The following is a 230,686-nucleotide window of genomic DNA, read 5'->3' on the forward strand; positions in this document are numbered from 1 at the left end:
TAGATAAAGCAGACGCAATAAATGCAGCTTTGGATGCATTGAAAGCAGAATTAGCTAAGGTAGCCCAATTAGACAAAGATGCGTACACATCAAATAGTGTGAAACCATTAGCTGAAGCAGAAACAGCAGGCAAAGCAATTGTAGCTGCACCAGATGCTAAGACAGTAGAAGAAATCGAAGCAGCAACACAAGCATTAAAAGATGCGGAAGCAGGATTAGTTGCGAAAGCAAATAAAGATGCATTAAATACAGCAATCACAGCAGCCGAAGGCTTAACATTAAATCCTTCAGATGCGGAAGATAAAGCGGTCCAAGATGCATTAGCAAAAGCAAAAGCTGTACATGCAGATCCAAATGCGACACAAGCAGAAGTAGATGCGGCAAAAGATGCATTGAACAAAGCAATTGAAGCGAAAGCAGCGCAAGATAAAGCAGACGCAATAAATGCGGCGCTTGATGCACTAAAAGCAGAACTTGAAAAAGTTGATCGCTTAGATAGAGATGCGTACACACCAGATAGTGTTTTACCATTAGATGACGCAGAAGAAGCAGGATATGCTGTTGTTGAAGCATCAGAAAGTAAAACAGTAGAAGAAATTGAAGCAGCAACACAGGCATTGAAAGATGCAGAAGCTGGTTTAGTAGAACAAGCAAATAAACATGTACTAGAAACGTTGATCGACTATGCGGAATGCCTAGAATTAGATCCGACAGATGCTGAAGATAAAGCAGTTCTAGCTGCATTAGCAACTGCAGAAACAGTAGATGCAGATCCGAATGCGGTTCAAGCTGCAGTGGATGGCTCAACTTATGCGTTAGATAAAGCAATTGAGGCAAAAGATGCACAAGATAAAGCTGATGCATTAGCTGAATTAGAAAAAGCAATTGAAGAAGCACAAACAATTGAATCTTCTAATTGCCCAGAAGAAACAGCAGAAGTGTTAGATAATCAAGTGAAAGTCGGTCAATCAATTATTGAACAGCCAAATCATCAACCAATTCAAACAATTGAAGAGGCTGCGAAAGATATTTGCGATACTTTAGAAGTATTAGGCTCAAAAGCACCTGATAATACTAAAGTTACTGTTCCAACGAAAGATAACACAACTGTGGGCAAAGAAACTAAAGACAACACTGGAGAAGTTAACCCAACAATTGTTGAAAATACTACTTCACAAGTTAAATCAAATGATGACCAAACTCATCTTAAAGTTCCACAACAACCAAAAGTATCACAAACAACTGTTGAAACAGAATCAAATACTAAATCAAAAGTAAATACTGAAACAAAAGTAAACACTGAGACAAACGTAAACGCTGAAACAAAAGCGAATGATACTGTAAAAGCAGATGTAAAAGCAAAAGCACCATCAAAAGCAACAACAAAAGCTGGTTCAAAATCAGCACCAAAAGCTGGAAAAGCCAAAGTATTGCCAAATACTGGTGAAAATACTTCAAACAGCGGTGCATTATTCGGTGGATTATTTGCAGCACTTGGATCAGTACTATTGTTCAGAAAACGTAAAAATGAAGATAAAGATCATACAGAAAAATAAAATTGCGTTAATGAATCATAAAGAATATTAAGCACAATAAGCACTCCTGAGTTGAATTGAACATTCGACTTGGGAGTGTTTGCTTTTTGATGTGAATACGAATGAGAAGGACATCATATCGCGTGCAATTTGTGCTATTAATCTGAAAAATTGTAAATAATATACCGTAACGGTTAGTGACGCTCTTTAATTTATGCTATGATGTTATTGTTAGAAATAATACGAATTAAGGGGTTATTAAGTTGAATAATCACTATAAATCAGGACAGCATGTGAAAGTAAAAGTGACTGGTATTCAACCTTATGGCGCATTTGTAGAAACCCCTGACAACACTGAAGGACTCATTCACATATCAGAGATTATGAATGACTATGTCCATAATTTAAGTCGTTTCTTATCTGAAGGACAAGTTGTGAAGGCTAAAATATTATCCATTGATGAAGAAGGCAAACTCAATTTGTCGCTGAAGGATAATGACTATTTTAAGAATTATGAACGTAAGAAAGAGAAAAAATCTGTTTTGGATGAGATCAAAGAAATTGAAAAATACGGGTTTCAAACATTGGAAGAACGTTTACCGGTTTGGATTGCGCAGTCTAAGAAAATGATTAGAGAGAATAAGCTTTAATCTTATACGAGGTCAGTATACGACATTTAATGGTGATGTGGTATGCTGGCCTATTGTTTTGTTCTAGGGTCTGTAGTGGTACAAAGTTAATGACACAATGAGCAATTTTTTTCTGGAATAATTCCGAGTACTGTACAATGTTTTAATAGAAAGAGAAAGAGGAGGAAACACGACTATGGATAAGAAATATGAACCATTGTTTTCACCATATACATTGCCAAACGGAGTAGAAATCCGCAATCGTTTCGTACTTGCACCCCTTACACATATTTCATCAAATGATGATGGTACGATTGCAGATGTTGAATTACCATATATGGAAAAACGTTCGAAAGATGTCGGTATTAGTATCAGTGCAGCTAGTAATGTGACAGATATTGGGAAAGCATTCCCTGGACAACCTTCAGTTGCACATGATTCTGATATACCTGGTTTAAAACGTTTAGCACAAGCGATGAAGAAAAATGGTGCGAAAGCACTTGTACAAATTCATCATGGCGGGGCACAAGCGTTAGATAACTTAACACCTAATGGAGATGTTGTAGCGCCGAGCCCAATTACCCTTAAAAGTTTTGGCCAGCAACAAGAACATGATGCACGTGAAATTACACCAGAAGAAATTGAAAAGACAATCAAAGCATTCGGCGAAGCGACACGTCGCGTAATCGAAGCGGGCTTTGATGGTGTCGAAATCCATGGTGCCAACCATTATTTAATCCACCAATTCGTTTCACGTCATTATAATCGACGCAATGATGAATGGGCAGATCCGTATAAATACCCGCTTGCAGTTGTAGATGAAGTAGTGAACACTGTAAAACAATATGGTAATAAAGACTTTATCATCGGCTATCGTTTCTCACCAGAGGATGCTGAAGCGGATGGTATCAAAATGGAGCAAACAAAAGAATTGCTTGGTTACTTATCTGATAAACCGTTGGATTATCTGCATGCTTCATTATTTACGATTCATTCAGAAACAAGAGAAGGCAAGTATCAAGGCCAAGAACGTATACGTTTGATTCATGAATGGATCGGCGGTAAAGTACCGTTAATCGGTATCGGTTCAATCTTTAATGCAGATGAAGCATTATCCGCATTTGAAACAGGGGTTGAATTTATCGCATTAGGCCGTGAGCTTTTATTAGAACCGCGTTTTGTTGAAAAAATCAAAGAAGGACGTACAGATGAAATCATTTCTTACTTTGACTCAAAACGTGAAGATAAGCATGAATTGCCGCCGAATTTATGGGAACAATTCAACAAAGGATTTTACCCGCTGCCTAAAAAAGGCGAGCACTAAAAATAAAATTTTTCAGTGAGCATTATATAAAAATAAACCATTTGATGGACACAATATATATTAAAAATGAGACTGCACGTATATTTTCGTGTGGTCTTTTTTAATTTTAGTGTAGATTCTACATATCGCACAACGACAGTAGATGAGCAATCACACTATTAAAAATTTTCACAATTTTGAAGATTTTCCTTTTACATAGCCTGAATTTTATGTAATTATAAGAAATGTAAGGGCTTTCTTAAACCATTTTTAATATTAAACAAAGGGGGATTAAAAATGATTCCGTACAAACATGAACCATTTACAGATTTTTCAAAAGCAGAAAATAGAGAGGCTTATGAAAAAGCACTCAAAAAAGTCGAAGAAGACTTAGGCAAAGAGTATCCACTCATTATTAATGGTGAACGTATCTATACTGACGACAAGGTGAGATCATTCAACCCGTCAAATAGAGAAGAGACAATCGGATATGTTTCTAAAGCAAACAAAGAACATGCAGAAAAAGCTTTAGAAGCAGCAAAAGAAGCATTTAAAACTTGGCGTACAGTTCCGCCTGAAGTAAGAGCAGACATCTTATTCAGAGCAGCAGCAATTACACGCCGCCGCAAACACGAGTTCTCAGCAACACTTACAAAAGAAGGCGGTAAGCCATGGAAAGAAGCAGACGCAGATACTGCAGAAGCAATTGACTTCATGGAATACTACGGCCGCCAAATGTTAGAACTTAAAGACGGCAAACCTGTCAACTCTCGTCCAGGCGAATATAACCAATTTGATTATTTACCAATCGGTGTATCAGTTGTAATTTCACCTTGGAACTTCGCTTATGCGATTATGGCAGGTACTACAGTAGCACCTGTAGTTACAGGGAACACAGTATTATTAAAACCTTCATCAAATACACCAGTGATTTCATATAAATTTATGGAAGTATTAGAAGAAGCAGGACTTCCAAAAGGGGTAGTTAACTGGATTCCTGGTGATTCTAGCGATATCGGCGACTTCTTAGTAGAAAATAAAGATGTTGGCTTGATTTCATTCACTGGTTCTAAAAATGTCGGTACAAGCATTATGCAGAAAGCTTCAAAAATCCAAGAAGGTCAAAATCACTTAAAACGTGTCATTGCTGAAATGGGCGGTAAAGATACGATTGTAGTAGATAGCGAAGCAGACTTGGATGTAGCGACAGATGCGATTGTTAATTCAGCATTCGGCTTCTCAGGCCAAAAATGCTCAGCATGCTCTCGTGTTATCGCAGTTGAAGATGTTTATGATGAATTATTAGAACGTGTTCAAAAAGCGACAGAACAATTAACTGTCGGCGATGCTTCTAGTTACGATAACTACATGGGACCTGTTATCGATGACAAAGCATTGAAGAAAATCAAAAAATACTTGAAGATTGGTGAAGATGAAGGCCGCTTAGTTACAGGCGGTAAAGTGGATGATGAAGTAGGGAACTTCGTTTATCCGACAGTCTTTGCAGATTTAGCTTATGACAGCCGTGTGATGCAAGAAGAAATCTTCGGACCAGTAGTCGGCTTCAGCAAAGCAAAAGACTTTGACCAAGCCATCGACTATGCGAATGCGACTGAGTATGGTTTAACTGGCGGTGTTATCTCTAATAACCGTATGAAATTAGAACAAGCACGCCGCGACTTTATGGTCGGCAACCTTTACTTCAACCGCGGTTGCACAGGTGCAGTCGTAGGTTATCAACCATTCGGCGGCTTCAAAATGTCAGGTACAGACTCTAAAGCAGGCGGCCCAGATTATCTAGTACTTCACTTGCAAGGCCGTACAGTATCTGAACACCTATAAGATAACAAGCGCCAATCGAATAAAGCAGGATTTTAAATGAATAAGGAAATCACATTATAGCTTTCATCATTAAGATGAGAGGTATCTATAATGTGATTTTTTTCAAAGTTATTTTATATTGGAACACAATAGAATTGAATCACATTCATCACATATAAATATAAAGAAAAAAGCGTTTATAAGGAGGAATAATTTATGACAAGATCAGAAGATATCATTAAAAAAACAGAACACTATGGGGCACGCAACTACACACCACTTCCAATTGTCATTTCAGAGGCTGACGGTATTTGGGTTAAAGATCCAGAAGGTAATAAATACATGGACATGTTAGCAGCTTATTCAGCAGTCAACCAAGGACATCGTCATCCTAAAATTATTCAAGCGTTAAAAGATCAAGCAGATAAAGTGACTTTAGTTTCTCGTGCTTTCAACAGTGACAATTTAGGGGACTGGTATGAGAAAGTCAGCGAATTAACTGGTAAAGAAAAAATCTTACCGATGAATACAGGCGCTGAAGCTGTTGAGACTGCAGTTAAAGCAGCACGTCGCTGGTCTTATGATGTTAAGGGGATTGACCCGGATAAAGCAGAAATTATCGCATTTAACGGCAACTTCCACGGACGTACGATGGCACCTGTGTCATTATCATCTGAAGCGGAATATCAACGCGGTTATGGTCCATTATTAGAAGGATTCAAAAAAGTTGATTTCGGTGATGAAGCCGCATTAAAAGATGCGATTAATGAAAACACAGCAGCTATTTTAGTAGAGCCGATTCAAGGTGAAGCGGGTATTAACGTTCCGCCGGAAGGCTATTTGAAAACAATCCGCGAATTAGCTGATGAGCATAATATCTTATTCATCGCAGATGAAATTCAATCAGGCTTAGGCCGTTCAGGTAAAATGTTTGCGACAGATTGGGATGGCGTGAAACCAGATGTTTATATCTTAGGTAAAGCTTTAGGCGGCGGTGTTTTACCAATTTCAGCAGTAGCAGCTGACCATGAAGTGTTAGATGTCTTCACACCAGGCTCTCATGGTTCTACATTCGGCGGTAATCCTTTAGCAGCTGCAGTGTCAATTGCGGCATTGGATGTATTAGTTGATGAAGATTTAGCGGGACGTTCACAAGAGTTAGGCGAATATTTCCAAGAAGAATTGAGAAAAATCGATCATCCAGCGATTGAAGAAGTACGCGGACGCGGGTTATTCATCGGTTTACAATTAAATGAAAGTGCACGCCCATATGCTGAAGCGTTGAAAGAAGAAGGCTTACTATGTAAAGAAACGCATGATACAGTGATTCGTTTTGCGCCTCCGCTTGTTATTTCTAAAGAAGAAATCGATGACGCATTAGAAAGAATCAAGAAGGTATTCAGCTAAGTTCAAAAAGTTGTAACAAAAGGATTGAAAACACTTTAAAAAGGTTGCGCTTATGTTACAATACAAATGAAAGCGAAATCATTGTTAGGAAAAAGAGGCGAGAAGGATTATGACTGAGAACAATAATTTAGTGACATCGACACAACAAATTATTAAAGAAGCATTGCATAAATTAGGTTTTGATGACGGCATGTACGATCTTGTGAAAGAACCATTACGATTTTTAGAAGTTCGTATTCCAGTAAGAATGGATGACGGTACGGTTAAAACATTTACTGGTTACCGTGCGCAACATAATGATGCAGTTGGACCTACTAAAGGCGGAGTACGTTTCCACCCGAATGTCAATGTAGATGAAGTTAAAGCATTATCAATGTGGATGACAATGAAATGCGGTATCGTTGACTTACCATACGGTGGCGGTAAAGGCGGTATCATCTGTGACCCGCGTCAAATGAGTATTCATGAAGTTGAACGTTTATCACGTGGTTATGTTCGTGCAATTTCACAAATTGTTGGGCCTTCTAAAGATATTCCAGCACCAGACGTTATGACGAACTCACAAATCATGGCGTGGATGATGGATGAGTACAGTGCATTAGATAAATTCAACTCTCCTGGATTTATCACTGGTAAACCAATTGTACTTGGCGGTTCAGAAGGACGCGACCGTTCAACAGCACTTGGTGTTGTAATTGCGATTGAACAAGCTGCGAAACTTAAAGATCTTGACCTTAACGGTGCAAGAATTGTAATTCAAGGTTTCGGTAACGCAGGTAGTTTCTTAGCGAAATTCTTATTTGATAAAGGTGCTAAAATCGTTGGTATCTCTGACGCATACGGTGCATTATCTGACCCAGAAGGTTTAGATATCGATTACCTATTAGATCGCAGAGACAGCTTCGGTACAGTTACAAACTTATTCGAAGAAACAATCTCTAACAAAGAATTATTCGAATTAGATTGTGATATCTTAATCCCAGCTGCAATTGAAAACCAAATCACTAAAGATAACGCACCAAACATTAAAGCGGATATCTTAGTAGAAGCGGCAAACGGACCAACTACACTTGAAGCAACACGCATTTTACACGAGCGCGGCGTATTATTAGTACCAGACGTACTTGCAAGTGCCGGCGGTGTAACAGTATCTTACTTCGAGTGGGTACAAAACAACCAAGGTTACTACTGGTCAGAAGAAGAAGTAAACAAAAAAATGCGCGACAAATTAGTCACAGCATTTAACGATATTTATGAATTAGCACAAAACCGTAAAATCGATATGCGTTTAGCCGCATACATCGTAGGTATCAAACGTACTGCAGAAGCTGCACGTTACCGCGGTTGGGCATAAGTCAATAATGAGTTATATTATTTAGAGAAAAGAGTCGACAATGTCGGCTCTTTTTGTCTCTTTGTAACTAATAAAGGTTTGAGAAAAATTGATGATTGCATTTATATTTTGGCTAAGTAACCGCAACAAATAATAAGGCGATCTAGCTACACCAAAAAATCCCCTTACTACGGCGATTAGTGAGGGGATTGGTGTTTCTATGGAATACTCTTTGTTAATTGAAATATAACACTAGAGTGTAGTGATTTGCAAAGAAATAATAGCACTGAATCATTAACCATCATTGAAACCACACTTATTCAAACCTTGTCACAAATTACTTTAGATAAGGTTAAAGCAGACATTGTGGCACAATATCGTTTAGAGGATTTAAGACAATGGATTAAGCACTCTATATAACGTAAAACAGCCGAACCTCACATTCGTGTGAAATTCGGCTGTGTTTTTGTATTAGAGTAAAGTTTTTGCGACTTCGATTTGATGACGTACTGCATCTTGTCCTGTCGAACCATAGCTTTTTCTGCGTTTTAAGCAGTTTTCTGGTTTGAGGTAACTATAAATCGTGTCATCGATTTTTGATGAGAATGATTGATATTGTTCAAGCGGTACATCAAGTAAGTAGCAATCGTGCTGGATACACCAGTATACGATTTGTCCTACGATTGCATGTGCCTCTCTGAAAGGTACGTCTTTTTCAACGAGATAGTCCGCAAGTTCTGTCGCATTTGAGAAGTCGTTATGAACTGTTTCGTTTAAACGATCTGTATTAACGGTCATACTCGCTAACATGCCTTCAAAGATGCGCAGTGAACCTGTAACAGTATGGACTGCATCGAATAAGCCTTCTTTATCTTCTTGCATGTCTTTGTTATAAGCTAGAGGCAAACCTTTTAATGTCATTAACATACTGACAAGATGACCTGTTGTACGGCCTGTTTTGCCTCTGATAAGTTCTGCCATATCCGGGTTCTTTTTCTGCGGCATAATCGATGAACCTGTTGAAAATGAATCGGATAAGGTAATGAATTTAGCTTCATCAGTTGACCAGAAAATAATTTCTTCAGAGAAACGTGATAAATGAATCATTACGAGTGAAATGGCATTTAAAGTTTCTACGATATAATCACGATCACTGACTGCATCTAAACTGTTTTCATACAGCGATGCAAAGTCTAATAATTCTTGTGTTTTCTTACGATCAATCGGATGTGTTGTCCCGCTGAGTGCTGCAGCACCTAATGGATTGATATCAATACGTTTTAATGCATCTTCAAAACGATTTTTATCACGTTCTAACATCCAGAAGTAAGTCATGACGTGATGTGCGAATGAAATCGGCTGTGCACGCTGTAAATGCGTATAGCCGGGCATGATTGTATCTACATGTTTATCTGCCAAATGTACAATTGTTTCTTGAAGCGAATGAATTAATGCGATGATTTCTTTTACGGCTTTCTTCGTATAAAGGTGCATATCAGTCGCAACTTGGTCATTACGGCTGCGGCCTGTATGCAGTTTACCGCCGACAGGGCCGATACGTTCGATTAATTCATGTTCAATATTTAAATGAATATCTTCTAATGCTTCTGTAAATTCAACTTTACCATCATGGTAGTCTTGTTGGATGTCCTGGAGTCCCTTAATAATGGTGTCGCTTTCTTTGGAAGTGAGGATACCTTGTTTAGCAAGCATTGTCGCATGTGCAATACTTCCTTGAATATCTTCATCTATTAATAGATGGTCGAAATGAATAGATGCGTTAAACGCATCTACCCATTCTTCTGGTTCCGATTGGAAACGACCGCCCCAGGCTTTATTGCTCATTAGAATAACCCCCATGCAACATAGAATTGACTTCAGTAGGCAAGCCGTAGATTTCAATGAATCCTACCGCTGCTTCTTGATTGAATGCATCTTCTTTTGTATAAGTCGCAAGTTTTTCATTATATAAAGAGTAAGGTGATTTTCTTCCGTTAACGACTGCATTGCCTTTGAACAATTTCACACGTACTTCCCCAGTGACATGTGCTTGTGTAGAATCGATAAATACTTTTAATGAGTCAGTTAAAGGTGAGAACCATAAACCATTGTATGTTTGTTCTGCAAATTGTTTTTCGATAACTGGTTTAAAGTGTGCAACATCTTTAGTTAAAGTGATTGTTTCTAAAGCTTTATGTGCTTTAAGGATCACTTCAGCGCCAGGTGTTTCATATACTTCACGAGATTTAATTCCGACTAATCTGTTTTCAACATGGTCGATACGTCCGATACCATGTTTGCCGGCTAAATCATTTAAATACAAAATCAAATCATCTAATGGATACGCTTTGCCATCGATTTCTACTGGAATACCTTTTTCAAACTTCAAAACGATTTCATCAGGTGTATCGGGTGTATCTTCAATTTCGCGTGTTAAATCAAATGCATCTTTCGGCGGCGCTGCATACGGATCTTCTAAAATACCGCATTCGTTTGCGCGACCCCATAAGTTTTGGTCGATAGAATAAGGTGAGTCATGGTTGATTGGTACTGGAATATTATTTTTAATTGCATAATCGATTTCTTCTTCACGACTCCAACCCCATGAACGTACCGGTGCAAATACTTTCAATTCTGGGTTCAACGCTTTGATGGCTACTTCAAAACGTACTTGGTCGTTACCTTTACCAGTACAGCCATGTGCAATACCAACTGCATTTGTTTTTTCTGCGATTTCGACTAATTTTTTAGAGATTAATGGACGAGATAATGCTGAAACGACTGGATAAGTATTTTCATACATTAAATTACCTTTAATAGCATAAGCTACATACTCGTCACTGAATTCTTTAGTAGCATCAATGATATAGCATTCAACTGCGCCCATATCTAATGCTTTTTGATAAACAACATCTAAATCTTTTCCTTCTCCTACGTCTAAACAGCAAGCAACAACATCGTAACCTTTATCGATCAGCCACTTAACTGCCACACTTGTATCTAATCCGCCTGAATAGGCTAATACGATTTTATCCTTCATAATTTATACACCTCGTTAGAATAGTTTGAATTTTTTAACATGTTATTATCATAGCAGATTGAAGATGAGAAATAAACCATTATTTTACATAAATATACAGAAATATGAAATCTCAAACATTCATGTTCCTGCAATGGCGGGCTTATGCAATATTATATGCACATACCATAAAATATCAGAAAAGGCTTTAAATCAGGAAAAGTACGAGATTTTTGTAAAAAATGGCGATTTTTTCACAAATCCAGTCGAGGTTGAAAAATCATAGACAGTTTTATTGAATGTGTTGTCAGAAATTTAGTAAAATATGAGTGAAATCAAAAAGCAGGAGGCAGTTCAAATGACACATATTGAGCTAGACTATAGCAAAGCTTTAAAATTCGTTGACGAACATGAGTTAACGCAACAACAAGAAATCGTTAAAACAATCCACCGTGTAATTCATGAAGGTACTGGTGCAGGTAATGACTTTTTAGGATGGTTAGACCTTCCGGTAGATTATGATAAAGAAGAATTCTCACGTATCTTAGAAGCAGCTAAACGTATTAAAGAACATTCAGATGTTTTAGTTGTAGTAGGTATCGGCGGTTCTTATTTAGGTGCACGTGCCGCAATTGAAATGTTGACATCATCATTCAGAACAAGTGATGAATATCCTGAAATTGTCTTTGCGGGCAACCACTTATCATCATCTTATTTACATGACTTAATCGAATACTTAGACGGTAAAGATTATTCAGTCAATGTTATTTCTAAATCTGGTACAACTACTGAACCAGCTGTTGCTTTCCGTCTCTTCAAACAATTATTAGAAGATAAATACGGTAAAGAAGAAGCAAAACAACGTATCTTTGCGACAACTGATAAAGCAAAAGGTGCTTTGAAACAACTTGCGACAAATGAAGGCTATGAAACATTTATAGTACCTGATGATGTCGGCGGTCGTTATTCAGTATTAACAGCTGTAGGTTTATTACCGATTGCGGCTGCAGGTATTGATATTAAAGCTATGATGGACGGTGCCGCTAAAGCACGCGAAGAACTTTCTTCTGATCAATTAGAAGACAATATTGCATACCAATATGCGACATTGCGTAATATCTTATATGCAAAAGGTTACACAACTGAAATGTTGATCAACTATGAACCATCATTGCAATACTTCAATGAATGGTGGAAACAATTATACGGCGAATCTGAAGGTAAAGACTTCAAAGGAATTTATCCTTCAAGTGCTAACTACACAACTGACTTGCACTCATTAGGACAATATGTTCAAGAAGGCCGTCGTTTCTTATTTGAAACAGTTGTGAAAGTCGACAATCCTAAACACGATATTACTATCGAAAAAGACGCAGATGATTTAGATGGATTGAACTATCTTGCTGGCAAAACAATTGATGAAGTAAATACAAAAGCATTCCAAGGTACTTTACTTGCACATACTGACGGCGAAGTGCCGAACTTAGTAGTTAAAATCCCTCGTATCGATGCGGAAACATTCGGCTATGTCGTTTACTTCTTCGAATTAGCTTGTGCAATGAGCGGTTACCAATTAGGTGTGAACCCATTCAACCAACCAGGTGTAGAAGCATATAAACAAAATATGTTCGCATTACTTGGCAAACCTGGTTATGAAGATAAAAAACAAGAATTAGAAGAACGTCTATAATACTTCATACTATCAACTCCCATTTTACTTTTAAGTAGAGTGGGAGCTTTTTTAGATTTTGAAAATAATTAAATTCCCTCTATAATAGTAGTAATCCAATGAATAGGTTAGGAGATAATAGTGAGGAAAATTGTAAAATATTTGCTTTCCGTGATAATTGCGATTATTATTGTAATGTTGATTCAAGCGTTTATCATAATTGGTGCAGTTGTACAGACTGATAATATGGCACCCGAACTTAACAAAGATGACCGTATATTAGTAAGTAAAGTACAAGCGGCTTTCAACCAAATACATAGTAGCGATGTCATCATGTATCACCATAACGGGCATACATATTTTGGCCGTGTTATAGGTACACCAGGAGAGTCGGTTGAATATAAAGCTGGTCAGCTCTATCGTGATGATCAACTTGTAAAAGAACGTTATGATATTAAAAATCCGATTCAAAATTTAGCATTACGCGATTTAAAACATTCTGAAGGAGATATCTTAGCACCTAAACATTATCTTGTGCTGAACGATAATCGTGCGCAGCAAGAAGATTCCAGACAGTTTGGGACGATACACCAAAAAGATATCATAGGCAAAGTCGCCTTGAGATATTATCCTTTCCAGCAATTCAAAATTTCATTTAACGAATAATAGAGGTGTTGATACAGTGAAAAAGGAAGTCATTGAGTGGATTACCGCCATAGCGATAGCTTTGGTATTAATCTTTATCATTAATAGTTTTGTCGCAAAATCTTATACAGTCCGCGGAGATTCTATGCATCCTACACTAAAAGACGGAGAAAAAGTCATTGTTAATGTCATCGGCTTTAAAATGGGCGGACTTGAAAAAGGCAATGTGATTGTATTCCACGCAGATAAAAATGCAGACTATGTTAAACGTGTCATCGGAACACCAGGCGACAGTGTAGAATATAAACATGACGTACTTTATGTAAACGGCAAAAAAGTAAAAGAACCTTACTTAGATTATAATCAAAAACATAAAAGCTATAATGAAATCACAGGTAGTTTCCAAGTGAAAAACCTGCCGAATGCGAATGGTTCGAATAAAATACCAAAAGGCAAACTGTTAGTACTTGGAGATAACCGTGAAGTAAGTAAAGACAGCCGTTCATTCGGTTTAATCGATAACGAACAAGTTGTCGGTAAAGTCAGCTTGCGTTACTGGCCATTCACCGCATTCAAAGTGAATTTCAACCCAGAACAAAACTAAATTAAGAGATAGATTTTTTGAGAGTTGCTGCGAAATGTAGCAGCTCTTTTTTTAAATTTCATTGACGATAGGCTATGGATATATAATGGGATATGAGCTACAATATTTTTCGAAGAGGTGAGAAAAGTGACTGTATTAAACGCATATATAGGTAGGGCTGGTACAGGAAAGTCGCATGCGATGTTAAGTGAAATCAAACAAAAGATGAAACAAGATCCATTAGGCGATCCGATTATCATTATTGCCCCTACACAAAGTACATTCCAAATCGAACAAGATTTTGTAAAAGACCCAGAATTAAACGGCAGCCTTAGAACAGAAGTCCTTCACTTTGAACGTTTAAGTCATAGAATTTTCCAAGAAATCGGCGGTTTAACAGAAGATTATGTTTCAAAAGGTGCCATGGAAATGATGGTATTTGATATTTTGCAAAACCATCGCAAAGAATTGAATCTCTATCAATCTCAAGTGAAATATTATGGATTCAGTTCAAAGCTGACTGAACAAATTCAAGATTTTAAGAAATATGCTGTAAGTCCTGAACAGTTAGAGGATTTTATTTCTGAAAATCAGTTACAGCCGCGCACGCAAGATAAGCTGCATGATATTGCATTAGTATACCGTTATTTAGAAGCACGATTAGCAGATGATTTTGTATCATCTGAAGATACGCTTTATAAATTTGTAGAACAAATGGGCAAATCTAAATGGTTGAAACGTGCAGAGATTTATATAGACGGTTTCCATAACTTTTCAACGTTAGAATATCTCATGATAGAAGCATTAGCCAAACATGCAAAATCTGTCAGTGTATTATTAACGACGAACGGAGATAAAGATCCATTTAGTTTATTCAGAAAATCATCATCTGTCTTAACACATTTAGAAGAGATTGCACAGAAATTAGACACGACAGTTAATTTACGACAATTCACTACAAAATACCGTTTCGATAATGCAGACTTAAGCCACTTAGAAAGCAATTTTAATGAACTCTTTATCGATAAAGTACCAAATAAGGGTCATGTAAATATTCTTGAAGCTTCGAATGTACGTGAAGAAGTTAATGCGGTCGCACGTGATATTATCCGCAAAGCACGAGAAGAAAATATTCGTTATCAAGATGTCGCAATTTTATATCGTGATGAAGCTTATGCACATTTGATGGAGAGTGTGCTGCCTGAATATGATATTCCGTTTAATATCGATACGAAGCAATCGATGACACATCATCCTGTGATGGAAATGATTCGTTCTTTAATCGAAGTCATTGAAACAAAATGGAGTTTTGAACCGCTGATGCGCTTGTTCAAGACACAAGTATTAACACAAAAATTTAAAGACAGCCGTTACTTAACAGATATCCTGGAAAATTATGTGCTTGAAAGAGGAATATACGGTCAGCGCTGGATAGATGACGGTTACTTTAAAATTGAGCAATTTAATCAAATGGGCTTAAAACGTCAACCTATGACAGAAGAGACAGAAGCGGTGTATCAGCGTGTGATTGAATTGAAAGACTTTGTCATGAAACATATCCTCAAATTTGAACAAGCATTAAGCGAAGCTGAAACAGCAGTCGAATTTGCGGCAGCATTTTATGAAGTCTTCGAATCCTTTGAGTTGCCGAGTCAATTGATGACTGAACGCGATGAATTGGATTTAGCCGGCAAGCATCAGCAAGCTGAAGAACTTGATCAAGTATGGAACGGTTTCATTCAAACACTTGATGATTTGGCTACAGTGTTCGGCAACGCTGAGATGACACAAAAACGTTTCTTAGAACTCTTTGATGTTGGATTAGAACAATTAGAGTTTGTGATGATTCCGCAAACATTGGACCAAGTCGCAATCGGTACAATGGATTTAGCTAAAGTCGACAACAAAGAACATGTCTATATGCTTGGCATGAATGACGGTGTGATGCCGCAAGCCATTTCAAGTTCAGGACTCATCAGCGATGAAGAAAAGAAATATTTCCAAGAAGAAACACAAGTAGAATTAAGCCCGACTGCAGATGTGCTGCAAATGGATGAAGCATTTGTTTGTTATATCGCGATGACACGTGCTAAACAATATGTCACTTTCTCATACAGCTTAATGGGCATGAACAACGATGATAAAGAAGTCAGTCCATTTATCCAGTCAATTCAAGAACTCTATACAAATTTAGAAGTTGAAAATATCCATTACAGTGCACAGCAAAATCCATTAACTTTAATGGAACATCCACACCAAACAAAAATCAATTTATTCGAAGAACTGCAAAGCTGGTTGCATCATGAGCTGACTGCAGATGCATGGTTAGATACATACCAAGCCATGGCAAACAATGACCGTTTATCAAAAGGACTTTACTATCTGACATCAGCACTGACTTATGATAATAAAACGGTACAACTGAGTCAGGATCAATCCAAAGCATTATATGGTGATACAATCAATGCCAGTGTGTCACGCTTTGAAGGTTATCAGAATTGTCCATTCAAACATTATACTTCACATGGACTCAGACTGAATGAGCGTACGAAATATAAATTAGAGAACTTCGACTTAGGAGATATCTTCCACTCTGTCTTAAAATACATTGCGGAAAAAATTGACGGCGACTTTAAAAATTTGACTGATAAAGCAATCAAAGCACTGACACAAGAAGCCTTAGAAAGTATCTTGCCGACAGTACAATATAACTTATTGAATTCTTCTGCGTATTATCGTTTTATGTCATATCGTATCGGTGCCATTGTTCAATCGACACTTACAGCGTTGAAATATCAAGGAAGTTTTTCTAAATTCAAGCCGCAAGCGTTTGAAAAATCATTCAGAAGAAAACCTAAAACACCAGATCAGCTTGAGGCACAAGCACTTTATACGACACAAGGCATTCCGATTAATGTGCGCGGACAAATCGATAGAATTGATACGTACACACACCAAGACCGAAGCTTTGTGAATATTATCGACTATAAGTCTTCGGCTTACAGCGGAACATTGGATTTGAAAAAAGTGTATTACGGATTGCAGATGCAGATGATGACTTATATGGATGTCGTCTTGCAAAATAAACAACGCTTAGCGTTATCAGACCAAACTGAACCTGGCGGTTTACTTTATTTCCATGTGCATGAACCGCGTGTTAAATTTGCGAACTGGGCAAGCATTGATGAAGACGAAAGAGAAAAAGAATTATTGAAATCTTATCAATTAAGCGGGCTGATTAATAGCGACCCGGATGTATTGAATGCGGAAGATACACGATTAGAACCTTCTTTCAAGTCTGATATTGTGCCGATTAATATGCTTAAAAGCGGCGGCTTAGGCAAAAATAATCCGGTTGCAGATACGAAAACAATCTATAAGTTTATCGAACATAATAAAAAGAACTTCACACAAATTGCATCAGATATCATGGATGGGCATACTGAAGTCGCACCGATGAAATATGATAAAAAGCTGCCTTGTGATTTCTGCAACTACAAATCAGTGTGTCATGTCGACGGCATGATTGACAGCAAGCGTTATCGTACAGTAGATGAAAAGATTAATCCAATTGAATTGTTACGACTAGAATCAGATGAAGAGGAGGATGAAGCATGATACCGAAAAAACCAGAGGGTGTAATGTGGACAGATGGACAATGGAAAAGTATTTATGCTTCAGGACAAGATACACTGGTAGCTGCAGCGGCAGGTTCTGGTAAGACTGCAGTACTCGTTGAGCGCATCATTCAACGTATTTTGAAAGATAAAATAGATGTGGACCGCTTGCTTGTTGTGACGTTTACAAATGCTAGTGCGCGCGAAATGAAACATAGGGTAGAAAAGCGTATTACAGAAGCTTCATTAGAAGATCCAAGCAATGCGCATCTGAAAAATCAACGTGTTAAAATTCATCAAGCGCAAATTTCAACGTTACACAGCTTTTTTTTGAAATTAATTCAGCAGAATTATGATGTTTTAGATATCGATCCGAATTTCAGAACTAGCAGTGAAGCAGAGAATATCTTATTGCTGGAACAAACAATTGATGAAGTGCTTGAAGATTATTATGCATCACTTGATCCTGCTTTCATTGATTTGACTGAACATCTTTCATCAGATAGAAGCGATGATGCATTCAGAAGTATTATCAAAAGTATGTATTACTTCTCAGTCGCTAACCCGAATCCGATGCAGTGGCTGGCTGCATTAGCACAACCTTATGAAGATGAAGCGGTACAAGAGGAATATCTGCAGTTGTTGACAGAGCTTGCAGGTGTATTTATGCAGACAGCATTAGAAAATATTAATAAAAGTTACGACCTTTATAGTGAACTTGCGCTTGTAGATAAGCAACTTGCAGTGGTAGAAGGAGAACGTACCTTTATGCAGCGTGCAATGGAAGACGGGCTGCTTAATACCGAAGTCATCAGAAATCATCAATTTGAAAAAAGATTCCCAAGTGCCGTTAAAAAAATTAAAGAGGCCAACGAAGGATATGAGGCAGACCTTGAAAGTGCCAAAGGATATTATGATGACTATAAAGCTGCAGTGCAAAAAGTGCAGCAAGAATATTTCTCTCGCTCAGCTGAAGACTTAAAAGCAGATATGCAGCGCTTAGCACCTAGAGTAAAAGTGCTGGCAAATATTACACAAGATGTAATCAATAAGTTTGGTGAGAAAAAGCGCAGCCGCAATATCTTGGATTTCTCAGACTATGAACATTTTGCATTGAAGATTTTAATGGATGAAACAGGTCATCCGACTGAACTTGCACAACATTACAGAGACCGTTTTGATGAGATTTTAGTCGATGAATATCAAGATACCAACCGTGTTCAAGAACAAATCTTAAGTTGTATCAAACGCGGCGATGAAACGAACGGCAATCTCTTTATGGTAGGGGACGTAAAACAATCAATTTACAAATTCAGACAAGCAGATCCAAGCTTGTTTATTGAAAAATATAATCGTTTCTTAGCAGACGGAAGTACAGGTATGCGTATTGATTTATCACAAAACTTCCGTTCAAGACCTGAAGTACTTTCAACTACGAACTATATATTCAAACACATGATGGATGAATCAGTAGGTGAAATTGTATATGACGAAGCGGCACAGCTTTATTTCGGTGCACCGTTTGATGAACAACCGCATCCGCTGCATTTAAATGTCTTGGTAGAAGATGAAGGCTCTGAATTAACCGGCACTCAACAAGAAGCAGAATATATTGCGAATCAAGTTGAAACGATATTAAATCATCATGAAGTATATGATACGAAGACGAAGACTTACCGCAAGCCGACATATAAAGATATTGTGATTTTAGAACGTGCTTATAGTCATGCCAGAGAATTACAACAGGCATTTAAAGATAGAGATATTCCTTTTCATGTAAATAGCAAGGAAGGTTATTTTGAACAAACTGAAGTCAGATTGGTACTTTCATTCTTAAGAACAGTAGACAATCCGCTGCAAGATATTTATTTGGTCGGATTGATGCGTTCAGTGATTTATCAGTTTACTGAAGATGAATTAGCGCATATTCGTATATTGAGTCCTAATGACGACTATTTCTATCAATCCATTCAGCACTATATTCAACACGAATCAGCAGATGCAAAACTGGTTGAAAAACTGCAAGACTTTTTGAAGGATTTAGCATTCTATCAAGATTTCAGTTTAAAACATCCTGTATATCAATTAATCGATCGCTTCTATAATGATCGTTTTGTGATTCAATATTTCAGTGGATTAATCGGTGGAAAAGGGCGTCGTGCTAATTTATACGGCTTGTTTAACAAAGCAGTTGAGTTTGAAAAATCCAGCTTTAGAGGGTTATTCCAATTCATACGTTTTATCGATGAATTAATCGAAAGAAAACAAGACTTCGGTGAAGAAAATATTGTTGGACCAAATGATGATGTGGTCAGAATGATGACCATTCATGCTAGTAAAGGTTTAGAGTTTCCATTTGTCATCTATTCTGGATTAACAACTAAGTTTAATAAGCAAGATTTAAGCAAGTCTGTCATACTTAATCAAAAATACGGTGCTGGCTTGAATTATTTTGACACAGAAAAAGACATTGTCTATCCATCTTTAGCATCGACAGCATTAAAAGCAATTAATGAAAATGAATTAATTTCCGAGGAAATGCGTTTAATGTATGTTGCTTTAACACGTGCAAAAGAACAGCTCTTCTTAATAGGACGTGTGAAAGATGAAAAAGCATTGGAGAAATTAGAAAAAGCACCGATTTCAAACAATATGCTGCAAATGAGTTATCGTTTGAGTGCACCTAATCCATTCAATTTGATTTATCCTATTTTGTCTAAATACCAATCTTCAAGTATTACGAACGATTTGAAGTTTGAAAATAATATTGAAACGGTAGAGGCATCGATTCGACCTTCCGTCGAAACGCACATTGATTATTATGATGATATCAAAGCAGATATAGCGGACAATACAGAAGAAGATTACCGCACAGTAGCGGATATTCAAAACCATCAAACTGAACAGCCGAAACTTCAGCAGCAGATTGAAACACAGCTTGCATTCGAGTATCCGTATCAAAAAGATATGGTGAAACCGACAAAACAATCTGTGTCAGAGTTAAAACGACAGCTTGAAACTGAAGAAAGCGGGACAAGTTATGAACGTGTGCGCCAATACAGATTAGGGGCATCCACTTATGAACGTCCGCAATTCTTGCGTCAGCATCAAAAACGAAAAGCTAATGAAATCGGTACGTTGATGCATACTGTAATGCAGCATCTGCCGTTTAAAACAGAGCGGTTAACAGAAGCGGAGCTGGATGCATATATAGACGGACTAGTTCAGCAGAATATTATAGAAGATGATGCTAAAGCAGATATTAGAGTAAGTGAAGTCATGGGCTTTATCAATAGTAATTTGTATCTGAAAATTGCACAAAGTGATCAAGTGATGCGTGAAGTGCCGTTTGTGGTCAATCAAAGCGAAGTCGACCAAAATATGGATCCAAATGAAGGGGTATCCATTATTCAAGGGATGATTGACTTGATTTATCGCGAAGGTGATCAATACTACTTTGTAGATTACAAAACAGATGCTTTCCACCAAAGATTAGGTGTGTCTGATGAAGAAATGGGTCAGCAATTAAAAGACCGTTATAAAGTACAAATGCACTATTATCGCGCAGCTTTAGAAACAATTTTGAATACAAAAGTGAAAGGTTATTTATACTTCTTCAAATTTGGTACGTTATCACTCGATGACTCAAACCATTAAGGAATTATAGATAGGGTAGAGATAATTAAAGGGAAATTGGTATACGCTATTAGCCAAAGTACCATAAAGTTTGATTATCTCTACTTTTTATTTGAGAGAATTAATGAAATATTTGTTATTTTTCTGAAAATAAAGTTATAATGTAAGTTAAGATTGAGATGAGGAGCTGATATTGAATGAAATTCTTGTCATTCAAACATAATGATGAAACATCTTATGGTGTAAAAGTAAAACGTGAAGAAGCAGCTTGGGATTTAAGAAAAGTATTCGCTGATTTTGGCGAAGGCGACTTCCATCCTAAGACATTATTAGAAGGTTTAGAACAAAACCATACATTAGATTTCCAAGAACAAGTGCGTAAAGCAGTTGTTGCAGCAACAGATAGTCCGAACTCTGAAGACTATAAAGTACAATTTGCGGATGTAGAATTTTTACCGCCGGTTACTCCGCCGAATAATGTCATTGCTTTTGGCCGTAACTATAAAGAACATGCAGATGAGTTGAATCATAGTGTTGAAAGACTTTATGTCTTCACTAAAGCAGCATCATCTTTAACTGGTGATGAATCAACAATTCCAAACCATAAAGATATTACAGATACACTTGATTACGAAGGTGAATTAGGCGTTGTAATCGGTAAATCTGGAGAGAAAATTCCTAAAGGTCTAGCATTAGACTATGTATACGGCTATACAATCATTAACGATATTACAGACCGTACAGCACAACGCCAGCAAGACCAAGCATTCTTATCTAAAAGTTTAACTGGCGGCTGCCCAATGGGTCCTTATATCGTCACAAAAGATGAATTGCCGACACCTGAAGACGTAAACATTGTGACTAAAGTCAACAATGATATCCGTCAAGACGGCAATACAAGTCAAATGATCTTGAAAATTGATGAATTAATTGCTGAGATTTCAAAATTCGTCGCATTGCACCCTGGTGATATTATCGCAACAGGTACACCATCTGGTGTAGGTGCAGGCATGAATCCTCCGCAATATTTACAACCAGGTGATGAAGTGAAAGTGACAATCGATAATATCGGTACATTAACAAACTTTATCGCAAAAGAAGAAGAATAAAATATAAATTACCTTTTCATCAAGCTGTTTGAAGCAGCAGATGATTAAAAGCAGCAAGTTGAATGCAGCAGAAAACTGTATTCGGCTTGCTGCTTTATTTTTTGTGTCGACATAAAAAAACTCACCACATAATTGTGATGAGTTCCCAATGCTTATTGGCCAATACCAAACATACTTGAGATTGGACCTTCAGGCAAGATAATACCTAATGCCATAGTAATAATAATTAAGACAATAACACCCCAGAAAAGTCCGTTATGTGATTGACCGCGTTGTTTGCGGATTAATGTTGTTTCCATTAATGCCACAACTGCAACACCGCATACCATTTTCAATGTTAATAACATGTGTGCGCTTCCTGTCGCTGTCGCAAATTCTACAACAATTTGCCAAACACCGCTGAATAAAATCAGTAATAGGAATAAGCGTAATGTCATGTGTAATGGTTTGTAAGCTTTTTTAGGGGCACCTGAAGATGTAAAACTTAAATATGCTGCGATAAATAAAATAATACCGATGACCCAACTGAAAATGTGTAAATGTAACATGTATTTTCCCCATTTCTTCGATATTCCGTATTCATCATAACATACATACAGTGCTTGATTATAATTATTATAATGTTCTTAATGTTGGATTTTGTATAGAATGTTAAAAATGACCGGTTTCACGTTATTTTTTAATACAAATTTTTAAAAATTATTTTGATTGTGCTTTATAACCTATGATATTAATAATGTCTTTTGGCGAACTGTACGGCGGTGCATAGGCAGGTTCGAATTCAGTCAGCTCATCAATTGTAAGTTGATTTTGCATTGCCATGGATAATACATCAATACGTTTATCTGCACCAGCTTTGCCGACAGCAGCTGCTCTTAAAATACGGCGTGATCCTTTTTCAAAGTAAACACGCAAGTGGATACGTTCAGCACCTGGGAAATAACCGGCATGGCTGAGCTGTTCGTTTTCTACCATTTCATAATCAAATTGTTCTAAGTCATCAGGTGTGACACCGACACTTGTCAGTGTGTAATCAAAGAATTTTACAGCGTTTGAACCTAGGAAGCCTTTGAAAGGCGGTGCTGTTTGGTGTGCAATATGCTGAGAAACAATACTTGCGCCGCGATGGGCACCCCAAGCTAATGCGACACGTGTCGGCAAATCGACATGACGATAGTAATAAGATGCAATATCTCCTATAGCATAAATATCTTCATAATTCGTTTGGAAATATTCATTAACTGGAATATAGCCATCCGCGTTACGTGTTATATCAGTGTCTTCAAAGAACTCAGTGTTCGGCAGAATACCTAAGCCTTCAATAATCATATCGAAATCTTCTGCATTGCCAGATTTGAAGTGTACAGTTTTTCCCTCTACTTTATCGATTTCTTCGTTAAGACGATAATCGATATTACGTTCATCCATCGCATCAAAGATGACATGATTCATATCTTGATCCATCAATTTGTTTACTTTTTCTGAGCGATGAATCAATACTGTTTCTAAACCATTGATATGCAAGTTTTCAAGTACTTCTAATGAAATATAGCCGGCACCTACGATTAAGACTTTCTTCACCTCATGATGCTTGATAAATTGATCAATTGCATCTGTGTCTTCTAAGTTACGCAATGTGAAAGCCATATCAGTATCAAGCGGTAAGCGGTTTGCACGGCATCCGGGACTTAAAATTAATTTGTCATAACTATCTTCAAATGTTTCGCCTGACGTTCTGTTTTTTACTGTAACGGTTTTATTTTGCGGGTTGACACCGATGACTTCGTGATAGACGTGAGCGTCAATATCTTTTTTGGCTTTAACGTCTTCTGGTGTATAATTTAAAAGTTCGTCGCGCGAGTGAACAATACCTCCTAAATAATAGGGGAGACCGCAGTTTGCGAAAGTGACGTCTCTATCCTTTTCATACACGGTAATTTTAAAGTCGGAATTTAATCTGCGTAATTGGCTGGCCGCTGTAGCACCGCCAGCTACACCGCCTACAATGATAATGTGTGTCATTATATAACCTCCATGAAAGATATGATTGTATAAAAAAACAAGGTTTGATGCGAAGTGTGTGATGAAAATACGAATGTTACACTTGCAAACCTTGAATAAGTTAAAATCTATAAATTAGTAAGAATGCACATTGGCATTGGATTGATAAGGAATATTGAGACTGAAAAAGTCATTTAAATAACGTCCGATACCGTCATTGTTATTAGAGTATGTCACTTCATTTGCGATATATTTCAGCTCGTTCAAGCCGTTTTCCATCGCAATACCGTGTTTGGCATACTTAATCATTTCAGTATCGTTATCTTCATCACCGAAAGCGATAATGTGGTTACGGTCGACACCGAGTACTTCTGTCACACTATCAATACCTCTTGCTTTGCTTATACCCCGTTTTACGATTTCGATAACAGGGAAAGGTGCGCCCCAGCGGCGGTGTTCGATACTTTCAGCATAGAAGCGTGATAACATTTGTTTTACTCTCGGAATCATATGTTCATCAGCTTCAATCAAGATTGAAGTCGGTGCTTCATTCAACTGGCTGACAATATCGCCTGTTTCGATTTTCGGATTCCCCATCGAGAAACCTTCAAATAGGTGTTCATCATATGTATCGATAAACACATGGTCTTTAACTTCAGCGATAATATTTTTAACTTGCATCGTACGTAACGATTCAATAATGCTTGAAGCTAAATCAGGATCCAAAGTTTCATGAGTGATTGGGAAATCTGAATCTGTCGGATTATGCACAAATGCGCCGTTGAAATTGACAATCGGTGTTGTCAATCCTAATTGGTCATAATAAGGACGGCTGGCTCTGAAAGGTCTGCCTGTCGCAATCATAATATGATGACCTTGTGCTTTGAGTGTTTGTAAAACTTTAAATGTATAAGGTGAGATGTTTTTCTCGTCATTCAATAATGTTCCGTCTAAATCCAAACAAATTAAATAAGGTTCCATAATATATTCTCCTTAATGCTAAGTTGAAATTATAATCAAGCAACGTTGCAAAACGTCATAAACATAGAGCGATGCGAAGGCTGAATTGCCTTATACTTCCAAGCTCAGTTAAACAAAACATTGTTGCTGCTGATGGTAAGACTCATTAATTGAGTGTATTCCTATAATAGCATTTTATTGGAGTTTTGTCGGATATTTGATATATTGTTATTAATGATTATTGCTTAGAGAGGTGAATATAATGGAGGAAGCATTAAAAGATAATATTTTAGGTGCATTAGAAAACGTAATCGACCCTGAACTAGGCATTGATATCGTTAACTTAGGGTTAATCTATAAAGTTAATCTTGAAGATGACGGTTTATGTAAAGTTGAAATGACATTAACGTCAATGGGATGTCCTTTAGGACCGCAAATCATTGAACAAATTAAAATGGTGCTTGCGGAAATTCCTGAGATTCAAGATACAGAAGTTAATATCGTATGGAATCCGCCATGGAATAAAGACATGATGTCACGTTACGCTAAAATTGCATTAGGCGTGAGCTAAGGATTGCTATTGCGTAAGTGAGATAAATATACAGAAACGACTTATTTGTTTAAAGCGAAAAAAACAGCTGAAAACGATAGGTCGTTTCTTTTTATTTATAGTGGTATCAAGAAAAAAGTTCACAAAATTGTTACATTTGGTTGTGTGGCTCTTTCTAAATAAAAGAATTAATTACAAGAGCATAAAATATCTTGATATTGCAAGATTATTACATTATTATTACAATTGGTAAATAAGAAGTAAAAAAGCGGTACGAGTAGTGAACTGTACTGAGTAATGGAAATCTAATAATAGAAAGAAAGGTAAGTGCATGAGTAATTTGAAACGAAGTTCATCTAAGAACAGCACGACACCTGCGAAACCGAAAAAAATGAACTATATGCCTGGCCTTGATGGATTACGAGCTATAGCAGTCATCGGGATAATCATTTACCATTTGAACAAGCAATGGTTATCAGGCGGATTTCTTGGTGTAGATACGTTCTTTGTTATTTCAGGATATTTGATCACAAGTCTCTTATTAATTGAGTATAAGCAAACAGGTACAATCAGTTTAAAGCGTTTCTGGTATAGACGTGTAAAACGTCTGATTCCAGCTATGTTGTTTGTGGTGAGTGTCACAACAATATTAACGCTGCTGTTCCAACGAGAAGAAATTGTGAAAGTGAAACACGATGCGATTGCGGCCATTTTCTATGTATCTAACTGGTGGTATATCGCAAAAGATGTGAATTACTTTGATCAGTTTTCATTTGAACCTTTAAAACATTTATGGTCATTAGCGATTGAAGAGCAATTCTATTTGTTCTTCCCGTTAGTACTTATATTATTGTTGGCAAAAATCAAAAAACATAAACAAGTGGTATTAATCTTTTGGATTGTATCATTAGCATCATTATTAGCAATGGTTGTGATTGCACAACCCGGCATGAACTTCTCACGGGTTTATTTCGGTACGGATACACGTTTGCAGACATTGCTTTTGGGTGTTATTTTAGCATTCTTCTGGCCGCCGAACAGATTGAAAAAAGATCCGCCGCTTGCGGTACGTTCGGCAGTAGATATTATGGGAACGTTAGCTTTAATTATTCTGCTCGGTCTATTTGTAGTAGTTGAAGACCAAAGTTATTGGATTTACAACGGCGGATTCTATTTAATCTCAGGAATTACATTGTTCCTTATCGCAAGTGTTGTACATCCAAGCGGTTTATTAGCACGATTTATGGGCAACCCGGTATTTGTTTATATCGGACAGCGTTCATACAGTTTATATCTTTGGCATTTCCCAGTCACTGTCTTGATACATCGCCATTTTGTGGCAGGTCAAATTCCGACATGGGTATACATTGCAGACGTTCTGCTTACATTAGGTATGGCAGAGTTCTCTTATCGTTATGTTGAAACACCATTTAGAAAACAAGGCTTCAAAATGCTGTCATTGAAAGCAAAATCAAAACGTGTCTTGGTTCGCTGGATTTGCTTGCTGGTGATTACTATTCCATTTGCTGTTATATTGGCTGGAGTATTTGATCACTACGGCAAAGATAAAACAGAGGATAAAGCGACACAATTCAATACGAATGAAATCGATAAGTTTGTCGTGCGCCCAGTGCCTTATGGCAAAATGGACTTCCTCGGCAATGGCGGCGGCAAGCAGCAAGAAGAACAGCTTGATGTCTATACAGATGTCAAACCATTATTAATCGGTGATTCTGTAATGGTTGATATCGGCGAAAGATTTAAAGAACAAGTTCCGAATTCCGTGATTGACGGTAAAGTCGGACGTAATATGTTCCAAGCAAAACCGCTTATCAATGAAAAGTACAGTCACTATAATCAAAAAGGCGATAATGTCATTATTGAATTAGGTACAAACGGTGACTTTAATAAAGAACAATTAGATGATGTCATTGCTTCATTCGGCAAAGCTAATGTTTATTTAGTCAATACACGTGTACCGCGTTCATATGAAGGACATGTCAACCAATTGATGAAAGAAGCCGCAAAAGAACATAAAAATGTTAAGTTAGTCGATTGGTACAAACGCTCTGCAGGCCATTCTGAATACTTTGCACCAGATGGTATCCACTTAGAATATCCGGGTGTCAAAGCGTTATCAGATGAAATTATCAAAACAATGGGTCTGGATAAAAAAGAAAAATAATATTAAAACTACTGAAGTCGGGATCAGCACCTGACTTCAGTTTCTTTATATTTATTGGGTTAAGTATGTGAAAGTCAAAGATGTTATGACTAAGAGAAAAAGGGTAAAAAAAGTAGTGGTTTTAAAGCGTTATAAGTTGAAATCAAAAGCAAGAATGCTCTATACTAGGTATAAGGTCAAAGTAAGTCAAAGTCAAAAGAAAAACTTACTTAGCATACTGAGTAACAGAGGTGAAGTCAATGGATGCAAATAAGATGACCTATGCTGTGCAAGAAGCATTGCAACAGGCAATTCAGATTGCACAAGCACATGAACAGCAAAATGTGGAAATTGAAGCGGTACTGACTGCCGCATTAAAAGAACCAGAAAGTTTATTCAATAGCGTATTAGAACGTGCAAATATTGATACAGATGCTTTATCAAAAGCGTATGAAGATAAACTAAAACGTCACGCAACAGTGAAAGGCGATAATATTCAATATGGCCAATATATCGGCAGCAAAACAAACGAACTGTTTAATAAAGCAGAAGCGATTATGCAAGAATATGATGATGACTTCGTATCAATGGAGCATGTCTTATTAGCTGCTATCGCAGTCGATGATACAACTAAACAACATGTCGGCAACAAAGATGAAGTAATCAAAGAAATCATTAAGAAAATCAGAGGGGGAAATCACGTGACATCTCAAAACCCAGAAGCAAACTATGAAGCGCTTGAAAAATACGGTCGTGATTTAGTAGAAGAAGTCCGAAAAGGAAACATGGATCCTGTCATCGGACGTGACGAAGAAATTCGTAATACGATTCGTATTTTAAGCCGTAAAACTAAAAACAACCCAGTACTAATCGGTGAACCTGGTGTAGGTAAAACTGCTATTGTCGAAGGGTTGGCACAACGTATCGTAAAAAAAGACGTGCCGGAATCATTGCTAGATAAAACAATCTTTGAATTAGACTTAAGTGCACTTGTGGCAGGTGCGAAATATCGCGGTGAATTCGAAGAACGTTTAAAAGCGGTACTTAAAGAAATCAAAGATGCGGATGGCCGTATTATTCTCTTTATTGATGAAATTCATATGTTAGTCGGTGCCGGTAAAACAGACGGCGCGATGGACGCAGGCAACATGTTGAAACCTATGCTTGCACGTGGTGAATTGCATTGTATCGGTGCGACAACTTTAAATGAATATCGTGAATATATTGAAAAAGATTCCGCGTTAGAACGACGTTTCCAAAAAGTAGGTGTGTCTGAACCGGATGTTGAAGATACCATTTCAATTCTTCGCGGATTAAAAGAACGCTATGAAGTGTATCATGGTGTACGTATTCAAGACCGTGCGTTAGTCGCTGCAGCAGAACTTTCAGACCGCTATATTACAGATCGTTTCTTACCGGACAAAGCGATTGACTTGGTAGACCAAGCATGTGCAACAATTCGTACAGAAATGGGGTCTAATCCGACAGAACTTGACCAAGTGAACCGTCGAGTTATGCAGTTGGAAATCGAAGAAAATGCGTTGCAACATGAATCAGACAGTGTCAGCCAGCAACGCTTAAAAGAGCTGCAAGAAGAATTATCTAACGAAAAAGAAAAACAAGCAGCAATCCAATCACGTGTAGAACAAGAGAAAGAAAAAATCTCTAAACTCCAAGAAAAACGTGCAGAATTAGATGAAAGCCGTAAAGCATTAGAAGATGCTGAAAACAATTACAACTTAGAAAAAGCAGCTGAATTGCAACACGGTAAAATTCCTAAATTACAAAAAGAATTACGCGAATTAGAAGATGCTTTCCAAGATGAACAATCAGAAGACAGTGACCGTATTATCCGTGAAATTGTTACAGATGAAGAAATCGGAGATATTGTCAGTCAATGGACAGGTATCCCAGTGACTAAACTTGTAGAAAGCGAACGTGAAAAATTATTACACTTAGGCGATATCTTGCATGAAAGAGTTGTAGGACAAGATAAAGCAGTGGATTTAGTATCTGATGCAGTTATTCGTGCACGTGCAGGTATTAAAGACCCTAATCGTCCAATCGGAAGTTTCTTATTCTTAGGACCAACTGGTGTGGGTAAAACAGAATTAGCTAAAGCATTAGCTTCTTCATTATTTGATTCAGAGAAACACATGATTCGTATCGACATGAGTGAATATATGGAAAAACATTCAGTCTCTCGTTTAATCGGAGCGCCTCCAGGCTATGTAGGTCATGATGAAGGCGGACAATTGACAGAAGCGGTACGCCGCAATCCTTATTCAGTAATTCTTTTGGATGAAGTTGAAAAAGCACATTCAGATGTCTTTAACGTATTACTTCAATTGCTGGATGAAGGTCATTTAACAGACTCTAAAGGCCGCAATGTAGACTTCAAAAACACAATTATTATCATGACAAGCAACATCGGTTCTCAAATCTTGTTAGAACAAGTGAAAGAAACAGGTGTCATCACTGAATCAACAGAAAAAGCAGTGATGAACAGTTTAAATCAATACTTCAAACCAGAAATTCTGAACCGTATGGATGATATTGTATTATTCCGTCCATTATCTATTAATGATATGAGCATGATTGTAGATAAAATCTTAACAGAATTGAATATTCGATTATTAGATCAACGTATTTCAATCGAAGTATCAGATGCAGCGAAAAAATGGTTAGGCGAAGAAGCTTATGAACCACAATTCGGTGCACGACCATTAAAACGTTTCGTACAACGTCAAATCGAAACACCGCTTGCACGCATGATGATTAAAGAATCATTACCTGAAGGTACTACAATTACTATAGATTTAGATGATGACGGTTTGCAATTCAATGTTAAAGAAGCACAAATTTAATAAGCTATATCAAAGAACAGCCTTATCAGACGATAGGGCTGTTTATTTTTGGCAAAAGAAAAATCCAGCAATATATGCTGGATTGATCGCTCATAAAATTAATGATGGTTATCTTCCGATGCTGCAGATTGTTTAATCGGTTTCATAAGTGCATCTAAGATAACGACAACAATTGTAAAAATTACCGCTAATACTAATGGAAGAATCATATTTAACGGACCGCCGCCGGCTAAACTGTTTAATACGAAGTTAACCATTTCTAGCAGCAAAATAGACCAGAATAGTACCATAATGTATCTCATCTGTTGTGCCTCCATAAAATATCTTTACTTTAATTATAAATTAGAGCGGTCGCTTTGTATAGTGAAATCAGGAAATCGGTTACGATAGATACAGTGTTTGCTCCTAAAAATATCACATTTATTGTGATACGGACAATCAAATATTATAATAGGATAAGTAATTCCATAATGAATGATGATAAAGCACTTGTATTCAAAAAGTAGAATATGATAAATTAATACCTGGTATTAAAAATATTTTTAAGAAGGTGTAAAACCATGAATGTGGGTATTAAAGGTTTTGGGACTTATGTTCCAGAAAAAGTAGTAGACAATGCCTATTTTGAGTCTTTTTTAGAAACATCAGATGAATGGATTTCTAAAATGACTGGTATAAAAGAACGTAGATGGGCAAGCGAAGATCAAGAAACATCTGACCTTGCATATGAAGCTAGTGTAAAAGCAATTAAAGATGCAGGTATTGAACCTGAAGATATAGATATGGTTATTGTCGCAACTTCAACAGGAGACTATCCATTTCCTACTGTCGGCAATATGCTGCAAGAAAGATTGGGATTAGGTAAAGTTTCAACAATGGACCAATTAGCAGCATGTTCAGGATTTATGTATTCATTAATCACTGCAAAACAGTACATACAGTCAGGAGACTATCACAATATATTAGTAGTCGGCGTAGATAAACTTTCTAAGATTACGGATTTAACAGACCGTTCGACTGCCATTTTATTCGGTGATGGCGCTGGTGCTGCAGTAGTAGGCGAAGTATCTGAAGGACACGGTATTATCAGTTATGAAATGGGTTCTGACGGCAGAGGCGGAAATATTTATATTTAAATCCAGAGAACGGCAAGATCTTTATGAACGGCCGAGAAGTCTTTAAGTTTGCGGTTCGTATTATGCCGGAAGCATCTTTGAATGTCGTGAAAAAAGCAGGTATTACTCCGGATGACGTTGATATGTTCATTCCGCATCAAGCTAACATCAGAATTATGGAATCAGCTCGTGAACGCTTAGGCATTCCAAAAGAGAAAATGAGTGTTTCAGTAGATAGATTCGGTAATACTTCAGCGGCTTCTATTCCGTTAAGTATTGGACAAGAACTCGAAAACGGCAGAATTAAAGACGGCGACGTCTTAGTATTAGTCGGTTTCGGCGGCGGCCTGACTTGGGGCGCAATCACATTAAGATGGGGAAAATAGGAGGATAAGGTATGAGCAAAGAGCAACGCGTTGTAATTACAGGAGTTGGCGCATTATCTCCACTAGGTAATGATGCAAATACGTCATGGGAAAACGCTTTAAAAGGTGTTAATGGAATTGATGAGATCACTCGTATTGACACATCTGATTACAATGTACATTTAGGCGGAGAATTAAAAGACTTCAATATTGAAGATTATATTGATAGAAAAGAAGCACGTCGTATGGACCGTTTCACACAATATGCAGTCGTTGCTGCACGTGAAGCTGTTCAAGACGCAAAATTAGATATTGACGACACAAATGCGGATAGAATCGGTGTTTGGATCGGTTCAGGTATTGGCGGTATGGAAACATTCGAAGTTGCCCACAGTCAATTGCTTAACCGCGGACCACGTCGTGTCAGTCCTTTCTTCGTACCAATGTTGATTCCTGACATGGCAACTGGACAAGTATCTATTGATTTAGGTGCTAAAGGACCTAACGGTTCTACAGTTACAGCTTGTGCAACAGGTACTAACTCAATCGGAGAAGCTTTCAAAATCATCCAACGCGGTGATGCAGATGCGATGGTTACAGGCGGCAGTGAAGCACCGATTACACACATGGCAATTGCTGGATTCAGCGCAAGCCGTGCTTTATCTACAAATGATGATAAAGAAACAGCATGCCGACCATTCCAAGAAGGCCGTGACGGCTTTGTAATGGGTGAAGGTGCAGGTATTTTAGTGATTGAATCACTAGAATCCGCAAAAGCACGCGGTGCCAATATCTATGCGGAAATCGTAGGTTACGGTTCTACAGGCGACGCTTATCATATCACAGCACCAGCGCCAGAAGGCGAAGGCGGCTCTCGTGCAATGAAAGCAGCTATGGATGATGCAGGCATTGAACCAAAAGACGTTCAATACTTGAACGCGCATGGTACAAGTACACCTGTCGGCGACTTAAACGAAGTTTTAGCTATCAAAAATACATTTGGCGATGCAGCGAAAACTTTAAAAGTCAGCTCAACAAAATCAATGACAGGTCATTTATTAGGTGCAACAGGCGGTTTAGAAGCTATCTTCTCAGCACTTTCTATCCGCGATAGCAAAGTCGCACCGACAATTCATGCCGTAACACCAGACCCTGAATGTGATTTAGACTTCGTACCAAACGAAGCGCAAGATCTAGAAATCACATATGCTATGAGCAACAGCTTAGGTTTCGGCGGTCATAATGCGGTATTAGTATTGAAAAAATTCGAAGACTAATATATATATTTAATCATTTTTCAAAGCGTTTGAAGCTCTAAAATAGTGTTTCAAACGCTTTTTTCAGCTTTATTTTGTCCTTCTCAGATGTACAATAGCCCTCAGGGAAAATAAAAATGTGGTATACTTTGAGAAATTCAGCAGGAAATTACATGGGTTTTTTAGAAAATAAGAGGTAAATATTTCGAGTTTCTTCTATATAATAGTAGGGGGAATTTTACGAGGTCATAATTTGTTATTTTAGTTAAGAAATAATCGTGTATAATGTAAATTATTCTGTCAGATAAAAGGAGAAGCCTATGCATCAATTTAAACAACTCTCTTCAACATTGAAGGCAAGAATATTCTGCGACTTTATTTTCACAGTGACCTCTTCTGCAATATTACCGTTCATGGCGTTGTATTTAACAACCATGGTCAATGCGGTGTTTGCGGGAACCTTTTTAATTACGACGATTATTGCCGGGTTCTTTCTAGCATTTTTAGGCGGTTATATTTCAGATCATTTTGAACGTAAAAAGACAATCAGCTGGATTCATTTGGTTTTAGTCATTGCACTTTTGGTCATGTTGGTGACGATAAATCAGCATCAGTTAGGACTAGTGCTTTTTTGTATCGCATTCTTTGTATATGAATTATTGATGTCATTAGAATCACCTGTATTTGAAGCAGCAATCATGGATGCTATCCCTATTGATTTGAGAGACTATATCTTCAGACTCTTTTACTGGATCAGCAATGTGGCCATGGCGTTAGGTATGCTTTTAGGTGCGTTATTATATGAAGAACATCGTCATCTGCTGCTAGGGTTGTTGCTGGTTTCAACATTATTGAGCTGGGGTGCGTTTATCTTTTTCTATGACGTACAGCAAAAATATGCAGCGCATCATGCTTCATTAGACTCAGTCGTAAAGAAATTTGCGAAAGGTTATTTGAATGTATTTAAAGACAAATCGTATATGATGCTGATGATAGGTTTTGCTTTTGTTTTCATGGCAGAAGCTTCATTAGACTCTTATGTAATTGTCCGTCTGAAAGAGACATTTGTTCCTGTAGAAATACTCGGTATTGAAATCAGCAGTGTTCGTATTTTTACTTTAATCATGATTGTGAATACGATTACGGTTGTGTTGTTGACTTTCAAAGTGAATGCATGGGTGGAACGTTATTCTAAACGCGGTATTTTTATTGCGGGTATTATTTTGTATACCGCAGGTTATGCTTGGCTGACTTCATCGAATGATTTACTTTGGATTTTGGTGTTTGCCTTTATTGCGACTTTAGGGGAGCTGGTGTATTCGCCGATTTACAATGCAGAGCGCTTTAAAATGACACCTGAAGACCAAAGAGGTGTCTATGCTTCAGTAAGCGGACTCTCTATAAGGAGTTCAAACATACTGGCGAGATTCGGTTTGATTCTAGGTGCTTTCTTAACTCCTTGGATGATGTCTGTATTTACCGGGGTTGTTATACTGGTCGGATTTATATTTATGTATATCGTATTGTTTCAAAAGCAAGCAGCAAAACAATAAAATATAAGCAACAAAATAAAGCGCTGGAGTATTGAACTCCAGCGCTTTAAAAATAAGTTAAAACGTAAAGATGGCTAATAAAGATAAAATAACAAAGATGACATTGACGAGTGTCATATAAACTGTCCACTTTTCTACGATGTATACGTCTCGTTTAACTTTTTTAGGGTTGATGAATTCATCATCGACATGTGCTTTACGATGTTTAGCACTCGACATTTGATAACGGATGCGTCTGAATCCATAGCTTGTCGCATCAAAGATACCGTCTTGAACCAGTACGAAGACAAAGCCTGTAATAAACAGCAGCATGCTGACTACAAAAAAGACATCCACAAAGCCGCTCCAAGTATGTTCTCTGAAAAACCAAATGACCAAGCTTAAAAGGGGAGAAAAGAGTACCCAAAAAAGCCACTGAAAATGTTTACGCATTACACTATACTCCTTTAATACATTAAAATTATAAAGTAATTTACTGCTATAATTTAAACATAACTATAAAGTTTTTTTCATAGAAATACAGGATTATGAAATCTTTTCAAAACCTTGATACTTCAACTTTTATTATACATGTATAGCGGAACATTTTGTTATAACATTATAATTATTCAAAAAATTGTGTTGATTTTAAATGTAAACTACCGATATACTAATATTAAAATATTTCTGATAATTAGAAGGGAATGTTTAATTTGTATTTATAAGGGGGATTGTCAATGCTTAGATATATACTCAAGCGTTTTGGGTACATGCTTGTTTCTCTATTCATTATCATGACCATCACTTTCTTCTTAATGAAATTGATGCCGGGTTCACCGTTTAATGATGCGAAACTGAGCGCAGACCAAAAGGAGATTTTGAACGAAACTTATGGTTTGAATGATCCGGTCATAGTGCAATATCTGCATTACCTTAAAAACGTTGTCACAGGAGACTTTGGGGTGTCATTCCAATATCATAACCAGCCTGTGTGGGATTTAATTCAGCCGAGATTGATTCCATCGATGGAGATGGGCTTTGCGGCAATGGTTATCGGTATTATTCTAGGTTTGATTTTAGGGGTTGCGGCAGCAACTAAACAAAATACATGGGTGGACTATTCAGCAACTGTAATTTCAGTTATCGCAGTTTCAGTACCATCATTCGTATTAGCAGTATTATTACAATATGTTTTCTCTGTAAGATTAAGATGGTTCCCGGTAGCTGGTTGGGAAGGTATTTCCACAGCAGTCTTACCGTCACTCGCACTTTCAGCAGGAGTACTTGCGACAGTCGCACGATACATACGAGCGGAAATGATCGAAGTGCTGAGTTCGGATTACATCTTGCTTGCAAGAGCTAAAGGGAATTCGATGATGCGTGTATTATTCGGACATGCATTACGAAACGCGTTAATTCCAGTTATCACTATCATCGTACCGATGTTAGCGGGGATTTTAACTGGTACATTAACAATTGAAAATATTTTCGGGGTTCCAGGACTAGGGGATCAATTCGTAAGATCGATTCAAACGAATGACTTCTCTGTCATTATGGCAACCACACTTTTATTCAGTACGTTATTCATCGTATCGATTTTCATTGTAGATATTCTCTACGGTATTATCGATCCGCGTATTAGAGTACAAGGAGGTAAGAAATAATGGCAGATAAACGAGACCAGCTGCATGGAGAAGATTATTCTAATGCGGCACTTACACATACAACAGATGGGGAAAATGCGCCGAACTTTATCTTAGCTGAACAAGATATCGAAAGAGAACCTGAGATTCAGCGTGAAAGTAAGAACTTCTGGCAAGATGCTTGGAGTCAGTTGCGACGCAATAAATTAGCAGTTATCGGAATGATCGGTTTGATTTTGATTATCATCATGGCATTGTTAGGGCCAATGATGAGTGGTCATGATTATGCTGAACAAGATGTCGACAGACGTAACCTGCCTGCTAAGATTCCTGTGCTCGATAAAATTCCGTTTTTGCCATTTGATGGACAAGGTGCAGATGGCACGGATGCTTATAAAGATGCAGGGGTTAAAGAGAATTTCTGGTTTGGGACAGACCAACTAGGACGTGACTTATGGTCGCGTACTTGGCAAGGTGCACAAGTTTCATTATTCATCGGGGTTGTTGCAGCAGCACTCGATATCTTTATCGGTGTAGTTTATGGTGCGATATCCGGATTCTTCGGCGGACGTGTCGACAACGTCATGCAGCGGATTATTGAAATTATTGCCTCGATTCCGAACTTGATTGTCGTAATTTTATTCGTATTGATTTTTGAACCATCGATTTGGACGATTATTTTAGCGATGGCGATTACTGGATGGATCGGGATGAGCCGTGTGGTACGCGGAGAGTTCTTAAAATTAAAAGGGCAAGAGTTCGTACTTGCTTCTCGTACATTAGGCGCTTCTAAATGGAAATTAATTTTCCGTCATATCTTACCGAACACGCTTGGCGCGATTGTTGTAACTTCAATGTTCACAGTACCAAGTGCTATCTTCTTCGAAGCATTCTTAAGCTTCATCGGTATTGGTGTACCGGCACCTAAAACTTCTTTAGGTTCGCTTGTAAATGACGGACGTGCCATGTTATTGATTCATCCGCACGAACTATTCATACCAGCAGTTGTATTAAGTTTATTAATCTTATTCTTCTACTTATTCAGTGATGGATTACGTGATGCATTCGATCCGAAAATGCGTAAATAAAGGGAGGCAAAAGGTATGTCAGATAAAATATTAGAAGTAAACAACTTGCATGTCTCCTTTGATATTGATGCAGGAGAAGTGCAGGCAGTGCGCGGTGTTGATTTTTATTTAAGAAAAGGAGAAACACTTGCCATTGTAGGAGAGTCAGGTTCTGGTAAGTCAGTGACTACAAAAGCGCTGACAAAGCTCTTCCAAGGAGATGCAGGACGTATCAAAAAAGGAGAAATCTTGTTCCTTGGCGAAGACTTAGCACAGAAATCTGAAAAAGAATTAATCAAATTAAGAGGGAAAGATATTTCTATGATTTTCCAAGATCCGATGACATCTTTGAATCCAACGATGCAAATCGGCAAACAAGTCATGGAACCTCTGATTAAACATAGAAATTACAGTAAATCACAAGCGAAAAAACGCGCTTTAGAGATTTTAGAAATGGTAGGCTTGCCGAATGCGAAAGAACGTTTTAAAGCGTATCCGCACCAATTCTCAGGCGGGCAAAGACAGCGTATTGTCATTGCGACAGCACTTGCATGCGAACCGAAAGTATTGATTGCGGATGAACCGACAACAGCACTTGACGTAACGATGCAAGCACAAATCTTAGACTTGATGAAAAGATTGCAGAAAAAGATTGATACATCGATTATTTTCATTACGCACGACTTAGGGGTAGTCGCTAATATAGCGGACCGTGTAGCAGTGATGTACGGCGGTCAAATGATTGAAAGAGGAGAAATCGATGAAATCTTCTATGATCCGCAGCATCCATATACTTGGGGCTTGCTGTCATCAATGCCTGATTTAGAAACTGGCAATGATATTGAATTAACAGCGATTCCAGGAACACCGCCGGATTTATTGCATCCGCCGAAAGGAGACGCTTTCGCACCAAGAAGCCAATACGCTTTAGATATTGATTTCAAAGAAGAGCCGCCTTGGTTCAAAGTTTCACCTACACACTTTGTAAAATCATGGTTGTTAGATGAACGTGCACCGAAAGTTGAACCGCCATTGCTGGTTCAGCAGCGTCAAAGAAAACTGGCTAATAAGTTCGATAAGCCGCAACGACAAAAGGGGGTGGCGTTCAATGAAGGATAATCACAAGCAGCAATTTACAGAATCAGAAACAGCGCTTAACCAGCAAGAAGAAGCAAAACATGAACAAGCAGCGCTTCAAGCACAACGCAATGAATCGCCGTCACAAGATGTATTGTTAGAAGTTAAAAATCTAAAACAGTATTTCAATGTCGGCAAACGTAATGAAGTACGTGCAGTCGAAGATATTTCATTTAAAATTTTCAAAGGGGAAACATTCGGTTTAGTAGGCGAATCAGGTTGCGGAAAATCGACAACCGGCAAAGCTTTAATCAAACTGAATGATGCAACAGCAGGAGAAGTATATTACGAAGGGGTTAATATACAAGATATTAAAAAACGAAAAGATATGCTGAAATTCAATAAGAAAATCCAAATGATTTTCCAAGATCCGTACGCTTCATTGAACCCAAGATTGAAAGTCATGGATATTATTGCTGAAGGTATTGATATTCATAAACTAGCAAAAAATACGAGAGAACGTAAAAAGCGTGTTTACGACTTGTTAGAAACAGTAGGGCTGAACAAAGAACATGCCAATCGTTATCCGCATGAATTCTCTGGCGGACAAAGACAACGTATCGGTATTGCTCGTGCATTGGCTGTAGAACCAGAATTCATCATTGCTGATGAACCTATCTCAGCATTAGACGTTTCGATTCAAGCACAAGTCGTCAACTTATTGTTGAAACTGCAGCGCGAAAAGGGGATTACGTTCTTATTCATCGCCCATGACTTATCTATGGTGAAATACATTTCAGACAGAATTGCAGTAATGCATTTCGGTAAAATCGTAGAATTAGGTACGGCGGATGAAATCTATAACCATCCTTTACATCCGTACACACAATCTTTGTTATCTGCAGTACCGCAGCCAGATCCTGAAAGCGAACGTACAAGAACACGTCTGACTTATAAAGAAGATAAAGAGAAAGACAAGGGACGTACGCTGCAAGAAGTCAGTGCTGGACATTATGTCTTTGTGACAGATGAAGAAGCAGAAGAATTAAGACAAAGATTACAACAAACGGTGTAAGGGGGATAAAGCGATGAAGAAAAAATTAATTTCATTTGCTATGACTTTGATTATCGCAGCCCTTGTACTTAGTGGTTGCAGTCAAGGCGGCGGTATTTATGATGGCAAGGGACAAGTTTACCGTTCTGTATTAGCACAAGATATGAGTACGTTGGATAGTGTACTTGCAACAGATACAGTATCATTTAATATTTATAACCAAGTTTATGAAGGTTTATATTCATTAGATGATGACGACCAAGCGATTCCGGCGATTGCCAAAGGCATGCCTAAGAAAAGCGATGGCGGTAAAACATTAACAATCAAAATGCGTAAAAATGCGAAGTGGTCAAACGGCGACCCTGTCACAGCGCATGACTTCGTATTTGCTTGGCAAAAAGCATTGAAGCCGGAAACAGCTTCTGAATATGCATACATTATGTACGATATGAAAAACGCGCAAAAAATCAACGAAGGTAAGCTGCCAGCAAGTAAATTAGGTGTGAAAGCACTGGATGACTACACACTTCAAATTAAGCTGAACAAGCCATTACCTTACTTTGATCAAATGCTCGCATTCGGAACATATATGCCGCAAAATGAAAAAGTAGCAAAAAAATATGGTAAAAAGTATGGGACAACTGCAGATAAAGCAGTTTACAACGGACCATTCGAATTAACAGATTGGAAAGTTGAAGACAAAATTCTTATGAAAAAGAACCCGAAATATTGGGACAAAAAAGCTGTTAAATTAGATAAAGTCAGCTACAAAGTGTTAAAAGACCAACAAGCAGGTGCATCTTTATATGATACAGGTTCTGTCGATAATGCAGGGATTACATCAGAACAAGTAGAGAAATATAAAGACAGTCCAGCATTGTTCAAACGCTTGAAAGCATCTACTTTCTTCTTGAAATTAAATCAAAAAGAACAAAAAGAATTCCAAAACAAAGATATGCGTTACGCTATAGCCCAATCTATAGATAAAAAAGCATATGTCGATAATGTGTTAGGCGATGGTTCAAAACCATTTGATGGCTTTACATCGAAGAAAACAGCAATCTTGCCTGATGGCAAAGATTACGCTGATATGGTTGAATCACCATTGAAATATAATCCGAAAGAAGCGAAAGCACATTTGGATAAAGCCAAAAAAGCACTTGGCAAAAATGAATTTACATTCACATTAAATACAGAAGATACCCCAAGTTCAAAAATTTCAGCCCAATTCATCAAATCACAAATTGAAAAGAACTTGCCAGGTGTGAATGTAAATATTAAACAATTACCGTTCAAACAAAGGGTAACAGCAGAATTAACAATGAACTACTCTATGTCTTTATCTGGTTGGGGACCTGACTATCCAGACCCAATGACGTATTTAGATACGATGACAACAGATAATGCTCAAAACAACACAGACTGGAGCAGCAAAAAGTTCGATAGTATGTTAAAAGAAGCGAACGGTTCATTATTAAAACAACCAAAAAAACGTATCGATCATTTGAAAGATGCGGAAGAACTGATGTTAAGCGAAGCACCAGTCGCACCGATTTATCAGCAAGGTGCAGCAAGTTTGCGCAACCCTCAGCTGAAAGGTATTGTTTACCATGAAATCGGTGGAGAAACAACCTTGAAACATGCTTATATCGACAAGAGTATCGATAGAGAAACAGGCAAGAAAAAGAAAGATAAAGAGTAATCAACAAAGGGATAAATTTTTCACAAAATAAGGGGATTTAAATATCAAAAACACGGTCGGTTTCGGCCGTGTTTTCTTTTTGCTGTAATTACGGTGAAATCATAGTTTTTGACTTTCTCATCTTTGAGCCATAGCATGAATTTAAGAGCAGAGAATAGGAGAGGGTTAAATGCTGCCGGTGAGTATACTAGATCAAACACCTATTACAAAAAAGCAAACTTCAAAGGAAGCACTGCGTCAGACGGTAGAATTGGCACAACTTGCAGACGAATTAGGATATACCCGCTATTTAGTCGCAGAACATCATAATTTAAATGATGTCATCGGAACATCGCCAGAAATTTTGACGATGCATTTATTGAATCAGACAAAGCGCATGCGCATTGGATCAGGCGGTGTCATGCTGATGCATTATCATCCGTTGAAGGTGATAGAACAATTCCATTTGATTGATGAATTATCAAATCATCGTGCAGATTTAGCGGTGGGTAAAGCACCTGGCGGGTTCCCGAAAGTGACAGGTATATTAAAAGAAGACTTAAAAGAGAATGGACTTTCGTTTAATGAAAAGTTTGAGATTTTAAGAGGACTGAATACACAAAATTTCGATGCTGAATCAAAATATAATGGACTTAAAACAGCTAAAAGAGACAGTACCCATCCAAGTGTTCCGATTTATTTGCTTGGGACGAGTTTAAATGCTGCGATTCAAGCAGCAGAAGCCAAAGTTGGTATTATATATGCATTTTTTATTAATTCGAGCCAAGAAGATTTAGAAGAAGCATTAAAAGCTTATAAATCTCGCTATCCTGAAGGAAGATTTATTGTCAGCGTACCTGTTATGATTACTACGAGAGACGGCAATCAATTACCGTTTCGCTTTTCTCAAAGACATTATGAACTGATTTCAGAAGATGGCAGACGTACGGTTTTGAATACAAAAGCACAAGTCGATGCGTATATTTCTGAAAGCAATGAAAAATTTGACGTTGTTGAGAAACGTATGCATATTATGAGCGGAAATAAGGAAGAAGTAGTTAGTAAATTAGATGAAATTAATCGAAGCGGACTTATAGATGAATGGATGCTGCACATGCCGATTCCAAATCATAAGTTGAGAATGAACACAGTTAGACAATTAGCACCCGAGCACGTTTGATAGAAACAAAGGAGATTTTTAACGTGAACAACGCAATACAAATTACATCTGCAAGACCGGAATTTAAAGATGCGGGCGCATTGAACTACATCGCTATAGGCAATTTATGCCATGTGATGGTAGGGAGCGATAATCAAGGTGTGATCGAACACTATATGCAAAAGCTTTACCAAATGAGAAAGAATCGCTTTAGTTACGAGCATACACTTGCTGCGATGATTGATGGACAGGTAGCAGGACTCATCACATGTATGCCGTATCGGGAATTAGAAAAAGCATTAGTGCCGACGGTAGTGGAGATTATAGCATTGAAGCGGATATTTGTCGTACCGCAGTTGATGATATATTACAAATCTATTTTCTCTTTAATCAACTTGAAAGAAGCAGAAGAAGATGAGTATCATATTTCTATGTTGTCTGTATCTTCAGATTTTCAACGTCGCGGCGTAGGTCAAACGCTGTTGCAAGCAGCTGAAAACATAGCGAGAGAAAAAGGGTTTGATAAAATTTCGCTGACGGTCAATCAATACAATGACAAAGCGAATGCTTTATATGAAAAGTTAGGCTATGAAAAGGTCGGGGAGACGACAGTAGTCAGAGTAACTTTGAATAAAATGAGAAAATATTTAAACTGAAATTCTACAATAAAAGGTGTTTAATACAATCTATCTCATTGACTTGTATATTAGATTGTTGAGTGTTAGTATAAAAATGTAAATTAAATATTTCATTGCTAGGGGTGCCCTATAGGCTGAAAGATATACAAATCAACCCTTTGAACCTGATCTAGTTAGTACTAGCGTAGGGAAGCGTACATAGACGATTAAGTAATCAAACGAATAAATACAAACATGCATGGTGTATGTTTGTATCAAGTTCAGTATGTATAAATCTTTGCGCATTCATAAATTTATGAATGCGTTTTCTTATTTGTCGTGTCTTGAGGTATACCTCCTAGCATTGAAGCAGGGAGGATTAATTTTTATGAAACAAGAAGCCATTGAATTAAAAAAAGGTTTTCCAGCAAGTAAACGTGTATTTAAGCAAGGGGCAGATGAAGATATTCGTGTGCCTTTCAGAGAAATCGAATTAAGCGATACAGTAACAGAGTACAGCACACAAAAGAATGCGCCATTAACGGTTTATGACACAGCAGGTGTTTATCATGAAGAAGGTTATGAAGTAGATGTGCAAAAAGGAATTCCTAAATTACGTACCGACTGGATTGATGCACGTGACGATATAGAAGCTTATGAAGGACGTAAAGTACAGTCGATTGATAACGGCTTTAAAAAAGAAGGTCATCATAAATTTGTGGAAACACCTTTCAATTATCAGCCTAAACGTGCAAAAGAAGGCAAACGCATTACACAAATGCACTATGCGAAACAGGGTATCATCACAAAAGAAATGAAATTCGTAGCAGTTCGTGAAGGGGTAGAACCAGAATTTGTCAGAGATGAAGTTGCAAGAGGACGCGCGATTATTCCAAATAACGTCAACCACCCTGAATCAGAACCGATGATTATCGGTAAAAATTTCCAAGTGAAAATCAATGCGAACATCGGAAACTCAGCAGTGTCGTCATCCATTGAAGCAGAAATCGAAAAATTAGTGTGGGCGACACACTGGGGTGCAGATACAATTATGGATTTATCAACAGGTAAAAATATTCATGCGACACGCGAATATTTATTAAGAAACTCACCAGTTCCTGTCGGTACTGTACCGATTTATCAAGCGTTAGAAAAAGTGAATGGTGTTGCTGAAGATTTAACTTGGGAAATTTATCGCGACACTTTAATCGAACAAGCTGAACAAGGTGTCGATTACTTTACGATTCACGCAGGTGTCTTGCTTCGCTATGTACCGTTAACAGTTAATCGTTTAACAGGTATTGTCTCGCGCGGCGGATCAATCATGGCGCAATGGTGTTTAGCACATCATGAAGAAAGCTTCTTATACGAACACTTTGATGATATTTGTGCCATTTTAAATCAATACGATATCGCAGTATCATTAGGAGACGGTTTACGCTCTGGTTCTATTTATGATGCGAATGATGAAAGCCAATTTTCTGAATTGAAAACATTAGGCGAATTGACTGATATTGCATGGAAACACGATGTTCAAGTTATGATTGAAGGACCAGGACATATCCCAATGCATAAAATTAAAGAGAACCAAGATTTAGCAGATTTCTATTGTAAAGAAGCACCATTCTATACATTAGGACCGCTTACAACTGATATCGCGCCTGCATACGACCACATTACTTCAGCTATCGGTGCAGCACAAATAGCAAGCTACGGAACAGCTATGTTATGTTACGTGACACCTAAAGAACACTTAGGTTTGCCGAATAAAGACGATGTACGAGAAGGTGTTATCACTTATAAAATCGCAGCACACGCAGCAGACCTTTCTAAAGGCCTACCAGGTGCTTCTGATCGTGATGATGCAATTAGTAAAGCACGTTTTGAATTCCGCTGGATCGACCAATTCAATCTATCACTAGACCCTGAACGTGCGCGTGAATATCATGATGAAACTTTACCGAAAGAAGCAGCAAAAGTTGCACACTTCTGCAGTATGTGCGGCCCTAAATTCTGTTCAATGCGTATTTCTCATGATTTGCGTCAAAATCATTTTGATGAACAAGAAAGACAAGAAGCGATGAAAGAAAAAGCAAAAGACTTTGTAGAACAAGGCAGTCATATTTATCAACAAACTGACAATATAAGTCTAAAATCAATGAAAGCCGGTATTTGCTCAATTAGGGCAGATACCGGCTTGTTTTTAGTTACTTTATAGTATGAAATACAGCGATAAACAATGTACCAAGATAAAAAGTTAAACTCGCATAAATCCAAAAGTAGTTTGTTCCTTTGGATTTGGCACGTTCTTGTGCGTTATGAAACAAGGGAAAATTACCGTTAAAGAAAATAGATCTGCCGACAAAGAAGGCAAAGATAATGAAAGAGCCGACAAATAAAATGATATTGATTGCTGGGTTGTAATGTACAAACAGACTGTAAATGACATAAAGCGTTGCTGCAATACAAGCAATCGTACGAATGATAGCAGATAGCATAGGAAGCACCTCACATTTATTATATACATTCATTATATAGTATTTAATGTGTTAAAGGTATAGAAATTAAAATGGTGTAATGTTTTAAAAAAGATAAAGAAAACCGTATATCCTCAGAAGAGAATATACGGTAGATGTGTGTTGATTATCTTTTACGTTTACGTCCTAAGCCCATCGCATTTTCCATTTTTTGTAATGTGCGTGAAGAAGCTTTGATTGCTTTGTCGCGTCCAAGGTCTAAGATTTCATCAAGTTTATCTGATTGATAATAGTCATTATAGCGTTCTTGGAATTCTGTTAAGAAGTTTTTAACAACTTCGGCCAAGTCGCCTTTGAAATCACCATAGCCTTTACCTTCATAGCGTTGTTCAAGTTCTGCGAATGATTCGTCAGTCAAGCTTGAATAGATAGAGAGAAGGTTGCTGATACCTGGTTTGTTATCTTTATCATATTTAATGATACCGTCTGAGTCAGTGACAGCACTTTTAATTTTTTTAGCTGCTGTATTAGGGTTATCTAATAAAGAAATGAAGTTTTTAGCGTTATCATCGCTTTTACTCATTTTTTTAGTAGGATCTTGAAGACTCATGACACGGCCGCCGATTTTCGGCATGCGTACTTCTGGTTTTACAAGTACGTCATTGTAGCGGCTGTTGAAGCGGTCTACAAGATTACGAGTTAATTCAAGATGCTGCTTTTGGTCTTCTCCGACAGGCACGATGTTGGTATTGTATAGTACAATATCAGCTGCCATTAATGGCGGATAAGTTAAAAGTCCTGCAGGAATACCTTCTGTTTGTTTAGAAGATTTATCTTTGAATTGTGTCATACGTTCTAGTTCGCCTACAGAAGAAATTGTTGTCAGCATCCATCCGGCTTGGACGTGTGCAGGAACCTCTGATTGAATAAATAAAGTTGATTTTTCTGGGTCGATTCCTGATGCTAAGTAAATTGCAGCTAATTGACGGATACGTTCGCGCAATTTTAATCTGTCCTGCGGTACTGTAATTGCGTGTTGATCTACGATGCAAAAGAAACAATTATAGTCGTCTTGTACTTCACTGAATTGTTTTAGCGCACCGATATAGTTGCCTAAAGTTGGAATTCCGCTCGGTTGAATTCCTGAGAATAGAGTTTCCATTTATGATGCCCACTTTCTTACGATAATGTAGTAATAGTTTTATTATAGCAGTATTTTAATTGTTTGTAATGTGTGTTAAAATATATACGTAGCTAATTTTTTAACATATCGTAAGCGTAGCAATTTTTCTTAAAAGTTTGAACAAAAGACGTTGTTTTGGGGGCTCAAATTTGAGAATTCGGTATGTTTGAAATTTTCTATTAATATCCCTGTTTTTCTCATTTAATTTTAATGTTGAAGGGGTATACTATAATCATAGAGTTAAGAGAGAAGAATTTGAGCGTTGATCATAGATAAAACATTTTATTGTTTAGACATAGATGAGTATAGCGTTTTGATTTTAAGTAAATTTTCTTAACTGAAACTACAAAATCAATGAATAAAATTCATGATAAATAGGAGAGTGAGATGTATGGTAACACTATTCACATCACCAAGCTGCACATCTTGCCGTAAAGCGAAAGCATGGTTACAAGAACATGACATTCCGTATACGGAGCGTAACATTTTTTCAGAACATTTAACAATTGATGAAATTAAACAAATCTTAAAAATGACAGAAGACGGAACAGACGAAATTATTTCAACACGTTCTAAAACATATCAAAAATTAAACGTGGATATTGATTCATTACCACTACAAGAATTATATACAATCATCCAAGATAACCCAGGCTTATTACGCCGTCCGATTATCTTAGATGAAAAACGTTTGCAAGTTGGTTACAACGAAGATGAAATTCGTCGTTTCTTACCAAGAAAAGTGCGTACGTTCCAATTACAAGAAGCACAACGTATGGTAGATTTATAAGATATTATTCAAAACTCAATGAATACGAAAGAGCTGCAGTACAATGTGCTGTGGCTTTTTATATGCTTTGAGTAATTAATTCAATGTTCGAGCGGTTTCCGTGGAATATTAAAGGGTAATATGTTATTATAATAAGTCAACGGTAAGTCATGTTTTATGCTATAAACAAATAGATTGTAATTTGCACACCGTTTTAATACAATATGGGTACTATTCTAGGTTGTCGACAAAGTAGACGCTGCCTAGACTCTAGAAAAGTTTGTCTAAAGTCTAGATATTGCTATTCATCGACTGTAAGGAGTGAGATGATATGAGAATAGAGCGCGTAGATGATACAACTGTTAAACTTTTCATAACGTATGGTGACATTGAAGCAAGAGGTTTCAAAAGAGAAGACTTATGGACAAACCGTCAACGAGGTGAAGAATTCTTCTGGTCAATGATGGAAGAAATCAATGAGGAAGAAGATTTCGTTGTTGAAGGTCCATTATGGATTCAAGTACATGCTTTTGAAAAAGGTGTGGAAGTCACTATTTCTAAATCTAAGAACGAAGAAATGATGAACATGAATGACGAAAGTATGAATAATGAATTTGATCGTCAATTAAATGAATTACTTGAACAAACGTTTGAAGAAGAACACGAAGAAGCAGAACAAAGACAACATTCAAAACGTTCTCAATCAAGAGATCAATTCAGTAAAAAAGCACGTCATACCAACGGTCGTCTTGTCATCGTCAAATTCGATGATTTAGAGTCTGTTATTGATTATGCACATCATAACAATCAGCCTACTGAAGGCTTTGAAGATTTATTATATATGTTGAATAATGAGTACTATTACGCAATTCATTTTGATGAAAGTGTAGTAGAAGAAACAATTAATGACTTCTACAGTCAATTATTAGAATTCGCTGCACCAAGCGATCGTTCAGAAGTTTACTTGAACGATTACGGTAAAATCATTATGAGTCATAACGTAACAGCACAAGTACGCCGCTTCTTTACTGATACAACAGAAGCTTAAGTAATAAGATATAGATAGAGCCTATCCTTAGTTGGATGGGCTTTTTTATATGCATTTTTTGAATAATCAGGGATAAAACCTTAAAATTGTGCGTTTTCTTGACCGTCTCTTGTCCATGAGACGCAATAACGTGCAAAATCAACGAAATAATGAGAAAATTAAATTATTGATATTAGCATAAGAGGAGGCTTTTTAATATGAGTCAACAATTAACAAGAGAACAACAAGAACAAAAACATCCTGAGTATACTTGGGATTTAACAACAATTTTTGAAAGCGATGAGGCCTTTGAAGCTGCTTTCAAAGAAGTAGAAGGCTATTTAGGTGCAGAAGAAAAATTTAAAGGCCACTTAGCTGATAGTGCACAAACACTTTATGAAGCATTAGCTTTAGAAGATGAAGTTGAAACGAAACTTGAAAAAGTTTATGTTTATGCACACTTAAAACAAGACCAAGATACAGGTAATGATAAATATACGGGCTATGAAGCACGTGCACATCAATTAGCGATTAAATTAAGCTCAAGCTGGAGTTTCTTAGTACCCGAAATCTTACAAATTGATGAAGCTACAATCCAAAAATTCATTGATGAAAACAAAGACTTAGAACGCTATGCATTTGATTTGAAATTAATTAATGAGCAGCGTCCGCATGTATTAAGTGCAGATAAAGAAAAATTATTAACAGAAGCACAAGATGCATTATCTACACCATCAAATGTTTACGGTATGTTCAGCAATGCTGACTTAGAATTTGAAGATGCGGTAGACAAAAATGGAGAAAAACATCCATTAACACAAGGGACATTCATCAAATATCTTGAATCTGATGATCGTGAATTACGCCGTTCAGCGTTCAGAAACCTTTATAAAGCTTACGGTGCATTTAACAATACTATTGCGGCAACGTTAACAGGGGAAATTAAAAAACATGTCTTCAATGCACGTACGCATAATTATAAAACAGCACGTGAAAAAGCATTAAGCAATAACCATATCCCTGAAGCAGTTTATGATAACTTAGTTAAAACTGTTCATGAATATTTACCGCTCTTACATCGTTATACACAATTACGTAAAGATGTATTAGGTTTAGACGATATGAAAATGTATGACTTATATACACCATTAGTTAAAGATATTAAATTCGAAATGCCTTATGATGAAGCAGTAGAATGGATGTTAAAAGCTTTAGAACCAATGGGCGATGAGTATTTAGATGTGGTTAAAGAAGGCTTGAATAATCGTTGGGTAGACGTTTATGAAAACAAAGGCAAACGATCAGGCGGTTATTCATCTGGTGCACACTTAACGAACCCATTCATCTTATTGAACTGGTCAGATACAGTGTCTGATTTATTTACATTAATTCATGAATTCGGTCATTCTGCACACAGTTACTTCAGCCGTAAAAATCAACCATCTAATCATAGTGACTACTCTATTTTCGTGGCAGAAGTTGCTTCAACAACAAATGAAGCATTGCTTAGCGATTATATGGAAAAACACTTAGATGATGAACGTCGTTTATTATTATTGAACCAAGAATTAGAACGTTTCCGTGCGACTTTATTCCGTCAAACAATGTTCGCAGAATTCGAACACAAAATCCATCAAATTGAAGAAGCAGGGGAACCGTTGACTGCGAACCGTATGAATGAAGAATATGCGGCACTTAACCGTAAATACTTCGGGGATATTGTAGAAACAGATGAAGACATCAGTAAAGAATGGTCACGTATTCCGCACTTCTACATGAACTATTATGTTTACCAATATGCGACTGGTTACAGTGCAGCACAAAGCTTAAGCTATCAAATCCTTAATGAAGGCAAACCTGCAGTAGAACGTTATATCAACGAATTCTTGAAAAAAGGCAGCTCAAATTATCCGATTGAAATCCTTAAAAATGCAGGTGTAGATATGACAACACCAGAACCAATTGAACAAGCATGCAAAATGTTCGAGAAAAAATTAGACGAGTTTGAAAAACTAATTAAAGAATAAACCTTGTGAAATCGTTTACAATATGACAAGTTTGTGACAAAAACGTTTTCATAGGTTCACTGTCTTGAAAAGGGCGGGAACGCGTGGTATATTATGACCATGAAATTAATCACATAACAAACATACCCCTTTGTTTGAAGTGAAAAATTTCTCCCATCCCCTTTGTTTAGCGCCGTGTATTCAGACACGGCGTTTTTTTATGCGCTTTTTTAACACAAAAATACCGGCACAGTAAGACTGTACCGGCTGATTTCGTGTGTTTATCTTTTTTCTAATGTTAATGAACGAGATGTACCGAGTCTTTCAATATTTGTGACTTGATATTGAATATGGAAAGGATCACTTAAAGCAATCAATAATGCGATTTGTTCATCTTCTGTTGACACGAGTGTGATTTCATCTTTTGAAGCATCCAATGATTTAATATTGAATAAATCTTCAGCGACTTCAGTCGTATCAAAAATCACACGCAAATCGACAATTAAATCATCCTCGCGGCTCATCCATTCTCCTTTTAATTGCGTCAGAAACTCTGATGCTTCTTCTGACAGGTTACTATCATATTGAATATTGATGACTGTCTTTTCCATTATAAATTCATTCCTTTGTATGCAAATAGTAATTTACAGCTGCTCATGCATCGCATGAAACAACATTCACTTATCCTATACCCTAATATAGATTGCACATAGCTTATCGGATGAAACGAAAGGTTATTCTTTATATTTAGAAGCCTGTTACTGAACCGAACCATTGATAGTGGTCACCGTTTGAAACAGGGATGATATTACTATCTGCAGGCTGCAGTGTATAGTCTTGATCCCAAGGATTCCAGATTACAATTACTTTTTCGCTGTTAGACAGTTCTGCATTACCTACAACAGCCATTGCATGTCCTGCATGCAAGCCTTGTGATGATTCGACTTGTTCGCCTAAGACGACCATACCTTTATTTTGTTTCGTTTGCTGATCAACGACATCATAGCTTGGCATACCGTCATAATAAGATGTATTGCGGCCTTGCGATTTGCCATAGTCTATCATTTCTTGAATCGTTAAACCTGTAAATTGGAATTGTTGGCCTGTAAGGTTAGGGTGCACTTGATGCATAATAGACTCGCCATTATACGTTGATGTGTTCTTTGTCGCATTTAATAATGCGGCCATAGAATATCCTGCACACCAGCCGTTATAACCTTGTTGCTCGCGGATTTTAAAATGCGGCAGCAAGTTCATATATTTTGTGCCGTAATTTTGAGTTTCTGTTTGTGTTTGTGTCGTATCAACTGTTTGTGCTAATTGTTTTTTAGGTGCTGCGGGCTGATCTGGCTGTGTCGGTTGATTTGGAAGTGTTGTACGTTTAATCAATTTGAGCTGCTGGTGCTGCTCGATGTAATAACCGTTCTTGTTTGTGTAAATCGTGATAGGCTGGTTGCCGTTTCTGTATTGGTTTAAGGCATCTGAGATGAATTTTGAAACACGTACACTGTAATTTGCTTGATTTTTATCTGTATGTACATCGGATGTGTTTTTTGGACTGACAGTTAAGATATAGTGGATAGTATTGCCTTGCATAATAGGGTAGTAATAGTTGCCGTCTTCTTGTCCGTCAAATTTGTAGATTTTAAATGGTTTGCCTAATCTGAATCGGCCATGATTGCCGGAACTGTCGATTTGAGAGAGTGCTTGTGCATAACTTGCAAAGTGTGCTTTAGCTTCTTGTTCTGCTTTATACGGTATTTCAGTATGATTGACTTTAATCTTTACTGAAGCAGAAGCTGCCGCATGTGTATTGTTTGAGTCGGGGTTTGAAAATGCGCCGCTGATGACCAAGATTATAGATAAGAGTAAGATGGAAGCGGCTTTGATAAAGGTTGTTCTGCTATTCAATCATTATTCCTCCATTCAATTACATTTAAATTTGAGAAGTATCTCATTTTTAAATATAACATAGGTTCATTTATAAAATAGTTAATCGTATAAATATTCAAATATTCAATAACGTTAACAACAATGATAAGGAAAATTAATAATTTGACATAAGTTAACCAGTTAAACTCGATTGAATTGTATGAAAGCATAAAAAAACACTTGTCTTAAAGACAAGTGCAAGGAAAATGTATTTCACTTCGCTTTCCAGAACTCTCCATCCGGATTGCTGAGCTTTTCTATTTTTTGTTGTAAAACGAGCTTTTTCAACTCTTTTAATAGTAGTTTTTCCGGCCATTCATAGATTGTAAGCAGTTCTTCTAAAGTGACGAATTGCTGCTCTTGAATATAAGTTTCTAATTTCGGCGGTAATTCTTTTTCAATAGGTGTTCCCATCAGCTCGTTGATAATATATGTGTAAATATGATAAGGATACAAGCCTTCGACTTTTAATCCTTCTTCTGTGACATCTTCGTTAAAAAAGACGAGTGAAGGTGCTTGTTCAACTTCCATTTCACGTGCAATATGCAAATCGACTTTGAGACTTTCAGTGAGCTTGCCGCTTTTTAAATCCTCTTTAAAGACGTCATAATCCATCCCTGCATTTTTAGCAGAAGTTTCTATCATTGTTTCAGTAATAATATCTCGTTTAGAGATAATTTCATTCTGCATCAAGTGGATAAAACGTTCTGCACGTGCTCTGCCTTGCAATTCAGCTGCTTTATACGCTAAGGCGATATTGTCGCTTTCAGAACTGCTTTGAGCTTGGCACTTTGTCAAAATACGCAACGACGGGTTTAAAATATGACGAATACGGATATATTGTTTATATTCCACGCGCAACTTCGATAGGATGGCAGATAGTTTAAAACAATCTTCATCAAACGGATCGAAGAAAGAGTAGATTTCTATTTTGCTCACAGGTGAAAGGTTGGTTTCATCTTGTCTATGATTACATATTAACTTTAATTCTTCAGACATCTCATTCACCTACAATTAATTTTCAGAATTAACCATATGATTTGCGGTCAATCGCAGTCTTTCATATAGGTATTCATCAACACCTGCAGGCAGTTCTGCATGTTGAATCGCTTTATTCATATTTTCTAACCAAGCATCTCTTTCATAAGGGGTGATGCGAAAATCCATGTGCCGCATTCTCAACATAGGATGCCCGTGTTCTTCAGTATAAAGAGAAGGGCCGCCTAAAAACTGTGTGAGAAACTGTTTTTGTTTGCGGCTGGTTTCGGCGAAATCACCAGGGAAGAGATGGTTGATTCTATCGTCTTGTTCTACCAGTGAATAAAAGTAATCGATCATGCTGTATAAACGTTCTTGGCCTATTACTTCATAAGGTGTCAAAGCCATATACTCACCCTGTTTCTTTAATATATATCTAATATAACATGAATTTTTACAATTAAAAGTAATACGACTTTTGACCGAGTGCTATCGAATTGTGTGTACTGATTATTTGTTTTTCGCTTCAAAAAAGCGAGCGACTTTATTTTTAGGAATATAGGATTTGATGTTAAACGTTTGAAGGATTTGCTGGAATTTTTTTAAACCTGCTTCAGGTTGTTCTACTTCAAACTCAAGCTCAAAGTCTTCAGTACCAAGGTATTCGCTGTGATCCAGCACAAGTAAGCCTTCTTCTATTTCTGTTTCCATACGATGTGTCGTCAAGGCACCTAAGACATACAGCTGTGTGACATCAATTTCAGCATTTTGCAAGACTGATAAGATATCATCCGGCAGGTGCTCTGGTGAGAGATGCATGTCTTGTTTCGGTATGACTGTCGTGATGTGGTTGTATTCTGTTAAACCTACTTCGGCAGGTACTTTCAATGTCATTTCATAATCATCTTTGATTTCTCGAATTCTCAGTGCCATTAAATGTTCTGCCAACGCAAAATCAGGTGTATCAATATAGTGATTTTTTTGCGTAAAAGGTTTTAATGTATTAAAATATTCGTTTCGCAATGCATCATATTCATCACGCGTCAAAAGTTGTTTGTATTCAATTTCTTGGTTAATAGCCATAGGTTCACCTCTTTGCTTATATATTATGGATGATTTGTTATCTATTTGAAAGTATTTCAAATTGCAGGTGAACGACCGAGTGATTTAGGTTGTGTTATGAGTGATGTACATATGTTAAAATAAGTAGGAATAACACAAGGAGGATTTAGGTTATGCGAATTTATGTGAATGAAATTAAAGTGAAAGATGATGGCATTTATTGCTATACAGATAAACCAACCGAAGGATTGACTGAAGCAGGGCAAATGCTGGTCGATAGCGATAATTATGGGTTTGCCCATATCCTTGACGATGGACAATCATATTCCTATCTTATCTTTGTGCAAGAAACATGGTCGATGCTTCATGAAAATAAGGGGAAAGCTATCTATGTTAATGATGATTTAAAGTTAGAACAATTTGATCAAGAGTTAGATTATATACTAAGCAATATCAAAGGTAACTCAAACTACGGCAAGGATTTTGTGGCAGAAGTCGAAAAAACGTTTGAGCTAGAGTGAAGCGGAGTGAAACGCAATGAATCAATAGGATCGATTTTTAGCACCATACAGACAAGCAGTTGAGGAACTGAAAGTTAAATTAAAGGGTTTGCGTAAAATCTATGATTTAGAAGCAGATGCGTCGCCGATTGAATTCGTCACAGGTCGCGTAAAACCTTTAACAAGTATTATTGAAAAAGCCACTGAACGAGAAATATCATTCGATCGTTTGCACGAAGAGATGTATGATATTGCCGGATTGCGTATCATGTGCCAATTTGTGGATGATATCGCAATTGTCGTGAATTTATTGAGACAGCGTAAAGACTTCAAAGTGGTAGAAGAAAGGGATTATATCAATAATACGAAAGAAAGCGGCTATCGTTCTTATCATGTCATTATAGAATATCCGATTGAAACGCTGGATGGGCAGCGTGCAATATTAGCGGAAATTCAAATCAGAACATTGGCGATGAATTTCTGGGCAACCATCGAACATACATTACGCTATAAATATGATGGGGATTATCCTCCTGAAATTCAAAAACGTTTAGAAAATGCGGCTGAAGCAGCGTTTTCATTAGATGAAGAAATGTCTGAGATTAAAGATGAAATCCAAGAAGCGCAACGTTATTATTCAAAAAAACGTGCTAAAAAACATAATCAAGAGTGAGGTGCTTTATGCGTTATAATATCGTATCAAAGGGAGACTACAAATCGAACAGCATCCAAGAAAACATGGAAGCACAAATGACGAAAAAGGGCATGGTCAAAGATGTCGCAACACCGGAAATCGTGATTTCAGTGGGCGGAGACGGCACTTTATTAGAAGCATTCCACAAATATTGCCATCGTGTTTCTGAAACTGCCTTTGTAGGTGTACATACAGGACATCTAGGGTTTTATGCGGATTGGCTGCCGCACGAATCAGATAAACTGATTGAAGAAATCGTTGATGGTGATTATGAAGTGATTGAATATCCGCTGATAGATATCATCGTGAATTATAACGACGATAAAGCACCGTCGCATCATATCGCATTAAACGAAGCGACTATGAAGACTGAAGATAATACGACGTTAGTTGCGGATGTCAGCTTGCGCGGTCAGCATTTTGAACGATTCAGAGGAGATGGTTTGTGTATTTCGACACCATCTGGTTCTACCGCTTATAACAAAGCATTAGGCGGCGCGTTGATCCATCCTTCATTACGTGCGATTCAGTTAACTGAAATTGCCTCTATCAATAATAGAGTGTTCCGTACAGTAGGGTCGCCTATTGTTATGCCGGATCATCACTATTGTGTGATTACACCGGTCGATCAAAAGGTCATTATGACTTCTATCGATCACGTGACGACAAAGCATCATAATGTAGAGAGTATTGAGTATCGTGTAGCGAAACAAAATGTACGCTTTGCGCGATTCAGACCATTTCCGTTTTGGAAACGTGTGCATGATTCGTTCATATCAGACGGCAGAGATTCATGAAGTTTCAATATATAATTGAAACACCGATACTGTTAAGAACGTTTTTACAAGAAAATCAATATTCTAAGAAAATGATAAGTGCCATTAAACAAAATGGCGCTTTACTTGTTAATAACACACCTGTAACGGTCAGAAAACAAATGGTGCAAGGCGATTATTTAGAAGTCGTCTTGCCGAAAGAGGTGCCGAGTGTCAATTTAGAGTGTTTCGTAAAGCCGATTACACCGCTTTATGAAGATGATTACTACATCGCAGTTTCTAAACCGCCGCACCAAAATTGTGCACCTTCGAGAGAGCATCCGCATGAAAGTTTGCTTGAACAAGTGCTGGCTTATTTAAACCCAAACCAGCAAGCACCGTGGGTGGTACCGCATATCATTACACGCCTTGATCGTAATACGAGCGGTATTGTGCTGTTTGCGAAACATGGCCATTTTCATCATAGAATCTCAGGTGTCGAAATGGAGAAAGTTTATCATTGTATCTGTTTCGGTCAGGTAAAACCACAAGGCGAAATTATTGCACCGATTGCTAGAGCGTCAGACAGTATTATTAATCGCGAAGTGAGCGAAGCAGGCAAATATGCGAAAACAAGTTATCAATTAGTCACACAAAACCAAGATTATGCTTTGTGCCGCGTACAATTGCATACAGGACGCACACATCAAATCCGTGTGCATTTTCAATATATCGGACATCCGCTTGTTGGTGACAGCCTTTACGGCGGTTATCATGGAAAAACGGATGCCCAATCGCTTGTTTGTACAGATTTAAGTTTCAAGCATCCAGTTGAAAACAAGCATGTTGTATTAAAAGATGAAGCAAGGCATGCTTTAATTGAGCGCCTTTTTAGACAACTTAGTAACGACAAAGAATAAGTTAGGAGGGGGCCATATTGGCAAGAGATGAAGAAAAATATATAGATGATCAAGATGTGTATAACAAAGAGCTGCTTGATCACTTATTGCTGGAAAATGATATAGATGCCTTCAGAGAAGAATTCTTATCTATGCATACGTACGAACAAAGTGAGTATTTCGAAGATAGCGACGATGATATCCGACATAAAATGTATCAGTTATTATCACCAAAAGAGGTTGCGGATTTCTTCGATCAATTAGAATTAGATGATGATGACTATGATGATGTCTTTGACCAAATGAAAGCCAGTTATGCGGCACACATTTTAGAAGACATGTCTTATGACAATGCTGTAGATATCATGAGTCATTTAAATAAGAGTAAAATTGCGACATTGCTTGCGTTGATGAATAAAGAAGATGCTAAAGAAATCAAAGCTTTGTTACATTATGAAGAAGATACTGCCGGCGGTATCATGACAACGGAGTATATTTCGCTGAAGATTACAACACCTGTCAAAGAAGCGTTGATGTTAGTCAAAGAACAAGCGCCGGATGCAGAGACGATTTATGTCATCTTTGCGGTCAACGATGATAAACAACTGGTTGGCGTGTTATCACTGCGTGATTTAATCGTCGCAGAAAACGACGCATATATTGAAGACATTATGAGCGAACGTGTTGTAAGTGTAAACGTCGCAGATGACCAAGAAGATGTCGCACAAATTATGCGTGACTATGACTTTATCGCATTGCCGGTTGTGGATTATCAAGATCACTTGCTCGGTATTATTACAATCGATGACATCTTAGATGTTATGGATGAAGAGGCATTGGAAGACTACTCTGGTTTAGCCGGTGTATCTGACATTGACTCTACCAACGATTCAATCTTTAAGACTGCATCCAAGCGTTTGCCTTGGCTGCTCATCTTAACATTTTTAGGTATGATTACTGCGACAATTTTAGGGTCCTTTGAGGAAACGTTAGAAAAAGTCGCATTACTTGCAGCATTTATTCCGATTATCAGCGGGATGTCCGGGAACTCAGGTACACAATCATTAGCGGTATCTGTACGTAATATTTCTACGGGCGAAATTGAAAATCAAAGCAAATTCAAAATTACAACAAGAGAAGCAGGAGCAGGGTTCCTTTCTGGTTTAGTATGTGCGTTGGTACTCTTTACTATCATCGTCATTCTTTATCAAACACCGCTGCTTGGTCTGATTGTTGCTGGAAGCTTGACGATTGCGATGACAGTCGGTACTTTGATGGGTTCAATTATTCCTCTGGTTATGAATAAATTAAAAATCGACCCTGCAGTTGCCAGCGGTCCATTTATCACTACAATTAATGATATTATTAGTATGTTAATATACTTTGGTTTAGCCACAACATTTATGTCATATCTCACATAAGGAGGGACACATGGAGTTTGTATCACTCGTCATCGTTGTCATGGCAGCGTTCTTAACGCCGATTATTGTCAACAGACTTAATATTAATTTTTTGCCTGTTGTTGTCGCTGAAATATTAATGGGATTAATCATCGGACAATCCGGATTCCATTTAGTCGAGCGTGACAATGTACTTGGTATTTTATCGACACTCGGTTTTATTTTCTTAATGTTCTTAAGCGGTTTGGAAATTGATTTCAATGCGTTCAAAAGCGATGAGAATACATCAGTAAAGTCTAAAAACAAAAAGAAAGCACCCGGCCATTTACAGTTATCATTAGTCGTCTTCTCATTAATTATGATTGTTTCAATTATTTTAGCTTATGCATTTAAATGGTTCGGTTTAATTGATGATGTCTTATTAATGGTAATCATTATTTCGACGATTTCTCTCGGTGTAGTTGTGCCGACATTGAAAGAAATGAATATCATGCGTACAACCATTGGTCAGTTTATCTTGCTGACGGCGGTACTTGCTGATTTGGTCACTATGATTTTGTTAACTGTTTACGGAGCTATCAACGCAAAAGGCGGCGGCACATTATGGTTGATTTCAATCTTGATTGTTTTCACCATCGTCTTTTATTTCCTAGGCGGTATTTTCAAGAAAGCACAATTTCTTCAAAAGCTGATGGATGGTACGACACAGATTGGTATTCGTGCCGTCTTTGCACTGATTATTTTATTGGTTGCGCTTGCTGAAGGAGTAGGTGCAGAAAATATTTTAGGTGCCTTCTTAGCAGGTGTGATTGTATCGCTGCTTCGTCCAGATGAAGATATGGTAGAGAAGCTGGACTCATTCGGTTACGGTTTCTTTATTCCAATCTTCTTCGTCATGGTAGGTGTGGATTTGAATATTCCTTCACTTATCAAAGAACCGTCGATTCTGATTATTATTCCAGTATTGATTTTAGCATTCTTAGTGTCTAAAATTATTCCGGTTTATGTGATCAGACGCTGGTTCGACCAAAAGACAACGATTTCTTCTGCGTTCTTATTAACGTCAACATTATCGTTAGTTATTGCTGCAGCGAAAATCGCAGAACAACTGAATACGATCTCTGCTGAGATATCAGGTATTTTAATTTTAAGTGCAGTGATTACATGTGTCTTTGTGCCGATTGTATTTAAGAAAATGTTCCCAATGCCGGATGAAGCGACACGCCGTATTAATGTCAGCTTAATCGGCAAGAACCAATTGACAATTCCGATTGCTCAGAACTTAATGTCTGACCTTTATGCGATTACGTTATATTATCGTAAAGACTTAAGTGATAAACGTAATTTATCAAATGATATTACGACAGTTGAGATTGCGGATTACGATGAAGCATTATTAGAAAAGCTCGGTCTCTTTGACAGCGATATTGTCGTGTGTTCAACCAATGAAGATGAGTTGAACTATAAAGTGGCACAGTTTGCAAAAGCACATGGTGTCAATCGTGTGATTTGCCGCTTTGAAGCAGGCGGAGAAAGAGAAGCAGAATTGCGTAAACAAGGTGTTGAAATCTTCAGCAGCTTCTTAAGTAATAAGATCTTGCTGACAGGCTTGATCGAAACACCGAACATGTTGAACTTATTAAGCAACGTTGAAACTTCTCTATATGAAATTCAAATGCTTAACTACAAATTCGACAATATTCAATTACGCAACTTCCCATTCGATGGGGACATCATTTTCGTACGTATTGTACGTGATAATGAGTCTATCGTACCGCACGGTGATACAATGCTGCGCTATGGTGATCGTCTCATTGTAACGGGCTCTAAAGAATATGTGGATGAATTAAAACGTGAATTAGAGTATTATTCACTCGGTCCAATTTAATTTAATAAGAACGAAAGTTGAAGTGAATGCTGAGACTTTCGTTCTTTTTTCTTTTAGAAATGGCTGAAACAAGTCGAATGCACACAAAAATGTTATAATAACTAATAATCTATCAATGAATCATTATAAGAGTTAAAGGAGCGTTTTCATGTTTAGTTTAGAAGGTAAAACATATGTCATTATGGGAGTTGCGAACAAACGCAGTATTGGTTTTGGTGTAGCGCAAGTATTAGATGAATTAGGCGCGAAACTTGTGTTTACATACCGCAAAGAACGCAGCAAAAAAGAATTAGATAAATTAGTAGATCAATTAAATCAAGAGGAACACTTAACTTATCAAATCGATGTACAAAGCGATGAAGAAGTTGAGAATGGTTTTAAAGCAATTGGAGAAGCTGTAGGCAACATCGACGGTGTATTCCACTCAATCGCATTTGCGAATGTAGAAGAATTGCGCGGCCGTTTCTCTGATACATCAAGAGAAGGCTTCTTATTAGCACAAGACATCAGTTCTTATTCTTTAACACTCGTTTCAAGAGAAGCGAAAAAATTAATGCCTGAAGGCGGCAGCATCGTGACTACAACATACTTAGGCGGCGAATATGCTGTACCTAACTACAATGTGATGGGCGTAGCTAAAGCAAGCTTAGAAGCGAATGTCCGCTACTTAGCATTAGATTTAGGCCAAGATAACATTCGTGTGAATGCTATTTCTGCAGGTCCTATTCGTACATTAAGTGCAAAAGGTGTCGGCGGCTTCAACACAATCTTAAAAGAAGTTGAAGAACGCGCACCATTAAAACGCAACGTAGATAAACAAGAAGTAGGTAAAGCAGCTGCTTTCTTACTTAGTGATTTAGCAAGCGGTGTGACAGGTGAAAATCTGCACGTTGATGCTGGTTTCCACGCAATTAAATAAGATACGATGACTTATATTCCCTTGTTTAGCAAAATTGTTAAGCAAGGGATTTTTTTGAAGCAAAGTCAAAAATAAATGAACAGTGCATCTATTCATTTGTCTAAATCAAGTGTATGATAGAGGACAGGAAATTTGAAAAAATGAAAATACACAAAGTGGGTGGACATTGTGTCAGAGAAAATTCATCAACAAGATCAATCCTATTCAAACAAGATTTTAGCATCATCTATGCTAGGTTTCGGTCTGGAAAATATGGATATTATGTTTTTAGCCTTTGCATTGTCTAGTATTATTAATGAATTCCATATTTCTTCAGCTGAAGCGGGGTTGATCGCATCAATTACCAACTTCGGAATGTTATTCGGGGGCATTATTTTCGGTGTACTGGCGGATAAACACGGCAGAATCCGCATCTTTACGTACACCATCTTTATCTTTGCGGTAGCCACAGCGCTGCTATCTGTCGCACATAATATATACATGGTATATATTTTACGCTTTATTGCCGGTATGGGCGGGGGCGGTGAATTCGGTATCGGGATGGCTTTAGTAGCGGAAGTATTTAAGAAACAAAAACTTGGCCGTGTGTCATCTGTAGTTGCAATCGGAGGACAAATCGGGGCTTTGATTGCGGCACTCTTAGCGGCCGCTATTTTACCGCACTTAGGCTGGAGAGTCTTATTCTTAATAGGTGTCATTCCTGTGATACTTGCATTCTATATCCGTCGTAATTTAGACGAAACAGAATCATGGAAACAATCTAAAGCAAACCATACATTAGAAAAGAAAGACCATTCGCCGATTGGACTGTTATTTAATACAAAACATATTGCACATACAACCATTGCGCTTACAATCATGTCGAGTGTGCAAGTAGCCGGCTATTTCGGCTTAATGAACTGGCTGCCTTCGATTTTGCAGAAACAACACAATTTAAGTGTCTCTAACTCATCGTTATGGACTATCAGTACTATTATCGGTATGAGTATCGGTATGTTTGCGTTCGGGCAAATATTAGACCGCTTCGGTGCCAAACTTTCCTATACTATTTTCTTAATCGCTTCAGCAGCATCAGTCTTTATCTATGTATTTGCACAAAGTGCTATTGCTTTATTAATCGGCGGTGCACTTGTCGGCTTCTTCGTCAACGGTATGTTTGCAGGTTATGGCGCTGTTATCAGCAGTTATTATCCGACACATATCAGAAGTACCGCAAATAACGTTATCTTTAACATCGGACGTGCATTAGGAGGCTTATCGCCGATTGCGATCGGTTTCTTAATGGACACGTACGGCATGACAGCAACCATGATCTTCTTAGCATGCTTATACATGATTTCACTTGTGATGATGTTATCACTTAGAAATATGCCGCTGAGAGGGAGACATGCGACACATTAATAAGTTTGAAAATCATTTAGGACATAAAAGGGAATAAAACATAAAAAACGTTCTGCCTGCAAATGAAAATTTGCGGACAGAACGTTTTTATAATTGAGCACACTAATCTTTTACTTCGCTTTTCGCTTTTAACATAATCTCTTGGCGATATTTAAAGACATTGCGCACTACTGTTTTAATCACTGCGTATAATGGTACTGCGACTAAGATTAAGACGAAACCGCCTAAGTTGCCTGCAGCTAAAATGACAATGATGATAGTTAATGGGTGAATGCTTAATGATTTACCCATGACGTTAGGCGTGATGACATTACCTTCTAATTGTTGTGCAATCAACGTGACCACACAGACCCAAATGAAAGCTGTGGGACTTTGAATGATACCGATAATTGCAGCCGGTAAGAAGGACATCCATGGTCCTAAGAATGGAATCATATTTGCGACACCTGCAAAGAGGACGAGTAATAATGTATATTCTAAACCGATAATGGTATAACCGATATAAAGAATGATACCTAAAATAACACTGACTGTTACTTGGCCTTGAATGTAAGATTGCAGCGTATTGTTAACGTCTTTTAAAAGGTTAGTCACAAAGATTTTACGATCGCCGTTGAATAACTTTGCAATAGAAGGGATGAATTTTTCATGATCCTTCAGCATATAAATTAAGAAGAACGGCACCATGATTAATAAGAATAATGTTGAGATAATTTGCGATACAATCGAAATAGAGTTAGACAAGATGTTTGTCACATTATCCCCAAATGATTTCACGACTTTATTGATACGGTCTGACACATCATTCGGCAATTTGTCCATTTGATCAAGCGCATAAGTTACAATTCCTTGTGCTTCTTTTTGAAGCTGCGGTGCTTGTTGGATTAAACCATTGATTTGGTTGGCGATTAAAGGCACAACCACTGTAACTGCGGTCGCAGTCAAACCGATTAAAATGACGAAGATAATCGAAATACTGCCCCAACGCGGTATTTTATGTTTTTCTAAGAACTTTTGAAGTGGTAAGAAGACATAAAATAAGAAGCCGCTTAGGATAAATGGTAATAACACAGATTGAATAATAATAATGAACGGTTCAAATATTACATGTACTTCCATTATCAATTTGATTAATAGAAATAATATGATTAACATGATTCCCGTTCGGAACCATACTTTATTCAGCATTGTTAGCGTCCTCCTAAAGAAATAGACTTATACATCATTATAGCTTACTTCATAATGATGAAAAAGGAATAATTTTAACGTAATGTCGATTACGGATTAAGATTATGTATTATATTTGTGAAAATATAAGAAAAGAGAAAGTACCTTATTTAGTACCTTCTCTGATAGATTTTAAACTTCTTCTAATTTTCCTTTTACAGGAGGAGGCGAATCATCAGACATATCTTCACCATCTTCGCTGAAATGTGCTTCTTTCAAACGTTTCGGATAGTCTTCAAGCCAGAAAGTCGCATTTGGTAATTTTTTAGGGTCTGGATGATAAATCGCAAAGTTCCCAGAACCTTTTTTCTTCATTTGATATTCATAGTCTTTTAAGGCATCTACTGCTGGTCGATGCAGAATCCAGATTGCGATAATATTGAGCCATGCCATCATACCTACACCTAAGTCGCCCATACTCCAAGCTACATCTGCAGTTTTAATCGAACCGTAGAATGCCGCAAAGATTAATGCAATTCGTGCAACATTAATCCAAATTTTTGAAGTGAAGACAGAACTGTTTCGTGTCATGTAGGCAATATTTGTTTCTGCGATGTAGTAATAGGCAAGTATTGTTGTAAAGGCAAAGAAGAATAACGCAATCGCAATGAAGTAAGAACCAAAGCCTGAGAATGCAGGATCAAAGTGATAGCTTCCGCCTTGAAGGGCTTTATCGATACCTGCTTGTGCATACATGGCAGTACCTGAATAGTCTTTTGTACCGTCCGCACTTTGTACGAAAATACCATTATCTTTAATTAATTTCGGAATACCGCCAGGCCCTACTTCACCATTAGTTGTGTTGTAAGTACCTGAGATTAAAATGATTAAAGCTGTCGCAGTACATACGAATAATGTATCGACATAGACTGAGAAGGATTGAACTAAACCTTGTTTTGCCGGATGCGATACTTCTGCAGCAGAAGCTGCGTGCGGTCCAGTCCCTTGACCAGCTTCGTTAGAATATAAACCACGTTTTACACCGATTTCAATCATTGCCCCAAAGATACCTCCGAATGCGGCTTGCATTCCAAAAGCCGATTTGAAGATTAATACGAATAGGGCAGGGACAGCTTGAATATTAATCACAATAATAAAGACTGCCATCAAGATATAAAGAATAGCCATAAATGGTACGACAGCTGTCGCAACATTTGCGATCCATTTAACACCGCCGAAGATAATCAAAGCTAAGATAACTGCGATGGTAATCGCAATGACCCAATTCGGAATTTGGAAAGCGTTGTTCATAGAGCTTGCAATCGCATTAGACTGCACACCCGGTAATAATAAACCAACGGAAATAACTGTTACAACCGCAAAGATCAAGCCGTAGATTTTACCCAGTTTGCCTTTAATACCATATTCGATATAGTAAGCAGGCCCACCGCGGTATTCGCCTTTTTCTTCACGTTTGAAGATTTGACCTAAAGTGGATTCGATAAATGCACTGCTTGCCCCTAAGAATGCAGTGACCCACATCCAAAATACGGCACCAGGTCCCCCGATAAAGATAGCTGTTGATACACCGACAATGTTACCAGTCCCGACACGCCCGGCTAACGAGAGTGCAATGGCTTGGAAACTTGAGATACCAGTAGGTGATTTCTCCCCATGAAACATCAGTCGGATCATTTCTTTAAAATGCCTGACTTGGAAGAATTTCATCATCAATGAAAATAAAATTCCAGTAATCAATAAACCATAAACGAGCGGTTTACTCCACACAACCTCATTAAACCAAGCTACAAAACTTTCTAGCATAATGATTTCCCCCTTATAAAGCGAACAAAAGAAAACGCTTACATTTTACCCCTAAAAAATAAGCTGTCCTTGTCAACTTCTGTATGTGTTTCGACATGCGTTAGTTACAGTGATTTTTTATAATTATACTGTGGCTAAAGATTCCGTGCAACAGTTTTAATAAAATTAATGATTGAATTTAATAATTAAAACCTAATTGGATTAATCGGAATAACGCATTGAACGTAGATAGAGTCTGGGTTAATACAAAATCCGTGTAAAAATTGTTAAAATGAAAATATGACAAAAATGAGGAGAGAGTATTGTGACAGAATTAAAAGCAGGTACCATTAATAAAACTATTTTTCACAGTGATATCTTAGAACGTGATATTACGTTATCGATATATTTACCTGAAAATTACACGCCTTTGTTTAAATATAAAGTTGTTTTTTGTTTTGACGGCTTGGATTTCTTTCGTTTCGGACAAATCCATCGTGCCTATGAACGTTTAAGAAAAAATGAAAAAGTCGAACGTGCTATTATTATCGGATTCCATTATGAAACGGTAGATAAACGCAGAGAAGAATTTTCACCTGACGGCAGCCGTTCTCCATTAACAGTGAAGGCAATGGGACAAGAAATTCTGCCGTATATCGATAAAACCTTCCCGACTTTCAAAGTCGCAAGCGGACGTATTTTATTAGGGGACAGCTTAGCAGGTTCGATTGCATTGATGACTGCATTATCTTATCCGCGCTTGTTTAATCAAGTCGGCATGTTCAGTCCGATGTTCAATGAAGTAGTGGATTTGCTCGCAAACCGCTGTCAATTTATTGATCAGTTGAATGTATGGCAAGCAGTCGGTAAAGAAGAAATTGATTTTGCGCTGCCGACAACAGGGGAACGTGCTGATTTCTTAACGCCGAATAGAGAACTTAAAGCATTATTTGAACAGCTTCAAGTCACACATCATTATGAAGAGTTTGATGGGGGACATCGTTGGAAATACTGGAAAAAATTAATGGAACCTTTATTATTATATTTCTTGGCAGAATAGATTATTCAGTTAATTCTGTAAAGTTTTGGTTTTTGGTAACGATTTCATTCAATATTTGCTATAATGGCCATATAGTTCAATTAAGGAGGAATTCAAATGATTTTAGGGTTAGCATTAATTCCATCAAAAACGTTCCGTGAAAAAATTGATGCATATCGTAAACGTTACGACGAACGCTATGCACAAATTCCGCCTCATATCACAATCAAAGATTCATTTGAGGTAGAAGAAGGAGATTTAGATAAAGTAAAAGAAGAAATCAAATCACGTATCGAAGGTATTGAACCACTATACATTCATGCGACAAAAGCTTCTAACTTTGCGCCTGTGAATAATGTGATTTATTTCAAAGTTGAAAAAACACCAGAATTAGAAGAATTGAATGATCGTTTCAACAACGGTGATTTCCATGGCCAACCAGAACACTCATTTGTTCCGCATTTTACAATTGCTCAAGGTTTAACAAGCCAAGAATTCGAAGATATCTTCGGCCAAGTTAAACTGGCTGGTATTGACTATGAAGAAACAATCAGTGCATTAACATTGATGAAATACGACGATGAAGAAGAAAAATGGGTGGAAATCGACACATTCAATTTTAAATAATACGCATCAGCATTAGACGTGATGTAGTTCATACAAGAAAAGTACGAGGCTGAGACATTGTGCATGTGAGGGCAGCGATAAACTAAGTATTCACTACCATTATCTTCAATGTCTTAACCTCTTGCTTTTAAATACATATATGATAAAAGGCAACCACTTCCATACATAAACGGAAATGGTTGCCTTATTTATTATACTTTCTATACAAGTTTAAGCTTGTGTTTGTTTTGATATTCGCAAGAAGTAAATTCCGTAGAATACAGCTAAGAAAACAAAGACGCCGCCTGAGAAATAGAAAGTCATATTCAAATTGTTGGTGAATTGGTATAACATACCGCCGATTAATGGTCCGATCATTGCACCGACACCTTGGATACTGTTGAAAACACCCCATGTTTCTTCTTGTTCATCTTTCTTAATGAACTTGCTCATAAAGGTGTTCCAAGCAGGCAGCAAGAACCCATACATTAAACCGATGAACAGTGCTACACCCCATACGACATAAATTTGTGTAATGATAGATAAGCTGAATATCGCAAGTGTGTACAAGATAAAACCGGTAAAGATGGCACTGTACATGAATTTTCTGCCATGATGGTCGATGATTTTAGATAAAAACAGCATTGAAATGGCACAACCGACACCGCCGATAATTAAAGCAGCGGTATATTCTACCATGCTGACTTTAACGACTTTTGTTGCATAAGTCGGCAAAATAGGGACCAATGCACTGATAGATGCACCTTGCAAGATAATACCTGGGAAGAGTACACCGTTGGAATGAGCTACACGTTTAATTTGTGCAAGCTGTTCTTTTAGACGGCGTGTTTTGTAGTTGGTTAAACGGATTTTTACGAAGTAGTAAAGTATCCATGCAAATAACACTACAAGTGCCATTAAGAATGTGAAATGCGTCGGATGGACTTTCACAATCAGCAGCATGCCGATCATCCCTGCAAGTAAACCAAAGAGCCATGAGAAATAGACATGGCCCATTTGTTTACCGCGTGATTCGTCTCTGACACTAGAGAGCATAATGACCCAAATCGGACTCGAAGCAACCCCTAATAAGATTGCACTTAAAATCAAGACGATGGGATTATATGGGAACCAAATGACTAAGAATAAACTGCCGAAAGCAAGCAAGAAGCCGAGTGTTAAGACCGGCTTCGCTCCAAAGCGTTTCAATAAGAAACCGACAACAAAGTTCGTTGCCGCATCAGAAATATAATGAATAGAAACTGCCGCAGACGTCACACCGACTGCTACGGAGGATACCGTAGGCAAGAAAGGCAAGTAGCCGAGTACAAACATACCGCGCGCAAATTCCATAAAGAATAAGATAAACAACATAATTATGAAATTACGTTTATAGTTATTGTTGGATTTACTTGAGGAAGAGCTTTGCATATAATGGTACCTTTCCATAAATTTCTTCAGCTTGTGAAGATTCATCTAATAGATGTAAAAGGTCTCGGCATAATTTATAGGTAGGGTACTTGACTTTCAATTCTTGCATACGTGCTGACATCGCTTTTAACGCTGTTTCATCTTGTGTCAGTGAAGTAATCAAAGCAATGGCTTCTTCTGTCGTATCAGCCACTTTACCCATACCTTTAGCTTCAAAGTAATAGGCATTTTCAAGTTCTTGGCCAGGTGCAGGGTCTAAGAAAATCATAGGAACTCTGCGTGCTAAAGCTTCTGAAATTGTAATGCCGCCTGGTTTGGTTACCATTAAGTCAGCAGAAGCCATCCATTCGTTCATATGATGTGTATAACCTAAGATTAAGACATTTTTGTTTGTCTTGAATTGATATTTCAAGCTGCGTCTTAATTCTTTGTTTTTGCCGCAAACCATGACAACTTGCGTTTCAGGCGAGCGCTCTAAAATATCTGAAATCATTGCTTCAAATCCTTTAGATACACCAAAAGCACCTGCAGACATTAAAATAGTCGGACGGTTAGGATCTAAATGATTTTTACGCATCCAAGCTGCTTTATCAATATCTTCATCAAATTGTTCTGAAATAGGAATACCTGTAACTTTTATAATATCTTGTGGTACGCCGATAGCTTTAAATTCTTGCTTCAAATCTTCTGTAGCGACATAGTAACGTGAAGAGTGGGGTGTGACCCAGTTTTTATGTAAGCGATAATCTGTCATTACCGTCGCAATCGGAATGTTCATATTAAATTGTTCGGTTAATACTGACATGACTGGTGTCGGGAATGTCAGCAATATCAAATCCGGTTTTTCTTTTATCAACAAATTAATCAGTTTGTTCAGACCGTAATATTTGTAAAAGCATTTATCAATGTCTTGTGGGCGGCTATAATAAAAACGCTTGTATGAATTTCTGAAATACTTAAAACTATTGATATAATATTTCTTGCAAATGGAAGTCAAAATAGGATGTGCTTCTAAAAACAAATCATGCTCAATCACAGAAAGATGTTTGAGATTCATTTCATTTAATTGATTCACAACGCTATTGGTCACCTGCAAATGGCCGTTCCCGAAAGAACCTGTAATTATCAATATCTTCTTATTTTGAGTAACCATGAAAGCAGCCACCCTCCAGTTAGTAGATTTAATGTTACCTATTTGAACGCAATTGTTTTAGTACAACTGCTTTGCCTACAGTTTAACGTATGTTGCATTTATATTAAATAGTATTGACGCTAACATCACTGAATTATAACACTTATTAACACACTATAAAAATATTTTCATACTATCTTAACATTTATCACAAAAATTAAAGTTAGGCATTATCTATTTCTATAGCCTAAACCTGATATGCTAAACTTGAAAAAACAAATTGCAATGGTGCTGTTGATATAATTATCAATGAGAAAACGATACAATAGAAAATGAGTTTTCGTATTTAGATTTCTGAAGGAAAAATGTATAATATTATAGTATTGGACTAAGAAGGGGCGATCGATGTGAAAGCGAACGAATTGTTCGAAAAGATAAAATCGAAACAAGTGCTTGGCAGTTTAGACAGAGAAATTAATGATGTAACAACAGATTCTCGTACTGCAAAAGAAGGCAGTATCTTTGTAGCATCTAAAGGTTATACAGTAGACAGTCATAAATTCTGCCAAGATGTCGTAAATCAAGGATGCAAAGTGATTGTAGTAGAACGCAAACAAGACTTGCAAGGAGATGTGACACAAGTGGTGGTGCCGCATACAAGACGTGTGGCAAGTTTAATTGTACATAAGCTGTATCACTATCCGAGCGAGCAATTAGTCACATATGGTGTGACAGGAACCAACGGCAAAACATCTATTGCGACGATGATTCATTTAATCCACCGCAAACTCGGCAAAGGCAGTGCTTATTTAGGTACAAACGGCTACCAAATTAATGAAACTGTCACAAAAGGCGAGAATACGACGCCTGAAACAGTGACATTGACTAAAAAGGTGCATGAAGCGGTTGAAGCGGGTGCAGAAGCAATGACGTTAGAAGTCTCAAGCCACGGTTTAGCTTTAGGACGCTTAAGCGGTGTTGAATTCGACGTCGCAATCTTTTCAAATTTAACGCAAGACCACTTAGATTTCCACGGTACAATGGAAGCTTATGGTCATGCCAAATCTTTATTATTCAGTCAGCTTGGCGAAGATTTAAGCAAAGAAAAATATGCGATTGTCAACGAAGATGACGATTTCTCAGAATATCTTAAAAGTGTAACGCCTTATGAAGTCTTTACGTATGGTATTCACAGACCTGCGCAATTCAAAGTAGAACATATCAAAGAGTCGTTAACAGGCGCAACATTTGATTTTGTGACACCTGACGGTACTTTCCATGTGGAATCGCCTTATGTAGGGCAATTTAATATTTCCAATATTATGGCAGCCATGACAGCGGTTTGGAGTAAAGGTACGCCTATGCAGGATATTGTTAATGTGGTCAGTCAATTAGACCCTGTAGAAGGACGTTTAGAAGTATTAGATCCATCATTGCCGATTGACTTGATTATCGATTATGCACACACAACTGACGGCATTGAAAAGCTGATTGATGCAGTGAAACCTTTTGTGAAACAAAAATTAATCTTTTTAATCGGTATGGCAGGTGAACGTGATTTGACGAAAACACCTGAAATGGGCAAACAAGCATGCCGTGCAGATTATGTTATTTTCACGCCTGACAATCCAGCCAATGATGACCCTAAAATGCTGACGGCTGAACTTGCAAAAGGTGCAACACATGATAATTATGTAGAATTTACAGATCGTGCTGAAGGTATCCGCCATGCGATTGAAGTCGCAGAACCAGGCGATACAGTGGTATTAGCTTCTAAAGGCCGCGAACCTTATCAAATCATGCCGGGACATGTTAAAGTACCGCACCGTGATGATTTAATCGGTTTAGAAGCAGCATACAAGAAATTCGGAGGTGGCCCTTCTGAAGATTAGAACACTTCAAGCGATAGAAGGCGCGCAAGCTTTTTGTTATACAGATGATACGATGCAGACAGTACTGATTGCTATTTCGGATCTGAACTGGTCTGCAGAGTTAGATAAGAAGGGGTCAGCAGAAGATGTAGAAGAAGAATTGATTATGAATTTATTTAACTTGATGGATGAGGCTGAGGCAGAACACTTAGCACATGAACTGACTTTAATTATTTTTGATAAAGGAGACAACATATGAGTATAAAGGATGAAATCGAATCCAGAAAAACCTTTGCGATTATTTCTCACCCGGATGCTGGGAAAACAACACTAACTGAGAAATTACTGTTATTCGGCGGAGCGATTCGTGAAGCAGGTACAGTAAAAGGTAAAAAATCAGGCAAATTCGCAACGAGTGACTGGATGAAAGTAGAACAAGAACGTGGTATTTCTGTCACAAGTTCTGTGATGCAGTTTAACTACGATCATTATAATATTAATATTTTAGATACACCTGGACACGAAGACTTCTCAGAAGATACGTATCGTACTTTAATGGCAGTGGACAGTGCAGTGATGGTTATCGACTGTGCAAAAGGGATCGAACCGCAAACACTTAAACTCTTCAAAGTATGTAAAATGCGCGGTATTCCTATCTTCACTTTCATCAATAAATTGGACCGTGTGGGTAAAGAACCTTTCGAATTGTTAGATGAAATTGAAGAAACATTGAATATTAAAACTTATCCGATGAACTGGCCTGTAGGTATGGGTCAAAACTTCTTTGGTATTATCGATAGAGAACATCGTACAATCGAGCCTTTCAGAGATGAAGAACATTTACTGCATATTAATGAAGATTATGAGTTGGAAGAAGAACATGCGATTACAAATGATAGTACTTTCGAACAAGCAATCGAAGAGTTTATGTTAGTGGAAGAAGCGGGCGAAGACTTTGATAATGACATGCTGTTAGCTGGTGAATTAACACCTGTATTCTTTGGTTCAGCATTAGCCAACTTCGGTGTACAGAATTTCTTGAACGCTTATGTCGACCATGCGCCGATGCCGAATGGCCGTTTAACGAAAGACGAAGAAGAAGTAAGTCCGTTTGCGCCTGACTTCTCTGGCTTTATCTTTAAAATCCAAGCCAACATGGATCCTAAACACCGTGACAGAATCGCATTTATGCGTATTGTCAGCGGGGCATTCGAACGTGGTATGGATGTTAAATTGCAACGTACGAATAAAAAGTCTAAAGTTACACGTTCGACATCATTTATGGCTGATGATAAAGAAACAATCAACCACGCCGTTGCAGGAGATATTATCGGCTTGTACGATACAGGCAACTATCAAATCGGAGATACATTAGTCGGCGGCAACCAAAAATACAGCTTTGAAGATTTACCACAGTTCACACCTGAACTGTTTATGAAAGTATCGCCGAAAAACGTTATGAAACAAAAACATTTCCATAAAGGTATTGAGCAGCTGGTACAAGAAGGTGCTATTCAATACTATAAAACATTGCATACGAACCAGATTATTTTAGGGGCAGTCGGACAGTTGCAATTTGAAGTGTTCGAGCACCGTATGAACAATGAATATAATGTGGATGTTATTATGGAACCGGTCGGCCGCAAAATTGCACGCTGGGTAGAAAATGAAGATGCGATTCAAGATAAAATGAGTACAGCACGTTCTATTTTGGTACAAGACCGCTATGAACAAAAAGTATTCTTATTTGAAAACGAATTTGCGACACGATGGTTTGAAGAAAAATTCCCTGAAATTAAACTTTATAGTTTATTGTAAGACTGTAATAGGGTATACTTATTTTAAATAATTGAATACCTATGACAGTCATGTCAGAGGGGAGTAACTTACGAAGTCGGAATTAAGTCCGCTTCAACATTTTGTCGTCATTACGAAGTGCCTGACACTTCCGGTAAAATGGAATGCATATAATAAAGATATGTTTTCAAGTGAGACCTTTGCTATTTATTTAGCATAGGTCTCTTTTATTTTGTATCAAATTGTACTAAAGATGTTTGAACACGATTTAAAACGGCGATAAATAGAAAAGCAGCTTTTTAATCACAAACATGATAGAACAATGTCAAGCAACTTCAGCACACGATGATTTTTAATAAGGAGTGGTCTTTAGATGGATCCGAGTTTAATTTTATCCTACGGATGGGTATTGCTCGTACTCGTATTTTTGGAAGGCTTGCTGGCTGCAGATAACGCAGTTGTAATGGCCGTTATGGTAAGACACTTACCGCCTGAGCAAAGAAAGAAAGCATTATTTTACGGTTTACTAGGTGCATTTGTTTTTCGTTTTGCATCACTATTCTTAATCAGTTACTTGGTCAACTTCTGGTTTATCCAAGCAGCAGGTGCCGCTTATTTAATTTATATGTCAGCGCGCAACCTTTATAAATTCTTTAAAGCCAATGGCCATGGCCCAGACCAGCCTGAAGGCGATGACCATCACTTTGATGATTTTGGCAAAGAGAAAAAAGCCAGTCCGAAAGAATTCTGGGGTACAGTGGCTAAAGTTGAATTTGCGGATATTGCCTTTGCGATCGACTCTATGTTAGCAGCTATGGCAATTGCCTTTACATTAAAACCGTTAGATATTCATTTCGGCGGAATGGACTTAGGTCAATTCGCAGTAATGTTCCTAGGTGGTATGATTGGTGTTATCTTAATGCGTTTTGCGGCAACTTGGTTTGTCGAATTGCTTAACAAATATCCTGGTCTTGAAGGTGCAGCCTTCGCAATTGTCGGCTGGGTAGGTATTAAATTAGTCATCCTTGTATTAGCACATCCAAAAATCCAAATCATCCCAGAACATTTCCCACATTCAACACTATGGCAAATCATTTTCTGGGCAGTGATGTTAGGACTTGTATTTATCGGCTGGATTTCGTCAGTCCGTCACAATAAACAACAAAAATCTCATTAATCAGATAGAGGATAAAACACTTGATGCGTTCAATTTTGCATCAGGTGTTTTATTTTTGAAAAAAATCAAGGAAAATAGAGAATAAGCACGAATTTACAAGAAATTCATAAAAGATTGTGTCATAATAGACTAGAAAGATTGTAGTGAAGGGGGCGTAATGATGACAGAAGAGAAACAATCAAATGACAAGCATCAGCCGGATGAAAAACAAGTCATTCCTAAAAGTCATTATAAGCGAAAACGTCGGGAATTCTTCCATAACGAAGAAAGAGAGCAGCGTGTTCAACAAGAAAAAGAACAGCAGCAGCAAGAAAAAGAAAAAGCAGCAATGCAAGCTAAGAATAATGAAGAACGTGTTAAAGACAATTTAAGAAAAGCACGTATCGAAAAGCTTACACAAGAAGAAATCAACCATCAACAGGCGGTTGCACAAGGCAAAGAAGCACCTGAGGATGAAAAAGAAACACAAGCAGCAAGTACAAATGAAGTTGTGTCGCCGATTACAGGCATACATAAAGAAAAGGCGTCAGATACAACAGAAGGTGCAAAACAAGAAGCAGTAAAAAATCAAAAAGAAGCCTCAGCATCAGAAAAAGAAGAGGATGCAACAGATGCAAAAGCAGCACCAAAACCTGCATTTTCTCCTGAACAAAAGAGACGAGAAACATCTGATGCACACAATGAAGAAAAAGAAGGACACAATAACCAAGCAGCAGCTTTCTTCCAAAAACATTGGGCTAAAATTGCGATTGCGATCGGTGTTATTATTTTAGTACTCTTACTGTTTGCGATTTTCCATAACTTGCAAAACCGTGATGATGGTACAGCAGGTGATGTGGTAACACTGAGCGGCAGCGGCGATAAGAAACAAACTGCTATGATGAAAGCAGCTAAAAGTTCTATCCACTCCGTGGTTACAGTTGAAAATAAGAGCAAGCAATCCAGCTCAGTAGATAAGGAAACAGCAAAATCTGATAATGAGATTGGTTCAGGTGTCGTCTACAAAAAAGTGGACGACTCCATTTTTATATTGACGAATAGTCATGTAGTAGGAGATAAAAAGACACAGCGTATTCTTTATGATGATTCTAAAGAAACAACAGGCAAAGTGATCGGCAAAGATAAATATTCTGATATTGCTGTGGTGAAAGCAGATGTTGAAAAAGACAGCGACGTCAAAGCAATTCAAATCGGCGATTCGAATCAATTACAGTTGGCAGAACCCGTCATCACTGTCGGCAACCCATTAGGGGCAGATTTTAAAGGCAGTATTTCAAATGGTGTCGTTTCAGGACTTAACCGTAATGTGCCTGTAGATATTGATAAAGACCAAAAATATGATGTGCTGACAAGAGCCTTTCAAATTGATGCGCCTGTCAACCCAGGCAACTCTGGCGGCGCCGTAGTGGATCAAAACGGCAAGTTAGTCGGCATTGTTTCATTGAAAATCGATATGCCTGCAGTTGAAGGTATGGCCTTTGCGATTCCGGTTAATCAAGCAGTCAAACTTGCAAAACAGCTCGAAGAAAAAGGACATGTCAAATATCCGAATACAGGCGTTGCGCTTTCAAATGTAGCTGAATTAAGCGACAGCGAACGTTCGCAATTCAATGTACCAAAAGATGTAGAGCAAGGTGTGGTGGTCAGAGAAGTCACGAGCGATTCTCTAGGAGAAAAAGCAGGTTTAAAAACAGGCGATATTATTGTAGAATTAGATGGTAAAAAAATCGAAGATAACTTAAGATATAGACAGATTGTATTCCAACATAAAGATGATCTGAAACCAATATCGGCAAAACTATATAGAAATGGTAAACTTAAGGATATTACGATTAAATTGAAGTAACGTTGAGGTGAAAAGAGTTGTCCATTTTTAATCAGTTATTCAAAAGATCCAGTCCTCAACAAGGTATTGTCTTATTCTATCTTATAGCAATTATCGCTGCTTTTTTGATGTTGAACTTGCCTTACGTTCTTAAACCCGGCGTAAAGGTCGATCCGATCGACACTTTATTTGTGGCGGTATCAGGTATCAGTGTAACTGGATTAACGCCCGTAACTATAGCAGATACGTATTCAACATTCGGGCAGATAGTGATTATGATTATTTTAAATATCGGCGGTGTCGGAGTTATGGCGCTCGGCACAGTGCTGTGGCTGATTTTAGGCAAACACATCGGCTTGCGAGAACGTCAAATGATTATGCTAGACAATAACCGCCATACAATGAGCGGTGCAGTACAACTGATTATCGAAATTGTCAGAGCTGTATTGCTGATTGAATTAGTAGGTGCGCTGTTATTAGCATTCTACTTTTATCGAGATACTTCTGATATACAGTATGCTTTAATGCAAGGCTTCTTCGTATCAGTAGCATCCACTACGAACGCAGGACTTGATATTACAGGGAACTCATTGATTCCTTATGCAAATGATTACTTTGTACAAACGATAGTGATGTTTTTAATCACTTTAGGTTCAATCGGTTTCCCGGTATTACTTGAAATCAAGGCATACATCAGTAACAGAAATCCGAACTTCCGTTTCTCGCTCTTTGCGAGAATCACGACAATCACATACTTAGCATTATTCGTCTTCGGAACAATTATGATTTTAATCTTAGAGTCCGGCCACGCATTGAAAGGTGCAAGTTGGCACAAAGCACTCTTTTATGCCATGTTCCAATCGACGACAACGAGAAGTGCAGGGCTGCAAACTTTTGATATCACACAATTTACAGATGCGACGAACTCGCTCATGGGTGTATTAATGTTTATCGGTTCTTCTCCAAGTTCAGTAGGCGGAGGGATTCGAACAACGACATTTGCGATTTTAATCCTATTCATGCTGAACTTCAGAACGGATACTGAAAGAAATACGATTAAAGTCTTCAACCGTGAGATTATGCCTTCGGATATTCAAAAGACATTTATGGTGTTCAGTGTCGCAACAATATTAACACTAGCATCTATTATAATTATTCAAGCAACAGAAGGTGCTAAATTCTCAGTGCTTCAAGTATTCTTTGAAGTAATGTCTGCTTTTGGAACCTGCGGTTTATCGCTCGGACTCTCGAGTGATGGCGGCGATATGTCCAAAGTAGTACTGATGGTATTGATGTTTATCGGTCGTGTCGGCTTGATATCCTTCATACTTATGGTCGGCGGACGCAAAGAACCTGTGTTGTATCATTATCCGAAAGAAAAAGTCCAAATCGGTTAATAATGTATTTAAACTCAAATGCTATACACTCATCATAAAAATAAGCATGTGTTTGACTCTTTTATTTAAAAGAATCAAGCACATGCTTTTCTTAATGTATGAAGATGTTTTACCAATCTTGAATATCTTTTCGTTCACCTTTAAAATTGCCACTTTTTTGATGTCTGGATTGTAAGACTTGTTTCACATCTTCAACAGTGACATCGCATGCATGAAGCAGTACAAAGAGATGGTAAAGTACATCGGCTGTTTCGTTCGTCAATTCCTCTTGATCGTCTTTCATTGCGGCAATGACGACTTCGAATGCTTCTTCGCCGAATTTTTTAGTAATCTTTTCAACACCTGATTTTAATAAATAGTGTGTATAAGAGCTTTCATCATCACTGTCGGCACGTGATTGCACAATATCTTGCAGACTGTCGATGAAGAAAGGTGTTGTAGTATTAAAACAGCTGGTTGCGCCTGTATGGCATGTCGGACCGTCTGGATCAACCATTACTAAGACTGTATCCTGATCGCAATCTAATTTAATGTCGACGACGTGTTGATAGTTATGAGAAGATTCTCCTTTTTTCCATAAACGGCCTTTGCTGCGCGAATAAAACCAGCATACTTTATCTTCTAATGTTTTGTTATATGCTTCTTCATTCATATAGCCCAGCATGAGCACTTGTTTGGTTTGATAATGCTGCAAGATTGCTGGGATTAATCCTTTTGAAAAGTCTGGTGTTACTGCCATCTGACATTCACTCCTTCGTCTTTTAGAAATGCTTTGACTGCACCTATAGTTGTTTCTTTATCGTGGAAGATACTTGCGGCTAAACCAGCAGATACATCTGTAGCTTTGAATAAATCCGCAAAGTGCTGTGCGTTGCCTCCGCCGCCTGAAGCAATAATCGGAATCGAAACGTGGTCATTGATTTGTTTTAATAAACGATGATCAAAACCTTGTTTGACACCGTCATAATCCATACTCGTTACTAATAATTCTCCGGCACCTAAGTCTTCGACTTCATTAACCCAGTCCAATACACGTTTATTTGTGCGTTGTTTGCCGCCATGTGTGTAACAAAACCAATCTTGTTTGTCTTCTTCCCATTTCGCATCAATCGCAATACAAATACATTGCGAACCGAATTTTTGGCTGGCTGCTTGGATTAACTCAGGATTACGTAAAGCGCTGGAATTAAGCGATACTTTATCTGCACCATGTTTGAGCAAGATTGAAATATCTTCGACAGAACTGATGCCGCCGCCGATAGTTAACGGAATGAAGAGTTTAGAAGCGGTCTCTTCGATAATATCAAGCATCATTTGATGGCAGCTTTCTGTTCGTGAAATATCTAAGAATACTAATTCATCCGCAAGCTCTTGATTATAATATTCTGCAAGCTTCACTGGGTGGCCGATATCGCGCAAACCTTTGAATTGAACACCCTTAACCACACGGCCGTCTTTAACATCAAGGCAGGGAATAATACGCTTTTTAATCAATTTAAACCCTCCCAAAATGATGCTGTATTTGCGGCTTTGCCGACGATGGCCGCATGGACACCGTCTGCTTCTAAACGTTTTAAATCTTCTGCACTGCGGATACCGCCTGAAGCTACTACTGGCAATGAAGTAGATTGTGCTAATCGTTTTGTTAATTCAAAGTTCGGGCCTTCTAATTTGCCGTCTTTTGAAATATCTGTATAAATCAGACCGCCAAGTGGCGCATCTTCGATTTCTTTTACAAAGTCAAAAAGGTTCAAACCGGTATTTTCAAGCCAGCCGTTGACTTTAATTTCATCCACAAACGCATCGACTGATAAATAAATACGCCCTGGGAATTGCTGTGCAGCGGCTTTTAACCACTCTTTATCTTGAATGCCTTTTGTGCCGACAATCGTGTAAGCAACACCTTTATTAAAGTAATCTTCAATTGTTTCGATAGAACGGATACCGCCGCCGACTTCAATCGGCAACTCAGTTAAACCGACAAGCTGTTCGATATAGTCTGCTTCTACCGGCTGCTTTGTCTTCGCAGCAATCAAATCAATCACATGAATACGTTTGACACATGTATATTTGCTGTAAAAGGCAATGGCTTCTTCTGCTGTACGTGCCATTGCTTCTTTCGTATCATAGTCGCCTTCAGTCAGACGGACACTAGTAGAGTCTATTAAATCAATCGCGGGCCAAACTTCAATCATGGAGAAAACCACCTTTCAATGCTTGATTTAAAATTTCTAATCCGAAATCACCGCTTTTTTCCGGATGAAATTGAATTCCGATTTTATTATCGGATTGTACGATAGCAGTAATCGGCAAGCCGTAATCTGCTGTCGCAATAATCGGTGCTTTTGTTTGGACATAATAAGAATGGATAAAGTACACATCTTGATGTAAAAGGGGATGTGTACTTTCTAAGTTATTCCATCCTAAATGTGGTACAGGATAAGTTGTTTGGATAGGGACGACGCGGCCAGGTATCATTCCTAAGCCGTCAACGTCGCCTTCATCACTGTGATCGAACATCACTTGCATCCCTAAACAAATACCGATAAAAGGTTTGCTGTCTTTGAGTTCGATCAACACTTGATCGAGGCCGGTATTTTTTAAAGCGGTCATCGCATCTTTGAAATGTCCGACACCCGGCAAAATGATATGCGAGCTTTCACGGATTTCATCAAAATCACGTGTTAATTTGGCATCATAGCCTAGATGTGCAACAGCACGTTCAACATTTTTAATGTTGCCGACACCGTAATCTACAATCGCTATCATTCAATCACTCCTTTAGATGACGGTACACCGTTTGAATCGCTTTCTGCTAAAGCGATTTTCAAGCTGCGCGCAAAGGCTTTGAATATAGCTTCGATTTCATGGTGGGTATTGCCGCCGCGAATCAAGTCGATATGTGTAGTCAAACGCGCATTAATAACAAGCGCTCTGAAGAATTCTTCGACTAATTCGGTATCGAAAGTTCCGACTTTTTCTTTTGAGAATTCCGCATTGAATGATAAGAATGGGCGACCGCTGATATCAGTGACAACACGTGCCAATGTTTCATCCATCGGAATATAGAATGTGCCGTAACGAGTAAAAGATGTTTTGTCTCGGACGGCTTCTAAGATTAATTGGCCTAAGACAATACCGATATCTTCTGTAGTGTGATGGTCATCGACATACGTATCGCCTTTTACTTCCAACTGTACACTGATACCGCTGTGGAAACTGAATAAAGTCAGCATATGGTCTAAGAAACCGACACCTGTTTGAATCGTTGTTTCTGACTTGCCGGTAAAATCTAAAGTCGCGTCAATATTAGTTTCTTTAGTTGCTCGTTGTTTTTGATAGGTCAAAACTGCTCACTCCATTCTTTAATAATTTCAGCTAATTGATCTAATTCTTTGTCAGTTGCGATAGAATAACGCACTGCTTCTTTTAAATTATCTTCATCATAAATACGAGGCTGGAAGCCATGCTGCATTACATATTTGCCTAAGCTGCGTGCATTGTCGCCGTAAGTGAAGACAAAGTTTGCTTTTGAGGGTACGACTTTTATTTTGTCGCTCGCATATTTATGGAAGATATCGTTGAGTTTTCGGCATAAATAACGTTGTTCAGCAATCAATGATTCAACACGTGTTGTATCTCTGAATAAGGTTTCGGCTAATCTGAGAGATAGCGTACTCATCGGATAAGGATGCGCAAAACGATTGAGCAATTGAATTGTCTTAGGTGTAGAAATCACCACACCGATACGCAAGCCGGCTAATGCGAAGGCTTTGCTTAATGTTTTCATGACAATAATATGATCATCGAGCGGAACTTCAATCGGTTCGCCAAATTCAATATATGCTTGGTCAATGACAAAATAGCCGCCAAGTGCTTTCATTTTCTCGCTGATGGCTTGTAAGAACGCATAAGGGTACTGCTCTCCAGTAGGGTTATGCGGTACGCTCATGATGAAGAATGCAGGCTGTACGGCATCGATACGAGCTAAAATTGCGTCAAGCGAGAAGCGGAAATCTGCATCGCATGTGACATACTCGATAGTACGGTCTGTTTGATGCGCAAATTCTGTATACATAACGAAATCAGGACTGAGTGTCAACACAGGACCTTTTGGCAGTGCTAACATACATTTTTGAATCCATTCATCTGAGCCGTTAGCTGCGAGGACTTGATTAGTGTTCAAATTATAATAAGCAGCGTATGCTTCTAAAAATGCATCGTATTGTGTTTCAGGGTAAAGACGAAAATCACTAGTGTTGATGACTTCATTTATTTCTTCTTTAGAAAGTGCTGGAATCGGACTTTCGTTTTTATCAATATATATCATTAAGATTCCTCCGTTTCTAATCTTACTTTGACAGAGGCTTCATGTTGGTATAAGCCTTCTTCATGTGCAAGCTCCATTGCGCCTTGTGCGTAGTCTTTGAACGCTTCTTGATTAAAGCGGATAACCGAGTGGCTGGTAAGGAAGTCGTTGACTGTTAGTCCGTTTGTAAAGCGTGATGTTTGGTTTGTCGGCAAGACGTGGCTAGGTCCTGCATTATAATCGCCTAAAGCTTCAGGCGCATAAGAACCTAAGAACATTGCACCTGCATATTTGATTTTATTGATGTATTGTTCTGGATTTTCAGATTGAATCGATAGATGTTCAGGTGCTACGTAGTTCGCAATTTCAATATTCTCTTCAGTATTTTGAGTGAGAATAGGGTAGTGGAAGTCACGCACACTCGGTTCAATAATTGCTTTTCTAGGTGCCGCTTCAATCGCATCCGGCAATAATGCTTCTACTTTTTCTAATAATGATTTGCTGGTTGAAAGCAAGAATGTACGGGCACGTTCATCATGTTCAGACTGTGCTAAGATATCTTGCACGATAAATTCTGGTTGTGAAGTTTCGTCTGCGATAATCATGATTTCACTTGGACCTGCGATTTGATCAATACCGACATAGCCGTATAATAATTGTTTTGCTACGGCTACAAATTGGTTGCCCGGACCTACGATTTTGTCGACTTTCGGTATAGATTCTGTCCCAAACGCAAGTGCTGCGATACTTTGTGCACCACCGACTTGAAAGACGCGGTCGACTCCGGCAATTTTACAAGCAGCCAAGATACTTGGTTTAATACCTTCAGCTTGCGGCGGTGTTACTACTACAATATTTTCAACCCCTGCCACTTTAGCGAGTGTTGCGGTCATTAAAACGGTAGAAGGGTAAGCAGCTTTTCCGCCAGGTACATAAATACCGACGCTTTCTAACGGGTTGTAGATTTCACTGGTATATTCTCCAATCACATCTTCATGTTTGATGCGTTCTTGGAATGCTTTGATATTTTCAAAACTTTGCGTTAAAGCCGCTTTCAATTCAGGTGTGATTCGATCCAAACTTTGATCAATTTCGCTTTGCGGAATTTCTAATTGCGAAAGTGAGACACCATCGAATTGTTCATTATAGTAAAAGAGTGCTTGGTCTTTTTCGGCTTTAACTTTTTGAATAATCGTATTAACACTGTCTAAGACATCTTGTTTGATTTCTGATACATCTTGAAATTGTTGATAAAATTCTTCTTTATTGAGCATGGATAGAAACCCCCAATTGTTGAATAAAACTTTCGATTGCTGCTGATTTGCTGAAGAAAGCGTGTTTGTTCGTAATCAATTTAGCGTTGATATCGCCGATATGTTCACGTTCTTCCAATCCATTGGATTTAAGTGTGGTACCCGTTTGGACAATGTCGACAATCGCATCAACCATATCCACGACTGCCGCAAGTTCTACAGAACCTGATAACGGGATAATACTGACATCTTGGCCAAGCTGGTTGAAATAATTGCGTGTTGTATTGACGTAAGTGGTCGCAACACGGTGGATCTCTGTCACTTCTGGTTTCGCAGCGACTGAGAAATGGCATTGTCCGAATGGTAAATCGATATAGTTGTTGACGTTATGATTCGGCTTTTCGCTTAAGATATCACTGCCGGTAATCCCTAAATCTGCGATACCTTCTTCAACGTAAGTCGGTACATCTGTACCTTTAACCAAAATAAACTTAATACCTTTTACGGTAATTTGAAGTTTACGTTCACGTTGGTTTAAAGCTTCTGCCCAGATAGGGTTGTTGTTGTGTTCTAAAAATTTAATGAAGTCCTTGAGTAATCTGCCTTTACTGAGGGCAATCGTTAACATAATGTCTTCCTCCTAATCAATTTTAATTCCGAATCCGAAACCATCAATTTCACCATTATAATGACCGCCGGACATGATCGGTTCTGATTGGTCATTTTGGAACAGCTGCATAAAACTGCCGATATAATATGATTTCGGCGGCATTGTTGTAATATCTAAATGAATAGTTGAAATACCTGCACGTTTCAATTCTTCTGACCATCTTAAAAGCGATAAATAAGTCGGGTGATCATTCGGAATAAGCGACTGAATATAATCCAGCTGTAAATGTGTCGGTTGTTTTAATAAAGTAATTAATTTATGACCTTTCGGCAATTGCTTGCTCAACTCTGAAAGGTTGCGCTCATTAATAAGCTGTAAGATGTTGGATGTACGTTCTTCTTCTGTTAATAACAATGACAACAATTGATAGTGGCCGATGACCGCAAAATCTACCTTTTGTTTCATCTCTTGTTGAATAAAACGCAACATCAATTGAAAGCTCGTCAACATTTCTTCATAAGAAGGATGGAAGACTTCAATACCTAAGTTGGTACTGATATGCTCGTTGTTTGCGATAGGACCTGCATAAGCAACTTGTTTAAGATTCAGTGAATAAGTACGCACATAATGCTGCAGCTGATCAGTCCAGTCATTGCGAAGCGCAAAGAAGTTTTGACCATTTTTCCATATACTGCGTGTACCCATACTTTCTAAATCATCTTGAGTTAATTGCTGCCAATTCAAACGTTCAATCAAATGCATATCAATCACTTCATATTGATGCGACTGGAAATAGTTTAAAAAACGCAATTCTAATTCTTTTCTTTTAAGCACCTTATCTTGGTATTCGATGTATTCCATTTATAGTTCCTCACTTTCACCTAACGCTTTTACTCTCTACCGAACTAAAGTAAAATTGAATTAATGACGTAATCATAGCATGAAATATACTTCAAAGCAACAAAAGATTCTGAATATTAACAGAAATCAAACACTGTTAAAACGTACTACACTTTTCCTGTATAACAACTCTAAATATAATATTAGAGCACATATTTATTATATAGTATACAGTACAATAGGTGTAGTGAGGTAAAGGAATATAGAGGAAATGGATTATGAATATTTAGATAAGTTACGGGCTGAATATCAAGAGGCAAAAAAGCCTGAAAGGTTAGATGTTGAAGATGGTCAAGTAGGTTATCCAGAAGCTGTTGATAGACTATCATGCGGAGAATAAGTTTATTTTGAATCAGGAAATATGCCAAACGCGAAACGTGCTAATAATGAAAGGGCGAATATGTAAGAGGGGAACAAGCCTACAAAAAGCCCTTATAATGATCAAAATTCAAAATCAAGTCTTATTAGATTTGATACATGAACAAGTAGAAAAAGCGTTAAAGCCTTTTTGGGAGTATATTGATAATCAAGTGAAGGTCACGAAGAAAGATAAAACTACTGAAGAGGGAAGAGTAGCTAATAGTGAGTTGGATGACAACAATTGGGAAAGGGAAATTTTTGTAGTTCAAAAGTGGAATCAATTACTCAAAATTCCAAAACATGAGATTGAATTCATCGAAGTTTTTGATGAAAAAGATAAATTAGTAAATCTAAGAGTGATTTGATTACTAATAAGAAGCAAAGGGTATCATGGAGGTTTAGAAAAATATTAAGAATGTATTTAAAAGAGTTAAACAGTGAATATGCAATATATTTATATTATCCAGAAGGTGATAAAAATATTAAGCCAGGCTTAGTTAAAATAAAGATAGATAATCTTGAAATTGTAGAATATGAAAAATCAGGGATAGAGGAAGAAGGATTTGATTATTATCTAATTCATGCTTTTTCACGTATTAGGTCAAATACAAAACGTAATTATTTTCCAGAAAAAAACCTTGTAGCATGGGGATAATAAATAAAAATTTATATATCAATATTTAAAGCACCTAACTATTAAACAATGGTTAGGTGCTAATTTTAGTTTTAACGTTATTGTGGGTTGTTTTGTTTTGACTAGACTGTTAACTTACTCATTAAGGTGTCAGTAATCAAGATTGTAAAAGAAAGAGGTAAAATAGATTCGAAAATTAAAATTATTAACGTATGTTAAGACATAAAAAAAGAAACGCTGTATATACAGCGTTTCTTTTAAGTATCTGTTAAATGTTAACGGAAACGGAGGGATTCGAACCCTCGCGCCGCTTTCGCGACCTACACCCTTAGCAGGGGCGCCTCTTCGGCCAACTTGAGTACGTTTCCAAAAATGGCTCCACAGGTAGGACTCGAACCTACGACCGATCGGTTAACAGCCGATAGCTCTACCACTGAGCTACTGTGGAATAATATAATTAGATTTCTTCGAGCACAAATACTATTATAACAACCTGTTAAAATAATTCAAGAGAAAATAACGAAAAAGTTGCGGAACATTTACACTCAATCAATATAAACATCCCGCATTTTAACAAAGTGTTTAAATCGTTTAAAAATACCCTAGACCTTTGGTGTGTTATTTATTACGAGGTAGGTACATAGTGTTTCATAGACATCTAAGGCAGGTTTGGAGTAGTCAATGGGATTATCTGTGTTCCATTTAATCTTCTTAACACGTTTGCGGATAATGTGTTCGTAATAGGCCGCATTTTTATACTGATGCCAAATAGTACGTACAGTGGCTGTAGTGATAAGAGATTGACCATCTGAGAAGGTGATTTTGGTTGCGTTGTTTTTTAATGCTTTGACATCTTGGATAAATTCAATGTTAATCCAGATATTGTCTTCAGAGCGCTCTGAATGTGTAGAGAATAAAAAAATTGAAATAACAGGTGATAGTAAAATAGGGGGTTTACTATTAATTTTAGAAAGCCGAGCGGTGTCGGAACGAAGGTTTTGGAAAGTTGATCCGTAGAAGCGGCAGGAAGCTTCTAAAGTTTTTTGCGGTGTATGCGCTGCAATCCTCGGTTCTTTTTTGTAGGTGAGAATTTGTGTGTGCAGGTCACCATACTGGTCTGTACGAATCGGAACCATAGCCATATCGTCGCTTTTAAAGATACAGTGTTCGTCCATGAACATTTCCTCCTATTTAATTGGTAGAGATTAGTTTAAGTTAAAAATCTAATCATGTAATTATTGTATACTAGCACCTTGAGAAGTCAATAGAAACTTTTGTATTAATATTACACATTTTATTTTTTAAAAAGTCAGAATATTCATTGATTTTAGATAAAATGACATGTATACTCATAGTTAAATTAAAAAGAGAAAGGCAGTGATTATAATGAATCACAATATCAATGTAAAAAATGGGACGCTTCAAGCATTCGTAGCCAATGTAAATGATTTAGGGGTAGAATTGGTAATCGACCAAGCATTGCGTAATGTACGTAAAGAAAAGTTGGCGGTGCTGATTGATCAAGCATTAGTTGAAAAGGATGAAGAAGCATTCAATCGCTACACTGAAGAATACAATCAATTGGAGGATGTTTTAATTGGCTAACTCGTCGTCAGGTTCCTGTTTAAAATAAAGGTCTATTCATTTTCTAACAAGTAATGAATAGACCTTTTTTGTATGCATTATTTTATTTTTATGACATAAGTCGAATGAGTTCTTCTCTTGGAATATCTCCAAAGTAATGGTAGATATCGTATTCAGATAGTGCTGCTTCGATACTTTCAAAATTATGCAAGCTGCCGATTAAAGCATGTTCTAAATCAGCTACATCGCCAACTCCAAAGAAGTCTCCGAAGATTTTCGCATGTTCGATACGACCGCGTTTGACATCTAACTTAACTTGAACGAAGCCTTTCTCGAATTTTTCTTCGCGTTCAAAGTTGTATTTAGGGTTTTTACCATAGTTCCAATCCCATGTGCGATATTTTTCATTGCTTAGTGCTTCTATATTCTTCCAATCTTCATCTGTTAATGGGTATTCTTCTACCTCATGTTCTCCGAAGATGTGTTTTAAAATAATTTCTTTGAATTCCTCAATGTCCATAGGTTCATCTAGGAACTCTGAAATGTTTGCGACACGTTTGCGTACAGATTTAATCCCTTTAGATTTGATTTTAGCAGGGTTGACACGCAATGCGTTTGTGACCTCGTCTAAGTCGCTGTCCAGCATCAATGTACCGTGGCTGAACATACGCTCTTTGACTTTCACCATCGCATTTCCTGAAATTTTTGCCGGTCCGATTTGAATATCGTTGCGTCCTGTCATTTCAGCGTTAACACCAATACTGCGCAATGCTTGCACAATCGGCTCTGTAAATTTCTTGAAGTTGTGGAAACTATTGCCGTCATCATCTGTGATGAAGCTGAAGTTTAAGTTGCCGAAGTCGTGATATACTGCACCGCCGCCAGAAATACGGCGAATAACATCGATATTATGTTCATCTACATAATGTTGATCGACTTCTTCAATCGTATTTTGGTTTTTACCGATAATAATAGAAGGGCGGTTAATATAAAATAAGAAGTAATCGTTATCTTGCGGAAGATGTTTTAATATATATTCTTCCATTGCTAAATTTAAACTGGGGTCTGTAATACCTTTATTACTAACAAACTTCATGCTTATTCTCTCCTTTGTACATACTTTGCTTGTTACTTTATTTATGACGCATTTTAGGATAAAATGCCAACTATACACTTTGCCTTTCGCAACTTAGTCGGACTTCATATTCAATTATAACGTGTTTACAGGATATTTGTTTATTTGAGGGGCGAATTTTAGTACAATATAGAATAGTATAATTCAAGGAGGACCTGTAATGACTGTTGCAGAAGTAGGAGATATTGTAGAATTTTATGACGGTTTAAGAGGCCGTGTCGAAAAGATTAACGATAACTCAGTTATTGTTGACTTAACGATTATGAAAAACTTTGAAGAATTAGATTTACCTGAAAAAACGGTAATTAATCATAAACGCTATAAGATAGTTGATCAAGAAGGTTAAAAACGAATGAAAACTAATACAAAAGCATTATTGTGGTTTGTAATAAGCTTTATAGTATTCCATATAATCTTAATCATTATGTGGGGAGAGCGCCAAGAATACTGGTATCTTTATACAGGTATTATGTTGTTTGCGGGTATCAGTTATGTCTTTTATCAACGTGATTTAGAATCCAAGCGATTGTTGACGTCTATAGGTATAGGTATCTTAACAGCGCTTGCGTTGATTATTGTGCAATTAATTATGTCGTTGATGTCTGCAGATATTACTTATAAGTCCTTAATTAAAGATTTATCACGTTCTGGTGTTTATTTTAAATGGCAGATTCTAGTGACATTGTTATTTGTCATTCCATGTCATGAACTCTATATGAGAACAGTATTGCAAAAGCAATTACTAAACCTTAAATTGCCGGCTTGGGCAGCGATTGTGATTACTGCCTTGGCTTCGAGTTCGCTCTTTTTCTATTTTGATCAAATCTGGCTCTGTATTTTTATTTTTATAGTACAGGCGATATTATCCATCAGCTATTTTTATACGCGTCGAATTATTACCACAACGATTGCGCAAATCGTAGCGGTAGTATTATTACTGATTTTTCACCCGTAATGGGCTATACAAAAGAACCTGGATGGTTTGACTGTTTTAATAACAATCAAGCATCCAGGTTCTTTATTTTTTCTTAAATTAAACTTTCTTTATCCTTAATACGTCGAACGCTGCAATAATTCAAAATATGAAATTTTGGTGATATCTACAACGTACTCAGAAGGTTCTGTGACGTGCAAGACACCAGCATTTGAGTCTTCTTCAACAGCTTCTACTGAGATTTCATTATCATTATCCATATAAAGGATTAAATACTTGCTTGGATTTTCGTGCAAGTACGAAAGAATTGTTGCTTTATTCATATCACTTCATCTCCATGCTTCGTTAAAATTTGATGTTGCCGTTTTTATCTGCAGGTCTGAACAGCAATGTTTTAATGGCACTGATAATCGCAATAACATGCGGGATACCAGTCCAAAAGAATGCTAGGTGTAAAATCGCTTGGCCGTTTTGTCCAGAATAAAACTTATGCACGCCAAAGTTGCCTAGGAACAATGCGAGCACGATATACACAATCTTATTGACTCTCATGTCTTATTCTCCTTTAAACCAAATTTAATATATTTCTATTATGGATGATTTACCACGTATTTTCTAATTTAACCCTTTGTGAAGATAAATAATAAACAGGCAACCGAAATTATTGTTAAAATAGAGTATATAGAGAACTATTTAAAGGAGAATTTTATGATTAGAGCAGCGAAACCTGAAGATAAACATGCTATAGCAGAATTGAGTTACATTATTTGGCAAGATATGGAATTGCCGATTGTTCAACGTTTTGATAAAGCGCAAGTAATCAGCTGGTTAGAACAATGTATTGCAGAAATTCCTTATAGAACCTATTACAAAAATGTACGTGTCTATGAAGAAGAGGGTACAGTCATGGGATGTATCGTGACTTATTACGGAAAAGATGAAATGACTTTAGAACAAAATTGGTTGAAACTGGATTTGCCGAAAGAGGCAAAAGCTATCGGGACACCATTACCGCTGCAAGAAGCAGAAGACGACGAACTCTATATTGAAACAGTCGCAGTCTTTGAGGCATACAGAGGGAAAGGCATTGCGACGCAATTAATGAAAGCAGTCATTGAAGATCCGAAGTATCGCAAAATCAGTTTAAGTTGTGATTTAGTAAATACAGGTGCAATGCTTTTATATGAACGCTTAGGATTCAAGCGCGAGGGAAAGATAGATTTATACGGTCATGATTATTATCATATGGTCATTCAGCATGTATAAGGAGAAAAAATAAAAAAGGAATGGAACACGATGTTCCATTCCGAAAAGTCAGCGATTAAATACCGCCTAACAGTGCACTGATATAAATACCGAGTGCATATAAAAGTCCGAAGACTGTATTTGTTTTGCCTGTTGCGACCATTGCCGGCATCATTTCAGCAGGTGTGTCGTTACGTTTGAAACGACGGATTGCTTTAACTGGGAATGGGAATGACAACAGTACTAATAAGTAAAAGATTGAACCGCCTGGGACAAAGAATACTGTGTAGATGACCCAAACATAAGCAACGATATACATGAGTGCCATGAAGCGGATAGCATTAGACTTGCCTAGTAAAATCGGAAGCGTTTTGCGGCCGCTGGCTTTATCTTTAACACGGTCTCTAATATTGTTAGCCATATTGATTAATCCGATTGTAATGATAATCGGAACACTGATCCAAACTGCATAACCTTGTAAATTATCTGTTTGAATAAAGAATGCAATTAAGATAATAAACAGACCCATGAATACACCTGAGAATAATTCACCGAATGGTGTCCATGAAATCGGGAAAGGTCCGCCAGTATATAAATAGCCGACAGCCATACACAAGATTCCGATTGGGATTAACCAATAAGAAGATTGAGAGGCGATAAACAAGCCGATGATTGCTGCGATGATGTAAAAGGCAATCGCAAGGTTCATGACGAGTTTAGGGCTCATACCATTGCGTACAATCGCACCGCCGATACCGACAGAGGTATGGTCGTCTAATCCCTTTTTATAATCGTAGTATTCATTGAACATATTTGTGGCTGCTTGGATTAATAAACATGCCAGCAGCATTGCGATGAATAAACTTAATTTAAGATGGTCTTCACTACCTAATAAAAATAATTTCGCAGTTGCAGTTCCTACGAGTACAGGAACTACAGCGGCTGTTAGAGTATGCGGACGCATCAAAAGCCAATACTTTCGGACAGTAGAATATTCCTGATATTGTTTTGACATTGTTTCTCCTTCTTAAACTGAATAAATATCAAATTTCAGACTGCGGATTTTAAAGACACAAAGATTCTATATTAAAATATCTGCATTCTGATTAATAAATTTATTTTAAGCAATGAAAAGAGAAAGGTCAAATTTTGTAGAAATAATAATTATTAAATGTGCAAATCAAAGTACAGTTGAAGTTAAAAAATGATACAATGAGATAATGTGAATAAGTAGAATGATGAAAGAAGTGAGATAGATGACTGTAAGTGTCAAGGATGATCAAATTCTCGACGCAATATATGAAAGCCAAACAAAATGGGTTTCAGTGGAGGTCAAAATTGACCAACCGACCAATCCGATTATGCTGTTTCAAATAACAGAAGATAAGGCCGATGACCGCTTCTATTTCAGAGAAAACTCTGGCGAAACAGCCTTTTTCGGGTTCGACGCGCTTTTAAAGCTGAAAAATGATTATGAAAATAAACAAACCATTTTCCGTGAATGGGAAAACTATAAAAATGATATTGCACTCATCCATCCAGATTCAGAAAAACATCACTTGAAAGTATGCGGAGGCTTCCAATTCTCCAGTCACAAATCAGATGATGAATGGCGGCAATTCGGGTTAAATCATTTTGTGCTGCCGAAAATACTGATTACATTGGATGAATCAGCCACATATATTACGTATACCGTATTAAGAGAAGAATTCGATATTGAAGTGCTGCATGACATTGTCGACAAAGTTGCACATACTAAAGTACAACCGACTCAACCAAACGGCAATATTTCACGCAGCGAAGATATTTATAAAGAAGAGTGGCTTGAGCTGGTACAAGAAGCGATTGATTCTATGAATGACGAAGAAAAGATTGTATTAGCACGCAGACGCTTGATTCGTTTTGATCAGAATATCGATATTGCCTATATTTTAGAAAATGCGATGAAGAACGAATCCAACAGCTATATATTCGTCATGCAATCAGAAGGGTCAATATTCTTCTCTCAAACACCTGAACAGCTGATGGAAGTTGAAAATCAAGTACTTTCAACAAAAGCAGTAGCCGGTACCATCCGCCGTACATCTGACGAAGAACAAGATAAGAAACATGTTGATGCGTTCTTGCAAGACAGTAAAAATTTACAAGAGCATCATTTTGTAGTGCAAAGTATCTTAGACGATATCGCACCTTACGTGAATAAAGTGGATTATAATACACATCCGAAAATCTTAAAAAATGACCATCTCTACCATTTATATACTGAGATTGCAGCCGACCTTGAAGACAAGACTTATATCGGATTGCTGGATCGTTTGCATCCGACACCTGCTTTAGGCGGTTATCCTAAAGATAAAGCAATGGACTTTATCGAACAAAAAGAATTCGGAACAAGAGGTCTGTATGGTGCGCCAGTAGGGTATATTGATATGGAAGATAATTGCGAATTTATCGTCGCAATCCGTTCAATGCTGATTAAGCAAGACCAAGCAACTTTATATGCAGGTTGCGGGATTATTAAGCAATCAGATCCAAAGAGTGAATTAGATGAAACGACACTTAAATTCACTCCGATGATGAATGCTTTAGGAGTCGAAAATCATGGATAATCATCAAACTAAATTAACCAAACAAGTCTTTACACTTGCTTCAGAAGTCTATGCATACGGCATCAGGGAAGTTGTGATCAGCCCAGGCTCACGCTCAACACCTTTAGCATTAGCTTTTGAAGCACATCCGGGTATCAAGACATGGATTCATCCAGATGAACGCAGTGCATCTTTCTTTGCGCTGGGTTTGATTAAAGGCAGCAATCGTCCTGTCGGGATATTATGTACTTCTGGTACTGCAGCAACCAACTATACTTCAGCAGTAGCAGAAAGCGACATCAGCAACTTGCCTTTAGTGGTGTTCACAAGCGATAGACCACATGAATTGCGCGGTATCGGTGCACCTCAGACACTAAATCAAGTGAATATGTTCCAAAACTATGTCAGACATCAATTCGATATGCCGTTGGCTGATGATTTTGATGGTGCATTAGATGTTATCGACTATCAAATGCAGATTGCCAGTCAATATTTTGCAGGACCTAAACGCGGCCCTGTACATTTCAATCTGCCTTTCAGAGAGCCGTTGACACCGGATTTTGAAATGACAGAATGGCTGACAATGGATGAAAAAATCATTCCGAGATATCAAAAGACAACAACGATTGAATCAATCAAGCCGTTATTGAAGAAAAAACGCGGCCTTGTTGTAGTAGGAGATATGCAGCATCAAGATGTCAGAGAACTATTACCGTTTGCGACTGTGCATGATTTACCTATACTTGCAGGTCCATTAAGCGGCTTGCGCCAATCCGGCCATCCGAATATTATTTCAACTTACGATTTGTTATTCAGAGCAGGCCTTAATCCTAAAGAAGTTGATTTTGTGATTCGTGTCGGCAAGCCGGTACTTTCTAAAAAGCTGAACCAATGGCTTAAAGCAACGGATGCTTATCAAATTGCTGTACAAAACAGTGCACAGCCTGATGCCTTTCCGACACCGGCAGATATTACCTTTGAAATGACACCGAATGATTTCTTCAGAACACTTGGAGATGTACCGACTGCTTATCGCAAACAATGGATGACACGTTGGCAGAATATGAACAGCCAAGCTATCGCAGAGGTGAAAAGTTATATTGACCATGCGACAGATGAAGCTGCTAATGTTGGTATTTTATTAGATAAGATGACAAAAGAAGATACTTTATTTGTCAGCAACTCTATGCCAATCAGAGATGTAGATAATCTGTTTGTCGATTGCCAAGCTGAAATTTATGCCAATCGCGGTGCGAATGGAATTGATGGTGTGGTCTCTACTGCTATCGGAATGGCCGTGCATAAAAAAGTAACGCTATTAATCGGAGACTTGGCATTCTATCATGATATGAACGGACTATTGATGGCAAAACTCAATGATATTCATATCAATATAGTACTTTTGAATAATGACGGCGGTGGCATCTTCTCTTACTTGCCGCAAAAACAATCAGCCGCAAAGTACTTTGAACGCTTATTCGGTACACCGACACACTTGGAGTTTAAACATGCAGCGATGTTGTATGATTTCGGTTATGAATTACTAGATACTGTGGAAGACTTTAAATATACGTCTTTATCACAATTAGAATCGTATGTTTATGAAATTCGTACAGATCGCGAAGATAATCGAAAACAGCACCAAATTTTATATCAGAAATTGAGTGATATTGCGAATGTTGAATTATAACTTTTATGAAAGTAAAACAACGTCTCAGCGTTTATTAGTGATGCTGCATGGATTCATCAGCGATGCTTCAACGTTTGACCAGCACATCAAAGCATTAACTGAAAAAGTAGCGGTCTTAACGATTGAACTGCCGGGACACGGACAAGATCAAAGCGATGCAGCTCAGACATGGAATTTTGAATTTATACGTGATGCGCTGGATGAAGTGCTGGCACAATTTGAACCGTATCAAATATATCTGCATGGTTATTCCATGGGCGGTCGTGCGGCTTTGTATTATGCATTGCACGGACATCAAACGCTTGAAGGTTTGATACTGGAAAGTACGTCACCGGGAATTGCGGATGAAGAAGACAGAGCATCTCGCAAACAAGTGGATGAGGCACGTGCCAAAGTGCTGGAAATTGCAGGGCTTGAAGTATTCGTCAATGACTGGGAGAAACTTCCGTTGTTTGCGTCGCAAGCAGACAAGATGACAAAAGAAGAACGTAAGCGTCATCGCGAGATGCGTCTAGCGCAAGATCCGAAAGGTTTAGCGAAAGCTTTGCGTGATTATGGTACGGGTCAAATGCCGAATTTATGGCCTGAACTTTCTAATCTTATGCTGCCTGTTTGCTTCATTGTCGGTGAACGCGATGAGAAATTCGTTGAGATTGCTCATAAGATGAAAGCAGCAATTGAAGGAAGCGAGTTGCATGTGGTGGAAGAAGCGGGCCATACGGTTCACGTGGAAGACGCGCAGCAATTTGATATAATAGTATTAGGTTTTTTAAATAAGGAGGAGCAAAATGGCTAGACAGTGGGAAACACTTAAAGAATATGATGAGATTAAATATGAATTTTTTGAAGGTATAGCGAAAGTGACGATTAATCGTCCGGAAGTACGCAATGCGTTTACACCAAAGACTGTACAAGAAATGATTGACGCTTTTTCACGTGCACGTGACGATCAACGTATTTCAACTATCATTTTAACAGGCGAAGGCGACAAAGCATTCTGTTCAGGCGGCGACCAAAAAGTACGCGGCCACGGCGGCTATGTCGGAGATGACCAAATCCCTCGTTTGAACGTACTTGATTTACAACGCTTAATCCGTGTGATTCCTAAACCTGTTATTGCGATGGTACGCGGTTATGCAATCGGCGGCGGTAACGTACTTCAAGTCGTATGCGACTTGACAATCGCAGCAGATAACGCAATCTTTGGTCAAACTGGACCAAAAGTAGGTTCATTCGACGCAGGTTATGGTTCAGGCTATTTAGCTAGAATTGTCGGACATAAAAAAGCACGTGAAATCTGGTACTTATGCCGTCAATACGATGCACAGCAAGCATTAGAAATGGGTATGGCAAACACAGTTGTACCATTAGACCAAGTTGAAGATGAAACTGTACAATGGTGTAAAGAAATGATGCAGCATTCTCCAACAGCTTTACGTTTCTTAAAAGCAGCAATGAATGCAGACACAGACGGTCTTGCCGGCTTACAACAAATGGCAGGAGACGCTACATTGCTTTACTACACAACTGATGAAGCGAAAGAAGGCCGTGACGCGTTTAAAGAAAAACGTAAACCAGACTTCGATCAATTCCCTAAATTCCCTTAATATTCTAGGGGTATATCAATCAAATATTCAACCCTGTTTAAAGGACAAACATTGCTCTTTAAACAGGGTTTTTCTGTATAAAAATTGTCATAGATTAGAAGAAAAAGTAATGAAGCGCCTCTAATGTATCTCTGTGAAATTAATAACAGTATAATACTTTAAAAACATAATCAAAATTCTTGGTTTAACTTGTCGTGTGTATTAAACAAATTATAAAAAGTAAGTCCAAAATTACTTATTAAATAAAACTATTCCATTGACAATCATTGTTAAATTGAATATATTTTAACGTAGAGGTGAAAAAAATTATGGCGAAAAGTACAAAAAAAGATTTAGATCATGATTTATGCTTTCTTTTTTATATCACGACCAAAGAAGTGATTAATCGCTTCAATAAGTATCTGAAGCAATACAACATCAGTTTTCCTAATTATATTGTCTTATCTTATATTGAAGATGAGGAAGAAATATATGTGAAAACACTTTGCGACAAATTGTATTTAGATTCTGGAACGATTAGTCCCATCGTTAAGCGTTTAGAAAAGAAAGATTTAGTCAGAAGAAAAAGATTGCCTGAAGATGAACGCAAGGTTGTGTTGCATTTAACGCAAGAGGGGAAAGCGTTAAAATCAAAGTTCAAGAACATTTCAACACACGTCATCGATCAGCTTAATCTAGACAGCGATGAAAAACTAGAATACTACAACATGATGCGCACATTCGCAGACAGAAACTTAGAATCAACTAAAGACGACTGATATCATTCTGAATGTATTGAAAGAAGAGGGAATGTACATTGCCATGACAGCGAAAATATTTATTAGGGATAGTATTAAGAGATATATTACGAAAAAATAAAAGTGAGGTAGCACTATTCAAATAGCACTATCTCACTTTTTAAAAGCTTTATTTTACATACTCATTTAAATAATTTTCTAATCGATTCATACCTTCTTTGATGGTATCTAAATCGTAAGCGTACGAAATACGGACATGTCCTTTACCGGCATCTGTGAATGAAGAGCCCGGTACCATAGCGATATGTCCTTTTTCTAATGCGTCCACACAAAAATTGAAATCATCTTCGATATTAAATGGCGCAAGGCTTGGGAAGATGTAGAAAGCACCTTCAGGTTCAGCATCAATCGCAAAGCCCATATCTAATAAACGTTGCTTTAAATATGCCAAACGTTCTTTATACGCTTTATTCATGGCTTTAGGCGCATCAATACCATCGGTTAATGCGGCGATACACGCAATTTGAGCGGGTACATTGGCACAAATCGTATTATAGGCATGCATGAATGTCAATTTCTCTATTAAGTACTCAGGGCCGAGTAAGAAGCCTATACGGATGCCTGTCGCAGAATGCGATTTGCTTAAGCCGCTGATTAATAATAATTGATCGCGTATTTCAGGAAACTCCGCTAAAGAAGTATGTTGACCATTGAATGTATTTTCCGCATAAATTTCATCACTCAAGATGAATATAGCATGCTGCTTTAACTCTTCGGCTAAGTTTGCGGCTTCTTGACGGCTCAAGATAACACCTGTAGGGTTTGTCGGATAGTTAAGCAATATCGCTTTGGTTTTAGGCGTCACATGCGCTCTGATTGCTTCTGGTGTGATTTTAAAGTCTGTTGTTGTCGTATCGATGTACACAGGTTGTCCGCCTAATGTTTCAATTAACGGAATATAACCGGCATAAATAGGACCAGGAATAATAATTTCATCTCCAGGTTCTAAAATACTGCGTAAAGCAGTATCGATGGCTTCGCTTGCGCCGTTTGTGACTACAATTTCTTCTTCAGTATAGTCGACATTGTAACGTTGGTTAAAGTAGCCGCGAATAGCAGTTCTTGTTTCCATCAATCCTTTATTGTGAGAATAACTGGTTTGATCCTTTTCAATTGCTTTGATATAAGCTTCTTTTACAACCTCAGGCATCGGGAAATCCGGTTGGCCGATAGTTAAATTGATACAATCCGGTATATTTTTAATTCTGCTGGAGAATTGTCTGATGCTCGGGGCACGTAAAAATTTTGAATTTGTATTTAAAGATAATTTCACTCTGTTAACACCTCAATTGATTACTTCAATATGCAATAAATGCATCTTATCATATTTTAACACCAAAAAGCGCCTATAAGTCTGAATATAATTAATTTTAAGACATTAAACACTAAAAAAGTGAGACAAACAAATTGTCTCACAGTTAAAATTTGAATTTGGATGGCCGTTCTAAATTGATTGCCGGATTTGTCCATTTCGCAACAAAGTTAGTAGACAGCAGATAGACAATCAGACCGGATAACAGAATCAGATAAATATAAGTCCAAATCGTAATCGGATCTTGGAATGGATATAATTTATAACCTCTGATGATGCCGATAGCTAAGCCATGCAGTAAATAAACATACATCGTACGTTGCCCGATATACGTAAAGAAACGCTTCTTAGACGGCATCAAGTTTAAAAACGAAAACATCGTTAAACAAATGACCGCATAGAGCATCAAACGTTTAAGCGGACTGTATACATCCGGACCATCTAATGAACTATAAGGCGAACTGCCGAGCAGCCAATCTGAATTAATCGGATGAATCGTATACACAACATAAAATGCGACCAATATCAGGATGGAAATCGGTACCCATTTTTTATTGCGCAGCAGCATAGATTGATGTCGATTCATCAAATAGCCTATATAGAAAATAGGGAAGAATACAATGGTTCTTGAATAACTCATGTATTCGCCGATATCAGATGAAAAGCCGGCTAATAAAGAGACAAGTATTGCGATCGGCAATACGAAATAGGGCTTAAAGTTCTTCACGATGACTAAAATGACATGGAACATAAAGAGTGTCAGTAAGAACCAAAGCGCAAAGACCGGATCAAACGGATCCAATTTCAAATTGCTGCTTTTGCCTGTTAAGAAATAATAAACCGAAAAGAATGTAAAGAACACAAAGTATGGAATTAAGAGCTTTTTCGCTACTTTCTCTAAATGATCAGGTTTTCCGATATTTTTCGCAAAGTAGCCGCTGATAAACAGGAATGACGGCATATGGAAACTATATATCAGCAAGTAAAGCGATCCCATATATTTATGATCTTCTACATAAGGATTTAAGAGGTGTCCGAATACAACTAAATAAATTAGAAATGCACGGGCATTATCGAAATAATAATCTCTTTGGGATAGTGACTTATTCATATGTAAACTCCTTTTGAGATTTGGATAATATTAACGTATTATACATGCATAGTTAAATGCAAGATAAACAACTTTTACAAGTTTTTGTTGTATATTTTGCTTGATAAACTTATAATATAACTATTAAAACAAGCGGGGTAAGACATCCATGTATAAACAACTTGAACAACAAATAACACTTACACACAATGATTTAATCATTGTAAACAAACGTTTTGGCCAACGTGCGAATTTAACGACAGAACAAATTGAGCTTTTACGAATTTTGAATGAGCACCATAGTTTATCCCAATTTGACTTAACGATGAAAATCGGAAAAGAACAATCCATTGTTTCTAGATGGATAAAAAAACTTGTCAGTTTAGGTTATGTGACGAGTATACAATCGCGTCATGACTTGCGATGCAAAGAACTCAGTGTGACACCTAAATCTGAAGAATTAATCAATCAAATCAATGCGGCACGTCAAGAATTATTAGAAGCAAGATGCGATCAGTTGTCTTCAAAAGATGTGAAACAGCTTTATGATTTGCTTGTGAAACTGAATAAGAAAAGCTTTTATATTTAAAAGTAGCGCGGAATGATTTTCAAATATTTGAAAGTGTTCCGCGATTTTTTATGTAAGAAGGACCTGCGGAGCAAATATTGCTCAACAGGTCCTTTAAGTTTATACAGATTAAGCTTTGTAAATATCTACATCGAAATATTTACCAGTTTCTCCGATTTTATCGTACATTTGTTTCATTCTTGTCGCGTTATGGCTTGCCCAGTTGATATCTGTTGCATATTGATGTGTCGCAGGAGCTGCTGGGTTCCAACGCATACGATAAAGTGTGTTTTGACCTCTGTCTAAATAATCACTAGTGATGAATTTAGCACCACCGATGATTGCTTTTCCAACAGTGTCCCAACCGTAATGTGCTGCAGTTTTAAAGCCGCCGCGTACTGCGTCAGTATCAATTGCGCCGATACCGAACATGTTGTAATACTTTTTAGTGCCGTTTGTAACGACTTTGTTCGCGTTATCAACATATCCGCCGTTTGCTAAAGCAGAAGTACCGTTGCCAGTTTCAAGAAGGGCATGTGAGATTAAATAAATTTCATTAATATCATATGTTTGTGCTGCTTGTGCAAATGCTGCACCTTGTCCTTCTAAAATACCTTTGCCTTTTAGCAATTTGTTTACACTGTCTACTGACATTTGTTGTGCTTTATCAAGACGTAAGAATTGGTATCTTTGTGTTGCGTCTTGTGAAATAGTTCTAGGATCCATTGCAGTTTTCACTTCGTCTTTAGAAGCGTCTACCCATTTGCCTGCTACATGTTGTACTTTAGGAGACCATGGCAAGTTCATTTGTTTTGCAACTGCTTGGTCTAATGTATTGCTTGAAGTTGTAGTTCTTGTTAATGTGTCGCGCACATCAGCTGATTTTAACCATACAGATTGACCATTTGCTAGTGTGCCATGGTACCAAGTAATACCATTCACAAGTTGTTTTTCAAACACAGTGATGATGTTGCCGTATTGGTCTTTTAATGAACCTAATACTTTGCCGTTCGGCGTATTGTAATAGTAACCGCCTTTGCTTGTTACGATGTAGTCATGGTTGTATTTAACAGCAGGTTGCTGCTTAGTTGCTGTATTAGCTCGGTTTGCTGTAGTTGTTGTTTTAGGTGTTAAAGTTTTTTCAGCAACCCAGCCTGTTTTACCGTTAACTGTACCGTAAACGTAAGGAGTGTTATTAACTACTGTACGTTTTGAAGCGTTGAACGTACCATTTTGTTTATTTAACGGATCGATTAATTGTTTTGATGTACCCCAAGGTGTTGTGTAAAGACCATTATTTTTAGTGTTTACAGTATATTGTCTTGAAGTAGGGGCTGTTTTGCCTTGATCTGCTACTTTAACATCTTTTGCATTCACCCAGCCAAGTGGTGTTGTTAAACCGATATTTTGTAATAAATAGTATAAAGTACCATCTTGGTTGCGTTCACGTGTGATGTTGTAAGTGTAGCCTAAGAATTGTGCAGCTTTTGCACCTTTTTTATCATACACACTTGCACGTAAGCCATAGTTATCTGTTACATATTGACCTAATTTATTAACTACAACTGTTTTGTTTAATGGTGCTTTAGTTGCTGTTGCTGGTTTAGCAGCAGTTTTAGTTACAGCTGCTTTAGCTGTCGGTTGAACTGCTTTTGCTGTAGTTTTAGCTGCTGTTTTAACAGTATTGACTGCTTTAGACACAGTTGATGGTTTTTTAACTGTTGTAGCTGCTTTTACAGCTGGTTTTGTCGTTTTAACTGTTGTAGTCGGTGCTTTCGCAGTTGTTTTAGTTGTTGTTGATTTTGTTGGTGCTTTAGTTGTTGTAGTTTTTGATGGTGTTGCTGTGAATGCACCTTTTACATCTGTTTTCTTAGTAGTTACTGTTGTTTTTGGTGCTGTATAGCTGCCTAATTTTGAGCTTGCAACCCAACCAGATTTGCCGTTCACTGTACCATAAATGTATTGAGAAGGGCTGACTTCTGTTTGTTTAGAAGCTTTGAAAGCTTGTGTGCCTGTACCTGATACTGTCGCAGCTACTTGGCGATCTGTACCCCAAGGTGTGCTGTATAATTTAGTACCTGATTGGATACCGTAAGTTTTAGTATTAGTTGTAACTGGGTGACCGACTTTATATGTTAAGTCGCCAGTTTGAACCCAACCATAGTTTGTACCTTTATTGTAATCCGTAATTAAGTAGAATGATTTTTCACCTAATAACGCTTTTTTAGTTAAACGGTAAGTTTGGTTATTTAAAGCTGAGTTTTGAACGCCTGCTTTATCATAAACTGTTTTGTAAATACCGTGATTTGTTGAAGATAAACGACCTAATGAATCTACTGGGATCACTCGTAATTGAGATGATGTGTTTGTAGTAGGGCGTGTTGTTGTATTTGTACTTGGTTTCGTTGTTGTAGATGTATTTGTATTAGGTGCAGTCGCAGTTGTTGAACCCCAAGGTGCAACTAAACCTTGTTTGATTTGATATTTTTCATTAATCAAGTCATATAATGCATCATAGTTGTAACCGCGTGATTGTAAATAACCATGAGGGTCAACGTGGTCTGTTCCGCCTAAGAAGTTAGAAACAGCTTTATGTGTCCAAACTGTACCTTGACCATCATATTCAGCACTATCTGGTTTTAAACCATAGTATTGCAAGTTTGTAGCTGCATAATCAGCAATGTTGTTCATTTGACGTGCAAATGAGTCGTAATCATGTGTATGCACTAATTCCATATGAATATAACGTTGGTTGGCAACAGGGCCTGCACCCCATGCAAGGTAATCTGTGTTAGCAGTTTCAACGATACGATTACCATCTACGAAACCATGAACAAAGGCGTTTTGCCAGTTGTTTTTCATGTAAGCAACTTCGTTATTCAACGTTGAGTTTTCATTTGCAGTATCGTGAATTACAATGCCTTCAGGTTTGCCGTATCTGTAACTATATTTTGGAATATTATTTGAGTAATCTTGTTCATATGTCGGTACCGTATAGTTTTTGTTACGGATATAGTTATTAATTGAAGAGTTGACTCTTGGTTGATATTTAGGTAATGATGTAGCTGCAGCAGCATATGTTGTTGGTTGCACAGAACGTGTAGAAGTTGTTGTTGACGGTGCAACTGAACGTGCAGCATATGTTGTCGGCTGTACTGAACGCGCCGCATATGTTGTAGGTTGTGCTGTTGTTTCAGCTTTTTGCTGTGTTTGTGTATTAACTTGAGCAGTAGTATCTGCTTGTTGCGTTTGCTGAGCTTGCGCTTCAGGTTGAGCAGTAGTGTCTGCTTGTTGTGTTTGCTGAGCTTGTTGAGCTTGCGCTTCGGTTTGAGCAGTATCAGCTTGTTGTGTTTGTTGGTTTGATTCAGTTTGTGTAGTGTCTGCTGTTGTGTTGTCAGACGTATTGTTTTGAGAATCAGTTGTAGTTTGAGCAGTTGCTCCATTACTTGTATCTGCTTGAGTAGACAATTGATCAAGTTTTGAATCGTAGTTCAAGTTGTTTTCTGTAGTTTTTGGTTGAACTTGGGCAGGGTCTTTGTATTCTTGTGTGCCTGCAATTTGGTTAGTTGTATTCTGAGTTGTTGTTGTACTTTTTGCAGTTTGGTTGTCAGTCGGTTGTTGATTCTGGTTCACATTGCTTGTTGTGTTCGTGCTATCTGCCGAGTCTGTATTGCTTTGCGCAAATGCTTGGTGCGTAGTAATAGCAGTACCTGCAATCGTTAATGCAATGATAGCTGGGGTTTTGTAATGAAACTTTTTAGACATAAAATGATACTCCTTTTAACAATATATTATATTTGAATATATTACAGTCTGTAGATAAACGTCTGGATCGGTATATCGAAAAGTTCCGAGATGTTTGATTCTTAACGTCAAGTAGTTGTATCTGTCGATGACGTTAGAAAATAGATGACTTGATGATGTTATTAACATAATTGTTATAATCAAAACGTGTTAGTAACATGTATCCAGGCCATATCATTTCTACACACATAGCCACTAGCAGACTGAATGAATATGACACTATGTCAAACCTATGTAATATATCATTTTCATATATTATAGTACGACTTAAGACGTATAGAGAGGTTTTTAATCATTTTGTAATGAAACCTTAATCTGAAATGTACTTTGTTTCAAAAGTAAACTTCCACTAAAAATAGCATTAATATACTTTTTGTGTTGTAAATATAGTAAAAAAACAAAGAAATTATAATGATTTCTTCATGACCACATGTTCAATATTTTCTTCTAAGAAGATATCACCTTCAGCTTGATAGCCAAGCGCTTCATAGAAAGGTTGTGCTTGTACTTGTCCGTTTAAAACAGCTTGTGTAAAACCATCTTTTCTTACAGCGTCTTCAATAAATGTCATCAGACTTTTGCCTATACCTTGATTGCGCAATGCTTTTATTACAGCAACACGTTCGATTTTTGCGGCGCCATCGACATTTCTGTAACGTGCCGTTGCGATTGCTTGATCATTTTCATCATAGCCGATGATGTGTGTTGAAGTATCTTCATATTCATCGATTTCATTTTCTAAAGGAACATTTTGCTCGTCTACAAAAACTTCAGTTCTTACGTGAAAGACCTCGTTCATTTCTTTTTTATTCTGTGCTAATTTAAACATAATCATCATCCTCATCTTTTTATTTTAAAGAGTTGTTCTTAGGGTACAAAAAAATCGCTGCAGATGCATGTATTTGCTCTGCAGCGATTGATTTTTTTATTGTGCAAATTTACGTACGATTGCTGTATATTGCCAGAAGATACGCATTTGTGCAATGTTCCAGTTATTCATACCCATTGTGAAGCCTGAAGGTTTGAAGATGTTGACATCTGTGACTTCAAGTGCCGCAGCAATCAAGTATTGAATCGGTACACTGATTGATTTCATTGTTTCAGTAATTCCATTTTCATCGTAAACCCAAGAGAAGGGCAGTTCAGATTGGAATACGTCGACACGATCAAAAATTTCTGGTAATGCGACGATATAACAAGCTCCGTCTATAAATGGGTTTTCTAAGCTGTCTTTGTAATAAAGCAATAGCGCTTCGTAATTTTCTCTATGGGCATGATTGACATAGAAAAATTCATTTCTGAAATGCGCCATATCTTTACTGTGAATGATTTGCTGTTCTAATATCCCAAACATTCCATTAATATTGTTTAATTTTTCATAGGTCTTGCGTGGCATATTCTATCGCTCTCCCTTTCTAATAATATCCTTGATCTGAAGGAGCTTGCTGCTGAGACGGATCCATATTCATATTAGGATCTTGCTGATTTCCTGCATTAGGGTCTTGGTTAAACCCTGCATTTGGATCTTGCTGATTATTCCATTGTTCATTACCCGAATTATTGTTTTGTTCTGTATTATCTGATTGTGTTTCGTCTTCAGATTGATCCTCATCTGTCGTATCTTTTTGATTTTTACGCAACAGACTATCGTCAATAGGTGTTAACGGCATTAATTCACCATAGGCTTTGATGACACGTGAATTTAAGAATTCTTTATTGCTTTTAATCTTAGATAATCCTAAGTCCGAACGAAGCAGATTTGAATATTTTTTGATACTCTTCATATCCGGATTGTAATAGTAAATACCATTCAGTAATTCATTTTTACCTTCAAGCTGTTCAGTTTTAATTTCTAAATCAGCAGGGAGGTAGGTTGTAAGCATTTTTTGAATATCGTCGTTTGATAAATCATGCTTGGAATTCTTGCCGACGATTTTGATTAAGCTGTCTAATTTATTAACTGAATCTAATCTTTGTGCTTTTGTGGCAAGTGCTTTGATAAGATCCATTTGACGTTGTCCGCGTTTTAAGTCTGAATCATGGTATCTTGTTCTGGCAACTGCAAGTGCTTGGTCACCATTTAATTTATGATAACCTTTCTTTACTTTAATACGTCCATCGTCATTAGTGTTCGGTTCGTTTAAATCATAAGGAACATCATAATAAATGCCGCCTAATTCATCAACAGCTTCAACGAAAGCATCCATATCGATACGGACATAATAATCGACAGGTACATTTAATGTAGCTTCCACTGTATCCATAGCAGCAGTAGGACCGCCGAAGGCATGGGCGTGTGTGATCTTATCATAATAGCCTACTTTTGGGATGTAACTTAATGTATCGCGCGGAATACTTAACATTCTGACTTGGCTTTTATCTGGGTTGAAAGTTGAAAGAATCATAGCATCAGTACGTGATTTCTCAGTTGCTTGCCCGCCTTCACGTCTTCCTTTATTATCATCTATCCCTAAGAAAAGTACAGAAATCGGCTCTTTAGAAGGATTGACCTTGCCTTGTCTTAAATTTGAAACTCTGTTTGAGTTGTCACTGAAAGATGAATCGATTGCACTTCGAGAAGTTTTATATAACATCACTGCAAATATAATAGGAATAACGACCAGAACGAGCGAAAGAAGAATTAAAAAATATTTAAAAAATTTGTTCATTACTCTTGCTCCCGGTTTCAATTTTATAAATCAGCAATCATCTAAGAGAAGTTTCTAAAGAGGAACGTTTGGATTGCTGCTGAATTTGCTCATTATAACCATATATTTTAATACTTTTATGGCTAAATTACAAACTTAGTATCCCACCTATTATTTCATACTTAAAGCCATTACTAAAGAAAATTCAGCATTGAATTTCAATGTTTACATTATCTTTACAAAAACGAAATATGTTCAAAATAAAATAGGTTTTAAAATATGATGAGATTTGCATCTGTTTTCAGAGAGTATCAACTTTTACATATGTTGTGATTGATATACTTTTGTATCAAACAACACAAATGCGAAGCAACTTCGTGATTTTCATGAATATGAAATGTATTTCTGAAAAACATCAGTTATAATAAGGTTGTTAAAAATAAATACTCTAATCCATAGTTTAAACATAAGAGAGAGGTACAGAGAGGAGATTAAGTATGAAATTGAATTGGGAGAACAAGATAGAAGAAAGTTTAGTTTCTGAGTTTTATAATACACAATCTGAAAGTTCGAAAGCAGAAGGTTTTGAAGATACTTTAGCTTTTGGAACTGCAGGAATCAGAGGATTGATTGGTTTAGGGCCAGGACGTTTAAATGCGTTTACTGTACGCAAAGTCGCAGTAGGTCTAGCCAAATACTTAAATGATCATAAACCTGAATCGTTAGTAGTGATTCATTTTGATACACGCTTTTTATCGCAAGAATTTGCGCATGAAATTGCGGCTATGCTTGCACAATACGGTGTTAAAGCAGTTGTAGGCAAACGTTATAACTCTACCCCTGAGTTATCATTTGCGGTACGTCACTTAAATGCAGATGCAGGCGTTATGATTACAGCAAGCCATAATCCTAAAGAATACAACGGCATAAAAATTTACGGTGCAGACGGTGGTCAATTACTGCCGAAACCATCTGAAATGCTCAGCAGTTATATTAATCAAATCGAAGATCCGCTTGATTTAGCAGGCGGAGATTTTGAAGACGGCTTGAATCAAGGCCTGATTTCATATTTATCTGATGAAGTAACACAAGCTTATAAAGCAGAAGTTAAAGCATTGGTCGGTGCAATCGAACAGCAAACAGATAAAATTGCGTTAACAAGTCTGCACGGTACAAGCTTGCCGATTTTATCTGAGGTTCTTGAAGATTTGAATTACAGCAATTATGTAATTGAAAAGGAACAGTCTCAACCAGACGGCAGCTTCCCGACAGTCGCATATGCGAACCCTGAAGAAGAACAAGCATTTACTTATAGCTTGCGTTTAGCTGAAAAAGAAGATGCGCAATTAATTCTTGCGACTGACCCTGATGCTGATCGCTTCGGTATGATTGAACGCTACGGCAAAGATGATTACCGCTATTTCAACGGCAATGAAATCGGCTTGATTTTATTGAAATTACGTTATGAACAACTTAAAGCAGAACGTAACGAGCAGCCTTTATTTATGGTTAAATCTATTGTCAGCAGTGCTGCAAGCGACCGTTTAGGCAAAGCACTTGGTTTGCAAGTGAATACGGTATTAACAGGATTTAAGTTCATTTCAGAAATCTTGCAGAATAAGCAAGATACAAATGAACAATTAGTGTTAGGTTATGAAGAAAGCCATGGTTATTTAGCGGCACCATTCTCTAGAGATAAAGATGCGATTCAAATGATTCCGCTTGTGGTGAAATATAAAAATGAACTTTCAAGCCAAGGCAAAACTTTCAAAGATGTATTGCAAGAAGTGTATGAAATTACTGGAACATTTAAAGATGAAACGATTTCACCTAAATTTGAAGGCGCTGCAGGCAGACAAAAAATTAATGACTTGTTAGAAAATTTCCGCAAGCAGCAGCCACAAACACTTGTTGGTTTAGAAGTTAAACAAATTGAAGACTATCAAACTAAAACAATTGTAGATTTAGCAACACAACAGCAAACAGAAACGACTTTACCTGAAAGTAATTTAATCCGTTTTATCTTTGATGAAGGATTTATTGCCTTAAGACCTTCAGGTACTGAACCTAAAATCAAAGTCTACTTCTCTCTGAATGTAGAAGATTTAGACAAAGTCGTAGCACAATTTGAACAAGAATATTTAGCTTAAGTACCAATAAATTAAACTTTCAAGAAAGAACTCACGATAAAAGAGGAAAATAATGAAAAACAAAGCAAAACATAGCATTGTGTTTATAGTTGCAGTGGCGATATTAGCAGTAACGTTTTCATACTTTTTGAACTGGCGGTACCAAAGCAGGTACAGCATAAAACAGCCAACCGTTGCGGCGGAAAATAAATCATCACACGGCTACCAAAAAGTAATGGATTCTAACGCTGCGTATCAAAACGTAGATCGTTATTTAAAGCAGCAGCATTTCAACGGGAACATCACCATCTACCATAAAGGAAAGTTGGTGATGGACCAATCTTACGGTTATCAAGATTTTGAAGCAATGAAGCCGACGACGCCGAATTCAATGTATCTCATTGGTTCAGCACAAAAATTTACAACAGGCTTGATGCTGAAAAAATTAGAAGTTGAAGGGAAAGTCAATATCAATGATCCGATTGATAAATACTTGCCTTGGTTTAAAACAAGCAAACCGTTGATTTTAAAAGATATAATGCTGCATCGAAGCGGATTGAAGAAATTCAACGGCAGTCCTACTGCACATAGTATTGAAGATGTGGCCAAAGAGTTGCAGCAAGCTGATATTCAACCAGGTATGTATAAAAAGCATTTATATAGCGATGGTAACTACATTGTATTGGCTACTGTCATTCAAAGCATCACAAAAGAACCTTTCGCAAAGTATTTCAACGAAACATTAAGAAAACCTTATGACTTAAGAAGAACTGCTTTTTATAATGAGAAGAATTATGAGTCGGATATGGCGAAGGGTTACGATGAGCATAGGGCATTACGTCATCCTAAGTATATGGAGCAGTACTACGGCGCTGGAAATTTATTTATGTCAACGAGAGATATGGCTAAATTGATATTGAATTTTCAAGAAAACAAAATTTTTCCTGAGTCTATAACCACACCTATGCTGTTTGAGTTTAAGACACCAGCTTATCCAAGTATATATAGATATGGCTTTACGACATATGGACAACAACATAGAGTGAATGGAAACTTCTTTGGCGAAAAGCTCACTTCTTATTTCAATAATGATTATATAGTCGTTATTGCATCAAATTATAAAAGCGATAAAAACGAAAATCATTTGAAATATGTTTATACTAAACTTTTAAATCAACCTGAGCCGAAACAACCAAAATAAGAATCGTATTATTTTTTCAACATCTTTAGAAAATACATCATCAGAAGAGGAAAGTAATGAATAGAAAAATTTTAAAAATCATGATATTTGTAATCGCAGTTGCGCTTATAGCTGTTGTGATTTCATATTATTTAAATTGGAAACATCATAGGCACTTTGGTGCCCTGCAGCATGATCCGCCGACTGCAGTTAAAAAAGCAAAAATTCCTGAAGATTATAAGCCGGTGACTAAAGATCCGACGCTGCAATACGAACAGCTTGATAAATATTTGAAAGAAGTTAAGTTTAATGGAGATATTGCAGTCTTTCATAGAGGAGAATTAGTGTTTGATAGGGGATACGGCTATCAAGATTTTATTAACGATAAAAAGTCTAATACGAATTCAATGTATTTAATCGGGTCTGCACAAAAATTCATGACAGGTATGATGCTTAAGCAGCTTGAATTAGACGGCAAAATCAATATGGATGATCCGGTCACGAAATATCTGCCTTGGTTTGAAACAGGCAAACCTTTAGTACTGCGTGACTTTATGCTGCATCAAAGCGGTATTCAAAAGTTTCATCCTAAGGCAAGTGTCCATAGTATTGATGGGGCTGTGCATATGCTGCAAGAACAAGGATTGCAGCCGAATATGTTCAGAGTACATCAATATAATGATGCGAACTATATTGTATTGGCACGTGTCATCGAAGCTGTTGTGAAAAAGCCGTATGCTGACTATTTTAATGAGAAGTTTGTGACACCGTATCATTTAAATCGTACAGCATTTTATAATAATAATTCTTTCAAACCTTATATGGCGAAGGGTTATGATGACTTTAAAATACTTGATCCCCCTTCTTATTTGGACCAATATTACGGTGCAGGCAATTTATACATGGCACCGCGTGATATGGGTAAACTTGTTGCTGCTTTGCAGGAAAATAAAATTTTTCCTAAATCAGTGACTGATCATTTACTGTATGAAGTGTTAACGAAAGATTTTCCGCATGCGTATCGTTATGGGTTTTATAGTTATGGCGGAAGCGGCAGAACGAATGGTATATTCTACAGCCAGCAGTTTACCTGCTACTTTAATAAAGAGTATATTTTAGTAATGGGTACAAATTACCAAAAACCAGTGGGTCAAAATGAAGTTTATATGAGAGAGGTATTCATGCATTACTTGAATCAACCTGACCCGACTGCTTTTAGAAAAACAATACAATAACAAAATATGAATTTTCGACTGTCTCACAAAATTGTGTTCAATGATGTGAGACAGTTTTTTGCATTTTTTTCAAATAATAAGTGAAAATATCATTTGCAATTGTATATCAACACTTATTAATGGGTATCATCTAAATAATTCCTTTACAAAAGGGTAAAAGAAAATAAGGAGGAATCGATATGCAGAAAAAAATGATTTCATTATTAGTAGCATCAGGTTTAGTACTTGCGGCTTGCGGCCAAGGCGGCTCAAGCGACGAAAATAAAAATGATCAAGAACAAAAAGCGAATACTGACCAAAAACAATCAGGTGATACTTCTAGTACATCTGAAACAGGTAAAAACAGTAACACTGTTAAGTTAGAAGATATTAAAATCAAGCCTGAAGAAGCAATCAAAACTGCTAAGAAAGAATATGATGGTGAATTAAAAGAAATCTCATTTGAAAAAGAACAAGGCAAATGGGCTTATAAAATCGACTTGCAAAAACAAGGCGAAGAAGCTGAAGTTATTATCGACAGCAAAAATAACAAGGTCATCAATAAATCAACTGAAAAAGAAGATGACTACGATAAAAATAAATCATTCGAATATAAAGACTATAAGTCTTATGAAGAAATCATCAAAAAAGCCCAAGATCAATTTAACGGCGACATTCACGAATGGTCACTATCTAAAGATGATGATGAAGGTAAATTCGTTTATGATGTAGACTTACAAAAAGGTAATGAAAAACATGAATTCAGTTTTGATGCAAAAACAGCTAAAATTTTAAAACAGGAAAAAGATGACTAATCTTTTTTGTTTGGTGGCTGCCTAGATAACTAGGCAGTCTTTTTTTGTGTTGATGTAAGGGAATACATTTAAATTATAAAAGCGCTGCCAATTTTATGATGATTATGTGACTGATTTGTCATAAATCACTTGAAACCCCTATATTTTTTAAAAATAGAATTGACTAGAACGAGTAAAAAAGCTACATTATTATTGTGAACAAAAACGAACAATAACGAACATTCGTGCTGCGATGATTAAAAGAGTGTTTGATTGTTTCGTTGGCGTTGATATTTATTAACTTACTTTTTATTACATCTTAAGGGGGAAACACCATGAGCAATAAAGAAGAAAACATGATGATTGGCTTCACAATCGTTGCGATTGCAGGTGATGCACGTAGAGAAGTTATGGCGGCTTTAGCTGCTGCAAAAGAAAATAACTTTGATCAAGCACGCCAACATATTGTTGAAGCCAACAACTTTATTACTGAAGCACACAAAGAACAAACACAAATGTTAGCGAAAGAAGCAGCAGGAGAAGCATCTGATATTAGTTTTATCATGGTACACGGTCAAGACCATTTAATGACTACAATGGCGCTTAGAGACGCAGCAAACTACATGATTGACTTATATGAACAACTCCGTGACTTACAACACTAATAAGCAGGTGACAGCATGAATAGAATTATCAAAATGATTGAAAAAATGAAACCTTTCTTCGAAAAGATTGCATCTAACCCGTACTTATCTGCAATCCGTGATGGTTTCGTAGCTTTAATGCCAGTCGTTTTATTCTCATCTCTATTTATCTTGGTAGCTTATGTACCAAACGTATGGGGATTCCACTGGCCAAAACACATTGAAGACATCATCATGAAAGTTTATAACTTCACGATGGGTATGTTAGCCGTCTTTATGGCGGGTACTGTAACTAAATCACTTACCGACAATAGAAACTTGAAATTACCTAAAACGAACCAAATCAACGTAATTTCAACATTCGTAGCAGCTGAAGCTTCATTATTAATTTTAGCTGTTAAACCAATCAAAGATGGTATCAGCATCGATTTATTAGGGACTAAAGGATTAATCGCAGCATTCTTAGTCGCATTTATCGTACCTAATATCTATAAATTCTGTATTGGTAGAAATATCACAATCAAAATGCCTCCGCAAGTTCCAGGTAACATCGCGCAAGCATTTAAAGACATGATTCCTTTTGCATTATCAGTAACATTCTTCTGGATCGTGGACATTGTAGTACGCGCCTTAACTAAAGGTAACACTGCAGAATTGGTAACTAACTTGTTATCTCCATTATTCAGAGCAGCCAATGGTTATATCGGATTTGCGATTATCTTTGGATTTATGGCGTTCTTCTGGTTTATCGGGGTACACGGTCCTTCAGTAGTAGGTCCTGCAGTTATCGCGATTATGTACAACAACCAAGTAGAAAACTTACGTTTATTCAGAGCAGGTGAACATGCGCATTATGCATTGACACAATCTACTCAAGATTTCGTAGCATCGATCGGTGGTACTGGTGCAACACTATTAGTGCCATACATCTTTATATTCCTATGTAAATCGCCAGAGTTGAAAGCGGTGGGTAAAGCTTCGGTTATCCCGACTACATTCGCCGTTAACGAACCATTATTATTCGGTGCACCGATCATCTTGAACCCAGTGTTCATGGTTCCATTCATTATTACACCAATTTTAAACTCTTGGATTTTAAAATTCTTCGTAGATAATCTTGGAATGAACGGATTTATGCACTTCTTACCTTGGCCTACACCAGGTCCAATCGGTATCTATATGGCATCTAACTTCTCAGTATTGTCATTATTATTAATCGCGATTGTATTAGTATTAGACTTTACAATCTGGTTCCCATTCATCAAAGCATACGACAAATTAAAACTTGACGAAGAACATGAAATTGAATTGCAAAAAGCTGCAGCAGCAACTGCAGGCGGCGGTACTGCAACTGCAGCTCCAGTTGAACCTGTAGTAAGCGCTGAAGATTTCAAAACACGTGATCATACAAACGTTTTAGTTGTATGTGCCGGCGGCGGAACAAGCGGTATCTTAGCAAACAGCTTGAACAAATATGCAAAAGATAACGACATTCCTTTAGAAGCTACAGCACGTGCTTATGGTCAAGATATGGACTTAATTAAAGATATGGATATCGTCATCTTAGCTCCTCAAATGGATGCGATGAAAGATGAAATGAGAAAATATACTGATCAATACGGTGCAGTATTAGTACCGACAACAGGTAAACAATACATTGGCTTAACTCGAGACGGAGAAGGCGCAATGAAATTGATTTTCGAAAAAATCAATGAAAACAATGAAGAAAGTAAAAACTAAGCAACTTAGTTAATCCACACATCTCAGCCCCTTGTTGCATCACACACGACATCTTTGAATTTTCATAAGCGGCAAGGGGCTCCATTTGTGTGTGATGTATTTAGTAATATTGAAGATATTAATTAACTAAAAAGGAGACAGTTTAATGAGTAAATTACCTAAAGACTTTGTATTAGGTGCCGCAACTGCAGCATATCAAGTTGAAGGTTCAAGTACTGTGGACGGTAAAGGCCGTGTATTATGGGATGGATTTTTAGAAAAACAAGGTCGTTTTTCACCAGACCCAGCCAGCGACTTTTACAATCGTTATGAAGAAGATATCAAATTAGCATCAGAATACGGTATTAAAGCCATTCGTATTTCAATTGCATGGTCACGTATCATCCCTGATGGCACAGGTGAAGTAAATCAAAAAGGTTTAGATTATTATCGCAAAGTATTTGAAACTTGCCGTAAATACGACATCGAACCGTTTGTAACACTTCATCACTTTGATACTCCAGAAACACTATTTGAAAAAGGTGACTGGTTAAACAAAGATCAAATTAATGCATTCGAACGCTATGCAGAGCTTGTATTCGATGAATACAACGATGTCGTAAAATATTGGATTACCATCAATGAACCAATCGCGTATGTTCAAGGCCAATATATTACAGGTGCTTTCCCTCCTGGTGAACAATACAACACTTTAAAATGTTTACAAGCACAACATAACCAAATCGCTGCACATAGCCGTATCGTGAACTTATTCAAATCAAAAGGCTATGAAGGTGAAATCGGTTTAGTACATGCATTGACTCAATTTTACAGCATCGATGATCAACCATTAAATCAAATCGCTGCTTACAAACATGATATCTTTATGAATGGTTTCATGTTAGATGGTACTTTCTTAGGATATTACACACCAGCTAAATTAACTGTAGTGAAAGAAATCTTAGGAGAAGAATTTGATAAATTAGATATTCGCAAAGAAGAATTAGAAGATATCAAAAAAGCAGCACCGCAACTTGATTTCTTAGGTATTAACTACTATCAAAGTAACTGGATCAAATATCATAACGAAGAAAGTTATATTCATCATAATGGTACAGGTGATAAAGGTACTTCAGTCTTCCGTGTTAAAGGTATCGGCGAAGTAGTTAAAAACGAAGCGATTCCTACAAATGACTGGGATTGGTACATTTATCCTGAAGGCTTGTACGATATGATGGAACGTGTTAAAAACGACTATCCGAATTACAAAAAAATCTACGTTACAGAAAACGGCTTAGGCTACAAAGATGTACTTGAAGACAACGGCGAAGTACACGATGACGAACGTATTGATTATGTAAGACAACATATCGAAGCGATTGAACGTGCTTATGCAGATGGTATTAATGTTAAAGGTTACTTCATCTGGTCATTACAAGATATGTTCAGTTGGTCAAATGGATACAATAAACGTTATGGTTTATTCTATATCGATTTCGAAACTCAAAAACGTTATGTTAAAGATAGCGCGAAATGGTATAAACAATTATCTGAAGATATTTATGGTAAGTAATGGAAAGTAAGAAACACCTCGGAATTTTCTCCGAGGTGTTTTATTTTTTATATCACACGTTATTGGCCAGTATCTTTAAATTGTAAAATTCTTTCGCCGATTTGGTCTCTCACATTTTGAAAGACAGACCAATCTTTACCGGCTGGGTCTTCAAAGCCCCAATGTACTTTAGTAACGTTTTGGGGAACAACAGGGCAATTTGCATCCGCATGATCGCATAAAGTTACGACCAATTTCGCTTTAGCATATAAATCAGTATCGATTTTATCAGAGGTTTGCTTGCTGATATCAATGCCGATTTCATCCATTGCTTTAACCGCAAGCGGATTGACACCATGTGCTTCAATACCGCCTGAAACAACTTCCCAAGCATCACTTAAAAATTTCTTTCCAAAACCTTCTGCCATTTGACTTCGACAAGCATTGCCTGTGCATACAAAATAAATAATTGGTTTTTCCATCATTTTGTCCTCTTTTCTAAATAAGTAATAAAGATAAATATAATCTGACTAACGTGATAAATAACACTGGAATGGTTATTACAATACCCGTTTTAAAGTAGGTACCCCATGATATTTTCATTCCTTTTTGAGATAACACATGTAACCACAATAATGTGGCCAGCGAACCGATAGGGGTGATCTTAGGACCTAAGTCAGAACCTATTACATTCGCATAAATCAAGCCTTCTTTAATGATGCCTGCCGCATGAGCTTGATTAATCGCAATCGCATCAATCATCACAGTAGGCATATTGTTCATAATTGCTGAAAGAATGGCAGATAAGAAGCCCATACCTAAAATACTTGAGAACAGGCCATGTTGTGAAAATTGGTTAATCATATCTGCTAATAAAGACGTAATCCCTGCATTCTTCAATCCGAATACTACAAGGTACATACCGATAGAAAAGATTACAATGTTCCATGGTGCGCCTTTAATAACGCTGCGTGTGTGAACAGCACTGGAATGTTTGGCCAGCAATAAGAAGATAATTGCGATTAAGCCTGCGATAAATGAAACAGGAATATGGAGTAATTCTCCAATGACATAGCCTGCAAGCAAGACACCTAAGACAATCCAGCTGATGCGAAATAAGCGATGATCTTTAATCGCAGAATCAGGTGTTTTCAACTGTGCAGCATCAAAATGTTTGGGTATCGCCTTTTTAAAATAAATGTATAACACGATGATACTTGCGAATAATGAGAAAAGGTTAGGGATTATCATATGCGCAAAGTAATCTAGGAAACTAATATTGAAATAATCAGCTGAGACAATATTGACTAAGTTGCTGACGATTAAAGGTAAAGAAGTTGTATCTGCGATAAAACCACTCGCAATGATGAATGGAAAGATCACGCGTTCATTAAATTTCAAGTGTCTGACCATCGCAAGGACAATCGGTGTTAAAATCAACGCAGCACCATCATTTGCGAACAGCGCAGCAACCACAGCACCTAATAACATGATGTAAACAAACATCTTTATACCATTGCCGTTAGATGCACGTACCATATGTAATGCGGCCCATTCGAAAAAGCCGATTTCATCTAGAATTAATGAAATGATAATCAGTGCAACAAAGGTCAATGTCGCATTCCATACAATGGATGTCACTTCACCAACATCACTCAAAGAAACAACGCCTGTAATCAATGCGAGCAGGGCACCGATAACAGCAGTAATGCCTATATCCAAGCCTTTCGGCTGCCAAATAATAAAAATTAAAGTCAAAATAAATATAACAATTGCTGTAATAACCAAAGTTAACAATCCCCTTTATTTAACGTATGACAAGCACATGACGCTTGCGATGTACCTATGAGATTTAATTGTGCTAATAAATCTTGATACGCTGCTGTATTTAAGCGGTAATAATGCCGATTGCCATCCTTACGGCTATGTATTAGATTTATTTGCACTGAGCGCCTTCATATGATGACTGAGGGTAGGCTGTGTAATATGAAAGTGTGCTAATAAATCGCACGCACAAAGCTCCCCGCAAGAAAGCAAATTAAGTATTTCTAAACGAATAGGGCTAGCTATTGCTTTTAATAGTGTAGAGATATTTTCGTAATTCATCCTTAATCACCTCATTCCATAAAATAGATTATCATCTATATAGATAATTATCTATATAGAGTGTAATAAAAAAAGCCTAACAACCAAATGATTGCTAGGCTAATAAAATGATATTTTACTTAATTATTTAATAGGGTTAGCAGTTTCATCTAAAACTTTGTTTAAGCTTTCGATGTTGTTTTTACCTTCAGTACGGAACCATTCTTGAACAGCTGCATCACCTTCAGCAAAGTGATCTGTAGCACCTCTCCAAGTAGCACGGCCGCATAATACACCGTTAAATGTAGAACCAGATTCTTTAGCGAAGTATAAAGTTTTTTGGAATAACTCAGCTGATACACCAGCACTTAAGTAGATGTAAGGTAAGTTAGTTGAAGCAGCTTGTTCTTTGAATGCTTGAGCAGCTTCTTCTTTAGTGAATAATGCTTTTTCACCGAATCCTTCAACATAGTTCATGTTTACAGGTACTTCTACTTTTAATACGTCTACATTGAAACGAGGTTCAGAGTATTTTTTCATTGCTTCGTTTACTTTGTGTGCTTTAACTTTAGCAAATTCTTCTGAACCGCTGTCAGCGTTGTTAGCATCGTAAGAAACGATTTCTAAGAATAATGGTAAACCTTCAGCAACACATTCGCTGCCTACACGTTCAACGAAAGCTTCTTTTTGATCATTGATTGCTTTGTCTTCGTCGATGTCAACGTATACTAATAATTTAACTGCATCTGCACCAGCTTCTTTTAAGCGTTTAACAGACCATACGTTTAATAAATCAGGAATACGACCTGGTTCTGAAGCATCATAACCAGTTTTTTCATAAGCTAATAATAAACCAGCGTTTTTAGCACGAACTTTAGTTGCTGGAAGACCGTATTCAGGGTCTAATAAGATACTTGAAGCATATGGAGTTAATTCTTCAGAAACGTGAACTTTAAATTGTTCTAAGTCTTCAGTTTTAGCACCTTCGCCTAATAAGCGTTTTAAAGCACCGCGTTGGTCGATTGCTAATGCAGCAATATAGTTTTTGTCATTTAATAAAGGTTTAATTGATTTTGTCATGATGTAAGATCCACCTTTTCAATTGTTATTTGATTACTGAATTTTTCGAAATTATTTAAATCAATGTGTCCAGTTCTTGCTTCTAACGCATTAGAGATACCTGCTGCCATAGAATAAGCAGAAGATTCTTTAATTGAAGCATCTTTAGAGATACCGTAGCAGAAGCCTGCTAAACTGCTGTCGCCTGAACCAACTGGGTTCACTGCAACAACTTTAGGAATATCAATATTAAAGACTTGTTGTTCGTAGCGTAACAACGCACCATTTTTACCTAAAGATAATAAGATATATGGAATGTGTGTTAAGCTGTCGTCTAATAATTGATTCGCTAAGTCGATACTGTCTGAATTCGTAATTGCTTTAATCTCTTCATCGTTCGGTTTGATCAAAAGAGGAGGGCAATGTTTTGAATGATTAACAGTATAGTTTAATACTTTGCCAGAAGTATCTAAGCAAACTGGAATGTTTTGTTCTTTAGCGACTTCTAATAATTTAACGTAGTAGTCTTCAGGGAATCCTTTTGGCAGACTTCCTGAAATCGTTACTAAATCAAAGTCAGAGATAATCGTATTGAAATGTTCTAAAAAGCGTACTTGAATTTCTTCAGGCTGTAATGCGCCGCTTTCTAAGATTTCAGTTTGAGTATTTTCGCTTGTTACGGCAATACATAGACGAGTTGAAGCAGGAGAAACAGTGAAATCATGTTTGATATGTGTTTCATCCAAATTGTTTGTTAACCACTCGCCGAATTTACCGCCGATAATTCCTGTACATGTAACATCAATACCTAGTTCACTTGCCACACGTGCGACGTTGATACCTTTACCGCCAGCTGATTTAAAATCTTCTGAAGCACGTTGAACTGAATTGATTTCAAAGTTGTCTAAAGGATAGTTGATATCAATTGCAGGATTTAATGTAACGGTTAATAATTTGAAAGCCATTAGTCGTGGTATTCTCCGTTATTCCATTTTGTAAGGAAATCATCAAACATATCTGGTGAATAATGAACATCTTCAGGTTTTAATGTTTCATCCATAGCTTTGATGATGGCATCTTTTTCTGGAGTTGGTTCATATTCTGTTTCAGCGAATGTATCAACGATATTTTTAATTAAGTCTACACCAGTAACCATACCGCCGGCAGCGATAACATTACAGTTGTATTCAGATCTTGCTAAACGCGCGCTTGTTGCATCACGAACTAAAGCAACACGTGTACCAGGAACTTTTGTAGCACTTGCACTGATACCTACACCAGTACCGCATAATGCAACACCAAAGTCTACTTCGCCTGTAGCTACTAAATGACCGATACGTGTACCATAGATAGGGTAGTGTGTACGTACATAGTCATATGTTCCTACATCGATAACTTCATGTCCGTTATTTTTTAAATAAGTAGCAACTTCTGCTTTAATATTTGTAACAATATGGTCACAACCAATAGCGATTTTCATAATTTAATATCCTCCTATTAACATAAAGAATTTAACATATCTACTCTGATTTGATGACGTCCAGCGTCATATCCTGCTTTTAAGAATGCTTTAACACAGTTTAATGCATTCAATTTACCAACTACTTCGCTTCCTAATACGATAACGTTTGTATTGTTGTGTCTGTGAGTCATTTTAGCTGATTGCTCATCAGATACAGTTGCTGCGATGATATTTTTTTGTTTGTTCGCAAAGTTGAAAGGTGCAATACCGTAATTATCAATGATAATTGCTTTAGTACCTTCGTGTTCTTGAACATATTTAGTAACCTCAAATGTAATTTCAGCAATGTTAGTTGCTTTGCTGTTTACAGATAAGTCCTCGATTTCGTACTCAGCATCTGCTAAAGATTTTAGAATGAAATCTTTTAATTCTTTTGACTGTGAATCACTATGAATAACAATAGACATAATAAATCCTCCTGTTCGAAAATGTTTTATTTTGTGCTTATTTAAAATATACACTTTAGAGGATAATCTGTCAATTTGATAGATTGTTAAAAATGAGTAAAGATGTTGATAATAGGGGATATTCAAGTCATTGATATGAAAATTTTCATGAATTAGACAAAATAAAAAACGCACATTTTTATGTGCGTTTGTGTTCGTTTAGGGTTATAGAATTTCTGTAATTGCGCTGTATTTTTGTGTCAGCGGTTGTGTTATTGCGTCATCTGTAATAATCGCATCAATCGCATTTAGTTTATAGAAGACAGTGAAAGCGCGTGTGTTGAATTTTGAACTATCTGAAACCAGATATTTCTTAGTGGAACGATTCAATACAATTTCATTTGCTTTGCCTTCTTCTTCGTTTGCTGTGGTCGCATCATTATCGCTGATGCCATTCACACCGATAAATGCTTTATCTATATGCAGCTGTTCTAACATCGTGTTAGCAAGCTGACCGATAAAGGAACCGGTCTTCTTACGGTAGCGGCCGCCGATTAATACGATATCCATATGTTCAAGTGTTTCGTATTGCTCAAAGATGTATAGTGAATTTGTAATAATACGAAGGTGCATATGCTTAATAAAAGGGAAGATTGCTTCATTAGTCGTTCCTGATCCGATGAAAATAGTATCTTCGTTTTGAATTAAGTGACTGGCTTTTTCAGCAATCATACGCTTTTTATCACTATGAAGTGCTTTTTTCTCATCGTTGGCCAATTCATTATAGAAGGTGTGCATAAGGACTGCACCGCCATGTACACGCACGAGGAGTGCTTTGTTTTCTAATTCTTTTAAATCACGTCTTATCGTCATAGGTGCGACATTCATAGCGTCAGATAATTCGCTCACACTGACACTGCCGTTTTCTTTCAGGCTTTTTAATATTTTTTGATGTCGTGCTTCTTTTAAATTCAATATAAATCACAACCTGGCTATTAATTTCAACTTTGTAATTATTATAGCATACAAGCAATGTTTGAATATGCAGGGACTATTTTGCGTGTGCTAATGCATCATAGAATAAGCGTTTGAATTTGCTTTTGTCTACAGCTAATACAACAGTCACAGGCTTTTCATCCGCATTATAATCTACCACTGTAGCACCTCTGGTATGCTCACCATTTAATTCGATATCTACATGTGCGTCTGCTGTCTTAAAGTCATCTGAATGCAAGAGGTATAACATAGTATAAGCATCATAAACAGCTAGGCCGCTGTCGAACTCATCTCCATGATAATGATTGAACATATGATACAGCATATCAGTCGTTTTATTGATAGACTTCAATTCCTCGATTGCTGAGCTTGAAAGGCTGGCACCTCTTGCAACATCCAAGCCTACCATCGTGATAGGGAGGCCAGCATTAAAAACAATGTCTGCTGCTTCAGGATCACAGTAAATATTGAATTCAGCAGCAGGTGTGACGTTGCCTCGACCAGCACTGCCGCCCATCAGTACAATCTCTTTTACATTTGTTTTAACTTCTGGATACGTTTTAAATAACAAAGCTATATTTGTCAGCGGACCGATCGGTACAATAGTAATCGGTGTATCAGCATTTAAAAGTGTCTCTTTCATTGCTTGAATGGCTGAATTAGATGACAGTAATGACGGGTCTGGTTCAGGCAGTTTATAACCGCCCATACCAGTTTCGCCATGGACATGAGAGGCATCAATAGGGTTGTTAATCAAAGGTGCAGCTGCGCCTCTATGTACAGGAACTTCGCTATTAAAGAATCCTTTTAGCTGCAATGCATTGCGTGTTGTTTTATCTATATTGACATTGCCATGTACAGTAGAAATCATTTTAACATCTATTTCAGGGTGATTGAGTGCGATACTGATAGCGGCCGCATCATCAATACCTGGGTCTGTATCTAAAATAATTGGAATAGTCATTACTATATCCTCCTTATATTCATTTAATAGGTTACTCTCATATTCTATAATCCTTCAGCTTATTAGTCTAAATTTATGTATAAAAAAACTGGCAGGGGAGAACCCTGCCAGTTTTGTGCATCATATATGCAATGCTATTACATATGAGCACTGTGTCCGCCGACCATAACCCAATAAGAACCGATAATAGTTACTAGGGTAATGATAATGGCGAAGATAACTTTGAATAATTGTGTGCGTCCGTCGCGACCTTCAGTTAAGTGCATGAACATTAACAATTGAAGTGCTGCTTGGATAAACGCGAATCCAAAGATAATTGTAATCTTAGCATTAAGTGTCAATGATGTGTAAAGAGTCACGAAAACTGCTAATAGTGTCAAGACAATTGAGGCAATAAAGCCGACTGTGTGTTTTGCTATTGTACTCATCCGCTATACACCATCCCTATCATGTATACTGCAGTGAAGATGAAGACCCAAACAACATCTAAGAAGTGCCAGTATAAACTTACTATAAATAATTTAGGCGCATTGTCTGTATTAAGTCCGCGTCTTGCAACTTGGATTAATAAACAGATTACCCAACCGATACCTAATGAAACGTGGGCACCGTGTGTTCCTAACAAGATGAAGAAACTAGACCAGTAAGAACCGATTTGAGGTGTTACACCCTCATGAGCATAATGTGCGAATTCGTAAATTTCTAAAGCTACGAATAACACACCAAGCAATACTGTGATAATCATCCAGATCATCATTAATTTTTGCTTTTCTTGTCTCATATAATAAATTGAAATACCACAAGTATATGAACTGATTAATAACGCGAATGTCATTAATAAGATAAGCGGTAATTCGAATAAATCAGTTGTAAGCATATTTGCGTAATCGCCACCATGCTGCATGATAAGCAATGTAGCAAATAGAGTACCGAATAAAGAGAATTCAGCTGTTAGGAAGATCCAAAAGCCAAACTTATTTACTTCACCTTCATGCGATTGTGCATCAATTGTTTTTGTATCATGCATGACTCTCAGCCTCCCGTTCTTTTTCACGAGCTTCACGAAGTTTTGCTTCAGTAGCAGCTACTTCAGAAGCTGGGATATAGTAACCATGGTCGACTTGGAAACTTCTGTAAACCATAGTGCCTAAAGTACCGATTAAGCAGATAATTGCAGGTACGATAGTTTCAAATGTTAAGAAGAATGAACCTACAGTTAAGAAGATAGCCATAAAGAATCCGACAGGTGTGTTGTTAGGCATGTGGATGTCTTTATAATTATGGTTATCTAAATAGTGACGGCCTTGTTTCTTCATGTCTACGAATGTATCTAAATCATCCCAGTCTGGAGTGATTGCGAAGTTGTACACTGGTGGAATTGAAGAAGCTGTACTCCACTCAAGTGAACGTCCGATACCCCATGAGTCGCCAGTAGCGATACGTGGTTCTTTAAGGTGACTGTATACGATGTTGACTACTAAGAATAAGAAGCCGATTGACATCAGTAAAGCACCGATTGTAGAAATTACGTTTAACATGAACCAACCGTCTGATGGCATGTAAGTGTATAAACGACGTGGCATACCATCTAAACCAAGAATGAATTGTGGCATGAAACAAACGTTGAATCCGATTACGAATAACCAGAAGAACGGAATGTTCAAGCGTTCATTCAATTTGTAACCCATCATCTTAGGATACCAGAAGATAAGTGCTGCTAAACAAGCGAACACAACACCACAAACTAATGTGTAGTGGAAGTGGGCTACTAAGAAGTACGTATTATGGTACTGATAGTCTGTTGAAGCCATTGCTAACATTACCCCTGTTACCCCACCGATTGTGAACGTTGGGATGAACGCTAATGAGAATAGCATTGGCGATTCGAAAGAAATTCGACCTTGGTATAGCGTAGCTAACCAGTTGAATATTTTAACACCGGTAGGCACAGCGATTAACATTGTTGAGATTGAGAAGAATGAGTTGATTAATGGACCATTACCCATAGTGAAGAAATGGTGAACCCATACTAAGAAACTCAAGAATGCGATTGCTGATGTTGCCCAAATCATACTCTTATGACCGAATAAGTGTTTACGTGCGAACGTTGAGATAATGTCTGAGAAAATACCGAATGCTGGAAGGACAACGATGTAAACCTCAGGGTGCCCCCAAACCCAGAAGAAGTTCGCCCAAAGCATTGGCATACCACCATTAGCAACTGTAAAGAATTGAGAACCGAAGATACGGTCAATTGTCATAAGTGCTAATGTAACTGTGAAAATAGGGAATACCAAGATAACGATTAATGCAGTAACGAAAGTTGTTACTGTGAACATTGGCATATCCATGAATTTCATAGTTGGTGTTTTCATTCGTAAGATTGTTACGAAGAAGTTAATACCTGTCATAAGTGTACCGATACCTGAAAGCTGAATCGCTAGCAAGTAGTAGTTGACACCAGGGCCAGGACTGAATTCACCGGCAAGCGGTGCGTAGTTAGTCCAACCTGCAGCAGGTGAACCACCGATAATGAATGATATGTTGAATAACAACATACCACCAAAGAATAACCAGAAACTGATGTTATTCATAACTGGGAATGCAACGTCGCGTGCACCGATTTGTAATGGTACAACAACGTTCCATAAACCGAAAATGAATGGCATTGCCATGAAGATAATCATGATAACACCGTGTGTAGTAAAGATTTCGTTATAGTGGTTAGATTCCAAGAATGGGTTGTTTGGAATCGTTAATTGCGTACGAATCAAGATCGCATCAATACCACCGCGGACGAACATTAATACAGCACAAATCAGATACATTAATCCGATTTTCTTATGGTCAATTGTTGTGAACCATTCTCTGTAAAGATATTTCCATAACTTAAAGTAAGTGATTACTGCGATTACACCGATAACTAAGAATGGGGCACCGATTTGGGCCATTGTAATCATCCAGTTACCATGTACGAGTAATTCATGCCATGGGAAATTCATTAATGTTCACCTCCATTGTTTTTCTTTTGAAGCTCTTCAGCTTTTTCGTCTTTTGAACCTTTGTGAGCTTTTTCCATTTCGTCCATATTATGAGATTCGCCTTTCTTGAACTCATTATCATATGGTTGGTCGTTCTTAAGAATCATAGCTTCCATACCATGACGTTTGTACATAGCATTAGTAACTTGAGACTTACGAGCTGGATATTTAGCATCCGGTTTGTCAAGTACGCCTTCAGTTACATCGTAGAAGTTTGGATCCTTAGGTGTGTAGTGGAAACGTTTATATGCATAGAAGATGTATTCAGGGTCTGCAGCTGGGTCCACAAACGCCATGTGCGTACCGCTGAATGTCAACTCTTCGTTTTTAGTTGTAGGCAGTAATTGTTTATCAAAAGCATCTTGTGAAATCTTAGGTGCTTTTTTAGCTTTTTCTACCCATTTGTTGAACTCTGAGTTGCTTACTGCTTTTACTGGGAATGTTTGACGAGCGAAACCTTCACCGTTGAAGTTTGAGTTACGTCCACGGAACGTACCTTCTTGGTTAGCTTCTAATGTCCATTCCATTGTCATTGCAGTCATTGCATATTTTTGACCGCCAAGTTGTGGAATCCAGAAACTTGTCATTGTATCCATAGCTTGCAACTTGAATACAATCGGACGATCTTTTGGAATCGTAATGTGATTCACTGTTTCAATTTTTTGCTCTGGATAAGCAAAGAACCATTTGAATCCTGCACTTGTTGCATAAACGACGACAGGGTCTTTGTCTTTTGCAGGCGGTGCATCGTACTCATAAAGTGTTTTGACTGTTGGAATAGCCAAAGCAAGTAAGATGATAAATGGTACGGTGAACCAAATAGTTTCTAATAAAGCACTGTGATGTACTTTACCTGATTGTGTTGTATTTGAATAACGGTATTTATAAGCAAATACTGCGAATAGAACAAATACAACCACGACAATAACAAGCATAAAGATGATTGAATAAATGATCAGCCATTTCAAACTGCTTGCCATTGGCCCTTTTGGGTTAAGTACTTCCATATGTTCACAACCACTGAGTAAAATCAGTGAGCCGAACAATAGAAGCAAAGACTTGATTTTTGACACTTTATTGACCTCCTAATACTACAATTGTAGGGCTTAACAATAATTTTAGTTTATTACGCAATATTTACAAGTGGGTATAAGGATTTTTTTTAATAAAAAATAAAGAAAGCCTTACAGACACTAGGACTGACGGGCTTTCACAGATTTGTTAAATTTATGTGTCCATTTTGTGAATACTGTCATAAATCGTGGAAAACACAAAAAAGGACGCTACAATTGAGAACCCTTATCAATTAAGGGGCTGAAGGAGATAGCGTCAAAATATAAAAATATAATTCAAGAATTTAATCAGAACGGTTATTATTTGACTTCTATGTAACGTTCTGAAATATCTTTTGCGCCATCAGAATCGATGACTTGATACTGAACTTTATATTTTCCTACAGTATTTGTATCAACGTGACCGCTGACTTTGATTTGATCAGTAAGGTCACCATCTTCTTTATCATATGCAGAAACGCCGTTAAGCAAATTATAATTTTCGCCTTTTTGAATAATTGCATCTTCAACGCCTTTAAGCTTTGGAACAGTATTATCCGTAGCTTCAGCATTTAAGTTTGGTGTAACTAGTGTAGCTGAAACACCAAGAGCCGATAGTGACTGTAATAGTTTGTTCATTGTTTAAACCTCCGTATTCAATGGCTAATCATTAAATGGATAATAGTCGTACATCACTTATCGTAGGGTGATGTGCATTTAAGTTATTTTTAATATATCGATTTTCGTTCGTATTTTCATCCTACTATGGACCGAATCTTGTTAACAAGTCTTATTTTAGAGGTTTATTATGAAAATCAGATTAAAAAACTGTTAAATTTTGCGATTTGTCAAATATTTACTGTGTAAGAGAAGAAAAAATAAATAAAGGGATATAGAAAAATCAGAATCTGGTTTTTAACAAGGTCTGTATCTGAATAAAAATCTGGTCAGTTTGTTTCGAAATTGTCACAATGTCTATAAAATATATGGAAAGATTTTGAACGATACCTCAATAATATTGTCTGTTATGTGAACTCGATTACTTAAAAGTTTTAATTTCGACATAAACATATTATGATAGAAATGAGTCGAAGAGGGAGTGAAGTTTTATGTTATCTGAAAAAGATAAAGATATTATCAAACAAACAGTACCAGTTCTTCAAGAAAGAGGTGTGGAAATCACATCATTCTTCTACAACAGAATGTTTAATGAACATCCAGAACTTCGTAATATGTTCAACCAAACCAACCAGAAAAAAGGTTTGCAATCCACAGCCTTAGCTCAAACTGTATTAGCTGCAGCAGCGAATATTGAAAAATTAGGCGCAATCATGCCTGTAGTTAAAGAAATTGCTTACAAACACTGTGCACTTCAAGTACCAGAATCAGGTTACAAAATTGTAGGTGAAAATTTAATCGCCGCAATCATGCACGTGTTGGGTTTAAAAGAAGAAGATCCGATTATCCAAGCTTGGATCAATGCATATTGGGAAATTGCTGATGTTTTCATTCAAGTTGAAAAAGAAATGTATGCTGAAATGTTATGGGACGGCTTCCAACCTTTCTCAATTACAAATATTGAAAATGTAGCTTCTGATATTAAAGCATTCACAGTTTCATCTGATAAATATGATTTAAGCAATTTTGAAGCTGGACAATATATTACTGTAGATGTATCAAGCGAAAAACTTCCATATAGAGCAAAACGCCACTATTCAATTGTAGGCGGAGATGAAGATACATTAACATTTGCGGTTAAACGCGATGTATCAGAAGATAATGAAGGTGAAGTTTCAACTATCCTTCATGATGAATTCAAAGTCGGAGATGACATTAATTTATCAGCACCAGTCGGAGCATTCAGATTGCACAACACTGATAAAGATCAATTGTTACTCGCTTCAGGTATTGGTGTTACACCATTAGTTTCAATGTTTGAAAAAGCTATTGAAGTTGATGCGCCTAGCATTCAATTCATTCACAACGTCAAAGACATTAATGATGTGCCGTTTGCACAACGCTTATCTAATGACGCTGAAGAAAATGATCATGCTACTTATGAAATTCATGATCGCGAAGCAGACGGTTATATTACAAAAGAACATTTAAAACAATATATCTCAAAAGATACAGAAGTTTATGTATGCGGCGGTATTCCATTCTTAAAATCAATCGTGAATGAACTTTATGAATTGGGTGTAGATAAATCTCAAATTCATTTCGAAACATTCATTCCGCGTTTAAGTGTAGAAGTATAATCGCAACTTAAAACAAATTGCTGAAATTATGGGAGCTGCTTATTCCGAATGTTGTCGGAGTAAGCAGCTCCCTTTTTTCGTATTTCAAATCGTGTCAAAAAGTGTTCATCGTGAATAAAGATTGATATGATAAGTAGAAAAGAAGGGGGATTTTACATATGGATAAAACAAACAAATTATTAAAAACATTAACAGATGTGAATGGTACAGCAGGTCATGAGTATAAGGTTAAAAAAGTAATGAAAGATTACTTGGAACCTGTATCAGATGAACTAGTTGAGGATAATTTAGGCGGTATCTTCGGTAAGAAGAAAGCAGCAAAAGGTTCTAAAACAGTTATGGTTGCGGGACATTTAGATGAAGTAGGTTTTATGGTGACTCAAATCGATGATAACGGCTTCTTGAAATTTATACCGGTTGGCGGTTGGTGGAACCAAGTCATGTTATCTCAAAAAGTTACAGTAACAACAGACGACGATAAAGAAATCAGAGGGATTATCGGATCTAAACCGCCGCATGTGCTGACACCTGAACAAAGAAAAGCACCGATTGATATGAAGGAAATGTTTATCGATATTGGCGTGAAATCAAAAGAAGAAGCGCAAAAAATAGGGGTAGATATCGGTGACATGGTAACACCATATTCTGAGTTTGAAGTATTAGGCAACGATGATTATTTAACTGCTAAAGCATTTGACAACCGTTTTGGTTGCGCACTGGCAGTTGAAACATTAAATCATTTAAAAGATACGTCAATCAATATTGATTTAGTGTCAGGTGCAACAGTACAAGAAGAAGTAGGGTTGCGCGGTGCGAAAGTCGCAGCTAATAAAATCAAGCCGGATTTAGCAATTGCAGTAGATGTCGGTATTGCTTATGATACGCCAGGAATGGGCGGAGGTATGCATGAAGCAGAATTAGGCAAAGGACCTTTAGTTGTGATGATGGATGCTTCTGTTATCGGACACTCTGGTTTCAGAAAACATGTTAAAAAAGTTGCAGAAGAAAAAGGAATTGAAGTGCAATGGGATACAACGCCAGGCGGCGGTACAGATGCCGGCAGTATCCACTTAGCAAATGAAGGAATTCCATCTATTGTTATCGGTGTGCCTTTACGTTACATGCACTCTAATGTTTCTGTAATGCATAAACAAGATTATCTTAATGCTGTAAAACTAGTAACAGAAGTTGTGAAATCATTAGATGACGAAACAGTAGACAATATTATTTGGTAAGTACAAAAGACGAACATTCTTAATTGCGAACAAATGAAAACACGGATTTTTATAAAGAGAACGCATATAAAAAACGGGCGGCATGCTTAATTAAAAGCAAACCGTCCGTTTTATTTTAGATACCCCTCAATGTATCTGTTATATAACGCAGTGTCTTATTTGTTTAAGCCTCTGCGCATTTTTTCTGCTAATAAAGTGTTGTTTAATACCATAGTGATTGTCATTGGGCCTACACCGCCTGGAACTGGAGTGATTGCGCCTGCAACTTCTTTCACTTCGTCGTATTCAACGTCACCTTTTAATTTGCCGTTTTCATCTGGAGTATTACCTACGTCGATGACTACAGCGCCTTCTTTTACGTCATCTTTCGTAACTAAACCAGGACGTCCAACAGCACTTACAATTACATCCGCATTTTTAAGATGTTTGCTCATGTCTTTAGAACGTGAGTGCAAGATAGTAACTGTTGCGTTTTCTTGAAGTAATAATTTAGAAACAGGTTGGCCCACGATGTGTGAACGTCCGATAACAACTGCTTCTTTACCTTCTAAATCAATATCCGCATTTTTCAATAATTCCATAACACCAAGTGGTGTACAAGGTACGAATGTTTGTTCGTCAATATACAATTTACCGATGTTTGCCGGGTGGAAGCCGTCAACGTCTTTTTCTGGGTTGATTGCTTCTAATACTTTTTGTTCGCTTACTTGTTTTGGAAGCGGAACTTGTACAAGAATACCGCTGACTGAGTCATCGTTGTTTAAACGGTCTAATTCGTTTAATACTTCTTCTTCAGTCGCTGTTTCTTCTAAATGAACAATTTCAGAAATCATGCCGATTTTTTCAGCAGCTTTCTTTTTTGATCTTACATAGCTCATGCTTGCGCCATCGTTACCTACAAGAATAACGGAAAGTTTTGGCGTATAGCCCTCTTTTTTTAACGCTTCAACTTGATCTTGCAATCCTTGACGATAATCTTTAGCAATTTGCTTGCCATCTAAAATTTTTGCAACCATGTGTAAATTCCTCCTAATATTTTTCGAACTTTCCTTGACATTAAGAAGTGTAAATCAACCATTTTCCGATAAAAACCGGAACTTTGATTGAATATTCATCAGAAAGTTCGATTTTTGATTGAAAAAGCATGACCTGATTTGTTATGCTATATCTGTAATATACAACTTACTAGATTAAAATTTCAAATAATTGAAAGGGTGTTCAATTTGAAAGTGGCAGTTATTATGGGCAGCTCCTCTGACTGGGACATGATGTCAGAAAGTTGCCAGATGTTAGAACAATTTGGAATTCCGTATGATAAGAAGGTTGTTTCTGCACATCGTACACCAAAACTTATGTTTGATTTTGCGACTGAAGCAAGATTAAACGGTTATGATGTCATCATTGCAGGAGCAGGCGGCGCAGCACATTTACCAGGTATGGTTGCTTCTATGACAACATTGCCTGTAATCGGAGTACCAATTGAGTCTAAGAGTCTAAAAGGTTTAGATTCATTACTTTCAATCGTCCAAATGCCTGGCGGCATTCCAGTTGCGACAACAGCAATCGGAAAAGCAGGTGCGAAAAACGCTGGAATTCTTGCAGCTAGAATCTTAAGTATTCAAAGCGATGAAGTAAAAGAGAAATTAGAAGCTTACCAACAATCACTAGTCGATAAAGTAGGAGAGATGCAAAGTGAACTTCAGTAAATTAAAGTTTGGATCAACTGTCGGAATCATCGGCGGCGGACAACTTGGCAAAATGATGGCACAATCAGCTCAAAAGATGGGCTTCAGAGTCATTGTTCTCGATCCTGACAAAGAAGCACCGTGCCAATATGTAGCACACGAATTTATTAATGCAGCTTATGATGACTTAGATGCATTAAGACAACTAGGTGAAGCTTCTGATGTTGTAACATATGAGTTTGAAAATATTGCTGCAGATCAATTAGAAACACTCACGAAAGAATTTAATGTGCCTCAAGGTTATCAAGCGATTCATTTATTGCAAGACCGTTTGACTGAAAAGCAGACATTAGAATCAGCCGGAACAAAAATTGTTCCTTATGCACAATTAACAAATGCAGAAGATCTTGACGCAACTGTAGAAAAATTAGGCTATCCGTTCATGGTTAAAACACGCTTTGGCGGATACGACGGCAAAGGCCAAATCTTAGTCCGTTCAGAGGAAGACTTGGACGAAGCTAAAGCGTTAATCGAAGTACAAGAATGTGTAGCTGAAAAATTCTTAGACTTATATAAAGAAGTTTCATTAACCGTAACAATCGGAAATGGCGGCCAAATCGTTTATTTCCCATTACAAGAAAACGAACACCGCAATCAAGTTTTATTCAAGACTATCGTACCGGCACGTTCTGACAAAGAAGCAGAAGCACGTGCTGAAGTAGATAAAATTAAAGAAAAAGTGCATTTTGTGGGTACATTTACAGTAGAGTTCTTTATTGATAAGGACAACAACTTATATGTAAACGAAATTGCACCAAGACCGCACAACTCTGGCCATTACTCAATCGAGGCATGTGACTTCTCTCAATTTGATACACATATCTTAGCGGTAACTGGACAGAAACTGCCAGAACGCATTGAAATTTTAAAACCAGCTGTAATGATGAATTTGCTTGGTAAAGATTTAGATTTATTAGAAGACGACTTCGGAGATCATCCGGAATGGCATGTTCATATTTATGGCAAAGCATCAAGAAAACCATCAAGAAAAATGGGCCACATGACAGTTTTAACTGATGACATTGATAAAACTGAGCAAGACATGTTGGCAACCTTTAAGGGAGGAGCACAATAATGTCATTATTATATGAAGGAAAAGCCAAACGTATTTATTCAACAGAAGAAGATGGAGTTTTACGCGTAGAATACAAAGACGAAGTTACAGCAGGAAACGGTGCTAAAAAAGACCACATCGATGGCAAAGGCCGTTTAAACAACAAAATTACTTCAATTATTTTTGAACACCTTAAAGAACACGGCATTAAAAGCCACTTTATCAAACAAACTTCTGAAACTGAACAATTAGTACAAGCAGTCAAAATTATTCCTTTAGAGGTTGTTGTACGCAATATTGCAGCAGGTTCTATTACAAGAAGATTAGGTTTTGATAAAGGACATGAATTTAAAACACCGCTTGTTGAATTTTTCTATAAAAACGATGCTTTAAATGATCCTTTAATCACTGATGACCATATTAAATTGCTCAACATTGCAAACGAAGAAGAAATTGCAACATTGAAACAAATGGCTTTAGGTGTCAACCAAGCCTTGCTTGATTTATTAAGCAGCATTAACTTAAGATTAGTAGACTTTAAAATTGAATTCGGCCGTACAAAAGACGGTCACATTTTATTAGCTGACGAAATTTCACCTGATACATGCCGTATCTGGGAAAAAGACAGCGATACTAACTTTGACAAAGACGTTTACCGTGAAGATCGCGGTTCAATTATCGAAACTTACCAAACTTTCTTAAATAAACTGGAGGATCTTAAATAATGAAAACTATCGAATTGCACATCACATTACAACCACAGGTACTAGATACACAAGGACAAGCACTTAACCGTGCAGTACATGACTTAGGCTATAACCAAGTGAATGATATCCGTGTAGGTAAATTACTTTATATGACAGTGGATGAAGCAACAGATGAAGCGGTTCATAATATCGTTACAACATTAAGTGAAAAATTATTCGCAAACACTGTAATTGAAGAGTACAGCTATAAAGTACTCGATGAAAAGGAGAATGCATAATGAAATTCGCAGTACTTGTATTCCCTGGTTCAAACTGTGACAGAGACATGTTAAACGCAGCTTTGAAAACAGGTGCAGAAGCAGAATATGTAGATTACCGCGCAACTTCTTTAGAAGGTTTTGACGGTGTATTAATCCCTGGCGGATTCTCTTTCGGAGATTACTTGCGTTCAGGTGCGATGGCAAGTGTTGCACCCGTTATCAAAGAAGTGAAACGCTTTGCAGAAGAAGGCAAACCTGTACTTGGTGTTTGCAACGGCTTCCAAATTTTAACAGAAATCGGTTTATTACCAGGCGCATTATTACACAACGATTCTCATTTATTCGTAAGCCGCAATGAAGAATTGAAAGTAGTGAACAACACTACACCTTTCACTAAAGATTATGCTGAAAATGAAACAGTGATTTATCCAGTTGCACATGGTGAAGGCAACTATTACTGTACAGAAGAAATGTACAAAGCATTAGAAGCAAACAATCAAATTATCTTGAAATATGCACACAATCCAAACGGATCATATGATGATATTGCCGGAATCGTTAACGAAAAAGGTAATGTTTGCGGAATGATGCCTCACCCAGAACGTGCTTTAGAAGCAATTTTAGGAACAGACGATGGCGTAAAATTATTTGAGTCAATGGTAAATAGTTGGAGGGAACAAAATGCCTAAGTTTATTGAACCAAGTATCGAAGAAATCAAATCAGAACATTTATACCGTGATATGGGATTAACAGATGCTGAATATGATAAAGTTGTTGAAATCCTAGGACGTCAACCGAACTTTACAGAAATCGGTATTTTCTCAGTAATGTGGAGTGAACACTGCTCATACAAACACTCTAAACCTTTCTTGACTCAGTTCCCAACATCAGGCGAGCATGTCTTAATGGGACCTGGTGAAGGTGCTGGTGTTGTAGATATCGGTGACAATCAAGCAGTAGTATTCAAAGTTGAATCACATAACCACCCATCTGCAATCGAACCTTACCAAGGTGCAGCAACAGGTGTGGGCGGTATTATCCGTGACATCGTTTCAATCGGTGCGCGTCCGATCAACTTATTAAACAGCTTGCGTTTCGGTGAATTAGACGAAGTTCAAAACCGTACATTATTACGCGGTGTTGTAGCTGGTATCGGCGGATACGGCAACTGTATCGGTATCCCGACAACTGCAGGGGAAATCGAATTCGATGAACGTTATGACGGCAACCCGTTAGTTAACGCTATGTGCGTAGGTATCATCGACCACGATAAAATCCAAAAAGGTACTGCAAAAGGTAAAGGCAACTCTGTCATTTATGTTGGTTTGAAAACTGGCCGTGACGGTATCCATGGTGCTACATTCGCTTCTGAAGAATTAAGCGAAGAAAGCGAAAGCAAACGTCCTTCAGTACAAATCGGCGACCCATTCGTTGGTAAAAAATTAATGGAAGCAACGCTTGAAGCGATTACTTTCCCAGAATTAGTAGGTATTCAAGATATGGGTGCTGCTGGTTTAACATCATCTTCTTCAGAAATGGCAGCTAAAGGCGGCAGCGGTATGCATATGCGTTTAGACCAAGTACCTGTACGTGAAGAAGGTATCTCACCTTATGAAATGATGCTTTCAGAAACACAAGAGCGTATGCTGCTTGTAGTTGAAAAAGGTACTGAACAAAAATTCTTAGACTTATTTGAAAAGCATGAATTAGACAGTGCAATTATCGGTGAAGTTACAGATACTGATCGTTTCGTACTTACTTATGAAGACGAAGTTTATGCAGATATTCCTGTACAACCATTATCTGATGAAGCACCTGTATACATTTTGGAAGGGGAAGAAAAAGAATATAACACTTCTAAAAATGATTACAGCAATGTAGATGTGAACGATGTATTCCATAAATTATTAGCACATCCAACAATTGCTTCTAAACGTTATTTATATGAACAATACGATCAACAAGTTGGTGCAAACACTGTTATCAAACCAGGATTGCAAGCATCTGTTGTACGTGTTGAAGGTACAAATAAAGCTGTTGCTTCAACTATCGATGGTGAAGCACGTTACGTATTCAACCAACCATACGAAGGCGGTAAAATGGTCGTTGCTGAAGCATACCGCAACTTAATTGCTGTAGGTGCAACACCGCTAGCAATGACAGACTGCTTAAACTATGGTTCTCCAGAGAAAAAAGAAATCTATCAACAACTTGCTGATTCTACAAAAGGTATGGCTGAAGCATGTGAAGTACTTAAAACACCTGTTGTTTCAGGTAACGTTTCACTTTATAACGAAACACGCGGTACATCAATCTTCCCAACACCTGTAGTAGGTATGGTGGGCTTAATCGAAGATATCGATTACTTAAAAGATTTCCAACCGCATGCTGGCGATAAATTATATGTTGTAGGCGAAACACGCGACGACTTCGGCGGCAGCCAAATCGAAAAATTATTATACAGCAAAGTCAACCATGAATCTGAAGCTATCGACTTATCAAACGAAGTTGAAAAAGGCGAACAAATCAAAGAAGCTGTTAGAAACGGCAAAGCTTCTCATGTCCAAACTGTAGGTAAAGGCGGCTTATTGATTTCATTAGCTAGAATCAGTGCCCACTACGGTTTAGGTGTAGACGCAAAATTAGACGTGTCAGACGCTCAATTATTCAGTGAAACACAAGGCCGATACATTGTTGCTGTTAAAGAAGGACAATCGCTAGATATTCCAAACGCACAAGAAATTGGAACTATCACTGAGGATGGCAAGTTCAAAGTAACAAACGGTCAAACTACTGTTGAAGAAAACGTGTCGACGTTAAACGAAATTTGGGAAGGAGCAATTCCTCAATGTATGACATCCGCGGATTAAATGAAGAATGTGGAGTCTTTGGCATATGGAATCATCCCCATGCAGCAACTTTAACTTACATGGCGTTGCATAGCTTGCAGCACCGTGGTCAAGAAGGTGCTGGTATCGTGTGCTCAAACGGAGAAAATCTGTTTGGCGCACGCGGCATGGGTTTGTTAACTGAGGCGATTTCTGACGCACAGTTAGAATCATTGCAAGGTTATCAGCATGCAATCGGACATGTTCGCTATGCGACAACAGGTGCAAGCGAAATTGCAAATGTACAACCATTTTTATTCAAACATTCAAAAGGCGATTTAGGTCTTGCGCATAACGGCAACTTAACGAATGCAGTGAAAATACGTCATGCTTTAGAATCTGAAGGCAGTGTTTTCCAAACAACAAGCGATTCAGAAGTGTTAGCGCATTTATTAATCAAAGGCAACTCGCCTAATATCAAAACGAACCAAAAAGCAGCCTTGAACCAAGTTAAAGGTGCATTCAGCTGTGTCATGCTGAATACGAATCAATTAGCTGCGGTTAGAGATAACAATGGTGTACGTCCATTAATGCTTGGCGAAGTTGACGGTGCGTATTGCGTAGCCAGCGAAACATGTGCATTCCAAGCAATTGGCGCAACTTATATCAGAGATATCGAACCGGGTGAATTAATCACATTCAGCGGTGAACATGATATAGATTATGATTATTATTCAACTGATATCAATCATAATATGTGTTCTATGGAATATGTGTACTTTGCACGTCCTGATTCAGAATTCCATAAACATTCAATTTACAATGTGCGTAAAGCATTAGGTAAGAAATTAGCAAGCGAAATGGGCATTGATGCGGATATCGTAATCGGTGTTCCTGATTCATCATTACAAGCAGCGAAAGGTTTCGCGGAATATTCAGGTATTCCTAACGAACAAGGCTTGCTTAAAAACCGTTACATCGGCCGTACTTTCATTACACCTGATCAAAGTGTACGCGAAAAACAAGTACGCATGAAACACGCTCCGATCAGAGATGTCATTGAAGGCAAACGTGTCGTTGTGATTGATGACTCGATTGTACGCGGTACAACAAGCAAATATATCGTGAAGGCTTTAAAATCTGCAGGAGCGAAAGAAGTACATATGGGTATTTCATCACCTCCGCTTGTGGATCCTTGCTATTACGGTATTGATGTCTCTACACATGCAGAATTAATGGCAGCACAGCATTCTGTTGAAGAGATTAAAGAAATGATCGGTGCAGATTCCTTAACTTACTTATCTGTTGAAGGTATGCACGAAGTCTTTAAAGAATTCGATTCAAAAGGCGAGTGTGATGCTTGCTTTACAGGCAACTATCCTATCGAAATTGTTGACCATCAATTACCAGAAGTTAAAGAACTGAAAAGAAGAGGAGTGTAAAGCTGTGGCAGAGTCTTATAAAAATGCTGGTGTAGATATTCATGCCGGCTATGAAGCAGTAGAACGTATGAAAAGCCATGTGCAACGTACAATGCGTAAAGAGGTGCTTGGCGGATTAGGAGGTTTCGGTGCAGCGTTTGATTTATCACAATTAAACATGCAAAAACCTGTCTTAGTCTCAGGTACTGACGGTGTTGGAACTAAATTGAAATTAGCAATCGACAATGACAAACATGACACAATCGGTATCGATGCAGTCGCTATGTGTGTCAACGACATTTTAACAACTGGCGCTGAGCCGCTTTACTTCCTTGACTACATTGCGACAAACAAAGTAGTACCAGAAGTCATCGAACAAATTGTTAAAGGTGTCAGTGACGGCTGTGAAGAAACAAACACTGCTTTAATCGGCGGAGAAACTGCTGAAATGGGCGAAATGTATCATGAAGGCGAATACGACTTAGCTGGATTTGCGGTAGGTGCTGTTGAGAAAGATGACTATATCGATGGTTCATCTGTCAAACCTGGCCAAGTAATCCTTGGTTTAGCATCAAGCGGTATCCATTCAAACGGCTACAGCTTAGTGCGTCACTTAATCAAAGAATCAGGTGTTGATTTAAATGCAGAGTTCGATAACGGACGTACGTATTTAGAGACTTTCTTAGAACCTACACGTCTTTATGTGAAACCTGTCTTAGCTGTTAAAGAACAAGTGAAATTGCATGCGATGACACATATTACTGGCGGCGGTTTCTATGAAAATATTCCGCGTGCTTTGCCTGAAGGTGTTACAGCTGAAATTGATGTGCAATCTTTTACTACTCCGAAAATCTTTGACTGGTTGCAAGAAGCAGGCATCGACACTGAAGAAATGTACAATATCTTCAATATGGGTATTGGTTTCACTTTAGTGGTAGATGAAGCAGATGCTGATAAAGCGTTAGACATTTTGAAAGCACAAAATGTTACTGCTTATCAAATCGGTAAAATTGTTGAAGGTAAAGAAGAACCAATCGAATTAACGGGGGTTAAAGCGTGACTAAAGTAGCAATCTTTGCGTCAGGTTCTGGCAGCAACTTTGAAAACATCGTACAACGTGTCAAAGAGGGACAACTGCAAAATATTGAAGTCACAGCATTATACACAGACCATGATGATGCTTATGCGATTGAACGTGCACAGCAACTAGGTGTGCCTGTGCATGTGACAATCCCTAAAACGTTTGATTCTAAAAAAGAATACGAACAACAATTAATAAAGCTGCTGAAAGCAGAACAAGTAGAATGGATCGTCTTAGCCGGTTATATGCGTTTAATCGGTCCAGACTTATTAGAGGCTTATGAAGGACGAATTTTAAATATTCATCCTTCATTATTGCCTAAATTTAAAGGTATTGACGCTATCGGCCAAGCTTATGAAAGCGGAGATAAAGAAACAGGGTCAACCGTACATTATGTAGACAGCGGTATGGACACTGGTGAGATTATCGAGCAAAGTCGTTGTGAGATTCATCCGGATGATACCAAAGCACAACTAGAAGAACGTATTAAAAATTTAGAATATGAACTTTATCCTAGAGTCATCGCAAAAATTATTCGATAAGAGGGGCAATTTCTATCATGAAAAAAGTAATTTTAAGTGTATCAGATAAAAGCGGCATTGTAGATTTCGCCAAATCATTAGTTGAGTTAGATTATGAACTTTATTCAACAGGCGGTACAAAACGTGCATTAGATGAAGCGGGTGTACCAGTTAAATCTGTTTCAGACTTAACACAATTTGATGAAATCATGGATGGCCGTGTTAAAACTTTACATCCTGCAGTACATGGCGGTATCTTAGCAGATCGCGATAAACCAGAACATTTGAAACAATTGAAAGAACAAGGTATCGACTTGATTGATATGGTTGTTGTGAACTTATATCCATTCAAAGAAACAGTCGCAAATCCAGATGTTACTGAAATGGATGCGATTGAAAATATTGATATCGGCGGACCGACAATGTTGCGTGCAGCAGCGAAAAACTTTAAACATGTGACAACAGTTGTAGATCCAGCAGACTACGATACAGTTATTGAACATTTGAAAAACAATACTTTAGATGAAAACTTCCGCAAATCATTAATGATTAAAGTATTCGAACATACAAATGATTATGATAATGCTATTGTGAACTTCTTTAAAGAAAACAAAGAACAGTTGCGTTATGGTGAAAATCCTCAACAAACTGCTTACTTTGTACGTACTTCAGATGCAGATAATACTATTGCAGGCGCTAAACAATTACACGGGAAACAATTAAGCTTTAACAACATCAAAGATGCGGACGCAACACTCGCATTAGTTAAGAAATTCGAAGGACCGGCTGCTGTTGCAGTGAAACACATGAACCCTTGCGGTGTTGGTGTGGGCGAATCAATCGAAGAAGCTTATCAAAATGCTTATGAAGCAGACAGCCAATCTATCTTCGGCGGTATCGTTGCGGTCAATCGTCCAGTTTCAAAAGCATTAGCTGAAAAATTACATTCCATCTTCTTAGAAGTTGTGATTGCACCTTCATTCACAGATGAAGCACTTGAAGTCTTAACTCAAAAGAAAAATATCCGCTTATTAGAAGTAGATATGACATTAGACCATGATGAACAAGAATTTGTTTCTGTTTCAGGCGGCTACTTAGTTCAAGATAAAGATACTAAAACAATTACACGCGACGATATGAAAGTTGTCACAAAAGCTGAACCGACAGAAGCACAATGGAAAGCAATGGAATTAGGTTGGAAAGTTGTTGCGGCGGTTAAAAGTAATGCCGTTATCTTAAGCAACGATCATCAAACAGTAGGTATCGGTGCGGGACAAATGAACCGTGTCGGATCTGCAGAAATTGCAATTGAACGTGCAATTGAAATCAACGACAATGTTGCTTTGGTTTCTGATGGTTTCTTCCCAATGGATGACACAGTAGAATTAGCTGCTAAAGCGGGTATTAAAGCAATTATCCAACCAGGCGGCTCTATTAAAGACCAAGACTCAATTGATATGGCTGACAAACACGGCATTGCGATGGTAATGACAGGTGTACGTCACTTCAAACATTAATCATTCAGGAGGATAATGCTCAAGATGAAAGTATTAGTTATCGGGGGCGGAGGACGTGAACATGTTCTTGCCCATAAATTAAATCAATCTGAACTTGTTGACCAAGTGTATGCAATTCCTGGAAATGCAGCGATGGAAACTGTAGCTGAAGTGCATGGTGAAATCGTTGAAACAGCACATGATGAAATCGTGAAATTTGCTGCAGAAAATGGTGTTGAATGGGCAGTTGTAGGTCCTGAACAACCGTTAACTGAAGGCTTAGGCGATAAATTGCGAGAAGCGGGTGTTAAAGTCTTCGGACCAGGCGCAGCTGCTGCTCAAATCGAAGGCTCTAAAGCTTTTGCAAAACATATCATGGAAAAATATGGTATTCCGACAGCTGAGTATGTTGAAGTGGATTCTAAAACAGAAGCATTAAAGTATGTAGAAGACTGTAAAATTCCAGTTGTCTTGAAGAAAGATGGTTTAGCTGCAGGTAAAGGTGTTATTATTGCGATGACACGCGAAGAAGCAAAAGATGGTGTTGAAATACTTTATCCAGAAGAAGAAGGTAAAGTGGTCTTCGAAGAATTCTTGGAAGGTGAAGAATACTCTGTAATGACTTTCGTCAATGGTGACTATGCAGTACCGTTTGATACGATTGCACAAGACCATAAACGTGCATATGACGGTGATAAAGGGCCGAATACAGGCGGTATGGGTGCTTATTGTCCAGTACCTCATATCTCACAAGACGTATTAAAACGTACGAATGAAGAAATTGCACAACCTATCGCAAAAGCGATGCAACAAGAAGGGTATCCATTCTTTGGTGTTCTTTATATCGGTGCTATCCTTACAGAAGAAGGACCGAAAGTCATTGAATTTAACGCTCGTTTTGGTGATCCGGAAGCACAAGTACTCTTAACGCGTATGGAAAGCGACTTGATGCAGCACATCTTAGATTTAGAAGCACGTCAACCAATTGAATTCAAATGGAAAGACGAAGCAGTCGCAGGCGTGATGCTTGCTTCTAAAGGCTATCCAGGTGCTTACGAAAAAGGCGTTAAAGTTTCAGGCTTCAATTTAGACGGCAGCACATTTGTCAGCGGTTTGAAAAAAGAAGGCGACGACTACGTTACTTCTGGCGGCCGCGTCATCTTAGTCATTGGTGAAGGCAAAACTGTCAAAGAAGCAAAAGCAGAAGCTTATAAAAAAGCAGATGCCATTGAAAGTGACGGCTTATTCTATCGCAGAGATATCTGTGATAAAGCAATTAAACACGAACAATAATTGATTATACATTAAACCAACCAAACTTTTTCTCTGAATTGTTTGGTTGGTTTTTTTATTAAGTTAGTCGTGTGTCTGCACCAATTTAAATATGTATGAATTACTTACATAATACGATTGCACATCTATTACTATTGTTTTGTTATAAAAAATGAGCAAGGGGTATATCCCTTACTCATCAGGTGTTGATTTTGCCATATCGATATAGGCTTGTTTATAGCCAGCCACAAAGCGAGAGCTGTGTTTATTGAAAAGTTGGCGGAAGCGCCAAGCACGTTTGCGTTTTTTGATAAAACGGTTAAGTCGGCGTTTTTTATTTTTTAGTTTTGTCATGGTTTCAATTTCTCTTACGGCTTGTTGGTAGCCTTTTTCGTATGCATCGTTACGTTTCTTCATGAAAATTGCCTCCCATCGTATGTGTAAATCTGATTACCTTAATTATAGCATTTATAATAGGGTGTATTAACTAAAAAAAGATATGCTAGTTATTATAAAAATAAGCAGCAAACGGTCGAATCGGTAACCGTCTACTGCTGGGAAAAATATGGATGAATGAAAATGTAAATATTGATTGGGCTGCAGCTCGACGACTAACAGCCCGATAGCTATTTTAAAAACTACATCGAAATGTGTCAACCACGTACATCCATGATGCCTGTAATCGGCACATAATGTGCTAATAATATAGCAATGATTAATATTGCGGCGAAGAGCAAGATAAAGATCAAGTCGCGATAACTAAATGGTGCGTAGTAATAATAAGTTCTCGGACCATCTTTAAATCCTTTTTTCTCCATCGCAACAGAGAGCTGATGTGCTTTTCGGATGTTTTGGCTTAACAGAGGAATCATCAAATGCTTGATGCGTTTAAAGCCTCTGTAATTAGATTTATCCACCATACGATAGCGCATCTTCAATGATTTTCTTAATTGTACAAACGAACTGATGATTAAAGGAACCATACGTATCGCTGCCATAAATGCATAAGCGACTTTAGGTTTTACTTTTAAGTGCTGCATTAAACTGTAGAAGATCATCACAATTTGAGAAGTGAATGCCATCACAATTCCAAAGAAAGTTACAGTATCTGTACGCATTGATAAATGCAGACCTCTGACTAAACTTTCTGTCGTAATATGAATAAATCCTAATTTAAATAGTGTATGTGTGCCATCACCATAGAAAATCATAAACAGTGCTGAGATGATACTGAATAGTATCGTATAAACTACAAATAGTGCTGTTATCTTAAACTTCATACCGCCAAAGATGAGTAAGAATAAAAACATCAGAACGGTTAAATAAATCATCACATCAAAGTTGTGTATAAAGATGACAAAGAAGAATAAGAAAATACCTAATCCTAATTTGGTAATGATATTGACTTCATCTACGAAGGTGAAATATTTTTTCCATGCTTCAAACATTGTCTTCACCTTCCATTTCAAAAAGCTCATCTTCACATAACATATGGTCGCGCAACTCGATACGTCTTGTAGGGTAGCGCTCGATAATATGCGGGTCGTGGGTAACCATTATAATGGTTTGTCCTTGTGCAACACGTTTTTGGAAAAGCGATAATAAATTAAATGTGTTGCGGCTGTCTAAACCAAACGTCGGCTCATCTAACAAAATAATATCAGCATGAGAGCTTAACGCTGTTGCGACGCTTAATCGACGTTTTTGACCCATAGATAATTCGAACGGGTGATGTTCTTGAACAGCTTCTAAATTCAACATTTCTATCAGTTGTTTTGTTTCTGCATCTGCATCAGGACCGCTGAAGTTGATGAAAATCTCTTCATAAACTGAATTTGTGATAAATTGCAGCTCTGGATTTTGATAGACCAAGTACATATGCTGGGCGGCTTCTTTAATTTTGTGAAGCGGTTGGCCGTCATAGGACATGGCACCGCGATATTTAATCAGCTGCATCATCGATTCTAATAAAGTAGTTTTACCTGCGCCATTTTTACCGGTAATCGTAATCCACTCGCCATCACCGATTTCAAAGTCAGGGACTTGAATCAATGTCTTTTTGCCTCTGATAATTTCACCCTCTGTATACTTAAAGCGTGCTTTTAAAGGTGCAGCAGCGTTTAAATTTGGTTGTGGTGCATGGTCCCAAGCTTTAGGGTGCCAAACGCCGTATTCTGTCAATAAATCTTCATGCTGGTTCAATATTACCTCAGGTGTGTCATCAGCAATGATATGGCCGCCGTGGCCCATTAATATGACACGATCGACATGTTCCCAAATATGTTCTACTTTATGCTCAACGATGAGTACAGTTTGATCTTGCCACATCTCTTTGATTTTATTCCATAAATCCTCAGTCGCATCTACATCCAGCATAGCGGTCGGTTCATCCAAGAAGAGGGTATCTGCTTCTTGGAGTACCGTTTCAGCAATAGCTAATTTTTGTTTCATACCGCCGCTTAATTGAGACACGGTTTGTTTTGGACCTACTTCTAAATCTACAGATTCTAAAGCACGTTGAATTAATGCATCCATATCTTTACGCGGTACTTGTTTGTTCTCTAATACGAATGCTAATTCCTCATATACTTTAGGCATACAAAACTGTGTATCCGGGTCTTGGAAAATCACACCGCTGTTTAAATCTGCTTTTAAATCATCATACTTCATAGGCAATTCAATCAAGTTCGGTACAATACCGCTTAATACATTAAGCAAAGTACTTTTGCCGCAGCCTGACGGACCTAAAAGCAAGACTTTTTGTTTGTCAGGTATTTCTATATTTAAACCATCAAAGATTTTATTTTGTGCATTTGGATATTTGAGTCGTAAATTTTGAGCAAGTAACAAGATAATATCTCCTTACAAATTGTCGTAATCTTTTTTAGAAGCAGGGCGGAAGAGTTTGGTAACTCCGGTCTGATCCAGTGCTTTGACAAGGTAGTATGGGAAAATCCCTGCTAATACAATACCGCTGATACAACGGAAGAACACATATAAGAATAAGTTCCATCCTGCAACTTCACCAAGATAACCATAGTAGAAGTCGATTGGGAAAGTAACAAGTGCAGCTGCTAAACCAGCAATGACTGCCACCATTAATTTGCGTGATTTATAACGGAAAATCGCAAAAATAATTTCACATGCTAAACCTTGAAGCAAGCCGTAAATAATTGTTGCAATATCAAAGCGTCCCATGACGATTGTTTCACCAGCACCCGCAGCAAATTCAGCGAGTAAAGCGACGCCTGCTTTAGGAATGATCAGGTAAGCAACAACAGCTGCGGCAAACCACATACCATAAGATAATTCTTCTAAGTGCAATCCAGTCACTTGCATTGCTTTGTATACAAGGTTCCAAATGTTGTAAATGATAGCAAAGATGACTGCGATTAACACAGTAACTAAGATATCTGAAAGTTTAAGCCCTTTTGACATAATGAATCAATTCCTCCTATAAAAATAAAAAACACGCAAACTTGTCTAGCAAGCAGCGTGAAATAGGCATCGGAACAAACCGGTACCACCCTCAATCGACAACCGGTTCACCTTCCGCACTTTCCTACGCTAGTCCAAGCTAGATCAGGTTCGAAGGGTTTGAAGCATGTGCTTCATCTCAGTTCGAAACACCCCTAGTGCATTTATTCATTTGATTTATAATAAATGTATGCTTTTTAGTACTAGATGTCAAGGTCATTTTGCGATTCATCCTTATAAGAACGGGTATTGAATAAAGATGACAAAAGATTAAATTTGTGTAAAAACAAAAGTAAAGGATTGAGTGTGCTGACCAATTCTAATATACTACCATAGAATGATTTACTATAATTTTTAAAGACACAACACGTCTGTTCATATATAATAACTATGAGGTGAAAAACATGTCGTATATAAAGAAGCACGCTGAGATCATTTTTAGTTTGATTATTGGCATTGTTTCACTTTTAATTGGCATCATTGTACTGCTCAATTTATCATTCATCCATAAACTTGCTAAGGGGAGCAAGGTTGACTTACATATTAATAATGTGTGGGATTTCATCAATGCATTCTTTATTGAAATTATCCGGATTATGAGTCAATTTATCGGCCATTTCCCAATCATCAGCGCCATCTTAATCATCTTATTCGGCGTTGCATTGCTTTGGATCGGCTATTTGTTATTTTTCACGACAAAATATGATTATGATATTTCAATTTTCTTCCTTATAATAGGAATCTTTTTCTTCCTCATCACAATTGTCTTTATGACACAAGTCTACGGTTTCTTCGCAGTTATCTTTATTATCCCGTTCATTGTGCATATCGGCTATATTGTTTATAAGGACGAACTTAACAGCGACCATCAGAAGGAACATTATTTATGGATCATCTGTACGTATGGTATCAGTTATTTAATATCTCAGATTTCGTTATACGGAAGAATAGAGAGTCATGAAATTGCATTGATTGATATTCTAAGTGTCAATGCGTTCTTCTTAGTGATGTGGTGTTTAGGCCAAATGTCGATTTGGAACTTCTTATTCCTAAGACGCTCATTGCCTTTAACTAAAGCAGAACTTGGAGAAGAGATGGAATACTCTAGAACTGATAAAAATGGTGCAATCAGCCAAACGAAAGAACAATTGCGTGAAATTCAAGAACGTACCCAAGAATTCACACACCGTACACGCAGAAGCATTGACTTAGAGAAAATCAGAACAAAAAGAGATAAAATTAAAAAGACAATTAAAGATAAAATTGATTTGCAAGAAGACGATATTCCGAATTGGATGCGTCGTCCGAAATGGATCAAACCAGGTATTGTAGAGTTGATTTGCGGAACGATTCTGTTCTTATTCACATTATTAGAATTGAACAACCGTAATGGATTGTTTATGTCAGGCGACTGGGAATTGTCACAGACATCTTATGTTATTGAATGGGTGACTTTATTCCTATTGCTGCTTGTCATCATCGCTTATATTATTACAACATTGACGCATTTCTTACGCGGCAAACTGTACTATGCACAACTCTTCATGGTAAGTATTTTGTTCTTCAAATTACTTACTGAATTCGTAAATATCATGATTCATGGCTTATTATTATCAATTTTTATCACACCGATTTTATTTATAATGCTTGTTGCGGTAACCATTGCATTTATTATGCAATTAAGAACACCGGACCATTAACAACGAGCTGAAGTCGAGAAATCAAATGAAGATTTCTCGGCTTTTTTTATTTTTTTAGTCGTTCTGTTTAGAAAGGGACTGTATTATAAGTTAAGATGAAAGTAACTACACATAGAAGGCGGAATAATAATTATGAAGACAGCAATTTTAAATAAAGGAAAAGAACAAAAATATTTGAACCAGTATCCTTTAGTAGATGAAGAAGACATTTTTGAACATAGTCATTTAAAAGACGGGGATATTTTTCATATCATTACTGATGATGGCCGTTATATTGCGACAGCTTACGTGGGTCGCCAGCATAAAGGTCTTGGCTGGGTATTAAGTTATGATGCGGAAGAAGCAATCGATACTTCATTCTTTGAAGGTATGTTTGAAGCGGCTTTAGATTACAGACAATATTATTTTGATATCGATGGTACAAATGCGTTTCGACTATTCAACGCTGAAGGAGACGGTGTAGGCGGTTTGACGATTGATTATTATGATCGTCACTTGTTGATTCAATGGTATTCAAAAGGTATTTATAAGTTCAGATATAATGTACTGGAAGCAATCAAAGCTGTGTTTCCGTATACATCTATTTTCGAAAAGACACGCTTTAAAGATAGTGATGTAAAAAGCGGCTTTGTGACAGGTGAAGCACCTGAATTCCCGATTGTCATCGAAGAGAACTTTACATTTTATAATGTTGATTTAGATGATGGACCTATGACAGGTATTTTCTTAGACCAAAAAGAAGTCAGAAAGAAATTAAGAGATGTTTATGCACCTGAGCGCAGCGTATTAAACTTATTCAGTTATACAGGCGCATTCTCAGTCATTGCGGCACAAACAGCGTTAGAAACAACGAGTGTCGATTTAGCTAACCGCTCAAGAAGTTTGACGGAAGAGAATTTTGGGGTAAATGGTATAGACCCGAAAACACAATATATTTATGTGATGGATACGTTTGACTTTTATCACTATGCGGCAAGACACGGCAAACTTTATGACACAATTGTGATTGATCCGCCAAGTTTTGCACGCAATAAAAAGAAAGTGTTCACTGTGCAAAAAGACTATCACAAATTAATCGAAGAGGCATTGCCTATACTCAGCGATGGCGGCACTTTAATTTTAAGTACTAACTCAAGTGCACTGACTTCAAAAGCGTTTAAAAACATGATTAAAAAGACGCTGAACGAGCAAAATGTTGATTTTGAGATTGAAGAAGCTATGGGACTTCCAAAAGATTTCAAAACACATCCGCATTTCAAGCCATCCAAATATTTAAAAGTCGTCTTCGTTCGGGTATCACATAAAGAGGAAGAAGTAATAATAGAGGAGGATTAAAATATGGGGATAAAAGATAAATTTGTTAAAGGCACGACTGATAAAATCGGTCATAAAGTCTTTAAAATCGACCCTGTTTCAAAAAAAGGGAGATTACCTGTTAATGAAAAAGACTTGCAGGAAAGACGCGAACGCGCTGAAGAACTTGTAAGAAAGAAATCATTATTATCATCTACAGCAAGTATCGTTCCGATTCCAGGTTTAGGTTTCGGTGTCGACTTGAAGCTGATGAAAGATATTATTGAAGATATCAATAAAATTTACGGTGTAGATCATAAACAAGTGAATCGTATGAGTGATGACTTGAAAGAACGTGTGTTAGCTGCGGCATCTATCCAAGGCAGTCAATTTATCGGCAGAACAATTTCTAAAGGTATCTTGAAAATAATTGTCAGAGATGTTGCGAAAAGAACAGCAGCAAAACAGACGAAATGGTTCCCATTTGTTGGGCAAGCGATTTCAGCTTCAATCAGTTATTACTTTATGAAGAAAATGGGCGAAGATCACATTCAAAAATGTGAAAACGTTACCAAAAAGTTATTAGAGAATCAGTAAGCAAAATAATTGTGCATATTTTCACAAAAACACTAAAATCATGTCTCTGCAAGGGTTAAACAAATTGAATTTAGAGGCATATTTTGGTAATGTTAAGGTGTAATAATGTTCAGGTGAGCTTATCACCAATTAATGGATGCGAAGGAGAAAGATTATTATGGAACAACAATCATACACTATCATTGACGAAACAGGTATTCATGCTCGTCCAGCTACAATGCTTGTACAAACAGCTTCAAAATTTGATTCAGATATTCAATTAGAATATAACGGCAAAAAAGTCAACTTAAAATCAATTATGGGTGTTATGAGCCTAGGCGTAGGTAAAGATGCTGACATCACTATCTATGCTGACGGAAGCGACGAAGCTGATGCAATTCAAGCTATCACTGACGTTTTATCAAAAGAAGGCTTAACTAAATAATATGGCTAAAACAATTAAAGGGATTGCAGCATCTGACGGTGTTGCAATCGCAAAAGCCTATTTATTAGTAGAACCTGACTTAACGTTTGATAATGAAACGATCACTGATACAGAGGCTGAAGTTGCTAAATTTAACGGCGCACTTAACACATCAAAAGTTGAATTGACTAAAATCAGAAACAATGCTGAACAACAATTAGGCGCAGATAAAGCTGCGATCTTCGATGCACATTTATTAGTACTTGAAGATCCAGAGCTTATCCAACCTATTGAAGACAAAATCAAAAATGAAAATGTTAATGCGGCACAAGCATTAACAGATGTTTCAAATCAATTTATCACAATATTTGAATCAATGGACAATGAATACATGGCAGAACGTGCAGCAGATATCCGCGACGTATCTAAACGTGTATTAGCACATATTTTAGGTGTGGATTTACCAAATCCAAGTATCATTGATGAAAGTGTTGTCATTATCGGGAATGACTTAACACCTTCAGATACTGCACAACTTAACAAACAATATGTGCAAGGATTCGTAACTAACATTGGAGGCAGAACATCTCACTCTGCCATCATGAGTCGTTCATTAGAAATTCCAGCAGTAGTAGGTACTAAATCTATTACAGAAGAAGTGGAAGCAGGCGACATCATTATCGTAGATGGTATGACAGGTGATGTTATTATCAATCCAAGCGAAGATGTAGTGGCAGAGTACCAAGAAAAACGCGACAACTTCTTCAAAGACAAAAAAGAATTACAAAAATTACGTGATGCTGAATCTGTAACAGAAGACGGCCATCATGTAGAATTAGCTGCCAACATCGGAACACCTAACGATTTACCAGGTGTAATCGAAAATGGTGCAGAAGGTATTGGGTTATATCGTACTGAGTTCCTATATATGGGACGCGATCAAATGCCGACTGAAGACGAACAATTCGAAGCATACAAAGCTGTGCTTGAAGCAATGGAAGGCAAACGTGTTGTTGTTCGTACTTTAGATATTGGTGGAGATAAAGAACTTCCTTATCTTGACTTGCCTGAAGAAATGAACCCATTCTTAGGTTACCGTGCTATTCGTTTGTGCTTAGCACAACCTGAAATTTTCCGTCCGCAATTACGTGCGTTATTACGTGCTTCTGTTTACGGAAAATTAAACATTATGTTCCCAATGGTTGCGACAATTCAAGAATTCCGCGATGCAAAAGCATTGCTTGAAGAAGAACGTCAAAACCTTAAAAATGAAGGCGTTGAAGTGTCAGATGATATCGAATTAGGTATCATGGTAGAAATTCCATCTACAGCAGCACTTGCAGATGTCTTCGCTAAAGAAGTAGACTTCTTCAGTATCGGAACAAATGACTTAATTCAATATACAATGGCTGCTGACCGTATGTCAGAACGCGTTTCATACTTATACCAACCATACAACCCAGCAATTTTACGTTTAATTCAACGTGTAATTGAAGCATCACATGCTGAGGGCAAATGGACTGGTATGTGCGGTGAAATGGCCGGAGACCAAACTGCAATTCCTTTATTATTAGGTCTTGGTTTAGATGAGTTCTCAATGAGTGCAACATCTATTCTTAAAGCACGTCGTTTAATCAGAGAATTAAGCGAAGGACAAATGAAAGAACTAGCAGCAAAAGCAGTCAACTGTGCAACATCTGACGAAGTTGTAGCACTTGTTAATGAATATACACAAAATGCTTAATTAATAAAATAAAACCGTGAATGATGCGTGCCATTTTCACGGTTTTTTTGTATGTTCATTTAGTTGAGTATTCCAATCAATATACATAGTTTTTAATATTTGTTAGAAATAAACTTAGGTATTACGAAATTGTGACGAAAGTTTAAATAATTATTTGATATTATTGAATTCTTGATTAGAATGATTGTAAACTAGCACAATAAAGCGTAACATTATGGGTACTGTGCCTATGTACGCTTGCTTTTGTTTAAAAGTCTTAATTTAATGGTAGATATTAATAGTGTGCATTCAAATTCACTTTAATTTCCTTCAATTTTCAGCAATTCATTAATTTTATCCAAGTCGACTTGATACATAGGTATATCGTCAATCAAGATAAAAGGTGTTGAAAAAGCATCATAATCTATCATTTCATTGCGGTATTCTGTATTAGAGATATTTTTCTCTGTATACGCAACTTGATGCTGATCGAAATATTGTTTAATGAATTGGCAAGGCGGACATTCGTTTTGAGTATAAACTACGACATTTGTCATTAATCATCTTTCCTTTCAATAAATTGATGACTTAACTTTATTAAAGTGAAATATAAAAATCAAGCTTACTGCATGAATCTGAATGTACAAAAAAGTGTAAAATGCTGTCTTTAAAGCATTGCGGGCATTGTACAGTAACCAAATATAAAGAGAACAGGGTGATATCATGGAAGCAGTAGAATTAAGCAGATTTCTAACCGGTATGACCTTAGCTGTGCATATTATTTTTGCGACAATAGGGGTAGGCATGCCGCTTATGTTTGCGATTGCGGAGTTTCTTGGAATTAAGAGAAATGATGCAAAATATATTACATTAGCTAAAAGGTGGGCCAAAGGTTATGCGGTTACCGTAGCTGTCGGTGTTGTGACAGGTACCATTATTGAAATTCAATTGTCATTACTTTGGCCGGAATTTATGAGAGTTGCAGGACACGTGATAGCCTTGCCGTTATTTATGGAAGTCTTTGCATTCTTCTTTGAAGCGATTTTCTTAAGTATTTACTTCTATACATGGGAACGTTTCAAAAACAAATGGACGCATTTGATTATGAGTATTCCAGTTGTGCTGGGCGGTACATTATCTGCCTTCTTCATCACTTCTGTTAACTCATTTATGAATACGCCGGATGGATTTAAAATGTCTAATGGCAAAATGCTTTATGTAGATCCCGTCTCAGCAATGTTCAACGGCTCTTTCGGAGTTCGAGCATTCCACGTGATTACAACTGCAATTATGACAATGGCCTTTATCTTAGCTGCGATTGCGGCATTTAAGTTATTAAAAGGCAAATTTGAAAAAGATAAAGCTTATCATAAAAAGGCTTTGAAACTGACGATGACAGTCGGCTTAATCTTTACTTTAGGTTCAATGTTGGCAGGGGACTTGTCAGCGAAGTTCTTGCATAACGAACAACCTGAAAAATTAGCCGCATATGAGTGGCATTTTGAAGATGAGAGAAACGCGGATTTGGTACTCTTTGGTGTGCTGGATGAAAAGACACAAGAAGTCAAAGGTGCCATTAAACTGCCTGGCTTACTAAGCTTCTTATCAGACAATAATGTCAAAACAGAAGTTAAAGGGTTGAACAGTTTCCCTAAAGATGAACAACCCCCTTTAATCGTTCACTATTTCTTTGATTTAATGGTGGTCGGCGGTATCTTCTGTTTAGTTGTTTCAGGTGTTTATATACTGACACGGGTTGTTAAAAAATGGCGCAATTTCTCAACACATAAAAGCTTATTATACGCTATCTTGCTTACAGGACCTGCCGCAATGTTATCTATTGAATTCGGTTGGTTCTTAACAGAGATGGGTCGTCAGCCGTGGATTATAAGAGGCTATATGAGAGTATCTGAAGCCGCAACACGTGCGGGCGGCTTGACGGGTGTAACGATTGCCTTTGGTGTGGTTTACTTTATTATTCTATTCACTGCGACATATGTCTTAATACGTATGTTCAAGAATAACCCGCCGTATAAAGACGTTGAAAAATTAGAAGAGAGCCGAGGTGAAGCATCATGAGTATCACAGCGTTTGGTATGATTGTTCTTTATCTATTCCTATTCTTGTATATTATCGTAGGTTCGATTGATTTTGGGGCAGGTATCTTCATTTTACAATCGAAATTAAGAGGCACTGAAAGTACATTAGTTCCGTTGATCGGGCGCTATTTAAACCCGGTTTGGGAAGTTACGAACGTGTTCTTAGTGTTCTTCACAGTGGGAATTGTCGGGTTCTTCCCGGACTTCGCTTATTACTATGGTTCAGTCTTATTAGTGCCTGGTTCTATTGCGTTGATCTTGCTGACGATTCGCGGCAGTTTCTACGCTTTCCAAAACTACGGACCAGATTCGAAATTCTCTTGGCTCGTATTGCATAGTGTTTCTGGTTTATTTATTCCAGCCGCATTAAGTATGGGACTTGTTATTTCTGAAGGCGGTTATATCCATAAGACCAACACAGGTACAGGTGTGGATTTAAACTGGGTAGATTTATTCTTCAGTCCGTTTGCTTGGGCTGTTGTCTTCTTATCCTTAATATCCGTCATGTATATTTCAGCAGGTTTCCTTGCTTACTATGCACGTAAAGCAGAAAATATGAAAGGTTATAATATTATACGCATGTGGTTTATTTTCTGGGGGCCTCCGATGGCTTTAGTTTCTTTATTTACTTTCATCACATTGCGTTCTCAAAACAAACAGCACTTTGACACTATGGTCGGCCAATATTGGTGGCTGTTTGTATTAAGTATTTTATGCTTGTTGGCCGCATGGATTTTATCTATAATGAAAAAATCACCTGGAACAGTATTTATGCTTGTGATTGCACAAATGGGTACAGCCGTAGCAGGTTATGGTATCAGTAAATGGCCGTACATTTTATACCCATATATCAATGGTGAACTGCACAGTGCAAATGATACAATGGCACTTGCTTTAACCATTGCGGCAATTCTTGGTTTACTTTTGCTTGTTCCATCGTTAATATTATTAATGAGATTATTCATCTTCAACAAAGATTATGTTGAAGGTAAAAATGATGAAGGTCATTATTGATATTGAGTCTTAGGTGAGGTGAGGCAGCGTATGCATCTGTAAATGATGCAAAGCGTTCATTGCCTTATCTCACTTTTATTTTGTGGAGGTTGCTATGGAAAAAGAATTCGTTGTTATAGGATTGGGGCGTTTCGGCGGCAGTATTGTCCGTGAATTGAATGCATTAGGCATGGACGTGATGGCGATTGATTTAAGCGAAGCCCGTGTAAATGAATACAGTGAAATTGCGACACATGCAGTGGTTGCTGATACAACAGATGAAGCGGTTATGAAAAGTTTAGGGATCCGCAACTTTGATCAAGTCATTGTTGCGATTGGTGAAAATATCCAAACGAGTACATTAACGACTTTGATTCTAAAAGAATTAGGCGTTAAAAAAGTTATTGCGAAAGCGCAAAATGACTACCATGCTAAGATTTTAAATAAAATCGGTGCTGACTTAGTCGTACACCCAGAACGTGATATGGGTCGTCGTATTGCTCATAATATCGCGAGTGCAAGTGTCTTGGATTACCTTGAACTTGCGGATGAATATTCAATTGTTGAAGCGAAAGCCAACGAACGTATTGCAGGTCAAACGATTGTAGACTTGGATATTCGTGCGAACTTCGGTATCAACATTATTGCGATTAAGCGCGGCAAAGATGTTATTATTTCGCCAGATCCTAATATGAATATCGAATTAGGAGATATCCTGATTATGATTGGTCATGATAATGATTTGAACCGTTTCGAGAAAAAACTCGTCCACTAACTCAATTTAAGAAAGTTTATAAATATAGAAAATATAAGCAAACAAAAAGCACATTCCGCGGAATGTGCTTTTCTTATCTACTAAAGTGCTTAGCTTACACTGTATTAGTCTTGTTTAGCTTGTGATTCTTTTTGGTTTTGTTTTGAAGCCTCTTTTTTGTGATGCGGTTTGCGGCTTCTTGGATTGCGTGATTTATTTGCATTGTTCGTACGGCGTTTGTTTGTCGCATGTTTATGATTATCTTTGCTGCTGCGGTTGTTTTGTTTGTTGTCGCCGTTTGATTTTTTATTCGAACGTTTAGGTCTAGATGATTTTGGTTTTTTCGTTGGTGTTACTTGTTCACCGTTTTCATTTACTTTCATGATAACAGGCAGAATCATTGGTTTACGTGCAGTTTTTTCAAATAAATATGGTTGCAGCGTTTCAATGATAGAAGATTTGATTTGGTGCCATTGAATTTCTTTGTTTTGATTCAATTTCGAAATCACTTCTGTTTTAATCTTGCGCTGTGCATCATAGATTAAATGTCCGGATTCGCGCATGTACACAAAACCGCGAGAAATGATGTCTGGTCCAGAAAGTAATGTGTTGGTATTGAAGTCAATACTTACCACAACAATGACTAAACCTTCTTCAGATAACAACTTACGGTCTCTGATGACAACATTGCCGATATCTCCGATACCGCTGCCGTCTACTAAGACATCACCTGAAGGAATACGTCCGGCTTTACGTGCAGAGTCTCTAGTTAAAGCTAAGACATCGCCATTATCAAAGATAAATACGTTATCTTCATCAACACCGCATTCAATACCTGTTTGCGAATGTGCTTTCAACATACGGTATTCACCATGAATCGGCATGAAGTATTTAGGACGGATTAAGCGCAGCATTAATTGCTGATCGCCTTGTGAACCGTGCCCAGACGTATGAATGTTTGAAATCTTGCTGTGAATAACTTCAGCACCTGCACGATATAAAGCGTTAATAGTACGGTTGATGCTCTTAGTATTGCCTGGGATAGGGGATGAACTGAATACCACTGTATCCTCAGGGATGATTTTAATTTGTTTATGAGTACCATTCGCAATACGTGATAAAGCTGCCATCGGTTCACCTTGAGAACCTGTACATAAAATCAAGAGCTCATGTTTAGGGACTGAGTTGATTTTATTAGGTTCGACAAATGTTTCAGGCGGTGCTTTGATATAGCCGAGTTCCATTCCGATTTTGATGTTGTTTTCCATAGAACGTCCGAAAACAACAATTTTACGGTTGTATTTAATCGCAGCTTCTACTGCTTGTTGTACACGGTAGATGTTCGATGCGAATGTCGCAAAGATAATTCTGCCTGTACATTTGCGGAAGATTTTATCAACGTTTTGACCGACTTCGCGTTCGCTTAATGTAAAGTTAGGCACGAGTGCGTTAGTTGAATCAGATAATAATGCTAATACGCCTTCTTCGCCTAATTTAGCCATTTTAGCGATATTTGCCGGTGTACCTACAGGTGTAAAGTCGAATTTGAAATCGCCTGTATGCACAATTTTGCCTTCTGGTGTACTTACAATCACACCGTATGCTTCAGGAATACTGTGTGTTGTTAAATAAAATGATACATTGAAGTGTTTAGAGTTGATCTCGCTGTCTTCAGTGATTTCATGCAATTCTGCTGTTCTTAATAAATGATGTTCTTCTAATTTATTTCTGATCAGACCAAGTGCTAATGGACCGCCATAAATCGGTACGTTAAGTTCTTTTAATAAGAAGGGCACACCGCCGATATGGTCTTCATGTCCATGTGTAATAAACAGGCCGATGATTTTATCTTTGTTTTGTACAAGATAAGAATAGTCAGGGATGACATAATCGATACCAAGCAGGTTATCATCCGGGAATTTGATTCCGGCATCGATTAAAACGATTTCATCCTTATATTCAACTGCGTACGTATTCTTGCCGACCTCACCGAGACCGCCAAGTGCGTATACACCGACCTCATTGTTTTTGAGTTGTTTCATTATTGAATATGCTCCACTTTATAATCAGGTGATTTTTGTTCATATTCTAAATGTGCGCCCTCTAATTTAGTAATGAACTCAATGTTATAGTTTCTGTTTTTAAGATATTTTCTTACTTCTTCTTCTGAGTTGCCTTCTACGTAAATCGTATGTGTGTTCTCACGTACGATTACTTCTGATTTGTCGTCTTGAAAAAATACTTTGTAAATTGCCATAGTTTATAATTTCCTCCTAAGTTTGTTCAGTTAATCATATTTATAGTAAATTCAAGCCTAGTTCATTATTTGAAGTTGGTACATTTTGTTTAATCTGAAAATAAATACAACATACCAGCTTAACTGCCCAGTATGTTTGCTAGGTTTGTTATGAATGACGTTCTTGTTTGCAATGTATGATAGCTTCCTATATACATTTACAGTTATTATTCATTTTACATGATGTAATTCAATAAATAAAGCGGTTTTACTTCTCATAGCACAAACATCAGTCCTCATTCTCTTGAAAGGAACATAAAAAAGGTTGTGGTAAAATAAAACAAAGAGAAAATGTGATGTTGTGCGAATGAATAACGTTGAAAAGCGGGTGAGGACAATGAGTAATACAAAACGTATTCTTGAAGATGTAAAAAGGGAAAAAGAAAGAAAAGACAAGATTTTAAAAGGGATTGTATTTGAAAAACGCGGAAAAGAAATTCTGATGTTTTTCGAATACCGCCAAGTTGTTGATAATGTTTCTGGCAATCAGCACTTTATCAGACATCATCATGATCCAGAATGGGTAGATGAATCAATGATGCAATCCCTCACAAAAGGATTGGATGAATTAAATGTAAAGTATCAATTGCGAAAAGATGTATTTATTTAAAATTAAAGGAGCGATGGGATGACAGAGATAGAAGCTTACATTGCACAGATTGATGAAAAGCGGCGCCCTGCATTTGTGCAGCTGTTTGATGTGATACAAAAGCATTTGCCAAAAGGATTCCAACCGGTGATGCAATATGGTATGCCGACTTTTGCAGTACCGTTAGAACGCTATCCACAAGGTTATTTAGGCAATCCAGATGTACCGTTGCCTTTTGTGAGTATAGCAGCACAGAAAAATTTTATCGGTTTGTATCATATGGGACTATACGGTGATGAAGATTTAAAAACGTGGTTTATCCATAGATATGAACAAGAAGTACCGACTAAACTGAATATGGGGAAGAGTTGTGTACGGATGTCGAATCCGAAAAATATCCCGTATGACTTGATTGCGGATTTATGCGAAAAAATAACAGTTGAAGATTGGATTCGCTATTATGAAGAAAGAAATAACAAAATCTGTTAAACAGCATGCAAAAAGAGGCCGCATAGTTTATGGGCCTCTTCATTTTGGTTTTGCTTATTCATCAAAAAGACGGATGGCATCTTCGTGAGGTTGAAGCGGGTTTTCTTTATCAATATGATCATAAAACATGATACCGTCTAAATGATCGATTTCATGTTGTACGATAATCGCGATATAGCCTTTAAGACGTAAATTAATATCATTGCCGTCGATATCTTTGGCTTTGACAGTAATTCGGTTATGACGATGCACTAAACCTGGAATATCTTCATCTACGCTTAAGCAGCCTTCGCCAGTAGGAAGGTAAGCTTCTTGAACGCTGTAGCTGACAATTTTAGGATTAATCAGCATTAATTCGTAAGATTTGCCGTTGCCGTCATCTGGCAAGTGTACAGCAAGCATACGTTTTGAAATATTCAATTGCGGTGCAGCAATACCTACACCTGAACGTAGTTTGTATTTGCGTGCGATTTCGTCATCTTGACTGTTGATTAAGAATTCATGCATTTCTAATAATTTATTGCGATCTTCTTCTGATAAAGGAAATTTCACTTCTTCTGCTTTAGCACGAAGTGTTGGATGTCCGTCTCGGATTATATCTTTCATTGTAATCATGTCATACACCGTCCTTATTTTAAAATATAACAAAAAATATCGAGATAGAACAGAAAAGTATTTGCGAAATAGCTTAAAATTAATTAACATCATTATTGAAATCCCCAAGGAGGTATATTGAAGCATGAAAGTTAATAAAACATTAGGTTTAGTGATTGCATCCTCTCTATTATTAGGCGCTTGTACAACAGACAGCCATGACATTAAAGAGTACAACAAGACACTTAAACAAGCAGTTGAAAAAGAAAATACAGCCGTAAAAGTCGGCGAAAAATTGAATAAACTTACTAATGAGAAAAATGATTTAGCTAAGAAGATTAATGGTAAAGATACAAGTAAGGTAGTAGATACATCTAAGAAAATTGTTAAAAATATCGATCAGCGCAAAGATGAGTTCAAAAAAGAAGAACAAGCATTTGATGCATCTGAGAAAAAATTCGAAGAGGCTAAAAAGAAAACAAAAGATCTTCGAAACAAAAAACGAAAAGAAGCAATTGAAAAAACAAATGAAGCCGTTGAGAAAAACTATAAAGCACATGATGATTACGCAAAAGCATATAAAAACAGCTTAGATAAAGAAAAAGATTTATTTGAATACATCGTAAAATCAAACGGACAAGCAAATCAATCACAAATTGATGAGAAAACAAAAGCGATTGACGACTCATACAAAGACGTAAACAAAAAAATCAAAGCCTACAGCAAGACACGTGATGAACGCGGAAAACAAATGGAAGCAGCACAACAGATTAAGTAAACAACAATGGTACAGTTATAGATATTTGACTGGTACAGGTTCTACAACTGTACTTAACACAAGTGATACAGAACTTTTATAATTCGTTTAACAGTTTTAATAATGTATGATATACTAATTTATGGATGAAATGAATTTTCTATTATACGGGAAAGGTATGGTGAATTGAATGGCTCCGAAGTTACAAGCCCAATTCGACGCTGAGCAAGTATTGAAAGATACTGAAGCACAATTTAAGATGGTCCAAGTATTGGACGAAAAAGGTAATGTAGTGAACGAAGACTTAGTACCAGATTTAACTGATGAACAATTAGTTGAGTTGATGGAAAGAATGGTTTGGACACGTGTTCTAGACCAACGTTCAGTTTCTTTAAACAGACAAGGACGTTTAGGTTTCTACGCTCCAACTGCTGGTCAAGAAGCATCACAACTTGCATCTCAATATGCACTTGAAAAAGAAGACTGGATTTTACCAGGTTATCGTGATGTTCCTCAAATTATTTGGCATGGTTTACCATTAACAGAAGCTTTCTTATTCTCAAGAGGGCACTTTAAAGGTAACCAGTTCCCTGAAGGCGTTAACGCATTCAGTCCTCAAATCATCATTGGTGCACAATACATTCAAACTGCCGGTGTTGCATTAGGATTGAAAAAACGCGGTAAAAAAGCAGTAGCAATCACTTACACTGGTGACGGCGGTTCATCACAAGGTGACTTCTACGAAGGTATCAACTTCGCTTCTGCATATAAAGTGCCAGCGATCTTTGTAATTCAAAACAACAACTATGCAATCTCTACACCACGAAGCAAACAAACTGCAGCTTTAACATTAGCTCAAAAAGCAATTGCAGTAGGTATCCCAGGAATTCAAGTAGACGGTATGGATCCATTAGCTGTATATCAAGCTACTAAAGAAGCACGCGACCGTGCTGTTAATGGTGAGGGTCCTACATTAATCGAGACAATGACTTACCGTTATGGTCCGCATACAATGGCTGGGGACGACCCGACACGTTACAGAACTTCAGATGAAGATTCTGATTGGGAGAAAAAAGACCCATTAGTTCGTTTCAGAGCATTCTTAGAAGCTAAAGGCTTATGGAATGAAGAAAAAGAAAACGAAGTAATCGAACGTGCGAAAGACGAAATCAAAACTGCAATTAAAGCAGCTGATAAAGTTGAAAAACAATCTGTTACTGATTTGATGGAAATCATGTACGATGAAATGCCTCAAAACTTAAAAGAACAGTATGAAATTTACAAAGAGAAGGAGTCGAAGTAAGCCATGGCACAAATGACAATGGTACAAGCGATTAACAACGCACTTAAAACTGAACTTCAAAACGACGAAAATGTTTTGCTTTTTGGTGAAGATGTTGGTGTTAACGGTGGCGTATTCCGTGTAACGGAAGGTTTACAAAAAGAATTCGGTGAAGATCGAGTATTCGATACTCCGCTTGCTGAATCAGGAATCGGCGGTTTAGCACTTGGATTAACTGTTGAAGGTTACCGTCCAGTAATGGAAATCCAATTCTTAGGATTCGTATTCGAAGTATTTGACTCTGTTGCAGGTCAAATCGCTCGTACAAGATTCCGTTCAGGTAACACAAAAGAAGCACCAGTTACAATCCGTGCACCATTCGGCGGCGGTGTGCATACACCTGAATTACACGCAGATAACTTAGAAGGTATCTTGGCACAATCTCCAGGATTGACTGTAGTTATCCCATCAAACCCATATGATGCAAAAGGATTATTAATTTCTGCAATCAGAAGCAACGACCCTGTTGTATATTTAGAACACATGAAATTATACCGTTCATTCCGTGAAGAAGTTCCTGAAGAGGAATATGAAATTGAACTTGGCAAAGCAAAAGTTAAACGCGAAGGTAACGACATTACATTAATCGCGTACGGCGCTATGGTTCAAGAAGCATTAAAAGCAGCGGAAGACCTTGAAAAAGACGGTGTATCTGCAGAAGTTATCGACTTACGTACAGTACAACCGATCGACTTTGACACTTTAGTAGCTTCAGTTGAAAAAACAGGCCGTGCAGTGATGGTTCAAGAAGCACAACGCCAAGCTGGTGTAGGTGCGCAAGTAGTTGCTGAACTTTCAGAACGCACAATCCTTTCATTAGAAGCTCCGATTGCTCGTGTAGCAGCAGCTGACACTGTTTATCCGTTCACTGAAGCGGAAAACGTTTGGTTGCCGAACAAAAACGATATCGTTGAAAAAGCTAAAGCGACTTTAAACTTCTAATTGTTTAAAATTGCGCGAACAAGTCGGCATATTCAGACGGGCTTTTGGGTAGATATGAAGTAAGCGTTTTACTACCTAGTAAGCCAGACAGTATTATTTGCTCTTGCTTGGTCATTGAAATAGGCAGGGGCAAATGATTTGTCTACAAGTTAGTATAAATTTTTGAAGATATTATTTCGTTGAAACGAAATCAACTTTTATGTCAAAATATAAACTAGAACAATATATTGATTAGATTTCAGCAAACCTGTCGTCTCTAGGGTTTTAACTCGAATGTAGACATTTTTGTTTCAATCTAGCAGTTTTGTCTTGGTTTATGTGACTTAAAATGACTTTTAGGAGGACAAGAACGTGGCATTTGAATTTAAATTACCCGATATTGGTGAAGGTATCCACGAAGGTGAAATTGTAAAGTGGTTTGTTAAAGCTGGAGACAAAATTGAAGAAGACGATATTCTATGTGAGGTTCAAAACGACAAATCTGTAGTAGAAATCCCTTCTCCAGTTTCAGGAACAATTGAAGAAGTTGTAGTAGACGAAGGTACTGTAGCAGTAGTCGGCGATACAATTATCAAAATCGATTCACCAGATGCAGAAGAAATGTCATTCAAAGGCGGACACAGCCATGAAGGCGATGCTGAAGAAGACAAAGCCGGCGATGCTGGTCAAGAAGAAACTAAAGAACAAGCAGCTTCTGTTTCAGAAGAAGGAACTGACCATGTTGCAGGTTCAGCTTCAACTGAAGAAGTAGATGAAGACAGAAGAGTTAAAGCTATGCCTTCTGTACGTAAATTTGCTCGTGAAAACGATGTAAACATCAAAGCTGTTCAAGGTACTGGCAAAAACGGCCGTATTACTAAAGCTGACGTTGAAGCTTACTTAAGCGGAGATGCTCCAAGTGCTGAACCAACAGAAACAGCATCTGAAGCAGCACCAGCACAAGAAGCTGCATCAGCACCTGTATCAGCTGAAGGCGAATATCCAGAAACACGCGAAAAAATCCCTGCAATGCGTAAAGCAATTGCGAAAGCAATGGTTAACTCTAAACATACTGCGCCTCACGTAACATTGATGGACGAAGTAGAAGTTCAAGCATTATGGGATCACCGTAAGAAATTCAAAGAAATTGCTGCGGAACAAGGTACTAAATTAACATTCTTACCTTACGTTGTTAAAGCATTAGTTTCAGCACTTAAGAAATACCCAGCATTAAACACTGAATTTGATGATGCAAACGGTGAAGTAGTTCATAAACATTACTGGAACATCGGTATTGCTGCTGATACAGACCGCGGTCTATTAGTTCCTGTTGTTAAACATGCTGATCGCAAATCAATGTTCGAAATTTCAGATGAAATTAATGAGCTTGCTGTTAAAGCACGCGATGGTAAATTAACTTCTGACGAAATGAAAGGTGCTTCATGCACAATCAGTAACATCGGTTCTGCAGGCGGTCAATGGTTCACACCTGTAATTAACCACCCTGAAGTGGCTATCTTAGGTATCGGCCGTATCGCTCAAAAACCAATTGTTAAGGATGGAGAAATTGTAGCAGCGCCTGTATTAGCATTATCATTAAGCTTTGACCATAGACAAATTGACGGTGCTACTGGTCAAAACGCAATGAACCACATCAAACGTTTATTAAATAATCCAGAATTATTATTAATGGAGGGGTAAAACATGGTAGTTGGTGATTTTCCAATTGAAACAGATACTATTGTAATCGGAGCAGGTCCTGGGGGTTATGTTGCAGCAATTCGTGCAGCACAAATGGGACAAAAAGTTACAATCGTTGAGAAAGGCGAATTAGGCGGTGTATGTCTTAACGTAGGATGTATCCCATCTAAAGCATTATTACACGTATCACATGTATTCCAAGAATCTAAAAACTCAGAAAATCTTGGTATCATCGCTAAAGATGTTGAACTTAAGTATGAAAAAGTTCAAGAATTCAAAAAGTCTGTTGTTAACAAATTAACAGGCGGCGTTGAAGGTTTATTAAAAGGCCACAAAGTTGAAATTGTTAAAGGTGAAGCTTACTTCCACGACAAAAACAGCTTACGTGTAATGGACGAAAAAAGTGCTCAAACTTACAACTTCAAAAACGCAATCATCGCAACTGGTTCTAGACCGATCGAAATTCCTAATTTCAAATTCGGTGAGCGCGTAATCGACTCAACTGGTGCTTTAAACTTACAAGAAGCGCCTGAGAAATTAGTAGTTGTAGGCGGCGGTTACATTGGTTCTGAATTAGGTACAGCATTTGCGAACTTCGGTACAGAAGTTACAATTTTAGAAGGTGCTAAAGATATCTTAGGCGGCTTCGAAAAACAAATGACGCAACCTGTTAAGAAAAAAATGAAAGAAAAAGGCATGGAAATCGTTACTCAAGCGATGGCTAAATCTGCTGAAGAAACTGAAAACGGCGTTAAAGTTACTTACGAAGCAAAAGGCGAAGAAAAAACAATCGAAGCTGACTACGTATTAGTAACAGTAGGTCGTCGTCCAAACACTGATGAAATGGGTCTTGAAGAACTTGGCCTTAAATTCGGCGAACGCGGCTTATTAGAAGTTGACGAACAAAGCCGTACATCAGCTGACAACATCTACGCTATCGGCGACATCGTTCCTGGTTTACCACTTGCACACAAAGCAAGCTATGAAGGTAAAATTGCTGCTGAAGCAATCTCAGGCGAAAAATCTGCAGTAGACTACATCGGTATGCCTGCAGTATGCTTCACTGAACCAGAATTAGCACAAGTAGGTTACACTGAAGCGCAAGCGAAAGAAGAAGGTTTAGAATACAAAGCTTCTAAATTCCCTTACGCAGCAAACGGCCGTGCTTTATCATTAAACGATACAACTGGATTCGTTAAATTGATTACACTTAAAGAAGATGACACATTAGTAGGTGCACAAGTTGTAGGTGCAGGTGCTTCTGACATCATCTCTGAATTAGGTTTAGCAATTGAATCTGGTATGAATGCTGAAGATATCGCATTAACAGTTCATGCTCACCCAACTTTAGGTGAAATGACTATGGAAGCTGCTGAAAAAGCAATCGGATTACCAATCCACACTATGTAATACAACCCAACATTAGATTAAGCATATAATAGACCGTCGGGCTTAAAGCCCGGCGGTTTTTTTACGTTTCAGGATTTCTTGCATGTTATAATATTTGTGAATTCAATTAGATAGGAGGAACACAGAAATGGAATATCAATACCCTATTGATGTGGATTGGTCTCAAGATGAGATGGTCGATGTCATTCACTTTTTCAATCGTGTTGAAGACTATTATGAAAGAGAAGTTGATCGCGATGACTTTATGAATGCCTATCGCAACTTTAAAAAAGTGATTCCCGGTAAAGCAGATGAAAAGAATATTTTAGATGATTTTGAACAACGCAGCGGTTATAACAGCTATCAAGCAGTCAAAAGAATCAAGAATGACGAGACACGAAAAAAATTTAGTGCCGACGCTTAAATTTATATTGTAAATCACGCGCAGTTCTGTTATTTTTAGTAAGCATTAAACAAAATGTTTACTAATACTAAACAGGACTGTGCTTTTTTTATGCACAAATGAAGACGATTGAGAGGAAGCAGTATGGATATTGGATTGAATTTGCGCAATCTGCGAAAGATAAAACGATTGACGCAAGAAGAATTAGCAGAACGTACGGATTTGTCAAAAGGCTATATTTCCCAAATCGAAAGCGGACAGTCATCACCAAGTATGGAAACTTTTCTGCAGCTGCTGGAAGTGTTAGGTACGACACCAGAACGTTTCTTTAAAGGCGAAGAACAAGAAAAAGTGCTATACCCTAAAGCGGAACAAGCAGTCTATGATGAATATGATGACGGTTATATTTTAAATTGGCCGGTCGCAAGATCGAATGACTTTGAAATGGAACCTTTGATTTTGACTTTGCGTCCGCATACAGCCTATAAGGCATTCAAGCCATCTGACTCTGATACTTTTGTGTACTGTTTAAAAGGTGAACTCACATTAACGTTAGGCGAAACAGTGTATCAAGCTAAAAAAGGAGATGCACTCTACTTTAAAGCGCATGAAAAACACCAGTTGTCTAACACAACCCAATCTGAAGTGAAAGCCATGATAGTGGCGACCGCATCGTATTTATAGGAGGAAAAACGAATGCCGATATTATCTTTATCAGGAGTGAATAAACAATATGATGGACAACCTATATTAAAAAATATTTCGATTGATTTCGAACAAGGAAAATTCTATACATTGCTAGGGCCTTCCGGCTGCGGCAAAACAACGATTTTAAAAATCATCGGCGGTTTTGAACAAGCAGATTCTGGTGAAATCGCTTATGGAGACAAAGTGATAAATAAAATCCCTGCCAATCAGCGTCAAGTCAATACTGTCTTTCAAGACTATGCCTTATTTCCGCATTTAAATGTCTTTGAAAATGTGGCGTTCGGTTTAAAAATCAAGAAAGTCAAATCAGCTCAGATTAAAGAAAAAGTAACTGAAGCATTGAAGCTGGTTAAATTAGAAGGTTACGAACAGCGTACGATAGATGAAATGAGCGGCGGGCAGAAACAACGTGTAGCCATTGCTCGTGCGTTGGTCAACGAACCAAAAATATTATTGTTGGATGAATCACTATCAGCCCTAGATTTAAAGCTACGTACAGAGATGCAGTATGAATTGCGTGCCTTGCAGAAACGTTTGGGTATTACATTTATTTTTGTGACACATGATCAAGAAGAAGCGCTAGCTTTAAGCGACTATATTGCGGTGATTAAAGACGGCAAAATTCAACAGCTGGATACACCGTTAAATATCTATGATGAACCGGTAAATCGATTTGTGGCAGATTTTATCGGCGAATCGAATATTATTGAAGGTACAATGGTGAAGGATCGTGTGGTTAATATCTATGATAAAGAGATAGAGTGTGTGGATATGGGTATTCCTAAAGGACAAAAGATAGAAGTTGTGATTCGTCCGGAAGATATTGCGATTACAGCGCCAAGCGAAGGGCTGTTTGAAGCGGTCGTCGATTCAATGCTCTTTAGAGGTGTGCATTATGAAATCAATTGCCGAGATAAAGAAGGCTATGCATGGATGATTCAATCGACAAAGAAAGCACAAATAGGTGCGACTGTCGGCTTATACTTTGAACCTGATGCAATTCATATTATGGTGCCGGGTGAAACGGAAGCAGAATTCGATAAACGTATTGAAAGCTATGAGGGCTAGCAGATGACAAAATTAAATAAATTTTTATTTGTGCCATATTTGATTTGGATGGTTGGGTTTATTATCATTCCAGTTATTTTATTAGTCTATTTCTCATTTTTAGATATTCATGGGCATTTCAGTTTCAGCAATTATCAACAAATATTCAGTCTGCGTTATTTGAAGATGATGGGAATTTCTATTTTTTATGCGGCAGTGATTACACTTGTCACATTGATAATCAGTTATCCAGCGGCTTATTTTATTCGTCAATCAGCCCATCAAAATTTATGGATACTAATCTTAATCATACCGACTTGGATTAATTTACTCCTCAAGACGTATGCATTTATCGGGATTTTCAGTCATGATGGTATTATCAATCAAATATTAGGTGTGATGCATCTTCCAAAAACAGAATTATTATTTACTGCAGCTGCCTTTATTATTGTAGCGAGTTATATTTACATTCCATTTATGATCTTGCCGATATTCAACAGTATGAAATCAATCCCTGATAATCTGCTTCAAGCTTCTACAGACTTAGGAGCGAATAAGTGGATTACATTGCGCAAAGTGATTTTGCCTTTGACAAAAGCAGGGGTATTATCTGGTATACAAGTCACATTTATTCCTGCACTTTCATTATTCATGATTACACGCTTGATTGCAGGTAATAAAGTTATCAATATCGGGACATCGATAGAAGAACAATTTCTGGTGATACAAAACTATGGCATGGGTTCTACCATTGCAATTGCTTTAATTGTCTTTATGGCAGTCGTTTTAGTCATCACGAAATCAGGCAACGAGGGAGGACGCAGATCATGACATGGTATGGCAAATTATATTTAGGGTTACTCGTTATCGGGTTATACATCCCGATACTCTTTTTAATGGTGTATTCCTTTAACTCTGGCGGTAATATGATTCATTTTGAAGGTTTTACGTTAGAACATTATCAAACGTTGTTTCAAAATGATCGCTTGATGTCGATTTTATTCAACACCATCGCAGTGGCACTTTTAGCTGCGGCGCTCTCTACAGTCATTGGTACTTTCGGTGCCATAGCATTGTATCACTTGCGCCATAAGCGCATGAAATTAACATTTTTAACATTGAATAATGTCTTGTTAGTGTCTTCTGATGTTGTTATCGGGGCGTCTTTCTTAATTATGTTTACTGCGATTGGTCATTTTACAGGCATGGGCCTCGGCTTTTGGACTGTATTGATTTCACATATTGCATTTTGTATTCCGATTGTGGTGATTATTGTCTTGCCGCAATTGTATGAGATGAACCAGAATATGTTTACAGCAGCTAAAGATTTAGGGGCCACAGATTGGCAAGTATTGAATCGTGTCATGATTCCGAATTTGATGCCGGCAGTTATTGCAGGGTTCTTTATGGCTTTGACGTATTCATTAGATGACTTTACAGTCAGTTTCTTTGTGACAGGGAATGGCTTCAGTGTTTTATCTGTAGAAGTCTATGCGATGGCACGTAAAGGTATCAGTATGGAAATCAATGCGATTTCTACTTTGATTTTCGGTGTGATTATGATCGGTATCATCGGTTACTATACGATTCAACACTACACTAAACGCCATAGTGCATTGAAAAGAGGTGTGTTGCGATGAATCGAATGCTACAACTGGTTATCGGTGCCTTGGTTATCGGATTGCTATGCCTCGGTGTAAGTAAATGGTATAGTTCAGAGGATGACCAAAAGTCAGGCAAGAAGATTTATGTCTATAACTGGGGAGAATATATTGATCCTGAGTTGATTCAAAAGTTTGAGAAAGAGACAGGCATTCAAGTAGTTTATGAAACCTTTGATTCCAATGAAGCAATGGAAGCTAAGATTCGCAACGGCGGAACGCATTACGATGTTGCTTTTCCGAGTGAGTACACTGTACAAAAGATGAAAAAGGATCATTTGCTGGTGCCTTTAGATCATAAACAGCTGCCGAATATGAAATATTTGGATAAAAGTTATATGAATATGGCTTATGATCGAAATAATCGTTATTCTATTCCATATTTCTTTGGTACAGTGGGTATTATTTATAATAAAGAAGCTTATCCAAAGGAAGATTTTTCATCTTGGAGAAGTTTATATAATCCTAAGTTTAAAAATGATATTATATTAGTGGATGGTGCCCGTGAAATCATGGGATTGAGTTTGAATAAGCTCGGTTATAGTTTGAATGATACCAATCCGAAGCATTTAAACGAAGCTGAAGCGGATTTAGCTCACTTAGCACCGCAAGTCAAAGGTATTGTCGGTGATGAGGTAACGATGATGTTAGAACAGCATGAAGCGAATATCGCAGTAGTATGGAGCGGTACCGCAGCACCTATCGTACAAGAAAATCCTGAATTTGATTATATTGTGCCAAAAGAGGGCTCTAATTTGTGGTTCGATACGATGGTAATACCGAAAACTGCACAAAACAAAGAGGGTGCACATCAATTTATTAATTTCTTATTGGACCCTAAAAACAGTAAGCAGAATACTGAATGGGTAGGTTATGCGACACCGAATAAGGCTGCCGCAAAACTATTGCCTAAAGAAATCAGAACGGATCAGCGTTTTTATCCTTCGAAAGAAACACAAAATAGGCTTGAAGTGTACAAGGATTTGGGTAAAGATATTTTAAGTGATTATAATGAACATTTTCTGAATTTCAAAATGTCATTACAATAAAACGATTTAGTAAGTAGAGTAGGGAGTGTTAATGATGTCTGATGAACCACAATATACACAAATAAAACGCCCAGTCAGCAGAGTCGCAGAAAAAGTACTTGGCTGGCTGAACTGGATTGGATTACTGTTGTTAACAGTAACTACTATGTTTATTGCACTTGTGTCATTCAGCAACAATACATCAATTCAAAATCTAGAACAGTCGATTAATAATAACGACTTAGCACAGCAAGTGTTAGCTAATAACAGTTTAAATACCACACAATTTGTGATTTGGCTTCAAAATGGTATTTGGGCAGTTATTGTTTACTTGATTGTCTGTTTGCTTATTTCTTTCTTAGCACTCATTTCAATGAATATCAGAGTGCTGTCAGGAATATTATTCTTAGTCGCATCTATCATTACGCTGCCGCTTGTATTGTTATTAGCTACAATCATTATTCCAGTATTGTTCTTTATCGTCGCAATTATGATGTTTGCGCGTAAAGACAGAGTGGAAACAGTACCGTATTATCCAGGTGCGTACGGCAATGATTATGACCGTTATGATAGATATGACAGAGAACCATCATATCGCGGCGGCTACTATGAAGAAGAGGAAAGAAATCCGCGCTATGTCCCTTCATATGAGAAACGCAACGAACCGCGTGCACAATATGAAGATGACGAAGATGATGTAAAACCTTATGTACCTAAGAAAGACAGAGTACAAGAAGAACGTTCAGAAGCACCGCATCAAGAAGACAGCGCTGAAACAAGCGATGCGGAACATTCAGAAGCAGAAGCTGCTGGTCCTGCATTCTTATCACGTCAGGCGAAATACAAACAAAAATCAGAAGATGAAGTCAAAGCGCAGCAAGAAAATGAAGCGTATGAACGTGAACAAGCACGCAAGCAAGCGATGGATCAAGAAGAACAAGAACCTGAAGAAGTAAAATACCGCGATACAGAACCGCGCAAAGGTGAAACAGCTGAAGAAAAAGCAGCACGCAAACGTGAGAAAAAAGAACGTAAAAAACGTGCAAAAGAAGCGCGTAAAAACCGTCCAAGTGCGGTTAATCAAAGACGTATGAACTTTGAAGAACGCCGTTCTTTCAACCAAGGCAAAACAAAACCTGAGGCGCCTAAAGAAGAACAAAATGAACAAGCGCAACAAACAGAACAAGATAATCCAAAAGAAAAAGAATAAAGCAAACTAAGCCGAAGCAGTGATGTCACTGACTTCGGCTTTTTTATAATTTCTAAGCAATGTTTCAAAAATAAGTTAATTTATGTACAAAATAAAATAAAAGCGCATAAATCTGAGCTTTAAGGGTATTTACTGTGATAAGACCCGCATCAACGGGCTTTAACAAAGCGATTTTTAATTAGGGAGGGAGAACATTGAATAGAAAAGTTGAAAAAATACTAGGTTGGATAGGTGTCGGCTTAACATTGATTTATATGTTATTGTTCTTAATCGGCATCTTCATGGGCAAAGGTATGCTTTCTGATATTTTACTTAAGCAAGGGGACCCAAGCATGTCGCCTGAATATCTGCATCAAACATTAATCTTTACAACAATAGGTTTGATTGTAGTTGCGATTATTGCGGTTATCGGTTTGGTATTGATTAAGAAAAACCGTATCGCTTCAGGTATCATTTTAATTATTGCGGCGATTGGGGGTATCTTTTTCTCAAACTTCATCTCAACGATTTTATTCTTTATTGCAGGGGTTATGTTGTTTGTCAGAAGAAGCAAAGCTAAAAGCGAAGCGGATAAAGCATACGACAGAGAACATAACTATTTCGATGCTGTATCTAATCCTAATACAGCCTTAGATCAACGTGAAAAGCGTGCTGAGGAACATGCGCATAAAACAGAACATGTTTCAGAGGATAAAGGGCGTGTGCATCAAGAAGACGCTGCTCAACAAGAGGATTTAGATACACATGACTTAACACAACAGCGCAGAAGAAGTTCAAATGAACGTCCGACACGTCATGATTTAGATGATGATTCAAAATAAAGATAAAAAAACGCACGATCAATCGCTATGAATGATTGATCGTGCGTTAACTTTATTATAATTCTTGGAATGTTTGAATAATCAAGTGAATATTTAAGAGACTTAAAATCACAATGAGAGACCATGATATAATGTTGATCCATAATTTGTTTTTAAATTGTCCCATAAGATTCGAGTTGTTAGTCGCAAGCTGAAGCGGTATCAATGTGAAAGGCAAAGCGATACTTAAGAATACTTGCGAGAAGACTAACAGTTGTTCCATCATGCTTTCATTGCCGTGAAAGATAATCAAGCAAATGATAACCGGAATAATTGCGAGTGAGCGCGTAATTAAACGGTTTACCCAGTTCGGCATTTTCAAATTGATGAAACCTTCCATAACGATTTGACCGGCTAATGTACCTGTAATAGTTGAGTTTTGACCAGAGGCAAGCAATGCCACCGCAAAGAGTGTACTCATTAAGCCGCCAAGCGATGCACCGAGCAGCGGTTGTTGTTCTAAGGCTTGATATAAGTCATAGAACCCGCCTAAATTATCCGCATTGCCGCTGCCGAAGAATAATCCGGCACCTAGAACAAGCAATAAGCAGTTAATGACAAATGCGATAGATAATTGGATGTTAGAATCAATCGTCGCATATTTGATTGCTTGTGCTTTTGACGCTTCATCTCTTCTGTTATACGTACGCGATTGCACGATAGATGAATGCAAGTACAGGTTATGCGGCATAATTGTTGCGCCGATAATACCTAGTGCGATATATAACGCACCGTGTTCAGTAATGATACTGCTGCTAGGCACAAATCCGTTTAGGACTTTCACGACATCCGGTGAAGCGATATATACTTCAAAGATGAAGATAGCAAGTACAGTAAAGATTAAGGTACCAACGATTGCCTCTATCTTTCTGAAACCGAATTTCATGATGAATAATAAGATAAAGACGTCTAATACTGTAATAATCGCACCGACCAACAATGGAATTCCGAATAATAGATCAAGTGCAATCGCACTGCCGATAACTTCAGCAATATCCGTAGCAATGATTGCGAGTTCAGCTATAATCCAGAAAATAAATGCGAGCGGTTTGTTTAAGAAATGCTTGGTAACTTGGGCTAAATCATGCCCTGAAGCGATACCTAACCTGACAGTCATGCTTTGCAGGAGCATCGCAGACACACTTGAGATTAAAATCACAAATAACAGAATATATCCGTATTTAGCTCCGCCTTGCATGGAAGTTATCCAGTTGCCGGGGTCCATATAGCCTACTGCGACTAGCAAGCCAGGTCCTAAGAAGGAGAGGAATTTCTGTTTAATACTGCTGTTTGAGTTGAAACTGACAGTATTGTTGATTTCATCTAAGCTGTCGTTATTATAATTGACCTCTCTTTTACTCAAGAAGGTCACCCCCAATTCAATGTGTTCTAATAATGGTTTAATAATAAAGTAAAAATAAAGTTAGGTCAACCTAAAAATTCACAAAATTAAAAGACATATTGTGAACAATGGACAAATTTTGGGAAAATAAAAAGCTGATTTCAAGCATTTGTTGTTGAAATCAGCACGAAGTATCTGTATAAATAGTGTAATGTTTTTTTGTATGCTATTATGGATAGAACTTTAATAATTGTTCGAAAGTCGCTTCTAAGAATTCAATGAAAGCACGGTCTGATTTTAATTCAGGCGAACGCGGAGAAAGGGTGCGTGCAATAAAGAACTCGCCTTTCTTTAATTGTTTGGCACGTGCTAATGTTTCTTCTAAGTCCTCTGTGGTTAAATCTTTAATCAGCGGTTTTTCCATTTTGACGTGATCCGGGCAAATACGGTAATCCTCAGGCAAGTTTTCAATGTCTGACAAATGCTTTTCGAACACGTCGATGGCTTGTGCTTTGTTTTTCGCTTCATGCATCACACCGAACATGACAAAGACTTGCGACTCGTAAAGCCCGATTTGGAAGTGCGGCAGCATTTTATAACCGCGTTTATTAGTTGAAAATGCAATCCATGTATCTTTTGGAGGATTCACTGTACGACGTGCATGCTTTGCGATATGCGGAAAGAATTCGTCGGCAGTATGTGTATTTAAAAAGTCTGTGAAGTGTTCGCCCAAGTTGCGTAATTTGGGGCGGATATCTGATTCAATGGCTTGCATGCGCGCGTCTAAACCAGGCACTTCAAACACTTTGAAGTTTTTTAAAGAAAAAGTATATTTAGACATATTAAGCCTCCTGTTTGCTATTATTGAAAATATTGTAGCATAAGTTAGGCTTTAATGAAGAGTAAATGATATTATATTCACAAATGATAGCGTTAATATGTTACAGAAGGGGTGTCATCAGATGGCAGTTTATGATTTTGCTAAAGGGCTTGTAATAGAAGCAGGAAATAATATTCGTAAAATGATGCAGCAAGATATCGATATTGAAACCAAATCTAATCCGAATGATTTAGTAACGAATGTCGATAAAGCAACTGAAGACTTTATATATAATAATATTATGGAGAATTATCCAGATCATCAATTTATCGGAGAAGAAGGACACGGCAGATCGATGTCTGAAATAGAACAAAAAGGTATGGTGTGGGTGATTGATCCGATTGATGGCACATTAAATTTCGTACACCAGCAAGAAAATTTTGCGATTTCTATCGGTATTTATAATGATGGTAAACCGTATGCAGGTTTCGTTTATGATGTGATGAGAGATATTTTATATCATGCTAAGACGGGACAAGGTGCTTATATTAACGAACAACCGATGAAACCGCTTAATAATACAGTCTTGAATAAAAGTTTAATCGGAATTAATCCAAACTGGTTAACAAAGCCGACAATAGGTGTTATATTCAAAAAGGTAGTAGATGAAGCGAGAAGTTGTCGCGCATATGGTTCTGCGGCCTTAGAAATCATCAATGTAGCGCAAGGGAAATTAGGTGCTTATATCACACCGCGCTTACAACCTTGGGATTTTGCCGGCGGATTAATTATTTTAAATGAAGTAGGCGGTAAAGGAACGGACTTGCTCGGCAATCCGTTGGTTATTACACAACCGCACTCTGTACTTGTAGGCAATGCGGCCATACATGAGGAGATTTTAACAAAACACTTGCTGACGGAGAAGGAAACTTTGACAGCATTACAAAAAAGACATCAATAATTAATAAAAGGTCGGGACCATGTATGCTATTGTGAACTAAGTAAAGTGCACAATAGCATACATGGTCCCGACCTTTTTCTTTTGACTGTATTTATGTGTATTCTCCGTGCTGCAGGGTACTGCAACAAGTGGATACTTTTGTTACGGTAGAAATGAAAGGTTAGAACCAGTCATTTTCGCGATATTTTTTCTTAGTCGTAAAGCCGGCACCGAAAATTGCGATTAAGACAATTGCTGTAATTGCCATAAACCAGTAATTTTGTGCACCTAGACTGAAACTAAACAAGACTAAGAAAATCACTGCAAGAACTGAATAGATCCAGAAGATTGCTTTTGATTTTTTTTCTGCATTCAAACCCCACCTTATTATTCTTTGCTCAATAATATGATATAATAAAAAAGTTGCAAATTGAAGTGGGAATTTACTCAAGAAAGGAAATTTAGTATGACAAATTTAAGAGAAGACGTACGTAATATTGCTATCATTGCTCACGTTGACCATGGTAAAACAACTTTAGTTGACGAATTATTAAAACAATCTGGTATTTTCCGTGAGAATGAGCATGTTGATGAACGTGCAATGGATTCTAATGACATTGAAAGAGAACGCGGTATTACAATTTTAGCTAAAAATACTGCTGTTAACTATAAAGGCACTAGAATTAATATTTTGGATACACCTGGACACGCTGACTTCGGCGGCGAAGTTGAACGTATCATGAAAATGGTAGATGGTGTTGTATTAGTTGTTGATGCCTACGAAGGTACAATGCCTCAAACACGTTTCGTGTTGAAAAAAGCTTTAGAACAAAACTTGAAACCTGTTGTTGTAGTGAATAAAATCGATAAACCAGCAGCACGCCCTGAAGCGGTTGTGGATGAAGTCTTAGACTTATTTATCGAATTAGACGCAAACGACGAACAACTTGAATTCCCAGTAGTATATGCATCTGCTGTTAACGGTACAGCAAGCTTAGATGCTGATAAACAAGATGAAAACATGCAGTCATTATATGAAACAATCTTAGAATATGTACCAGCACCTGTAGATAACAGAGATGAGCCGTTACAATTCCAAGTTGCATTATTAGACTACAATGACTATGTCGGCCGTATTGGTATCGGTCGTGTATTCAGAGGTACGATTAAAGTCGGCGACCAAGTATCCTTATTGAAATTAGACGGCAGCGTGAAAAACTTCCGTGTTACAAAAATCTTTGGTTTCTTCGGATTGAAACGTGAAGAAATCCAAGAAGCACATGCAGGGGACTTAATCGCAGTATCAGGCATGGAAGATATCAACGTTGGTGAAACAGTTACACCGCATGACCATCAAGAAGCATTACCTGTACTTCGTATTGACGAACCAACACTTGAAATGACATTCCGTGTCAACAACTCTCCATTTGCCGGCCGTGAAGGTACTTATGTCACTGCACGTCAAATTCAAGACCGTTTAGATCAACAGCTTGAAACAGACGTATCATTGAAAGTTACACCTACAGATTCACCGGATGCATGGATTGTTGCTGGTCGTGGTGAATTGCACTTATCAATTTTAATTGAAAATATGCGTCGTGAAGGTTATGAATTACAAGTATCTAAACCTCAAGTTATCTTAAGAGAAATCGACGGCTTATTATGCGAACCATTCGAACGTGTACAATGTGAAGTACCTCAAGAAAATTCAGGTTCAGTTATTGAATCATTAGGTCAACGTAAAGGTGAAATGTTAGACATGGTTACAACAGATAACGGTTTAACACGTTTAATCTTTATGGTGCCTGCACGCGGTATGATCGGTTATACAACTGAATTTATGTCTATGACAAGCGGTTACGGTATCATCAACCACACATTCGAAGAATTTCGTCCACGTGTTAAAGGCCGCATCGGCGGACGCCGTAATGGTGTATTAGTATCAATGGACCAAGGTAAAGCTAGTCAATATGCAATTATCGGTTTAGAAGACCGCGGTACAAACTTCATGGAACCTGGTACTGAAGTATACGAAGGTATGATTGTTGGTGAAAACAACCGTGAAAATGACTTAACAGTCAACATCACAAAAACTAAAAACCAAACCAACGTCCGTTCAGCAACAAAAGACCAAACTCAAGTAATGAAACGTCCGCGTATCTTAACACTTGAAGAAGCATTAGAATTCATCGATGATGATGAATTATTAGAAGTTACACCAGAAAACATCCGTATGAGAAAGAAAATTTTAAATAAATCTCAACGTGAAAAAGAAGCAAAACGTGTAAAACAAATTATGGCTGAAGAAGAATAATTTGTTCAATATAAAGTCAGAGCGTTTGAATCGGCAATGATTGCCGGTCCAAACGCTCTTTTTAATTTCAAATACTTTATCTTGTATAAATGTATTTAAGTTTGTTCCTCGGATGTAAAAAAAGACCATGAGATGATTACTCATGATCTTTTGTGAAAATATTAAAGTTATTTTGCGACTTATAGTAATTGTTACGTTGTTTCGGCACATCTAAACGGCTTTTGCATTCCTCGCACATAAATGTACGCATGGGATGATTTTTAAGCTGTTTTGCCTCTAACGTATTTTCGTCTATCAGTACTTCTGTATCACATAAGATACACTGTACTTTTCTCAAGTTATACCACCTCGATATGTGTCACATGTTTGAATTCATGTGAATACCCTTCTTCAGGTATGTACACGAAGCTGTCTACACCGTTATCATCATATAAGCGTTTGCCTTTGTCCGCAAATTTAAAGAAGAGATAAGGCAACAAGCTTAATGGAACTTCAATAGCATCTTCTTCATTAGACAAACGAATTGCGGCTGCAGAATCGTCTGGTTCAGCATTTTTGAAGAAAGGTGTCATATTGATTACAAATGTATCTTCAATCATGGCACGTTTTTTGTATTTGATTTCAGAATTAAGTGTTGGCGGGTTCGTTTGGCCTTCCAAAATCGCTCTGTTCCATTCACGGTTGTTTTGGAATTCTACAGGCTTCGTACCTTCAAAGACACCTGCTTCTAAATCTTCGATTTTTACTTTACGATCATCAAAAATCCAAGTTGTACTATCTAAAGTAATCGGAAATTTGACTTTACCCTTAATTTGTATCATTTTATGCGCTCCCCTTTATATTATCTGAGTCTATGATAACATAGATTAGAAATACTGAATTGAAATTTACTTGCAATTTGATATTGAGTAAGCTAAAATTTTTATATGACAAGAAATGATAGGGGGAGTATGTCATGACGAAAGCGAACACAATAAATAACGCGGCATATGACCAATTAAATAAAGATGCAGATCGTATTCTGCAATTAATCAAAGTACAAATGGACAACTTAACATTGCCGCAATGTCCATTATACGAAGAAGTATTAGATACACAAATGTTTGGCTTGCAAAAAGAAGTAGACTTTGCAGCGAATTTAGGCCTTATTGAAATTGAACAAGGCAAAGAAATTATGCTGCGTCTTGAAAAAGAATTGTCTAAACTTCACGAAGCATTCACAAACGTTTAAAGCAACGGCATCAGATAAAAACGTATGAAGTGGCTGCAGTTCTGTCAGAGTTTGATAGAATCTCCAGCCGCTTTTTTATTTCAAAAAACGTTATAGAATTACTTGCAACACCGCTTAAAAATATGGTTTTATAAAGATATCTTGAAAGTTGAAAAAGAAGTAAGGTGCTATTGCACCTTAAACAAACTCTGCAAAATATTTGAAACTGCTTCAAATATTAGAATTGGATGATTTAATAAATGAATAACGTAAAAGCTTTCTTTCGACATGTAGGGAAGTACGCAAGATATATTGATTACCCGCTTGTAATTACATATATTATGCTTTGCTTAATCGGCTTAGTAATGGTTTACAGTGCCAGTATGGTCGCAGCAACGAAAGGTACATTGACAGGCGGAACACCGGTGTCTGGAACTTATTTCTATACGAGACAATTAATGTATGTCATCATGAGTTTCCTCATTGTGTTCTTTATGGCCTTTTTCATGAATGTAAAAATTCTGCAGAATAAAAAGGTTCAGCAAGGTGTCATGATCGGCGTCTTTTTATTACTATTTGCAACTTTGATTGTAGGTAAGAATATTAATGGTTCTAAAAGCTGGATTAACTTAGGCTTTATGAACTTGCAGGCGTCTGAGTTGTTGAAAATTGCAATCATTTTATATTTGCCGTATATGATTAACAAAAAGCGTGCCAAAGTGCTCGGCAATTCTAAAGTGATATTAGGACCTATATTATTAATTATAGGTTGTATCTTTTTAGTATTGCTGCAGCGGGACGTAGGGCAAACCATGCTGATTACGATTATCTTTATGTCTATTGTCTTTTATGCAGGTATTTGGGTTAAACCGATACTGAAATGGGGCGGATTGATTGCAGCCGGCGGTATCGCCTCGCTGATCTTATTTGCCGCATTAGGCTGGCTGCCTGCATACTTGGTTGCCCGTTTTAGAATTATGACAGACCCGTTCCACTATGAATCCGGAACAGGTTACCATATTTCCAACTCGTTAATGGCGATAGGGAATGGCGGATTATTTGGTAAAGGTATCGGCAACAGTGTGATGAAACTTGGGTACTTGCCAGAGCCGCATACCGACTTTATATTCGCAGTGATATGTGAAGAGCTGGGCTTAATCGGCGGTCTTTTCGTACTTGGCCTCTTGTTCTTTATTGTATACAGAGCATTCCAGCTTGCTGCACAAACACAGTCTTATTTTTATAAATTGGTTTGTGTAGGTATCGCTAGTTATATCGGAAGTCAAACTTTCGTTAACTTAGGCGGTATTTCAGCATTAATCCCGTTAACAGGGGTACCATTGCCGTTTATCAGTTTCGGCGGTTCTTCAATGATCAGTTTAAGTATCGCCTTAGGCTTGTTGTTGATAACAGCGAAACAAATCAAAATGGAAAAAAGAGCAGCACAGCAGCGACATATAGATATTCCAAGAAGATATTAATATTCAAGGCCGAGAGATTTCTTGTCTCTTGGTCTTTTTTATATCTTTTTACGATTTCTTAACAAAACACAAACATTTTTTGAGTGGAGTGCAAGCAATGTTAAGAATTAAAAGTTAAGCTAAAATGATTGCTTTAAGCGAAGTATATAAACAAAAGTTATGATTGGTTATAAGAAAATGTGATATAATATCTGTATGTTTAGATAAGTCATATTATTACCGATGCATGAGCTATTGATTTTAATGCAAAATTAAGTAAAGCCTTTTGTGAAAACAAAAGGCAAAGCTTATTTTTGTGAACGGGCTGTGAAATTAACTGTCATCAATGTTCGTGTTTTGGTATAATAAAATTTACAACAAAGGTTTAGAAAATTCTAATAATTGATTTTTGGGGGTTGATCACTTGAAGAAGATTAATAAATTAATGGTAGCAAACCGCGGTGAAATCGCAATTCGTATTTTCCGTGCAGCCACTGAATTAAATATTAAAACAGTAGCGATTTATTCAAATGAGGACAAGGGTTCATTACATAGAAACAAAGCAGATGAATCTTATTTAGTCGGTGAAGATTTAGGACCGGCAGACAGCTATTTGAATATTGAACGTATTATTGAAGTGGCTAAAAATGCCGGAGTAGATGCGATTCATCCAGGATACGGATTCTTAAGTGAGAATGAAACCTTCGCAGAACGTTGTGAAGAAGAAGGCATTATCTTTATCGGACCAGAATTAAAACATTTAGATATGTTCGGTGATAAAGTCAAAGCACGTGCAACAGCGATTGAAGCGGGCTTGCCTGTTATCCCTGGTACAGACGGACCGATTGAAGATTATCATAAAGCAGCTGATTTTGCGAAAGAAGCTGGTTATCCGTTAATGATTAAAGCCACTAGCGGCGGCGGTGGTAAAGGTATGCGTATTGTGAATGAAGAATCAGAATTAGAAGAGGCTTTTTCACGTGCGAAATCTGAAGCACAAAAATCATTCGGCAACAGTGAAGTTTATATTGAAAAGTATATTAACGAACCAAAACATATCGAAGTACAAGTCATCGGCGACGCACACGGCAATATTGTGCATCTTTATGAACGTGACTGTTCTGTACAGCGCCGTCACCAAAAAGTAGTCGAAGTCGCACCTTCTGTCGGTATGGACCCAGAACTTCGTCAGCGTATTTGCGATGCAGCGCTGCAATTAATGAATAATGTGGGATATGTGAATGCGGGTACAGTCGAGTTCTTAGTATCCGGTAATGAGTTCTTCTTTATTGAAGTCAACCCTCGTGTACAAGTTGAACATACTATTACTGAAATGATTACTGGTATTGATATTGTGAAGTCTCAAATTCTTGTGGCTGACGGCGAATCATTATTCGGTGATGAAATCGGTATTCCGCACCAAGAGTACATTCATACTTTAGGTTATGCAATCCAATGCCGTATCACAACAGAAGACCCGACAAACGACTTTATGCCTGATACAGGCCATATTATTGCCTATCGCTCAAGCGGCGGTTTCGGTGTCCGTTTAGATGCAGGTGACGGATTCCAAGGTGCAGAAATTTCACCTTACTATGACTCGTTATTAGTTAAATTGTCTACACATGCTTTAACGTTTAAACAAACAATTGAAAAGATGGATCGTTCTTTGAGAGAAATGCGTATTCGCGGTGTTAAAACGAATATTCCGTTCTTAATCAATGTGATTAGAAACAAACAATTCCAAGAAGGAGACTATACAACGAAATTTATCGAAGAAACTCCTGAACTTTTCGATATCAAACCGACACAAGACCGTGGTACAAAAACATTGGAATATATTGGTAATGTGACAATCAATGGTTTCCCGAATGTTGAAAAACGTCCGAAACCTGAATTTGAACGTCCGCATATTGAGCGTGTGCCTCAAAGCAAAATCAACCACTTAAGAGGTACAAAACAAATCTTGGATGAACAAGGACCTAAAGCAGTAGCAGATTGGTTATTGAAACAAGATGATGTATTGATTACAGATACAACATTCCGTGATGCACACCAATCATTACTTGCGACTCGTGTGCGTACTAATGATATGCTTGCCATTGCGTCTGAAACAGCAGAAATCTTGCAAGATGCGTTCTCATTAGAAATGTGGGGCGGTGCAACGTTTGATGTGGCATATAACTTCTTAAAAGAAAATCCTTGGGAAAGATTAGAGAAAATGCGAAAAGCCATTCCTAATATCTTATTTCAAATGTTATTACGTGCTTCTAACGCAGTAGGTTATAAAAACTATCCGGATAATGTCATTAAAAAATTCGTACAAGAAAGTGCCGATGCAGGTATTGATGTTTTCCGTATTTTCGACTCATTGAACTGGTTAGATCAAATGAAAGTTGCGAATGAAGCGGTACAAGAAGCAGGTAAAATCTCTGAAGGTACAATTTGTTATACAGGGGATATCTTAGATCCAAAGCGTTCAAACATTTACACATTGGAATACTATGTGAACCTTGCGAAAGAATTAGAACGTGAAGGTTTCCATATCTTAGCCATCAAAGATATGGCCGGATTATTAAAACCTAAAGCAGCTTATGAATTAGTAGGAGAATTAAAAGCAGCAGTTAATATTCCAATCCACTTGCATACACATGATACAAGCGGTAACGGTATCTTAACTTATAAACAAGCAGCTGATGCAGGTGTCGATGTTATCGATACTGCTGTATCTTCTATGAGCGGCTTAACAAGTCAGCCTAGTGCCAACTCATTGTATTATGCATTAAACGGCTTCGGACGCGATGCACGTGCCAATATCAACGGCTTAGAGCGTTTAGGACAATATTGGGATACAGTCCGTCATTACTACAGCGATTTCGAAAGTGATTTCAAATCTCCGAATACAGAGATTTATCAATACGAAATGCCTGGCGGACAATACTCTAACTTAAACCAACAAGCGAAAAGTTTAGGCCTTGGCAATAGATTCCATGAAGTAAAAGATATGTACCGCCGAGTCAACTTCTTATTCGGAGATATTGTTAAAGTAACACCATCTTCTAAAGTAGTTGGAGACATGGCATTATACATGGTTCAAAACGACTTGAATGAAGAAGATGTTTTACGCGACGGTTATAAACTCGACTTCCCTGAATCAGTAGTATCATTCTTTAAAGGTGAAATCGGCCAACCGACTGACGGCTTCAATAAAGAACTTCAAAAAGTTGTATTGAAAGGTCAAACACCTTTAACTGAACGTCCGGGCGAATATCTTGAAGCGATTGATTTCGAAGCCTTGCGCAAAGAACTTCAAGAAAAACAAGATAAACCTGTTACTGAACAAGATTTAATCAGTTATGCGATTTATCCGAAAGTATATGAACAATATATTGCGACAAAAGAACAATTCGGCAATGTCTCTTTATTAGATACACCTACTTTCTTCTTCGGTATGCAAGTCGGAGAAACAGTAGAAGTTGAAATCGATAAAGGTAAAACGTTGATTATTACTTTAGAAGCGATTACAGAACCGGATGAAAAAGGTGTCAGAACGATCTTCTTCATCATGAACGGTCAAACACGACAAATCAAAATCCAAGATGAAAATGTTAAAACAAATGAAACTGTGAAACCAAAAGCAGATAAATCTAATCCGAACCATATCGGTGCACAAATGCCTGGTACAGTTTCAGAAGTGAAAGTAGCAGTAGGCGACCATGTAGACAGCGGTCAAGCACTGTTAATCACTGAAGCCATGAAAATGGAAACAACAGTCCAAGCACCATTCAGCGGTACAGTGAAACAAGTTACTGTCACTAATGGCGAAGGCATTCAAACTGGAGATTTATTAGTAGAACTTGAAAAAGATGAATAATCATTGATTAAGATGTCTTGCGTACCAGCGCAGGGCATCTTTTTTGTCTGTATGCATAAAAAATCCGCTCACCAAGAAGATGAACGGATGAATTAAATATATTATTGATTTGCTTTTTCTGCACGTCTTGTTCGCAGCATTAATAAGATGAAGTAGGCGATTAAACCGAATTCAAATGTGATAATCAATGCGTGTAATAATGCGACTAATAAATTAACACCTGTGAAGATAGATAATGCGCCAGTCACAATTTGAAGCACGATTAATAATAATGCGGCTGTGTAACCATAACGAATTGTACGGTTTTCATGGTAATGTCTGATCGCATAGTTGAATGCGAGGAAGACACTGATACTTGCGACAAGAGCTAAGAGTCTGTGTGCAAGTTGTACCCAGTCTTGTTCAGTATGAGGAATCAAGTCTGCGAACGGTAATGGCCAAGAACCATATGCTAATGAAGAATCGGTATGACGTACAAGGGCACCTGTGTAAATACCAACGTATAAACAAATGGCCATTGTCCATGTATAGATTCTAAGTTTATGGTCGATGTGCACTTTATTCGCTTCGTATTTTTTATCCACATCGAAAATGATAAGTGTAAGTACGAAGACAGATGAGAAACTGATTAATGAAATCCCGAAGTGCAACGCAAGTACATAATCATTTTGCTGCCAAAGTACTGCAGCTGCGCCGACTAATGCTTGGATTAGCAAGAAACCGACACTGATAATTGCTAAAGGTTTTACTTCTTTGATATACCCGATGTTTTTCCAAGCTGTAATGACTAGCCATAAAACAACGATTAATGATAATGCTGATGTAGCACGGTGGCTGAGTTCGATGATGGTATCGATTGGAAGGTTTTGCGGCAAGAATGCACCGTGGCATAACGGCCATGATGAACCGCAGCCGTTTGCTGAACCTGTTTTAGTAACAAGTGCGCCTCCTAATTGAACCCATGCCATAATAATCGTTGCGAGAACTGCTAACCATTTAAGGTTACGTTTCTTAAACAATGTAAAACACCCCACTGATTGATTGACATAGATAAAGGCAGAGAATGGGAACGATAAGTAGAGATTATCGTATTTTCCGCACCTCAAGCCTAGTTGTCATTCGATATTTTGTAATATTTATAAACATTATATCAATAATACCCTAGAATTTTAATAGTAAGTAGATTGAAAATGTGTCACAAAATTGACGATTTATTGAAATAGTTGTTGTCGCTAAAGTGTCACAAATTTGTCTTATTTCATCTAGTCAATTATTACTTTTTGCTATATCATTGTATTATATGAATATTTTAAGGAGGGGCATTATGGATAAAGGACACACTTTGTCGACAAGCTCGAGCCGTGTAACCCTTAAAGAACTGAAAGCAATTATTAAAATGGGGCTGGTTCAGGGGAACTTAATTCCTGCGTTTACAGGATCATGGCTGGCGATTGCATTAGCGAATCATTCCTTCCTATCATCTCTGCCGCAAATTCTGTTAATGATGATTGGTTCAACACTCATCATGGGGGGCGCATGTGCACTCAATAACTATTATGACCAAGATATTGACCGCATCATGCCAAGCAAGCAGTCAAGACCAACAGTCAATGACAGAATTTCAAATAAAAATTTATTGATTTTAAGTTTTGGAATGATGGTACTAGGTGAAATTTTATTATTCATCCTAAACATACCATCAGGTGTTATCGGTTTAATGGGGATTATCGGTTATGTCTCATTTTACTCAATCTGGTCTAAACGCCATACTACTTGGAATACTGTTATCGGGAGCTTTCCTGGTGCTGTACCGCCGTTAATCGGTTGGACAGCGATTGAGGGACAACTCAGCTTAACAGCAATCGCATTATTCTTAGTTGTATTTTGCTGGCAGCCGATTCATTTCTATGCCTTAGCGATTAAACGCCAAGACGAATATTCTTTAGCAAAAATACCTATGCTTCCATCGGTTAAAGGCTTTAACCGTACAAGAGTAGGCATGTTCGTATGGTTAATCGCATTATTGCCTTTACCATTATTGCTTACAAACTTAGGCACGGTGTTCGTTGTATTGGCAACACTTCTGAACTTAGGTTGGATTTATCTTGGATTAACAAGCTTCAAGAAGAACTTCAATCAAAAGAAATGGACTACTTTAATGTTTGTTTACTCACTTAACTACTTAGTGCTATTCTTTGCTTTAGCAGTAGTAATTTCTTTAATCAATATGATTTAAATAAATTGAAGATAGGATGAGATTTATGAGTCTACCTATATTGCCGACAATAAGTACCAGCTGTATTCAGATTTGTGCAGCGCTTGTTATTGTTGGGTGGTACTTGATTAAAAAACGTAAAATTGAAGCGCATAAAAAAGTTATGTTAACAGCTGCTTTCTTTGCTTTAACATTCTTCGTGATTTATGCGAGCAGAACATTCTTTATCGGGAATACCGCTTTCGGTGGTCCCGCATGGTTGAAAGGTTACTATCATTTCTTCTTAATCTTCCACATTGCATTATCAACAGTGGGCGGATTAATGGGATTATTCCAAATTATTACAGCGTTCAAAGATAAATTTAATCTCCACAGAAAAGTGGGGCCTTGGGCTGCAATTATTTGGATCTTTACAGCTTTCACAGGAATCATCGTATACATTTTGTTATATGTTATGTATCCTGGCGGAGAAACAACTTCATTATTCAAAGCTACTTTCGGCTTTTAAACATTAAACATCGACTGATAACGTTTTGTTGTTAGTCGATGTTTTTAATTAGCATACAATCCTTGCGAGTGCACGTGTGAAACGTGTACAATGATAATTACTTAACATTGAGGTGGGCGGAGAATGAGGAACTTAATTATTAAAGTGGTAGGAGTGCTGCTCCTCATAACTTTTCTTATCTATTTATTTTATTCGCCTCGGCTGAAATTTGATGTGTTAGAAAATCCGAACAAGAAAACGCCGACGAAAACTGAACAAACACAAAAGAAAGTAGAACAAGCAGAGAATCCGAAGCCTAAATCAGGTATAGGAACTTGGGTGAATAATGATATTAGCGGTTTAACTAAAAAATTCGGTCAAGCTGACCGCGTTTATGCATATTATGACGACTATAAGAATTATGTATTCAGAGAAAATAACCAATATTATATTGTGACGACTAAAAACAATATTATTAAATCGGTTTATGCGACAGGTACGAAAGCAGATATCGAACCGATTAAAATCTCAGAGGATGCGTCTAGTATTTTTGAAAATACGAGCATCAACCCTGAACCTACAGTCAGTGCCAATGGTAAACAATATGATTTAGAACTTTCAGATGAAGATATGAAAACACAAATGCTGATAAAATACGGCAATACTTACGCACAAGTATACATTGATCAGCAAACCAATAAAGTCGTAGGGGTTCGTTTCTTAGATGCAGAAGCGCTAGTAATGTTTAATCCTTATCAAATGACAAAGTCTTCAGATGAAAAGACAATTGAAAACAAACATAAAAATGTGCCGTATGAACAAAACGTAAACCAATTGATGACGTTATACGAAGTGACAAACCAAATCCGTCACTTAAAAGGATTAAAACCATTTAAAGTTAATAATGATTTAAGTCATATTGCTTCAGTAAACTTATATGAAAGTACCAATAATAAGAACGTTGAATTTACAGAAGGTGCTTTAAAACAACAATTAAACGATAGAGATATCAAGTTCAAATCTGTTGGCCAAAACGTCGGCTATGATTTTAATGATGTACCGACCTTGCTGCACAGTTGGCTGAACTCAGATATACATCGTTCGAGAATCTTGAATACACAGTATACTGAAATGGGTGGAGACGTCATGGATGGTTATTATACATTAATCTTTATTGAAGAATGATGGAAGGTGACACGAATGATAAATACTGAAGTCATTGATGTTTTAGATCATGTAGATGCAGTGAGCGATATGATTTTGCAGTCTGACATTTATCATGCTTATCGTCTTGCACGACAAGAGATGAATGAAGACGAAACAGCACAAGCACATTATCAAACGTTTATGAAAAACAAAGTGCAATATGATGAAGTCATGCGTTTCGGCAAATATCATCCAGATTATCAAACGGTATCGCGTGCAACAAGAAAAAGTAAGCGTGATTACGAAATGGTGCCATCAGTCATGGCATATAAACAAAAGGAAGTAGAACTACAAAATTTGATAGATGAAGTGATTACAATCATCGCAACTTCTATTTCAGATAACGTTAAAATCGAAGTCGGTAATCCTTTCTTCAGAACGGATATGCACGGCTGCAGTACAGGCGGCAGCTGCCAATGCCAAGTACATGCCTAAAGTTTTATAAGATAGATAGAAAGCACACGCTCAAATGAATGGGCGTGTGCTTTTCGTTATAGTTATATAATTTTGTGATGAGATATATTAATGCTGCGATTGATTTTGACGGTATTGGTAAGCTAAATCTGGTCGATCGGTCACAATAGTATGCGTACCTTTGTTGAATAAGTCACTCATTAAATCAATACTGTTCACACCATAATAGCCGGGTACAATATTACGTGAATTCAACCATTGAATTAAACGTTGAGACGTTAATGGAATGCCGTTATAACTTGTAGGCATTTGGAACGTATTGGCTTGTACCTCGAACATGTTGCCGAGTCCGGTAAAGAATTTAGCTAAGCCGACTGTTACTTCTTCTTGACTAGCACCCACAGCGACAGTGCCTAAACTGAATTCAGAGAAGCGGGCGATTTGGTCTTGATAGAAACTTGTGACTAAGACACGGTCTTGTGCATCGTGACGTGCAATCGATTCAAATAATAATTCCGGAGCAATCGTACCTTCATATGAATTTGGACTGTCTTTTAAATCGACATTAATCAACATATCCGGATAAAGTTCTAAGAGTTCATCAAAGGTTAAAATTTTTGCATCCGGATGATTGCGGTAAGGTGTGTCATTATTAATGTCTTTAAAGTGATAGCCTGCATCTAAGCGCTGCAATTCATCTAAACGATGTTCGCGTACTTTGCCTGAACCGTTGGTTGTACGGTCTACTGTCGCATCGTGGAAGACGATTAATTTTTCATCGCTTGTCACGCGGACATCTGTTTCAAAGCCGTCGACTTCATAGTCTTTGGCGTTATCAAATGCAAGTTTCGTTTGTTCCGGACGTAAAGCCATTCCACCGCGATGTGCGAAAATGTAATGGGATTTACGTGTGAAGAAAGGCGGAATCGGATGAGATTCAGGTTGACCCTTAAATTTAGAGAATAAGATAAGTCCGCTGAATATACCGGCAGCACCTGCTGCACTGTTTCTGATAAGTCTACTTATTTTTACCATGTAATTTGCCTCCTAATTTGTTATGAAAACAGCGTCAAGCCTCTGTCTATCACGATAGATTTCAGTGATATCAGTGCTTGTTCGTTATTTCAAAAATGGTCAAGTCGTGATACTATAGATTAAAGTAATGGAGTGATCAAAATGACAGAAATCATACCTAGAACCAGTTTAATTATATACCTTAAGCACATGAAACATGAACGTCATATTAGAAAATACGGGCACATTATCTATAGCAACCGCACACGTAAATACGTTGTCATGTATATTAATGAAAATGATGCAGATCGTATTGTAAACCGACTCATGAAATTAAAGTATGTGCGTCACATTGATGGTTCTCCTTATAAATATTTAAAGAAAACGTATGAAAAAGAAAAATACGAAATCAATTAGCAGCACCACTACTGTATCATCAACTATATCCTAACTTTCATGTCATTAAACGTTATTGCAACGGCGGAATCCAACGATAGAGACGCAGTACGCCGATGAGATAATTGAAGTAGAGGTCTAAATCATAAAAGTCATCGGTTGATTTAACGTCTAGTTCTGTTAATTGCACGTTATGTTGTTCGGCGAATCCTCGAATCATCTCAGACTTTTTATTATCGTTTGGGTGAGGATAGTCAAAAGCATTGACCATAATGTACATGGCTTGGAAGTAATTGCCTTCTGTCGGATTCATGATGATTGCAGCTGAACTCAAGCCTTTTTCTGATTGAGGGCTGTTAAAGAATACAATTCTGTTAATACGAGCATGATTGTATTCGATTAATGTTTTGAACTCGAATAAATCGGTGAGACCTTCACCGAGTACAATAAAAGATTGTTTCATTTTGGAAATCCTCCTTAATACCCAAATTATATTATAGAACGAGAGAGGAAGTGAAGTGTAAGATGAGAGTGATTGCAGGACTGCATAAAAGCAAGCCGTTAGAAAGTTTAGAAGGGCGTAATACACGTCCGACAATGGATAAAGTGAAAGAAAGTATCTTTAATAGTCTGCATGAAGTAAGAGGTATCGGTTTAGATTTGTTTGCGGGAAGCGGAGGACTCGGTATAGAGGCATTGTCTCGCGGTATAGACAAAATGATTTTCGTGGACCAGAATTTCAAAGCTGTCAAAGTTATCAAATCCAACTTGAAAAGCTTGGATTTAATGAAGCAATCAGAAGTATATAAAAACAATGCGGATCGTGCATTGAAAGCTTTAGCGAAACGCGAAATCCAATTTGATTTAATCTTTTTAGATCCGCCTTATGAAAAAGGGTTGATTGATGAGGCACTTGTTAAAATCGCGGAGTTTAACTTATTGAAGAAAAGTGGTATCATCGTGTGTGAGTTCAACCATAAAGAAAACATTGATATTCATACTTTCAAGTTGATTAAACGTTATCATTATGGATTAACAGATACTATGTTATTAGAAAAAGGAGAACATGATGGCTGAAACAAAAGCAGTAATTCCAGGTAGTTTCGATCCAATTACATATGGACATGTGGATATTATCGAACGTGTTGCACAACGCTTTGATGAGATTCATATCTGTGTATTAAAGAATAGTAACAAATCAGGCACATTTACTGTAGAAGAACGCATCGCTTTGATTGAAGCTTCTGTTGCGAACATCCCGAATGTTCAAGTCCACCAATTTAATGGGTTGCTGGTAGATTTTTGCGACCAAATCGGTGCGAAAACAATCATTCGTGGATTACGTGCAGTCAGCGACTTTGAATATGAATTACGTTTAACATCTATGAATAAAAAGCTGAACAGTGATGTAGAAACGCTCTACATGATGACAAGTACTAATTATTCATTTATCAGTTCGAGCGTAGTAAAAGAGGTTGCGCAATACAAAGCGGATATTTCTGAATTTGTACCGCCACCGGTTGAAAGAGCATTAAGAGAAAAGTTCGGAAAATAATTAAAACACGTTTCAACTTTATTCTTGTATGTAACAAGGGAAGTTGAAACGTGTTTTTTGTTTTATTTTAATTGATTGTATGCGCCGATTGCGACAGCTAAATCAAAGTAAGCAGCACCGACACATTTAAAGACAGTAATGCCTTTGTCTGTTTTGCGATACGATTGACCATTTAGCGAGAGGGTCTTCAATTCATCGCTGATTTGGTCGAATGTGAACGTACCGTTCGCATCTGCATCGATTAATTCTCCAGATTCATCTTTGACACCTTCTAAATCATCTACAACAACACTTTCTGCTTGCGGGAAAATGCGATTATCTAGTTCCTTCATCGCCGGCTGGTAAGAACCGATACCGTTGATATGTGTGCCAGGTTGAATATCATCAGCGTTGAACACAGGTGCTGTAGAAGGGGTTTGGCAATTTAAAATATCTGCTTGTTTGACTAGGTCTGCCACATTTTCTTCTACTTTAACGGTTAAGTCCGGATAATCTTTAAGGATGCGTGTTTTGAACGCTTCAGCTTTTTTTGTCGTACGATTGTACAATACAACAGTATCGATATCGCGGACGGCTATATTTCCGAGAAATTGTTCGTACGCCATACCGCCTGTGCCGATCATCCCTAATACATGTGCATCTGCTCTGCTCATGTATTTCGTTGCGATACCGCTTAATGCACCTGTACGCAGACGTGTTAAGTAACTGCCGTCGATAACTGCTGTATGTTCTCCGGTTTGGAGTTGAGTAATCACAATTTGTGCTTGTGTTGTCGGCAGATGATGCTGCGGATTCTCTGGTGTGATAGAAGTGATCTTAATAGTACCGAGCTGCTGCGCAGTATCCACACAAGGCATATACAACATAGACTTTGCGCCATCGCCTGTAGGAATGACAGTACGTTGTGCAGTTTGAATATCGTCTAAATGACGAAAGACATTTTCAATATCTTCAATTGCTTGTGCCATCGGATAATGCTGCTGAACGGTTGTTTCTGAATAAACTTGCATAGATTTTGCCTCCTTTATTCTGACTGTACCCTAATTACCGGTGTATTGAAATCATCTTGGGTTTCTCCTGACATCCAATTATAAATTTCAGTTGCTTGTATCTCATGTTTGAAGTAAGGGGCAGTCGATTGATTGACGTTTGTAATATAATGTCTGTCTGGAAATTGCTGCTTGAGCGATTTCAAATAAGCTTGACCTTTTTCGTTCATACCTAAGATACGGACCGCTGATACATTGTCTTGTTTTTCTGCTTGTTTAAAGTTTAACAAGATGTTCATTAACATACGCTGGATACGGGTATAAGTATAGCGCTTGGTCTTAAGTTGAGACATCAACTGATCAAAGCTTTGTGAATGCAGAATTTGTGCTTTTAAACGATGTTCAAATCCTTCGCTGACTGTGTGAATGTGTTGCAGTTCTTCTGGTGAAGCACGTAAAATTGCATATTTGAGATAAGGGAAGCAATCTTCAGCAGTAAGGTGCGGTTTGTTGTAAAGCTGTTTTACAGCTGGCGGAACAACCGATTCGAACTGCCGGTCTTCATTTTCAAGCGATTTGCGGATGGCTGTACCGCTGGCAAATTGCCTATGCGAAATGGTCGGATGATGGTGTTGTGATTGATGTCTTTTAATCGTATAAGGCGTCATATTCGGTGCAAAATTGTGTATAGCTTGTACATATGAGAGACCTAAGATATTATTAGGTGTCTGAAGCAAATGCGGTTCTCCTAACAATTCATTGATAATTCTAGGATAACTTTTGCCTTCTCGCTGCTTTGTTTGAAATTCAGGGTGTTCTTCGATATGGTTGAGTTGCAAGGCGATGTGCTCGAAATCTTTGATGCTGCCGGATTCGCTTCCAAAGACCAGGGCATCGCAATTCAGATAGTCCGCAACTTTCACACCCATTTCAGCAAAGTATTCACCTGCAGAAAGTGCCGCAAAAGCAGGTAATTCGACGACAAGGTCGCAAGAAGACAAGGCCATTTGCGTACGCAGAAATTTATTGTAAATTGCAGGTTGGCCCCGCATGACAAATTGTCCGCTCATAATTGCCACAGTGACATCTGCATTTGCGATTTGACGTGCTTGTTCAACGTGATAAGCATGCCCGTTATGGAAGGGATTATACTCTGTAATGAGTGCAGCGCATTTCATTTGCAATCCGTCCTTTCAGAATTCATTATTATTATTGTATCAAAAAGTCAGGATGTTAAGAAAAAATCTTGACAACTTAACGCTAGAAAGTTAAAATAAATTTTGTGCTTGTTAGAGGTGAAGCCATATGAAATGGTCAATAACGCAATTAAGAAAATATCAAGGTAAGCCTTTTGAATTTGATCAAACAGTAAATTTTAATCATTTAATTGATAAACTAGGACTTATAGATTTATCTGAAATCCGAGTTAAGGGTCAACTTGATGTCAAATCAAATGAAGTTGTCGCAGATATGCATCTCACAGGTGCTTACACTATGGAAGATGCACGTACATTAGAACCGGTCAAGGTTCCGATTGATATTGAGACAACAGAAATATTTGATTTAGAAGGTCATGAATACAGCGACGGCGAAGATGATGAGAATGAACATTATCACTTAGCTGTCAGCGGAATGATTGATTTACGTGATATCGCAGAAGAGCTTGTCATCATAGAAAAGCCTATCCGAGCAGTGGCAGACGACAGCAGTATCGACGATATGCTGCAAGGCGGTCACGGTTGGGATGTTATTGACGAAGACCAATTAGAAGAAAGTGAACAAGCAGAAGCAAACGATTCTAAGACAGTCGATCCAAGGCTTCAAAAATTACAACAATTTTATGATGAAAAGCAATAGAAGTTGGTGTACAATAGATAGTATTGTAATTAACAGCTTAATCACACAGTAACAAAGATTTTTGTGTTTGAATTTTAAGGAGGATTAAATCATGGCAGTACCAAAAAGAAGAACATCTAAAACTAGAAAAAATAAACGTCGTACTCACTTCAAATTATCAGTACCAGGTATGACAGAATGCCCTAACTGTGGTGAATACAAATTATCTCACCGCGTTTGTAAAAACTGTGGTTCTTACAATGGTGAAGAAGTCGTTTCAAAATAATCGATGATTAACGTGACCAATCGTACTTGCGGTTGGTCTTTTTTATTATTTTTTTACATATCCATGATAGAATAAGGAAAAATCGCAAATGAGGGAACCGATGATGGAACAAATCACTTCAGCACAAAATGCTAAAGTCAAACAAGTGAATAAGTTAAAAAAGAAAAAAGAACGTGACAAAACCGGATTATTGCTGGTTGAAGGTACACATTTGATTGAAGAAGCAGTGAAAAGCCGCTTAACTATAAAACAACTTTTTGTTGTAGAACCTGAGCGCTTTGACACAGCACTGATTGATGCTGCAGAAGAAGCTTATCATATCAATTTCAAAGTGGCAGAAACATTATCCGGAACAGTGACACCGCAAGGTATCTTTGCGGTAATTGAAAAGCCGGATGTTGCTTCTAAAGTTTCAGAGGCCAAACAAGTATTGCTGCTGGACCGTATTCAAGATCCAGGCAACTTAGGAACATTAATCCGTACTGCAGATGCGGCAGCTTTAGATTTGATTGTCTTATCACCGGGTACTGCAGATGCCTATCAAGATAAAGTCTTGCGTTCAAGTCAAGGCAGTGTGTTCCACTTGCCGATTGTGACACAAGCTTTACCTGAGTTTATTGAAAGTTTTGAAGGACCGATATACGGTACAGCTTTAGAAGATGCGGTCAATTTTAATGAAGAAGCGGCTCAAGAGAAGTTTGCTTTGTTACTAGGCAATGAAGGACAAGGCGTAGATCCAGAGTTGTTGGCACATACTACAAAACGTCTGATAATACCGATGTATGGCGAGGCAGAAAGTTTAAATGTTGCGATTGCCGGCAGTATTTTGATCTATAAATTAAAAGGTTGACCCTTTAGTAAGGATTACTTATAATTAGATGTGATTCAATGTTTATTGTTATAGGATAACACGAACAGATAAATAAATACTTTGCCTATAAAAAGACGTAAGCTATTAAGCGATGACTGTATAGGGAGAATGAGCGTGACTGAAACTCATTCCAGAAATCCATAGCTTTTTTCACCTTTTTGGCAACTTAAAGAGATTTAAGTCGGTTAATAACCGTTATAAATTATAAAACAAGTGTATGCGTATGCATAAATTTGGGTGGTACCACGGAAGATTTCGTCCCATATCGTAAGAGAGGGATGAAGTCTTTTTTTATTGCCAACACAAAATAGGAGGGGCAGACATGGTTCAAACTGAAGAAATGAATCAGCTGAAATCTGAAGCTTTGGCAGATGTGTCAAAAGCAGAAGATGAAAAAGCGTTGCAAGATGTTAAAGTAAAGTACTTAGGTAAAAAAGGTTCTGTTTCAGGTTTAATGAAACAAATGAAAGATTTATCAAATGAAGAAAAACCGAAATTCGGTCAAGCTGTGAATGAAGTGCGTCAAGCAATTGAACAAGCTATCGCAGACCGTAAACAAGTGCTTGAACAAGAGCGCTTAAATCAACAATTAAATGAAGAAACAATCGATGTGACATTACCGAGCCGCAAGGTTAAACAAGGTGCAGCACATCCTTTAACACGTACAATTCAAGAAATCGAAGATTTATTCTTAGGTTTAGGCTTTGAAATTGTGAACGGTTATGAAGTAGAGAAAGATTACTACAACTTCGAAGCATTGAACTTGCCGAAATCACATCCGGCACGTGATATGCAAGATACATTCTATATCACTGAAGAAACATTAATGCGTACGCATACGTCTCCGGTACAAGCGCGTACATTAGAAAAACGCAACGGCCAAGGACCAGTTAAAATTATTTGTCCTGGTAAAGTGTACCGTCGAGATTCAGATGATGCGACACACAGTCACCAATTTACACAAATTGAAGGCTTAGTTGTTGCGGAAAATATTAAAATGAGCGACTTGAAAGGGACACTAGAACTTGTAGCGAAAAAATTATTCGGTGATGCACGTGAAATTCGTTTGCGACCAAGTTACTTCCCATTCACAGAACCATCTGTAGAAGTAGACGTGTCATGTTTCAAATGCGGCGGTAAAGGCTGCAACGTATGTAAAGGCTCAGGTTGGATTGAAATCTTAGGTGCAGGTATGGTGCATCCGAACGTATTAGAAATGGCTGGATTTGATTCATCTAAATATACTGGATTTGCTTTTGGTATGGGTCCAGACCGTATCGCAATGTTGAAATACGGTATTGAAGATATTCGTTATTTCTACACAAATGATGTTCGATTCTTAGATCAATTTAAAGCTGTTGAAGATAGAGGTGAAGCATAATGTTTGTATCAAAAGAGTGGTTAGAGTCATTAGTCGCCGTCAACGAACCGATTCAACCTTTAGCTGAACGTATTACACGTACAGGCATTGAAGTTGATGACATCATTGATTATACGGCTGAAATTAAAAAGTTAGTAGTAGGTTATGTAGAAAGCAAAACACAACATCCGAATGCGGATAAATTAAACATCTGTAAAGTAGATATCGGTGAAGATGAGCCGGTACAAATCGTCTGCGGCGCACCGAATGTAGATGCAGGGCAATATGTAATTGTAGCGACAGTAGGCGGTCGTTTGCCTGGCGGTATTAAAATCAAACGTGCCAAATTACGCGGCGAAGTTTCAGAAGGTATGATTTGTTCATTACAAGAAATCGGTGTATCAGGCAACGTTGTACCAAAAGCGTTTGAAGAGGGGATTTTCAATTTCCCAAGCGAAGTAAAACCAGGCACAAATGCATTAGAAGCATTGTATCTAGATGATCAAGTGATGGAATTCGATTTAACACCTAACCGTGCCGATGCATTAAGTATGGTAGGTGCGGCATATGAAACATCAGCACTATACGGTGCACCATTAACATTGCCAGAAACACAACCTGATACGAAAGATGCTTCTGCGTCTGATGAATTATCAGTTTCTGTAGAAAATGGCGACAAAGTGCCTTATTACAGTGCGCGTGTGGTTAAAAATGTAACGATTGCACCTTCTCCGATGTGGATGCAAGCACGTTTAATGAAAGCGGGTATCCGTCCGCTTAACAACGTCGTAGATATTTCAAACTACGTACTGCTTGAATATGGTCAACCGCTCCACATGTTCGACCAAGACCAAATCGGTTCAGATGAAATTGTTGTACGCCAAGCACAAGAAGGCGAAACAATGACAACATTAGACGATACAGAACGTAAATTACTTACTTCAGATATCGTGATTACTAACGGCAAAGCACCGATTGCACTCGGCGGTGTTATGGGTGGCGACTTCTCTGAGGTTTCAGATCAAACACAAAATGTTGTGGTTGAAGGCGCAATCTTCGATCCAGTAAGTATCCGACATACATCACGTCGTTTAAACTTGCGCAGTGAATCATCAAGCCGTTTTGAAAAAGGTATTGCGACAGAATTTGTAGATCAAGCTGTCGACCGTGCATGTTACTTACTAGAACACTATGCAAACGGTGAAGTATTAGCTGATCGTGTTGCACAAGGCGACTTAGGCGAATTCATTACACCAATTCAAATTTCAGTTGATAAAATCAATCAAACTATCGGTTCTGAAATGACACTTGAAGATATTGTTAAATGTTTTGAACAATTAGGCTTCAAAACTGAAAATGATAACGGCAATTTAACAGTCTATGTACCATCACGCCGTAAAGATATTAAAATCAAAGAAGATTTAATCGAAGAAGTAGCACGTATTTACGGTTATGATGAAATTCCTTCTACATTACCTGTCTTTGAAGATGTGACAAGCGGACATTTAACAGACAGACAAGCGAAAACACGTATTGTGAAACGTGCGATTGAAGGAGCAGGCTTAAGCGAAGCCATTACTTACTCTTTAATCTCAAAAGCACGTGCGAAAGAATTCTCATTCAGCGATCGTCCTAATATCGAATTACTGATGCCGATGAGTGAAGCACATGCCGTATTACGTCAAAGTTTATTGCCGCACTTGATTGATGCGACAGCTTATAACGTGGCACGTAAAAATCATAATGTCTTCTTATACGAAATCGGTCGTGTCTTCTTCGGCAACGGCAAAGGAGAATTACCGGATGAAGTAGAATACCTCAGCGGTATTATGACTGGCGAATACAGCGGCAACCAATGGCAAGGCAAAAAAGAAATCACTGATTTCTATCTTGCGAAAGGTATTTTAGATGCTGTAGCAGAAAAATTAGATATCGAATTCGGATATCAAGCAACTCAAATCGACGGCTTGCATCCAGGTCGTACAGCACAAGTATTGCTCAATAATGAAGTCATTGGTTTCATCGGGGAACTTCACCCGCAGCTTGCAGAAGACAATGACTTGAAACAACGTACGTATGTCTTTGAATTGAATTACGACAAAATCATGGATGTTTCTGTCGGCTATATCAACTATCAACCGATTCCGAAATATCCAGGTGTGACAAGAGATATTGCATTAGAAGTCGATACAACAGTATCAGCTGCAGAATTGCTTTCAACAATCAAAGCAAACGGCGGCACTATCTTTAAAGATGCACATGTCTTTGATGTTTATGAAGGTGAACATATGGAAGAAGGCAAAAAATCAGTTGCTATCCGTATCGCTTACTTAGATAAAGACAATACTTTAACAGACGAACAAGTGACTGCAGTACACAATCAAATTGTGGACGCATTAACTGCACAAGGTGCAACAATTCGTTAAGATTCAGTCAAAAAATTACCCTTTCCTCACAATTGTGCGGGGAAAGGGTATTTTTAATGGATAAATGATATTAATGTTTTTTGTTATAGAGATTTAAAGCTTTATCTCGGTTTTTAAAGTGTGCTTTTGACATGCTATCCAATTTTTGAATGCCGTATTGGTCAATGATACGTGCTGCAAATAAATCTACTTTATTGCTGGCACCTTTAGGCACAGTTTGATGTACATCTCTGCTCATTTGATCCATATATTTAACGAATGCATAGCGGGAGATAATACTTGCTGCAGCAATGGCTAATGATTTGGATTCGCCTTTTGTTTCAAAACAAGTTTTGTCAGGATACGGCATTGGAGAGAGTGCATAGTTTTGGTAGACACCGCGTACTGCGAATTGGTCAATGACTATGTAATCTAAAGGTTCGGCTTGCTGTGCAATTCGATTTGCAACATTTTGAATGGCTTGGTTATGCAATACAGCTTTCATTTTGACTTGCGACCAGCCTTTTTGCTGCTGCTGGTTGTATTTGTCATTGTTCATAGTCAGTAATGAATGCGGTATAAACGTCACAAGCTGTTCTGCAAGTTCAACGATTTTCGCATCGGTTAATTTTTTTGAGTCATCGACACCTAATGTTTTTAAAATTTCAGCGTTCTTTTTCGAAACATATGCTGCACAAACTGTGAGCGGTCCAAAGTAATCGCCGCTGCCGGCTTCATCACTGCCGATACAATTGGATTGATTAAACGGAAAAGCTTTTGATGTATCAGCTGATTTTGTTTTTTTAGTTTTAGATGGGGCAGGAGAAGCAGAAGTGCCGAGCAGCTGCTGTGCAACTTGTTCTGCTTGATTGCCTTGGAACATGACTTTCTTAGAATTGTAGATATTAATAGTTGTCCCTTTATATTTGGTTCTGGCACGCATGCCAGCGGGTAGATTAGAAGTATCAGCTTGGATTTTAGAAAGTAAGTGCTGAATTTCTTTTTCTGTTAGTTTAAAAACGGCGTTGGCCATATGATTGCTCCTTATTTAATAGAATCTATTCACAGTTTACTACAGATTGTCTGTGAAACAAATTTTAGTATATTACAATAGTTTTACATTATATTGCAAAAAAGAGTACAGTACTTACATAATAAATAGCACTCGTGTATAATGGTTCGTGATGAATAAATAGGATTGATTTCAACCAAAAAGAGAAGTTGAATGGCGGTCAGAGAAGCAAAAATTGACCGATCTGTGTGTAGACATGCGCAAAATTAGCAAGATAGGAGTTATCAAATTGGGCGAATTTAAAAATAGAATCAATGTTTCAATCAATAATAAGAACTATACGATAGTCGGCGAAGATAATCCTGAGCATATTCGATATGTCGCTCATCTTGTAGATGAAAAAATTCAGGAACTAGGACGTAAAAGTGCAGGATTAGATACGACACGAAAAGCAGTACTGACTGCAGTCAATATTATGCATGAAAAGGTGTTGTTAGAAGAAGAGAATCGTCGTTTGACACAAGAGTTGAACCGTTTGAAAAACAATGAACAGTAGGTTATGCCTATGCTATTAAATGTGCTGATATTTATTACATTTTTCATGATTGCCGCAATGGGTTTTCGCAGAGGATTCTGGTGGAGTCTGGTTCATTTTTTATGTACAGCAGCTTCGTTTAAAACAGCTGCAGCATTGTATGCGCCAGTCGCAAAACGTTTAGAATTGTTTCTGCCGTTTCCTAAGACACAAGCTGCACAGACACATTATTTTATAGAATATCATCATATTCATTTGCGCTTTGAGAGTATTGTCGCGTTTATTTTGATATTCTTGATGAGCAAGTTTATTTTATATCTCATCGTCACCGCATTTGATAAAATAACGTATGTACAACCCTTATCAATCATGAATCGAAGTTTTGGGGTCATTATCAGCTTTTTGAGTTCGGTGATGATTGTTCTGCTCGTATTATACTTATGCAGTTTATACCCAAGTGTTTTGATTCAGCAGCAATTTGCACAATCTGTAATTGCACAATTGATACTCTTTCAAACCCCATATCTGTCGTCTTTTGTGATGACATTATAATTCAATGTTTAATTACTAAACCAAGAGGAGGCTTAAACATTCGTCCATCAGTACCGATATTCGAATGACAGAAAGTCCCTCTTTTTAATTGGAGTGAATCAAATGAGTCAACATATAACAAAGAAGGATGTCGTGCGCTTATTAGAGAAAATCGCAACGTACATGGAGTTAAAAGGCGAAAATGCCTTTAAAGTATCAGCTTACCGCAAAGCTGCACAAAGTCTAGAGACAGATGAAAGAACATTAGATGAAATCGAAGATGTGACAGAGCTGAAAAACATCGGCAAAGGTGTCGGCGAGGTCATCAATGAATATATCAGTACGGAAAAATCACAAACACTGCAAGCATTAGAAGAAGAAGTGCCTGCAGGACTAGTACCGCTGCTTAAAATACAAGGTCTCGGCAGCAAGAAAATCCATAAGCTGTATAAGGAACTGGGTATTACCAACAAAGATGAATTAGCACGTGCGTGTGAAAATAAAGAAGTCAGTGCTTTAAGCGGCTTCGGCAAGAAGACTGAAGAGAATATTCTAGCAGGTGTACAAGCATTAAGTGCTAGAAAAGAACGCTATCCAATCAATTTGCTGATTAAGCTGAATGATGAAATAGAGGCATATTTATCGACAATCGATGCATTGGAGCAGTATCATGTGGCAGGCAGTTTCCGCCGTGTGAAAGAAATGAGCAAAGACTTAGATTATATTATGAGTACAACAGAACCAGAGCAAGTTCAGCAAGCTTTATTAAAGGTACCGCATAAAGTCAAAGATGTAGCTGTCGGACTGACAAAAGTTTCTGTTGAAGTGGAGTTTGAAGATGAAATCATAGAAATTGATTTTAGAATTATAGAACCAAAAGCATACTATCATACGCTGCAGCACTTTACAGGTTCCAAAGATCATAATATTCGTATCCGCCAACTTGCGAAAGAACGCGGTGAGAAAGTCAGCGAATACGGCATTGAACAACCAGACGGTTCATTGCTGCAGCTGGATAGCGAAGCAGCGATTTACGAACATTTCAACAGCCCTTATATTGCACCGCCGATGCGTGTTGACGGCAGTGAGTTCGATAGAGATTTATCTCAAATTGTAACGCTGGATGATATCAAAGGCGATGTGCATATGCATACAACAATGAGTGATGGTGCATTCAGTTTAAGAGAAATGGTAGAAGCCAACATCAAAAAAGGGTATGAATATATGGTGATTACCGATCATTCCCGCAGCTTGCGTGTCGCGCATGGCTTAGAGATTGACCGTTTACTGCGACAAAATGAAGAGATTAAAGCTATCAATGAAGAATATGATGAAATCGATATCTATTCAGGAACAGAAATGGATATTTTAGCAGACGGAACAATGGATTATCCGGATGATGTATTGGCACAATTAGATTATGTTATTGCATCGATTCATCAAAGCTTTAATCAAACAGAAGAAGAAATTATGTATCGCTTAGAACAAGCGTGCCGCAATCCTTATGTCCGTCATATTGCACATCCGACTGGACGTATTATCGGCAGACGCGAGGGTTATAAAGTCAATATGGACCGTTTGTTCGAACTTGCGAAAGAGACAGATACAATCTTAGAAATCAATGCGAATCCATTACGTTTGGATTTAAGTGCAGAAGTGCTGCGCCACCAAAAAGATATTATGGTGACTATTAATACAGATGCACACCATATCGATAACTTAGAATTAATGCAATACGGTGTCGCAACTGCACAAAAAGCATTTATCGATAAATCACGTGTTTTAAATACGATGTCGAGAGACGAATTTAAACATTTCGTGGAAAATAATAAAAAGCTAAAGAAATAGAGGGATATCCGTGAGACAGAAGACATTAGATGTGCTTGATTTCGATAAAATCAAAGCATTTGTGGAAAAAGAGGCAGTGAGTGATTTAGGGCGAGAGAAATGTGCGTCTATGTCACCTGCATCTGATTATAAAACGGTAGTGCATCAAATGGATGAAACCGATGAAATATCGCAAATCTATAATAAACATCGTTTGCCGAGTTTGAGCGGTTTGTCTAAAGTATCACCGCTGATTCATCGTGCAAAAATCGGAAGTATTTTAAATGTACGAGAGCTGAATCAAATCAAACGTTTGATTCAAGTTCAAAACCAATATAAGACGTTCTACAATCAATTAATCGAAGAAGAGGAAACAATCAACTATCCAATTTTAGATGAAAATATGGCACAATTGCCGGTGCTTTCTGATTTATATCAAGAAATTCATCAAAAATGCGATGCGTATGATTTATTCGATGATGCGAGCTATGAACTGCAAAGTATCAGAAGCCGCATTCATAGTACCTCTCAGCGTATTAAACAGAATTTAGATAGAGTCGTAAAGAGTCAATCAAATCAAAAGAAACTTTCTGATTCGATTATTACGGTCAGAAACGATCGTCATGTTATCCCGGTTAAAGCTGAATATCGTCAAGATTTCAACGGAATCGTGCATGACCAGTCTTCTTCAGGACAAACATTGTATATCGAACCTTCTGCGGTTGTGGAAATGAATAATAAAATCAGCCGTCTGCGTAATGAAGAAAAAGCTGAAGTGGAACGAATCTTAACAGCTTTAACAGCGGAGGTTGCTGTAGAAGCGGATGCATGTTTGGTTTCAGAATCGGTGATGGGACAAATCGATTTCTTAACTGCGAAAGCAAGATACGGCAGTTCGATTAAAGGGACGAAACCTGAATTTACTGAAACACGCAGTGTGTATCTGCCTAAAGCATTCCACCCGTTATTAGACCGCAAGACTGTTGTCGCAAATACGATTGAATTTGTCGATGGTATTCAAACTGTAATTATTACCGGGCCGAATACAGGTGGTAAAACTGTAACGCTGAAAACATTAGGATTGATTATTGTGATGGCACAATCAGGATTATTAATTCCGGCATTAGACGGCAGTAAACTAGGTGTCTTCGACAATGTTTATTGCGACATCGGTGATGAACAATCTATTGAGCAATCCTTATCAACATTCTCATCTCATATGAAGAATATCGTAGAGATTTTAAAACATGCGGATCATAACAGTGTGATTCTCTTTGACGAATTAGGGGCAGGAACTGACCCGAGCGAAGGGGCAGCACTTGCGATGAGTATTTTAGACAATGTGCAAAAACGCGGTGCGCTAGTGATGGCAACTACGCACTATCCTGAACTTAAAGCTTACAGCTATAATCGTGACGGTGTAATGAATGCCAGTGTAGAATTCGATGTCAATACGTTAAGCCCTACGTATAAATTACTCATGGGTGTACCAGGGCGTTCTAATGCGTTTGAGATATCCAGCAAATTAGGTTTGAACGGCAAAATTATTCAAGAAGCGAAATCTATGATTGGTCAAGACGAGCAAGAAATCAATAGTATGATTGCGTCATTAGAAAAGAATACGAAACGTGTAGACAATCAGCGTATCGAACTTGAACAGTTATTGCGTGAAGCTCAAGATTTACACCGTCAATTGAGTCAAAAATATGAGCAGTATCAAAACTTCGAACAAAAATTAATGGATGAAGCAAAAACAAAAGCTAATCAACGTGTGAAAGCAGCGACTAAAGAAGCAGAAGATATTATTAAAGACTTGCGCCAATTAAGAGATGAAAAAAATGCGGATGTCAAAGAACACGAATTGATTGAGAAACGCAAACATTTAGATGAGCAATATGAAGCGACTGATATAAAACAAAATGTGAAAAAACAAAAATGGGATGAAATCAAAGCCGGCGATGAAGTGAAAGTATTAACATACGGGCAAAAAGGTGAAGTTCTGGAATTGTTGGATGATGAAGAAGCGGTCGTGCAAATGGGTATCATTAAAATGAAATTGCCGATTGCAGATTTAGAAAAGAAAAAGAAAACACAAGAAAAACCAGCCAAAACGGTTTCACGCTCCAACCGTTCTCCAGTCAAAATGGAATTGGATTTACGCGGTTACCGTTATGAAGAAGCAGTGTCAGCCTTGGATCAGTATTTAGATCAAGCGATGCTGAGCAATTATGAGAATGTTTATATTATTCATGGTAAGGGAACAGGTGCATTGCAGAAAGCAGTGCAGCAGCATTTGAAACGTCATAAAAATGTGGCGGAATACAGAGTAGGTACACCAAGCGAAGGCGGATTCGGTGTGACTGTAGCAACTTTAAAATAGAAAAATAAAAGTTATATGCAATAAAGCAATTTATCAGTGAGCAAAGCCGATGCAATTTCAAATGCTATCTGATATACTTTGTTCATCATTAAAATCCAAGGAGGAACGATATTTATGGCATTACTTAAAGTAACTGATTCTGACTTTAACGAAAAAGTTCAAGACGGAGTTAAATTAGTAGATTTCTGGGCAACTTGGTGCGGACCTTGTAAAATGATCGCGCCAGTATTGGAAGAATTAGCTCAAGATTTCGAAGGCAAAGCAGACATCTTAAAATTAGATGTGGACGAAAACCCTAACACAGCTGCAAAATTCGAAGTAATGAGTATTCCTACTTTAATCGTCTTCAAAGACGGCGAACCAGTAGACAAAGTTGTTGGTTTCCAACCTAAAGAAAACTTAGCTGAAGTTTTAAACAAACAACTTTAATTTGTTAGAATAATGCCGAATTTCTGCGGTTAAGCTGAAACTTGCCGCTAAATATCGAATCGACCATTATATTAAAACAGCGAGACCAGAATATGACGTTCTGGTCTTTTTCATATGCTTAGAAGTTGAACAAGCAATCAGTTCGTTGCAAAAAGCAAGCAGATGCTATAATAATATACGACGTTGTATTGCAAAATCTTAAGAGAAAGGAGGATACATTTGGAAGCTTATCAAGAGAAAATCAAACGAAAATTATCTGTTGTGCCGTTTGAACCGGGTTGTTATTTGATGAAAGACCGCAATAATCAGGTCATCTATGTTGGGAAAGCAAAGCGTTTGCGCAATCGTTTGCGTTCGTATTTTACCGGTGCGCATGATGCCAAGACAACGCGTTTAGTCGGTGAGATTCGCAACTTTGAATTCATTGTCACTGATAGTGAAACGGAGTCGCTGTTATTAGAGTTGAACTTAATCAAGCAATATCAGCCGCGTTATAATATTTTGTTAAAAGATGACAAAAGTTATCCGTTTATCAAAATAACGAAAGAAAAGTATCCGCGCTTATTAGTAACAAGAACAGTCAAAAAAGGCACAGGCAAATATTTTGGTCCGTATCCGAATGCTTTCTCAGCTGTGGAAACGAAAAAGCTGTTAGATCGCATTTATCCATTTAGAAAATGCGACAAAATGCCGGATAAATTGTGTTTGTATTATCATATCGGCCAATGCTTAGGTCCTTGTGTCTATGATGTAGATGAGCAGCAATATGCTCAAATGATTCAAGAGGTTTCTGAGTTCTTGAACGGTGAAGACAAAACGATTATCAAAAGCTTAGAAGCACGAATGGAATCTGCGAGTGAAAATCTAGATTTCGAACAAGCGAAAGAATATCGTGATTTGATTCAGCATATTCATAATCTCACGAAGAAACAAAATATCATGTCTACAGATAATACAGCACGTGATGTATTCGGCTACAGCGTGGCTAAAGGCTGGATGTGTGTTCAAGTATTCTTCGTCAGAAACGGTAATATGATTCAGCGTGATACAACGATGATTCCGCTCCAACAAACAGAAGAAGAGGAATTCTATACGTTTATCGGACAATTCTATCGCTTGAATCAGCATTTATTGCCGAAAGAAGTGCATATCCCGAAAAACCTTGATTCTAAAATCATTCAATCTGTTGTCGATACGAAAATTGTACAGCCGGTCAGAGGGCAAAAGAAAGATTTAGTAGAAATGGCGAATCATAATGCGGAAATTTCGCTGCAAAACAAATTCGAATTGATTGCACGAGATGAATCCAGAACGATTAAAGCTATCGAAGAGTTGGGCGAATGCATGGGTATTCAGACACCGATTCGTATTGAGGCTTTCGACAACTCTAACATTCAAGGTGTAGATGCTGTGTCTGCCATGGTCACTTTTGTGGACGGCAAACCTGATAAAAAGGGCTATCGCAAATACAAAATCAAAACCGTGGATGGACCGGATGATTATAAATCAATGCAAGAAGTGATCCGCAGACGTTACACACGTGTACTAAATGACGGATTGCCGCTGCCAGATTTGATTATTGTCGATGGCGGCAAAGGGCAAATGTCTGTTGCGCTGGATGTACTTGAAAATGAATTGGGATTAGATATTCCGGTTGCCGGACTGCGCAAAAACGACAAGCATAAAACATCTGAATTGATTTATGGTAAAAGTGCTGAAGTGGTGCCGATGAAAAAGAACAGTCAAGCCTTTTATCTGCTTCAAAGAATACAAGATGAAGTTCATCGCTTTGCGATTACGTTCCACAGACAAACCAGACAAAAGCACGGCTTGACTTCTGTGTTGGATGATATAGAAGGCATCGGACCAAAACGCAAAACGAAGTTATTAAGAACATATGGTTCAGTGAAAAAAATGAAAGCAGCCAGTGTAGAGGATTTAAGAGAAATCGGCTTGCCGCAAAAGGTAGCTGAAAACTTGCTGGATGCATTGAATGAAGACAAAGAAGAGAACGAAAAGCGATAGATGGCTTAGGTTTAAACGACCAAAAGTGCTATCGCTTTTTGGTTCATTTTTAAGTTGTTGTGCAAATGAATTAAAACGATTTTTGAAAAAATTACGATGAGAATAATTCTCATGCCCAAAAGGCGTTGAAAAAATGTTACAATATCGTTAACGAGATTTTATTTTTTTAGGAGTGTTTGTAACCGCTTTCTAAATGAAAATGATTCTCAATGCGTTTTCAACCAGAACTGTGAAGCATGACTTTGTCAGAAATCAGTTCAGCTTTTGCATCTAAGATAGGGGTCCATACATATATACAATAGGCGCTGAGCTGCCATGCTGATTCTAAGTGTAATTCAACTGCCAGCAGGGCTGTTCGTTGGTTGTTGGGACAGGTCGAATTGAAAAAACGCAATTTTTTGAGCATTTAGAGTAAGGTGTATTTCATTTCTAAAAATAAAATCAATTAATATTATTTGTTTCACAGGGGGGACTTCCTTTTGGGTTATACTAAGAATCAATTTTATTTACGACGCATTCACTCGTTACTAGGGGTTATTCCGATCGGTGCATTCTTACTTGTGCATTTGACTGTTAACCACCAAGCGACTAAAGGAGCAGGAGCTTTCAACCAAGCAGCTGGATTCATGGAATCATTACCATTCTTGCTTGCATTAGAGATTCTCTTAATTTATCTTCCAATCCTTTATCATGCGTTATACGGTATTCACATTGCATTTACGGCTAAAGAGAACATCGGCCATTATTCATGGTTTAGAAACTGGATGTTCTTCTTCCAACGCGTTACAGGTGTTTTAGCATTTATATTCATTGCCATTCACTTCTACCAAACAAAAGTAGAAATGTGGTTAGGTCATAAAGAATTAGGATTCGATATGATGCAAGATTACTTAAGCAATCCATTCTGGTTAATCTTCTATTTAGTATTAACTGTTGCGGTTGTATTCCACTTTGCGAATGGTTTATGGTCATTCCTAGTAACTTGGGGTGTCTTGCAATCAGCTAAATCACAACGCATTTTCACATGGGTATCATTAGTAGTATTCCTTATTGTTTCTTACATCGGTGTTTCAGCAATTTTAGCATTCGTTTAAGAACACATAGAATCAGCGTAAATAAAGGTTATATTTTCAGGGAGTGACATTTATATGGCAGAGAAAAAAGTTATTGTTGTCGGTGGAGGACTAGCCGGTCTGATGACAACAATTAAAATAGCAGAACAAGGTGTACATGTTGATTTATTCTCAGTAGTACCCGTAAAACGTTCGCACTCTGTGTGTGCGCAAGGGGGTATTAACGGAGCGGTTAATACAAAAGGTGAAGGCGACTCAACTTGGATTCACTTTGACGATACAGTATACGGTGGGGACTTCTTAGCCAACCAACCACCTGTTAAAGCAATGGCTGAAGCAGCACCGAAAATCATTCACTTGCTTGACCGTATGGGTGTAATGTTCAACAGAACACCTGAAGGTTTGCTTGACTTCCGTCGTTTCGGCGGTACATTGTACCACAGAACAGCGTTCGCAGGTGCAACAACTGGTCAGCAATTACTTTATGCATTAGATGAGCAAGTGCGTAAGTTCGAAGTAGACGGACTTGTGACAAAATATGAAGGTTGGGAATTCTTAGGTGTTGTTAAAGACGAAGATAACTCAGCGCGCGGTATTGTAGCACAAAACTTAGTAGATGCTAAGATTGATGCATTCCGTTCTGACGCAGTTGTTATGGCAACTGGCGGTCCTGGTATTATCTTCGGTAAAACAACGAACTCAATGATTAACACAGGTTCAGCAGCATCTATCGTTTACCAACAAGGTGCGGTATATGCGAATGGTGAATTTATCCAAATCCACCCGACAGCGATTCCTGGTGACGACAAATTACGTTTAATGAGTGAATCAGCACGTGGTGAAGGCGGCCGTATTTGGACATATAAAGACGGTAAACCTTGGTATTTCTTAGAAGAAAAATATCCAGATTACGGTAACTTAGTACCGCGTGATATCGCAACGCGTGAAATCTTTGATGTGTGTGTGAACCAAAAATTAGGTATCAATGGTGAAAACATGGTATACCTTGACTTATCACACAAAGATCCACATGAATTAGACGTTAAACTTGGCGGTATCATTGAAATCTATGAAAAATTCACAGGCGATGACCCTCGTAAAGTTCCAATGAAGATCTTCCCTGCAGTCCACTATTCAATGGGCGGAATTTACGTAGACTATGATCAAATGACAACAATCAAAGGTTTATTCGCAGCAGGTGAATGTGACTTCTCACAACACGGCGGTAACCGTTTAGGTGCCAACTCATTGTTATCTGCGATTTACGGCGGTACAGTAGCTGGACCGAACGCTGTGAAATACATTGATAATATCGAAAAATCATATACTGAATTAGACGATAGCTTATATCAAGACCTTATTGATAAAGAACAAAAACGTTTCGATGATTTATTGACTATGAAAGGTACAGAAAATGCCTTCAAACTTCACCGCGAATTAGGTGAAGTGATGACGAAAAACGTAACAGTTGTTCGTGACAATAAAAAATTACTTGAAACTGATGAAAAAATTCTTGAGTTAATGCGACGTTACCAAGACATTGACATGGAAGATACACAAACTTGGAGTAACCAAGCTGTATTCTTCACACGCCAATTATGGAATATGTTAGTGTTAGCACGTGTTATCACTATCGGTGCTTATAACCGTAACGAATCACGCGGTGCGCACTACAAACCTGAATTCCCTGACCGTAACGACGATGAGTGGTTGAAAACAACTAAAGCGTTTTACGAAGGTATCGACAATCCGCCAAGATTCGAATACGAAGATGTGGATATCAGCTTGATTCCTCCACGTAAACGTGACTACTCAAGCAAATCTAAGGCTAGTAAAGATACTAGCAAGGAAGAAGGGAGCAAATCATAATGGCAGAAGAAGTTAAAGATGAAGCGGTTCAACAACCGACTCAAAATAGTTCTAAAACCGTAACTTTGATCATTAAACGACAAGATAATGCGGACTCACAGCCATATGAAGAGAAATTCGAAGTTCCTTATCGTGAGAATTTAAACGTTATTGCATGTCTGATGGAAATCAGACGTAATCCATATAACACTAAAGGGGAAAAAGTAGCACCTGTAACTTGGGACATGAACTGTCTTGAAGAAGTGTGCGGTGCTTGTTCAATGGTTATCAACGGTCATGCGCGTCAAGCATGTTCAGCAATTGTAGACCAATTAGAACAACCGATTCGTTTAGAACCAATGAGCACATTCCCAATCGTACGTGACTTGCAAGTTGACCGTTCTCGTATGTTCGACAACTTGAAACGTATGAAAGCATGGGTACCAATCGATGGTACGTATGACTTAGGTCCTGGACCGCGTATGCCTGAGAAAAAACGTCAAACAGCATACGAATTATCTAAATGTATGACTTGCGGTGTATGTTTAGAAGTTTGTCCTAACGTGACAAGCAAAAATGACTTCGTAGGTGCACAAGCGATTTCACAAGTTCGCTTATTCAACTTGCATCCAACAGGTTCAATGACTAAAGACGAACGCTTAGACGCTTTAATGGGCGGCGGCGGACTGCAAGAATGCGGTAACTCTCAAAACTGTGTGAATGCTTGTCCTAAAGGTATTCCTTTAACAACTTCAATCGCAGCATTAAATAGAGAAACTTCATTCTACATGTTCAAATCATTCTTTGGTTCAGACCATCAAGTACATTAATTTGAATATTAATTTCGGAGACAGGAGAGCTACCTGTCTCCTTTTTCTATTTATGAAAGGAGTTCATGATATGTTTATCAGGCCAGAACAACCAGGTGACTATAAAAGTGTCGAGCAAGTAGTCGAAAGTGCTTTTCGCAATGCAGAGATGAGTGATCATACAGAACATCTATTAGTTCGTAATTTAAGACACACAGATGCTTATTTACCTTTATTGTCGTTGATTGCACAAAATCATCAAGGCGACATCATCGGACATGTGATGTTATCAAAAATCACAATAGGGGATGGAGAACCATCACTTGCACTGGCACCTATCAGTGTCTTGCCGAATTATCAAGGAAAAGGTGTAGGAACACAACTGATGCAAGAGAGTATTGCAAAAGCAAAAGCAGAAGGGTATCGTTCTATCATTGTATTAGGAGCGCCTGAATTTTATTTAAGATTTGATTTTGAAAAAGCAATTGAATGGCAAATTACTGCACCGTTTGAAGGCGCAGAACCCTACTTGTTGGCGCTAGAATTAGTTGAAGGTGCATTAGATAATGTGCGCGGTGAAGTGCATTATTCAAAAGCATTCAACTTATAAATCACAATTATACAGTTAACCATTCATGCATTGGAATTCCTGATTATGCTAAAATATAGTTTAAGAATGTTTTTCGTAAGGATGAAGAAGACATGAATCAACCAATTGGTGTAATTGACTCAGGAGTCGGCGGCCTCACTGTAGCAAAAGAAATTATTAGACAGCTGCCAAATGAAACAATTTATTACTTAGGCGACAGTGCCAGATGTCCTTATGGACCAAGAGACGGCGAGCAAGTGTGCGAATTCACTGTACAGCTTGCACAAAAGCTGATGGAATACGATATTAAAATGCTGGTAATTGCATGCAATACAGCAACAGCTGTGGCATTAGACACATTAAAGGCGATGTTGCCGATACCGGTTATCGGTGTTATTGAACCAGGTTCTCGTACTGCCATCATGACGACACAAAATAATAAAGTCATGGTACTAGGTACAGAAGGTACAATTAAATCCGAAGCGTATACGAAACATATACAAGCGATTAACCCTAATGTTGATGTGACAGGTGTTGCGTGTCCGGATTTTGTTCCTTTGGTGGAACAAATGCGTTATCACGATCCAGTAGCAACTAATATCGTGATTCATCAAACTTTAAAGGCATATAGAAATAATGAAGCCGATACGGTTATTTTAGGGTGTACGCACTATCCATTATTATTCCAGCCGATATTTGATTATTTCGGCGGTAATAAAACTGTGATATCATCAGGTTTAGAAACTGCGCGTGAAGTGAGTGCTTTATTAACATTCAGTCATGAACATGCGCATTATACGCCGTATCCAAAGCATCGCTTCTTTGCGACAGGTGATGCACAGCATATTCAATATATTATTGGACAATGGCTGAAAATCGACGACGTAGAAGTAACGCAAGTGAAAGTGGATTAGTATGAGGTGAAAGACATGGAAGATTTAGTAATCGCAACAAACAACAAAGGCAAAATCAATGACTTTAAAGTCATATTCCCTGAATACAATGTAATTGGTATCAGTGAATTAATTGAAGGCTTTGATGTCGAGGAAACAGGAACAACATTTGAAGAAAATGCTAAATTAAAATCTGAAGCAGCCGCAAAGGCATTGGGCAAGCGCGTCATCGCAGATGACAGCGGATTAACAGTAGATGCATTAAACGGCGAACCAGGTATTTATTCTGCACGCTATGCGGGTACAGATAAAGACGATGAAGCAAATATAGAAAAATTATTAGAGAAATTAAAAGGCAATGATCGCCATCGTACTGCAGAGTTTGTGTGCGTAATCAGTATGAGTGCACCGGGTGAAGAGACAGTCACATTCAAAGGTACTGTCAGCGGTGTAATTACGATGGAAAAATTAGGAGAGCATGGATTCGGTTATGATCCGATTTTCTATGTGCCGCGCATGCATAAAACAATGGCACAATTGACTGATAAAGAAAAAGGAGAAATCAGCCATAGACGCCAAGCTATTGATAAATTAAAAAATTACTTAAAGGGTGAACACATTTGAGACGTTGGATTATTGTAAGCGACAATCATTCAGAATCTGGCATTTTGTTTGAAATCTTTAATCATTACGACCAAGTTGATGTTGCATTGCATTTAGGGGATTCAGAATTCCAATATGATGATACTGAATTAAGTTTGTATCGCAGAGTAAAAGGCAATTGCGACTTTTATCCGGAATTTCCTAATGAAGAAGTAGTGACAGATGAAGGTGTACGTGCTTTCTATACTCATGGTCACCTTTATGCGGTGAATACGACACGACAAAAGCTGGCTGAACAAGCGAAAGCACATGAATGCCAATTGGCATTTTATGGCCATACGCATATAGCACGCTATGAAGAAATTGCGGGGGTACATGTCATTAACCCTGGCAGTATTTCACAATCAAGAAGTGCGACAGAAGAAACTTATGCGGAATTATTAATAGAAGATGATCACCAGCATGCGACATTAAACTTCAGAAACAGAAATCATGAAGTGATTGAAACAGTTGAATTTACATTAGCGTCCTAAGTAAAAAATAAGTTCATAACAAAAGCCGATGGCAGAAAATAGTTTCTGTTCATCGGCTTTCTCTTTAGACTTGTTTCACTGCGAAATAATTATTTTCTTCATCAGCAAAATTGAAGACTCTGCCTTGCGGCATTTCAACTAATTCACCAACAGTGATATCTTTGTTTTTTAATGTTTGATATAAATCATCAATTGCGTCTGTCGCAAACATCAATGACGGTGTTTCTGTACTGATACCTAAATCTAAAGCTTGAATCTTTTGTTTGTTGTGGAGGACTATTCCAGTTTGTGCATCATTTGAAGGTCGTAATACGATGGTACGCAGGCCATGGTCTTCTGTATCTGATGTTACGACAAAATCTAACTTCTCTGTCCAAAATGCTTTAGCAGTTTCTTGATCATTTACATATAACATGACTTCATCTAGTTTTTGAATCATTTTTCCACCTCTATCGAAATAATTAATAAAACTCTTATCATAATGCCCGCTTAAAAGTTGTTTAAAACCTCAAATAAAAGGTATGATTATAAAGCAGTACTCTAAACATGAAAAGGGGAATTATAATGACTCAATTATATCCATATTTAGCATTTGAAAATACGAAAGAAGCTTTAAAATATTATGAAGAAGTATTCGGCGCAACGGATATTAATCGTTTGCCAGTAGATCCATCTCAAGCAGAAGGTTTCGGTGTAAGTAAAGAAGAAGCACCAGATAAAACAATGCATTCAGAATTCACAATCGCAGGCGTTACATTATTTGCATCAGATGCATTCGGCAAAGATGTTAAAATCAACGAAGGTATTTCATTATTAATTGACTACGATATCAATGATGAAGCAGACTCAAAACGTGTTGAAGATTTATACAATAAAGTTAAAGACAGCGACACAGTTGATGTGGATATGCCTTTAGAAGAACAATTCTGGGGCGGTAAAATGGGTTCGTTTACTGACAAATATAATGTACGCTGGATGTTACATGGACAAGACCATTCTAAACAACAAGGCTAATGCATAAAGTAATGCACAGGAAAACTTTATTCCTGTGCATTTTTTAAATCTATTCACTAATCCTAGTGTAACCAATTCTGATAAATCCATAAGCCTATCAAGGTCATCACTATTATCCACAAGGCAATGATTAGTATGCCTGCATACCAGTTTTTAGAAAGCGAGCGCTTATTTATCATTTGTGCTTGTGCACGATTAGATTCAAGCACTTCATCTGGTATTAATTTTAAACATAATGCAATGCCTAAAGGAACTATAATAATATCATCTAAATAGCCTAAGACCGGGATGAAATCCGGAATAAGATCAATAGGACTTAGTGCATAAGCAACCACACAGACTGCAAGTATCTTAACACCTAGAGGTGTTCTTCTATCTTTGGAAACTAGATAAAGCAAGACAAGTTCTTGATTCATTTTACTTACAAAAGCTTTGAATTTTGAGGTGAGTTTATCATTCATAGGTTAGCTCTCTCTTTAATTATTTTTTAGTCATAGAGTTTAACATTAAGGCAAGATTTCCTGTAGCTTTGGCATCATTTAGTGCATCGTGTGAATCTGTGTCGCCTAAGTTGAACTGATGTTTAAGTGTTTCTAGTTTATGATTAGGTGTGTTTTTTATTTGCTTTCTAGACAGCGGCAACGTATCTAATACACGCAATCTAGGTTTTTCTATATCGAAATCGTCCGCATAGCGTAATATAAATTTCATCGCAAAAGGGGCAGAATGCGAAACAATGAGCTTGTCTCCGATAAATTGATAAATCGCTTCTATATCATCTTTTTGAATGAAGTCTTTATCTTCTAGAAACTCATTTGAAATTCCTGTGATATCTTTAATTTTCTTAGTGAGTAATCGAGTCGGTCTGAAGTATTTTACGAATTGATCAACAGGCTGTCCATCTTTAAATAACACTAAAGCAATTTGAAACATATCATGAAAGTCAGGGCTTAAACCCGTTGTTTCAATATCTACTGCCACAAACATATCTTCAAATTCAGCCGTTTTCTCATATTCAACAGCAGGGCGTTTTCGTTGTTGAAGTTCAGCTTCCAACTCTTTAATATACTTCTCTTTTAAGCGCAGTTTCATGACCAATAATTCATTTTCTTTCTTCAGTTTTTCTAATAATTCTTCTTGGTTCACAAATTCACCTCCATATGTTAGAACATGTATCTATTTTACATTAAATTAACAGCAAAAGATGTAAAATTAAGGATTCAAATTTAATTAGGCATATGTACTAAGGCAATTTATATTACATTATCACAAGACTTCAAGCTAAATTGTTATAACAAGTAGAGTAATTAGAACCGTAAAAGTAGTAGTTAAAGAAACTATCGTTAAGGTATTAGGAAATATAATAATGATGGAATAAAAACTTAGGAAAGTTTATAATATAAGCAAGCACAATGGCATATCGAATTCTGTAATTAATCAGGATTTTAGAGTAAGGGTATTGGTGAAAATGTTGAGTTTAAAACTTAAAGAATTAACTAGTGATGGTGTAACGTATTTGTATTATCCAAAAAACGACGAAACAATAGAGCTGGGTTTAATAAAGATGAAAATTGGTTCGTTAGAGATACTTCAAGCTGAAAAATCCGGGATAGAAAGAAACGGAAATGACAATTATTTTATTCATGCAATAAGTAAAATCAGATCAAATACAAAGGATCAAAATTTCCCTGAATCTGATTTTGTAGCATGGGGATAAAGTATAGTCATATTATTATAGTAAGAATGTTTGAGGGTCGTGTTGCTTATTGGAGTTCTAATGGTGGTTAAAATGATGAAGCGTTAAAGGACATTGTTATCAATGAACACGTTAAACTGATAAGATTATCCGTCAAATGATATTAGGAAAAGACAAATATCATAAAGTAAGTGTAGTTGGAATACCAGGAGAAAATAAAACAATAATTCTGTAACTTTCAATCCACTTTTATTCTGGGGCTTCAATATTTTCGATAGTTTATTTAAACATAAAGCCAATTAAAGCAATGACTATAGTTAGTAGTTTAGGGTGAATTAAGTATATCTATAAAAAGGAAGAGGAATTATGGACATTAAATTTAAGTTGGACGGAACTCGTTCTCCGGAAGAATACAGAAAAATATGGGCATACTTGGGAAATGAAATAGAAAAAGAACATGAAATGAAAAAGAAAGAACAAGAAAAAGAAAAATCTAATAAAGAACCTAACCAATGACAATGGTGTACTGCCTCCCAAAAGTTGAACTTACAATATTCAACTTTTGGGGAGTTTAATTATGAATAAAAGTTATGGGTCAGGTTTTAAATTTCAAACAATACAAGAATACAAAAGTGCTCAAATTGACCACGAATTGACCAAAATATTTAAAATGAATATTAAGGATCTATAAAACATAAAAAAAGAAACGTTGAATTAACAACGTTTCAAGGAACTCACGTTAAAATGATATTAACAATTGTGAGCAGTTTTACGTCCTGGGAGGGATTCGAACCCCCGACCGATGGCTTAGAAGGCCATTGCTCTATCCAGCTGAGCTACCAGGACATGATTTTTTAACACAAGAATAATTATATCTAATTAATGTATTTAAATCAATACCATTCTTTATAAATTTCGATAAGATTTTTCACTTTAGTAGATGAATTGCACTTATCATGGTAAGTATATCATATTTTGGAGGTTGGGGGACAGTTTGGAATGCCTAACTGTAATTGTTTTGATAGAAATCCACGAGGATGAATCAAAGATGGCGAGTTGAGGAATTTTGTCCAATTCAATTAAGAATCATTGTATAGTGTATGTATCGAAGGTTAGTACATACATTAACCTTAACTATTCTACTTATAGGGGTGACAATCATGGAAGGTTTATTCAAAGCTATTCAAGGTACAATCGACGCTGCTCAAAGCGGTGACAACTTAAACTTAGGATCAAACATCGTTGACATCATCACTAACGGTGCAAGCATCGTAAGCAAATTATTCGGATTCTAATTGATAATGAATAATTCACAATATTATTAAAGGCGAGTGAACATTTTTTGTTCCTCGCCTTTTTCTCATATTCAGGTTATTGTGGTTCTAATTGTGTTGTACCTTTGCCATAGATTGTGATAATATCGTTCTTTTTGATATCTATTGCAGTTTGAGGCTTTGGTTTGACTGATTTGCTGGATTTCATTTTTCTATTAGTCAGAATTTCATTAGTTTTAAGTCTGTAGTTATCATTATAAAGTGTAAGGTTATTGGTTGAATCTTTGCTTGTTTGTTTTGCGATATAGCGACCTGGTTTGATGTCAGTACCTACAATATATAATCCCTGTTTTAAAGTTGTTGTAGTTTTAATGGGGATAGGGTCAATTGATACTTGATCGGTTCTTTTTATAATAAGCTTTTGATCTTTAGCTAGATGTAAGTTAATAGATTTGTTCTTCGATTCTTGATAACCATCTAATGTCGAAGAAAGATTAGACCTGCCATTTTCATTTTCCAGCATGATTGTTCCTATTTCTTTTTCTTTAATTGATATTTTGTAATAACCAGGTTGAATATCTTTTCCTACTGTATAGATGCCGGAACCTTTCGTTGTTTTTTGTCCTTTATCAGCAGTCGGATTATAACCTACAGGATAGTGTCTGCCTTTTGAGATATAATTTTCACTCTTTTTTTGATGCGTATTAGAGTCGTTTTTTGGCGGAGCAGGCGGTGTCTCTGAATCATTTTTCGTCGTTTTGGGTGTTGTATCTTTTTTGTCAAAGAAGTTGTTTAAAGTTTCTTTGACGGAAATAGAAGGTTTGAAACTCCCTATACGTTTCCAGTCTGTTTTGATGGAATTGTCTGTGAAAATGCCGAAGAAACATATAAGACCTAACAAGAAAGAAAGTGTTGCTATAGACAATCGTAATTTAAAGCGTGTTTGATTACCGAGAGCGCTTAAAGTTAAAAAAGTGAAAATGATAAATAGCAAAGAAAATAAAATCCATAACAATAAGAATGTCATAGGGGATAACAGCATAAATCTCGCTCCTTTTTTTGTTTGTTTATGAAGCAAATTTAAAATTAAGTGTAGTTAAACATATTATATGAAAGATGACAAAAAGGAGCAATAAAATATAAAAAAGACGCACCTAATGGGGTACGTCTGACAATCATCAAAGCTTATTGTACTTTCAATTTGCGGTAATATTTACTTTCTGAGAACGGTGTGTTGTTTCTGATGCGCTGTAATAGAATTTCTTCTTGTTCATAATTACTTAATGTACTTAAGTAAGGTTTCGGAGGTTTTTCACCGAACTTTTCAATATATTGTTGATATGCGCGTTCTAAACGTGGGTTCATATGTTTCAACTCCCTTATTCATAATACATCTCTTATTACTATTAATACCCTTTATTGAATAGTAAATTCAAAAGATAATTAAATACATACGATATCAATTATACGCCAGTGATAAACAATATGCAAACAACTTATTGACGTGTCAATTTAACAGTCGTTTCTCCTTTAATGTAAATCATATCTCCATTGCTGAATGTAACTGACTTAGAGAAATCTGGTTCTAAAAGTTCATTATACTTAAGTTCATACCGGTGCTTCTTTTGCATTTGTACGATGAAGTTTCCGCTATTTTCTGATGTGATTTGATAGTGTCCAGGTTTTACATCTGTACCGACAATATAAGTACCTGCGGTCAGTGTATTACGCATGATGTGTTTTTCTGGAACGATGGAATATGTCGTCTTATACTTTTTCTTTGCAGAATTAAGTTTAAGTGTATGTCCCTTAATTAAGTATGTGGTCAATGATTTAGGTGTTTCAGATTTAGTTAAATGTGCAAATTCAGCAACTTCGCCAAATGGGTTAAAGATTTCGATGGTACCATAAGGAGGGTCGCCTTCAATTGAAATACGATAATAGCCAGGTTTAATATCTTTGCCGACCGTTAGTTTTTCAGCGTCGCTTTTTATAGATTTGCCTGAAGCGGAAGTGGGTTTAAATTTCAAAGGAAAGTAGGCGTACACGCTTTCGTATCCTTTAGCTTTAATTTCATCATGTGTGAATTCTCTTTTTGAATCCAGTACTACAGTTGAATCAGATGATGGTTTTGATTTGTCTTTGTTGTTAAGGAAAGGCAGTTTGTCTTTAATAGATAGATTATTGTTAGTGTTTTGATAGAGTGATTGATCAGTAAAGATGCCAACGAAACTAACGAGCCCTAGAATTAAAGCGGTGAGTGCAACTATCAGTTTTAATTTGTATTTGTTTTGATTCCCCAATGCGTTTAAAGTCAAGAATAAAAAGATGATAAAGATAAGTGTGAAAAGCAGCCATAGGGCTAGAAAAACAGAAGCATGCAAGGTCATATTTGTATCCCCCAATCCCTAATAATAGGTAGTTTATCTTTGTTTATTATTTTGATTATATATGACAATTTATAGTTTCACAATTTATTGTTAGATGCATTCATGGTGTGATTAAAAATATAAAAAGGAGATGCTGTTGCAAGTTGTTAAAAATTCAACTACCATGAGGAATAATGGGGGTGAAGTTGTGAAGTATGAAACGATATTATTAGATTTTGATGATACGATTGTGGATTTTCATGATGCTGAAGATCGTGCATTCGAATATCTTGCACATCAATTTAAGCTAGATCCGACGCCTAAAAATCTGGCATTATTCAAAGAAGTGAATCAAGCACATTGGGAAGCGTTTCAAGAAAATAAGCTGACGAAAGAAGAAGTGTTGACGGAGCGTTTTATTAATTACTTTAAGCGTTTTGGAATGGAAGTGAATGGGCATGAAGCGGATGTCACATTCAGAGATGGATTAGCGACAGCACCGGTTAAATATTTTCCGCAAACAATTGAAGCAATTGAATATATGTCGCAGCATGCAAAGGTTTATATTGTAACAAATGGTGTGGAGGATACACAGTTGCGTCGTTTAACGCAAACACCGCTTGAAAATATCATGCATGATATCTTTATTTCAGAAGTGACAGGTTTCCAAAAACCGATGCCTGAATTCTTTGATTATGTCTTTGATCGTATTGATGCACAGCGTGAAAGTTCATTAATTATCGGTGATTCTTTAACATCAGATATCAAAGGCGGTATTAATGCAGGCATTGATACATGCTGGTTTAACTATAGAAACAAAGCGAATGCGTCGAATATTCAACCGGATTATGAAATTAAGAATCTGAGTGAGATTAAATCTATTATTCAATAAAAATACGGTCTTGCATTGTGATATGCGAGACCGTATTCATATAATAAGCTGATATTTGATTACAACTTTAAGTATTAATGTCCTGGTGCCCAAATTAGAACATCATAACCCTCAGGGTTTTTGGCTTCTGTATCTTTGAAACCATGTCTGATGAAGAAGTCTTTTGACTTGTTTCTAGCAATTGCTTTAATCGGCAAGTGCTTTTCTTTAGCGAAATCAACAAGTTCTGTACCTAATCCTCTTGATTGGAAAGAAGGCAGTACTTCAAGTTTCCACAATACTAAGTAATTGTCGTACTCTGGGAAGTAATGTTCTTCAACTTGGCCATTTTCGTATAATGCCATTCTTGCTGCGATTTTTTCCCCTACAAAAATGCCGTAGAATGGTGATTCAGAACTTGCGTCAATCATTTCGCCGGCAAATTCATCAATTAAGGCGAGGTTAGGATTGCTTGTTTCTCTAAAGTCCGCAAATAACTCATCTGTCTTATAGTTAATATCTAAATGTTTAACGTTGCTCATTTCTGTCTCCCCCCTTGCTTCGTTATAGCCATTATATAATAAATAACGCTTACACGCATTGAATACGATAAGCCGTTAAATTGTGTTATATATAGATAAACATTATACTTATGGTTGAGAAAACTCAGTAGTTAAGGAGAAAAGTGTATGGATTGTTTAACCGCAAAAATCAATGAGAATGATCAGTTTCTGACAAAATTAAAAGAAAGTGATGCATTGTTAAACTCATTTTACCAATATGATGCGATGTCTCCTGAAAGTTTTAAAACAGTTTTAAACAAGCCGAATAACGGCAGAGAGCAGGAGTTAGCTTCAATTATTGAACAGTACATGTCAGATTTAGATTTATCTGATCAACAAAGAGATAATATTGATAAATTGAATCAAGGAGCTAAAGTAGTCATCGGCGGGCAGCAAGCTGGCTTGTTCGGGGGACCGCTGTATACTTTTCATAAAATATTATCGATTGTTAATTTAAGTCGTGAATTGCAAGAAGACTATCATAAAGAAGTTGTGCCCGTATTTTGGATTGCGGGAGAGGACCATGACTTCGATGAAGTGAATCATACGTATGTCTTTAATGAACAAAAAGCATTATTGCACAAAGTAAAATATCATACGATGACACCGCCTGAAAGCAATGTGTCGCGTTATGTACCTGATAAGGAAGCATTACTGCATGCATTGGATCAATTTATGGTACAGCTGCCTGAAACTAAACATACGCAGCCGCTGCATCAAATGATGCGTGAGATTATCACAGATTACGAAACATGGTCGGATATGTTTAAAGCTTTATGTCATGAAGTCTTCAAAGATTATGGTTTGTTGCTAATAGATGCACAAAATCAGAAACTTCGAGAATTAGAACGGCCAATCTTGAAAGAGATGATTGAAAAGCATGCACAAGTAGACCAAGCGTTCCGTTCTCAGCAAGCACGTTCAGTTGGTGCAGGTATGAATGCGATGATTCAAACAGATACAAATGTACATTTATTTTTACATGAAGATGACATGCGTCAATTATTAACGTTTGAAGAGGGTTACTATTACACAAGCAAATCACAGACGGCTTATACCAAAGAGGATTTGTTAGAGATTTTAGAACAAAGTCCTGAAAGATTCTCTAATAACGTTGTCACACGACCTATCATGGAAGAATGGCTGTTCAATACAGTCAGCTTTGTCGGCGGACCAAGCGAAATCAAATACTGGGCCGAATTAAAAACAGCATTTGAAGTTTTAGGTGTTGATATGCCGATTGTGTTGCCGAGAACGAAGATTACTTATTTGACACAGCGTGTTGAAAAGTTATTAGCACGTTATGACATCACAGCAGAAGATGTGATCCAGCACGGCATCGAAGATGAAAAGAATAAGTTTATCAGAGCACATGCTTCTGAAACTTTCTTAAATCAATTAGAGGCGTTAAAAGAAAATCAGCAAAAAGTGTATGAACAGCTTTTAGCTGAAGTAGAGGGTAACGAGGATAATAAAAATTTAGTGAATAAAAATAATCAAATTCATCAATCGCAATATGATTACTTGCGAAAACGCTATTTCGTGAATATCGAAAGAGAAAATGCAATCAGCATGAAACATTTTAGAGAAATCAATGATTCTCTCCACCCAATGGGAGGACTTCAAGAAAGAGTGTGGAATGCGCTGCAATTTATGAATGAATTTGGGACAGATATGTTCAGTCCCTCCACCTATCCACCACTTCGTTACACTTTAGATCAAATTATCATAAAACCTTAATATACCAATGATTTGCCCGTGCTCGCGGTGAGGAGCATGGGTCTTTTTTATGTCAAAAGTGAATTTTTTTCGATATGTTTACATAAATGGTGGAGGATAGTGGGGAGTTGTGGTAAATTATAAATAAGGTGAGGTGAGATAAATGTTCATGGGTGAGTACGAACACCAATTAGACGCAAAAGGCCGCATGATTGTACCATCTAAATTCAGATACGAATTAAATGAACGTTTTATCATTACCAGAGGCCTTGATAAATGTTTGTTCGGATACACTATGGAAGAATGGCAGAATATCGAGGAGAAAATGAAGTCATTACCAATGACAAAACGTGACGCACGTAAGTTTATGCGTATGTTCTTCTCAGGTGCTGTTGAAGTGGAACTCGACAAACAAGGGCGTATCAATATCCCTAAAAATTTAAGGGAGTACGCTAATTTAAGTAAGGAATGTACAGTGATCGGTGTTTCAAGCCGTATCGAAATTTGGGACAGAGCAACATGGAATGCGTTCTATGAAGAATCTGAAGACAGTTTCGAAGATATCGCTGAAGATTTGATAGATTTTGATTTTTAAATGGAGGAATGAAAGTGTTTCATCACGTTAGTGTCATGTTAAAAGAAACCATTGATGAATTAAATATAAAAGAAGATGGTGTATATGTTGACTGCACACTTGGTGGAGCAGGCCATGCCCTTTATTTATTGAATCAACTTAACGACAATGGACATCTGATTGCGATTGACCAAGATATGACAGCAATAGAAAATGCTAAAGAGGTCTTAAAGGACCATTTAGATCGTGCCACATTTGTGCATAGCAATTTCAGAGAAATCAATCAAATCCTTGATGATTTGAACATTGACAAAGTTGACGGCATATATTATGACTTAGGGGTTTCCAGCCCGCAGTTAGATGTGCCTGAACGAGGATTCAGTTATCACCAAGATGCAAGACTGGATATGCGTATGGATCAAACACAACCTTTATCAGCGTATGAAGTTGTAAATGAGTGGCCATATGAAAGTTTAGTCAGAATCTTTTATCGCTATGGTGAAGAGAAATTCTCTAAACAGATTGCAAGAAGAATTGAAAAAACGAGAGAACATGAACCCATTGAGACAACCTTACAATTGGTAGACGTGATTAAAGAAGGGATTCCCGCTAAAGCAAGACGTAAAGGCGGCCACCCTGCAAAACGTGTCTTCCAAGCTATCAGAATAGCAGTCAATGATGAATTGAAAGCATTTGAAGATTCATTAGAGCAAGCTATCGATAGAGTAAAGGTTAACGGACGTATTTCTGTGATTACTTTCCATTCATTAGAAGACCGTTTATGCAAACAAATCTTCCAAGAATATGAGAAAGGTCCGGAAGTACCGAGAGGCTTACCGATTATTCCAGAGGAATATACACCGAAATTGAAACGTGTGAACCGCAAACCGATTACCGCAACAGATGATGATTTAGCAGAAAATAATCGTGCCCGCAGTGCTAAATTGCGTGTAGCAGAGATTTTAAAATGATAGGAGAGTGACGAGCTGCTATGGCTGTTGAAAAGATCTATGAACCATACAACGAGCAATATGAACCAGCAAGACAAGTACCGCAAACCGAACCATCGCCAACCAGAAAAGTAAAAAGAAAAGTAGTTGTTCAACTAACTAAATTCGAGAAGGTATTATACATAACTTTAGTCGCTGTCATCGCAATGGTAAGTATTTATATACTTTCTTTAAAAATGGATGCTTATGATACTAAAGGGAAAATTGCAGATTTAGATTACAAAATCGAACAACAATCAAGTCAAAATAGTGCATTAAAGTCAGAAATCAAAAAGAACTCTTCTTATGAACGCATTTACGACAAAGCTCAAAAACAAGGCATGAGCTTAAAGAACGATAATGTAAAGGTAGTGCGTAATAATGCCGAAGCGAAAAATTAAAATTAAAAAAAATAAAATAGGGGCAGTCCTCCTCGTCAGTTTGTTCGGACTGCTCTTTTTTCTATTGGTTTTAAGGTATGCCTTCGTCATGCTGACGGGGCATTCATCTGGGCAAGACTTAATCAATAAAGCCAATGAAAAATATTTAGTAGAAAGTAAAGAACAACCGGAACGCGGAAAGATTTATGACCGCCACGGAAAAGTCCTGGCTGAAGATGTTGAACGCTTCAAGCTGACAGCAGTCATCGATAAAAAAGCGGATGAAGGCTCTGAGAAACCGCGACATGTCGTGGATAAAAAAGAAGCAGCGAAAAAGCTTTCAACTGTTATAGATATGGAACCAAAAGAAATAGAGAAAATGTTGAATAACAAAAAAGCGTTCCAAGTAGAGTTCGGACGAAAAGGCAGTAATTTGACGTATCAGCAAAAAGATAAAATCGAGAAGATGAAGATACCTGGTGTTAAATTGTATCCTGAAACAGAACGTTTCTATCCGAACGGTAATTTTGCCTCACACTTAATCGGTATGGCGCAAAAGAATCCGGATAACGGCGAGTTGAAAGGTGCGATGGGTGTTGAAAAAATCTTCGACAGTTATTTAGCTGGTAAACATGGTTCTTTAAAATATATTCATGATATTTGGGGTTATATCGCACCGAATTCTAAACGAGAAGTTGCACCGCAACGCGGTGATGATGTGCATTTAACTATTGATTCGAATATCCAAGTGTTTGTAGAAGAAGCATTGAATCAGCTCGATGATCACTTCGCACCGAAAGATGCATTCGTGGTTGTTATGGATGCCCATACAGGCGAAATTTTGGCATTCAGCCAACGTCCGACGTTCAACCCTGAAACAGGGAAAGACTTCGGTAAAAATTGGGCTAATGATTTATATCAAAACACGTATGAACCAGGTTCTACATTTAAAACATACGGTTTAGCAGCAGCCATTCAAGAAGGCAAATTCGATCCTAAGAAAGAATATAAATCAGGACATCGTACGATTATGGGTTCTGAAATCTCTGACTGGAACCGTACCGGTTGGGGTAAAATTCCAATGAGTCTTGGTTTCACTTATTCATCCAACACATTGATGATGCACCTTCAAGATTTAGTCGGTGCTGATAAGATGAAATCTTGGTATGAAAAATTCGGTTTCGGTAAGAAAACAGGTGGTTTATTCGATGGCGAAGCACCTGGCGGTATCGCTTGGGATAATGAACTGCAACAAAAAACTTCAGCATTCGGACAATCAACAACAGTCACTCCGGTTCAAATGCTGCAAGCACAAAGCGCAATGTTCAATAAAGGAAATATGATTAAACCTTGGTATGTCAGCAGTATCAATAATCCAGTCAAAGATAAAGAATTATATAAAGGTAAAAGAGAAATTGTCGGTAAACCGATTACCGAAACAACTTCTAAGAAAGTGATGAAAGAATTAGACTTAGTTGTTAACAGCGAGAAAAGTCATGCGCAGAACTTCAGAGTCAAAGGCTATCGTATCGGCGGTAAAACCGGTACAGCACAAGTTGCCGATCCGGAAAACGGCGGTTACGTAGAAGGACCTTATCCATACTTCACAAGCTTTATCGGCCATGCACCGAGCAAAGACCCTAAAGTTGTGGTTTATGCAGGTATGAGTTTGGCTCAGAAAAACAAAAAAGAAGCATATGAAATGAGTGTCAGCAAAGCCTTTAATCCAATTATGGAAAATACATTGAAATACTTGAATGTAGGGAAATCAAGCGATTCATCATCTAAAGCATCCTTCAGCAAGGTACCTGATGTTTCAGGACAATCTGTTGATAAAGCAAAAGATGCACTTAAAGCTCAGAACTTAAAACCGGTTGTCATCGGTCAAGGCGACAACGTGGCGCAGCAGCTGCCTGAAGGCAACGAAAAAACATTGCCTTACAGCAAAGTATTCATCAAAACAGATGGCGACATGACTATGCCGGATATGAAAGACTGGGGCAAAGATGATGTATTAGCTTTTGAATCCTTAACTGGAATTAGTGTTAAAATGAAAGGTAATGGATTTGTATCTAAACAATCTATCAGTCCGAATACACCGCTTAAAGATCAAAAACAATTAGAAGTTGAATTGTCCGCACCTTCAGCAAAATAGACAGAAGAGGTAAGGGTACCTCGGTGCCCATGCCTCGCTTTACATAAGTGTTTAAAATTATATATAACAAGGAGATAACTATGGTTTATGTTTTAGCAATCGTTGCATTATTAATCACAGCAGTATTAGTGCCGATTTTGATTCCAACACTGAAGAGAATGAAGTTCGGCCAAAGTATTCGAGAAGAGGGGCCGAAAAGCCACATGAAAAAGACAGGCACACCGACAATGGGCGGCCTGACTTTCTTAATCAGTATTATTGTCACTACGATTATTGCGATCATCTTTTCAAATAACCCTAACCCATTCATCTTATTGTTATTTGTGACAGTAGGGTTCGGATTAATCGGGTTTATTGATGATTATATTATTGTCGTTAAGAAGAATAACCAAGGATTGACAAGCAAACAAAAATTCTTAGCGCAAATTGCGATTGCGGTTATTTTCTTTATCTTAAGTGATACATTCAATATGATTCATTTTGCGACAGGCATCCACATTCCGTTTACGACAGTGCATATCCCATTGTCAGTCGCTTATGTCATCTTTATCGTATTCTGGCAAGTCGGTTTCTCTAACGCTGTGAACTTAACAGATGGTTTAGACGGCTTGGCAACCGGCTTATCAATCATCGCATTTGCGATGTATGCGATTATGAGCTTTATGCTTGGCGACCATGCTGTGGGTACGTTTTGTATCATTATGGTCTTTGCGTTATTAGGTTTCTTATTCTATAACGTCAACCCGGCCAAAACATTCATGGGTGATACAGGCAGCTTGGCATTAGGCGGTATTATCGCAACAGTGTCGATTATGCTGAATGCGGAAATTTCATTACTGTTTATCGGTTTTGTGTCTGTTGCTGAAACATTATCTGTTATTTTGCAAGTAGCATCATTTAAATTAACCGGCAAACGTATCTTTAAAATGAGTCCGCTGCATCACCACTTTGAATTAAGCGGATGGAATGAATGGAAAGTTGTTACTGTATTTTGGACAGTAGGCCTCATTACAGGTTTGATAGGATTATGGATTGGAGTGCATTGATAAATGCTTAAATACAAAGGATTAGAAGGAAAAAATGTTTTAGTAGTTGGCTTAGCGAAAAGCGGTTATGAAGCAGCTAAATTATTAT

218 protein-coding genes, 3 tRNA genes, 4 pseudogenes and 2 riboswitches (1 of these 227 cut by a window edge) are annotated in these 230,686 nt (G+C 37.5%); of the genes and pseudogenes, 143 read left to right on the plus strand and 82 right to left on the minus strand.

Going from position 1 to position 230,686, the window contains the following annotated elements:
- The 6 genes from C7N65_RS06465 to C7N65_RS06490 all read left to right on the plus strand — a co-directional run.
- A partial coding sequence (locus C7N65_RS06465) for an LPXTG cell wall anchor domain-containing protein (RefSeq protein ID WP_158698106.1) occupies positions 1–1,556 on the plus strand: 1,556 nt, incomplete at its 5' end.
- Positions 1,557–1,798: 242 nt separating this feature from the next.
- Complete coding sequence (gene ygs, locus C7N65_RS06470; RefSeq protein WP_105993664.1) at positions 1,799–2,185, plus strand: S1 domain-containing post-transcriptional regulator Ygs; 387 nt, start codon at positions 1,799–1,801, stop codon at positions 2,183–2,185.
- Positions 2,186–2,360: 175 nt separating this feature from the next.
- Entirely contained in the window at positions 2,361–3,488 is a 1,128-nt protein-coding gene (locus tag C7N65_RS06475; protein ID WP_105993665.1) for an NADH-dependent flavin oxidoreductase, read from the plus strand.
- Positions 3,489–3,764: 276 nt separating this feature from the next.
- Positions 3,765–5,309, plus strand: a complete 1,545-nt coding sequence (pruA, locus tag C7N65_RS06480; RefSeq protein WP_105993666.1) for an L-glutamate gamma-semialdehyde dehydrogenase — start codon at positions 3,765–3,767, stop codon at positions 5,307–5,309.
- A gap of 195 nt (positions 5,310–5,504) precedes the next feature.
- Positions 5,505–6,695 (plus strand): ornithine--oxo-acid transaminase, encoded by a 1,191-nt coding sequence (locus C7N65_RS06485; protein WP_105993667.1) that lies wholly within the window; start codon positions 5,505–5,507, stop codon positions 6,693–6,695.
- A 109-nt stretch (positions 6,696–6,804) separates the two neighbouring features.
- Complete coding sequence (locus tag C7N65_RS06490; protein ID WP_105993668.1) at positions 6,805–8,049, plus strand: Glu/Leu/Phe/Val family dehydrogenase; 1,245 nt, start codon at positions 6,805–6,807, stop codon at positions 8,047–8,049.
- Positions 8,050–8,499: 450 nt separating this feature from the next.
- On the opposite strand, the gene argH is transcribed toward C7N65_RS06490, so the two are convergent.
- The gene (gene argH, locus C7N65_RS06495; protein WP_105993669.1) at positions 8,500–9,873 is read right to left on the minus strand and encodes an argininosuccinate lyase; all 1,374 of its coding nucleotides are present in this window, start codon (positions 9,871–9,873) and stop codon (positions 8,500–8,502) included.
- The gene (locus C7N65_RS06500) at positions 9,863–11,068 is read right to left on the minus strand and encodes an argininosuccinate synthase (RefSeq protein ID WP_105993670.1); all 1,206 of its coding nucleotides are present in this window, start codon (positions 11,066–11,068) and stop codon (positions 9,863–9,865) included. The genes argH and C7N65_RS06500 overlap by 11 nt, the downstream gene beginning before the upstream one ends.
- Before the next feature lie 337 nt (positions 11,069–11,405).
- Here C7N65_RS06500 and C7N65_RS06510 point away from each other — a divergent pair, with 337 nt between their 5' ends.
- The 6 genes from C7N65_RS06510 to C7N65_RS06535 all read left to right on the plus strand — a co-directional run bounded on the left by C7N65_RS06510 (position 11,406) and on the right by C7N65_RS06535 (position 22,306).
- Positions 11,406–12,737 carry a glucose-6-phosphate isomerase gene (locus C7N65_RS06510; RefSeq protein WP_105993672.1) on the plus strand — a complete coding sequence of 444 codons (1,332 nt, stop codon included), beginning with the start codon at positions 11,406–11,408 and terminating at the stop codon, positions 12,735–12,737.
- 120 nt (positions 12,738–12,857) lie between these two features.
- The gene (gene lepB, locus C7N65_RS06515; protein WP_105993673.1) at positions 12,858–13,382 is read left to right on the plus strand and encodes a signal peptidase I; all 525 of its coding nucleotides are present in this window, start codon (positions 12,858–12,860) and stop codon (positions 13,380–13,382) included.
- Between the two features lie 16 nt (positions 13,383–13,398).
- Positions 13,399–13,965, plus strand: coding sequence for a signal peptidase I (lepB, locus tag C7N65_RS06520; protein ID WP_105993674.1), 567 nt, complete (start codon positions 13,399–13,401; stop codon positions 13,963–13,965).
- Positions 13,966–14,091: 126 nt separating this feature from the next.
- A complete protein-coding gene (addB, locus tag C7N65_RS06525) occupies positions 14,092–17,562 on the plus strand; it encodes a helicase-exonuclease AddAB subunit AddB (RefSeq protein WP_105993675.1) in 3,471 nt (1,156 codons plus the stop codon).
- Positions 17,559–21,218, plus strand: a complete 3,660-nt coding sequence (gene addA / locus C7N65_RS06530; RefSeq protein WP_105993676.1) for a helicase-exonuclease AddAB subunit AddA — start codon at positions 17,559–17,561, stop codon at positions 21,216–21,218. Before addB ends, addA begins: the two co-directional genes overlap by 4 nt.
- 176 nt (positions 21,219–21,394) lie before the next feature.
- Entirely contained in the window at positions 21,395–22,306 is a 912-nt protein-coding gene (locus C7N65_RS06535) for a fumarylacetoacetate hydrolase family protein (RefSeq protein WP_105993677.1), read from the plus strand.
- A 152-nt stretch (positions 22,307–22,458) separates the two neighbouring features.
- On the opposite strand, the gene C7N65_RS06540 is transcribed toward C7N65_RS06535, so the two are convergent.
- The 3 genes from C7N65_RS06540 to C7N65_RS06550 form a co-directional block, all read right to left on the minus strand.
- Positions 22,459–22,854, minus strand: coding sequence for a YisL family protein (locus C7N65_RS06540; RefSeq protein WP_105993678.1), 396 nt, complete (start codon positions 22,852–22,854; stop codon positions 22,459–22,461).
- 151 nt (positions 22,855–23,005) lie between these two features.
- The gene (locus tag C7N65_RS06545; RefSeq protein WP_105993679.1) at positions 23,006–24,328 is read right to left on the minus strand and encodes a CoA-disulfide reductase; all 1,323 of its coding nucleotides are present in this window, start codon (positions 24,326–24,328) and stop codon (positions 23,006–23,008) included.
- Between the two features lie 114 nt (positions 24,329–24,442).
- The gene (locus C7N65_RS06550) at positions 24,443–25,288 is read right to left on the minus strand and encodes a Cof-type HAD-IIB family hydrolase (protein ID WP_105993680.1); all 846 of its coding nucleotides are present in this window, start codon (positions 25,286–25,288) and stop codon (positions 24,443–24,445) included.
- Positions 25,289–25,529: 241 nt separating this feature from the next.
- On the opposite strand from C7N65_RS06550, the gene C7N65_RS06555 reads away from it, so the two are divergent.
- The 3 genes from C7N65_RS06555 (at position 25,530) to clpB (ending at position 30,848) form a co-directional block, all read left to right on the plus strand.
- A complete protein-coding gene (locus tag C7N65_RS06555) occupies positions 25,530–25,838 on the plus strand; it encodes a metal-sulfur cluster assembly factor (RefSeq protein ID WP_105993681.1) in 309 nt (102 codons plus the stop codon).
- A 310-nt stretch (positions 25,839–26,148) separates the two neighbouring features.
- Positions 26,149–28,002 (plus strand): acyltransferase family protein, encoded by a 1,854-nt coding sequence (locus C7N65_RS06560; protein ID WP_105993682.1) that lies wholly within the window; start codon positions 26,149–26,151, stop codon positions 28,000–28,002.
- A gap of 239 nt (positions 28,003–28,241) precedes the next feature.
- On the plus strand, positions 28,242–30,848 hold the full coding sequence (gene clpB, locus C7N65_RS06565; RefSeq protein WP_105993683.1) for an ATP-dependent chaperone ClpB: 2,607 nt from the start codon (positions 28,242–28,244) through the stop codon (positions 30,846–30,848).
- 98 nt (positions 30,849–30,946) lie between these two features.
- Here the strand turns inward: clpB and C7N65_RS06570 are convergent, their stop codons facing one another.
- A complete protein-coding gene (locus C7N65_RS06570; protein WP_105993684.1) occupies positions 30,947–31,150 on the minus strand; it encodes a YjzD family protein in 204 nt (67 codons plus the stop codon).
- Between the two features lie 258 nt (positions 31,151–31,408).
- On the opposite strand from C7N65_RS06570, the pseudogene C7N65_RS06575 reads away from it, so the two are divergent.
- The 3 genes and pseudogenes from C7N65_RS06575 to C7N65_RS06585 all read left to right on the plus strand — a co-directional run bounded on the left by C7N65_RS06575 (position 31,409) and on the right by C7N65_RS06585 (position 35,137).
- A pseudogene (locus C7N65_RS06575) lies at positions 31,409–32,349 on the plus strand (beta-ketoacyl-ACP synthase III).
- Positions 32,350–32,360: 11 nt separating this feature from the next.
- Positions 32,361–33,605 carry a beta-ketoacyl-ACP synthase II gene (gene fabF / locus C7N65_RS06580; protein ID WP_105993685.1) on the plus strand — a complete coding sequence of 415 codons (1,245 nt, stop codon included), beginning with the start codon at positions 32,361–32,363 and terminating at the stop codon, positions 33,603–33,605.
- A gap of 299 nt (positions 33,606–33,904) precedes the next feature.
- Positions 33,905–35,137: an MFS transporter gene (locus C7N65_RS06585; protein WP_105993686.1), complete on the plus strand. Its 1,233-nt coding sequence runs from the start codon at positions 33,905–33,907 to the stop codon at positions 35,135–35,137.
- A gap of 57 nt (positions 35,138–35,194) precedes the next feature.
- Here the strand turns inward: C7N65_RS06585 and C7N65_RS06590 are convergent, their stop codons facing one another.
- Positions 35,195–35,569 (minus strand): DUF3899 domain-containing protein, encoded by a 375-nt coding sequence (locus tag C7N65_RS06590; protein ID WP_105993687.1) that lies wholly within the window; start codon positions 35,567–35,569, stop codon positions 35,195–35,197.
- Between the two features lie 284 nt (positions 35,570–35,853).
- Here C7N65_RS06590 and opp3b point away from each other — a divergent pair, with 284 nt between their 5' ends.
- The 8 genes and pseudogenes from opp3b to thiC all read left to right on the plus strand — a co-directional run.
- A complete protein-coding gene (gene opp3b / locus C7N65_RS06595) occupies positions 35,854–36,780 on the plus strand; it encodes an oligopeptide ABC transporter permease (RefSeq protein ID WP_105993688.1) in 927 nt (308 codons plus the stop codon).
- Positions 36,780–37,847, plus strand: a complete 1,068-nt coding sequence (gene opp3C, locus C7N65_RS06600) for an oligopeptide ABC transporter permease (RefSeq protein WP_105993689.1) — start codon at positions 36,780–36,782, stop codon at positions 37,845–37,847. The genes opp3b and opp3C overlap by 1 nt, the downstream gene beginning before the upstream one ends.
- Positions 37,848–37,862: 15 nt before the next feature.
- Positions 37,863–38,945: an ABC transporter ATP-binding protein gene (locus tag C7N65_RS06605; RefSeq protein WP_105993690.1), complete on the plus strand. Its 1,083-nt coding sequence runs from the start codon at positions 37,863–37,865 to the stop codon at positions 38,943–38,945.
- Entirely contained in the window at positions 38,935–39,978 is a 1,044-nt protein-coding gene (locus C7N65_RS06610) for an ABC transporter ATP-binding protein (protein ID WP_105993691.1), read from the plus strand. The genes C7N65_RS06605 and C7N65_RS06610 overlap by 11 nt, the downstream gene beginning before the upstream one ends.
- 13 nt (positions 39,979–39,991) lie before the next feature.
- On the plus strand, positions 39,992–41,659 hold the full coding sequence (locus C7N65_RS06615) for a peptide ABC transporter substrate-binding protein (protein WP_105993692.1): 1,668 nt from the start codon (positions 39,992–39,994) through the stop codon (positions 41,657–41,659).
- Positions 41,660–41,828: 169 nt separating this feature from the next.
- Complete coding sequence (locus tag C7N65_RS06620; protein WP_105993693.1) at positions 41,829–42,818, plus strand: MsnO8 family LLM class oxidoreductase; 990 nt, start codon at positions 41,829–41,831, stop codon at positions 42,816–42,818.
- Positions 42,819–42,841: 23 nt separating this feature from the next.
- Positions 42,842–43,453 carry a GNAT family N-acetyltransferase gene (locus C7N65_RS06625; RefSeq protein ID WP_105993694.1) on the plus strand — a complete coding sequence of 204 codons (612 nt, stop codon included), beginning with the start codon at positions 42,842–42,844 and terminating at the stop codon, positions 43,451–43,453.
- Between the two features lie 90 nt (positions 43,454–43,543).
- A riboswitch (TPP riboswitch) is annotated at positions 43,544–43,643 on the plus strand.
- 159 nt (positions 43,644–43,802) lie between these two features.
- Positions 43,803–45,542 (plus strand): annotated as a pseudogene (gene thiC, locus C7N65_RS06630) (phosphomethylpyrimidine synthase ThiC); the annotation flags it as partial.
- A gap of 79 nt (positions 45,543–45,621) precedes the next feature.
- Here thiC and C7N65_RS06635 read toward each other — a convergent pair.
- Both C7N65_RS06635 and trpS read right to left on the minus strand, forming a co-directional pair.
- On the minus strand, positions 45,622–45,912 hold the full coding sequence (locus C7N65_RS06635) for a hypothetical protein (protein ID WP_105993696.1): 291 nt from the start codon (positions 45,910–45,912) through the stop codon (positions 45,622–45,624).
- Between the two features lie 145 nt (positions 45,913–46,057).
- A complete protein-coding gene (gene trpS, locus C7N65_RS06640) occupies positions 46,058–47,053 on the minus strand; it encodes a tryptophan--tRNA ligase (RefSeq protein ID WP_105993697.1) in 996 nt (331 codons plus the stop codon).
- Between the two features lie 412 nt (positions 47,054–47,465).
- Here trpS and spxA point away from each other — a divergent pair, with 412 nt between their 5' ends.
- From spxA to pepF, 3 genes are all read left to right on the plus strand, one after another.
- Positions 47,466–47,864: a transcriptional regulator SpxA gene (gene spxA, locus C7N65_RS06645; RefSeq protein ID WP_002481951.1), complete on the plus strand. Its 399-nt coding sequence runs from the start codon at positions 47,466–47,468 to the stop codon at positions 47,862–47,864.
- 310 nt (positions 47,865–48,174) lie between these two features.
- Positions 48,175–48,891, plus strand: a complete 717-nt coding sequence (mecA, locus tag C7N65_RS06650) for an adaptor protein MecA (protein ID WP_105993698.1) — start codon at positions 48,175–48,177, stop codon at positions 48,889–48,891.
- Between the two features lie 197 nt (positions 48,892–49,088).
- Positions 49,089–50,897, plus strand: coding sequence for an oligoendopeptidase F (pepF, locus tag C7N65_RS06655; RefSeq protein WP_105993699.1), 1,809 nt, complete (start codon positions 49,089–49,091; stop codon positions 50,895–50,897).
- A 260-nt stretch (positions 50,898–51,157) separates the two neighbouring features.
- Here the strand turns inward: pepF and C7N65_RS06660 are convergent, their stop codons facing one another.
- The 5 genes from C7N65_RS06660 to C7N65_RS06680 form a co-directional block, all read right to left on the minus strand.
- Positions 51,158–51,487, minus strand: a complete 330-nt coding sequence (locus C7N65_RS06660; protein ID WP_105993700.1) for a hypothetical protein — start codon at positions 51,485–51,487, stop codon at positions 51,158–51,160.
- Positions 51,488–51,623: 136 nt separating this feature from the next.
- Positions 51,624–52,787: a C47 family peptidase gene (locus C7N65_RS06665; RefSeq protein WP_105993701.1), complete on the minus strand. Its 1,164-nt coding sequence runs from the start codon at positions 52,785–52,787 to the stop codon at positions 51,624–51,626.
- Positions 52,788–53,021: 234 nt separating this feature from the next.
- On the minus strand, positions 53,022–53,807 hold the full coding sequence (gene yjbH / locus C7N65_RS06670; RefSeq protein WP_105993702.1) for a protease adaptor protein YjbH: 786 nt from the start codon (positions 53,805–53,807) through the stop codon (positions 53,022–53,024).
- 15 nt (positions 53,808–53,822) lie between these two features.
- A complete protein-coding gene (locus tag C7N65_RS06675; protein WP_105993703.1) occupies positions 53,823–54,194 on the minus strand; it encodes a truncated hemoglobin YjbI in 372 nt (123 codons plus the stop codon).
- A gap of 102 nt (positions 54,195–54,296) precedes the next feature.
- On the minus strand, positions 54,297–54,869 hold the full coding sequence (locus C7N65_RS06680; RefSeq protein WP_105993704.1) for a CYTH domain-containing protein: 573 nt from the start codon (positions 54,867–54,869) through the stop codon (positions 54,297–54,299).
- A gap of 152 nt (positions 54,870–55,021) precedes the next feature.
- Between C7N65_RS06680 and C7N65_RS06685 the strand changes: the two genes are divergently transcribed.
- The 8 genes from C7N65_RS06685 to C7N65_RS06720 all read left to right on the plus strand — a co-directional run bounded on the left by C7N65_RS06685 (position 55,022) and on the right by C7N65_RS06720 (position 63,304).
- Positions 55,022–55,369, plus strand: a complete 348-nt coding sequence (locus C7N65_RS06685; RefSeq protein WP_105993705.1) for a hypothetical protein — start codon at positions 55,022–55,024, stop codon at positions 55,367–55,369.
- A gap of 67 nt (positions 55,370–55,436) precedes the next feature.
- Positions 55,437–56,021, plus strand: coding sequence for a GTP pyrophosphokinase family protein (locus tag C7N65_RS06690; RefSeq protein ID WP_234019060.1), 585 nt, complete (start codon positions 55,437–55,439; stop codon positions 56,019–56,021).
- Positions 56,022–56,029: 8 nt separating this feature from the next.
- Entirely contained in the window at positions 56,030–56,839 is an 810-nt protein-coding gene (locus C7N65_RS06695; RefSeq protein ID WP_105993706.1) for an NAD kinase, read from the plus strand.
- Positions 56,836–57,717: an RluA family pseudouridine synthase gene (locus C7N65_RS06700; RefSeq protein WP_105993707.1), complete on the plus strand. Its 882-nt coding sequence runs from the start codon at positions 56,836–56,838 to the stop codon at positions 57,715–57,717. Before C7N65_RS06695 ends, C7N65_RS06700 begins: the two co-directional genes overlap by 4 nt.
- 17 nt (positions 57,718–57,734) lie before the next feature.
- Positions 57,735–59,117 (plus strand): magnesium transporter, encoded by a 1,383-nt coding sequence (gene mgtE / locus C7N65_RS06705; RefSeq protein ID WP_105993708.1) that lies wholly within the window; start codon positions 57,735–57,737, stop codon positions 59,115–59,117.
- Between the two features lie 10 nt (positions 59,118–59,127).
- Complete coding sequence (locus tag C7N65_RS06710) at positions 59,128–60,984, plus strand: cation:proton antiporter (RefSeq protein ID WP_105993709.1); 1,857 nt, start codon at positions 59,128–59,130, stop codon at positions 60,982–60,984.
- Positions 60,985–61,132: 148 nt separating this feature from the next.
- Complete coding sequence (gene fabI, locus C7N65_RS06715) at positions 61,133–61,903, plus strand: enoyl-ACP reductase FabI (RefSeq protein WP_105993710.1); 771 nt, start codon at positions 61,133–61,135, stop codon at positions 61,901–61,903.
- A gap of 168 nt (positions 61,904–62,071) precedes the next feature.
- On the plus strand, positions 62,072–63,304 hold the full coding sequence (locus tag C7N65_RS06720) for an MFS transporter (RefSeq protein WP_105993711.1): 1,233 nt from the start codon (positions 62,072–62,074) through the stop codon (positions 63,302–63,304).
- Between the two features lie 102 nt (positions 63,305–63,406).
- Here C7N65_RS06720 and cozEa read toward each other — a convergent pair whose 3' ends face one another.
- Positions 63,407–64,492: a lipoteichoic acid biosynthesis protein CozEa gene (gene cozEa, locus C7N65_RS06725; RefSeq protein ID WP_105993712.1), complete on the minus strand. Its 1,086-nt coding sequence runs from the start codon at positions 64,490–64,492 to the stop codon at positions 63,407–63,409.
- Between the two features lie 171 nt (positions 64,493–64,663).
- The gene (locus C7N65_RS06730) at positions 64,664–66,295 is read right to left on the minus strand and encodes an alanine/glycine:cation symporter family protein (RefSeq protein WP_105993713.1); all 1,632 of its coding nucleotides are present in this window, start codon (positions 66,293–66,295) and stop codon (positions 64,664–64,666) included.
- Between the two features lie 304 nt (positions 66,296–66,599).
- On the opposite strand from C7N65_RS06730, the gene C7N65_RS06735 reads away from it, so the two are divergent.
- Both C7N65_RS06735 and C7N65_RS06740 read left to right on the plus strand, forming a co-directional pair.
- Positions 66,600–67,334 (plus strand): esterase family protein, encoded by a 735-nt coding sequence (locus C7N65_RS06735; protein WP_105993714.1) that lies wholly within the window; start codon positions 66,600–66,602, stop codon positions 67,332–67,334.
- A gap of 96 nt (positions 67,335–67,430) precedes the next feature.
- Positions 67,431–67,940, plus strand: coding sequence for a YjcG family protein (locus C7N65_RS06740; RefSeq protein ID WP_105993715.1), 510 nt, complete (start codon positions 67,431–67,433; stop codon positions 67,938–67,940).
- Between the two features lie 210 nt (positions 67,941–68,150).
- Here the strand turns inward: C7N65_RS06740 and ltaA are convergent, their stop codons facing one another.
- Entirely contained in the window at positions 68,151–69,350 is a 1,200-nt protein-coding gene (gene ltaA / locus C7N65_RS06745) for a lipoteichoic acid biosynthesis MFS flippase LtaA (protein ID WP_105993716.1), read from the minus strand.
- On the minus strand, positions 69,328–70,503 hold the full coding sequence (locus tag C7N65_RS06750) for a diglucosyl diacylglycerol synthase (protein WP_105993717.1): 1,176 nt from the start codon (positions 70,501–70,503) through the stop codon (positions 69,328–69,330). Before C7N65_RS06750 ends, ltaA begins: the two co-directional genes overlap by 23 nt.
- A 386-nt stretch (positions 70,504–70,889) precedes the next feature.
- Between C7N65_RS06750 and C7N65_RS06755 the strand changes: the two genes are divergently transcribed.
- The 6 genes from C7N65_RS06755 (at position 70,890) to C7N65_RS06780 (ending at position 78,549) form a co-directional block, all read left to right on the plus strand.
- Entirely contained in the window at positions 70,890–72,374 is a 1,485-nt protein-coding gene (locus tag C7N65_RS06755) for a UDP-N-acetylmuramoyl-L-alanyl-D-glutamate--L-lysine ligase (protein WP_105993718.1), read from the plus strand.
- Positions 72,355–72,612: a YueH family protein gene (locus C7N65_RS06760; protein ID WP_105993719.1), complete on the plus strand. Its 258-nt coding sequence runs from the start codon at positions 72,355–72,357 to the stop codon at positions 72,610–72,612. The genes C7N65_RS06755 and C7N65_RS06760 overlap by 20 nt, the downstream gene beginning before the upstream one ends.
- Entirely contained in the window at positions 72,609–74,171 is a 1,563-nt protein-coding gene (locus C7N65_RS06765; RefSeq protein ID WP_105993720.1) for a peptide chain release factor 3, read from the plus strand. Before C7N65_RS06760 ends, C7N65_RS06765 begins: the two co-directional genes overlap by 4 nt.
- Before the next feature lie 352 nt (positions 74,172–74,523).
- A complete protein-coding gene (locus C7N65_RS06770; protein ID WP_105993721.1) occupies positions 74,524–75,327 on the plus strand; it encodes a TerC family protein in 804 nt (267 codons plus the stop codon).
- Positions 75,328–75,487: 160 nt separating this feature from the next.
- Positions 75,488–77,173: a S1C family serine protease gene (locus C7N65_RS06775; protein WP_415918791.1), complete on the plus strand. Its 1,686-nt coding sequence runs from the start codon at positions 75,488–75,490 to the stop codon at positions 77,171–77,173.
- Between the two features lie 17 nt (positions 77,174–77,190).
- Positions 77,191–78,549, plus strand: coding sequence for a TrkH family potassium uptake protein (locus C7N65_RS06780; protein ID WP_105993723.1), 1,359 nt, complete (start codon positions 77,191–77,193; stop codon positions 78,547–78,549).
- 109 nt (positions 78,550–78,658) lie between these two features.
- Here the strand turns inward: C7N65_RS06780 and hisIE are convergent, their stop codons facing one another.
- The 9 genes and pseudogenes from hisIE to C7N65_RS06825 form a co-directional block, all read right to left on the minus strand.
- A complete protein-coding gene (gene hisIE / locus C7N65_RS06785) occupies positions 78,659–79,288 on the minus strand; it encodes a bifunctional phosphoribosyl-AMP cyclohydrolase/phosphoribosyl-ATP diphosphatase HisIE (RefSeq protein WP_105993724.1) in 630 nt (209 codons plus the stop codon).
- Positions 79,279–80,043, minus strand: coding sequence for an imidazole glycerol phosphate synthase subunit HisF (hisF, locus tag C7N65_RS06790; RefSeq protein ID WP_105993725.1), 765 nt, complete (start codon positions 80,041–80,043; stop codon positions 79,279–79,281). The genes hisIE and hisF overlap by 10 nt, the downstream gene beginning before the upstream one ends.
- Positions 80,040–80,744, minus strand: coding sequence for a 1-(5-phosphoribosyl)-5-((5-phosphoribosylamino)methylideneamino)imidazole-4-carboxamide isomerase (gene hisA / locus C7N65_RS06795; protein WP_105993726.1), 705 nt, complete (start codon positions 80,742–80,744; stop codon positions 80,040–80,042). The genes hisF and hisA overlap by 4 nt, the downstream gene beginning before the upstream one ends.
- Positions 80,737–81,318: an imidazole glycerol phosphate synthase subunit HisH gene (hisH, locus tag C7N65_RS06800; protein ID WP_105993727.1), complete on the minus strand. Its 582-nt coding sequence runs from the start codon at positions 81,316–81,318 to the stop codon at positions 80,737–80,739. The genes hisA and hisH overlap by 8 nt, the downstream gene beginning before the upstream one ends.
- Entirely contained in the window at positions 81,315–81,896 is a 582-nt protein-coding gene (hisB, locus tag C7N65_RS06805) for an imidazoleglycerol-phosphate dehydratase HisB (protein WP_105993728.1), read from the minus strand. Before hisB ends, hisH begins: the two co-directional genes overlap by 4 nt.
- Positions 81,868–82,879, minus strand: a pseudogene (locus C7N65_RS06810) (pyridoxal phosphate-dependent aminotransferase). Before C7N65_RS06810 ends, hisB begins: the two are co-directional and overlap by 29 nt.
- Positions 82,879–84,132, minus strand: a complete 1,254-nt coding sequence (hisD, locus tag C7N65_RS06815; RefSeq protein WP_105993730.1) for a histidinol dehydrogenase — start codon at positions 84,130–84,132, stop codon at positions 82,879–82,881. Before hisD ends, C7N65_RS06810 begins: the two are co-directional and overlap by 1 nt.
- Positions 84,122–84,739 (minus strand): ATP phosphoribosyltransferase, encoded by a 618-nt coding sequence (hisG, locus tag C7N65_RS06820; RefSeq protein WP_105993731.1) that lies wholly within the window; start codon positions 84,737–84,739, stop codon positions 84,122–84,124. Before hisG ends, hisD begins: the two co-directional genes overlap by 11 nt.
- A gap of 12 nt (positions 84,740–84,751) precedes the next feature.
- Positions 84,752–85,582 (minus strand): ATP phosphoribosyltransferase regulatory subunit, encoded by an 831-nt coding sequence (locus C7N65_RS06825; protein ID WP_105993732.1) that lies wholly within the window; start codon positions 85,580–85,582, stop codon positions 84,752–84,754.
- 250 nt (positions 85,583–85,832) lie between these two features.
- On the opposite strand from C7N65_RS06825, the gene C7N65_RS12820 reads away from it, so the two are divergent.
- From C7N65_RS12820 to C7N65_RS06835, 3 genes are all read left to right on the plus strand, one after another.
- The gene (locus C7N65_RS12820) at positions 85,833–85,961 is read left to right on the plus strand and encodes a hypothetical protein (protein ID WP_267894446.1); all 129 of its coding nucleotides are present in this window, start codon (positions 85,833–85,835) and stop codon (positions 85,959–85,961) included.
- 97 nt (positions 85,962–86,058) lie between these two features.
- Positions 86,059–86,346, plus strand: coding sequence for a hypothetical protein (locus tag C7N65_RS06830; protein ID WP_158698107.1), 288 nt, complete (start codon positions 86,059–86,061; stop codon positions 86,344–86,346).
- Positions 86,347–86,396: 50 nt separating this feature from the next.
- Entirely contained in the window at positions 86,397–86,636 is a 240-nt protein-coding gene (locus tag C7N65_RS06835; RefSeq protein WP_234019055.1) for a hypothetical protein, read from the plus strand.
- 258 nt (positions 86,637–86,894) lie between these two features.
- Here the strand turns inward: C7N65_RS06835 and C7N65_RS06840 are convergent.
- The 3 genes from C7N65_RS06840 to C7N65_RS06850 all read right to left on the minus strand — a co-directional run bounded on the left by C7N65_RS06840 (position 86,895) and on the right by C7N65_RS06850 (position 87,790).
- Positions 86,895–86,983 (minus strand) — tRNA-Ser (locus C7N65_RS06840).
- Between the two features lie 5 nt (positions 86,984–86,988).
- A tRNA-Asn gene (locus C7N65_RS06845) sits at positions 86,989–87,063 on the minus strand.
- Positions 87,064–87,217: 154 nt separating this feature from the next.
- A complete protein-coding gene (locus tag C7N65_RS06850; protein WP_105993734.1) occupies positions 87,218–87,790 on the minus strand; it encodes a competence protein ComK in 573 nt (190 codons plus the stop codon).
- Between the two features lie 211 nt (positions 87,791–88,001).
- Here C7N65_RS06850 and C7N65_RS06855 point away from each other — a divergent pair, with 211 nt between their 5' ends.
- Entirely contained in the window at positions 88,002–88,220 is a 219-nt protein-coding gene (locus tag C7N65_RS06855; RefSeq protein ID WP_105993904.1) for an IDEAL domain-containing protein, read from the plus strand.
- Between the two features lie 88 nt (positions 88,221–88,308).
- On the opposite strand, the gene C7N65_RS06860 is transcribed toward C7N65_RS06855, so the two are convergent.
- Complete coding sequence (locus tag C7N65_RS06860) at positions 88,309–89,295, minus strand: lipoate--protein ligase (RefSeq protein ID WP_105993735.1); 987 nt, start codon at positions 89,293–89,295, stop codon at positions 88,309–88,311.
- Positions 89,296–89,494: 199 nt separating this feature from the next.
- On the opposite strand from C7N65_RS06860, the gene C7N65_RS06865 reads away from it, so the two are divergent.
- Both C7N65_RS06865 and C7N65_RS06870 read left to right on the plus strand, forming a co-directional pair.
- Positions 89,495–89,680, plus strand: coding sequence for a YkvS family protein (locus C7N65_RS06865; protein WP_095106140.1), 186 nt, complete (start codon positions 89,495–89,497; stop codon positions 89,678–89,680).
- Between the two features lie 6 nt (positions 89,681–89,686).
- A complete protein-coding gene (locus C7N65_RS06870; protein ID WP_105993736.1) occupies positions 89,687–90,289 on the plus strand; it encodes a type II CAAX prenyl endopeptidase Rce1 family protein in 603 nt (200 codons plus the stop codon).
- A 95-nt stretch (positions 90,290–90,384) separates the two neighbouring features.
- Here C7N65_RS06870 and C7N65_RS06875 read toward each other — a convergent pair whose 3' ends face one another.
- Both C7N65_RS06875 and C7N65_RS06880 read right to left on the minus strand, forming a co-directional pair.
- Positions 90,385–90,591 carry a hypothetical protein gene (locus C7N65_RS06875; RefSeq protein WP_105993737.1) on the minus strand — a complete coding sequence of 69 codons (207 nt, stop codon included), beginning with the start codon at positions 90,589–90,591 and terminating at the stop codon, positions 90,385–90,387.
- Positions 90,592–90,613: 22 nt separating this feature from the next.
- Complete coding sequence (locus C7N65_RS06880; protein WP_105993738.1) at positions 90,614–90,820, minus strand: TM2 domain-containing protein; 207 nt, start codon at positions 90,818–90,820, stop codon at positions 90,614–90,616.
- Between the two features lie 156 nt (positions 90,821–90,976).
- Between C7N65_RS06880 and C7N65_RS06885 the strand changes: the two genes are divergently transcribed.
- Entirely contained in the window at positions 90,977–91,534 is a 558-nt protein-coding gene (locus C7N65_RS06885; RefSeq protein WP_105993739.1) for a GNAT family N-acetyltransferase, read from the plus strand.
- Positions 91,535–91,589: 55 nt separating this feature from the next.
- Here the strand turns inward: C7N65_RS06885 and C7N65_RS06890 are convergent, their stop codons facing one another.
- Positions 91,590–92,528: a 1,4-dihydroxy-2-naphthoate polyprenyltransferase gene (locus C7N65_RS06890; RefSeq protein WP_105993740.1), complete on the minus strand. Its 939-nt coding sequence runs from the start codon at positions 92,526–92,528 to the stop codon at positions 91,590–91,592.
- 241 nt (positions 92,529–92,769) lie between these two features.
- Here C7N65_RS06890 and C7N65_RS06895 point away from each other — a divergent pair, with 241 nt between their 5' ends.
- From C7N65_RS06895 to C7N65_RS06915, 5 genes are all read left to right on the plus strand, one after another.
- Complete coding sequence (locus C7N65_RS06895; protein WP_105993741.1) at positions 92,770–94,122, plus strand: isochorismate synthase; 1,353 nt, start codon at positions 92,770–92,772, stop codon at positions 94,120–94,122.
- On the plus strand, positions 94,115–95,791 hold the full coding sequence (menD, locus tag C7N65_RS06900; RefSeq protein WP_105993742.1) for a 2-succinyl-5-enolpyruvyl-6-hydroxy-3-cyclohexene-1-carboxylic-acid synthase: 1,677 nt from the start codon (positions 94,115–94,117) through the stop codon (positions 95,789–95,791). The genes C7N65_RS06895 and menD overlap by 8 nt, the downstream gene beginning before the upstream one ends.
- Complete coding sequence (gene menH, locus C7N65_RS06905; RefSeq protein ID WP_105993743.1) at positions 95,778–96,587, plus strand: 2-succinyl-6-hydroxy-2,4-cyclohexadiene-1-carboxylate synthase; 810 nt, start codon at positions 95,778–95,780, stop codon at positions 96,585–96,587. Before menD ends, menH begins: the two co-directional genes overlap by 14 nt.
- Entirely contained in the window at positions 96,580–97,398 is an 819-nt protein-coding gene (gene menB, locus C7N65_RS06910) for a 1,4-dihydroxy-2-naphthoyl-CoA synthase (protein WP_105993744.1), read from the plus strand. The genes menH and menB overlap by 8 nt, the downstream gene beginning before the upstream one ends.
- 308 nt (positions 97,399–97,706) lie before the next feature.
- Positions 97,707–98,156 carry a MarR family winged helix-turn-helix transcriptional regulator gene (locus C7N65_RS06915; RefSeq protein ID WP_105993745.1) on the plus strand — a complete coding sequence of 150 codons (450 nt, stop codon included), beginning with the start codon at positions 97,707–97,709 and terminating at the stop codon, positions 98,154–98,156.
- 148 nt (positions 98,157–98,304) lie between these two features.
- Here the strand turns inward: C7N65_RS06915 and C7N65_RS06920 are convergent, their stop codons facing one another.
- Both C7N65_RS06920 and C7N65_RS06925 read right to left on the minus strand, forming a co-directional pair.
- On the minus strand, positions 98,305–99,468 hold the full coding sequence (locus C7N65_RS06920) for an aminotransferase class I/II-fold pyridoxal phosphate-dependent enzyme (protein ID WP_105993746.1): 1,164 nt from the start codon (positions 99,466–99,468) through the stop codon (positions 98,305–98,307).
- Between the two features lie 145 nt (positions 99,469–99,613).
- Complete coding sequence (locus tag C7N65_RS06925) at positions 99,614–100,618, minus strand: acyltransferase family protein (protein ID WP_105993747.1); 1,005 nt, start codon at positions 100,616–100,618, stop codon at positions 99,614–99,616.
- 148 nt (positions 100,619–100,766) lie between these two features.
- Between C7N65_RS06925 and C7N65_RS06930 the strand changes: the two genes are divergently transcribed.
- The gene (locus tag C7N65_RS06930) at positions 100,767–101,186 is read left to right on the plus strand and encodes a MarR family transcriptional regulator (RefSeq protein ID WP_105993748.1); all 420 of its coding nucleotides are present in this window, start codon (positions 100,767–100,769) and stop codon (positions 101,184–101,186) included.
- A 108-nt stretch (positions 101,187–101,294) separates the two neighbouring features.
- Here the strand turns inward: C7N65_RS06930 and C7N65_RS06935 are convergent, their stop codons facing one another.
- The 4 genes from C7N65_RS06935 to C7N65_RS06950 all read right to left on the minus strand — a co-directional run bounded on the left by C7N65_RS06935 (position 101,295) and on the right by C7N65_RS06950 (position 107,638).
- On the minus strand, positions 101,295–104,930 hold the full coding sequence (locus tag C7N65_RS06935) for a glucosaminidase domain-containing protein (RefSeq protein ID WP_105993749.1): 3,636 nt from the start codon (positions 104,928–104,930) through the stop codon (positions 101,295–101,297).
- A gap of 445 nt (positions 104,931–105,375) precedes the next feature.
- On the minus strand, positions 105,376–105,798 hold the full coding sequence (locus C7N65_RS06940) for a GNAT family N-acetyltransferase (RefSeq protein ID WP_105993750.1): 423 nt from the start codon (positions 105,796–105,798) through the stop codon (positions 105,376–105,378).
- A gap of 96 nt (positions 105,799–105,894) precedes the next feature.
- Positions 105,895–106,365, minus strand: coding sequence for a DUF2538 family protein (locus tag C7N65_RS06945; RefSeq protein ID WP_105993751.1), 471 nt, complete (start codon positions 106,363–106,365; stop codon positions 105,895–105,897).
- Positions 106,366–106,384: 19 nt separating this feature from the next.
- The gene (locus C7N65_RS06950) at positions 106,385–107,638 is read right to left on the minus strand and encodes an LCP family protein (RefSeq protein ID WP_105993752.1); all 1,254 of its coding nucleotides are present in this window, start codon (positions 107,636–107,638) and stop codon (positions 106,385–106,387) included.
- A 476-nt stretch (positions 107,639–108,114) separates the two neighbouring features.
- Between C7N65_RS06950 and C7N65_RS06955 the strand changes: the two genes are divergently transcribed.
- The 7 genes from C7N65_RS06955 (at position 108,115) to lacG (ending at position 116,870) form a co-directional block, all read left to right on the plus strand.
- Positions 108,115–109,767, plus strand: coding sequence for a phospho-sugar mutase (locus C7N65_RS06955; RefSeq protein ID WP_105993753.1), 1,653 nt, complete (start codon positions 108,115–108,117; stop codon positions 109,765–109,767).
- A gap of 52 nt (positions 109,768–109,819) precedes the next feature.
- The gene (locus C7N65_RS06960; RefSeq protein ID WP_105993754.1) at positions 109,820–110,947 is read left to right on the plus strand and encodes a serine hydrolase domain-containing protein; all 1,128 of its coding nucleotides are present in this window, start codon (positions 109,820–109,822) and stop codon (positions 110,945–110,947) included.
- Positions 110,948–111,003: 56 nt separating this feature from the next.
- A complete protein-coding gene (locus tag C7N65_RS06965) occupies positions 111,004–112,161 on the plus strand; it encodes a serine hydrolase domain-containing protein (RefSeq protein ID WP_105993755.1) in 1,158 nt (385 codons plus the stop codon).
- A 179-nt stretch (positions 112,162–112,340) separates the two neighbouring features.
- Positions 112,341–112,955: a PepSY domain-containing protein gene (locus C7N65_RS06970; RefSeq protein WP_105993756.1), complete on the plus strand. Its 615-nt coding sequence runs from the start codon at positions 112,341–112,343 to the stop codon at positions 112,953–112,955.
- A 314-nt stretch (positions 112,956–113,269) separates the two neighbouring features.
- A complete protein-coding gene (locus C7N65_RS06975) occupies positions 113,270–113,599 on the plus strand; it encodes a PTS lactose/cellobiose transporter subunit IIA (RefSeq protein WP_105993757.1) in 330 nt (109 codons plus the stop codon).
- A 15-nt stretch (positions 113,600–113,614) separates the two neighbouring features.
- The gene (locus C7N65_RS06980) at positions 113,615–115,318 is read left to right on the plus strand and encodes a PTS lactose transporter subunit IIBC (RefSeq protein ID WP_105993758.1); all 1,704 of its coding nucleotides are present in this window, start codon (positions 113,615–113,617) and stop codon (positions 115,316–115,318) included.
- Between the two features lie 145 nt (positions 115,319–115,463).
- Positions 115,464–116,870 carry a 6-phospho-beta-galactosidase gene (lacG, locus tag C7N65_RS06985; protein ID WP_105993759.1) on the plus strand — a complete coding sequence of 469 codons (1,407 nt, stop codon included), beginning with the start codon at positions 115,464–115,466 and terminating at the stop codon, positions 116,868–116,870.
- 59 nt (positions 116,871–116,929) lie between these two features.
- Here lacG and arsC read toward each other — a convergent pair whose 3' ends face one another.
- From arsC to C7N65_RS07055, 14 genes and pseudogenes are all read right to left on the minus strand, one after another.
- Positions 116,930–117,334, minus strand: coding sequence for an arsenate reductase (thioredoxin) (gene arsC, locus C7N65_RS06990; protein WP_199790663.1), 405 nt, complete (start codon positions 117,332–117,334; stop codon positions 116,930–116,932).
- 13 nt (positions 117,335–117,347) lie between these two features.
- Positions 117,348–118,637 carry an arsenite efflux transporter membrane subunit ArsB gene (gene arsB / locus C7N65_RS06995; RefSeq protein WP_105993761.1) on the minus strand — a complete coding sequence of 430 codons (1,290 nt, stop codon included), beginning with the start codon at positions 118,635–118,637 and terminating at the stop codon, positions 117,348–117,350.
- Between the two features lie 2 nt (positions 118,638–118,639).
- Positions 118,640–118,955 (minus strand): annotated as a pseudogene (locus tag C7N65_RS07000) (ArsR/SmtB family transcription factor).
- A 123-nt stretch (positions 118,956–119,078) separates the two neighbouring features.
- On the minus strand, positions 119,079–120,014 hold the full coding sequence (gene lacD, locus C7N65_RS07005) for a tagatose-bisphosphate aldolase (RefSeq protein ID WP_105993762.1): 936 nt from the start codon (positions 120,012–120,014) through the stop codon (positions 119,079–119,081).
- Positions 120,011–120,958: a 1-phosphofructokinase family hexose kinase gene (locus C7N65_RS07010; RefSeq protein WP_105993763.1), complete on the minus strand. Its 948-nt coding sequence runs from the start codon at positions 120,956–120,958 to the stop codon at positions 120,011–120,013. Before C7N65_RS07010 ends, lacD begins: the two co-directional genes overlap by 4 nt.
- On the minus strand, positions 120,958–121,473 hold the full coding sequence (lacB, locus tag C7N65_RS07015) for a galactose-6-phosphate isomerase subunit LacB (RefSeq protein WP_105993764.1): 516 nt from the start codon (positions 121,471–121,473) through the stop codon (positions 120,958–120,960). Before lacB ends, C7N65_RS07010 begins: the two co-directional genes overlap by 1 nt.
- Positions 121,474–121,490: 17 nt before the next feature.
- Positions 121,491–121,922 (minus strand): RpiB/LacA/LacB family sugar-phosphate isomerase, encoded by a 432-nt coding sequence (locus C7N65_RS07020; protein WP_105993765.1) that lies wholly within the window; start codon positions 121,920–121,922, stop codon positions 121,491–121,493.
- A 204-nt stretch (positions 121,923–122,126) separates the two neighbouring features.
- Entirely contained in the window at positions 122,127–122,876 is a 750-nt protein-coding gene (locus C7N65_RS07025; protein WP_105993766.1) for a DeoR/GlpR family DNA-binding transcription regulator, read from the minus strand.
- A 76-nt stretch (positions 122,877–122,952) separates the two neighbouring features.
- Complete coding sequence (gene rihC, locus C7N65_RS07030) at positions 122,953–123,861, minus strand: ribonucleoside hydrolase RihC (RefSeq protein ID WP_105993767.1); 909 nt, start codon at positions 123,859–123,861, stop codon at positions 122,953–122,955.
- A gap of 137 nt (positions 123,862–123,998) precedes the next feature.
- Positions 123,999–124,289 carry a cytochrome aa3 quinol oxidase subunit IV gene (gene qoxD, locus C7N65_RS07035; protein WP_105993768.1) on the minus strand — a complete coding sequence of 97 codons (291 nt, stop codon included), beginning with the start codon at positions 124,287–124,289 and terminating at the stop codon, positions 123,999–124,001.
- Positions 124,286–124,888: a cytochrome aa3 quinol oxidase subunit III gene (gene qoxC, locus C7N65_RS07040; protein WP_105993769.1), complete on the minus strand. Its 603-nt coding sequence runs from the start codon at positions 124,886–124,888 to the stop codon at positions 124,286–124,288. Before qoxC ends, qoxD begins: the two co-directional genes overlap by 4 nt.
- Positions 124,881–126,863 (minus strand): cytochrome aa3 quinol oxidase subunit I, encoded by a 1,983-nt coding sequence (gene qoxB / locus C7N65_RS07045; RefSeq protein WP_105993770.1) that lies wholly within the window; start codon positions 126,861–126,863, stop codon positions 124,881–124,883. The genes qoxC and qoxB overlap by 8 nt, the downstream gene beginning before the upstream one ends.
- Positions 126,863–127,975: a cytochrome aa3 quinol oxidase subunit II gene (gene qoxA / locus C7N65_RS07050; protein ID WP_105993771.1), complete on the minus strand. Its 1,113-nt coding sequence runs from the start codon at positions 127,973–127,975 to the stop codon at positions 126,863–126,865. Before qoxA ends, qoxB begins: the two co-directional genes overlap by 1 nt.
- 300 nt (positions 127,976–128,275) lie before the next feature.
- Entirely contained in the window at positions 128,276–128,593 is a 318-nt protein-coding gene (locus tag C7N65_RS07055; RefSeq protein ID WP_105993772.1) for a DUF5011 domain-containing protein, read from the minus strand.
- Between the two features lie 470 nt (positions 128,594–129,063).
- Between C7N65_RS07055 and C7N65_RS07060 the strand changes: the two genes are divergently transcribed.
- Positions 129,064–130,212: a globin domain-containing protein gene (locus tag C7N65_RS07060; protein WP_105993773.1), complete on the plus strand. Its 1,149-nt coding sequence runs from the start codon at positions 129,064–129,066 to the stop codon at positions 130,210–130,212.
- A 158-nt stretch (positions 130,213–130,370) separates the two neighbouring features.
- Positions 130,371–131,447, plus strand: a complete 1,077-nt coding sequence (locus tag C7N65_RS07065; RefSeq protein ID WP_105993774.1) for a M42 family metallopeptidase — start codon at positions 130,371–130,373, stop codon at positions 131,445–131,447.
- Between the two features lie 155 nt (positions 131,448–131,602).
- On the opposite strand, the gene folD is transcribed toward C7N65_RS07065, so the two are convergent.
- Positions 131,603–132,463 (minus strand): bifunctional methylenetetrahydrofolate dehydrogenase/methenyltetrahydrofolate cyclohydrolase FolD, encoded by an 861-nt coding sequence (gene folD / locus C7N65_RS07070; RefSeq protein WP_105993775.1) that lies wholly within the window; start codon positions 132,461–132,463, stop codon positions 131,603–131,605.
- A 207-nt stretch (positions 132,464–132,670) separates the two neighbouring features.
- On the opposite strand from folD, the gene purE reads away from it, so the two are divergent.
- The 11 genes from purE to purD are packed head-to-tail and all read left to right on the plus strand — an operon-like array spanning position 132,671 to position 143,854.
- The gene (gene purE / locus C7N65_RS07075) at positions 132,671–133,153 is read left to right on the plus strand and encodes a 5-(carboxyamino)imidazole ribonucleotide mutase (RefSeq protein ID WP_105993776.1); all 483 of its coding nucleotides are present in this window, start codon (positions 132,671–132,673) and stop codon (positions 133,151–133,153) included.
- Entirely contained in the window at positions 133,140–134,267 is a 1,128-nt protein-coding gene (gene purK, locus C7N65_RS07080) for a 5-(carboxyamino)imidazole ribonucleotide synthase (protein ID WP_105993777.1), read from the plus strand. The genes purE and purK overlap by 14 nt, the downstream gene beginning before the upstream one ends.
- On the plus strand, positions 134,267–134,971 hold the full coding sequence (gene purC / locus C7N65_RS07085; protein ID WP_105993778.1) for a phosphoribosylaminoimidazolesuccinocarboxamide synthase: 705 nt from the start codon (positions 134,267–134,269) through the stop codon (positions 134,969–134,971). The genes purK and purC overlap by 1 nt, the downstream gene beginning before the upstream one ends.
- Entirely contained in the window at positions 134,971–135,231 is a 261-nt protein-coding gene (gene purS, locus C7N65_RS07090; protein WP_105993779.1) for a phosphoribosylformylglycinamidine synthase subunit PurS, read from the plus strand. The genes purC and purS overlap by 1 nt, the downstream gene beginning before the upstream one ends.
- Positions 135,231–135,902 carry a phosphoribosylformylglycinamidine synthase subunit PurQ gene (purQ, locus tag C7N65_RS07095; RefSeq protein WP_105993780.1) on the plus strand — a complete coding sequence of 224 codons (672 nt, stop codon included), beginning with the start codon at positions 135,231–135,233 and terminating at the stop codon, positions 135,900–135,902. The genes purS and purQ overlap by 1 nt, the downstream gene beginning before the upstream one ends.
- On the plus strand, positions 135,895–138,084 hold the full coding sequence (purL, locus tag C7N65_RS07100) for a phosphoribosylformylglycinamidine synthase subunit PurL (protein ID WP_105993781.1): 2,190 nt from the start codon (positions 135,895–135,897) through the stop codon (positions 138,082–138,084). The genes purQ and purL overlap by 8 nt, the downstream gene beginning before the upstream one ends.
- Positions 138,063–139,484: an amidophosphoribosyltransferase gene (gene purF, locus C7N65_RS07105; protein WP_105993782.1), complete on the plus strand. Its 1,422-nt coding sequence runs from the start codon at positions 138,063–138,065 to the stop codon at positions 139,482–139,484. The genes purL and purF overlap by 22 nt, the downstream gene beginning before the upstream one ends.
- A gap of 4 nt (positions 139,485–139,488) precedes the next feature.
- The gene (gene purM, locus C7N65_RS07110) at positions 139,489–140,523 is read left to right on the plus strand and encodes a phosphoribosylformylglycinamidine cyclo-ligase (RefSeq protein WP_105993783.1); all 1,035 of its coding nucleotides are present in this window, start codon (positions 139,489–139,491) and stop codon (positions 140,521–140,523) included.
- Positions 140,520–141,086 carry a phosphoribosylglycinamide formyltransferase gene (purN, locus tag C7N65_RS07115; protein WP_105993784.1) on the plus strand — a complete coding sequence of 189 codons (567 nt, stop codon included), beginning with the start codon at positions 140,520–140,522 and terminating at the stop codon, positions 141,084–141,086. Before purM ends, purN begins: the two co-directional genes overlap by 4 nt.
- Before the next feature lie 17 nt (positions 141,087–141,103).
- Entirely contained in the window at positions 141,104–142,582 is a 1,479-nt protein-coding gene (gene purH / locus C7N65_RS07120) for a bifunctional phosphoribosylaminoimidazolecarboxamide formyltransferase/IMP cyclohydrolase (RefSeq protein WP_105993785.1), read from the plus strand.
- Between the two features lie 24 nt (positions 142,583–142,606).
- Positions 142,607–143,854 carry a phosphoribosylamine--glycine ligase gene (purD, locus tag C7N65_RS07125; protein WP_105993786.1) on the plus strand — a complete coding sequence of 416 codons (1,248 nt, stop codon included), beginning with the start codon at positions 142,607–142,609 and terminating at the stop codon, positions 143,852–143,854.
- 171 nt (positions 143,855–144,025) lie between these two features.
- Here the strand turns inward: purD and C7N65_RS07130 are convergent, their stop codons facing one another.
- The 4 genes from C7N65_RS07130 to C7N65_RS07145 all read right to left on the minus strand — a co-directional run bounded on the left by C7N65_RS07130 (position 144,026) and on the right by C7N65_RS07145 (position 147,271).
- Positions 144,026–144,250, minus strand: a complete 225-nt coding sequence (locus C7N65_RS07130) for a hypothetical protein (RefSeq protein WP_105993787.1) — start codon at positions 144,248–144,250, stop codon at positions 144,026–144,028.
- A 236-nt stretch (positions 144,251–144,486) separates the two neighbouring features.
- The gene (locus C7N65_RS07135; protein WP_105993788.1) at positions 144,487–145,281 is read right to left on the minus strand and encodes an energy-coupling factor transporter transmembrane component T family protein; all 795 of its coding nucleotides are present in this window, start codon (positions 145,279–145,281) and stop codon (positions 144,487–144,489) included.
- On the minus strand, positions 145,274–146,683 hold the full coding sequence (locus C7N65_RS07140; RefSeq protein WP_105993789.1) for an ABC transporter ATP-binding protein: 1,410 nt from the start codon (positions 146,681–146,683) through the stop codon (positions 145,274–145,276). The genes C7N65_RS07135 and C7N65_RS07140 overlap by 8 nt, the downstream gene beginning before the upstream one ends.
- A 12-nt stretch (positions 146,684–146,695) precedes the next feature.
- Positions 146,696–147,271 carry an ECF transporter S component gene (locus tag C7N65_RS07145; protein ID WP_105993790.1) on the minus strand — a complete coding sequence of 192 codons (576 nt, stop codon included), beginning with the start codon at positions 147,269–147,271 and terminating at the stop codon, positions 146,696–146,698.
- Between the two features lie 104 nt (positions 147,272–147,375).
- A riboswitch (TPP riboswitch) is annotated at positions 147,376–147,477 on the minus strand.
- Positions 147,478–147,714: 237 nt separating this feature from the next.
- Here C7N65_RS07145 and auxA point away from each other — a divergent pair.
- The 5 genes from auxA (at position 147,715) to ptsP (ending at position 153,047) form a co-directional block, all read left to right on the plus strand.
- Positions 147,715–149,010, plus strand: a complete 1,296-nt coding sequence (auxA, locus tag C7N65_RS07150) for a lipoteichoic acid stability factor AuxA (protein ID WP_105993791.1) — start codon at positions 147,715–147,717, stop codon at positions 149,008–149,010.
- A gap of 132 nt (positions 149,011–149,142) precedes the next feature.
- Positions 149,143–150,345 carry a class I SAM-dependent rRNA methyltransferase gene (locus C7N65_RS07155; RefSeq protein WP_105993792.1) on the plus strand — a complete coding sequence of 401 codons (1,203 nt, stop codon included), beginning with the start codon at positions 149,143–149,145 and terminating at the stop codon, positions 150,343–150,345.
- Between the two features lie 3 nt (positions 150,346–150,348).
- The gene (locus C7N65_RS07160; RefSeq protein ID WP_105993793.1) at positions 150,349–150,900 is read left to right on the plus strand and encodes a DUF697 domain-containing protein; all 552 of its coding nucleotides are present in this window, start codon (positions 150,349–150,351) and stop codon (positions 150,898–150,900) included.
- A 157-nt stretch (positions 150,901–151,057) separates the two neighbouring features.
- Positions 151,058–151,324 (plus strand): phosphocarrier protein HPr, encoded by a 267-nt coding sequence (locus C7N65_RS07165; RefSeq protein WP_105993794.1) that lies wholly within the window; start codon positions 151,058–151,060, stop codon positions 151,322–151,324.
- Between the two features lies 1 nt (position 151,325).
- On the plus strand, positions 151,326–153,047 hold the full coding sequence (gene ptsP, locus C7N65_RS07170) for a phosphoenolpyruvate--protein phosphotransferase (protein ID WP_105993795.1): 1,722 nt from the start codon (positions 151,326–151,328) through the stop codon (positions 153,045–153,047).
- 299 nt (positions 153,048–153,346) lie between these two features.
- Here ptsP and C7N65_RS07175 read toward each other — a convergent pair whose 3' ends face one another.
- Positions 153,347–153,583: a glutaredoxin family protein gene (locus C7N65_RS07175; protein ID WP_105993796.1), complete on the minus strand. Its 237-nt coding sequence runs from the start codon at positions 153,581–153,583 to the stop codon at positions 153,347–153,349.
- A 166-nt stretch (positions 153,584–153,749) separates the two neighbouring features.
- Between C7N65_RS07175 and C7N65_RS07180 the strand changes: the two genes are divergently transcribed.
- The 3 genes from C7N65_RS07180 to C7N65_RS07190 all read left to right on the plus strand — a co-directional run bounded on the left by C7N65_RS07180 (position 153,750) and on the right by C7N65_RS07190 (position 156,893).
- The gene (locus C7N65_RS07180) at positions 153,750–155,105 is read left to right on the plus strand and encodes a cytochrome ubiquinol oxidase subunit I (protein ID WP_105993797.1); all 1,356 of its coding nucleotides are present in this window, start codon (positions 153,750–153,752) and stop codon (positions 155,103–155,105) included.
- The gene (locus C7N65_RS07185) at positions 155,102–156,139 is read left to right on the plus strand and encodes a cytochrome d ubiquinol oxidase subunit II (RefSeq protein ID WP_105993798.1); all 1,038 of its coding nucleotides are present in this window, start codon (positions 155,102–155,104) and stop codon (positions 156,137–156,139) included. The genes C7N65_RS07180 and C7N65_RS07185 overlap by 4 nt, the downstream gene beginning before the upstream one ends.
- 94 nt (positions 156,140–156,233) lie before the next feature.
- Positions 156,234–156,893 (plus strand): potassium channel family protein, encoded by a 660-nt coding sequence (locus C7N65_RS07190; protein WP_105993799.1) that lies wholly within the window; start codon positions 156,234–156,236, stop codon positions 156,891–156,893.
- 104 nt (positions 156,894–156,997) lie between these two features.
- Here C7N65_RS07190 and rnjA read toward each other — a convergent pair whose 3' ends face one another.
- On the minus strand, positions 156,998–158,914 hold the full coding sequence (gene rnjA / locus C7N65_RS07195; RefSeq protein ID WP_105993800.1) for a ribonuclease J1: 1,917 nt from the start codon (positions 158,912–158,914) through the stop codon (positions 156,998–157,000).
- On the minus strand, positions 158,914–159,129 hold the full coding sequence (locus C7N65_RS07200) for a DNA-dependent RNA polymerase subunit epsilon (protein ID WP_105993801.1): 216 nt from the start codon (positions 159,127–159,129) through the stop codon (positions 158,914–158,916). Before C7N65_RS07200 ends, rnjA begins: the two co-directional genes overlap by 1 nt.
- A gap of 376 nt (positions 159,130–159,505) precedes the next feature.
- Here C7N65_RS07200 and C7N65_RS07205 point away from each other — a divergent pair, with 376 nt between their 5' ends.
- Both C7N65_RS07205 and C7N65_RS07210 read left to right on the plus strand, forming a co-directional pair.
- Positions 159,506–159,778 (plus strand): hypothetical protein, encoded by a 273-nt coding sequence (locus C7N65_RS07205; RefSeq protein WP_105993802.1) that lies wholly within the window; start codon positions 159,506–159,508, stop codon positions 159,776–159,778.
- Between the two features lie 18 nt (positions 159,779–159,796).
- Complete coding sequence (locus C7N65_RS07210) at positions 159,797–160,246, plus strand: DUF1801 domain-containing protein (RefSeq protein WP_105993803.1); 450 nt, start codon at positions 159,797–159,799, stop codon at positions 160,244–160,246.
- A 54-nt stretch (positions 160,247–160,300) separates the two neighbouring features.
- Here C7N65_RS07210 and def read toward each other — a convergent pair whose 3' ends face one another.
- Positions 160,301–160,861 (minus strand): peptide deformylase, encoded by a 561-nt coding sequence (gene def, locus C7N65_RS07215; protein ID WP_105993804.1) that lies wholly within the window; start codon positions 160,859–160,861, stop codon positions 160,301–160,303.
- Between the two features lie 124 nt (positions 160,862–160,985).
- Between def and C7N65_RS07220 the strand changes: the two genes are divergently transcribed.
- The 13 genes from C7N65_RS07220 to C7N65_RS07280 all read left to right on the plus strand — a co-directional run bounded on the left by C7N65_RS07220 (position 160,986) and on the right by C7N65_RS07280 (position 173,828).
- Positions 160,986–161,618 carry a YkyA family protein gene (locus tag C7N65_RS07220; protein ID WP_105993805.1) on the plus strand — a complete coding sequence of 211 codons (633 nt, stop codon included), beginning with the start codon at positions 160,986–160,988 and terminating at the stop codon, positions 161,616–161,618.
- Positions 161,619–161,787: 169 nt separating this feature from the next.
- Positions 161,788–162,900 (plus strand): pyruvate dehydrogenase (acetyl-transferring) E1 component subunit alpha, encoded by a 1,113-nt coding sequence (gene pdhA / locus C7N65_RS07225; RefSeq protein ID WP_105993806.1) that lies wholly within the window; start codon positions 161,788–161,790, stop codon positions 162,898–162,900.
- 3 nt (positions 162,901–162,903) lie between these two features.
- Complete coding sequence (locus tag C7N65_RS07230) at positions 162,904–163,881, plus strand: alpha-ketoacid dehydrogenase subunit beta (protein WP_105993807.1); 978 nt, start codon at positions 162,904–162,906, stop codon at positions 163,879–163,881.
- Between the two features lie 351 nt (positions 163,882–164,232).
- Positions 164,233–165,561, plus strand: coding sequence for a dihydrolipoamide acetyltransferase family protein (locus C7N65_RS07235; RefSeq protein ID WP_105993808.1), 1,329 nt, complete (start codon positions 164,233–164,235; stop codon positions 165,559–165,561).
- Positions 165,562–165,564: 3 nt separating this feature from the next.
- Positions 165,565–166,971, plus strand: a complete 1,407-nt coding sequence (gene lpdA / locus C7N65_RS07240) for a dihydrolipoyl dehydrogenase (RefSeq protein ID WP_105993809.1) — start codon at positions 165,565–165,567, stop codon at positions 166,969–166,971.
- 127 nt (positions 166,972–167,098) lie between these two features.
- Positions 167,099–167,374, plus strand: a complete 276-nt coding sequence (locus C7N65_RS07245) for a UPF0223 family protein (protein WP_105993810.1) — start codon at positions 167,099–167,101, stop codon at positions 167,372–167,374.
- Positions 167,375–167,497: 123 nt separating this feature from the next.
- Positions 167,498–168,037, plus strand: coding sequence for a helix-turn-helix domain-containing protein (locus C7N65_RS07250; protein ID WP_105993811.1), 540 nt, complete (start codon positions 167,498–167,500; stop codon positions 168,035–168,037).
- A gap of 12 nt (positions 168,038–168,049) precedes the next feature.
- Positions 168,050–169,129, plus strand: coding sequence for an ABC transporter ATP-binding protein (locus C7N65_RS07255; RefSeq protein WP_105993812.1), 1,080 nt, complete (start codon positions 168,050–168,052; stop codon positions 169,127–169,129).
- Between the two features lie 3 nt (positions 169,130–169,132).
- Positions 169,133–169,939 carry an ABC transporter permease gene (locus C7N65_RS07260; protein WP_105993813.1) on the plus strand — a complete coding sequence of 269 codons (807 nt, stop codon included), beginning with the start codon at positions 169,133–169,135 and terminating at the stop codon, positions 169,937–169,939.
- A complete protein-coding gene (locus tag C7N65_RS07265) occupies positions 169,936–170,748 on the plus strand; it encodes an ABC transporter permease (RefSeq protein WP_105993814.1) in 813 nt (270 codons plus the stop codon). The genes C7N65_RS07260 and C7N65_RS07265 overlap by 4 nt, the downstream gene beginning before the upstream one ends.
- Positions 170,745–171,818 carry an ABC transporter substrate-binding protein gene (locus tag C7N65_RS07270; RefSeq protein WP_105993815.1) on the plus strand — a complete coding sequence of 358 codons (1,074 nt, stop codon included), beginning with the start codon at positions 170,745–170,747 and terminating at the stop codon, positions 171,816–171,818. Before C7N65_RS07265 ends, C7N65_RS07270 begins: the two co-directional genes overlap by 4 nt.
- Positions 171,819–171,852: 34 nt before the next feature.
- A complete protein-coding gene (auxB, locus tag C7N65_RS07275; protein WP_199790664.1) occupies positions 171,853–173,007 on the plus strand; it encodes a lipoteichoic acid stability factor AuxB in 1,155 nt (384 codons plus the stop codon).
- A gap of 194 nt (positions 173,008–173,201) precedes the next feature.
- Positions 173,202–173,828, plus strand: coding sequence for a DUF4064 domain-containing protein (locus tag C7N65_RS07280; RefSeq protein ID WP_105993817.1), 627 nt, complete (start codon positions 173,202–173,204; stop codon positions 173,826–173,828).
- Between the two features lie 55 nt (positions 173,829–173,883).
- On the opposite strand, the gene C7N65_RS07285 is transcribed toward C7N65_RS07280, so the two are convergent.
- Both C7N65_RS07285 and C7N65_RS07290 read right to left on the minus strand, forming a co-directional pair.
- Positions 173,884–175,230, minus strand: a complete 1,347-nt coding sequence (locus tag C7N65_RS07285) for an Nramp family divalent metal transporter (RefSeq protein WP_199790665.1) — start codon at positions 175,228–175,230, stop codon at positions 173,884–173,886.
- A 208-nt stretch (positions 175,231–175,438) separates the two neighbouring features.
- Positions 175,439–176,050, minus strand: a complete 612-nt coding sequence (locus C7N65_RS07290) for a YktB family protein (RefSeq protein ID WP_105993819.1) — start codon at positions 176,048–176,050, stop codon at positions 175,439–175,441.
- 121 nt (positions 176,051–176,171) lie between these two features.
- Between C7N65_RS07290 and C7N65_RS07295 the strand changes: the two genes are divergently transcribed.
- Complete coding sequence (locus C7N65_RS07295; RefSeq protein WP_105993820.1) at positions 176,172–176,990, plus strand: inositol monophosphatase family protein; 819 nt, start codon at positions 176,172–176,174, stop codon at positions 176,988–176,990.
- A gap of 160 nt (positions 176,991–177,150) precedes the next feature.
- Here the strand turns inward: C7N65_RS07295 and C7N65_RS07300 are convergent, their stop codons facing one another.
- Positions 177,151–177,345, minus strand: coding sequence for a DUF5325 family protein (locus C7N65_RS07300; protein ID WP_234019056.1), 195 nt, complete (start codon positions 177,343–177,345; stop codon positions 177,151–177,153).
- A 90-nt stretch (positions 177,346–177,435) separates the two neighbouring features.
- On the opposite strand from C7N65_RS07300, the gene typA reads away from it, so the two are divergent.
- Positions 177,436–179,283, plus strand: coding sequence for a translational GTPase TypA (gene typA / locus C7N65_RS07305; RefSeq protein WP_105993821.1), 1,848 nt, complete (start codon positions 177,436–177,438; stop codon positions 179,281–179,283).
- Positions 179,284–179,419: 136 nt separating this feature from the next.
- On the opposite strand, the gene C7N65_RS07310 is transcribed toward typA, so the two are convergent.
- Together C7N65_RS07310 and C7N65_RS07315 are read right to left on the minus strand one after the other, a co-directional pair.
- On the minus strand, positions 179,420–179,620 hold the full coding sequence (locus C7N65_RS07310) for a DUF2197 domain-containing protein (protein ID WP_105993822.1): 201 nt from the start codon (positions 179,618–179,620) through the stop codon (positions 179,420–179,422).
- Between the two features lies 1 nt (position 179,621).
- The gene (locus C7N65_RS07315) at positions 179,622–180,104 is read right to left on the minus strand and encodes a hypothetical protein (protein WP_105993823.1); all 483 of its coding nucleotides are present in this window, start codon (positions 180,102–180,104) and stop codon (positions 179,622–179,624) included.
- Positions 180,105–180,238: 134 nt separating this feature from the next.
- Here C7N65_RS07315 and C7N65_RS07320 point away from each other — a divergent pair, with 134 nt between their 5' ends.
- From C7N65_RS07320 to C7N65_RS07330, 3 genes are all read left to right on the plus strand, one after another.
- A complete protein-coding gene (locus tag C7N65_RS07320) occupies positions 180,239–180,514 on the plus strand; it encodes a YlaN family protein (protein WP_105993824.1) in 276 nt (91 codons plus the stop codon).
- A 239-nt stretch (positions 180,515–180,753) separates the two neighbouring features.
- Entirely contained in the window at positions 180,754–181,974 is a 1,221-nt protein-coding gene (gene ftsW, locus C7N65_RS07325; RefSeq protein WP_105993825.1) for a cell division peptidoglycan polymerase FtsW, read from the plus strand.
- A 403-nt stretch (positions 181,975–182,377) separates the two neighbouring features.
- Positions 182,378–185,827 (plus strand): pyruvate carboxylase, encoded by a 3,450-nt coding sequence (locus tag C7N65_RS07330; protein WP_105993826.1) that lies wholly within the window; start codon positions 182,378–182,380, stop codon positions 185,825–185,827.
- A gap of 101 nt (positions 185,828–185,928) precedes the next feature.
- Here the strand turns inward: C7N65_RS07330 and C7N65_RS07335 are convergent, their stop codons facing one another.
- Positions 185,929–186,846, minus strand: coding sequence for a COX15/CtaA family protein (locus tag C7N65_RS07335; protein ID WP_105993827.1), 918 nt, complete (start codon positions 186,844–186,846; stop codon positions 185,929–185,931).
- Between the two features lie 305 nt (positions 186,847–187,151).
- On the opposite strand from C7N65_RS07335, the gene cyoE reads away from it, so the two are divergent.
- From cyoE to C7N65_RS07355, 4 genes are all read left to right on the plus strand, one after another.
- Positions 187,152–188,063: a heme o synthase gene (cyoE, locus tag C7N65_RS07340; RefSeq protein WP_105993828.1), complete on the plus strand. Its 912-nt coding sequence runs from the start codon at positions 187,152–187,154 to the stop codon at positions 188,061–188,063.
- Between the two features lie 25 nt (positions 188,064–188,088).
- On the plus strand, positions 188,089–188,550 hold the full coding sequence (locus tag C7N65_RS07345) for a DUF420 domain-containing protein (RefSeq protein ID WP_105993829.1): 462 nt from the start codon (positions 188,089–188,091) through the stop codon (positions 188,548–188,550).
- Between the two features lie 123 nt (positions 188,551–188,673).
- A complete protein-coding gene (locus tag C7N65_RS07350) occupies positions 188,674–189,714 on the plus strand; it encodes a CAP domain-containing protein (RefSeq protein ID WP_105993830.1) in 1,041 nt (346 codons plus the stop codon).
- A gap of 15 nt (positions 189,715–189,729) precedes the next feature.
- Positions 189,730–190,170 (plus strand): YlbF family regulator, encoded by a 441-nt coding sequence (locus tag C7N65_RS07355; RefSeq protein WP_105993831.1) that lies wholly within the window; start codon positions 189,730–189,732, stop codon positions 190,168–190,170.
- Positions 190,171–190,257: 87 nt separating this feature from the next.
- On the opposite strand, the gene C7N65_RS07360 is transcribed toward C7N65_RS07355, so the two are convergent.
- Complete coding sequence (locus C7N65_RS07360) at positions 190,258–191,184, minus strand: glycerophosphodiester phosphodiesterase (protein ID WP_105993832.1); 927 nt, start codon at positions 191,182–191,184, stop codon at positions 190,258–190,260.
- Between the two features lie 141 nt (positions 191,185–191,325).
- On the opposite strand from C7N65_RS07360, the gene C7N65_RS07365 reads away from it, so the two are divergent.
- Positions 191,326–191,580, plus strand: a complete 255-nt coding sequence (locus C7N65_RS07365) for a DUF2129 domain-containing protein (RefSeq protein ID WP_105993833.1) — start codon at positions 191,326–191,328, stop codon at positions 191,578–191,580.
- A 52-nt stretch (positions 191,581–191,632) separates the two neighbouring features.
- Here C7N65_RS07365 and C7N65_RS07370 read toward each other — a convergent pair whose 3' ends face one another.
- Positions 191,633–192,022, minus strand: a complete 390-nt coding sequence (locus C7N65_RS07370) for a hypothetical protein (RefSeq protein WP_105993834.1) — start codon at positions 192,020–192,022, stop codon at positions 191,633–191,635.
- Between the two features lie 62 nt (positions 192,023–192,084).
- Here C7N65_RS07370 and rsmD point away from each other — a divergent pair, with 62 nt between their 5' ends.
- Entirely contained in the window at positions 192,085–192,636 is a 552-nt protein-coding gene (gene rsmD / locus C7N65_RS07375) for a 16S rRNA (guanine(966)-N(2))-methyltransferase RsmD (RefSeq protein ID WP_105993835.1), read from the plus strand.
- A complete protein-coding gene (gene coaD / locus C7N65_RS07380) occupies positions 192,629–193,114 on the plus strand; it encodes a pantetheine-phosphate adenylyltransferase (protein WP_105993836.1) in 486 nt (161 codons plus the stop codon). The genes rsmD and coaD overlap by 8 nt, the downstream gene beginning before the upstream one ends.
- 62 nt (positions 193,115–193,176) lie before the next feature.
- On the opposite strand, the gene C7N65_RS07385 is transcribed toward coaD, so the two are convergent.
- On the minus strand, positions 193,177–194,124 hold the full coding sequence (locus C7N65_RS07385) for an ornithine cyclodeaminase family protein (protein ID WP_105993837.1): 948 nt from the start codon (positions 194,122–194,124) through the stop codon (positions 193,177–193,179).
- A gap of 14 nt (positions 194,125–194,138) precedes the next feature.
- The gene (locus C7N65_RS07390) at positions 194,139–195,281 is read right to left on the minus strand and encodes a nucleotidyltransferase (RefSeq protein ID WP_105993838.1); all 1,143 of its coding nucleotides are present in this window, start codon (positions 195,279–195,281) and stop codon (positions 194,139–194,141) included.
- 127 nt (positions 195,282–195,408) lie between these two features.
- On the opposite strand from C7N65_RS07390, the gene C7N65_RS07395 reads away from it, so the two are divergent.
- From C7N65_RS07395 to pheT, 5 genes are all read left to right on the plus strand, one after another.
- Positions 195,409–195,960 carry a YceD family protein gene (locus C7N65_RS07395; protein WP_105993839.1) on the plus strand — a complete coding sequence of 184 codons (552 nt, stop codon included), beginning with the start codon at positions 195,409–195,411 and terminating at the stop codon, positions 195,958–195,960.
- 91 nt (positions 195,961–196,051) lie between these two features.
- Entirely contained in the window at positions 196,052–196,225 is a 174-nt protein-coding gene (rpmF, locus tag C7N65_RS07400) for a 50S ribosomal protein L32 (protein WP_002480558.1), read from the plus strand.
- Positions 196,226–196,328: 103 nt separating this feature from the next.
- Positions 196,329–197,075: a TrmH family RNA methyltransferase gene (locus C7N65_RS07405; protein WP_105993840.1), complete on the plus strand. Its 747-nt coding sequence runs from the start codon at positions 196,329–196,331 to the stop codon at positions 197,073–197,075.
- 343 nt (positions 197,076–197,418) lie between these two features.
- The gene (pheS, locus tag C7N65_RS07410) at positions 197,419–198,477 is read left to right on the plus strand and encodes a phenylalanine--tRNA ligase subunit alpha (protein WP_105993841.1); all 1,059 of its coding nucleotides are present in this window, start codon (positions 197,419–197,421) and stop codon (positions 198,475–198,477) included.
- Positions 198,477–200,882, plus strand: a complete 2,406-nt coding sequence (pheT, locus tag C7N65_RS07415) for a phenylalanine--tRNA ligase subunit beta (RefSeq protein ID WP_105993842.1) — start codon at positions 198,477–198,479, stop codon at positions 200,880–200,882. Before pheS ends, pheT begins: the two co-directional genes overlap by 1 nt.
- A 70-nt stretch (positions 200,883–200,952) precedes the next feature.
- On the opposite strand, the gene rnhC is transcribed toward pheT, so the two are convergent.
- Positions 200,953–201,894 (minus strand): ribonuclease HIII, encoded by a 942-nt coding sequence (gene rnhC, locus C7N65_RS07420; RefSeq protein WP_105993843.1) that lies wholly within the window; start codon positions 201,892–201,894, stop codon positions 200,953–200,955.
- A gap of 268 nt (positions 201,895–202,162) precedes the next feature.
- On the opposite strand from rnhC, the gene zapA reads away from it, so the two are divergent.
- From zapA to C7N65_RS07485, 13 genes are all read left to right on the plus strand, one after another.
- Positions 202,163–202,429 carry a cell division protein ZapA gene (zapA, locus tag C7N65_RS07425; RefSeq protein ID WP_105993844.1) on the plus strand — a complete coding sequence of 89 codons (267 nt, stop codon included), beginning with the start codon at positions 202,163–202,165 and terminating at the stop codon, positions 202,427–202,429.
- 3 nt (positions 202,430–202,432) lie between these two features.
- On the plus strand, positions 202,433–202,960 hold the full coding sequence (locus C7N65_RS07430; protein WP_234019057.1) for a CvpA family protein: 528 nt from the start codon (positions 202,433–202,435) through the stop codon (positions 202,958–202,960).
- A 114-nt stretch (positions 202,961–203,074) separates the two neighbouring features.
- A complete protein-coding gene (polX, locus tag C7N65_RS07435) occupies positions 203,075–204,787 on the plus strand; it encodes a DNA polymerase/3'-5' exonuclease PolX (protein ID WP_199790667.1) in 1,713 nt (570 codons plus the stop codon).
- Between the two features lie 10 nt (positions 204,788–204,797).
- A complete protein-coding gene (locus C7N65_RS07440) occupies positions 204,798–207,146 on the plus strand; it encodes an endonuclease MutS2 (protein WP_105993847.1) in 2,349 nt (782 codons plus the stop codon).
- A gap of 114 nt (positions 207,147–207,260) precedes the next feature.
- Complete coding sequence (gene trxA / locus C7N65_RS07445) at positions 207,261–207,575, plus strand: thioredoxin (RefSeq protein ID WP_105993848.1); 315 nt, start codon at positions 207,261–207,263, stop codon at positions 207,573–207,575.
- Between the two features lie 219 nt (positions 207,576–207,794).
- Positions 207,795–209,600, plus strand: coding sequence for an excinuclease ABC subunit UvrC (gene uvrC / locus C7N65_RS07450; RefSeq protein WP_105993849.1), 1,806 nt, complete (start codon positions 207,795–207,797; stop codon positions 209,598–209,600).
- A gap of 479 nt (positions 209,601–210,079) precedes the next feature.
- Positions 210,080–210,694: a succinate dehydrogenase cytochrome b558 subunit gene (locus C7N65_RS07455; protein ID WP_105993850.1), complete on the plus strand. Its 615-nt coding sequence runs from the start codon at positions 210,080–210,082 to the stop codon at positions 210,692–210,694.
- 54 nt (positions 210,695–210,748) lie between these two features.
- Positions 210,749–212,542 carry a succinate dehydrogenase flavoprotein subunit gene (sdhA, locus tag C7N65_RS07460; RefSeq protein ID WP_105993851.1) on the plus strand — a complete coding sequence of 598 codons (1,794 nt, stop codon included), beginning with the start codon at positions 210,749–210,751 and terminating at the stop codon, positions 212,540–212,542.
- Positions 212,542–213,351, plus strand: a complete 810-nt coding sequence (sdhB, locus tag C7N65_RS07465; RefSeq protein WP_105993852.1) for a succinate dehydrogenase iron-sulfur subunit — start codon at positions 212,542–212,544, stop codon at positions 213,349–213,351. Before sdhA ends, sdhB begins: the two co-directional genes overlap by 1 nt.
- A gap of 70 nt (positions 213,352–213,421) precedes the next feature.
- Positions 213,422–213,940: a GNAT family N-acetyltransferase gene (locus C7N65_RS07470; RefSeq protein WP_105993853.1), complete on the plus strand. Its 519-nt coding sequence runs from the start codon at positions 213,422–213,424 to the stop codon at positions 213,938–213,940.
- A 92-nt stretch (positions 213,941–214,032) separates the two neighbouring features.
- Entirely contained in the window at positions 214,033–214,833 is an 801-nt protein-coding gene (gene racE / locus C7N65_RS07475; protein ID WP_105993854.1) for a glutamate racemase, read from the plus strand.
- Positions 214,834–214,848: 15 nt separating this feature from the next.
- On the plus strand, positions 214,849–215,436 hold the full coding sequence (locus C7N65_RS07480) for an XTP/dITP diphosphatase (RefSeq protein ID WP_105993855.1): 588 nt from the start codon (positions 214,849–214,851) through the stop codon (positions 215,434–215,436).
- Entirely contained in the window at positions 215,433–215,948 is a 516-nt protein-coding gene (locus tag C7N65_RS07485) for a YfcE family phosphodiesterase (RefSeq protein WP_105993856.1), read from the plus strand. The genes C7N65_RS07480 and C7N65_RS07485 overlap by 4 nt, the downstream gene beginning before the upstream one ends.
- A 64-nt stretch (positions 215,949–216,012) precedes the next feature.
- Here the strand turns inward: C7N65_RS07485 and C7N65_RS07490 are convergent, their stop codons facing one another.
- Positions 216,013–216,387, minus strand: a complete 375-nt coding sequence (locus C7N65_RS07490) for a VOC family protein (protein WP_105993857.1) — start codon at positions 216,385–216,387, stop codon at positions 216,013–216,015.
- Positions 216,388–216,512: 125 nt separating this feature from the next.
- Between C7N65_RS07490 and C7N65_RS07495 the strand changes: the two genes are divergently transcribed.
- On the plus strand, positions 216,513–216,962 hold the full coding sequence (locus C7N65_RS07495; protein WP_105993858.1) for a VOC family protein: 450 nt from the start codon (positions 216,513–216,515) through the stop codon (positions 216,960–216,962).
- A 62-nt stretch (positions 216,963–217,024) separates the two neighbouring features.
- Here the strand turns inward: C7N65_RS07495 and C7N65_RS07500 are convergent, their stop codons facing one another.
- Both C7N65_RS07500 and C7N65_RS07505 read right to left on the minus strand, forming a co-directional pair.
- The gene (locus C7N65_RS07500) at positions 217,025–217,423 is read right to left on the minus strand and encodes a YkvA family protein (RefSeq protein WP_105993859.1); all 399 of its coding nucleotides are present in this window, start codon (positions 217,421–217,423) and stop codon (positions 217,025–217,027) included.
- A 19-nt stretch (positions 217,424–217,442) separates the two neighbouring features.
- Complete coding sequence (locus tag C7N65_RS07505; RefSeq protein WP_105993860.1) at positions 217,443–218,108, minus strand: PolC-type DNA polymerase III; 666 nt, start codon at positions 218,106–218,108, stop codon at positions 217,443–217,445.
- 322 nt (positions 218,109–218,430) lie between these two features.
- Here C7N65_RS07505 and C7N65_RS07510 point away from each other — a divergent pair, with 322 nt between their 5' ends.
- Together C7N65_RS07510 and C7N65_RS12545 are read left to right on the plus strand one after the other, a co-directional pair.
- Positions 218,431–218,679, plus strand: coding sequence for a hypothetical protein (locus C7N65_RS07510; protein ID WP_105993861.1), 249 nt, complete (start codon positions 218,431–218,433; stop codon positions 218,677–218,679).
- Between the two features lie 345 nt (positions 218,680–219,024).
- The gene (locus C7N65_RS12545) at positions 219,025–219,174 is read left to right on the plus strand and encodes a hypothetical protein (protein ID WP_158698108.1); all 150 of its coding nucleotides are present in this window, start codon (positions 219,025–219,027) and stop codon (positions 219,172–219,174) included.
- A 256-nt stretch (positions 219,175–219,430) separates the two neighbouring features.
- Here the strand turns inward: C7N65_RS12545 and C7N65_RS07515 are convergent.
- Positions 219,431–219,504: transfer RNA gene (locus tag C7N65_RS07515), tRNA-Arg, on the minus strand.
- A 314-nt stretch (positions 219,505–219,818) separates the two neighbouring features.
- Between C7N65_RS07515 and C7N65_RS07520 the strand changes: the two genes are divergently transcribed.
- Positions 219,819–219,953, plus strand: a complete 135-nt coding sequence (locus C7N65_RS07520) for a beta-class phenol-soluble modulin (protein ID WP_105993862.1) — start codon at positions 219,819–219,821, stop codon at positions 219,951–219,953.
- Between the two features lie 76 nt (positions 219,954–220,029).
- On the opposite strand, the gene C7N65_RS07525 is transcribed toward C7N65_RS07520, so the two are convergent.
- The 3 genes from C7N65_RS07525 to C7N65_RS07535 form a co-directional block, all read right to left on the minus strand.
- Positions 220,030–220,974 (minus strand): hypothetical protein, encoded by a 945-nt coding sequence (locus tag C7N65_RS07525; protein WP_105993863.1) that lies wholly within the window; start codon positions 220,972–220,974, stop codon positions 220,030–220,032.
- Positions 220,975–221,117: 143 nt separating this feature from the next.
- On the minus strand, positions 221,118–221,297 hold the full coding sequence (locus C7N65_RS07530) for a hypothetical protein (protein WP_105993864.1): 180 nt from the start codon (positions 221,295–221,297) through the stop codon (positions 221,118–221,120).
- Positions 221,298–221,428: 131 nt separating this feature from the next.
- Positions 221,429–222,322: a hypothetical protein gene (locus C7N65_RS07535; protein ID WP_105993865.1), complete on the minus strand. Its 894-nt coding sequence runs from the start codon at positions 222,320–222,322 to the stop codon at positions 221,429–221,431.
- Between the two features lie 187 nt (positions 222,323–222,509).
- Between C7N65_RS07535 and C7N65_RS07540 the strand changes: the two genes are divergently transcribed.
- The gene (locus C7N65_RS07540) at positions 222,510–223,193 is read left to right on the plus strand and encodes a YjjG family noncanonical pyrimidine nucleotidase (protein ID WP_105993866.1); all 684 of its coding nucleotides are present in this window, start codon (positions 222,510–222,512) and stop codon (positions 223,191–223,193) included.
- A 74-nt stretch (positions 223,194–223,267) separates the two neighbouring features.
- On the opposite strand, the gene C7N65_RS07545 is transcribed toward C7N65_RS07540, so the two are convergent.
- Complete coding sequence (locus C7N65_RS07545; RefSeq protein ID WP_105993867.1) at positions 223,268–223,714, minus strand: N-acetyltransferase; 447 nt, start codon at positions 223,712–223,714, stop codon at positions 223,268–223,270.
- 147 nt (positions 223,715–223,861) lie between these two features.
- Between C7N65_RS07545 and bshC the strand changes: the two genes are divergently transcribed.
- From bshC to murD, 7 genes are all read left to right on the plus strand, one after another.
- Positions 223,862–225,475, plus strand: coding sequence for a bacillithiol biosynthesis cysteine-adding enzyme BshC (gene bshC, locus C7N65_RS07550; RefSeq protein WP_105993868.1), 1,614 nt, complete (start codon positions 223,862–223,864; stop codon positions 225,473–225,475).
- A gap of 142 nt (positions 225,476–225,617) precedes the next feature.
- On the plus strand, positions 225,618–226,049 hold the full coding sequence (gene mraZ, locus C7N65_RS07555; protein WP_105993869.1) for a division/cell wall cluster transcriptional repressor MraZ: 432 nt from the start codon (positions 225,618–225,620) through the stop codon (positions 226,047–226,049).
- Between the two features lie 14 nt (positions 226,050–226,063).
- Positions 226,064–226,999 carry a 16S rRNA (cytosine(1402)-N(4))-methyltransferase RsmH gene (rsmH, locus tag C7N65_RS07560; protein ID WP_105993870.1) on the plus strand — a complete coding sequence of 312 codons (936 nt, stop codon included), beginning with the start codon at positions 226,064–226,066 and terminating at the stop codon, positions 226,997–226,999.
- 20 nt (positions 227,000–227,019) lie between these two features.
- A complete protein-coding gene (gene ftsL, locus C7N65_RS07565; RefSeq protein ID WP_105993871.1) occupies positions 227,020–227,418 on the plus strand; it encodes a cell division protein FtsL in 399 nt (132 codons plus the stop codon).
- Entirely contained in the window at positions 227,399–229,552 is a 2,154-nt protein-coding gene (locus C7N65_RS07570; protein ID WP_105993872.1) for a penicillin-binding protein, read from the plus strand. Before ftsL ends, C7N65_RS07570 begins: the two co-directional genes overlap by 20 nt.
- An 80-nt stretch (positions 229,553–229,632) precedes the next feature.
- Positions 229,633–230,598 carry a phospho-N-acetylmuramoyl-pentapeptide-transferase gene (gene mraY, locus C7N65_RS07575; protein ID WP_105993873.1) on the plus strand — a complete coding sequence of 322 codons (966 nt, stop codon included), beginning with the start codon at positions 229,633–229,635 and terminating at the stop codon, positions 230,596–230,598.
- Between the two features lie 3 nt (positions 230,599–230,601).
- On the plus strand, positions 230,602–230,686 hold the 5' portion of the coding sequence (gene murD / locus C7N65_RS07580; protein WP_105993874.1) for a UDP-N-acetylmuramoyl-L-alanine--D-glutamate ligase. It continues 1,265 nt past the right edge of the window; 85 of the gene's 1,350 nt are visible here — the first part of the coding sequence; the start codon lies at positions 230,602–230,604; its stop codon lies off the right edge, out of view.

Source organism: Staphylococcus simulans (assembly GCF_002994445.1).
Taxonomy (GTDB): Bacteria; Bacillota; Bacilli; order Staphylococcales; family Staphylococcaceae; genus Staphylococcus; species Staphylococcus simulans_B.

What these genes read in the sequence shown, in the direction of transcription:
- C7N65_RS07260 (WP_105993813.1), top strand. Translation starts at nt 169,133, where the DNA reads ATGACAAAATTAAATAAATTTTTATTTGTGCCATATTTGATTTGGATG.
- C7N65_RS06680 (WP_105993704.1), bottom strand. Translation starts at nt 54,869, where the DNA reads ATGGCTATTAACCAAGAAATTGAATACAAACAACTTTTGACGCGTGAT.
- C7N65_RS06825 (WP_105993732.1), bottom strand. Translation starts at nt 85,582, where the DNA reads ATGGAATACATCGAATACCAAGATAAGGTGCTTAAAAGAAAAGAATTA.
- purF (WP_105993782.1), top strand. Translation starts at nt 138,063, where the DNA reads ATGTATGACATCCGCGGATTAAATGAAGAATGTGGAGTCTTTGGCATA.
- C7N65_RS07190 (WP_105993799.1), top strand. Translation starts at nt 156,234, where the DNA reads ATGGAAAAAGAATTCGTTGTTATAGGATTGGGGCGTTTCGGCGGCAGT.
- clpB (WP_105993683.1), top strand. Translation starts at nt 28,242, where the DNA reads ATGGATGCAAATAAGATGACCTATGCTGTGCAAGAAGCATTGCAACAG.
- ltaA (WP_105993716.1), bottom strand. Translation starts at nt 69,350, where the DNA reads ATGCAAAGCTCTTCCTCAAGTAAATCCAACAATAACTATAAACGTAAT.
- C7N65_RS07295 (WP_105993820.1), top strand. Translation starts at nt 176,172, where the DNA reads ATGGCAGTTTATGATTTTGCTAAAGGGCTTGTAATAGAAGCAGGAAAT.
- C7N65_RS07470 (WP_105993853.1), top strand. Translation starts at nt 213,422, where the DNA reads ATGTTTATCAGGCCAGAACAACCAGGTGACTATAAAAGTGTCGAGCAA.
- C7N65_RS07385 (WP_105993837.1), bottom strand. Translation starts at nt 194,124, where the DNA reads ATGCAAGTTTATTCAGAAACAACCGTTCAGCAGCATTATCCGATGGCA.
- pruA (WP_105993666.1), top strand. Translation starts at nt 3,765, where the DNA reads ATGATTCCGTACAAACATGAACCATTTACAGATTTTTCAAAAGCAGAA.
- C7N65_RS07265 (WP_105993814.1), top strand. Translation starts at nt 169,936, where the DNA reads ATGACATGGTATGGCAAATTATATTTAGGGTTACTCGTTATCGGGTTA.
- C7N65_RS06870 (WP_105993736.1), top strand. Translation starts at nt 89,687, where the DNA reads ATGAAAACTAATACAAAAGCATTATTGTGGTTTGTAATAAGCTTTATA.
- purS (WP_105993779.1), top strand. Translation starts at nt 134,971, where the DNA reads ATGAAAACTATCGAATTGCACATCACATTACAACCACAGGTACTAGAT.
- qoxD (WP_105993768.1), bottom strand. Translation starts at nt 124,289, where the DNA reads ATGAGTACAATAGCAAAACACACAGTCGGCTTTATTGCCTCAATTGTC.
- C7N65_RS07480 (WP_105993855.1), top strand. Translation starts at nt 214,849, where the DNA reads ATGGAAGATTTAGTAATCGCAACAAACAACAAAGGCAAAATCAATGAC.
- trpS (WP_105993697.1), bottom strand. Translation starts at nt 47,053, where the DNA reads ATGGAAACTCTATTCTCAGGAATTCAACCGAGCGGAATTCCAACTTTA.
- C7N65_RS07205 (WP_105993802.1), top strand. Translation starts at nt 159,506, where the DNA reads ATGAGTAATACAAAACGTATTCTTGAAGATGTAAAAAGGGAAAAAGAA.
- C7N65_RS06945 (WP_105993751.1), bottom strand. Translation starts at nt 106,365, where the DNA reads ATGCCACGCAAGACCTATGAAAAATTAAACAATATTAATGGAATGTTT.
- C7N65_RS06930 (WP_105993748.1), top strand. Translation starts at nt 100,767, where the DNA reads ATGTATAAACAACTTGAACAACAAATAACACTTACACACAATGATTTA.
- C7N65_RS06685 (WP_105993705.1), top strand. Translation starts at nt 55,022, where the DNA reads ATGCGAATTTATGTGAATGAAATTAAAGTGAAAGATGATGGCATTTAT.
- purQ (WP_105993780.1), top strand. Translation starts at nt 135,231, where the DNA reads ATGAAATTCGCAGTACTTGTATTCCCTGGTTCAAACTGTGACAGAGAC.
- rnhC (WP_105993843.1), bottom strand. Translation starts at nt 201,894, where the DNA reads ATGGCCAACGCCGTTTTTAAACTAACAGAAAAAGAAATTCAGCACTTA.
- auxB (WP_199790664.1), top strand. Translation starts at nt 171,853, where the DNA reads ATGTCTGATGAACCACAATATACACAAATAAAACGCCCAGTCAGCAGA.
- C7N65_RS06765 (WP_105993720.1), top strand. Translation starts at nt 72,609, where the DNA reads ATGAGTATAAAGGATGAAATCGAATCCAGAAAAACCTTTGCGATTATT.
- rnjA (WP_105993800.1), bottom strand. Translation starts at nt 158,914, where the DNA reads ATGAAACAACTCAAAAACAATGAGGTCGGTGTATACGCACTTGGCGGT.
- C7N65_RS06980 (WP_105993758.1), top strand. Translation starts at nt 113,615, where the DNA reads ATGAATAGAATTATCAAAATGATTGAAAAAATGAAACCTTTCTTCGAA.
- C7N65_RS07490 (WP_105993857.1), bottom strand. Translation starts at nt 216,387, where the DNA reads ATGATTCAAAAACTAGATGAAGTCATGTTATATGTAAATGATCAAGAA.
- C7N65_RS07060 (WP_105993773.1), top strand. Translation starts at nt 129,064, where the DNA reads ATGTTATCTGAAAAAGATAAAGATATTATCAAACAAACAGTACCAGTT.
- C7N65_RS07510 (WP_105993861.1), top strand. Translation starts at nt 218,431, where the DNA reads ATGTTGAGTTTAAAACTTAAAGAATTAACTAGTGATGGTGTAACGTAT.
- C7N65_RS07220 (WP_105993805.1), top strand. Translation starts at nt 160,986, where the DNA reads ATGAAAGTTAATAAAACATTAGGTTTAGTGATTGCATCCTCTCTATTA.
- rihC (WP_105993767.1), bottom strand. Translation starts at nt 123,861, where the DNA reads ATGACTATTCCAATTATTTTAGATACAGACCCAGGTATTGATGATGCG.
- C7N65_RS06740 (WP_105993715.1), top strand. Translation starts at nt 67,431, where the DNA reads ATGATTTTAGGGTTAGCATTAATTCCATCAAAAACGTTCCGTGAAAAA.
- purD (WP_105993786.1), top strand. Translation starts at nt 142,607, where the DNA reads ATGAAAGTATTAGTTATCGGGGGCGGAGGACGTGAACATGTTCTTGCC.
- lpdA (WP_105993809.1), top strand. Translation starts at nt 165,565, where the DNA reads ATGGTAGTTGGTGATTTTCCAATTGAAACAGATACTATTGTAATCGGA.
- C7N65_RS07245 (WP_105993810.1), top strand. Translation starts at nt 167,099, where the DNA reads ATGGAATATCAATACCCTATTGATGTGGATTGGTCTCAAGATGAGATG.
- C7N65_RS07270 (WP_105993815.1), top strand. Translation starts at nt 170,745, where the DNA reads ATGAATCGAATGCTACAACTGGTTATCGGTGCCTTGGTTATCGGATTG.
- C7N65_RS12820 (WP_267894446.1), top strand. Translation starts at nt 85,833, where the DNA reads ATGGATTATGAATATTTAGATAAGTTACGGGCTGAATATCAAGAGGCA.
- C7N65_RS07395 (WP_105993839.1), top strand. Translation starts at nt 195,409, where the DNA reads ATGAAATGGTCAATAACGCAATTAAGAAAATATCAAGGTAAGCCTTTT.
- hisIE (WP_105993724.1), bottom strand. Translation starts at nt 79,288, where the DNA reads ATGGCAGTAACACCAGACTTTTCAAAAGGATTAATCCCAGCAATCTTG.
- C7N65_RS06950 (WP_105993752.1), bottom strand. Translation starts at nt 107,638, where the DNA reads ATGAACAAATTTTTTAAATATTTTTTAATTCTTCTTTCGCTCGTTCTG.
- menD (WP_105993742.1), top strand. Translation starts at nt 94,115, where the DNA reads ATGGATAATCATCAAACTAAATTAACCAAACAAGTCTTTACACTTGCT.
- C7N65_RS07010 (WP_105993763.1), bottom strand. Translation starts at nt 120,958, where the DNA reads ATGGCTTTCAAATTATTAACCGTTACATTAAATCCTGCAATTGATATC.
- pepF (WP_105993699.1), top strand. Translation starts at nt 49,089, where the DNA reads ATGAGTCAACAATTAACAAGAGAACAACAAGAACAAAAACATCCTGAG.
- C7N65_RS06915 (WP_105993745.1), top strand. Translation starts at nt 97,707, where the DNA reads ATGGCGAAAAGTACAAAAAAAGATTTAGATCATGATTTATGCTTTCTT.
- C7N65_RS07315 (WP_105993823.1), bottom strand. Translation starts at nt 180,104, where the DNA reads ATGATACAAATTAAGGGTAAAGTCAAATTTCCGATTACTTTAGATAGT.
- C7N65_RS06940 (WP_105993750.1), bottom strand. Translation starts at nt 105,798, where the DNA reads ATGTTTAAATTAGCACAGAATAAAAAAGAAATGAACGAGGTCTTTCAC.
- hisG (WP_105993731.1), bottom strand. Translation starts at nt 84,739, where the DNA reads ATGTTAACGATTGCCCTCAGTAAAGGCAGATTACTCAAGGACTTCATT.
- argH (WP_105993669.1), bottom strand. Translation starts at nt 9,873, where the DNA reads ATGAGCAATAAAGCCTGGGGCGGTCGTTTCCAATCGGAACCAGAAGAA.
- C7N65_RS06710 (WP_105993709.1), top strand. Translation starts at nt 59,128, where the DNA reads ATGGAGTTTGTATCACTCGTCATCGTTGTCATGGCAGCGTTCTTAACG.
- hisD (WP_105993730.1), bottom strand. Translation starts at nt 84,132, where the DNA reads ATGCTCAATAAAGAAGAATTTTATCAACAATTTCAAGATGTATCAGAA.
- opp3b (WP_105993688.1), top strand. Translation starts at nt 35,854, where the DNA reads ATGCTTAGATATATACTCAAGCGTTTTGGGTACATGCTTGTTTCTCTA.
- C7N65_RS07020 (WP_105993765.1), bottom strand. Translation starts at nt 121,922, where the DNA reads ATGTCTATTGTTATTCATAGTGATTCACAGTCAAAAGAATTAAAAGAT.
- C7N65_RS06965 (WP_105993755.1), top strand. Translation starts at nt 111,004, where the DNA reads ATGAATAGAAAAATTTTAAAAATCATGATATTTGTAATCGCAGTTGCG.
- C7N65_RS07210 (WP_105993803.1), top strand. Translation starts at nt 159,797, where the DNA reads ATGACAGAGATAGAAGCTTACATTGCACAGATTGATGAAAAGCGGCGC.
- C7N65_RS06890 (WP_105993740.1), bottom strand. Translation starts at nt 92,528, where the DNA reads ATGTCAAAACAATATCAGGAATATTCTACTGTCCGAAAGTATTGGCTT.
- C7N65_RS07165 (WP_105993794.1), top strand. Translation starts at nt 151,058, where the DNA reads ATGGAACAACAATCATACACTATCATTGACGAAACAGGTATTCATGCT.
- mraZ (WP_105993869.1), top strand. Translation starts at nt 225,618, where the DNA reads ATGTTCATGGGTGAGTACGAACACCAATTAGACGCAAAAGGCCGCATG.
- C7N65_RS06875 (WP_105993737.1), bottom strand. Translation starts at nt 90,591, where the DNA reads ATGAATAAAGCAACAATTCTTTCGTACTTGCACGAAAATCCAAGCAAG.
- C7N65_RS06885 (WP_105993739.1), top strand. Translation starts at nt 90,977, where the DNA reads ATGATTAGAGCAGCGAAACCTGAAGATAAACATGCTATAGCAGAATTG.
- coaD (WP_105993836.1), top strand. Translation starts at nt 192,629, where the DNA reads ATGGCTGAAACAAAAGCAGTAATTCCAGGTAGTTTCGATCCAATTACA.
- C7N65_RS07405 (WP_105993840.1), top strand. Translation starts at nt 196,329, where the DNA reads ATGGAACAAATCACTTCAGCACAAAATGCTAAAGTCAAACAAGTGAAT.
- C7N65_RS07320 (WP_105993824.1), top strand. Translation starts at nt 180,239, where the DNA reads ATGACGAAAGCGAACACAATAAATAACGCGGCATATGACCAATTAAAT.
- C7N65_RS06860 (WP_105993735.1), bottom strand. Translation starts at nt 89,295, where the DNA reads ATGAAGTTTGTTAGTAATAAAGGTATTACAGACCCCAGTTTAAATTTA.
- C7N65_RS07185 (WP_105993798.1), top strand. Translation starts at nt 155,102, where the DNA reads ATGAGTATCACAGCGTTTGGTATGATTGTTCTTTATCTATTCCTATTC.
- fabI (WP_105993710.1), top strand. Translation starts at nt 61,133, where the DNA reads ATGTTTAGTTTAGAAGGTAAAACATATGTCATTATGGGAGTTGCGAAC.
- C7N65_RS06490 (WP_105993668.1), top strand. Translation starts at nt 6,805, where the DNA reads ATGACTGAGAACAATAATTTAGTGACATCGACACAACAAATTATTAAA.
- mecA (WP_105993698.1), top strand. Translation starts at nt 48,175, where the DNA reads ATGAGAATAGAGCGCGTAGATGATACAACTGTTAAACTTTTCATAACG.
- fabF (WP_105993685.1), top strand. Translation starts at nt 32,361, where the DNA reads ATGAGCAAAGAGCAACGCGTTGTAATTACAGGAGTTGGCGCATTATCT.
- C7N65_RS07530 (WP_105993864.1), bottom strand. Translation starts at nt 221,297, where the DNA reads ATGAACCCACGTTTAGAACGCGCATATCAACAATATATTGAAAAGTTC.
- C7N65_RS06775 (WP_415918791.1), top strand. Translation starts at nt 75,488, where the DNA reads ATGACAGAAGAGAAACAATCAAATGACAAGCATCAGCCGGATGAAAAA.
- sdhA (WP_105993851.1), top strand. Translation starts at nt 210,749, where the DNA reads ATGGCAGAGAAAAAAGTTATTGTTGTCGGTGGAGGACTAGCCGGTCTG.
- C7N65_RS07345 (WP_105993829.1), top strand. Translation starts at nt 188,089, where the DNA reads ATGAGTCTACCTATATTGCCGACAATAAGTACCAGCTGTATTCAGATT.
- C7N65_RS06835 (WP_234019055.1), top strand. Translation starts at nt 86,397, where the DNA reads ATGTATTTAAAAGAGTTAAACAGTGAATATGCAATATATTTATATTAT.
- C7N65_RS06560 (WP_105993682.1), top strand. Translation starts at nt 26,149, where the DNA reads ATGAGTAATTTGAAACGAAGTTCATCTAAGAACAGCACGACACCTGCG.
- lacB (WP_105993764.1), bottom strand. Translation starts at nt 121,473, where the DNA reads ATGAAAATCGCTATTGGTTGTGACCATATTGTTACAAATATTAAAGCA.
- C7N65_RS07180 (WP_105993797.1), top strand. Translation starts at nt 153,750, where the DNA reads ATGGAAGCAGTAGAATTAAGCAGATTTCTAACCGGTATGACCTTAGCT.
- typA (WP_105993821.1), top strand. Translation starts at nt 177,436, where the DNA reads ATGACAAATTTAAGAGAAGACGTACGTAATATTGCTATCATTGCTCAC.
- C7N65_RS07495 (WP_105993858.1), top strand. Translation starts at nt 216,513, where the DNA reads ATGACTCAATTATATCCATATTTAGCATTTGAAAATACGAAAGAAGCT.
- C7N65_RS06730 (WP_105993713.1), bottom strand. Translation starts at nt 66,295, where the DNA reads ATGCTAGAAAGTTTTGTAGCTTGGTTTAATGAGGTTGTGTGGAGTAAA.
- C7N65_RS07160 (WP_105993793.1), top strand. Translation starts at nt 150,349, where the DNA reads ATGGGGATAAAAGATAAATTTGTTAAAGGCACGACTGATAAAATCGGT.
- C7N65_RS07255 (WP_105993812.1), top strand. Translation starts at nt 168,050, where the DNA reads ATGCCGATATTATCTTTATCAGGAGTGAATAAACAATATGATGGACAA.
- ftsW (WP_105993825.1), top strand. Translation starts at nt 180,754, where the DNA reads ATGAATAACGTAAAAGCTTTCTTTCGACATGTAGGGAAGTACGCAAGA.
- opp3C (WP_105993689.1), top strand. Translation starts at nt 36,780, where the DNA reads ATGGCAGATAAACGAGACCAGCTGCATGGAGAAGATTATTCTAATGCG.
- qoxC (WP_105993769.1), bottom strand. Translation starts at nt 124,888, where the DNA reads ATGCATGATACAAAAACAATTGATGCACAATCGCATGAAGGTGAAGTA.
- C7N65_RS06925 (WP_105993747.1), bottom strand. Translation starts at nt 100,618, where the DNA reads ATGAATAAGTCACTATCCCAAAGAGATTATTATTTCGATAATGCCCGT.
- purL (WP_105993781.1), top strand. Translation starts at nt 135,895, where the DNA reads ATGCCTAAGTTTATTGAACCAAGTATCGAAGAAATCAAATCAGAACAT.
- C7N65_RS06855 (WP_105993904.1), top strand. Translation starts at nt 88,002, where the DNA reads ATGAATCACAATATCAATGTAAAAAATGGGACGCTTCAAGCATTCGTA.
- C7N65_RS06955 (WP_105993753.1), top strand. Translation starts at nt 108,115, where the DNA reads ATGAAATTGAATTGGGAGAACAAGATAGAAGAAAGTTTAGTTTCTGAG.
- C7N65_RS06975 (WP_105993757.1), top strand. Translation starts at nt 113,270, where the DNA reads ATGAGCAATAAAGAAGAAAACATGATGATTGGCTTCACAATCGTTGCG.
- C7N65_RS07570 (WP_105993872.1), top strand. Translation starts at nt 227,399, where the DNA reads ATGCCGAAGCGAAAAATTAAAATTAAAAAAAATAAAATAGGGGCAGTC.
- pheS (WP_105993841.1), top strand. Translation starts at nt 197,419, where the DNA reads ATGGTTCAAACTGAAGAAATGAATCAGCTGAAATCTGAAGCTTTGGCA.
- C7N65_RS12545 (WP_158698108.1), top strand. Translation starts at nt 219,025, where the DNA reads ATGGACATTAAATTTAAGTTGGACGGAACTCGTTCTCCGGAAGAATAC.
- C7N65_RS07155 (WP_105993792.1), top strand. Translation starts at nt 149,143, where the DNA reads ATGAAGACAGCAATTTTAAATAAAGGAAAAGAACAAAAATATTTGAAC.
- C7N65_RS07545 (WP_105993867.1), bottom strand. Translation starts at nt 223,714, where the DNA reads ATGAGCAACGTTAAACATTTAGATATTAACTATAAGACAGATGAGTTA.
- C7N65_RS07145 (WP_105993790.1), bottom strand. Translation starts at nt 147,271, where the DNA reads ATGTCAAAAGGGCTTAAACTTTCAGATATCTTAGTTACTGTGTTAATC.
- C7N65_RS06620 (WP_105993693.1), top strand. Translation starts at nt 41,829, where the DNA reads ATGCTGCCGGTGAGTATACTAGATCAAACACCTATTACAAAAAAGCAA.
- C7N65_RS07055 (WP_105993772.1), bottom strand. Translation starts at nt 128,593, where the DNA reads ATGAACAAACTATTACAGTCACTATCGGCTCTTGGTGTTTCAGCTACA.
- rsmD (WP_105993835.1), top strand. Translation starts at nt 192,085, where the DNA reads ATGAGAGTGATTGCAGGACTGCATAAAAGCAAGCCGTTAGAAAGTTTA.
- qoxB (WP_105993770.1), bottom strand. Translation starts at nt 126,863, where the DNA reads ATGAATTTCCCATGGCATGAATTACTCGTACATGGTAACTGGATGATT.
- C7N65_RS07290 (WP_105993819.1), bottom strand. Translation starts at nt 176,050, where the DNA reads ATGTCTAAATATACTTTTTCTTTAAAAAACTTCAAAGTGTTTGAAGTG.
- C7N65_RS06850 (WP_105993734.1), bottom strand. Translation starts at nt 87,790, where the DNA reads ATGGACGAACACTGTATCTTTAAAAGCGACGATATGGCTATGGTTCCG.
- yjbH (WP_105993702.1), bottom strand. Translation starts at nt 53,807, where the DNA reads ATGTCTGAAGAATTAAAGTTAATATGTAATCATAGACAAGATGAAACC.
- addA (WP_105993676.1), top strand. Translation starts at nt 17,559, where the DNA reads ATGATACCGAAAAAACCAGAGGGTGTAATGTGGACAGATGGACAATGG.
- C7N65_RS06615 (WP_105993692.1), top strand. Translation starts at nt 39,992, where the DNA reads ATGAAGAAAAAATTAATTTCATTTGCTATGACTTTGATTATCGCAGCC.
- C7N65_RS07200 (WP_105993801.1), bottom strand. Translation starts at nt 159,129, where the DNA reads ATGGCAATTTACAAAGTATTTTTTCAAGACGACAAATCAGAAGTAATC.
- C7N65_RS06880 (WP_105993738.1), bottom strand. Translation starts at nt 90,820, where the DNA reads ATGAGAGTCAATAAGATTGTGTATATCGTGCTCGCATTGTTCCTAGGC.
- C7N65_RS06500 (WP_105993670.1), bottom strand. Translation starts at nt 11,068, where the DNA reads ATGAAGGATAAAATCGTATTAGCCTATTCAGGCGGATTAGATACAAGT.
- C7N65_RS07175 (WP_105993796.1), bottom strand. Translation starts at nt 153,583, where the DNA reads ATGACAAATGTCGTAGTTTATACTCAAAACGAATGTCCGCCTTGCCAA.
- mraY (WP_105993873.1), top strand. Translation starts at nt 229,633, where the DNA reads ATGGTTTATGTTTTAGCAATCGTTGCATTATTAATCACAGCAGTATTA.
- C7N65_RS06540 (WP_105993678.1), bottom strand. Translation starts at nt 22,854, where the DNA reads ATGTTACATTTACACATTTTCAGTTGGGTCATCGGTATTATTTTATTT.
- ftsL (WP_105993871.1), top strand. Translation starts at nt 227,020, where the DNA reads ATGGCTGTTGAAAAGATCTATGAACCATACAACGAGCAATATGAACCA.
- sdhB (WP_105993852.1), top strand. Translation starts at nt 212,542, where the DNA reads ATGGCAGAAGAAGTTAAAGATGAAGCGGTTCAACAACCGACTCAAAAT.
- menB (WP_105993744.1), top strand. Translation starts at nt 96,580, where the DNA reads ATGGCTAGACAGTGGGAAACACTTAAAGAATATGATGAGATTAAATAT.
- def (WP_105993804.1), bottom strand. Translation starts at nt 160,861, where the DNA reads ATGATTACAATGAAAGATATAATCCGAGACGGACATCCAACACTTCGT.
- C7N65_RS06970 (WP_105993756.1), top strand. Translation starts at nt 112,341, where the DNA reads ATGCAGAAAAAAATGATTTCATTATTAGTAGCATCAGGTTTAGTACTT.
- racE (WP_105993854.1), top strand. Translation starts at nt 214,033, where the DNA reads ATGAATCAACCAATTGGTGTAATTGACTCAGGAGTCGGCGGCCTCACT.
- C7N65_RS06865 (WP_095106140.1), top strand. Translation starts at nt 89,495, where the DNA reads ATGACTGTTGCAGAAGTAGGAGATATTGTAGAATTTTATGACGGTTTA.
- C7N65_RS06770 (WP_105993721.1), top strand. Translation starts at nt 74,524, where the DNA reads ATGGATCCGAGTTTAATTTTATCCTACGGATGGGTATTGCTCGTACTC.
- bshC (WP_105993868.1), top strand. Translation starts at nt 223,862, where the DNA reads ATGGATTGTTTAACCGCAAAAATCAATGAGAATGATCAGTTTCTGACA.
- C7N65_RS07135 (WP_105993788.1), bottom strand. Translation starts at nt 145,281, where the DNA reads ATGTTTGAAGCATGGAAAAAATATTTCACCTTCGTAGATGAAGTCAAT.
- C7N65_RS07390 (WP_105993838.1), bottom strand. Translation starts at nt 195,281, where the DNA reads ATGAAATGCGCTGCACTCATTACAGAGTATAATCCCTTCCATAACGGG.
- C7N65_RS06590 (WP_105993687.1), bottom strand. Translation starts at nt 35,569, where the DNA reads ATGCGTAAACATTTTCAGTGGCTTTTTTGGGTACTCTTTTCTCCCCTT.
- folD (WP_105993775.1), bottom strand. Translation starts at nt 132,463, where the DNA reads ATGGTTGCAAAAATTTTAGATGGCAAGCAAATTGCTAAAGATTATCGT.
- C7N65_RS06555 (WP_105993681.1), top strand. Translation starts at nt 25,530, where the DNA reads ATGGAGGAAGCATTAAAAGATAATATTTTAGGTGCATTAGAAAACGTA.
- C7N65_RS06485 (WP_105993667.1), top strand. Translation starts at nt 5,505, where the DNA reads ATGACAAGATCAGAAGATATCATTAAAAAAACAGAACACTATGGGGCA.
- C7N65_RS06830 (WP_158698107.1), top strand. Translation starts at nt 86,059, where the DNA reads ATGATCAAAATTCAAAATCAAGTCTTATTAGATTTGATACATGAACAA.
- spxA (WP_002481951.1), top strand. Translation starts at nt 47,466, where the DNA reads ATGGTAACACTATTCACATCACCAAGCTGCACATCTTGCCGTAAAGCG.
- C7N65_RS07500 (WP_105993859.1), bottom strand. Translation starts at nt 217,423, where the DNA reads ATGAATGATAAACTCACCTCAAAATTCAAAGCTTTTGTAAGTAAAATG.
- C7N65_RS06935 (WP_105993749.1), bottom strand. Translation starts at nt 104,930, where the DNA reads ATGTCTAAAAAGTTTCATTACAAAACCCCAGCTATCATTGCATTAACG.
- C7N65_RS07525 (WP_105993863.1), bottom strand. Translation starts at nt 220,974, where the DNA reads ATGCTGTTATCCCCTATGACATTCTTATTGTTATGGATTTTATTTTCT.
- C7N65_RS07355 (WP_105993831.1), top strand. Translation starts at nt 189,730, where the DNA reads ATGATAAATACTGAAGTCATTGATGTTTTAGATCATGTAGATGCAGTG.
- C7N65_RS07430 (WP_234019057.1), top strand. Translation starts at nt 202,433, where the DNA reads ATGCCTATGCTATTAAATGTGCTGATATTTATTACATTTTTCATGATT.
- menH (WP_105993743.1), top strand. Translation starts at nt 95,778, where the DNA reads ATGTTGAATTATAACTTTTATGAAAGTAAAACAACGTCTCAGCGTTTA.
- C7N65_RS07350 (WP_105993830.1), top strand. Translation starts at nt 188,674, where the DNA reads ATGAGGAACTTAATTATTAAAGTGGTAGGAGTGCTGCTCCTCATAACT.
- cyoE (WP_105993828.1), top strand. Translation starts at nt 187,152, where the DNA reads ATGGATAAAGGACACACTTTGTCGACAAGCTCGAGCCGTGTAACCCTT.
- lacG (WP_105993759.1), top strand. Translation starts at nt 115,464, where the DNA reads ATGAGTAAATTACCTAAAGACTTTGTATTAGGTGCCGCAACTGCAGCA.
- C7N65_RS06550 (WP_105993680.1), bottom strand. Translation starts at nt 25,288, where the DNA reads ATGGAACCTTATTTAATTTGTTTGGATTTAGACGGAACATTATTGAAT.
- trxA (WP_105993848.1), top strand. Translation starts at nt 207,261, where the DNA reads ATGGCATTACTTAAAGTAACTGATTCTGACTTTAACGAAAAAGTTCAA.
- rpmF (WP_002480558.1), top strand. Translation starts at nt 196,052, where the DNA reads ATGGCAGTACCAAAAAGAAGAACATCTAAAACTAGAAAAAATAAACGT.
- pheT (WP_105993842.1), top strand. Translation starts at nt 198,477, where the DNA reads ATGTTTGTATCAAAAGAGTGGTTAGAGTCATTAGTCGCCGTCAACGAA.
- C7N65_RS07535 (WP_105993865.1), bottom strand. Translation starts at nt 222,322, where the DNA reads ATGACCTTGCATGCTTCTGTTTTTCTAGCCCTATGGCTGCTTTTCACA.
- C7N65_RS07130 (WP_105993787.1), bottom strand. Translation starts at nt 144,250, where the DNA reads ATGAAGAAACGTAACGATGCATACGAAAAAGGCTACCAACAAGCCGTA.
- purH (WP_105993785.1), top strand. Translation starts at nt 141,104, where the DNA reads ATGAAAAAAGTAATTTTAAGTGTATCAGATAAAAGCGGCATTGTAGAT.
- ptsP (WP_105993795.1), top strand. Translation starts at nt 151,326, where the DNA reads ATGGCTAAAACAATTAAAGGGATTGCAGCATCTGACGGTGTTGCAATC.
- C7N65_RS06695 (WP_105993706.1), top strand. Translation starts at nt 56,030, where the DNA reads ATGCGTTATAATATCGTATCAAAGGGAGACTACAAATCGAACAGCATC.
- C7N65_RS06570 (WP_105993684.1), bottom strand. Translation starts at nt 31,150, where the DNA reads ATGAGATACATTATGGTACTATTCTGGTCTATTTTGCTGCTAGAAATG.
- C7N65_RS06750 (WP_105993717.1), bottom strand. Translation starts at nt 70,503, where the DNA reads ATGGTTACTCAAAATAAGAAGATATTGATAATTACAGGTTCTTTCGGG.
- arsC (WP_199790663.1), bottom strand. Translation starts at nt 117,334, where the DNA reads ATGATGGAAAAACCAATTATTTATTTTGTATGCACAGGCAATGCTTGT.
- hisA (WP_105993726.1), bottom strand. Translation starts at nt 80,744, where the DNA reads ATGATTGAAGTTTGGCCCGCGATTGATTTAATAGACTCTACTAGTGTC.
- auxA (WP_105993791.1), top strand. Translation starts at nt 147,715, where the DNA reads ATGTCGTATATAAAGAAGCACGCTGAGATCATTTTTAGTTTGATTATT.
- C7N65_RS06610 (WP_105993691.1), top strand. Translation starts at nt 38,935, where the DNA reads ATGAAGGATAATCACAAGCAGCAATTTACAGAATCAGAAACAGCGCTT.
- C7N65_RS06585 (WP_105993686.1), top strand. Translation starts at nt 33,905, where the DNA reads ATGCATCAATTTAAACAACTCTCTTCAACATTGAAGGCAAGAATATTC.
- C7N65_RS06545 (WP_105993679.1), bottom strand. Translation starts at nt 24,328, where the DNA reads ATGACACACATTATCATTGTAGGCGGTGTAGCTGGCGGTGCTACAGCG.
- C7N65_RS06605 (WP_105993690.1), top strand. Translation starts at nt 37,863, where the DNA reads ATGTCAGATAAAATATTAGAAGTAAACAACTTGCATGTCTCCTTTGAT.
- C7N65_RS06660 (WP_105993700.1), bottom strand. Translation starts at nt 51,487, where the DNA reads ATGGAAAAGACAGTCATCAATATTCAATATGATAGTAACCTGTCAGAA.
- C7N65_RS06635 (WP_105993696.1), bottom strand. Translation starts at nt 45,912, where the DNA reads ATGCTATCTGCTATCATTCGTACGATTGCTTGTATTGCAGCAACGCTT.
- C7N65_RS06510 (WP_105993672.1), top strand. Translation starts at nt 11,406, where the DNA reads ATGACACATATTGAGCTAGACTATAGCAAAGCTTTAAAATTCGTTGAC.
- C7N65_RS06960 (WP_105993754.1), top strand. Translation starts at nt 109,820, where the DNA reads ATGAAAAACAAAGCAAAACATAGCATTGTGTTTATAGTTGCAGTGGCG.
- C7N65_RS07065 (WP_105993774.1), top strand. Translation starts at nt 130,371, where the DNA reads ATGGATAAAACAAACAAATTATTAAAAACATTAACAGATGTGAATGGT.
- C7N65_RS07250 (WP_105993811.1), top strand. Translation starts at nt 167,498, where the DNA reads ATGGATATTGGATTGAATTTGCGCAATCTGCGAAAGATAAAACGATTG.
- C7N65_RS06475 (WP_105993665.1), top strand. Translation starts at nt 2,361, where the DNA reads ATGGATAAGAAATATGAACCATTGTTTTCACCATATACATTGCCAAAC.
- hisH (WP_105993727.1), bottom strand. Translation starts at nt 81,318, where the DNA reads ATGATAGCGATTGTAGATTACGGTGTCGGCAACATTAAAAATGTTGAA.
- C7N65_RS06535 (WP_105993677.1), top strand. Translation starts at nt 21,395, where the DNA reads ATGAAATTCTTGTCATTCAAACATAATGATGAAACATCTTATGGTGTA.
- C7N65_RS07230 (WP_105993807.1), top strand. Translation starts at nt 162,904, where the DNA reads ATGGCACAAATGACAATGGTACAAGCGATTAACAACGCACTTAAAACT.
- purC (WP_105993778.1), top strand. Translation starts at nt 134,267, where the DNA reads ATGTCATTATTATATGAAGGAAAAGCCAAACGTATTTATTCAACAGAA.
- C7N65_RS06895 (WP_105993741.1), top strand. Translation starts at nt 92,770, where the DNA reads ATGACTGTAAGTGTCAAGGATGATCAAATTCTCGACGCAATATATGAA.
- lacD (WP_105993762.1), bottom strand. Translation starts at nt 120,014, where the DNA reads ATGACAAAATCAATTAAACCTTTATTAAATGACAAAAACTATATTGCT.
- cozEa (WP_105993712.1), bottom strand. Translation starts at nt 64,492, where the DNA reads ATGCTGAATAAAGTATGGTTCCGAACGGGAATCATGTTAATCATATTA.
- C7N65_RS07360 (WP_105993832.1), bottom strand. Translation starts at nt 191,184, where the DNA reads ATGGTAAAAATAAGTAGACTTATCAGAAACAGTGCAGCAGGTGCTGCC.
- C7N65_RS07370 (WP_105993834.1), bottom strand. Translation starts at nt 192,022, where the DNA reads ATGAAACAATCTTTTATTGTACTCGGTGAAGGTCTCACCGATTTATTC.
- pdhA (WP_105993806.1), top strand. Translation starts at nt 161,788, where the DNA reads ATGGCTCCGAAGTTACAAGCCCAATTCGACGCTGAGCAAGTATTGAAA.
- C7N65_RS06675 (WP_105993703.1), bottom strand. Translation starts at nt 54,194, where the DNA reads ATGGCTTTGACACCTTATGAAGTAATAGGCCAAGAACGTTTATACAGC.
- C7N65_RS07365 (WP_105993833.1), top strand. Translation starts at nt 191,326, where the DNA reads ATGACAGAAATCATACCTAGAACCAGTTTAATTATATACCTTAAGCAC.
- C7N65_RS06700 (WP_105993707.1), top strand. Translation starts at nt 56,836, where the DNA reads ATGAAGTTTCAATATATAATTGAAACACCGATACTGTTAAGAACGTTT.
- C7N65_RS07520 (WP_105993862.1), top strand. Translation starts at nt 219,819, where the DNA reads ATGGAAGGTTTATTCAAAGCTATTCAAGGTACAATCGACGCTGCTCAA.